At 31.6% G+C, this 230686-nt stretch carries 225 protein-coding genes, 2 other RNA genes, 7 pseudogenes and 3 riboswitches (2 of these 237 cut by a window edge); of the genes and pseudogenes, 202 read left to right on the forward strand and 32 right to left on the reverse strand.

Annotated elements, in window-relative coordinates; all coding sequences use genetic code 11:
- From SBL15_RS04535 to SBL15_RS04565, 7 genes are all read left to right on the forward strand, one after another.
- Positions 1 to 561: the end of a RelA/SpoT family protein gene (locus SBL15_RS04535; protein WP_107613604.1), read on the forward strand. The gene continues 1629 nt to the left of window position 1, outside the view; 561 of the gene's 2190 nt are visible here — the last part of the coding sequence; its start codon lies off the left edge, out of view; it ends in the stop codon at positions 559 to 561.
- Positions 562 to 576: 15 nt separating this feature from the next.
- Complete coding sequence (gene dtd, locus SBL15_RS04540; protein WP_037536721.1) at positions 577 to 1029, forward strand: D-aminoacyl-tRNA deacylase; 453 nt, start codon at positions 577 to 579, stop codon at positions 1027 to 1029.
- Positions 1026 to 1901, forward strand: coding sequence for an N-acetylmuramoyl-L-alanine amidase (locus SBL15_RS04545; RefSeq protein WP_317955293.1), 876 nt, complete (start codon positions 1026 to 1028; stop codon positions 1899 to 1901). Before dtd ends, SBL15_RS04545 begins: the two co-directional genes overlap by 4 nt.
- Positions 1902 to 2262: 361 nt before the next feature.
- Positions 2263 to 3534, forward strand: coding sequence for a histidine--tRNA ligase (hisS, locus tag SBL15_RS04550; RefSeq protein WP_037536717.1), 1272 nt, complete (start codon positions 2263 to 2265; stop codon positions 3532 to 3534).
- Positions 3535 to 3551: 17 nt separating this feature from the next.
- On the forward strand, positions 3552 to 5318 hold the full coding sequence (gene aspS / locus SBL15_RS04555) for an aspartate--tRNA ligase (protein ID WP_107635830.1): 1767 nt from the start codon (positions 3552 to 3554) through the stop codon (positions 5316 to 5318).
- A gap of 234 nt (positions 5319 to 5552) precedes the next feature.
- Positions 5553 to 5743, forward strand: a non-coding RNA gene (ssrS, locus tag SBL15_RS04560) — 6S RNA.
- Positions 5744 to 5833: 90 nt separating this feature from the next.
- Positions 5834 to 6610 carry a ThiF family adenylyltransferase gene (locus tag SBL15_RS04565; protein WP_037536712.1) on the forward strand — a complete coding sequence of 259 codons (777 nt, stop codon included), beginning with the start codon at positions 5834 to 5836 and terminating at the stop codon, positions 6608 to 6610.
- Positions 6611 to 6672: 62 nt separating this feature from the next.
- Here the strand turns inward: SBL15_RS04565 and SBL15_RS04570 are convergent, their stop codons facing one another.
- Positions 6673 to 7941 (reverse strand): replication-associated recombination protein A, encoded by a 1269-nt coding sequence (locus SBL15_RS04570; protein ID WP_317955295.1) that lies wholly within the window; start codon positions 7939 to 7941, stop codon positions 6673 to 6675.
- Between the two features lie 85 nt (positions 7942 to 8026).
- Here SBL15_RS04570 and cymR point away from each other — a divergent pair, with 85 nt between their 5' ends.
- Together cymR and SBL15_RS04580 are read left to right on the forward strand one after the other, a co-directional pair.
- Positions 8027 to 8449 (forward strand): cysteine metabolism transcriptional regulator CymR, encoded by a 423-nt coding sequence (gene cymR / locus SBL15_RS04575; protein ID WP_033080142.1) that lies wholly within the window; start codon positions 8027 to 8029, stop codon positions 8447 to 8449.
- Positions 8450 to 8588: 139 nt separating this feature from the next.
- Positions 8589 to 8723 (forward strand): SAS049 family protein, encoded by a 135-nt coding sequence (locus SBL15_RS04580; protein WP_011275593.1) that lies wholly within the window; start codon positions 8589 to 8591, stop codon positions 8721 to 8723.
- 220 nt (positions 8724 to 8943) lie between these two features.
- Here the strand turns inward: SBL15_RS04580 and SBL15_RS04585 are convergent, their stop codons facing one another.
- Positions 8944 to 9957, reverse strand: coding sequence for an LLM class flavin-dependent oxidoreductase (locus SBL15_RS04585; protein WP_160380496.1), 1014 nt, complete (start codon positions 9955 to 9957; stop codon positions 8944 to 8946).
- A gap of 281 nt (positions 9958 to 10238) precedes the next feature.
- On the opposite strand from SBL15_RS04585, the gene SBL15_RS04590 reads away from it, so the two are divergent.
- From SBL15_RS04590 to holA, 33 genes and pseudogenes are all read left to right on the forward strand, one after another.
- On the forward strand, positions 10239 to 11378 hold the full coding sequence (locus SBL15_RS04590; RefSeq protein ID WP_107614234.1) for a cysteine desulfurase family protein: 1140 nt from the start codon (positions 10239 to 10241) through the stop codon (positions 11376 to 11378).
- A 2-nt stretch (positions 11379 to 11380) separates the two neighbouring features.
- Positions 11381 to 12493 carry a tRNA 2-thiouridine(34) synthase MnmA gene (gene mnmA / locus SBL15_RS04595; RefSeq protein WP_107612313.1) on the forward strand — a complete coding sequence of 371 codons (1113 nt, stop codon included), beginning with the start codon at positions 11381 to 11383 and terminating at the stop codon, positions 12491 to 12493.
- A gap of 200 nt (positions 12494 to 12693) precedes the next feature.
- A complete protein-coding gene (locus SBL15_RS04600) occupies positions 12694 to 13365 on the forward strand; it encodes a tetratricopeptide repeat protein (RefSeq protein ID WP_182477426.1) in 672 nt (223 codons plus the stop codon).
- A 1-nt stretch (position 13366) separates the two neighbouring features.
- A complete protein-coding gene (locus SBL15_RS04605; RefSeq protein ID WP_107614236.1) occupies positions 13367 to 15808 on the forward strand; it encodes an ATP-dependent RecD-like DNA helicase in 2442 nt (813 codons plus the stop codon).
- A gap of 298 nt (positions 15809 to 16106) precedes the next feature.
- Complete coding sequence (alaS, locus tag SBL15_RS04610; protein WP_317955297.1) at positions 16107 to 18737, forward strand: alanine--tRNA ligase; 2631 nt, start codon at positions 16107 to 16109, stop codon at positions 18735 to 18737.
- A 66-nt stretch (positions 18738 to 18803) separates the two neighbouring features.
- The gene (locus SBL15_RS04615) at positions 18804 to 19064 is read left to right on the forward strand and encodes an IreB family regulatory phosphoprotein (protein WP_011275600.1); all 261 of its coding nucleotides are present in this window, start codon (positions 18804 to 18806) and stop codon (positions 19062 to 19064) included.
- A 3-nt stretch (positions 19065 to 19067) separates the two neighbouring features.
- Positions 19068 to 19496: a Holliday junction resolvase RuvX gene (ruvX, locus tag SBL15_RS04620; RefSeq protein ID WP_107612316.1), complete on the forward strand. Its 429-nt coding sequence runs from the start codon at positions 19068 to 19070 to the stop codon at positions 19494 to 19496.
- 14 nt (positions 19497 to 19510) lie between these two features.
- Positions 19511 to 19825, forward strand: coding sequence for a DUF1292 domain-containing protein (locus SBL15_RS04625; RefSeq protein WP_011275602.1), 315 nt, complete (start codon positions 19511 to 19513; stop codon positions 19823 to 19825).
- A 379-nt stretch (positions 19826 to 20204) separates the two neighbouring features.
- On the forward strand, positions 20205 to 20840 hold the full coding sequence (locus tag SBL15_RS04630) for an O-methyltransferase (protein WP_107612317.1): 636 nt from the start codon (positions 20205 to 20207) through the stop codon (positions 20838 to 20840).
- Between the two features lie 2 nt (positions 20841 to 20842).
- Positions 20843 to 21766 (forward strand): peptidase U32 family protein, encoded by a 924-nt coding sequence (locus SBL15_RS04635; protein ID WP_053016692.1) that lies wholly within the window; start codon positions 20843 to 20845, stop codon positions 21764 to 21766.
- 17 nt (positions 21767 to 21783) lie between these two features.
- Entirely contained in the window at positions 21784 to 23052 is a 1269-nt protein-coding gene (locus SBL15_RS04640; RefSeq protein WP_317955299.1) for a U32 family peptidase, read from the forward strand.
- Entirely contained in the window at positions 23052 to 23675 is a 624-nt protein-coding gene (gene udk, locus SBL15_RS04645) for a uridine kinase (RefSeq protein WP_107613863.1), read from the forward strand. The genes SBL15_RS04640 and udk overlap by 1 nt, the downstream gene beginning before the upstream one ends.
- A 75-nt stretch (positions 23676 to 23750) precedes the next feature.
- Positions 23751 to 24227: a transcription elongation factor GreA gene (gene greA, locus SBL15_RS04650; protein ID WP_037536682.1), complete on the forward strand. Its 477-nt coding sequence runs from the start codon at positions 23751 to 23753 to the stop codon at positions 24225 to 24227.
- A gap of 532 nt (positions 24228 to 24759) precedes the next feature.
- Positions 24760 to 25488: a 5-oxoprolinase subunit PxpB gene (gene pxpB, locus SBL15_RS04655; protein WP_317955301.1), complete on the forward strand. Its 729-nt coding sequence runs from the start codon at positions 24760 to 24762 to the stop codon at positions 25486 to 25488.
- Positions 25478 to 26482, forward strand: coding sequence for a biotin-dependent carboxyltransferase family protein (locus SBL15_RS04660; protein ID WP_037536677.1), 1005 nt, complete (start codon positions 25478 to 25480; stop codon positions 26480 to 26482). The genes pxpB and SBL15_RS04660 overlap by 11 nt, the downstream gene beginning before the upstream one ends.
- A 3-nt stretch (positions 26483 to 26485) precedes the next feature.
- Positions 26486 to 26597: pseudogene (locus SBL15_RS12985) on the forward strand (acetyl-CoA carboxylase biotin carboxyl carrier protein subunit); the annotation flags it as partial.
- 107 nt (positions 26598 to 26704) lie between these two features.
- A pseudogene (locus SBL15_RS12990) lies at positions 26705 to 26935 on the forward strand (acetyl-CoA carboxylase biotin carboxyl carrier protein); the annotation flags it as partial.
- Between the two features lie 13 nt (positions 26936 to 26948).
- On the forward strand, positions 26949 to 28310 hold the full coding sequence (locus SBL15_RS04670; RefSeq protein ID WP_317955303.1) for an acetyl-CoA carboxylase biotin carboxylase subunit: 1362 nt from the start codon (positions 26949 to 26951) through the stop codon (positions 28308 to 28310).
- Positions 28310 to 29062 (forward strand): 5-oxoprolinase subunit PxpA, encoded by a 753-nt coding sequence (gene pxpA, locus SBL15_RS04675; RefSeq protein ID WP_107612564.1) that lies wholly within the window; start codon positions 28310 to 28312, stop codon positions 29060 to 29062. The genes SBL15_RS04670 and pxpA overlap by 1 nt, the downstream gene beginning before the upstream one ends.
- Before the next feature lie 12 nt (positions 29063 to 29074).
- Positions 29075 to 30331, forward strand: coding sequence for an NRAMP family divalent metal transporter (locus tag SBL15_RS04680; protein WP_317955305.1), 1257 nt, complete (start codon positions 29075 to 29077; stop codon positions 30329 to 30331).
- A 246-nt stretch (positions 30332 to 30577) separates the two neighbouring features.
- Positions 30578 to 31264: a 5'-methylthioadenosine/adenosylhomocysteine nucleosidase gene (locus tag SBL15_RS04685; protein ID WP_107612561.1), complete on the forward strand. Its 687-nt coding sequence runs from the start codon at positions 30578 to 30580 to the stop codon at positions 31262 to 31264.
- Positions 31265 to 31287: 23 nt separating this feature from the next.
- On the forward strand, positions 31288 to 31815 hold the full coding sequence (locus SBL15_RS04690) for a YqeG family HAD IIIA-type phosphatase (protein ID WP_107612559.1): 528 nt from the start codon (positions 31288 to 31290) through the stop codon (positions 31813 to 31815).
- Positions 31816 to 32916, forward strand: coding sequence for a ribosome biogenesis GTPase YqeH (yqeH, locus tag SBL15_RS04695; protein WP_317955307.1), 1101 nt, complete (start codon positions 31816 to 31818; stop codon positions 32914 to 32916).
- Positions 32917 to 32928: 12 nt separating this feature from the next.
- Positions 32929 to 33735, forward strand: a complete 807-nt coding sequence (gene aroE / locus SBL15_RS04700; RefSeq protein WP_107612557.1) for a shikimate dehydrogenase — start codon at positions 32929 to 32931, stop codon at positions 33733 to 33735.
- Between the two features lies 1 nt (position 33736).
- Positions 33737 to 34027, forward strand: a complete 291-nt coding sequence (yhbY, locus tag SBL15_RS04705) for a ribosome assembly RNA-binding protein YhbY (RefSeq protein WP_037536659.1) — start codon at positions 33737 to 33739, stop codon at positions 34025 to 34027.
- 3 nt (positions 34028 to 34030) lie between these two features.
- Positions 34031 to 34606 (forward strand): nicotinate (nicotinamide) nucleotide adenylyltransferase, encoded by a 576-nt coding sequence (nadD, locus tag SBL15_RS04710; RefSeq protein WP_317955309.1) that lies wholly within the window; start codon positions 34031 to 34033, stop codon positions 34604 to 34606.
- Positions 34596 to 35180: a bis(5'-nucleosyl)-tetraphosphatase (symmetrical) YqeK gene (gene yqeK / locus SBL15_RS04715; protein ID WP_037536655.1), complete on the forward strand. Its 585-nt coding sequence runs from the start codon at positions 34596 to 34598 to the stop codon at positions 35178 to 35180. The genes nadD and yqeK overlap by 11 nt, the downstream gene beginning before the upstream one ends.
- On the forward strand, positions 35181 to 35534 hold the full coding sequence (gene rsfS / locus SBL15_RS04720) for a ribosome silencing factor (RefSeq protein ID WP_033080146.1): 354 nt from the start codon (positions 35181 to 35183) through the stop codon (positions 35532 to 35534).
- A complete protein-coding gene (locus tag SBL15_RS04725) occupies positions 35535 to 36260 on the forward strand; it encodes a class I SAM-dependent DNA methyltransferase (protein WP_107612553.1) in 726 nt (241 codons plus the stop codon).
- 43 nt (positions 36261 to 36303) lie between these two features.
- A complete protein-coding gene (locus SBL15_RS04730) occupies positions 36304 to 37017 on the forward strand; it encodes a helix-hairpin-helix domain-containing protein (RefSeq protein ID WP_259342000.1) in 714 nt (237 codons plus the stop codon).
- Between the two features lie 70 nt (positions 37018 to 37087).
- Positions 37088 to 37546, forward strand: coding sequence for a ComE operon protein 2 (locus SBL15_RS04735; RefSeq protein ID WP_011275624.1), 459 nt, complete (start codon positions 37088 to 37090; stop codon positions 37544 to 37546).
- Positions 37547 to 37550: 4 nt separating this feature from the next.
- Entirely contained in the window at positions 37551 to 39731 is a 2181-nt protein-coding gene (locus tag SBL15_RS04740; protein ID WP_317955313.1) for a DNA internalization-related competence protein ComEC/Rec2, read from the forward strand.
- 75 nt (positions 39732 to 39806) lie between these two features.
- Entirely contained in the window at positions 39807 to 40781 is a 975-nt protein-coding gene (holA, locus tag SBL15_RS04745; protein ID WP_107612090.1) for a DNA polymerase III subunit delta, read from the forward strand.
- Positions 40782 to 40899: 118 nt separating this feature from the next.
- On the opposite strand, the gene rpsT is transcribed toward holA, so the two are convergent.
- Complete coding sequence (rpsT, locus tag SBL15_RS04750; protein WP_011275628.1) at positions 40900 to 41151, reverse strand: 30S ribosomal protein S20; 252 nt, start codon at positions 41149 to 41151, stop codon at positions 40900 to 40902.
- A gap of 336 nt (positions 41152 to 41487) precedes the next feature.
- Here rpsT and lepA point away from each other — a divergent pair, with 336 nt between their 5' ends.
- The 19 genes from lepA (at position 41488) to recO (ending at position 59570) form a co-directional block, all read left to right on the forward strand.
- Positions 41488 to 43311, forward strand: a complete 1824-nt coding sequence (lepA, locus tag SBL15_RS04755; protein WP_107612089.1) for a translation elongation factor 4 — start codon at positions 41488 to 41490, stop codon at positions 43309 to 43311.
- A 132-nt stretch (positions 43312 to 43443) separates the two neighbouring features.
- A complete protein-coding gene (gene hemW, locus SBL15_RS04760) occupies positions 43444 to 44565 on the forward strand; it encodes a radical SAM family heme chaperone HemW (protein ID WP_107613758.1) in 1122 nt (373 codons plus the stop codon).
- A gap of 100 nt (positions 44566 to 44665) precedes the next feature.
- On the forward strand, positions 44666 to 45643 hold the full coding sequence (hrcA, locus tag SBL15_RS04765) for a heat-inducible transcriptional repressor HrcA (RefSeq protein WP_317955317.1): 978 nt from the start codon (positions 44666 to 44668) through the stop codon (positions 45641 to 45643).
- Positions 45644 to 45674: 31 nt separating this feature from the next.
- Positions 45675 to 46301: a nucleotide exchange factor GrpE gene (gene grpE, locus SBL15_RS04770; RefSeq protein ID WP_107612087.1), complete on the forward strand. Its 627-nt coding sequence runs from the start codon at positions 45675 to 45677 to the stop codon at positions 46299 to 46301.
- Between the two features lie 50 nt (positions 46302 to 46351).
- The gene (dnaK, locus tag SBL15_RS04775) at positions 46352 to 48187 is read left to right on the forward strand and encodes a molecular chaperone DnaK (RefSeq protein ID WP_317955319.1); all 1836 of its coding nucleotides are present in this window, start codon (positions 46352 to 46354) and stop codon (positions 48185 to 48187) included.
- 151 nt (positions 48188 to 48338) lie between these two features.
- Entirely contained in the window at positions 48339 to 49472 is a 1134-nt protein-coding gene (gene dnaJ, locus SBL15_RS04780; protein WP_037536631.1) for a molecular chaperone DnaJ, read from the forward strand.
- A 4-nt stretch (positions 49473 to 49476) separates the two neighbouring features.
- Positions 49477 to 50415: a 50S ribosomal protein L11 methyltransferase gene (prmA, locus tag SBL15_RS04785; protein ID WP_107612086.1), complete on the forward strand. Its 939-nt coding sequence runs from the start codon at positions 49477 to 49479 to the stop codon at positions 50413 to 50415.
- 1 nt (position 50416) lies between these two features.
- Positions 50417 to 51169: a 16S rRNA (uracil(1498)-N(3))-methyltransferase gene (locus SBL15_RS04790; RefSeq protein ID WP_182703539.1), complete on the forward strand. Its 753-nt coding sequence runs from the start codon at positions 50417 to 50419 to the stop codon at positions 51167 to 51169.
- Positions 51170 to 51174: 5 nt separating this feature from the next.
- Complete coding sequence (gene mtaB, locus SBL15_RS04795; RefSeq protein ID WP_053018255.1) at positions 51175 to 52521, forward strand: tRNA (N(6)-L-threonylcarbamoyladenosine(37)-C(2))-methylthiotransferase MtaB; 1347 nt, start codon at positions 51175 to 51177, stop codon at positions 52519 to 52521.
- 129 nt (positions 52522 to 52650) lie between these two features.
- Positions 52651 to 52827 (forward strand): 30S ribosomal protein S21, encoded by a 177-nt coding sequence (rpsU, locus tag SBL15_RS04800; RefSeq protein ID WP_000048060.1) that lies wholly within the window; start codon positions 52651 to 52653, stop codon positions 52825 to 52827.
- Positions 52828 to 53023: 196 nt separating this feature from the next.
- On the forward strand, positions 53024 to 53695 hold the full coding sequence (locus tag SBL15_RS04805; RefSeq protein ID WP_390897037.1) for an NfeD family protein: 672 nt from the start codon (positions 53024 to 53026) through the stop codon (positions 53693 to 53695).
- A gap of 12 nt (positions 53696 to 53707) precedes the next feature.
- Complete coding sequence (gene floA, locus SBL15_RS04810) at positions 53708 to 54694, forward strand: flotillin-like protein FloA (protein ID WP_037550667.1); 987 nt, start codon at positions 53708 to 53710, stop codon at positions 54692 to 54694.
- A gap of 18 nt (positions 54695 to 54712) precedes the next feature.
- Positions 54713 to 55402: a hypothetical protein gene (locus SBL15_RS04815; RefSeq protein ID WP_107619707.1), complete on the forward strand. Its 690-nt coding sequence runs from the start codon at positions 54713 to 54715 to the stop codon at positions 55400 to 55402.
- A gap of 310 nt (positions 55403 to 55712) precedes the next feature.
- A complete protein-coding gene (locus SBL15_RS04820; protein WP_037550663.1) occupies positions 55713 to 56660 on the forward strand; it encodes a PhoH family protein in 948 nt (315 codons plus the stop codon).
- Positions 56661 to 57122: an rRNA maturation RNase YbeY gene (ybeY, locus tag SBL15_RS04825; protein ID WP_107612082.1), complete on the forward strand. Its 462-nt coding sequence runs from the start codon at positions 56661 to 56663 to the stop codon at positions 57120 to 57122.
- A 4-nt stretch (positions 57123 to 57126) separates the two neighbouring features.
- Complete coding sequence (locus tag SBL15_RS04830) at positions 57127 to 57462, forward strand: diacylglycerol kinase family protein (protein WP_107612081.1); 336 nt, start codon at positions 57127 to 57129, stop codon at positions 57460 to 57462.
- Positions 57463 to 57481: 19 nt separating this feature from the next.
- Entirely contained in the window at positions 57482 to 57886 is a 405-nt protein-coding gene (cdd, locus tag SBL15_RS04835; RefSeq protein WP_011275644.1) for a cytidine deaminase, read from the forward strand.
- Entirely contained in the window at positions 57887 to 58786 is a 900-nt protein-coding gene (gene era / locus SBL15_RS04840) for a GTPase Era (protein WP_037536609.1), read from the forward strand.
- 31 nt (positions 58787 to 58817) lie between these two features.
- Positions 58818 to 59570 carry a DNA repair protein RecO gene (gene recO, locus SBL15_RS04845; protein ID WP_037536607.1) on the forward strand — a complete coding sequence of 251 codons (753 nt, stop codon included), beginning with the start codon at positions 58818 to 58820 and terminating at the stop codon, positions 59568 to 59570.
- Positions 59571 to 59647: 77 nt separating this feature from the next.
- Here the strand turns inward: recO and SBL15_RS04850 are convergent, their stop codons facing one another.
- Positions 59648 to 61039, reverse strand: coding sequence for a glycine--tRNA ligase (locus tag SBL15_RS04850; protein ID WP_317955324.1), 1392 nt, complete (start codon positions 61037 to 61039; stop codon positions 59648 to 59650).
- Between the two features lie 338 nt (positions 61040 to 61377).
- Between SBL15_RS04850 and SBL15_RS04855 the strand changes: the two genes are divergently transcribed.
- The 29 genes and pseudogenes from SBL15_RS04855 to gcvPB all read left to right on the forward strand — a co-directional run bounded on the left by SBL15_RS04855 (position 61378) and on the right by gcvPB (position 88948).
- Entirely contained in the window at positions 61378 to 62001 is a 624-nt protein-coding gene (locus SBL15_RS04855) for a helix-turn-helix transcriptional regulator (RefSeq protein WP_075140644.1), read from the forward strand.
- 11 nt (positions 62002 to 62012) lie between these two features.
- A complete protein-coding gene (locus SBL15_RS04860; RefSeq protein ID WP_317955326.1) occupies positions 62013 to 62828 on the forward strand; it encodes a pyruvate, water dikinase regulatory protein in 816 nt (271 codons plus the stop codon).
- 59 nt (positions 62829 to 62887) lie between these two features.
- Positions 62888 to 64693 carry a DNA primase gene (gene dnaG, locus SBL15_RS04865; RefSeq protein WP_317955328.1) on the forward strand — a complete coding sequence of 602 codons (1806 nt, stop codon included), beginning with the start codon at positions 62888 to 62890 and terminating at the stop codon, positions 64691 to 64693.
- Between the two features lie 302 nt (positions 64694 to 64995).
- Positions 64996 to 66102, forward strand: a complete 1107-nt coding sequence (rpoD, locus tag SBL15_RS04870) for an RNA polymerase sigma factor RpoD (RefSeq protein WP_317955330.1) — start codon at positions 64996 to 64998, stop codon at positions 66100 to 66102.
- 245 nt (positions 66103 to 66347) lie between these two features.
- Entirely contained in the window at positions 66348 to 67037 is a 690-nt protein-coding gene (locus tag SBL15_RS04875) for a tRNA (adenine(22)-N(1))-methyltransferase (RefSeq protein WP_107612078.1), read from the forward strand.
- Entirely contained in the window at positions 67027 to 68127 is a 1101-nt protein-coding gene (locus tag SBL15_RS04880; protein WP_107619711.1) for a Nif3-like dinuclear metal center hexameric protein, read from the forward strand. Before SBL15_RS04875 ends, SBL15_RS04880 begins: the two co-directional genes overlap by 11 nt.
- A gap of 47 nt (positions 68128 to 68174) precedes the next feature.
- A complete protein-coding gene (locus SBL15_RS04885) occupies positions 68175 to 69521 on the forward strand; it encodes a DEAD/DEAH box helicase (protein WP_317955333.1) in 1347 nt (448 codons plus the stop codon).
- 9 nt (positions 69522 to 69530) lie between these two features.
- On the forward strand, positions 69531 to 70421 hold the full coding sequence (locus SBL15_RS04890) for a deoxyribonuclease IV (protein ID WP_107612075.1): 891 nt from the start codon (positions 69531 to 69533) through the stop codon (positions 70419 to 70421).
- A 247-nt stretch (positions 70422 to 70668) separates the two neighbouring features.
- On the forward strand, positions 70669 to 71445 hold the full coding sequence (locus tag SBL15_RS04895) for a metal ABC transporter ATP-binding protein (protein ID WP_037536591.1): 777 nt from the start codon (positions 70669 to 70671) through the stop codon (positions 71443 to 71445).
- 62 nt (positions 71446 to 71507) lie between these two features.
- Positions 71508 to 72370: pseudogene (locus SBL15_RS04900) on the forward strand (metal ABC transporter permease).
- Positions 72357 to 72779: a Fur family transcriptional regulator gene (locus SBL15_RS04905; protein ID WP_011275658.1), complete on the forward strand. Its 423-nt coding sequence runs from the start codon at positions 72357 to 72359 to the stop codon at positions 72777 to 72779. Before SBL15_RS04900 ends, SBL15_RS04905 begins: the two are co-directional and overlap by 14 nt.
- A 453-nt stretch (positions 72780 to 73232) precedes the next feature.
- Positions 73233 to 73832: a superoxide dismutase gene (locus SBL15_RS04910; protein ID WP_107612073.1), complete on the forward strand. Its 600-nt coding sequence runs from the start codon at positions 73233 to 73235 to the stop codon at positions 73830 to 73832.
- 127 nt (positions 73833 to 73959) lie between these two features.
- The gene (locus tag SBL15_RS04915; RefSeq protein WP_107612072.1) at positions 73960 to 76005 is read left to right on the forward strand and encodes a peptidoglycan D,D-transpeptidase FtsI family protein; all 2046 of its coding nucleotides are present in this window, start codon (positions 73960 to 73962) and stop codon (positions 76003 to 76005) included.
- Positions 76006 to 76122: 117 nt separating this feature from the next.
- The gene (gene rpmG / locus SBL15_RS04920) at positions 76123 to 76272 is read left to right on the forward strand and encodes a 50S ribosomal protein L33 (RefSeq protein ID WP_011275661.1); all 150 of its coding nucleotides are present in this window, start codon (positions 76123 to 76125) and stop codon (positions 76270 to 76272) included.
- A gap of 235 nt (positions 76273 to 76507) precedes the next feature.
- The gene (locus SBL15_RS04925) at positions 76508 to 77044 is read left to right on the forward strand and encodes a 5-formyltetrahydrofolate cyclo-ligase (protein ID WP_317955335.1); all 537 of its coding nucleotides are present in this window, start codon (positions 76508 to 76510) and stop codon (positions 77042 to 77044) included.
- Between the two features lie 15 nt (positions 77045 to 77059).
- The gene (locus tag SBL15_RS04930; RefSeq protein ID WP_317955337.1) at positions 77060 to 78517 is read left to right on the forward strand and encodes a rhomboid family intramembrane serine protease; all 1458 of its coding nucleotides are present in this window, start codon (positions 77060 to 77062) and stop codon (positions 78515 to 78517) included.
- Positions 78501 to 78704 carry a YqgQ family protein gene (locus SBL15_RS04935; RefSeq protein WP_037536577.1) on the forward strand — a complete coding sequence of 68 codons (204 nt, stop codon included), beginning with the start codon at positions 78501 to 78503 and terminating at the stop codon, positions 78702 to 78704. The genes SBL15_RS04930 and SBL15_RS04935 overlap by 17 nt, the downstream gene beginning before the upstream one ends.
- Positions 78701 to 79687: an ROK family glucokinase gene (locus SBL15_RS04940; protein ID WP_107612069.1), complete on the forward strand. Its 987-nt coding sequence runs from the start codon at positions 78701 to 78703 to the stop codon at positions 79685 to 79687. Before SBL15_RS04935 ends, SBL15_RS04940 begins: the two co-directional genes overlap by 4 nt.
- Positions 79687 to 80010, forward strand: coding sequence for an MTH1187 family thiamine-binding protein (locus tag SBL15_RS04945; RefSeq protein ID WP_011275666.1), 324 nt, complete (start codon positions 79687 to 79689; stop codon positions 80008 to 80010). Before SBL15_RS04940 ends, SBL15_RS04945 begins: the two co-directional genes overlap by 1 nt.
- 1 nt (position 80011) lies before the next feature.
- A complete protein-coding gene (locus tag SBL15_RS04950) occupies positions 80012 to 80638 on the forward strand; it encodes an MBL fold metallo-hydrolase (protein ID WP_317955339.1) in 627 nt (208 codons plus the stop codon).
- 52 nt (positions 80639 to 80690) lie between these two features.
- Positions 80691 to 81665: a competence type IV pilus ATPase ComGA gene (gene comGA, locus SBL15_RS04955; protein ID WP_107612067.1), complete on the forward strand. Its 975-nt coding sequence runs from the start codon at positions 80691 to 80693 to the stop codon at positions 81663 to 81665.
- Positions 81637 to 82701 carry a competence type IV pilus assembly protein ComGB gene (comGB, locus tag SBL15_RS04960; RefSeq protein ID WP_233641399.1) on the forward strand — a complete coding sequence of 355 codons (1065 nt, stop codon included), beginning with the start codon at positions 81637 to 81639 and terminating at the stop codon, positions 82699 to 82701. The genes comGA and comGB overlap by 29 nt, the downstream gene beginning before the upstream one ends.
- A 13-nt stretch (positions 82702 to 82714) precedes the next feature.
- On the forward strand, positions 82715 to 83035 hold the full coding sequence (gene comGC / locus SBL15_RS04965; protein WP_107614543.1) for a competence type IV pilus major pilin ComGC: 321 nt from the start codon (positions 82715 to 82717) through the stop codon (positions 83033 to 83035).
- The gene (gene comGD, locus SBL15_RS04970; protein ID WP_233664031.1) at positions 83016 to 83468 is read left to right on the forward strand and encodes a competence type IV pilus minor pilin ComGD; all 453 of its coding nucleotides are present in this window, start codon (positions 83016 to 83018) and stop codon (positions 83466 to 83468) included. Before comGC ends, comGD begins: the two co-directional genes overlap by 20 nt.
- The gene (locus SBL15_RS04975; RefSeq protein WP_011275672.1) at positions 83449 to 83748 is read left to right on the forward strand and encodes a hypothetical protein; all 300 of its coding nucleotides are present in this window, start codon (positions 83449 to 83451) and stop codon (positions 83746 to 83748) included. The genes comGD and SBL15_RS04975 overlap by 20 nt, the downstream gene beginning before the upstream one ends.
- Before the next feature lie 567 nt (positions 83749 to 84315).
- A complete protein-coding gene (locus SBL15_RS04980; RefSeq protein ID WP_107611601.1) occupies positions 84316 to 84834 on the forward strand; it encodes a shikimate kinase in 519 nt (172 codons plus the stop codon).
- Positions 84831 to 84946, forward strand: a riboswitch (glycine riboswitch). Its footprint overlaps the gene before it by 4 nt.
- A 76-nt stretch (positions 84947 to 85022) precedes the next feature.
- Positions 85023 to 86114 (forward strand): glycine cleavage system aminomethyltransferase GcvT, encoded by a 1092-nt coding sequence (gene gcvT / locus SBL15_RS04985; protein ID WP_037536557.1) that lies wholly within the window; start codon positions 85023 to 85025, stop codon positions 86112 to 86114.
- A 16-nt stretch (positions 86115 to 86130) separates the two neighbouring features.
- Positions 86131 to 87483, forward strand: a complete 1353-nt coding sequence (gene gcvPA, locus SBL15_RS04990) for an aminomethyl-transferring glycine dehydrogenase subunit GcvPA (protein WP_107611600.1) — start codon at positions 86131 to 86133, stop codon at positions 87481 to 87483.
- Positions 87470 to 88948 (forward strand): aminomethyl-transferring glycine dehydrogenase subunit GcvPB, encoded by a 1479-nt coding sequence (gene gcvPB, locus SBL15_RS04995; RefSeq protein WP_317955346.1) that lies wholly within the window; start codon positions 87470 to 87472, stop codon positions 88946 to 88948. Before gcvPA ends, gcvPB begins: the two co-directional genes overlap by 14 nt.
- Before the next feature lie 178 nt (positions 88949 to 89126).
- Here gcvPB and SBL15_RS05000 read toward each other — a convergent pair whose 3' ends face one another.
- Positions 89127 to 89513 carry a rhodanese-like domain-containing protein gene (locus SBL15_RS05000; RefSeq protein WP_011275678.1) on the reverse strand — a complete coding sequence of 129 codons (387 nt, stop codon included), beginning with the start codon at positions 89511 to 89513 and terminating at the stop codon, positions 89127 to 89129.
- Positions 89514 to 89664: 151 nt separating this feature from the next.
- Here SBL15_RS05000 and SBL15_RS05005 point away from each other — a divergent pair, with 151 nt between their 5' ends.
- On the forward strand, positions 89665 to 90495 hold the full coding sequence (locus tag SBL15_RS05005) for a biotin/lipoate A/B protein ligase family protein (protein WP_107611598.1): 831 nt from the start codon (positions 89665 to 89667) through the stop codon (positions 90493 to 90495).
- Between the two features lie 43 nt (positions 90496 to 90538).
- On the opposite strand, the gene SBL15_RS05010 is transcribed toward SBL15_RS05005, so the two are convergent.
- Together SBL15_RS05010 and SBL15_RS05015 are read right to left on the reverse strand one after the other, a co-directional pair.
- Entirely contained in the window at positions 90539 to 90754 is a 216-nt protein-coding gene (locus tag SBL15_RS05010) for an SA1362 family protein (protein ID WP_107611597.1), read from the reverse strand.
- A gap of 14 nt (positions 90755 to 90768) precedes the next feature.
- The gene (locus SBL15_RS05015; protein WP_107611596.1) at positions 90769 to 91350 is read right to left on the reverse strand and encodes a hypothetical protein; all 582 of its coding nucleotides are present in this window, start codon (positions 91348 to 91350) and stop codon (positions 90769 to 90771) included.
- A gap of 103 nt (positions 91351 to 91453) precedes the next feature.
- On the opposite strand from SBL15_RS05015, the gene SBL15_RS05020 reads away from it, so the two are divergent.
- The 18 genes and pseudogenes from SBL15_RS05020 to SBL15_RS05105 all read left to right on the forward strand — a co-directional run.
- Positions 91454 to 92512: a M24 family metallopeptidase gene (locus SBL15_RS05020; protein ID WP_107613847.1), complete on the forward strand. Its 1059-nt coding sequence runs from the start codon at positions 91454 to 91456 to the stop codon at positions 92510 to 92512.
- Between the two features lie 27 nt (positions 92513 to 92539).
- A complete protein-coding gene (gene efp / locus SBL15_RS05025; RefSeq protein WP_107613848.1) occupies positions 92540 to 93097 on the forward strand; it encodes an elongation factor P in 558 nt (185 codons plus the stop codon).
- Between the two features lie 216 nt (positions 93098 to 93313).
- Positions 93314 to 93799: an acetyl-CoA carboxylase biotin carboxyl carrier protein gene (gene accB, locus SBL15_RS05030; protein WP_053041578.1), complete on the forward strand. Its 486-nt coding sequence runs from the start codon at positions 93314 to 93316 to the stop codon at positions 93797 to 93799.
- Positions 93799 to 95154: an acetyl-CoA carboxylase biotin carboxylase subunit gene (gene accC, locus SBL15_RS05035; protein WP_037536540.1), complete on the forward strand. Its 1356-nt coding sequence runs from the start codon at positions 93799 to 93801 to the stop codon at positions 95152 to 95154. The genes accB and accC overlap by 1 nt, the downstream gene beginning before the upstream one ends.
- 13 nt (positions 95155 to 95167) lie before the next feature.
- Positions 95168 to 95527, forward strand: coding sequence for an Asp23/Gls24 family envelope stress response protein (locus tag SBL15_RS05040; protein ID WP_107611592.1), 360 nt, complete (start codon positions 95168 to 95170; stop codon positions 95525 to 95527).
- Between the two features lie 31 nt (positions 95528 to 95558).
- Positions 95559 to 95945 (forward strand): transcription antitermination factor NusB, encoded by a 387-nt coding sequence (gene nusB / locus SBL15_RS05045; RefSeq protein WP_011275687.1) that lies wholly within the window; start codon positions 95559 to 95561, stop codon positions 95943 to 95945.
- Positions 95946 to 95963: 18 nt separating this feature from the next.
- Positions 95964 to 97301, forward strand: a complete 1338-nt coding sequence (gene xseA, locus SBL15_RS05050; RefSeq protein WP_037536536.1) for an exodeoxyribonuclease VII large subunit — start codon at positions 95964 to 95966, stop codon at positions 97299 to 97301.
- Positions 97294 to 97524, forward strand: a complete 231-nt coding sequence (locus tag SBL15_RS05055) for an exodeoxyribonuclease VII small subunit (RefSeq protein WP_107611590.1) — start codon at positions 97294 to 97296, stop codon at positions 97522 to 97524. The genes xseA and SBL15_RS05055 overlap by 8 nt, the downstream gene beginning before the upstream one ends.
- A complete protein-coding gene (locus SBL15_RS05060) occupies positions 97502 to 98383 on the forward strand; it encodes a polyprenyl synthetase family protein (protein WP_037536533.1) in 882 nt (293 codons plus the stop codon). Before SBL15_RS05055 ends, SBL15_RS05060 begins: the two co-directional genes overlap by 23 nt.
- A 296-nt stretch (positions 98384 to 98679) precedes the next feature.
- Positions 98680 to 99132, forward strand: a complete 453-nt coding sequence (gene ahrC, locus SBL15_RS05065; RefSeq protein WP_011275691.1) for a transcriptional regulator AhrC/ArgR — start codon at positions 98680 to 98682, stop codon at positions 99130 to 99132.
- 15 nt (positions 99133 to 99147) lie between these two features.
- A complete protein-coding gene (gene recN, locus SBL15_RS05070; RefSeq protein WP_107613795.1) occupies positions 99148 to 100833 on the forward strand; it encodes a DNA repair protein RecN in 1686 nt (561 codons plus the stop codon).
- 176 nt (positions 100834 to 101009) lie between these two features.
- Positions 101010 to 102434 (forward strand): dihydrolipoyl dehydrogenase, encoded by a 1425-nt coding sequence (gene lpdA, locus SBL15_RS05075; protein ID WP_107637635.1) that lies wholly within the window; start codon positions 101010 to 101012, stop codon positions 102432 to 102434.
- A gap of 17 nt (positions 102435 to 102451) precedes the next feature.
- The gene (locus tag SBL15_RS05080; protein WP_107611586.1) at positions 102452 to 103453 is read left to right on the forward strand and encodes a thiamine pyrophosphate-dependent dehydrogenase E1 component subunit alpha; all 1002 of its coding nucleotides are present in this window, start codon (positions 102452 to 102454) and stop codon (positions 103451 to 103453) included.
- Complete coding sequence (locus tag SBL15_RS05085) at positions 103446 to 104429, forward strand: alpha-ketoacid dehydrogenase subunit beta (protein WP_107611585.1); 984 nt, start codon at positions 103446 to 103448, stop codon at positions 104427 to 104429. The genes SBL15_RS05080 and SBL15_RS05085 overlap by 8 nt, the downstream gene beginning before the upstream one ends.
- A 12-nt stretch (positions 104430 to 104441) precedes the next feature.
- Positions 104442 to 105770 carry a dihydrolipoamide acetyltransferase family protein gene (locus SBL15_RS05090; RefSeq protein ID WP_107611584.1) on the forward strand — a complete coding sequence of 443 codons (1329 nt, stop codon included), beginning with the start codon at positions 104442 to 104444 and terminating at the stop codon, positions 105768 to 105770.
- Positions 105771 to 105872: 102 nt separating this feature from the next.
- Positions 105873 to 106310 carry a bacilliredoxin BrxB gene (brxB, locus tag SBL15_RS05095; RefSeq protein ID WP_107611583.1) on the forward strand — a complete coding sequence of 146 codons (438 nt, stop codon included), beginning with the start codon at positions 105873 to 105875 and terminating at the stop codon, positions 106308 to 106310.
- A 12-nt stretch (positions 106311 to 106322) separates the two neighbouring features.
- On the forward strand, positions 106323 to 107300 hold the full coding sequence (locus tag SBL15_RS05100) for an aromatic acid exporter family protein (protein ID WP_107614070.1): 978 nt from the start codon (positions 106323 to 106325) through the stop codon (positions 107298 to 107300).
- A 391-nt stretch (positions 107301 to 107691) separates the two neighbouring features.
- A pseudogene (locus SBL15_RS05105) lies at positions 107692 to 108207 on the forward strand (transposase); the annotation flags it as partial.
- Here the strand turns inward: SBL15_RS05105 and prli42 are convergent.
- Positions 108204 to 108299 carry a stressosome-associated protein Prli42 gene (gene prli42, locus SBL15_RS05110; protein ID WP_011275700.1) on the reverse strand — a complete coding sequence of 32 codons (96 nt, stop codon included), beginning with the start codon at positions 108297 to 108299 and terminating at the stop codon, positions 108204 to 108206. The pseudogene SBL15_RS05105 and the gene prli42 overlap by 4 nt on opposite strands.
- A gap of 158 nt (positions 108300 to 108457) precedes the next feature.
- Between prli42 and SBL15_RS05115 the strand changes: the two genes are divergently transcribed.
- The 5 genes from SBL15_RS05115 to SBL15_RS05135 all read left to right on the forward strand — a co-directional run bounded on the left by SBL15_RS05115 (position 108458) and on the right by SBL15_RS05135 (position 114162).
- Entirely contained in the window at positions 108458 to 109585 is a 1128-nt protein-coding gene (locus tag SBL15_RS05115) for a M20/M25/M40 family metallo-hydrolase (RefSeq protein WP_107611581.1), read from the forward strand.
- Positions 109586 to 109658: 73 nt separating this feature from the next.
- Positions 109659 to 111065, forward strand: a complete 1407-nt coding sequence (gndA, locus tag SBL15_RS05120; RefSeq protein ID WP_107613699.1) for an NADP-dependent phosphogluconate dehydrogenase — start codon at positions 109659 to 109661, stop codon at positions 111063 to 111065.
- Between the two features lie 176 nt (positions 111066 to 111241).
- Complete coding sequence (locus SBL15_RS05125) at positions 111242 to 112237, forward strand: LacI family DNA-binding transcriptional regulator (protein WP_317955443.1); 996 nt, start codon at positions 111242 to 111244, stop codon at positions 112235 to 112237.
- A 12-nt stretch (positions 112238 to 112249) separates the two neighbouring features.
- A complete protein-coding gene (locus SBL15_RS05130) occupies positions 112250 to 113896 on the forward strand; it encodes a glycoside hydrolase family 13 protein (RefSeq protein ID WP_107611578.1) in 1647 nt (548 codons plus the stop codon).
- Positions 113897 to 114066: 170 nt separating this feature from the next.
- On the forward strand, positions 114067 to 114162 hold the full coding sequence (locus SBL15_RS05135; protein ID WP_107609979.1) for a type I toxin-antitoxin system Fst family toxin: 96 nt from the start codon (positions 114067 to 114069) through the stop codon (positions 114160 to 114162).
- A 160-nt stretch (positions 114163 to 114322) separates the two neighbouring features.
- Here the strand turns inward: SBL15_RS05135 and SBL15_RS05140 are convergent, their stop codons facing one another.
- Both SBL15_RS05140 and zwf read right to left on the reverse strand, forming a co-directional pair.
- Positions 114323 to 115186 carry an AraC family transcriptional regulator gene (locus SBL15_RS05140; RefSeq protein ID WP_053017292.1) on the reverse strand — a complete coding sequence of 288 codons (864 nt, stop codon included), beginning with the start codon at positions 115184 to 115186 and terminating at the stop codon, positions 114323 to 114325.
- 283 nt (positions 115187 to 115469) lie between these two features.
- The gene (zwf, locus tag SBL15_RS05145) at positions 115470 to 116954 is read right to left on the reverse strand and encodes a glucose-6-phosphate dehydrogenase (protein ID WP_107611577.1); all 1485 of its coding nucleotides are present in this window, start codon (positions 116952 to 116954) and stop codon (positions 115470 to 115472) included.
- Between the two features lie 234 nt (positions 116955 to 117188).
- On the opposite strand from zwf, the gene rnz reads away from it, so the two are divergent.
- Positions 117189 to 118109: a ribonuclease Z gene (rnz, locus tag SBL15_RS05150; protein ID WP_107611576.1), complete on the forward strand. Its 921-nt coding sequence runs from the start codon at positions 117189 to 117191 to the stop codon at positions 118107 to 118109.
- A 113-nt stretch (positions 118110 to 118222) separates the two neighbouring features.
- Here rnz and proC read toward each other — a convergent pair whose 3' ends face one another.
- Entirely contained in the window at positions 118223 to 119038 is an 816-nt protein-coding gene (proC, locus tag SBL15_RS05155; RefSeq protein WP_037537029.1) for a pyrroline-5-carboxylate reductase, read from the reverse strand.
- A 512-nt stretch (positions 119039 to 119550) separates the two neighbouring features.
- On the opposite strand from proC, the gene SBL15_RS05160 reads away from it, so the two are divergent.
- Together SBL15_RS05160 and SBL15_RS05165 are read left to right on the forward strand one after the other, a co-directional pair.
- On the forward strand, positions 119551 to 120306 hold the full coding sequence (locus SBL15_RS05160; RefSeq protein ID WP_317955354.1) for an SDR family NAD(P)-dependent oxidoreductase: 756 nt from the start codon (positions 119551 to 119553) through the stop codon (positions 120304 to 120306).
- Between the two features lie 14 nt (positions 120307 to 120320).
- Positions 120321 to 120563, forward strand: coding sequence for a hypothetical protein (locus SBL15_RS05165; RefSeq protein WP_037537033.1), 243 nt, complete (start codon positions 120321 to 120323; stop codon positions 120561 to 120563).
- A gap of 103 nt (positions 120564 to 120666) precedes the next feature.
- Here the strand turns inward: SBL15_RS05165 and SBL15_RS05170 are convergent, their stop codons facing one another.
- The gene (locus SBL15_RS05170; RefSeq protein WP_107613695.1) at positions 120667 to 121575 is read right to left on the reverse strand and encodes an aldo/keto reductase; all 909 of its coding nucleotides are present in this window, start codon (positions 121573 to 121575) and stop codon (positions 120667 to 120669) included.
- 81 nt (positions 121576 to 121656) lie between these two features.
- Between SBL15_RS05170 and SBL15_RS05175 the strand changes: the two genes are divergently transcribed.
- The 3 genes from SBL15_RS05175 to xerD all read left to right on the forward strand — a co-directional run bounded on the left by SBL15_RS05175 (position 121657) and on the right by xerD (position 123737).
- Positions 121657 to 122199, forward strand: a complete 543-nt coding sequence (locus SBL15_RS05175; protein ID WP_107611573.1) for an NUDIX hydrolase — start codon at positions 121657 to 121659, stop codon at positions 122197 to 122199.
- 104 nt (positions 122200 to 122303) lie between these two features.
- The gene (locus SBL15_RS05180; RefSeq protein ID WP_011275714.1) at positions 122304 to 122750 is read left to right on the forward strand and encodes a Fur family transcriptional regulator; all 447 of its coding nucleotides are present in this window, start codon (positions 122304 to 122306) and stop codon (positions 122748 to 122750) included.
- Between the two features lie 99 nt (positions 122751 to 122849).
- Positions 122850 to 123737, forward strand: coding sequence for a site-specific tyrosine recombinase XerD (xerD, locus tag SBL15_RS05185; RefSeq protein ID WP_107611572.1), 888 nt, complete (start codon positions 122850 to 122852; stop codon positions 123735 to 123737).
- A gap of 103 nt (positions 123738 to 123840) precedes the next feature.
- Here xerD and SBL15_RS05190 read toward each other — a convergent pair whose 3' ends face one another.
- On the reverse strand, positions 123841 to 124362 hold the full coding sequence (locus SBL15_RS05190) for a DUF309 domain-containing protein (RefSeq protein ID WP_317955356.1): 522 nt from the start codon (positions 124360 to 124362) through the stop codon (positions 123841 to 123843).
- 93 nt (positions 124363 to 124455) lie between these two features.
- Here SBL15_RS05190 and SBL15_RS05195 point away from each other — a divergent pair, with 93 nt between their 5' ends.
- The 6 genes from SBL15_RS05195 (at position 124456) to SBL15_RS05220 (ending at position 130142) form a co-directional block, all read left to right on the forward strand.
- Positions 124456 to 125187 (forward strand): segregation and condensation protein A, encoded by a 732-nt coding sequence (locus tag SBL15_RS05195; RefSeq protein WP_037537038.1) that lies wholly within the window; start codon positions 124456 to 124458, stop codon positions 125185 to 125187.
- Entirely contained in the window at positions 125180 to 125719 is a 540-nt protein-coding gene (scpB, locus tag SBL15_RS05200) for an SMC-Scp complex subunit ScpB (RefSeq protein ID WP_107611570.1), read from the forward strand. The genes SBL15_RS05195 and scpB overlap by 8 nt, the downstream gene beginning before the upstream one ends.
- Positions 125716 to 126453: a pseudouridine synthase gene (locus SBL15_RS05205; RefSeq protein ID WP_011275719.1), complete on the forward strand. Its 738-nt coding sequence runs from the start codon at positions 125716 to 125718 to the stop codon at positions 126451 to 126453. Before scpB ends, SBL15_RS05205 begins: the two co-directional genes overlap by 4 nt.
- Positions 126454 to 126604: 151 nt before the next feature.
- Positions 126605 to 127330, forward strand: a complete 726-nt coding sequence (locus tag SBL15_RS05210; RefSeq protein WP_107613395.1) for a response regulator — start codon at positions 126605 to 126607, stop codon at positions 127328 to 127330.
- Positions 127311 to 129068, forward strand: a complete 1758-nt coding sequence (locus tag SBL15_RS05215; RefSeq protein WP_142813145.1) for an ATP-binding protein — start codon at positions 127311 to 127313, stop codon at positions 129066 to 129068. The genes SBL15_RS05210 and SBL15_RS05215 overlap by 20 nt, the downstream gene beginning before the upstream one ends.
- Positions 129069 to 129399: 331 nt before the next feature.
- A riboswitch (FMN riboswitch) is annotated at positions 129400 to 129526 on the forward strand.
- A gap of 64 nt (positions 129527 to 129590) precedes the next feature.
- Positions 129591 to 130142, forward strand: coding sequence for an ECF transporter S component (locus SBL15_RS05220; protein ID WP_107611566.1), 552 nt, complete (start codon positions 129591 to 129593; stop codon positions 130140 to 130142).
- 71 nt (positions 130143 to 130213) lie between these two features.
- Here the strand turns inward: SBL15_RS05220 and SBL15_RS05225 are convergent, their stop codons facing one another.
- Positions 130214 to 130462 carry a ferredoxin gene (locus tag SBL15_RS05225; RefSeq protein WP_002449743.1) on the reverse strand — a complete coding sequence of 83 codons (249 nt, stop codon included), beginning with the start codon at positions 130460 to 130462 and terminating at the stop codon, positions 130214 to 130216.
- 109 nt (positions 130463 to 130571) lie between these two features.
- Between SBL15_RS05225 and SBL15_RS05230 the strand changes: the two genes are divergently transcribed.
- The 4 genes from SBL15_RS05230 to ypdA all read left to right on the forward strand — a co-directional run bounded on the left by SBL15_RS05230 (position 130572) and on the right by ypdA (position 135821).
- Entirely contained in the window at positions 130572 to 131525 is a 954-nt protein-coding gene (locus SBL15_RS05230) for a helix-turn-helix domain-containing protein (RefSeq protein WP_107611565.1), read from the forward strand.
- A complete protein-coding gene (locus tag SBL15_RS05235; RefSeq protein ID WP_059747689.1) occupies positions 131518 to 132897 on the forward strand; it encodes a RecQ family ATP-dependent DNA helicase in 1380 nt (459 codons plus the stop codon). Before SBL15_RS05230 ends, SBL15_RS05235 begins: the two co-directional genes overlap by 8 nt.
- Before the next feature lie 143 nt (positions 132898 to 133040).
- On the forward strand, positions 133041 to 134672 hold the full coding sequence (gene ebpS / locus SBL15_RS05240; protein ID WP_317955358.1) for an elastin-binding protein EbpS: 1632 nt from the start codon (positions 133041 to 133043) through the stop codon (positions 134670 to 134672).
- Positions 134673 to 134834: 162 nt separating this feature from the next.
- Positions 134835 to 135821, forward strand: a complete 987-nt coding sequence (ypdA, locus tag SBL15_RS05245; protein WP_107611563.1) for a bacillithiol disulfide reductase YpdA — start codon at positions 134835 to 134837, stop codon at positions 135819 to 135821.
- A gap of 177 nt (positions 135822 to 135998) precedes the next feature.
- Here the strand turns inward: ypdA and SBL15_RS05250 are convergent, their stop codons facing one another.
- On the reverse strand, positions 135999 to 136973 hold the full coding sequence (locus tag SBL15_RS05250) for an asparaginase (RefSeq protein WP_107611562.1): 975 nt from the start codon (positions 136971 to 136973) through the stop codon (positions 135999 to 136001).
- A gap of 75 nt (positions 136974 to 137048) precedes the next feature.
- Here SBL15_RS05250 and cmk point away from each other — a divergent pair, with 75 nt between their 5' ends.
- From cmk to SBL15_RS05375, 25 genes are all read left to right on the forward strand, one after another.
- Positions 137049 to 137705: a (d)CMP kinase gene (cmk, locus tag SBL15_RS05255; RefSeq protein ID WP_107611561.1), complete on the forward strand. Its 657-nt coding sequence runs from the start codon at positions 137049 to 137051 to the stop codon at positions 137703 to 137705.
- Between the two features lie 311 nt (positions 137706 to 138016).
- Complete coding sequence (gene rpsA, locus SBL15_RS05260; RefSeq protein WP_107611560.1) at positions 138017 to 139195, forward strand: 30S ribosomal protein S1; 1179 nt, start codon at positions 138017 to 138019, stop codon at positions 139193 to 139195.
- Between the two features lie 224 nt (positions 139196 to 139419).
- A complete protein-coding gene (der, locus tag SBL15_RS05265; protein WP_107635982.1) occupies positions 139420 to 140730 on the forward strand; it encodes a ribosome biogenesis GTPase Der in 1311 nt (436 codons plus the stop codon).
- A gap of 15 nt (positions 140731 to 140745) precedes the next feature.
- Positions 140746 to 141744 (forward strand): NAD(P)H-dependent glycerol-3-phosphate dehydrogenase, encoded by a 999-nt coding sequence (locus tag SBL15_RS05270; RefSeq protein WP_317955362.1) that lies wholly within the window; start codon positions 140746 to 140748, stop codon positions 141742 to 141744.
- A 168-nt stretch (positions 141745 to 141912) separates the two neighbouring features.
- Positions 141913 to 142185, forward strand: coding sequence for an HU family DNA-binding protein (locus SBL15_RS05275; protein ID WP_011275733.1), 273 nt, complete (start codon positions 141913 to 141915; stop codon positions 142183 to 142185).
- A gap of 210 nt (positions 142186 to 142395) precedes the next feature.
- Positions 142396 to 142983 (forward strand): heptaprenyl diphosphate synthase component 1, encoded by a 588-nt coding sequence (locus SBL15_RS05280; protein ID WP_107611558.1) that lies wholly within the window; start codon positions 142396 to 142398, stop codon positions 142981 to 142983.
- On the forward strand, positions 142976 to 143695 hold the full coding sequence (locus SBL15_RS05285) for a demethylmenaquinone methyltransferase (protein WP_011275738.1): 720 nt from the start codon (positions 142976 to 142978) through the stop codon (positions 143693 to 143695). Before SBL15_RS05280 ends, SBL15_RS05285 begins: the two co-directional genes overlap by 8 nt.
- A gap of 12 nt (positions 143696 to 143707) precedes the next feature.
- Positions 143708 to 144664 carry a polyprenyl synthetase family protein gene (locus SBL15_RS05290; RefSeq protein WP_107611556.1) on the forward strand — a complete coding sequence of 319 codons (957 nt, stop codon included), beginning with the start codon at positions 143708 to 143710 and terminating at the stop codon, positions 144662 to 144664.
- 147 nt (positions 144665 to 144811) lie between these two features.
- Positions 144812 to 145261, forward strand: a complete 450-nt coding sequence (gene ndk, locus SBL15_RS05295; RefSeq protein ID WP_037537054.1) for a nucleoside-diphosphate kinase — start codon at positions 144812 to 144814, stop codon at positions 145259 to 145261.
- A 311-nt stretch (positions 145262 to 145572) separates the two neighbouring features.
- Positions 145573 to 146739, forward strand: coding sequence for a chorismate synthase (gene aroC / locus SBL15_RS05300; RefSeq protein ID WP_037537055.1), 1167 nt, complete (start codon positions 145573 to 145575; stop codon positions 146737 to 146739).
- Positions 146740 to 146771: 32 nt separating this feature from the next.
- Positions 146772 to 147836 carry a 3-dehydroquinate synthase gene (gene aroB, locus SBL15_RS05305; RefSeq protein WP_107611555.1) on the forward strand — a complete coding sequence of 355 codons (1065 nt, stop codon included), beginning with the start codon at positions 146772 to 146774 and terminating at the stop codon, positions 147834 to 147836.
- A 12-nt stretch (positions 147837 to 147848) separates the two neighbouring features.
- Complete coding sequence (gene aroA / locus SBL15_RS05310) at positions 147849 to 149147, forward strand: 3-phosphoshikimate 1-carboxyvinyltransferase (RefSeq protein ID WP_107611554.1); 1299 nt, start codon at positions 147849 to 147851, stop codon at positions 149145 to 149147.
- A gap of 6 nt (positions 149148 to 149153) precedes the next feature.
- Positions 149154 to 150398 (forward strand): tetratricopeptide repeat protein, encoded by a 1245-nt coding sequence (locus SBL15_RS05315; RefSeq protein WP_053017254.1) that lies wholly within the window; start codon positions 149154 to 149156, stop codon positions 150396 to 150398.
- 14 nt (positions 150399 to 150412) lie between these two features.
- Positions 150413 to 150949 carry a YpiB family protein gene (locus tag SBL15_RS05320; RefSeq protein WP_053017253.1) on the forward strand — a complete coding sequence of 179 codons (537 nt, stop codon included), beginning with the start codon at positions 150413 to 150415 and terminating at the stop codon, positions 150947 to 150949.
- Between the two features lie 22 nt (positions 150950 to 150971).
- Positions 150972 to 151571: a DUF1405 domain-containing protein gene (locus SBL15_RS05325; RefSeq protein ID WP_107611552.1), complete on the forward strand. Its 600-nt coding sequence runs from the start codon at positions 150972 to 150974 to the stop codon at positions 151569 to 151571.
- 44 nt (positions 151572 to 151615) lie between these two features.
- Positions 151616 to 152314, forward strand: coding sequence for a zinc metallopeptidase (locus SBL15_RS05330; RefSeq protein ID WP_029376682.1), 699 nt, complete (start codon positions 151616 to 151618; stop codon positions 152312 to 152314).
- 290 nt (positions 152315 to 152604) lie between these two features.
- Positions 152605 to 152922: a nucleotide pyrophosphohydrolase gene (locus SBL15_RS05335; protein WP_107611551.1), complete on the forward strand. Its 318-nt coding sequence runs from the start codon at positions 152605 to 152607 to the stop codon at positions 152920 to 152922.
- 27 nt (positions 152923 to 152949) lie between these two features.
- Entirely contained in the window at positions 152950 to 154080 is a 1131-nt protein-coding gene (bshA, locus tag SBL15_RS05340; protein ID WP_037537061.1) for an N-acetyl-alpha-D-glucosaminyl L-malate synthase BshA, read from the forward strand.
- A gap of 1 nt (position 154081) precedes the next feature.
- The gene (locus SBL15_RS05345; RefSeq protein ID WP_317955369.1) at positions 154082 to 155284 is read left to right on the forward strand and encodes a CCA tRNA nucleotidyltransferase; all 1203 of its coding nucleotides are present in this window, start codon (positions 154082 to 154084) and stop codon (positions 155282 to 155284) included.
- Positions 155271 to 156242, forward strand: coding sequence for a biotin--[acetyl-CoA-carboxylase] ligase (locus SBL15_RS05350; protein ID WP_107611548.1), 972 nt, complete (start codon positions 155271 to 155273; stop codon positions 156240 to 156242). The genes SBL15_RS05345 and SBL15_RS05350 overlap by 14 nt, the downstream gene beginning before the upstream one ends.
- Before the next feature lie 32 nt (positions 156243 to 156274).
- Positions 156275 to 158977 (forward strand): helicase C-terminal domain-containing protein, encoded by a 2703-nt coding sequence (locus tag SBL15_RS05355; protein WP_107611547.1) that lies wholly within the window; start codon positions 156275 to 156277, stop codon positions 158975 to 158977.
- Positions 158978 to 159087: 110 nt separating this feature from the next.
- The gene (gene asnS / locus SBL15_RS05360) at positions 159088 to 160380 is read left to right on the forward strand and encodes an asparagine--tRNA ligase (RefSeq protein ID WP_317955371.1); all 1293 of its coding nucleotides are present in this window, start codon (positions 159088 to 159090) and stop codon (positions 160378 to 160380) included.
- 89 nt (positions 160381 to 160469) lie between these two features.
- Complete coding sequence (locus tag SBL15_RS05365) at positions 160470 to 161156, forward strand: DnaD domain-containing protein (RefSeq protein ID WP_317955373.1); 687 nt, start codon at positions 160470 to 160472, stop codon at positions 161154 to 161156.
- Positions 161146 to 161805 (forward strand): endonuclease III, encoded by a 660-nt coding sequence (gene nth, locus SBL15_RS05370; protein ID WP_037537067.1) that lies wholly within the window; start codon positions 161146 to 161148, stop codon positions 161803 to 161805. Before SBL15_RS05365 ends, nth begins: the two co-directional genes overlap by 11 nt.
- Positions 161806 to 161809: 4 nt before the next feature.
- The gene (locus tag SBL15_RS05375; protein WP_107611544.1) at positions 161810 to 162139 is read left to right on the forward strand and encodes a YpoC family protein; all 330 of its coding nucleotides are present in this window, start codon (positions 161810 to 161812) and stop codon (positions 162137 to 162139) included.
- A gap of 159 nt (positions 162140 to 162298) precedes the next feature.
- On the opposite strand, the gene SBL15_RS05380 is transcribed toward SBL15_RS05375, so the two are convergent.
- Positions 162299 to 164569, reverse strand: a complete 2271-nt coding sequence (locus SBL15_RS05380) for a transglycosylase domain-containing protein (protein ID WP_107612149.1) — start codon at positions 164567 to 164569, stop codon at positions 162299 to 162301.
- On the reverse strand, positions 164566 to 165192 hold the full coding sequence (recU, locus tag SBL15_RS05385; protein ID WP_037537070.1) for a Holliday junction resolvase RecU: 627 nt from the start codon (positions 165190 to 165192) through the stop codon (positions 164566 to 164568). Before recU ends, SBL15_RS05380 begins: the two co-directional genes overlap by 4 nt.
- A 313-nt stretch (positions 165193 to 165505) precedes the next feature.
- On the opposite strand from recU, the gene SBL15_RS05390 reads away from it, so the two are divergent.
- The 11 genes and pseudogenes from SBL15_RS05390 (at position 165506) to SBL15_RS05440 (ending at position 181884) form a co-directional block, all read left to right on the forward strand.
- Positions 165506 to 165841, forward strand: coding sequence for a DUF1798 family protein (locus SBL15_RS05390; protein ID WP_202112011.1), 336 nt, complete (start codon positions 165506 to 165508; stop codon positions 165839 to 165841).
- 4 nt (positions 165842 to 165845) lie between these two features.
- Positions 165846 to 166409: a DUF1273 domain-containing protein gene (locus SBL15_RS05395; RefSeq protein ID WP_037537072.1), complete on the forward strand. Its 564-nt coding sequence runs from the start codon at positions 165846 to 165848 to the stop codon at positions 166407 to 166409.
- Positions 166410 to 166419: 10 nt separating this feature from the next.
- The gene (gene gpsB, locus SBL15_RS05400; protein ID WP_011275761.1) at positions 166420 to 166758 is read left to right on the forward strand and encodes a cell division regulator GpsB; all 339 of its coding nucleotides are present in this window, start codon (positions 166420 to 166422) and stop codon (positions 166756 to 166758) included.
- A 132-nt stretch (positions 166759 to 166890) separates the two neighbouring features.
- An RNA gene (rnpB, locus tag SBL15_RS05405) (RNase P RNA component class B) lies at positions 166891 to 167274 on the forward strand.
- 112 nt (positions 167275 to 167386) lie between these two features.
- Positions 167387 to 168520, forward strand: coding sequence for a class I SAM-dependent RNA methyltransferase (locus tag SBL15_RS05410; RefSeq protein ID WP_107612148.1), 1134 nt, complete (start codon positions 167387 to 167389; stop codon positions 168518 to 168520).
- Between the two features lie 165 nt (positions 168521 to 168685).
- Positions 168686 to 169324, forward strand: a complete 639-nt coding sequence (locus SBL15_RS05415) for an SDR family oxidoreductase (protein WP_317955375.1) — start codon at positions 168686 to 168688, stop codon at positions 169322 to 169324.
- Positions 169325 to 169556: 232 nt separating this feature from the next.
- On the forward strand, positions 169557 to 173000 hold the full coding sequence (locus tag SBL15_RS05420) for a dynamin family protein (RefSeq protein ID WP_317955377.1): 3444 nt from the start codon (positions 169557 to 169559) through the stop codon (positions 172998 to 173000).
- 16 nt (positions 173001 to 173016) lie between these two features.
- Positions 173017 to 173895, forward strand: coding sequence for a 5'-3' exonuclease (locus SBL15_RS05425; protein ID WP_037537076.1), 879 nt, complete (start codon positions 173017 to 173019; stop codon positions 173893 to 173895).
- Positions 173896 to 174284: 389 nt separating this feature from the next.
- Positions 174285 to 174401: pseudogene (locus tag SBL15_RS12995) on the forward strand (YSIRK-type signal peptide-containing protein); the annotation flags it as partial.
- A gap of 1993 nt (positions 174402 to 176394) precedes the next feature.
- On the forward strand, positions 176395 to 177873 hold the full coding sequence (locus SBL15_RS05435; RefSeq protein WP_317955381.1) for a hypothetical protein: 1479 nt from the start codon (positions 176395 to 176397) through the stop codon (positions 177871 to 177873).
- A 390-nt stretch (positions 177874 to 178263) separates the two neighbouring features.
- The gene (locus SBL15_RS05440; RefSeq protein ID WP_317955383.1) at positions 178264 to 181884 is read left to right on the forward strand and encodes a YSIRK-type signal peptide-containing protein; all 3621 of its coding nucleotides are present in this window, start codon (positions 178264 to 178266) and stop codon (positions 181882 to 181884) included.
- Positions 181885 to 181963: 79 nt separating this feature from the next.
- Here SBL15_RS05440 and SBL15_RS05445 read toward each other — a convergent pair whose 3' ends face one another.
- The gene (locus SBL15_RS05445) at positions 181964 to 182365 is read right to left on the reverse strand and encodes a ribonuclease HI family protein (RefSeq protein WP_037537078.1); all 402 of its coding nucleotides are present in this window, start codon (positions 182363 to 182365) and stop codon (positions 181964 to 181966) included.
- A gap of 117 nt (positions 182366 to 182482) precedes the next feature.
- Positions 182483 to 183187 carry a queuosine precursor transporter gene (locus SBL15_RS05450; protein WP_107613746.1) on the reverse strand — a complete coding sequence of 235 codons (705 nt, stop codon included), beginning with the start codon at positions 183185 to 183187 and terminating at the stop codon, positions 182483 to 182485.
- A 204-nt stretch (positions 183188 to 183391) separates the two neighbouring features.
- On the opposite strand from SBL15_RS05450, the gene SBL15_RS05455 reads away from it, so the two are divergent.
- The 25 genes and pseudogenes from SBL15_RS05455 (at position 183392) to brnQ3 (ending at position 207231) form a co-directional block, all read left to right on the forward strand.
- A complete protein-coding gene (locus SBL15_RS05455; RefSeq protein ID WP_107612142.1) occupies positions 183392 to 183586 on the forward strand; it encodes a zinc-finger domain-containing protein in 195 nt (64 codons plus the stop codon).
- Positions 183587 to 183598: 12 nt separating this feature from the next.
- Complete coding sequence (locus SBL15_RS05460; protein WP_107612141.1) at positions 183599 to 183850, forward strand: NifU N-terminal domain-containing protein; 252 nt, start codon at positions 183599 to 183601, stop codon at positions 183848 to 183850.
- A gap of 24 nt (positions 183851 to 183874) precedes the next feature.
- Positions 183875 to 184987, forward strand: a complete 1113-nt coding sequence (locus SBL15_RS05465) for a conserved virulence factor C family protein (RefSeq protein ID WP_107612140.1) — start codon at positions 183875 to 183877, stop codon at positions 184985 to 184987.
- 36 nt (positions 184988 to 185023) lie between these two features.
- Complete coding sequence (brxA, locus tag SBL15_RS05470; RefSeq protein WP_011275773.1) at positions 185024 to 185458, forward strand: bacilliredoxin BrxA; 435 nt, start codon at positions 185024 to 185026, stop codon at positions 185456 to 185458.
- A gap of 236 nt (positions 185459 to 185694) precedes the next feature.
- A complete protein-coding gene (locus SBL15_RS05475; protein WP_107612139.1) occupies positions 185695 to 186651 on the forward strand; it encodes a thymidylate synthase in 957 nt (318 codons plus the stop codon).
- A 61-nt stretch (positions 186652 to 186712) separates the two neighbouring features.
- Entirely contained in the window at positions 186713 to 187192 is a 480-nt protein-coding gene (locus SBL15_RS05480; RefSeq protein WP_037537083.1) for a dihydrofolate reductase, read from the forward strand.
- A gap of 26 nt (positions 187193 to 187218) precedes the next feature.
- On the forward strand, positions 187219 to 188064 hold the full coding sequence (gene fakB2 / locus SBL15_RS05485) for a fatty acid kinase binding subunit FakB2 (protein WP_037537084.1): 846 nt from the start codon (positions 187219 to 187221) through the stop codon (positions 188062 to 188064).
- A gap of 113 nt (positions 188065 to 188177) precedes the next feature.
- Positions 188178 to 188705 carry a peptide-methionine (S)-S-oxide reductase MsrA gene (msrA, locus tag SBL15_RS05490; protein WP_011275777.1) on the forward strand — a complete coding sequence of 176 codons (528 nt, stop codon included), beginning with the start codon at positions 188178 to 188180 and terminating at the stop codon, positions 188703 to 188705.
- On the forward strand, positions 188698 to 189126 hold the full coding sequence (msrB, locus tag SBL15_RS05495) for a peptide-methionine (R)-S-oxide reductase MsrB (RefSeq protein ID WP_037537085.1): 429 nt from the start codon (positions 188698 to 188700) through the stop codon (positions 189124 to 189126). Before msrA ends, msrB begins: the two co-directional genes overlap by 8 nt.
- Positions 189127 to 189138: 12 nt before the next feature.
- On the forward strand, positions 189139 to 189639 hold the full coding sequence (locus tag SBL15_RS05500) for a PTS glucose transporter subunit IIA (RefSeq protein WP_107613748.1): 501 nt from the start codon (positions 189139 to 189141) through the stop codon (positions 189637 to 189639).
- Positions 189639 to 189860, forward strand: a complete 222-nt coding sequence (locus tag SBL15_RS05505) for a YozE family protein (RefSeq protein WP_053017655.1) — start codon at positions 189639 to 189641, stop codon at positions 189858 to 189860. The genes SBL15_RS05500 and SBL15_RS05505 overlap by 1 nt, the downstream gene beginning before the upstream one ends.
- 276 nt (positions 189861 to 190136) lie before the next feature.
- Positions 190137 to 191609 carry a S41 family peptidase gene (locus SBL15_RS05510; protein ID WP_107619625.1) on the forward strand — a complete coding sequence of 491 codons (1473 nt, stop codon included), beginning with the start codon at positions 190137 to 190139 and terminating at the stop codon, positions 191607 to 191609.
- A gap of 18 nt (positions 191610 to 191627) precedes the next feature.
- Entirely contained in the window at positions 191628 to 192131 is a 504-nt protein-coding gene (locus tag SBL15_RS05515) for a GNAT family N-acetyltransferase (RefSeq protein WP_107612135.1), read from the forward strand.
- An 18-nt stretch (positions 192132 to 192149) separates the two neighbouring features.
- On the forward strand, positions 192150 to 193217 hold the full coding sequence (locus SBL15_RS05520) for an undecaprenyldiphospho-muramoylpentapeptide beta-N-acetylglucosaminyltransferase (RefSeq protein WP_053018315.1): 1068 nt from the start codon (positions 192150 to 192152) through the stop codon (positions 193215 to 193217).
- A gap of 18 nt (positions 193218 to 193235) precedes the next feature.
- On the forward strand, positions 193236 to 193859 hold the full coding sequence (locus tag SBL15_RS05525) for a phosphatase PAP2 family protein (protein ID WP_107612134.1): 624 nt from the start codon (positions 193236 to 193238) through the stop codon (positions 193857 to 193859).
- Positions 193860 to 194102: 243 nt separating this feature from the next.
- Positions 194103 to 194209, forward strand: a pseudogene (locus tag SBL15_RS05530) (hypothetical protein); the annotation flags it as partial.
- Between the two features lie 191 nt (positions 194210 to 194400).
- A complete protein-coding gene (locus tag SBL15_RS05535; protein ID WP_317955390.1) occupies positions 194401 to 195060 on the forward strand; it encodes a response regulator transcription factor in 660 nt (219 codons plus the stop codon).
- The gene (locus tag SBL15_RS05540) at positions 195057 to 196418 is read left to right on the forward strand and encodes an ATP-binding protein (protein WP_037537092.1); all 1362 of its coding nucleotides are present in this window, start codon (positions 195057 to 195059) and stop codon (positions 196416 to 196418) included. The genes SBL15_RS05535 and SBL15_RS05540 overlap by 4 nt, the downstream gene beginning before the upstream one ends.
- A gap of 281 nt (positions 196419 to 196699) precedes the next feature.
- Positions 196700 to 199508 (forward strand): annotated as a pseudogene (locus SBL15_RS05545) (2-oxoglutarate dehydrogenase E1 component).
- Positions 199509 to 199519: 11 nt separating this feature from the next.
- On the forward strand, positions 199520 to 200794 hold the full coding sequence (gene sucB / locus SBL15_RS05550; protein WP_037537094.1) for a dihydrolipoyllysine-residue succinyltransferase: 1275 nt from the start codon (positions 199520 to 199522) through the stop codon (positions 200792 to 200794).
- 1079 nt (positions 200795 to 201873) lie between these two features.
- On the forward strand, positions 201874 to 202680 hold the full coding sequence (locus tag SBL15_RS05555) for a lactoylglutathione lyase (RefSeq protein ID WP_037537095.1): 807 nt from the start codon (positions 201874 to 201876) through the stop codon (positions 202678 to 202680).
- 36 nt (positions 202681 to 202716) lie between these two features.
- Positions 202717 to 202920: a DUF6501 family protein gene (locus tag SBL15_RS05560; protein ID WP_029376685.1), complete on the forward strand. Its 204-nt coding sequence runs from the start codon at positions 202717 to 202719 to the stop codon at positions 202918 to 202920.
- Between the two features lie 145 nt (positions 202921 to 203065).
- Positions 203066 to 203857, forward strand: coding sequence for an ATP-binding protein (locus tag SBL15_RS05565; RefSeq protein WP_107612671.1), 792 nt, complete (start codon positions 203066 to 203068; stop codon positions 203855 to 203857).
- 12 nt (positions 203858 to 203869) lie between these two features.
- Positions 203870 to 205759 carry a vWA domain-containing protein gene (locus tag SBL15_RS05570; protein WP_107619620.1) on the forward strand — a complete coding sequence of 630 codons (1890 nt, stop codon included), beginning with the start codon at positions 203870 to 203872 and terminating at the stop codon, positions 205757 to 205759.
- Positions 205760 to 205887: 128 nt separating this feature from the next.
- Entirely contained in the window at positions 205888 to 207231 is a 1344-nt protein-coding gene (brnQ3, locus tag SBL15_RS05575; protein ID WP_107612667.1) for a branched-chain amino acid-like transporter carrier protein BrnQ3, read from the forward strand.
- Between the two features lie 72 nt (positions 207232 to 207303).
- On the opposite strand, the gene SBL15_RS05580 is transcribed toward brnQ3, so the two are convergent.
- From SBL15_RS05580 to SBL15_RS05590, 3 genes are read right to left on the reverse strand one after another with little or no spacing between them, the layout of a single operon-like run.
- Positions 207304 to 208473, reverse strand: a complete 1170-nt coding sequence (locus tag SBL15_RS05580) for a toxic anion resistance protein (protein ID WP_107612665.1) — start codon at positions 208471 to 208473, stop codon at positions 207304 to 207306.
- A 26-nt stretch (positions 208474 to 208499) separates the two neighbouring features.
- Positions 208500 to 209126, reverse strand: coding sequence for a 5-bromo-4-chloroindolyl phosphate hydrolysis family protein (locus SBL15_RS05585; protein WP_011275799.1), 627 nt, complete (start codon positions 209124 to 209126; stop codon positions 208500 to 208502).
- A gap of 21 nt (positions 209127 to 209147) precedes the next feature.
- Positions 209148 to 209417, reverse strand: coding sequence for an acylphosphatase (locus SBL15_RS05590; RefSeq protein ID WP_037537100.1), 270 nt, complete (start codon positions 209415 to 209417; stop codon positions 209148 to 209150).
- A gap of 165 nt (positions 209418 to 209582) precedes the next feature.
- On the opposite strand from SBL15_RS05590, the gene msaA reads away from it, so the two are divergent.
- The 5 genes from msaA to SBL15_RS05615 all read left to right on the forward strand — a co-directional run bounded on the left by msaA (position 209583) and on the right by SBL15_RS05615 (position 212847).
- A complete protein-coding gene (gene msaA / locus SBL15_RS05595; protein ID WP_011275801.1) occupies positions 209583 to 209891 on the forward strand; it encodes a regulatory protein MsaA in 309 nt (102 codons plus the stop codon).
- Positions 209892 to 210095: 204 nt separating this feature from the next.
- On the forward strand, positions 210096 to 210296 hold the full coding sequence (cspA, locus tag SBL15_RS05600; RefSeq protein WP_002433901.1) for a cold shock protein CspA: 201 nt from the start codon (positions 210096 to 210098) through the stop codon (positions 210294 to 210296).
- 537 nt (positions 210297 to 210833) lie between these two features.
- The gene (locus SBL15_RS05605) at positions 210834 to 211244 is read left to right on the forward strand and encodes an Msa family membrane protein (RefSeq protein WP_053017673.1); all 411 of its coding nucleotides are present in this window, start codon (positions 210834 to 210836) and stop codon (positions 211242 to 211244) included.
- Positions 211231 to 212088 (forward strand): ABC transporter ATP-binding protein, encoded by an 858-nt coding sequence (locus SBL15_RS05610; protein WP_317955396.1) that lies wholly within the window; start codon positions 211231 to 211233, stop codon positions 212086 to 212088. Before SBL15_RS05605 ends, SBL15_RS05610 begins: the two co-directional genes overlap by 14 nt.
- 9 nt (positions 212089 to 212097) lie before the next feature.
- Complete coding sequence (locus tag SBL15_RS05615; protein ID WP_142813125.1) at positions 212098 to 212847, forward strand: hypothetical protein; 750 nt, start codon at positions 212098 to 212100, stop codon at positions 212845 to 212847.
- Between the two features lie 133 nt (positions 212848 to 212980).
- Here SBL15_RS05615 and lysA read toward each other — a convergent pair whose 3' ends face one another.
- The 9 genes from lysA to SBL15_RS05660 form a co-directional block, all read right to left on the reverse strand.
- Positions 212981 to 214246, reverse strand: a complete 1266-nt coding sequence (gene lysA, locus SBL15_RS05620; protein ID WP_317955398.1) for a diaminopimelate decarboxylase — start codon at positions 214244 to 214246, stop codon at positions 212981 to 212983.
- Position 214247: 1 nt separating this feature from the next.
- Positions 214248 to 215324, reverse strand: a complete 1077-nt coding sequence (locus tag SBL15_RS05625; RefSeq protein ID WP_037537105.1) for an alanine racemase — start codon at positions 215322 to 215324, stop codon at positions 214248 to 214250.
- A 6-nt stretch (positions 215325 to 215330) separates the two neighbouring features.
- Positions 215331 to 216482, reverse strand: a complete 1152-nt coding sequence (locus SBL15_RS05630; protein WP_011275805.1) for an amidohydrolase — start codon at positions 216480 to 216482, stop codon at positions 215331 to 215333.
- A gap of 318 nt (positions 216483 to 216800) precedes the next feature.
- Complete coding sequence (gene dapD / locus SBL15_RS05635; protein WP_011275806.1) at positions 216801 to 217520, reverse strand: 2,3,4,5-tetrahydropyridine-2,6-dicarboxylate N-acetyltransferase; 720 nt, start codon at positions 217518 to 217520, stop codon at positions 216801 to 216803.
- A 39-nt stretch (positions 217521 to 217559) separates the two neighbouring features.
- On the reverse strand, positions 217560 to 218285 hold the full coding sequence (gene dapB / locus SBL15_RS05640) for a 4-hydroxy-tetrahydrodipicolinate reductase (protein ID WP_107612392.1): 726 nt from the start codon (positions 218283 to 218285) through the stop codon (positions 217560 to 217562).
- Positions 218285 to 219169 (reverse strand): 4-hydroxy-tetrahydrodipicolinate synthase, encoded by an 885-nt coding sequence (gene dapA, locus SBL15_RS05645; protein WP_053017687.1) that lies wholly within the window; start codon positions 219167 to 219169, stop codon positions 218285 to 218287. The genes dapB and dapA overlap by 1 nt, the downstream gene beginning before the upstream one ends.
- A gap of 1 nt (position 219170) precedes the next feature.
- The gene (locus tag SBL15_RS05650; protein WP_107612390.1) at positions 219171 to 220160 is read right to left on the reverse strand and encodes an aspartate-semialdehyde dehydrogenase; all 990 of its coding nucleotides are present in this window, start codon (positions 220158 to 220160) and stop codon (positions 219171 to 219173) included.
- A gap of 65 nt (positions 220161 to 220225) precedes the next feature.
- A complete protein-coding gene (locus SBL15_RS05655; RefSeq protein WP_053018329.1) occupies positions 220226 to 221428 on the reverse strand; it encodes an aspartate kinase in 1203 nt (400 codons plus the stop codon).
- A gap of 81 nt (positions 221429 to 221509) precedes the next feature.
- A riboswitch (Lysine riboswitch) is annotated at positions 221510 to 221686 on the reverse strand.
- Between the two features lie 195 nt (positions 221687 to 221881).
- Positions 221882 to 223486 (reverse strand): ABC-F family ATP-binding cassette domain-containing protein, encoded by a 1605-nt coding sequence (locus SBL15_RS05660; RefSeq protein ID WP_107612384.1) that lies wholly within the window; start codon positions 223484 to 223486, stop codon positions 221882 to 221884.
- A 153-nt stretch (positions 223487 to 223639) separates the two neighbouring features.
- Between SBL15_RS05660 and cvfB the strand changes: the two genes are divergently transcribed.
- From cvfB to phoU, 6 genes are all read left to right on the forward strand, one after another.
- Positions 223640 to 224539, forward strand: a complete 900-nt coding sequence (cvfB, locus tag SBL15_RS05665; RefSeq protein ID WP_107612382.1) for an RNA-binding virulence regulatory protein CvfB — start codon at positions 223640 to 223642, stop codon at positions 224537 to 224539.
- A gap of 370 nt (positions 224540 to 224909) precedes the next feature.
- On the forward strand, positions 224910 to 225860 hold the full coding sequence (locus SBL15_RS05670; RefSeq protein WP_317955402.1) for a PstS family phosphate ABC transporter substrate-binding protein: 951 nt from the start codon (positions 224910 to 224912) through the stop codon (positions 225858 to 225860).
- 185 nt (positions 225861 to 226045) lie between these two features.
- Positions 226046 to 226972 (forward strand): phosphate ABC transporter permease subunit PstC, encoded by a 927-nt coding sequence (pstC, locus tag SBL15_RS05675; RefSeq protein ID WP_317955404.1) that lies wholly within the window; start codon positions 226046 to 226048, stop codon positions 226970 to 226972.
- A 1-nt stretch (position 226973) separates the two neighbouring features.
- Positions 226974 to 227894, forward strand: a complete 921-nt coding sequence (gene pstA / locus SBL15_RS05680; RefSeq protein WP_011275816.1) for a phosphate ABC transporter permease PstA — start codon at positions 226974 to 226976, stop codon at positions 227892 to 227894.
- A gap of 110 nt (positions 227895 to 228004) precedes the next feature.
- Positions 228005 to 228880: a phosphate ABC transporter ATP-binding protein PstB gene (pstB, locus tag SBL15_RS05685; protein ID WP_011275817.1), complete on the forward strand. Its 876-nt coding sequence runs from the start codon at positions 228005 to 228007 to the stop codon at positions 228878 to 228880.
- A gap of 12 nt (positions 228881 to 228892) precedes the next feature.
- A complete protein-coding gene (gene phoU, locus SBL15_RS05690; RefSeq protein WP_037551427.1) occupies positions 228893 to 229534 on the forward strand; it encodes a phosphate signaling complex protein PhoU in 642 nt (213 codons plus the stop codon).
- 116 nt (positions 229535 to 229650) lie between these two features.
- Here the strand turns inward: phoU and pepF are convergent, their stop codons facing one another.
- Positions 229651 to 230686, reverse strand: partial view of an oligoendopeptidase F gene (gene pepF, locus SBL15_RS05695; protein WP_107612378.1) — the 3' portion only. 776 nt of this gene lie beyond the right edge of the window; 1036 of the gene's 1812 nt are visible here — the last part of the coding sequence; its start codon lies beyond the right edge, outside the window — the gene reads right to left on this strand; it ends in the stop codon at positions 229651 to 229653.

Raw genomic sequence — 230686 nt, forward strand, 5'->3', positions numbered from 1 at the left:
GCATTACAGGTTGTTAATAAATTGACCGAAAGACAGCGTATACAAGATAAACAAAAAGCGCTAAACGAGGCACAGGAAGTTATTAAATCACTTCCGATTAAAGATGATATCATCACTGATAGTGGTGTCTATGTCGAAGGTATAGAGAATGTATTGATAAAGCTTTCAAAATGTTGTAATCCAATCCCTGGAGATGATATTGTAGGATATATCACTAAAGGACATGGTATAAAAGTGCACCGTACAGATTGTCCAAATGTTAAAAATGAAACAGAACGATTAATAGCAGTTGAGTGGGTTAAATCTAAAGATTCTACTCAACGATACCAAGTAGATTTAGAAGTTAGTGCATATGATCGTAATGGTTTATTAAATGAAGTAATACAAGCCGTTAACTCTACAGTTGGAAGTATTATTAAAATCAATGGACGGTCTGATACTGATAAGAATGCAATTATCACTATTAGTGTTATGGTGCGTAATGTTAATGATGTATTCCGTGTAGTTGAAAAACTAAAACAATTAAGTGATGTATATACAGTGTCAAGAGTTTGGAATTAATGAGGTGCTATTAATATGAAAGTAGTTGTACAAAGAGTAAAAAGAGCAGCAGTTACAAATAACAGCATTCACAATGAAATCGACAAGGGTTTCTGTCTTTTAGTCGGAATAGGTAAAGATACAACGGAAGCAGATATAGATGCAGTTGCTAAAAAGATTATTAACGCTCGTTTGTTTGAAGACGAGAATGGCAAACTTAATTTAAATATCCAACAAGTTGAAGGTCAAATTTTATCTATCTCACAATTTACTTTATATGCTGATGTACGTAAAGGTAATAGACCAGGATTTTCAAATTCAAAAAATCCTCAAGAAGCCAATGAGTTATATGAAAAATTTAACACTGCTTTAAAAGCTTATGACGTTGAAGTGAAAACAGGTGAATTTGGTACTGATATGGAAGTTGAAATTATCAACGATGGTCCAGTTACTATTATTTATGAAAGTCAGGATGGCAAAATAATATGAACAAAATAGATGCATGGTTATCTAAACATGACCTTAAAAATCTGATAACATTGATTGTTGTAGGTGCTTTTATATTATTTTTAATATTATTATTTATGCTAATGAATCATAGTGATCAAGGGAGTAATAGAATTACAGTTTCAGAGAATGCTGAGTTACGAACTGGTCCAAATGCTGCTTATCCTGTGATATACCAAGTCGAAAAAGGTGATACGTTTACTAGATTGAGTAAATCAGGTAAATGGATAGAAGTTGAAAGCAGAGATGGTTCTGAAAAAGGTTGGATAGCTGGATGGCATACAAGCTTAAATATTGAAGCGGATGCAAATAAAAAAGTAAACCCTTTGAAAAATAAGGTCATTGTCTTAGATCCTGGCCATGGAGGCAATGACCAGGGTGCATCCAGTAATACTTCAAAAAAGAGTTTGGAGAAGAACTATACTTTAAAAACAGCTAAAGAACTGAGACGCGCTCTTGAAAAAACAGGGGCAACAGTTAAATTAACACGTTCTGATGATACATATGTTAGCTTAGATGATAGAAAACTTAATGGTGACGCATACATAAGTATACATAATGATTCTCTTGATAGTCCTAATGCTAATGGTGCAACTGTTTATTGGTATAAAAATAATCAAGAAGCTTTAGCTGAAACGTTAAATACGAACATACAAAAGAAAGCCATGTTGTCTAATAGAGGAACTCGACAAGAGAACTTCCAAGTACTCAGACAAACCAATAAGCCAGCCGTGTTATTAGAATTAGGATATATAAGTAATCCAACAGATGAGGTAATGATACGAGATCAAATCCATCGACAAGTTGTAGAAGAAGCTGTAGTGGATGGTTTAAAACAATATTTTGCCTCTTAAAGCTTGCAAACTATGCATAAACTCGTTATTATAATTAGTGAACTTTATATATAATACCGTTATGATTCTTGAAAGTATAAATGAAAGAGGTAGCAATAATTGATATTGTGAAGAGATATAATCCATGGCTGGAAGATTATACTGAGTAATTTATTATACTTTGAACACAAGAACAGGTGCTTTAATAGATTAAGCCGTTTTACGTACGTTACACGTTTTGAGTGGTAATTAAGTTTTACTAATGAATTTAATTACAATTAGGGTGGCAACACGGCAATTCGTCCCTTGTATAGCAGAAATGCTATATAAGGGACTTTTTTTATTAAAGGGAGTTTGTAAAATACAAAGAAGGAGTGATTGTGTGATTAGAATTCCTAGAGGTACACAAGATATCTTACCTGAAGATTCTAGTAAATGGCGTTACATTGAAAATCAACTTGATGAATTAATGAAATTATATAATTATAAAGAAATTCGCACGCCTATATTTGAAAGTACAGATTTATTTGCACGTGGCGTGGGTGACTCTACAGATGTCGTACAAAAAGAAATGTACACTTTTAAAGATAAAGGTGACAGAAGCATAACTCTAAGACCAGAAGGAACAGCAGCTGTTGTACGTTCATACATTGAGAATAAAATGCAAGGTATTCCAAATCAGCCTGTTAAATTATATTATAATGGGCCAATGTTCAGATATGAACGTAAACAAAAAGGGCGTTACCGTCAATTCACTCAATTCGGCGTTGAAGCGATTGGTGCTGAAAATCCGAGCATGGATGCTGAAGTTCTAGCTATGGTGATGCATATCTATGAATCATTTGGCCTTAAACATTTAAAATTAGTTATCAATAGTATTGGTGATGCTGATTCACGTAAAGAATATAATGAGGCACTAATACGTCATTTTGAGCCAGTGATAGATACATTTTGTGATGATTGTAAATCAAGATTACACACAAATCCAATGAGAATACTAGATTGCAAAATTGATAGAGATAAAGAAGCTGTTAAAAATGCGCCAAGAATTACTGATTACTTAAATGACGATTCAAAAGCTTACTTTAATGAAGTGAAGACTCACTTAGATGATTTAGGTATTTCATATGTTGAAGATCCTAACCTTGTACGTGGTCTTGATTATTACACACACACTGCTTTTGAATTAATGATGGATAATCCTAATTATGATGGTGCAATAACTACCTTATGTGGTGGTGGTCGATATAATGGACTGCTTGAATTATTAGATGGACCAAATCAAACGGGTATTGGTTTCGCTTTAAGTATTGAAAGATTGTTATTGGCGCTTGAAGAAGAAGGAATTGATTTGGACGTCGAGGATACGTTTGATCTTTTTATCGTTACTATGGGTGAAGAAGCTGAACGATATAGCGTTAAGCTTTTAAATCAACTCAGAAAATCGGGTATAAAAGCCGACAAAGATTATTTACAACGTAAAGTTAAAGGCCAAATGAAACAAGCTGATCGTTTGAATGCTCAATATACTGTTGTTATCGGTGATCAAGAACTTGAAAATGAAGTGATTGACGTCAAAGACATGTCAACAGGTGAAACAGAAACTATTAACTTAAATAACTTAGTAAATTATTTTCAAGAAAAAAATAATTAATAAAAAGGAGAATATAAATGAGTAAAAGAACAACGTATTGTGGTTTAGTTACAGAAGAACTTTTAAACCAAAAAGTTACTTTAAAAGGTTGGGTTCATAATCGTCGTGACTTAGGTGGTTTAATCTTTGTGGATTTACGTGACAGAGAAGGTATCGTGCAAATCGTCTTTAACCCTGATTTTTCTGAAGAAGCTTTAAGTGTAGCTGAAACAGTAAGATCAGAATATGTAGTTGAAGTTGAGGGAACAGTAACAAAGAGAGATCCAGATACTGTGAATCCTAAAATTAAAACTGGTCAAGTAGAAGTTCAAGTTTCTAATATTACAATTATCAATAAATCAGAAACACCACCATTTTCTATTAATGAAGAAAATCAAAATGTTGATGAAAACATCCGTTTAAAATACCGTTATTTAGATTTAAGACGTCCAGAGTTGGCACAAACATTCAAAATGAGACATCAAACAACACGCTCTATTCGTGAATATTTAGATAACAATGGTTTCTTCGATATTGAAACTCCTGTTTTAACTAAATCTACGCCAGAAGGTGCCAGAGATTATTTAGTACCTTCTCGAGTTCATGAAGGAGAATTTTATGCATTACCACAATCACCTCAATTATTTAAACAATTACTAATGATTAGTGGTTTTGACAAATATTATCAAATTGTTAAATGTTTCCGCGATGAAGACTTACGTGCAGATCGTCAACCTGAATTCACTCAAGTCGATATTGAAATGAGTTTCGTTGATCAAGAAGATGTGATTCAAATGGGTGAAGAAATGTTACGAAAAGTTGTTAAAGATGTTAAAGGCATTGACGTATCAGGTCCTTTCCCTAGAATGACTTATGAAGAAGCGATGAGACGCTATGGTTCAGACAAACCTGATACTCGTTTTGATATGGAACTTAAAGATGTATCACAGTTAGGTCGTGAAATGGACTTTAAAGTATTTAAAGATACTGTAGAAAATAATGGCGAAGTAAAAGCCATTGTAGCTAAAGGTGCAGCCGACAATTATACTCGTAAAGATATGGACGCATTAACAGAATTCGTAAATATTTATGGTGCTAAGGGTCTTGCATGGGTAAAAGTTGTTGATGATGGATTAAGTGGTCCAATCGCTCGTTTCTTTGAAGATTCAAATGTTGCGACTTTAAAAGATCTTACACAAGCTGAATCAGGAGACTTAGTAATGTTTGTCGCTGATAAACCAAATGTAGTAGCTCAAAGTTTAGGTGCTTTACGTATTAAAATTGCCAAAGAATTAGGTTTAATCGATGAAAATAAACTTAATTTCTTATGGGTAACAGATTGGCCGTTATTAGAGTATGATGAAGATGCTAAACGTTATGTAGCTGCACACCATCCATTTACTTCACCTAAACAAGAGGATATTAGTAAATTAGATTCAGAACCTCAAAATGCACAAGCGAATGCTTATGACATCGTTTTAAACGGTTATGAATTAGGTGGGGGATCAATCAGAATTGCAGACGGTGAATTACAAGAAAAAATGTTTGAAGTATTAGGATTCACAAAAGAACAAGCTAGAGAACAATTTGGATTCTTGTTAGATGCATTTAAATATGGTGCACCACCACATGGCGGTATTGCACTAGGCTTAGACCGTTTAGTAATGCTATTAACTAATCGTACAAACTTACGTGATACAATTGCATTCCCTAAAACAGCTTCAGCGACTTGCTTGCTTACAGATGCACCAGGTGAAGTCTCAGACAAACAATTAGAAGAGCTTTCTTTACGTATTCGTCATTAGATTTAACATATAAAATGATATAAATACATTAGTCATCAAAATCACAGTGGATTTTGGTGACTTTTATTTAGCGTTTTTTCGTATTTTTGTAGAACTATATTCAGCTAAAAAAAACTATAATAATATTATGTAAACTCAATATTATTAAAATTCTGCTTCACAAAATATACATTTCTATCTAATTCATAAGGATTTCTTTATTTAAACCTCTGTGGTAATATATAAACATAAGGTAGTCATCTGTATTGTTCGTACGTTTGCTTTTTATTTGGGCCTAACACTTTTTGATCAGGGAGTCCAATAGGTTTTCTTGCAGCGCACACGCCTCAATTGGAGGACTTGCAAAACAAGAAACAGGGCACCCACCTGTATATAGCAGGCCGAATGATCAAGCTTTTTATAACTACGGCAATCACGGACTCTACCGGTACGCAAGGCTTTATGTCTTGCGTATTTTTATTTGTCTTTTTCTGTTAACATATAGTTATCGTATTGTTTTTATAAAGGAGTTTAAAATGAAACATCAATTTTCAAGAAACGAATTAGCATATGGACAAGAGGGATTAGATCTATTAAAAGAAAAAACAGTTGCAGTTCTTGGGGTAGGTGGTGTTGGTTCATTTGCTGCTGAAGCATTAGCTAGAACCAATATTGGTCATATTATTTTAATCGATAAAGATGACGTAGATATTACAAATGTCAATCGTCAAATACATGCACTCACTACAACTATCGGACAAAGTAAGGTCACTTTGATGGAAGAACGTATTAAACTTATTAACCCTGATTGTAAAGTAACACCACTTCACATGTTTTATACTGAGGAGACATATAAGGATTTATTTAATAATTATGATATTGATTACTTTATCGATGCAAGTGATACTATAATATATAAAGTTCATCTGATGAAAGAGTGTTTAGAACGAGGAATTAAGATGATTTCAAGTATGGGGGCAGCTAATAAAACTGATCCTACACGATTTAAAATAGCAGATATTTCTAAAACATATATGGACCCTATGGCTAAAATTATCCGTAATAAGCTAAAGCGTCAAGGTATAAAAAAAGGTGTACCTGTCGTGTTTTCTGATGAAAGCCCTATTGTAATTCGTGAAGATGTAAAAGCAACCGTTGGAGATGAAAACGCCATTAATCGTAAAGGGCAAATGCCTCCATCATCAAATGCATTTGTACCAAGTACAGTAGGATTAATCTGTGCGAGTTACGTAGTAAATGACATTTTAAAAAATATACCTGTACGCCGTATTAAGGATAAAGGAAATATTTAAATAATAGACTATGAATCAAATTTAAAAGTCATTTATAATGGCTAATTGATTCATAGTCTTTTTTAGTTTTTGTTTCTTAAATTATCATAAATAGTTTTAAATTGTTGTTCACTTTTTGATGTTGTTTTAGGCTCATAATAAATTTTATTTTTGAGTTTATCTGGCAAGTATTGTTGAATGACGTGTCCATTTTCATAGTTATGAGGGTACTTATAACCTATGGCACGACCCAAATCTTTAGCTCCAGCATAATGTCCATCTCGTAAATGGTCAGGAATTTGGCCAATATTACCTTTACGTGTGTCACTAAGTGCACTGTCAATCGCAGTGATCGCTGAGTTGGATTTAGGTGATAATGAAAGCTCAATTACAGCTTGGCTAAGAGGAATCCTCGCTTCCGGAAACCCCAGTCGCTCTGCCGATTGAATGGCTGCAAGCGTACGTTGTCCCGCATTAGGTGAAGCTAACCCTACATCTTCATAACTAATGACTAATAAGCGTCTTACAATAGTCGGTAAATCGCCAGCTTCAATTAATCTTGCTAAATAGTGTAATGCAGCGTTTACATCACTACCTCTTATTGACTTTTGAAAAGCACTCATAACATCGTAGTGCATATCTCCATCTTTATCGCTTACGAAAGCACCTTTTTGCAAACAATCTTTAGCATCTTGAAGAGTGATATGTCTAATTTCATTTTCAACTGAAGCACTTAAAACAGCCAATTCAAGAGCATTTAAAGCACTTCTAACATCTCCTTGACTTTGCGTAGCAAAGTACTCTAATGCATCTTCATCTACTTTGGGTTGATAATTAGCTAAGCCACGTTCAGAATCATTTAATGCTCTATTAATTGCGAGTCGCACATCATCATGATCCAATGAATACAGTTCGAATATTTGAGCTCTAGAGCGAATAGCTGGATTGATTGCATGATATGGATTTGAAGTTGTTGCACCAATTAGGACGATTTTACCATTTTCTAAATGTGGTAATAAGAAATCTTGTTTAGCTTTATCTAACCGGTGAATTTCATCTAATAAAAGAATGACTTGACCAGACATTTTGGCTTCTTCGACTACCATTTGCATATCTTTTTTTGAATTTGTAACTGCATTTAATTGTCTAAATTTATAATCAGTGCTACCAGAAATTGCTTTCGCAATACTTGTTTTACCAATGCCTGGTGGCCCATAAAATATCATTGATGATAATCTTTTGGTTTCAACCATTCGTCTAATAATGCCTCTAGGTCCTACTAAATGTTGCTGCGAAATGATTTCGTCAATGTTAGTAGGTCTCATTCTTGAAGCTAAAGGTTCTGTAGTCACTATTTTCACACCTTTCTAATACTATCTTAACTGAAAAAATGCTAGAATGGTATTATATATTATTCGAATTAAGTGAGGTAATGTTATGAAAATATCAACGAAAGGGAGATACGGCTTAACTTTAATGATTTCCCTTGCTAAAAGAGAAGGGCAAGGATGCGTATCTTTAAAGTCAATTGCTGAAGAAAACAGTTTGAGTGATTTATATCTCGAACAATTAGTTGGCCCTTTAAGAAATGCTGGTTTAATTCGAAGTGTTCGTGGTGCCAAAGGTGGTTATCAACTTAGAGTACCAGCTGACGAAATTAAAGCAGGCGATATTATTCGTTTACTAGAAGGTCCTATAACGATAGTCGAAAGTATTGAATCAGAACCACCTGCTCAAAAACAGTTATGGTTAAGAATGAGAGATGCTGTTAGAGAAGTATTAGATAATACTACTTTAAAATATCTAGCAGACTATGTCGAAACTGATGATAAACTTGATGGTTACATGTTTTATATTTAATTTTAAAAATATGTTTATATAAAATTGTGTGTGGTAAATAATAATTACAACAGTAAAGTACATTCTTTATTTTATATCTCAGAATTAACATGATACTTGATCGAAAAAATATTCTTAAATTTGAAAGGAGAATTTCATTATGGGATTCATGGATAAAGCGAAAGATGCAGCAGATAAATTTAAAAATAGCGATAACGAACAAGTTGATAAAGCTAAAGACAAAATCAATGAATATACTGAGAAAAACAACGATGACAAAAAAGATGATAAATAATTAGTTTTCAAGCGATAACATTTAATGTTATCGCTTTTTTATATCAAAAGAAGTATTTACAATTTAAGTAATTCAAAACATTTTTATTAAACTATATGTTGTTTTAGCACTTATAACTAAATGTTCATAAGCACATAAAAGGAGTGAGCTTAAATAATATCCCACTCCAAATTATGCCTTAATTCTCTCACTATCCATCAATATTAAATTTTAATATTGATTATTGATTCAATTTTTCAATAATATTCTGTAAACGAGTGAATGATTCAAATTGCTTTTCTTGATCATAAATATAGCTAATTCCCATGAGTTCATCAATTTCACCATATTCTTTAATAAATGCTTCTAACTTCTCTTTAACTGTTTCCTCTGAACCTATTAGCGAATCATTAAATCTTTGTTTAGCCATCTCAAATTCTCTAGGTGTTAGAAGAGCTTGTAAGTCATTTGTAGGTGGTTGTACTGGTTGCATTCTACCACGAGCAATACCAATAAATACTTGAGCTAAAGTGCTTGCTAAGTATTCAGCTTCTTCATCACTTTCAGCTACAATCGCATTCAAGCATACAATCATATAAGGCTTATCTAATACGTCAGAAGGTTCAAATAGTTCTTTATATATTTGAATTGCCTCTTTCATTTGCTGAGGTGCAAAATGTCCTGCAAAGACATAAGGTAATCCCTTACGTGCAGCTAAATGAGCTGAATCAGTAGATGATCCAAGAATATATAAAGGTACATTTTTACCTACAGCAGGATAAGCTCTTACATAAGCTTGTTTATTTCCAGGTCCAAAATAAGTTTGTAATTGTTCAACTTCTTCAGGAAACTCATAGACGCCATTATGCTGGTCACGTCTCAATGCGCTAGCTGTCATCATATCAGTCCCTGGGGCTCTACCTAAACCTAGATTAACTCTGTTTGGGAAAAGTGTTTCCATTGTTCCAAATTGCTCCGCAACTATTAGAGGAGCATGGTTTGGTAACATAATCCCTCCAGATCCAACTTTAATACGTTTCGTATGTTCAAGTGTATGTTGAATCAATAGAGAAGTTGCTGAACTTACTAAATTTGGTGCGTTATGGTGTTCTGCAATCCAGTATCTTTCATAATTAAGTGAATCTAACTTTTGAGCTAAACTAATCATATCCTCAATTGCTTCTTTATCACTCTGACCTTCTCTTATTGGAACTAAATTTAACGCAGATACCTTTAGATTACCCACAGTTTTCATCTCCTCATATAAAATTAATATGGTTCAGTTTAACAAGATATGTAGTTTAATTTATATTGAAATGCTCATAATCGATAATGTTAGTGAAAAAATATTGATACTTTAATTAATAGTACATTTAAAAATATTTATAAGTAAATGTGGGGTTAATTTTTAAAGTGGTTGAGTGTTAAAATATTAAATAATGGAAAAATTTATGTTTATAAACAACTATATAGAAAAAATTCTATTCAGGTGCTATTATAGGAACATTGATAATATTGTGAGGAGTGTACTTAAAAATGGAAGTATATGCAGATTATGCTGCAACTACACCTGTCAAACCAGAAGTAATTGAAGAGATGATGACAATTTATAAATCACATTTTGGTAATCCATCGTCTATTCATTCTATAGGAAGAGATGCACGTCGTTATCTAGATGAATCAAGAAGAACAGTTGCTAAATTATTGAATGCTAAGCCTAGCGAAGTCATTTTTACAAGTGGCGCAACTGAATCAAATAATACAGCTATTAAAGGATTAGTTTACGCAAATGAACATCTTGGAAATCACATTATTACAACTAAAATTGAGCATCATTCTGTCTTACACGTGTTTGAACAATTGGAAAAAGAAGGCTATGATGTCACTTATTTAGATGTAGATGATACAGGTGCAATAGATTTAGATCAACTTAAAGAAGCATTAACGAATGACACTATTTTAGTTTCAATAATGTTTGTTAATAATGAAGTTGGAACTGTTGAACCTATGTATGATATAGAAGATATTGTTAGCGAGTCAAACGCATTATTGCATGTAGATGCAGTTCAAGCAATCGGACACTTAGATGTTAATTTTGAAGATTTTAAAATGGATACTTTAAGTTTGACAGCACATAAATTCGGCGGTCCAAAAGGTGTAGGTGTCTTATTAGTTAGAGATAAAACCCCAATTGAGTACTCTCAACTAGGAGGAGAACAAGAAACTAAACGACGTGCAGGAACAGAAAATTTAGCACAAATTGTTGGTTTGACAAAAGCACTAGAATTAGCACATAAGAATAGGGATAATAATAATTTACATTTAATGCAATTAAAAGAATTATTCTTAGTTAGCCTACAAGAACGTGCGATTCCTTTTGAGGTAAATGGTTCTATAGTTGATACAACAGGACATATTCTAAATTTATATTTCCCATTCATAGACGTGGAAACCTTGCTAACACTTTTAGATCTAGCTAACATTTATGTATCTTCAGGTTCTGCATGTACAGCTGGTTCAACAACACCTTCTCATGTTTTAGCAGCAATGTATGAAGATGAAGAACGTGCTAAACACTCAGTAAGATTTAGCTTTAATGAATTAACAACTGATCAAGAAATAAAATATATCGTAGCTGAAATTCACAAAATATATCATAAATTTAAGGAGGAATAAATGTGTCTAATAAAGATATACGTGTAGTTGTAGGTATGTCTGGCGGTGTTGACAGTTCAGTCACAGCTCATGTGCTAAAAGAGCAAGGGTATGATGTTATTGGAATATTCATGAAAAACTGGGATGACACTGATGAGAATGGTGTTTGTACTGCAACAGAAGACTATAATGACGTTATCGCAGTATGTAATCAAATTGGTATTCCATATTATGCCGTTAATTTCGAACAAGAATATTGGGATAAAGTCTTTACTTATTTCTTAGATGAATATAAAAAAGGTCGTACACCTAATCCAGATGTAATGTGTAACAAAGAAATTAAGTTTAAAGCTTTTCTAGAGCATGCACTTAAATTGGGCGCAGATTACGTAGCAACAGGACATTACGCAAGAATACGTCGTCATGATGATGGCCATGTAGAAATGTTACGAGGTGTAGATAATAATAAAGATCAAACTTATTTCTTAAATCAACTATCTCAACAACAATTGTCTAAAGTTATGTTTCCAATTGGAGATATTGATAAAAAAGAAGTTCGTAAAATAGCAGAAGAGCAAGATTTAGCAACAGCTAAAAAGAAAGACTCTACAGGCATCTGTTTTATTGGAGAGCGTAATTTCAAAACATTCTTATCACAATATTTACCAGCTCAAGCTGGAGAAATGCGTACGTTGAATGGCGAAAAAATGGGAATGCATAGTGGATTAATGTATTACACTATTGGTCAAAGACATGGACTTGGTATCGGTGGAGATGGTGATCCATGGTTCGTTGTAGGTAAAAATTTAGAAGACAATATTTTATACGTTGAACAGGGTTTCCATCATGATGCACTCTATAGTGATTATTTAATAGCTTCCGATTTTTCTTTTGTAAATCCAGTTGATTTAGACAACAGATTTGAATGTACTGCTAAATTTAGATATCGTCAAAAAGATACTAAGGTGTTTGTTCAACGTGAAAGTCAAAATGCTTTACGCGTTACATTTGATGAACCAGTACGTGCTATCACACCGGGACAAGCCGTTGTATTTTATGATGAGGAAGTTTGTCTAGGTGGAGCAACTATCGATGATGTATTTAAAACAACAGGTCAGTTAAGTTATGTTGTTTAATTAAACAAACAAAAGATGGAGTTGTTAAGAGCCTGGGACATAATTCAATGCCTCAGGCTACAAATATATATTGGCAGTAATTGACTGGAAATATATTTTCGAAAATATTGTTTATGTCTTGCTCCCAAATACTACTACATCTTTATTTTATAAAATACTGCGTTTCTCGTAAGTTAATTTTAGGATTGGGTGGAATCATGATAACGAAACAAGATACGATTTATGAGTGGATTCAAAAGGGTCAACTTGAAGATGCTTTAAAAGCTTTATTTCAAAACATAGAAGAAGAACCGAATACTATTGAAAATTATATCAATGCAGGAATAGTATTAGCTGATATTAATGAAATTGAAAAGGCTGAGCGTTTCTTTCAACGAGCAATTACGATAGATGATAAAAATGGTGCAGTGTATTACAATTTAGCCAATCTGTATTACGATCAAGGTAAATACCGTGATGCTATTAAACTATATCAATTGGCATCTAAATACAATATGGATAAAATAGATACTAATTATATGATTGGTATGTCATTTAACCAATTAGATGCTCCAAAAGAATCTTTACCTTACTTTATGACTGCAGCAGAATTAGATAATAATCAAGATGCGGAAGTTCAATTTCAATATGGTCTGGCACTATGTCATCTAGAAATGTTTAACCAGGCTATAAATCAATTAAAAATTGTTTTAGCTATAGATTCAAAGCATGTCGATGCTTTATATAATCTTGGTTTAGCCACTTACATGGATACTGAAGATCTTGATTTAGCTATGTCTTATTTTGACAAAGCTATATCTATAGATCCAAATCACTTATTAAGTCAACATGCTAAGAAAACGTTTGAAGCTATAAAGAACGAGGAGGAGTAATATGTCTGACCCTACACTATTTGATTATTCAATGATTAAAGGTACTGTAGATGCTATTTTATTTCAAAATACTGATAATTTCTATACAGTCATTAAAGTGGATACAATTGAAACTAATGAATCATTTGGTAATTTACCAACAGTTGTAGGGTTCTTTCCAAATATTATGGAAGGAGATGTATACACTTTTAAAGGACAAGTGGTAGAGCACCCACGTTATGGCAAGCAATTGAAAGCTGACACTTTTGAAAAAGAGGTCCCTCAAACTAAGGATGCTATAATTACATATTTATTAAGTGACTTATTCAAAGGTATAGGTAAAAAAACTGCTCAAAATATTGTAAATACACTTGGTGAAAATGCGATAAATGATATTATGGCAGACGCATCAGTTTTAGAGAAGGTTTCAAATTTACCGAAAAAGAAACAAAAGCAGATTGCTGATCAAATTAACGCCAATCAAGAGTCCGAAAAAATTATGATTCGATTACATGATTTAGGCTTCGGACCTAAATTATCAATGGCGATTTATCAATTTTACCAATCCGAGACTTTAAACGTGCTCGAAAATAACCCTTATCAACTTGTTTATGATATTAAAGGAATTGGTTTTAATAAAGCTGATACATTAGCTAGAAATAATGGCATTAGTTTTAATGATCCAGAACGATTGAAAGCAGGATTATTATATACGTTAGAAGAAGAATGTATAAAACAAGGTCACACCTATTTATCACTAGATTATGCCATTGAAGTGACATTAGACATGCTAATGGATGCTCATTCCAGTGATAGCATCGATTCAAAACAGCTTGAAAATACTCTCGAATTATTAAATGAGGAACAAAAAATTATTGTAAATAATGAGCGAGTCGCCATCCCTAGTCTCTATTATTCCGAACTCAAAAGTGTTCAAAATTTATATCGAATTAAAACATACAAACATAAGCTAAAAGAAATAGAACAATCTGATTTGCAGATACATATAGGGGATATAGAGACTAGTAATAATGTGCATTATGCACCATCTCAAAAAGAGGCCTTACAAACTGCAATTAATTCTAAAATTATGCTTTTAACCGGTGGCCCTGGTACAGGTAAAACAACAGTAATCAAAGGAATCGTTGAACTTTATGCAGAGGTACATGGTCTTTCTCTTAATTACTCAGACTATCAAGAAGATGACTATCCTATTGTCCTGGCAGCACCGACAGGTAGAGCATCTAAAAGATTGCAAGAATCTACAGGGTTAGAAGCAATGACAATTCATCGTCTAATTGGATGGAATCAAGAAACACAACCAGAAGACATTCTAGATAATGAAATTAAAGCAAAGCTCATAATTATTGACGAAATGTCTATGGTAGATACATGGTTGTTTCACCAATTTTTAAGTGCAGTTCCCCTTGATGCACAAATTATTTTAGTCGGAGATGAAGATCAATTACCTTCAGTTGGACCAGGTCAAATCTTTAAAGATCTTATTGATTCGAAGGCAATACCACGAGTTAATCTAACTGAAGTTTATCGTCAACAAGATGGTTCAAGTATCATCGATTTAGCGCATCGTATGAAACACGGTGAGCCAATAGATATTACAAAACGTTATCATGATAGGAGTTTTATAAGTTGTAATGTCGATCAAATTCCTACAGTAGTTGAAAAAGTAGTTTCAAGTGCAGTTAATAAGGGTTATGATATGAGTGATATTCAAGTCTTGGCGCCTATGTATAAAGGTAACGCAGGTATTAAAAGATTAAATCAAGTATTACAAGATATTTTAAACCCCAAGGCACAAGATACACGAGAAATTGAATTTGGTGATATAAAGTTTCGTAAAGGTGACAAGGTTCTTCAGTTAGTTAATCGTCCTAATGATAATATCTTCAATGGTGACATAGGAATAATCGTTGGTATATTTTGGGCTAAAGAAAATGCTTTAAATAAAGATGTTATGGTTGTTGATTTCGAAGGTAACGAGATTACTTTCACTCGTCAAGATTTATTAGAATTAACGCATGCTTATTGTACATCTATTCATAAATCACAAGGGTCTGAATTTCCAATTGTACTTATGCCTATCGTTAAGCAGTATTTTAGAATGTTACAGCGACCAATACTTTATACAGGACTTACACGTGCTAAACAATCATTAGTATTACTTGGAGATTCAACCGCATTTGAGATTGGATTAAATACGCAAGGACAATTACGACATACACAATTGCAAGAGCTAATCTTGTCATATTTTGATATAGATCATAAAGAAAGTGATGTAACAATTTCAAATACTTCTGTGAATAAAGATGAAGAATCGATGGATACAATTTACGACGTTGATACTAAAGATGATCAAATCATTTTAAGTGAATCTACGATATATCAAATCAATCCAATGATTAATATGGGTGATGTTTCTCCTTATGATTTTGCTGAGCGTTGACATTTAGTTTGAAAATACTTAAAATAAGCTTAAGTTCGCATGAAGATGAGTAGGCAATTATAACTTATATAGAGATGTACTGGTTGGTGAAAAGTGCAATGTATATTGTTGAACGCTACTTCATGTCATTTTTATATTTTAATTGAGTGATAAATGTTTTCTATCAAGCGATAATTTTTGCAGCTTAAAGATAGATTGTTTATAACTAGGGTGGTACCGCGAAAACGTTCGTCCCTTTTTTAAGGATGAACGTTTTTTGTGTTTTTAGATAAGATATGTTGATATAGGAGTGTCGGAAATGAAAAATTTAAAGGCTAGTGAAATTCGTCAAAAATATATTGATTTCTTCGTCGAAAAAGGTCATATGGTTGAACCTTCAGCCCCTTTAGTGCCAATTGATGACGATTCATTATTATGGATAAATTCAGGTGTAGCAACTTTAAAGAAATATTTCGATGGTAGAGAAACACCAAGAAAGCCTAGAATAGTCAATTCTCAAAAAGCAATTAGAACAAATGATATTGAAAATGTCGGATTTACTGCACGACATCATACATTTTTCGAAATGCTTGGTAACTTTTCAATTGGTGATTATTTCAAAAAAGAAGCAATCCACTTTGCGTGGGAATTTTTAACTAGTGAAAAATGGATGGGCATGGAACCTGAAAAATTATATGTAACTATTCATCCTGAAGATATTGAAGCTTATTGTATTTGGAATGATGAAATTGGATTAGAAGAAAGTCGAATTATTAGAATAGAAGGTAATTTCTGGGATATCGGTGAGGGTCCATCTGGTCCTAACACTGAAATTTTCTATGATCGTGGTGATGAATATGGCCATGATGATCCATCAGAAGAAATGTATCCAGGTGGGGAAAATGAAAGATATTTAGAAGTTTGGAACTTAGTATTTAGTGAATTTAACCATAATAAAGACAACACTTATACACCATTACCAAATAAAAATATTGATACAGGTATGGGGCTTGAACGAATGGCCTCTGTTTCTCAAAACGTAAGAACAAATTATGAAACAGACTTATTTATGCCAATCATTAATGAAGTAGAAAATGTAGCTGACAAAAAATATTTAGTAAACAACGAACATGATATTGCCTTTAAAGTAATAGCAGACCATATTCGTACAATTGCATTTGCAATTGCTGATGGCGCTTTACCTGCGAATGAGGGAAGAGGTTACGTTTTACGTCGACTTCTACGTAGAGCAGTCAGATTTAGTCAAACTCTCGACATTAATGAACCATTTATGTATAAGTTAGTTGACATCGTTGCTGAGATAATGGACCCATATTATCCAAACGTTAAAGAGAAAGCTGATTTTATTAAGCGTGTTATTAAATCAGAAGAAGAACGTTTCCATGAGACACTTCAAGAAGGTTTAGCAATTTTGAATAATTTATTAGCTAAAGCTAAATCATCTAATAATGAAATTAACGGTTCAGATGCGTTCAAATTATACGACACTTATGGATTCCCAATTGAATTGACAGAAGAATTAGCTAGTCAAGAAAACATCTCTGTGGATATGGCAACGTTTGAAAAAGAAATGGATCAACAACGTACTCGAGCTAGAGAAGCTCGACAAAGTTCACAATCAATGCAAATCCAGAGTGAAGTTCTTAAAAATATTACCACTGAAAGCAAATTTGTCGGATATGAAACTACAGATTATCAGACTACGTTAACTGATTTAATTTATAACGGAGAGAAAGTTGAATCTGCTGAACCAGGAGAAACTGTATATTTCATTTTAAAAGAAACTCCATTTTATGCAGTTAGTGGTGGGCAAGTAGCTGATAAAGGAACAGTAGGTAATGAGAACTTTGAGATTGAAGTAACTGAAGTAACTAAAGCACCTAATGGTCAAAACTTACATCAAGGCGTCATCCAATTTGGTCAAGTTACAGTTAATAGTGATGTAGATGCAAGTGTTAATAGGGATGAAAGAAAAGACATCCAAAAAAATCATAGTGCCACTCATTTACTTCACGCTGCATTAAAAGAAGTATTAGGTGAACATGTAAATCAAGCAGGTTCGTTAGTTGAAAGTGAGCGTTTGCGTTTCGACTTCTCACATTTCGGTCCGATGACTCAAGACGAAATTGATCAAGTTGAAAGACGTGTAAATGAGGAAATTTGGAGAGGTATTTCAGTTAATATACAAGAGATGCCTATTAATGAAGCAAAACAAATGGGTGCTATGGCGTTATTTGGAGAAAAATACGGAGATATTGTGCGCGTTGTTAATATGGCACCGTTCTCTATTGAGCTATGTGGTGGTATACATGTTGATAATACTGCAGAGATTGGGCTTTTTAAGATTATAAGTGAATCAGGTACAGGTGCAGGCGTTAGACGTATTGAAGCATTTACTGGTAAGTCAGCATTCTTACATCTAGAAGATATTCAAAATAAATTTAATTCTATTAAAGATCAAGTTAAAGTTAAATCTGATAATCAAGTATTTGATAAAATTGTCCAGCTACAAGAAGAAGAAAAGAACCTTCATAAACAATTAGAACAACGAAATAAGGAAATCACTTCACTTAAAATGGGCAATATTGAGGATCTAATAGAAGAAATTAATGGCTTTAAAGTACTAGCTACAGAAGTTGAAGTTTCTAATGCTAAAGAAATAAGACAAACTATGGATGATTTCAAATCTAAACAACAAGATGCTATTATAATCTTAGCAAGTGATTTAGGTGAAAAGGTATCACTAATAGCAACTGTACCAAAAGAACAAACAGATAAAATTAAAGCTGGAGATATCATTAAGAATATGGCGCCATTAGTTGGTGGTAAAGGTGGCGGTCGTCCAGATATGGCTCAAGGTGGCGGTACGCAACCAGAGAATATCTCAGAAGCATTACGCTTTATTAAAGATTACATTAAAAAACTATAACTTTGTAATCAACTAGTGTAAAATTGGTGTATGTAAGATAATTCGTTTTAGAGGAGTGTCGCATCTATGGATAATATTGATAAAACAATGAAGTTTGACTATGAAGAAATTCCGAAAGATAATGTTGAAACAGTGTTAAACAACGTACACCGAACTTTAGAAGAGCGTGGTTACAATGCTGTAAATCAAATTGTAGGATATTTACTCTCAGGTGATCCTGCATATATACCTCGTCAAAATGATGCTCGAAATCAAATTCGCCACATTGATCGTGACGTTATCATGGAAGAACTCGTTTCAAATTATTTAAAAGAGAACAAGAAATAGTATATGTTAACGCACAAAATTTTGGGTTTGGATGTAGGTAGTAAAACAGTTGGCGTAGCTATAAGCGATTTAATGGGTTGGACTGCCCAAGGATTGGACACTCTAAGAATTAACGAGGAACTAGAAGATTTTGGTATAGATCAATTAGTGGCCATTATTAAAGAACATAACGTTGGTTCTGTAGTAATTGGTTTACCTAAGAATATGAATAATTCTATTGGCTTTCGTGGAGAAGCTTCGTTAAGATACAAGGAGTTACTCATAGAAAGCTTACCTGATATAGAGATAATTATGTGGGATGAACGATTAAGTACTATGGCAGCAGAGCGTTCATTACTTGAAGCAGATGTATCTAGACAAAAAAGAAAAAAAGTAATTGATAAAATGGCAGCAGTATTTATATTACAAGGCTATTTAGATTCAATCCAATAAAGGAGTAATAAACAATGACTGAACATAATCATAACCACGATGTAGAATTAGATATTAGTAATGAAGAAGAGTTATTAACTTTATTCGATGAAAATGGTAATGAAGTATTATATCGTAAAATGTTGGAATTTTACCATCCAGAATTTAAAAAAGAATATGTTATTTTAGCTGAGGAAGGTGCTCAATCTGACGATGATGACATGATTGAATTGATTCCAATGATTAATGAACCTGATGAATCAGGCGATGGTGGTAAATTAGTACCTATCGAAACTGATGAAGAATGGGACATGATTGAAGAAGTAGTTAACACAAACATGGAAGAATAGTTTTCTAGATATAATTCTTAATACTAAAACAAACTTAAATTAGCTGACTGAACTGTCAATATGTGATTTAATTTATAATTCAGAACAGTAATTTTATATAAGGAGTGGGATAATGAATTCAATTCGAGTTCTATTCTGCTCCTTTTTTGATTGATCAAATCATGTTTTTTTACATATTACATCTTAAATTACAATCAAATATATGATAAAATATTTAAAGTTAAATTCTTATAGGTAGACAATGAGTTTTAATAAATATTTAAATCAGTCATACATTTATAAGTATAAGTTATCCTAGCACGGTTAAGTTTAGCGGATAACTCCATATCGACTGGTTTATTTTTTAATGTCATTTTGTCTTTAAAAAGGAAGTAAATAAATGGAAGCTAACCAGCAGTATTTATTGGATATACATCGTAAAACAGATAATAAAATTGAAACGTTAAGAGAATATGCGGAGCAAAATTCTGTACCAATTGTCGATAGATTATCCCTAGAGATGATTAAACAATTAATTCGGATACATCGTGCGAAAAACATTCTAGAAATTGGCACTGCAATAGGATATAGTTCAATGCAATTTGCATCCGTATCAAATGATATACATATTACGACTATAGAGCGTGATGAGAAAATGATTACACAAGCTAAATCAAATTTTGAAACTTATGGCTACTCATCACAAATAAGACTTATAGAGGGAAATGCTTTAGAGCAATATAATGAAGTCAGTGATAAACAGTATGATATTATTTTTATTGATGCAGCAAAAGCTCAATCAAAGAAATTCTTTGAATATTACACACCACTATTAAGAAATGGTGGACTAGTCATTACAGATAATGTTCTATATCACGGCTTTGTGTCGAATATAGATATCGTACGTTCAAGAAATGTTAAGCAAATGGTTAAAAAAGTTCAAAAATTTAATGATTGGCTAATTAGTCTAGAAAATTACAGTACTAACTTTATAAATATGGATGATGGGTTAGCTATATCAATTAAAGGAGAATAATTATGACGGAATTACTCGTTACTCCTAAATCATTAAGTCATTTAGAAACACTAATAGATATTGGTGCAGATGCATTTGTCATTGGTGAACAAAAATTTGGGTTAAGATTACCAGGAGAGTTTAATCGTGAGGATATTAAACAAGCAGTCAAATTAGCGCATGAGCATGATAGAAAAGTATATGTTGCTGTAAATGGGATTTTCCACAATTATCATTTAAATGCATTGGAAGACTATATTAATTTCTTACATGAAGTTAGAGTAGACCGAATTATATTTGGTGACCCTGCTGTCGTCATGTATGTCAAAAACCAACATAATCCGATACCACTAAATTGGGATGCTGAAACTATAGTAACTAACTATTTCCAATGTAACTATTGGGGAAAAAGAGGTGCCAAACGAGCACTTCTAGCGCGAGAATTAAACTTAGATGAAATAATAAATATAAAAGAGAATGCAAATGTTGAAATTGAAGTTCAAGTACATGGGATGACTTGTATGTTCCAATCTAAACGCATGTTGCTTGGGAACTATTATACTTTCCAAGATAGACAAATGAAGATTAAACGTGAAAATGATGATAAAGAATTGCTCTTATATGACGAAGAACGTGATAATAAATATCCTGTATTTGAAGATTTTAATGGTACACATATAATGTCTCCAAATGATATCTGCTTAATTGAAGAACTCGAGCCACTATTTGAAGCTGGAATTGATTCATTTAAAATAGATGGAATTCTGCAAAGTGAAGAATATATAAACACTGTTACAGCTCAATACAGAGAAGCTATAGATTTATATAATGAAGATCCTGAAGCATATGAAGATGAAAAATTCATGTTAGTAGATCCAATTGAAGCAATTCAACCAGAACATCGTCCATTTGATGAAGGATTTTTATATAAACAAACAGTATATTAAAAAGGAGGCGCTAAAAAATGAAAACATTGACTGAAATTCAAACACAAGAGAAAAGTAAAATTAAAAAGCCCGAATTATTAGCGCCTGCTGGTAATTTAGAAAAATTAAAGATTGCAGTACATTATGGTGCAGATGCAGTATTTTTAGGTGGTCAAGAATATGGTTTGCGTTCTAATGCTGATAATTTTACTATGGCTGAAATTAAAGAAGGCGTTGAATTCGCAAATCAATATAATGCAAAAATTTACGTAACTACTAATATTATCGCTCATGATGAGAATATTAAAGGTCTCGAAAACTATTTAATTGAATTAGAAAAAACGGGTGCTACCGGAATCATTGTTGCAGATCCTTTAATTATTGAAACTTGTAAGCAAGTTGCTCCTAAATTAGAAATACACTTATCGACACAACAGTCATTGTCTAATACTAAAGCGGTTCAATACTGGAAAGAAGAAGGTTTAGATCGAGTGGTATTAGCACGTGAAACTGGTGCGATGGAAATGAAAGAAATGAAAGAAAATGTAGACATTGAAATTGAAGCATTTATACATGGTGCCATGTGTATTGCATATTCAGGTCGCTGTACACTTAGTAATCATATGACAGCTAGAGATTCTAACAGAGGTGGTTGTTGTCAAAGTTGTCGTTGGGATTACGATTTATTAGAAGTAGATAATGATGGTGAACTTGATCTTTATTATCAAGATGGAGACGTCGTACCATTTGCTATGAGTCCTAAGGATTTAAAATTAATTGAATCAATACCTCAAATGATGGAAATCGGTATCGACTCTTTAAAAATAGAAGGGCGCATGAAATCTATTCATTATATTGCTACAGTTGTATCAGTTTATAGAAAAGTTATTGATGCTTATGCTGAAGATCCTGAGAATTTTAAAATTAATCCTGAATGGTTAATAGAATTAGATAAATGTGCTAATAGAGATACTGCACCAGCATTTTTTGAAGGTACACCAGGATATGAAGAGCAAATGTTTGGTGTTCAACAAAATAAAAAATCACCTTACGATTTTTGTGGATTAGTAATAGATTATGATGAAACTACTCAAATTGCTACAATACAACAAAGAAATCACTTTAAACCAGGTCATGAAATTGAATTCTTTGGACCTGAAATACAAAGTTTTAGACAAGTTATTGATGCCATATATGATGAGGAGGGCAATAGTCTAGATGCTGCTCGTCACCCACTTCAAATTGTACAAATCAAAGTAGATCATCCAATTTATCCTAAGAACATGATGAGAAAGGAAATTAGATAATGGCAAACACAACAATTATTGGTATTGCCGGTGGTTCAGGATCTGGTAAAACAACAGTTACAAACGAAATCATGAAGAATTTAGAAGGCCATAGTGTCGCATTACTTGCTCAAGACTATTATTATAAAGATCAATCACATTTAACATTTGCAGAGCGATTAGAAACAAATTATGACCATCCCTTTGCATTTGACAATGATTTGCTAATAGAAAATTTAAAAGATTTACGAAATGGTCAAGCAGTCGAAGTTCCTACATATGATTATTCTAATCATACGCGTAGTGAAGAAACCATTGCATTTGAACCTAAAGATGTTATTATCGTAGAAGGTATATTTGCTTTAGAAAATAAAACACTACGTGATATGATGGATGTTAAAATATACGTTGATACTGATGCAGATTTAAGAATTCTTAGACGGCTAGTTCGTGATACTAAAGAACGTGGTCGATCAATGGAATCAGTAATTAACCAATATTTAAATGTTGTCAAACCAATGCATAATCAATTTATTGAGCCTACTAAGAAATATGCAGATATTATCATTCCAGAAGGTGGAAGTAACAAGGTTGCAATTGATATAATGACTACTAAAATTCAAACATTGGTTAGTAAACAATAAGTAAGTTACAATATGTATCAAAAAACTATATATTTAATAACTAAACCATATTAATTGAAAAAGGAAGATGACATAATGGAAAATCAAAAACAATATCCAATGACTCAAGAGGGTTATGAACAATTAGAAAAAGAATTAGAAGAATTAAAAACAGTTAAACGTCCAGAAGTTGTTGAAAAAATCAAAGTAGCACGTTCATTTGGTGACCTATCTGAGAACTCAGAATATGATGCTGCTAAAGATGAGCAAGGTTTTATCGAACAAGATATTCAACGTATTGAACATATGCTTAGATATGCTCTAATCATTGAGGATACTGGTGATAACAACGTTGTACAAATTGGTAAAACTGTTACTTTCATTGAGTTACCTGGAGATGAAGAAGAAAGCTATCAAATCGTGGGCTCTGCAGAGTCAGATGCATTCAACGGTAAAATTTCAAATGAATCACCAATGGCTAAAGCTTTAATCGGTAAAAGTTTAAAAGATGAAGTTCGTGTGCCTCTACCAAATGGTGGAGAAATTAATGTTAAAATTGTAAATATTAAATAGATAGATTTTTTCTGAATAAAGTTTTACAAACTCTTTAAATATCTTACTATTTACATTAATAAAATGCATATTTATATTGGCTATGAAGAAATCAAGTATCAACGATTTCTTCATAGCTTTTTTAATAACCCAATAATGTTATTGTATTAATTTTAATTAAGTGATATTAAAAAAGTTAACAGCTAGAATATGATAATTTTAAGATAAAATTATATTTTATGTTACAAAAATTCATATATATTTTATCAAATTAATTTGAAAATCTGAACTTTTTCATGACAAAATTAGTTTTATATGCTTAAATAACAATGTAAATACAATTGAATCATTTGCGAATTACACTATAAAGTAAGCGATTACATTTCGTCTCGCTTTTTTTATTATTCATAATTTGAAATACTTATTAAACAACTAAGATATTATAATGTTATAATTTTTTTATACATATCAGTAAAATATGATTATTTAAAATATTGAATCATTTTTTAAGGCGCAAATATACTATTAATAAAATTAAAGGGGAGGCAATGGATTGAAAGTTAAAGTTATAAATGAGCAATCGCTATTGCTTTATTTCAAAGAAGAAATAAGTGAAGTTAATTATCAAGAGGTTGATTTAACTACACAACATATTCTGTCCAAAAATATTCCAGATATTAAAGATGTTATCCCAACATATCGAGCTATTATGATTAATTTTAATAATAATTCAATCGATTACAAACAATTGATTGAAAAATTAGAATTAGATAAGCTCAAAGTTTCAAAAGAGAATACAAACTCTGAAAAGAATGTTATACATATTCCTGTACTATATAACTTAGAAATGGGACCTGATTTAGAAGAGGTAGCTAGTTATAACAACTTATCTATAGAAGAAGTTGTTCAAATCCATACAACTAATGAATACCTTGTATATATGCTAGGTTTTATGCCTGGTTTCCCATTCTTAGGTGGGTTAGATGAACGTATTCATACACCTAGAAGATCTGAACCAAGAGTTAAAATTAATGCTGGTTCAGTTGGAATAGCTAACAATCAAACAGGTCTATATCCTTCTGATTCACCTGGAGGATGGCAAATTATTGGAAGAACACCTTTAAAAGTCTTTGATCAATATTCTGAACCAATGACATTGTATGAAGCTGGTGATTATATTAAATTCTACTCGATAGATGAGAATACGTATAATCAAATTGAAAGTGAAATCAATGACGGAAGTTTTAATAAAGAAAAGTGGGTGACACGTAGTGGGCATTAAAATTTTGAAACCAGGTCTTTTCACTACCGTTCAAGATAAAGGACGTTTTGGATATCAACATTTAGGTTTCTCCGGGTCTGGTGCAATGGATCAATTTAGTTATAACTTAGGACGTAAACTAATCGGAAATAGCGGTCCTAGCCTAGAATTTACTATCATTGGACCAACATTGACTTTTACTCAAGCTAACACCTTTGTAATAACAGGTGGTCAATTTAATGCTAAATTAAATAATATTAATATTTCCAATAATAATGTCTTATTAGCAAATAAAGGCGATGTACTTGAATTTGGTCCAGCAATAAAGGGTGCACGTGGTTATATTTTCTTTGGTCATCCCCTTGATATTGAGATGGTTGCTGGTAGTTACTCTACACATACAAGAAGTAAAATAGGTGGTTTTGACGGTAGAGCTTTGAAAAAAGACGATCATATTAAGGTTGTGCAAAATAGCAACTTTAAGGTTAATCTTGGAAAATCAAGCGACTATGATGCAATAGAACAAGACAATATTATTCATATTATAGAAGGTCCTCAAGTAAATGCTTTCTCACGTGAAAAAAGAAAGACCTTAGTTGAATCGGAATATAAAATATCTGACCAATCAGACCGAATGGGGTATAGACTTATCGGTGACAACATTCCACCAGATAATGGAGCTGATATCATATCAGAACCTGTAGGGTTGGGTAGTATCCAAGTTCCAAATGATGGCAATCCGATAATACTTTTGAATGATAAACAAACAGTTGGTGGTTATACAAAAATTGCTACAGTTAGTCAATTAGACCTTAAAAAACTAGCTCAATTTAAGCCAGGTGATGTGATACAGTTTAAATGGATATCTGTGGATGAAGCGAATGCTATGTTAAAAAACTTTAATCAACAATTTGAAGAGAAATTAGAATCAGTGACAAAGGCTCCAATATTTAATATGCATTCAATGCGAGCAACATCAAAAAAATTAGCAAAATTAATTGAAGAGGAGAAATAATAGATGAATATAAAAAAAATAGAAGAAGTTATTAACTTAGTTAAATCAAATGGTGTTAAACGCTTTAAATTTAAGGATAATAAAAGCGAATTAGAATTAGATTTCACTGAGGGTTATCAATCATCTAATGTGTCTTCAAACCAAAACTTAGTAAGTACAAACACTGTAAATGATGAAAATCCACAACAAGTTCAAACGAATACAAGTGAAGAAACTTCTAAAGAAATCTCTTCTCCAATGGTGGGTACTTTCTTCTTACAATATAGTAAAGAGTTAACTGATCCACAAATTAAAGTTGGAGATAAAATTAAAGTTGGTGACATTATTGGTTATGTAGAAGCGATGAAAGTTATGAATGAAATAACTAGCGATGTAGATGGAGAAGTTGTTGAAATAGTAGCAGATCATGGTACAAACGTTGAATATGATCAAGTACTAGTAAAAGTTAAATAAGGGGGACAGCTAAATGTATCGTTGTTTAGTAGCAAATAGAGGAGAAATTGCGGTCCGTATTATTAGAGCCTGCCGTGAAATGGGAATCGAGACCGTTGCGATATATGCTAAAGGAGATGAGCAAAGTTTACATGTTAGTTTAGCTGATCAATCAGTTTGTATTGGTGAAGCAAATCCTTTAGATAGTTATTTAAATATTGAGCGAATTATTGGAGCAGCAGAAATTACAGGTGCTAATGCAATCCATCCAGGATATGGTTTTTTATCTGAAAGTACAACCTTTGCTGAAAAAGTAGAAGAAAATAATATTCAATTCATTGGGCCAAGTAAGAATACAATGGAACTCATGGGTGATAAAATAACTGCTCGACAAACTGTAGATGATGCAGGTGTTCCTGTAATTCCAGGATCTAAAGGTGCAGTTAATTCAGTTGATGAAATAAAGGAACTAGCTGAAGAAATTGGCTATCCTGTTGTTTTAAAAGCAGCAAGTGGTGGTGGCGGAAAAGGCATCCGTATAGTAAAAGAGCCAGAACAACTTGAAAAATCCCTTAAAGAAGCGAAAAGCGAAGGACAAAAATACTTTAACGATGACAGAGTTTATGTTGAAGCATTTATACCTGTGGCGAAACACGTGGAAGTACAAATTATTGGTGATGGTAAAGGTAATTATGTACATTTAGGCGAAAGAGATTGTTCGGTTCAACGTAAAAACCAAAAATTAATAGAAGAATCTCCTTGTGCCGCTTTAACTGAAGAGAGACGCCAACAGATATGCGCAGATGCAGTTGCAGTCGCAAAAGCATCAAATTATCGAAGTGCAGGTACAATTGAATTTTTAGTAACTAAGGATGCTCACTACTTTATTGAAATGAACGCACGTATTCAAGTAGAACATACTGTTACAGAGATGCGCGCTGATAGAGATTTATTACAAGCCCAATTATACTTAATGCAACATGATAAATTACCATTTTCTCAAGATGATATTGTGTTTAATGGACATGTAATTGAAGCGCGTATCAATGCTGAAAATCCAGAAAAGAAATTTCAACCTACCCCTGGTAAAGTTAAAAAGTTACATTTACCTCAAGGTTTCAACATACGTGTCGATTCTCTGTTGTATCCTGGGTATCAAGTATCACCGTATTATGATTCGCTAGTTGCTAAAATTATAGTAAAAGATAATGATCGTAAAACAGCTATAAGCAAATTAAAAGTAGCACTTGATGAAATGGTTATAGAAGGATTTACAACAACTGCAGACTTTTTATATGCAGTTTTAAGTTACCCACTTTATGCAGATGATGACGCAAGTGAAGTAGATATTAAATTCCTTGAAAAACATCAAATAATCGAAGGAGTGGAGTTATAATGCGCATAGACTTAAATTGTGACTTAGGTGAAGCGTTTGGAAATTACTCATTCGGTGGAGATAATCAAATCATTCCATTAATTACATCAGCTAATATTGCTTGTGGCTTCCATGCTGGCGATGAAAATGTCATGTATGACACAATTAAACTTGCCAAAGATAATGGAGTAGGTATTGGAGCTCATCCTGGATTACCAGATTTAAAAGGATTTGGTCGTCGCAATATGGATATTACACCAAAAGAAATCTATAATTTAGTTGTTTATCAACTTGGTGCGTTAGATGGATTTTGTAAGGTACATCAAACACGAATTAATCATGTTAAACCTCACGGTGCACTTTACAATATGGGTGCTAAAGATAAAAACATTGCACATGCAATTGCTCAAGCTGTATATGATTTTGATTCTTCACTAATCTTAGTAGGGTTATCAAATACATTATTAATAACTGAAGCTGAATCATTAGGATTACGTACTGCATCTGAAGTGTTTGCTGACAGACGATATGAAGACAATGGTCAACTCGTTAGTCGTAAAGAGGCAGATGCTGTAATCACTAATACTCAAGAAGCCTTAGATCAAGTTTTAAAAATGGTAATTGAAAATAAAGTTGTTAGTAAAAACGGAAAAGAAATTGATTTAAAAGCTGATACGATTTGTGTGCATGGAGATGGGGCTCATGCACTAGAATTTGTATCACAAATTAGAGAAAAATTAACGAAAGAAGGCATTGATATTCAATCCTTATAAGGGGGAGCTATTATGGGAGAAAACTTAAACCAAAATCCAAATCAAGAAATTAATCCAAATGAAAAGGAATTTAAATTCACAAAAAATCACAGACGATTACTATACGGTTCTGTATTCTTAATGGCAACTTCAGCCATTGGACCAGCTTTTCTAACTCAAACCGCTGTATTCACTGCAGAATTTTACGCTAGTTTCGCATTCGCAATATTAATTTCCATTATAATTGATATTGGAGCACAAATTAATATTTGGCGTGTGCTTGTAGTAACTGGACTTCGTGGACAAGAAGTATCTAATAAAGTTATGCCAGGTCTTGGTACTTTAATTTCCATACTAATTGCATTTGGAGGACTGGCATTTAATATTGGTAATATTGCCGGTGCTGGCCTAGGGTTAAATGCTATGTTTGGATTAGATATTAAATGGGGTGCTGCAATTACAGCTATCTTCTCAATATTAATCTTTGTAAGTAAAAGTGGACAAAAAATCATGGATGTTGTATCGATGATTTTAGGTGTTGTTATGATACTAGTAGTTGCATATGTTATGGTTGTTTCAAATCCACCATATGGAGATGCTTTAGTTCACACATTTGCTCCTGAAAATCCGGTTAAATTAATTTTACCAATTATTACACTAGTCGGAGGAACAGTGGGTGGATATATTACATTTGCTGGTGCACACAGACTTTTAGATTCTGGAATGAAAGGGAAAGAATTCTTACCATTTGTAAACCGTTCTGCTATTGCTGGTATATTAACAACTGGTATTATGAGAACGTTATTATTCCTTGCAGTATTAGGAGTTGTGGTTACTGGAGTAACATTAAGCGCTGATAACCCACCTGCATCTGTATTTGAACATGCAATAGGACCTATTGGTAAAAATATTTTCGGTGTAGTTATTTTTGCTGCTGCTATGTCATCTGTTATAGGATCAGCATATACAAGTGCTACATTCTTGAAAACATTACATAAATCATTATTGACTAAAAATAATCTTATTGTAATTATCTTTATTGTTGTTTCAACTTTAATTTTCTTATTTATTGGTAAACCTATTAGTTTACTTATTATTGCTGGTGCAATAAATGGTTGGATTTTACCTATTACACTTGGAGCTATTTTAATTGCAAGTCGTAAAAAATCTATAGTCGGAGATTACAAACACCCTACATGGATGCTTATTTTCGGTATAGTAGCAGTGATTGTAACAATTGTAACTGGTATTTTCTCACTACAAGATTTGGCTACGCTTTGGAAAGGCTAAAATTTCATTATTGAGACACTCTCATAAAGCTCTTATATAATTCTTAAAGACCATTTCTATTAAAGTTTAATAGAAATGGTCTTTTTTTTACAAATTTATATTAATTTACTGCATTAATTTCACGACCTCAAAAGCTTTTATATTAGAAGAATTTATTTTTTTAATTAAAGAGTAAATAACATTGTCGTGATGAATAAAAATATATGATAAAATAGCAATTGCTAAGATAAAGACTGAGGTGTTAATATGATTGGAATTATAGGAGCTATGGAAGAAGAAGTAGCTATACTAAAAGACAAATTAACAGATATGAATGAAATTTCTGTTGCACATGTAAAGTTTTATAGAGGGAAATTAAATTCAAAAGAAGTAGTGTTAACTCAGAGTGGTATTGGCAAAGTAAATGCTGCTATTTCAACTACGTTATTAATTGAAAAATTTAATCCAAACCTAATCATCAACACTGGATCTGCTGGTGCATTAGATGAGAGTTTATCTGTTGGAGATATGTTAATTAGTAATGATGTTGTTTATCATGATGTTGATGCAACAGCATTTGGCTATAAACTGGGTCAAATACCTCAAATGCCATTAGAATTTAAGTCAGATCAAGAACTACTTAAATCGGTAGAAACAGTAATTAATAAAAAAAATTATAATGCTAAAATTGGCCAAATTGTTAGTGGTGATAGCTTTATTGGTAGTGTAGAGCAGCGATTAACAATTAAACGACAGTTTCCTGAGGCTATGGCTGTTGAAATGGAGGCAACTGCAATTGCACAAACTTGCTATCAATTTAATGTTCCTTTTATAGTTACACGTGCAGTCTCAGATTTAGCTAATGGTAAAGCAGACATATCTTTTGAAGAGTTTCTTGGCGAAGCCGCAAAATCTTCAAGTTCAATTGTTGAAGCATTAATCAAAGTTTTATAAATAATAATAAAGGTGATAAATAAATGGGACTAATAAAAAAATATTTTATGCCAAACGACTACGTTAAGTCTGTATTTCAAATCGACATTGAAAAGTTAGCTGAGGCTGGTTTTAAAGGTATTATCACAGATTTAGATAATACCTTAGTGGGTTGGGATGTTAAATCTCCAACTATAGAGATACAACAATGGTTTAAAAGAGCATATGAGTTAGGTATCACAATTACAATTGTATCTAACAACAATGAAGATAGAGTGTCTAGTTTTTCTAAAGATCTAGATGTGGATTTTATTTTCAAAGCAAGAAAACCTATGGGCAAAGCATTTAAAAAAGCTATTAAACATATGAATATTAAACCTGAAGAAACGATTGTCATTGGAGACCAAATGTTAACTGATGTATTTGGAGGCAATCGAAATGGTTTATATACAATTATGGTGGTTCCTGTTAAACGTACAGATGGTTTTATTACAAAGTTCAACCGTATTATTGAACGTCGCTTATTAAATTACTTTAAAAATAAAGGCTATATTACATGGGAGGAAAATTGATTGGATGACACATTAAAATGTATTGGTTGTGGTGCGCCACTTCAGTCCGAAGATAAAAGTGCACCTGGGTATGTCCCTGAACATAACCTTTTTAGAGAAGATGTTATTTGCCAACGTTGTTTTAGACTAAAAAATTACAATGAAATTCAAGATGTTGGAATGGATAGTGAAGGTTTTTTAAATTTATTAAATGAACTGTCTGACCGAAATGGCATTATTGTTAATGTAGTTGACATATTTGACTTTGAAGGATCATTTATTAATGCTTTAAAACGAATAGTTGGGAACAAGAAGATTATTTTAGCAGCTAATAAACTAGATCTTCTACCAAAACAGATTAATAAACGACGAGTAAAAGAATGGCTTAAGAAAACTGCTAGAAAATATGGCTTAGATGCTGACGATGTTATACTAATATCTGCTCAAAAAGGTTGGGGAATCGATGATCTTCTAGCATCAATTGACCAAAATCGAAATAAACAAGATGTTTATATAGTCGGCACAACGAACGTAGGTAAATCTACACTTATAAATAAATTAATTGAACAAAGTGTAGGAGAGAAAGATGTAGTTACTACATCAAGATTTCCTGGTACTACATTAGACTTAATTGACATACCTTTAGATGAAAAAACGTTTATGTATGATACTCCTGGTATTATTCAATCTCATCAAATGACTCACTATGTTTCTGAAAAAGAGCTAAAAACAATCGTACCTAAAAATGAAATTAAGCAAAGAGTTTTCCAACTTAATGAAGGACAAACGTTATTCTTTGGTGGGTTATCTAGAATAGATTATGTCTCAGGTGGAAAAAGACCGCTAGTTTGTTATTTTTCAAATGATTTAAATATTCACCGTACCAAAACAGAAAAAGCTAATGATTTATGGCGAAATCAAATTGGAAATGTTTTAACACCACCAAATAATCCAGAACAATTTGATATGAGTGATACTAAAGCTGTTAGACTAGAGACTGGAAAAGAGAAGAAAGACATAATGATTTCCGGTCTAGGGTTTATAACAATTGAATCAGGTGCAAAAGTTATTGTACGTGTACCAAAAAATGTTGATGTAATCTTAAGAAATTCAATAATGTAAGGTGGATTATTTATGAATTATGCAGTGATAGGCGATCCAATTTCTCACTCTTTATCTCCAATAATGCATAATGCAAACTTTAAATCATTAGATATGCAAGATTCTTATGAAGCTTTGCATGTACGTAAAGAAGACTTCCATAATATACGTAATATTATAGAAGATAAGCATATTGTTGGATTTAATGTAACAATTCCTCATAAAGAGAGTATTATTCAGTATCTTGATGAAATTGATGATCAATCAAAAGCAGTAGGAGCTGTTAATACTGTAAAAATTGTTGATAATAAATGGATTGGTTATAACACAGATGGAATTGGCTATGTTTCAGGTCTCAAACAAATATATCCTGATTTAGCTAATGCTTATATTCTTATTCTAGGTGCTGGTGGCGCAAGTAAAGGAATTGCTAATGAACTTAATAAGATTGTTCAACCTAAATTAACAATCGCAAACAGAACGATGAGTAGATTTGAATCATGGGATATGAATATTAATGCTATTTCATTAGACCAAGCTGAAAAATATTTAGATGAATTTGATATTATCATCAACACAACATCAGCAGGACTAGATAATAACGACGACACTGTTATAAAATTAGACAATCTATCATCTAGCACACTAGTCAGTGATATTATTTATATTCCATATAATACTAAGTTATTAAAGGAAGCTGAACTTAAAGGTAACGTGATTCATAATGGTTTAGATATGTTTATAAATCAGGGCGCTGAAAGTTTTAAAATATGGACGGGAAAACAACCAAACTTAAAAGAAATGAAAAATACAGTATTAAGTAAATTACAAGGAGTTTAATATGTTAACAGGAAAACAAAAAAGATATTTAAGAAGTTTAGCTCACAATTTAGATCCTATTTTTCAAATTGGTAAATCAGGTATTAATGAAAATATGATTGCTCAAATCGATGATACACTTGAAAATAGAGAATTAATTAAAATACACGTGTTACAAAATAATTTTGATGATAAAAATGAATTAGCGGTAGCGTTAAGCAATGCAACTAAAAGTGAAATTGTACAGGTGATTGGATCTATGATCGTAATATATAGAGAATCAGTTGATAATAAAGAAATTACATTACCATAAGTTATGAATAAAAAAACAATAGTTCTCTATGGGGGTCAATTCAATCCAATACACACTGCACACATGTTAGTTGCTAATGAAGTTTATCATCAACTTCAACCAGATAAATTTTATTTCCTACCAAGTTTTATGGCACCTTTAAAAACTCACGATGAATATTTAGATGCTAAATATCGTATCAAAATGATAAATTTAGCAATTAATGAATTAGGTTTTGGTGAAATTTGTGACATCGAACTTAACAGGAGAGGCCAAAGCTTTACTTATGATACGATAAAAGATTTCGCAAAAAATGAAAAAAATGCTAAGATTTATTTCATTATCGGAACTGATCAGTATAAGCAACTAGATAAATGGTATGAAATTGATAAATTAAAAAAACTAATCACGTTTGTAGTTGTTAACAGAGATGTTAACTATCAAGAAATAGAAGATTCAATGATGGCAATTCAAATACCGAGAATGGATATTAGCTCTTCATTAATTCGAAATCGTATAAAAAATAAACAACCAATAAATATCTTGGTTCCTCCTAGTATTCACGACTATATAAGAGAGGAAGGATTTTATGAAAATTGATAAAGCTATTGAACTTATTAAAGATAAACTACCTGAAAAACGATTCAAACATTCGTTAAGAGTAGCTGAAACTGCTGTAAAATTAGCAGAAATTTATGATGGTGATAAAGATAAAGCTAACTTAGCTGGTGTATTACATGATTATTGCAAATACGATGATTTAAGTACTATGTATCAAATTGTTAGACAGCATGATTTAGATAGTGAATTATTAAGTTATGGTGGGGAAATCTTACACGGACCTGTCTGCGCCGCTATAATGCGCTCGGAATTTGGAGTCGAAGATGAAGAAGTCTTACTAGCAATTAAGAATCATACAACTGGACGTAAAGAAATGACTAAAACTGAAAAACTTGTATTCATTGCTGATTATATTGAGCCAGGGAGAAAAACCCCAGGAGTTGAAGAAATAAGAGATATGGCATACAATCAAGGTAGCTTAGATAAAACGATTTATGAAATTTCTAAGCGAACGGTACTTTTCTTAATCAGTAAGGATATTACAGTTTATGGCACAACGATTTCATGTTTAAACTATTATAATTATAGTGATCAAAGAATAAAGGATGATTAAATGAATTCAGAAGAATTATTAAATATTGCTGTCGATGCGACAGAAAACAAAAAAGCAGAAGATATTGTTTCTCTAAATATGAAAGGCATCAGTGATATGACCGATTATTTTGTGGTTTGTCACGGTAATAATGAACGTCAAGTTCAATCAATTGCTAGAGCAGTTAAAGAAGCTGCACATGAACAAGCTATTGATGTTAAACGTATGGAAGGGTATCAAAGTGCCAGATGGGTTTTAATTGATTTGGCAGATGTAGTTATTCATGTCTTCCATAAAGACGAACGCAATTATTATAATATTGAGAAGCTATATCAAGATGCACCAATAGAATCATATGGTCAGGTTGCTTATTAAATGTCCCAATATGTTGAAATGAGTCAAGTATATGATCAACTTACACAAGACCAACCTTATGATAAATGGTTTGAGATAGTACAACATTATTCTCAAAATTTCAATCATAAGCCTAATATTCTTGACCTTGGTTGTGGGACAGGCAGTTTAACTGCTCAACTTAGTACTATTGGTTCGGTTACAGGAATGGATTTAAGTACTGATATGCTAGCCATTGCTGCAAACAAATCTAATCAAGTATCATGGTTAGAGGGAGATATGACCGATTTTTCATTTAATAATGAATTTGATGTAATAACAATATTTTGTGATTCACTGAATTATTTACCTGATATAGAAGATGTAAATAAAACATTTATAAATGTTTTCAATCATTTATCAGAAAATGGCGTTTTTATATTTGATGTTCACACTATTTATAAGATGAGTACGTTGTTTCATAATCAATGTTATATTGATGAAAATGAGTCAACCTTTTTAGCATGGGAAGCCATTGAAGGTGATGAACCTTTTAGTGTTTATCACGAAATGAGTTTCTTTATAGAGGACAATAATGGTACTTATCAACGATTTAATGAATCTCACTATCAAAGAACCTTTGAAAAAGAAACTTATATAAACATGTTAAATCAAATAGGTTTTAAAAACATCGAAACATTTATTGACTTTAACCGAAATAATCACGATGATCATGGTGAGCGCTTGTTCTTCGTAGCTTCTAAATAAATAAAGTAAACTCATCTCCTTAAACGTTTATACATATAAGGAGATGAGTTTTTTGTTTAAAGATAAAAAAGAATTATTATATGTTATTAAGCAATGGAAATTTCAATTAAGTATCACTTTATTAGTGATTATATCTATAGCTTTATTTCTAATTTATTCGAAATCAGATGAAGACACAAATGATACTAAACCTATTGTTACATCTCATGTAAACTCTAATCAAAAAGGAAAAAATCATGATGTGTTGAAAAATGATGATAAAAATAATAAGAAGATAGAATCAAATACAATTCAAAATGGAGACGAAATAGTTTTTGTAGATATTAAAGGTGCAGTAGAACACCCAAATGTTTATAAAATGAAAAGTTCAGATCGAATAAAAGATGTGTTAGATAAAGCTAAATTACTTACTAATGCGGATTTAAGTCAGGTCAATTTATCTGAAAAGTTAACAGATCAAAAAATGATATATATTCCCTCTACTAATGAAAATAAAAATCGCATAACCCAAAATGACGATAATAATAAAAGTGGCCATAGTAAATCTTTAAATTCATCATCAACTAATAAGGTGAATATAAATACTGCAAGCGAAGCAGAATTATTAAAAATCCCGGGTGTTGGTCCTACTAAAGTAAGAGAAATTATTGATTACAGACAAAAAAATAATACGTTTAATTCAATAGAAGATTTGAAAAATATTAAAGGTATTGGTGATAAAACTTTTGAAAGAATTAAGGAATATATAACAACTTAATATTGATTATTGGCTTCTAATTAAGGATACTTTATAATATTTATAACAATTACGTATTGGAGTGAAGAAAATGGAAAGATTGAAATGGGATGAATACTTTATGGCACAAAGTCATCTATTAGCTTTGCGCTCAACTTGTCAAAGATTGTCAGTAGGGGCAACAATCGTCAAAGACAATAGAATTATTGCTGGAGGTTATAATGGGTCAGTAGCTGGAGAAGTTCATTGTATTGATGAAGGATGTTTAATTGAAGATGGCCACTGTATTAGAACCATTCACGCCGAAATGAATGCTTTATTACAATGTGCTAAACAAGGTGTATCGACTGATGGAGCTACTATATACGTTACTCATTTCCCATGCCTTAATTGCACAAAATCTATTATTCAGGCTGGTATTAAACAAATATACTATGCTGAAGACTATCACAATCATAAATACGCACTAGAACTTTTAGATCAAGCGGGTATTGATTATAAAAAAATACCATTTTCAGCACAAAATGTAGCTCGATATTTGACTAACTAAATATATGATATTTTATGCATTATCTTTTCTATCAGGTATTTTATGGATACATATAAAATGGGTTTCCTTTCTTATTAATCTATTGTTAATTATTATCTCGCTACAAAAGAGATTAAAGTTACTACATATTTTCATTTTGATTATTTGTTTATTTTCCGGCTTAACTTTAGAACACTTTCACAATGAATATAATTTAAATAAAGATGAATTTCTTAAGTCAAATTCTAATATATCTACCGAAGTTCAATTTGGTTCCAAGATAGAGAAACAAGATAGACAACTAAAAGGTATATTTGAACTTAGGCATCAACCTTTTGTGTATTACCTTTATTCTAATAATCTAAAAGAAAAGGATCTAGAAAATAAATCTTGTGTTATTAAAGGCAAGGTAATTAGTGTTTTAAATCATACTCCTTATGTCTCTATAAGTAATATAGACTTAAATTCATGTCATATTACTAAAAGTAAAAATATAATTGAAAAACAAAGAGACTTTATTATTAAAAAATTAAACAATTCAAGTTTATCTCATCCTGAATATGTTATCGCTTTAGTAACTGGAGATGTAAATGGAATCAATACTGATTTCATTGATAAAGTAAAAGATATCGGTATCTACCATTTATTAGCCGTTAGCGGATCACATATTGCAACAATTTCATTTCTCATTTATCAAACACTTGTAAGATTAAACATTCCTAAAGTAATTATTAACGGTTTAATCATCTTATTTTTATCAATATTTGCATATTATACTGGATTTGCACCAAGTGCACTAAGAGCAATTTTAGCAACAACTACTGTCATACTTATTTCAAATAAAACAAAAATAGCTTCTATTGATATACTAGGTCTCATATTTTTAGTTATGATTATTTTCAAGCCTGATTATCTATATGACATTGGTTTCCAATTTTCATTTATAATCTCATTTTTTATTATTATTTCATTTCCTCTTATAAAAAAATTAACTTTCTTTAAAAATATTTTCGTACTTACATTTATCGCACAACTCTCTTCAACTATAATTTCAATCTATCATTTTAACCAAATTCAATGGATAGGGTTACTATCCAATCTCATTTTTGATCCATTTTATAGTTTTATCATTTTTCCATTAGCCATATTTTTATTCTTTGCTTATCATTTTGTAAGTGATATGACATTGATAAATTTAGTTTTTGACAAAACATATATAGTTCATAACAAACTTTTGGATTTATTTTTAACTTTTAAATATTATCAAATTTTTATAGCACCTAAATCTACAGTAGAATTTTCTATTTTCGTATTATTGATAGTACTCATTTATATCTCTTTCTGTTATAAAAAATTGAAAATTCTGTTTTTATTAATTATCGTGTTTATAGTTTTATGTGTTTTTAACGTTCGACCAAATGTTAGCACGATAACCTTCTTTGATGTTGGTCAAGGGGATAGTCTTATCTTTCAAACAAGGAAACAAGAAACTATCATGGTTGATACCGGTGGTAAAGAGGTTAAAATAGGTAATATTGATAATCATAATATTGCTAAGTATCATATTATACCAACATTAAAGAAAAAAAGAATTACAAAAATTGATCATCTAATTATTACTCATCCGCATGCCGATCACATTGGTGAATTACCATATATCGCCCAACACATTAGAATCAAAAAGTTATATATTAACTTATATAGCTATTCTGAAATAGAATTAATAAAAATAAAACGTTTATGTAAGATTAATAATATTGAATTAGTAGATGCTACAACGATACAATTTATTCAACTAAATAATTCTAAAATTTCATTTTTACATGGAGATATTCCCAACAGTAATGATAAAAATGAACATAGCATCATTTTACTTATTCAATATCAAAGATACAAAATGCTTTTAATGGGAGATGCAACAAAAAATAATGAATCAAAATTAATGAAATTATATCAATTACCAAAAATTGATATACTGAAAGTTGGTCATCATGGAAGTAAGACTAGCAGTTCTGAATCATTTATTAACTTAACAAAGCCAACAATAAGTATCATTTCAAGTGGTAAAAACAATAAATATCACTTACCTAATCAAGAAACGTTACAAACGCTAAGATCTACAAATAGTTCAATCTTAAACACACAAGATGTTGGAGAAATAACGATAGACTTAGACCATGCTTTAGATATAAAATTTAAAAATTAGTTATTTAGCTAGAGCGGCTTTAAACAGACGTGGTATAATTAGAAATGTTTGATATTTGAAAGGGAGTTCACAATTATGGCAAATAACATTACGGCAATATATGGTGAAGTGCCTGAATTAGTTGAAAAGAAAAGTAATGAACTGACAAATTCATTTTTAAATGAAGATAAAGATGATTTTAACTATATTAAATATAATCTTTATGAAACTGATATGTCTACAGTTATTGAAGAAGCTTTAACTATGCCTTTTATATCTGAGAAGAAAGTCATAGTTGTTAAAAATGCATTCATGTTTACTGGTGAAAAAGTTAACAAAGATATTACACCAAATAATGAACAAGTTATTGAATTCTTAGAAAAGTACGATGGTGAAAACTTAGTCATTTTTGAAATATATAGCAATAAATTAGATGAGAGAAAGAAATTAACTAAAACATTAAAGAAAACTAGTAAACTTTCAAAAGTAGAACAAATGTCAGAACAAGAAATTAAATCATGGATACAAAATCAGTTACACGAGAATTACAAAGATATAAAACAAGATGCATTAAATCTGTTTATAGAATTAACTGGTGTTAACTTTAATATCGTTTCTCAAGAATTAGACAAAATTTCTTTATTCCTAGGTGATAGAACCACTATTACTAAAAATGATGTTAGTTTAATAATAAATAGAAGTTTAGAGCAAAATGTTTTTCTTTTAACAGAATTCATTCAAAAGAACCAGAAAGATAAGGCTATACAATTAGTAAAAGATTTAATAATTATGAAAGAAGAACCTATAAAATTACTGGCGCTTATTACAAGTAATTATAGATTATATTATCAATGTAAAATTCTTGCTCAAAAGGGCTATAGTATCCAGCAAATTGCTAAGACCATAAATGTTCACCCTTATAGAGTTAAACTAGCATTAAATCAAGTACGTCATTACGAGTTAGGTCAACTACTAAATATTATTAATAACTGTGCCGAAACAGATTATAAACTAAAATCTTCATATATGGACAAACATTTAATTCTTGAATTATTTATTTTATCACTTTAAATATTAATCAGATTCAAATATTTAAATTAAATCAGTGATAAACACATAATTAATATTATATGGGAATTTGTCTAACAATAAAAAAAGCACGGAACATTGTTCCGCGCTTTTTAACAAATTATTTACTTGAAGACATTAATTGTGATTTAATGCGATCAGCTTTATTTGAATGAATTAAGTTACTTTGTGAAGCTTTATCAACTGATTTGATAGCGAAGTTAACTAATTCAGCTTTGTTATCAGCATTATTGTTGATTGCTGTTTTAGCATTTTTCACAGCAGTACGCATAGCGTTTTTTTGTGAAATATTACGAGCTTCAGCGTTTTCAGTTGTTCTAACACGTTTAATAGCAGATTTAATATTTGGCATTACTGTCACCTCCTAAAAGTGATCTTAAGCATATCAAATTTTATTTTGATTACAACAAGAAATATTTTATCAAAACATACATATTTGTGCAATCATTAATTAAGTATAGTGTAATTAAAATCTGAATTAAATCATAATTACTGTTGGAATGCACTCTTTAACACTTTATAATTAGTATGTAATCCAAATGAAAATGTAATGTAAGTAATGCATTTTTAAGTTTATGCTTAAATTTTTAATAGCACAATTACGTTTGCAATTAAGCATTAAAAACGTTATTATATCAAAGATGTATACATATACGGGCTAATTTTATGAAAGCGAGAATGATAGGCTATGGATATGCAAGAACGCTATAACAGAAGAGAATATATACGAAATTTTTCTATTATTGCTCATATTGATCATGGTAAATCAACATTAGCAGATAGAATTTTAGAAAACACTAAATCTGTAGAAACAAGAGAAATGCAAGATCAATTATTAGATTCAATGGATCTTGAAAGAGAACGAGGCATCACAATTAAATTAAATGCTGTGCGATTAAAATATGAAGCAAATGATGGTCAAACTTATACATTTCATTTAATTGATACACCAGGGCATGTAGACTTTTCATACGAGGTTTCACGATCTTTAGCAGCATGTGAGGGTGCAATATTAGTAGTGGATGCAGCACAAGGTATTGAAGCACAAACATTAGCAAACGTATACTTAGCACTTGATAATGATCTAGAATTATTACCTGTGGTAAACAAAATTGATTTACCTGCAGCTGAACCTGAAAGAGTAAAACAAGAATTAGAAGATGTAATTGGTTTAGATCAAGACGATGTAGTACTGGCAAGTGCAAAGTCAAATATTGGTATTGAAGATATTTTAGAGAAAATTGTAGAAGTTGTGCCACCACCTGAAGGTGACCCTAGTGAACCATTGAAAGCATTAATTTTTGATTCAGAATACGACCCTTATAGAGGTGTTATTTCATCAATACGTGTGATGGAAGGTGTTGTTAAAGCTGGTGACAAAATTAAAATGATGGCTACTGGTAAAGAATTTGAAGTTAGTGAAGTAGGCATTAATACTCCTAAACAACTACCTATCGAAGAACTAACAGTAGGTGATGTAGGGTATATTATTGCAAGCATCAAAAATGTTGATGACTCACGTGTGGGTGATACTATTACTCATGATAATAGACCAGCTGAAGCACCATTAAAAGGTTATAAAAAAATGAACCCAATGGTATATTGTGGTTTGTTCCCAATTGAAAATAAAGACTATAATGATTTAAGAGAAGCGCTTGAAAAATTACAATTAAATGACGCTTCATTAGAATTTGAACCAGAATCTTCTCAGGCTCTTGGTTTTGGTTTTAGAACAGGTTTCTTAGGAATGCTTCACATGGAAATCATTCAAGAAAGAATCGAAAGAGAATTTGGTATTGAATTGATTGCTACCGCGCCATCAGTAATTTATCAATGTATTATGAAAGATGGATCAGAGGTCACAGTAGATAATCCGGCTCAAATGCCAGAAAGAGATAAGATTGACTCAATTTATGAACCATATGTGAAAGCTACAATGATGGTTCCAAATGATTACGTTGGAGCAGTTATGGAGTTATGCCAACGTAAACGTGGACAATTTATTAATATGGATTATTTAGATGATATTAGAGTTAATATCGTATACGAGATACCACTTTCTGAAGTTGTTTTTGATTTCTTTGATCAACTTAAATCCAACACTAAAGGTTACGCTTCATTTGATTATGAATTTATTGAAAATAAAGAAAGTAACTTAGTGAAAATGGACATCCTACTTAATGGAGATAAAGTTGATGCTTTAAGCTTTATTGTCCATAAAAACTTTGCATACGAACGTGGTAAAGCTTTAGTTGAAAAATTAAAAACGCTTATACCACGTCAACAATTTGAAGTACCTGTACAAGCAGCTATTGGTCAAAAAATTGTTGCAAGAACAAACATCAAATCAATGGGTAAAAATGTATTATCTAAATGTTATGGTGGGGATATTAGCCGTAAACGTAAGTTACTTGAAAAACAAAAAGCAGGTAAGGCTAAAATGAAAGCCGTTGGTAGTGTTGAAATTCCTCAAGACGCTTTCCTAGCTGTACTAAAAATGGATGATGAATAGAACATAAAAGAGGTCGAGACGAATATAAATTGGTAGAAATCATAGCAATAATGAATATTATTGATAAAAAAGCTACTAACTTATATTACAAAGTCTCAATCTCTTTTTTAAGTTATAAAAAGGGGTGTAACATTGGAAGTTAAAAGTGCGTACATACACATACCTTTTTGTGTGAGAATTTGTACTTATTGTGATTTCAATAAATATTATATTGATAAACAGCCAGTAGATGAATACATTGATGCCTTAATAAAAGAAATGTCATTTAGTAAAACAAAAAAACTAGAAACAATGTACGTTGGAGGAGGCACGCCAACTGCACTAAGTGAAAAGCAATTAGAACGTTTATTACAAGCGATAAATTCAAAATTCTCGATAAATAGCGAATTTAGTTTTGAAGCAAATCCAGATGAACTTACTTTAAATAAAGTTAAGTTACTTAAACAGTATGGTGTTAATCGAATTTCAATGGGTGTGCAAACGTTTAAACCTGAGTTGTTAGAAATATTAGGACGAACACATAATACTCAAGATATCTTTAATGCAGTAAATAATGCTAGGAAAGCTGGTATTAATTCAATAAGCCTTGATTTAATGTACCATTTACCTGAACAAACGATAGATGATTTTGCAGATAGTTTAAACCAAGCAATTAATATGGATATTGACCATATTTCAAGTTACGGTTTAATACTTGAACCAAAGACACAGTTTTACAATATGTATCGTAAAGGAAAATTGAAATTACCGAATGAAGACTTAGGCGCTGAAATGTATCAATATCTAATGAAAACATTAAATCAAACCGACTTTAAACAATATGAAATTTCCAACTTTGCTAAAACTAATCATGAATCAGATCATAACAAAGTGTATTGGTTTAACGAGGAATATTACGGATTTGGAGCAGGTGCAAGTGGATATGTTGAAGGTGAACGCTATACAAATTTAAATCCAGTTCGCCACTATATTGATGCTATTAATAATGGAAAACGACCTGTTTTAACCTCTAGTTATCCAACCTTGAACGAAAAGATGGAAGAAGAAATGTTTTTAGGCTTGAGAATGAATCAAGGGGTCAATCGTGAACGTTTCGAGTTAAAATTTGGTCATTCATTAGATGACATATTTGGAGAAACAATATTTGATTTTAAATCAAAACAACTTTTGGTTGAAACGGACGGAAACATCTCACTTACTGAAAGAGGAAAGGTTATAGGTAACGAAGTATTTGAAGCTTTCTTATTAAATTAATAAAAATCCAAAAAGTAAGGCTTTAACGTTGACTTACTTTGACCAATTTGATAAATTATAATTAGCACTTAGGACAAAAGAGTGCTAATGAGGTGAAAACATGATTACACAAAGACAATTAAGCATTTTAAATGCAATTGTTGAAGATTATGTTGATTTAGGACAACCTATAGGTTCTAAAGCTTTGATTGATAGACATCATTTAGATGTCAGTCCTGCAACAATAAGGAATGAGATGAAGCAACTTGAAGATTTGAACTTTGTAGAGAAGACGCATTCTTCTTCAGGGCGTTCACCTTCCGAAGAAGGGTTTAGACTTTATGTCGATCAATTGTTAAAACAAACCTCTCGTCAAAATAAAAATAAAATACAACGTTTAAATCAACTATTGATTGAGAATCACTATGATATTTCTTCAGCATTAAGCTACTTTGCAAATGAGTTGTCAATGAAATCTCATTATGCAACATTAGTTGTACGTCCAAAGCATAGTGAAGAAATGATTAATAATGTTCATTTGATTAAAGCAAATGATTCAATCATGATTTTAGTAATTATTTATAATTCTGGTCATGTTGAGCATTTTCACTTGAATTCTTCACTTGAGTTATCATCCGATAGATTAATCGCTATTTCTAATTTTATTAGTAACAATAATTTAGAAATGAGCGCCAAACTATCAAATAAAATAAATTCTTTTGCTAGCTCGAATGAAGAGAAACAATTTATTAATGACATTGTTAAGATGATAAATTCTCATATTAGCAAACAAAGTAATAGCATTTTCTTAGGTGGAAAGGTTAAACTAATTGATGCGTTAAATGAATCAAATGTTTCATCAATTCAACCAATTTTACAATATCTAGAATCTGAGAGAATCACTGAATTGCTCCAGACAATTACAACAAATGATATTAACGTTAAGATAGGAAAAGAAATTGATGAAAGTCTTAGTGATATATCCATTGTAACGAGCCAATATCACTTCGACAATTCATTAAAAGGTCAAATTGCGGTTATTGGACCTACAGCGATGCGTTATCAGAATGTGATTCAATTACTTAACCAAATATGGTGATTTTAATTGTAATTATATTGGAGGGTAAAAAATGACAGAAAAAGATGAATCAGTAAAAAGTAATTCTGAATATACTGAAGAACAAGAAGTTAAGAATGAAGAACCTTCAACAGTTGATAGTGTTGAAGGTAGTACTTCTGATAGTGATAATTCATCTAACGACAGTTCGAATGAAGAAAGTTCTGAAGAAACTGCAGTTGATCCTAAAGATGAAGAAATTCAGCAATTACAATTAAAAGCTAATGAAAATGAAGAAAAATATTTAAGATTATACGCTGAATTCGAAAATTACAAAAGACGAATTCAGAAAGAAAATGAAACAAATAAAACTTATCAATCTCAGCGTGTTCTAACTGACATTTTACCTACGATTGATAATATTGAACGCGCACTTCAAATTGAAGGTGATGATGAATCGTTTAAATCACTTCAAAAAGGTGTTCAAATGGTACACGAAAGTTTACTTAGAGCATTAAAAGATAATGGTCTTGAAGAAATCGAATCTGAAGGTCAAGCTTTTGACCCTAACTTCCACCAAGCTGTTGTTCAAGATGATAATCCAGATTTCAAATCTGGTGATATTACTCAAGAACTACAAAAAGGTTATAAGTTAAAAGATAGAGTATTGAGACCATCTATGGTAAAAGTAAATCAATAAATTGACGAAAAATACCATATATTAAATTTTAAAATTGGAGGAATTTTATTATGAGTAAAGTAATCGGTATTGACTTAGGAACAACAAATTCATGTGTAGCTGTTTTAGAAGGCGATGAACCTAAAGTAATTCAAAACCCAGAAGGTGCTAGAACAACTCCATCAGTTGTGGCATTCAAAAATGGTGAAACACAAGTCGGTGAAGTAGCAAAACGACAAGCTATCACTAACCCAAACACTGTTCAATCAATTAAACGTCATATGGGTACTGACTATAAAGTAGATATTGAAGGTAAATCTTATACACCTCAAGAAATTTCAGCTATGGTATTACAAAACCTTAAAAACACTGCTGAAAGTTATTTAGGTGACAAAGTAGATAAAGCTGTTATCACAGTTCCTGCATATTTCAATGATGCTGAACGTCAAGCAACAAAAGATGCTGGTAAAATTGCAGGTTTAGAAGTTGAACGTATTATCAACGAACCTACTGCAGCTGCATTAGCATACGGTTTAGATAAAACTGATCAAGATCAAAAAGTATTAGTATTCGACTTAGGTGGCGGTACTTTTGACGTATCAATTCTTGAATTAGGTGACGGTGTATTCGAAGTACTATCAACTGCAGGTGACAACAAACTTGGTGGTGATGACTATGACCAAGTAATTATTGACTACTTAGTGTCAGAATTCAAAAAAGAAAATGGCGTAGATTTATCTCAAGATAAAATGGCGTTACAACGTTTAAAAGACGCTGCAGAAAAAGCTAAAAAAGACTTATCTGGCGTTTCACAAACTCAAATTTCATTACCATTTATTTCAGCTGGTGAAAGTGGTCCATTACACTTAGAAATTAGCCTTACTCGTTCTAAATTTGAAGAATTAGCTGATTCATTAATTAGAAGAACTATGGAACCAACTCGTCAAGCATTAAAAGACGCTGGTTTATCAACTTCTGAAATTGATGAAGTTATTCTTGTTGGTGGTTCAACACGTATTCCAGCAGTTCAAGAAGCTGTTAAAAAAGAAATTGGTAAAGATCCTCATAAAGGTGTAAACCCAGACGAAGTTGTAGCAATGGGTGCTGCGATTCAAGGTGGCGTTATCACTGGTGATGTTAAAGATGTTGTATTATTAGACGTAACACCTTTATCATTAGGTATTGAAATTATGGGTGGACGTATGAATACGTTAATTGAACGTAATACTACAATCCCAACTTCAAAATCTCAAGTTTATTCAACTGCAGCTGATAACCAACCAGCAGTAGATATTCACGTATTACAAGGTGAACGTCCAATGGCAGCTGATAACAAAACATTAGGAAGATTCCAATTAACTGACATTCCACCTGCTCCACGTGGTGTACCACAAATCGAAGTAACATTTGATATTGATAAAAATGGTATCGTTAATGTAACTGCTAAAGACTTAGGTACTAATAAAGAACAAAATATTACTATTCAATCAAGCTCTGCTCTTTCTGATGAAGAAATCGATCGCATGGTTAAAGATGCTGAAGAAAACGCAGAAGCAGATAAAAAACGTCGTGAAGAAGTAGATTTAAGAAATGAAGCAGATAGCTTAGTATTCCAAGTAGAAAAAACAATTACTGACCTTGGCGACAATATAAGTGATGACGATAAATCTAATGCGGAAAGTAAAAAAGATGCTTTAAAATCTGCTCTTGAAGGGCAAGATATCGAAGATATTAAAGCTAAAAAAGAAGAACTTGAAAAAGTAATTCAAGATTTATCAGCAAAAGTATATCAACAAGCTCAACAAGCTCAGCAACAAGCCCAAGAAGGTACTCAACAAACTCAAAACGATAGCAATGTTGAAGATGCTGAATTTAAAGAAGTTAATGATGATGAAGATAAAAAATAATTGCTAACCGTTTGTAAAGTATGCTTTAATTAGCAAACTATTATGAATGTAAGCCAAAAAGTCAAAGTCAATTGAACATTGGCTTTGACTTTTTCTTTTATAACTTCGTTCTTTTAAACCTAGTAAATAATTAAGTTAAGGAGAGATGATTGTGGCTAAAAGAGACTATTATGACGTCCTAGGTGTAAGTAAAGATGCATCTAAAGATGAAATCAAAAAAGCATATCGTAAATTATCAAAAAAATATCACCCTGATATCAATAAAGAAGAGGGTGCAGATGAGAAATTTAAAGAGATTTCAGAAGCTTACGAAGTCCTAAGCGACGATAATAAAAGAGCAAATTATGACCAATTTGGTCACGATGGACCTCAAGGTGGTTTTGGTGGTCAAGGATTTAGTGGCCAAGACTTTAGTGGATTTGGCGGAGGTGGATTTGAAGACATCTTCAGTTCATTCTTTGGTGGCTCACGTCAAAGAGATCCTAATGCACCTAGAAAAGGTGATGATCTACAATATACAATGACACTAGAATTTGAAGAAGCTGTATTTGGAACTAAAAAAGAAATCTCAATTCGTAAAGATGTGACATGTCACACTTGTAATGGCGATGGTGCTAAACCAGGTACAAGTAAAAAAACATGTAGTTATTGTAATGGGGCAGGTCATGTGTCAGTTGAGCAAAATACAATTTTAGGTCGTGTAAGAACTCAACAAACATGTCCAAAATGTGATGGAACTGGTCAAGAATTTGAAGAACCATGCCCAACATGTCATGGTAAAGGTACAGAAAATAAAACAGTTAAATTAGAAGTAACTGTACCTGAAGGTGTAGATAATGACCAACAAATTAGACTTGCTGGCGAAGGAACACCAGGAGAAAATGGCGGACCACATGGCGACTTGTATGTCGTATTTAGAGTCAAACCATCTGATAAATTTGAACGTGACGGAGACGATCTTTATTACAATTTAGATGTTAGTTTCCCTCAGGCTTCTCTTGGGGATGAAATAAAAGTTCCAACACTGAATGGTAATGTTATGTTGACAATTCCTTCTGGTACTCAAACTGGTAAACAGTTCCGATTAAAAGATAAAGGTGTCAAAAATGTTCATGGATATGGTCATGGTGATTTATTTATTAATATTAAAGTAGTTACACCTACAAAACTAACAGATAGACAAAAAGAAATAATGAGAGAGTTTGCTGAATTAAATGGTGAATCGATTGAAGAACAACCATCTAATTTTAAAGATAGAGCACGCAAATTCTTTAAAGGAGAATAAGCGAATGAACTGGACAGAACTTTCGATTGTTGTAAACCATGAAGTTGAACCTTTAGTTACTGACATATTAGAAAATTATGGATCAAATGGTGTTGTAATTGAAGATTCTAATGATTTAATTAATCAACCTGCTGATAAATTCGGTGAAATTTATGAACTGAAACAAGAAGATTATCCTGAAAAAGGGGTCCGATTAAAAGCTTATTTCAACGAATTAAAGTTTGATGATTCTCTAAGAAGTAAAATTAAGACAGCTATTACTAACCTTGAAAATATTGATTCAACTGTTTTAAATTTTTCTGAGCAAACTATAGCTGAAGTAGATTGGGAGAATGAGTGGAAAAATTATTTTCATCCCTTTAGAGCCTCAGAAAAATTCACAATTGTGCCAAGTTGGGAACAATACACTAAAGAAGATGATTCTGAAAAGTGTATTGAATTAGACCCAGGTATGGCATTTGGAACTGGAGATCATCCAACTACAAGCATGTGTCTAAAAGCAATTGAGACCTACGTTGATCCTGACAATTCCGTTATCGATGTTGGAACAGGTTCTGGTATATTAAGTATTGCCAGTCATTTACTTGGAGTTAAAAGAATTAAAGCTTTGGATATTGATGAATTGGCTGTTAACGTTGCTAAAGAAAATTTTGCTAAAAATCATTGTGAAGATGCAATTGAAGCTGTACTAGGAAACTTATTAAAGAATGAAACTGAAAAATTTGATATTGTTATTGCAAATATTTTAGCTCATATTATTGAAGATATGATTGAAGATGCTTATAATACTCTAAATAAAGATGGTTATTTTATAACATCAGGTATTATAGAGGAAAAACATAAACAAATATTAAATCAAATGGAAAATGTTGGATTTGATATTAAATCAGTAAATCATGACAATGGTTGGGTATGTATTGTAGGACAGAAAGTGAGTGAATAATTTGCAAAGATACTTTATCGATCAAAACGCTGATGAAAGTCAGCGTTTTTTTATAACAAATAAAGAAGATATACATCATATTACTAATGTGATGAGAAATACTATTGGTAATCAGATTATTATAACTTTTAAAGATAAAATAGTTTTTAAATCGGAAATTATTACTATTGAAAATGAGGCAATTGAAATTAAACTAATAGAGCAAATTGATATCAATTCAGAGTTACCAGTACAAGTTACTATATGTAGTGGATTAATTAAAGCCGATAAATATGAATGGCTAATTCAAAAAGCTACTGAATTAGGTGCTGATAGTTTTATAGCTGTAGAAATGGACAGATCTGTAGTAAAACTTACCCCAAATAAAGTTCAAAAAAAATTAGAACGCTGGCAAAAGATTATTAAAGAGGCTGCTGAACAAAGCTATCGCTTAATTATTCCTAATATAATTTTTAAGTCGAATTTAAATGAGATTTATGATACTATTAATCATTATGACTATATCTTGTTAGCATACGAAGATGAAGCAAAACATGGTGAAGTTAGTCTTTTTAAAGAAACCTTGAAAAAGTTTAAAACTAACGATCGTATTTTATTAATATTTGGTCCTGAAGGCGGCTTTTCAGAAAAAGAAATCACTTTATTAAATGAAACGAGTTTCAATGTTGGTTTAGGACCTCGAATTTTACGGGCAGAAACGGCGCCACTTTACGCTTTAAGTGCTATCAGTTATGAAAATGAATTAATGGGGTGAATATTATGTCAACAGTTGCGTTTCACACATTGGGTTGCAAAGTAAACCATTATGAAACTGAAGCAATTTGGCAATTATTTAAAGACGCTAATTATGACAGAGTTGATTTTGAAACTAATGCAGACGTCTTCGTAATCAACACTTGTACAGTAACAAATACTGGAGATAAAAAAAGTAGACAAATAATTAGAAGAGCAATTCGACAAAATCCAGACGCAGTGGTATGTGTGACAGGGTGTTATGCTCAAACATCTTCTGCAGAAATCATGGAAATTCCTGGCGTAGATGTAGTGGTGGGTACACAGGATAGACATAAACTATTAGACTATATCCAACAGTTCAGAGAAGAACGTCAACCAATCAATGGTGTTGGAAATATCATGAAAAATCGTACATATGAAGAATTAGATGTACCATATTTTACTGATAGAACAAGAGCTTCACTAAAGATCCAAGAAGGGTGTAATAATTTCTGTACATTTTGTATCATACCATGGGCGCGTGGACTAATGCGTTCACGTGATCCAGAAAAAGTGGTTGAACAAGCTACTCAATTAGTTAACGCTGGTTATAAAGAAATTGTTTTAACTGGTATTCATACCGGTGGCTATGGTCAAGATTTAAAAGATTATAATTTGGCACAGTTACTCCGTGATTTAGAAGAAATTGATGGACTTGAACGAATTAGAATTTCTTCTATTGAAGCCAGTCAATTAACTGATGAGGTCATTGATGTTCTAAAACGTTCTAATAAAGTTGTTAGACATTTACATGTTCCATTACAATCAGGTTCAGATACTGTTTTAAAACGAATGAGACGTAAATATACTATGGAACATTTTTCAGAAAGAATCACGAAATTACATGATGCGCTACCAGATTTAGCTGTTACAAGCGATGTTATAGTTGGATTTCCAGGTGAAACGGAAGAGGAATTTCAAGAAACTTATGATTTTATTGTTAAACACAAATTCTCTGAATTACATGTCTTCCCTTATTCAGCTAGAATTGGTACACCTGCTGCTCGTATGGATGATCAAATTGATGAAACTATCAAAAATGAACGTGTGCATAAATTAATCACATTAAGTGATCAATTAGCTAAAGAATATGCCTCTAAATTTGAAGATGAAGTTTTAGAAGTTATTCCTGAAGAAGCTGGTGAGATAGAAGGAACATTGGTGGGTTATGCTGACAACTATATGAAAGTACAATTTGAAGGCAATGACTCTTTAATCGGTCAAATTGTAAAAGTAAAAATCGCTAAAGCTGATTATCCTATTAATACAGGTAAAGTCGTGAGAATTGTAGAACACGCAACGAACAAATCTGAAGAAGGCGTATTATTATAATTTTTAAAATTTATAATAATTTGGAATTGACCATAATAAATTCATATATTATACTAAGTAAAGCATAGTTCTATCTTACTATGTAATGACTTTAAAGTTCCGTTGATATTTGGAGGGAGGGAAATACAGATGTCTAAAACAGTAGTACGTAAAAATGAATCACTTGAAGATGCATTACGTAGATTTAAACGTTCAGTATCTAAAAGTGGTACTATCCAAGAAGTACGTAAACGTGAATTTTACGAAAAACCAAGTGTTAAACGTAAAAAGAAATCAGAAGCTGCACGTAAACGTAAATTCAAATAATTAATAACTCTGTTGACTCCCTCAACAAGAATATTAATTATATATATGCTCTCGATTAGTTTAACTAGTCGAGAGCTTTTTTATGTTAAAGATTCTACTATCACTATTATAACTAAGTGTATTCATGTATAATCGGAATTGAGAGCGAGGTGAAATTGTGAACTATTTCAATGCAATACATACAATTATCAATTCCATTTTAACCACTAATAATTTATTTAATAATCTATCCCAGTTCGTAACGAGTCCATTAATATCACTTATATTAACATGTATCATTTTTTTAGGCTTTTTATATCAATTGTATTCGAAGCGTATTAATTTTGCAGGAATTATTGCAATGCTTGCACTTTTAATTCTCTTTCTCGGTTTTTTAATAAACGGTGATGTTAATCTGATTTCTTTATTGCTATTCTTCGTTGGAGCAATACTCGTTATTATTGAATTATTTGTCATTGGTGCGGTCATAGGCATTATTGGTATATCACTGATTATACTTAGCATAATAATGTTAGGAGATAACATTCTCTTGATGCTATTAAACGTTGTGATTGCGTCAATATTGGCAATTATTGAATGGGTGATATTAGTGAAATGGTTTAAAAGGAAAATTCCATTTTTAGATAAAGTTGTGTTAAAAGATTCTACTAATTCAGAAGCAGGATATAGATCTCACGATGATCGTTCTCATTTAGTTGGTCAAACAGCTCGTACTGTGACAGATTTAAGACCTGCAGGAATTATAACGCTTGATAATGAAAGAATAGATGCCGTATCAGATGGCGCTTTTATTCTAAGAAATAAAGAAGTTAAAATTCTTGAGGTAGAAGGATCTAGAGTTGTTGTTAGAGAAATTGAAAATACTTAGAGGAGTGGTTAAATGTTTGGATTAGGCATTATAGTTATAGCAGTTATCATTGTTATTGCTTTACTAGTGTTATTCTCATTTGTCCCAGTAGGACTTTGGATTTCAGCAATTGCTGCTGGAGTTAAAGTAGGTATCGGAACATTGGTAGGTATGAGATTACGTCGAGTATCTCCACGTAAGGTAATTGGTCCACTAATTAAAGCACATAAAGCAGGTTTGAACCTTACAACAAATCAATTAGAATCACATTATTTAGCGGGTGGTAATGTCGATAGAGTCGTCGATGCGAATATAGCTGCTCAACGTGCAGATATTAACTTACCATTCGAACGTGGTGCAGCTATTGACTTAGCTGGACGTGACGTTCTTGAAGCAGTTCAAATGTCTGTAAACCCTAAAGTAATTGAAACACCGTTTATTACTGGTGTTGCAATGAACGGTATAGAAGTAAAAGCGAAAGCTAGAATTACAGTACGCGCCAACATCTCTCGTTTAGTTGGTGGTGCAGGAGAAGAAACAATCATTGCTCGTGTAGGTGAAGGTATTGTTTCTACTATTGGTTCAAGTGAGCATCATACACAAGTACTTGAGAACCCTGATAATATTTCTAAGACTGTCTTAAGTAAAGGTCTTGATTCAGGTACAGCCTTCGAAATTTTATCTATTGATATCGCTGACGTAGATATTGGCAAAAATATCGGTGCTGACTTACAAACAGAACAAGCACTTGCAGATAAGAATATTGCACAAGCTAAAGCTGAAGAACGCCGTGCTATGGCCGTAGCTTCTGAACAAGAAATGAAAGCGCGTGTTCAAGAAATGCGTGCTAAAGTGGTTGAAGCAGAATCTGAAGTTCCACTTGCGATGGCAGAAGCATTACGTGAAGGTAATTTGGGTGTCAAAGATTACTACAATTTAAAAAACGTAGAGGCTGACACTGGCATGAGAAATGCGATAAACAAACGTACTGAACAAAATGAAGATGAATCACCAAAGTAAAATTTAAGGGGTGATTAGATGAATATTGGTATTATAATTTTTATAATATCCATAATTGTTACAGGTATTAGTGCGATGAGGGATAAAAGTCATGAACAAAGAAAAAATCAAAGACCCCCTCAGCCAAAAAAGTCAACTTCTGACAAAAAAGAAACGCATGAAAAAGGTTTTTTTGAGCAAATTGAAGAAGCATTTAGTGAGTTAGAAAAGGAATTTACAAACGAAGATAAACCATCTAACCAACAAAAGAAAAATAAACAAACTAACACAAAACGTGTTTATCAGGATCAAAAACTTGAAAAAGAAATCGAAAAAGAGAGCGTACCAGAGGAATTAGAGCGTTCTGCAAGACAACGTGGCAGAGTTGAAAGAGAAACACGTCAATCTGCTAATTCACGCGAAAGCAATAGAGACTCGAATAAACTTCAAAAAGAATTAGAAAAACAACTTGTAGACGATTTATATAACGTACGTACAGAAATCGATCGTGAAAAAGAAAAACAACTTTCTAGAATTGAAAATAAAGCAAGAGCTATTATCAATGATAAAAATCTATCTGAACGTACAAAACGCTATAGATTAAAACAATTGTTAAATAGTAAAGCAATAGAACAAGATATGACACATCAAAGTTTTCAGTTTGATAATGATCCTGTTGTAAATGGTATTCTATGGCAAGAAATTCTCAATAAACCTAAACAATTATAATTTGAATAAATGTTATTATTTTATAATTTAAAATTATATGTAACCCGAATTTCATTATTAAATGATTTTCGGGTTGTTTTATTTAATTAAAAGAATGGCTCATATTACAATTTAATAAATCAGCACACAAAGCCAATTAAATTTGTATACTTTAACAGACTTTAGTAAAATTTAAATGAAAGTTAATTTACTAAACTCAATTTAGTTTTACTTTTTTGAAGATTAACAAATCATGTTTAATTTTTGAATCTTAAGTGAAACTGATATAATCAAAAGATTTTACATTGTTTAAGTGAAAAGGAGCGCTTGTATGCCAGGAATAATTCAAATAGACGATATTAACCATTCTCAAGCATTAATTGGTAATAATGATGAACATATTAATGCGATTGAGGAGGCATTTGATGTCGAAATACATGCTCGTGGCCAAGAAATAGCAGTCAAAGGCCAAAAAATAGAGCCTGTAGAAAAGTCAGAATTAGTTCTTAAAAATTTATTAAAAGTAATTGAAATGGGTAACACAATTACATTAAAAGATGTAGAAGCTGCAATAAAAATGGCTAAAAATGATACAATACATCACCTTATTGATTTATATGATGAAGAAATAACAAAAGATGCTTATGGAAAAACTATTAGAGCAAAAACTATGGGTCAAAGACTATATGTTAATGCAATGAAGAATAATGACTTAGTCTTTGGCATTGGGCCTGCAGGTACTGGTAAAACTTTTTTAGCAGTGGTATATGCAGCTAAACAACTAAGAAAGGGCTCAGTAAAACGGATTGTATTAACAAGACCAGCTGTTGAAGCAGGAGAGTCTCTAGGATTTTTACCCGGTGATTTAAAAGAAAAAGTAGACCCTTATTTAAGACCTCTTTATGACGGATTAAACACTGTATTAGGAAGAGAACAAACAGCCCGATTTATAGAGAGAGGTACTATTGAAATTGCGCCTTTAGCCTATATGCGTGGTCGTACTCTTGATGATGCGTTTGTGATTTTGGATGAAGCTCAAAATACAACGCATGCTCAAATGAAGATGTTCTTAACACGACTTGGGTTTGGTTCTAAAATGGTAGTAACAGGAGATCAAACTCAAATCGATTTACCAAAAGGTGTTAAAAGTGGACTTAAAGAAGCAGTCAAAAAATTACATGGTGTCAAAGGAATTAATATTATGCAATTAGATCAAAGTGATGTTGTAAGACACCCGTTAGTAAGTAAAATAATTGATCGCTATGAAGGAGACATTTAAATGTTTACAATTGATTTTAATGATCATACAGACCTGGTAAATGAATCTTGGTATCATCAGATTGAAGATTTACTAAATTTTGCTAAAGAGCAAGAGCAAATTAACGAGGATGCTGAACTTTCAATCACATTCGTAGATAAAAATGAAATTCAAGAAATAAATAAAACTTATCGCGATAAAGATAAAGTAACAGATGTTATTTCATTCGCTCTTGAAGAAGACGAACCAGAAATTGTTGGACTAGATATGCCTAGAGTTCTCGGTGATATTATTATCTGCACTAATGTAGCTGAAGAGCAAGCTGACTCCTATGGCCATTCATTTGAAAGAGAACTTGGATTTTTAGCGCTTCATGGATTTTTACACTTATTAGGTTATGATCATATGAATGAAGAAGATGAGAAAGTAATGTTTGGCCGTCAAGACACTATACTAAACGCGTATGGATTGACTAGAGATTAAACATATCAAACGATTCAAACATACGTATGATGGGTTAAAAACGCTTCTTCTAAAAGATCATAATTATTTACTTCATATCATTATTGCTTTTATAACAATTATTTTAGGTTATATTTATCAATTGAATGCTATAGAGTGGTTATTTATATTACTAGCCATCTTTTTAGTATTAACCTTAGAAGCAGTTAATACTGCAATTGAATGTGTAGTTGATTTGGTTACAATGGATTATCATGAACTTGCTAAACAGGCTAAAGATATTGCCGCATTTAGCGTTATGTTGGTATCAATATTCGCTTTAATAACTGGATTAATTATATTTTTACCTCATATTTTCTAACTATAAAGGGGATGTTTAAATGACTTATCAATCACATTATTTTCAAGAAGCTAGAGAGGCTCAAAGCCGTGCGTATGTACCATACAGCAACTTTAAAGTAGGTGCTTATTTAAAGACCAAAGACGGCCGTACGTTCTATGGTGCTAATGTTGAAAATGCAGCTTACCCTGCTACCATTTGTGCTGAACGTTCTAGTTTAGTGGCCGCAATTTCTGAAGGTTATCGACCTGGAGATTTTGAATCAATAACAGTAACTGTTGATTCTGAAAAACCGTCTTCTCCTTGCGGAACTTGTAGACAGGTACTTAAAGAATTATGCGATGATGATATGCCGGTATATATGACAAACCATAAAGGGGAATTACTTGAGTCAACTGTGGGAGATTTATTACCACATGGCTTTTCAGGAAAGGATTTAGAATAAATGACAGAACATAAGTCAGGATTTGTTTCAATAATAGGAAGACCGAATGTAGGAAAATCTACATTTATGAATAGAGTTATTGGCCATAAAATTGCAATTATGTCCGACAAGGCTCAAACAACTCGAAATAAAATTCAAGGTGTAATGACTAGAAATGATGCGCAAATCATATTTTTAGACACACCAGGTATTCATAAGCCTAAACACAAATTAGGTGATTATATGATGCGTGTTGCAAAAAATACTCTATCTGAAATTGATGCAATCATGTTCATGGTTAACGTTAATGAAGAAATTGGTCGTGGCGATGAATATATCATGGAAATGCTAAAAAATGTTAAGACGCCCGTTTTCTTAGTATTAAATAAAATCGATTTAGTTCATCCTGATGCTTTAATGCCAAGAATAGAACAATATCAAAAATACATGGATTTTACTGAAATCGTACCAATATCAGCTTTAGAAGGACTAAATGTTGACCATTTTATAGATGTGTTGAAAACATATTTACCTGAAGGTCCAAAATACTACCCAGATGATCAAATCTCAGATCACCCTGAACAGTTTGTTGTCAGTGAAATCATTCGTGAGAAAATTTTACATTTAACTAGTGAAGAAATTCCGCATGCAATAGGCGTAAATGTAGATAGAATGATTAAAGAAAATGACGAGCGTGTTAGAGTTGAAGCTACTATTTTTGTTGAGAGAGATTCACAAAAAGGTATTGTTATCGGTAAAGGTGGCAAAAAACTAAAAGAAGTCGGTAAAAGAGCAAGACATGATATTGAAATGTTACTAGGCTCAAAAGTTTATTTGGAACTTTGGGTAAAAGTTCAAAAAGATTGGCGAAATAAAGTTAATTTTATTCGTCAAATGGGATATATTGAAGATCAAGATTAAAAATATTTGATTTTAGGAAGGTCGTGAAACTATGCTCGAAAAACAAAAAGGTATCATCATAAAATCCGTAGATTATGGAGAATCTGATAAAATTATTACAATATTAAACGAGCATGGTGCAAAAATACCATTAATGGTTAGACGAGCTAAAAAATCAAAAACAGGTTTGCAAGCCCATACGCAACTATTTGTGTATGGCTTATTTATTTATAATAAATGGAAAGGTATGGGTACATTAAGTTCAGTTGATGTTATCAATCAATATTATGATTTACGTTTAGATATATATAATAGTAGTTATGCTACGTTATGTGCAGAGACAATTGAACGTTCTATGGATAATGATGACATTTCACCATTCCATTATAAACTTTTACACTTCGTACTCGAAAAGATCTCAAATGGTGATTCAGCTCAATTAATGTCAATTATAGTTCTTTTAAAATGTATGAATCGTTTTGGGTTTACAGCATTTTTTAATCACTCAGCTATTTCAAATAGCTTTGATCAATCAAAATTAGTTGCGTATAGTTTTGTATATGATGGAACTATTCTTGAATCAGAATTATATAAAGACCCACATGCCTTTCGAATATCTAACAAAACGTTATACTTATTAGATGTTTTACAAAAATTACCCATTGATAAAATGAATCAATTTAACATTAGTCAAGAAATATTAGATGAAATGTCTGAATTAATATTATTAATCTATAAAGAATATGCAGGCATGTACTTCAAAGGTCAAAAGCTAATTAACCAACTTAAACGTATAGAATATTAATATACAACAATATTCACACTTAAAACCCCACCACAAAGAAATTTGAGGTGGGGTTAGTACTAATTATTCTTATTTTATTAGAATGCCACTTTTTCAGTTAAAAATGTTTCTAATTCTGAAATAGGCATACGCACTTGTTCCATTGAATCACGGTCACGTACTGTAACTTGATTATCTTCTAATGAGTCAAAATCAAATGTAATACAATAAGGTGTACCAATTTCATCTTGTCTACGGTAACGTTTACCAATTGATTGAGACTCGTCAAAATCAATTGCAAATTTAGAACTTAATTGTTCGAAAATCTTAATAGCTTCTTCAGATAATTTTTTACTTAATGGTAAAACAGCCGCTTTATAAGGTGCTAGAGCAGGGTGGAAATGCATCACTGTACGTGCATCTTTGCTTCCTTCAACACCTTCTTCTTCATATGCATCACATAAGAATGCTAATGTAACACGATCAGCACCAAGAGATGGTTCAATACAGTATGGAACATACTTTTCGTTTGTTTCAGGGTCGTGATATTTAAAGTCTTCACCTGAATGTTCACTATGTTTTTTCAAGTCAAAGTCAGTACGGCTTGCGATACCCCATAATTCACCCCAACCAAATGGGAAGCGATATTCGATATCTGTCGTAGCATTAGAGTAATGAGATAACTCTTCTTCGTCATGGTCACGCAATCTCATGTTTTCTTCATTGATATTTAAATCTTTTAACCATTGACTAGCAAATGTTTTCCAATAATTTTGCCATTCAATTTCTTCACCAGGTTTACAGAAGAATTCCAATTCCATTTGTTCGAATTCTCTAGTTCTGAAGATGAAGTTTCCTGGTGTAATTTCATTACGGAAAGACTTACCAATTTGACCAATACCAAATGGTAATTTTTTACGCATAGAACGTTGCACGTTTTTGTAATTCACAAAAATACCTTGTGCAGTTTCTGGTCTTAAGAAAATTTCATTTGTAGAATCTTCTGTAACACCTTGGAATGTTTTAAACATCAGATTAAATTGACGAATATCTGTCCAATTAGCAGTTCCACTTACCGGGCACACAATACCTTCATCATCAATAATACGTTTCATTTCTTCGAAACTCAAACCATCAGCGATAAAGTTTTCGTCGCCTTTTTCTTTTTGCATGTAATCTTCAATTAATTTATCTGCACGATAACGAATCTTACTATCTTTATTGTCAATCATAGGATCATTAAAGTTACCTAAGTGACCTGAAGCTTCCCAAGTTTTAGGATTCATTAAAATTGCAGCATCAATACCAACATTAAATGGTGATTGAGTTATGAACTTCTGCCACCATGCTTTTTTTACGTTATTTTTTAATTCAACACCTAATGGGCCATAATCCCATGTATTTGATAATCCACCATAAATATCACTACCAGGAAATACAAATCCTCTGTGTTTCGCTAATGATACAATTGTTTCCATATCTTTAACCATATAATCTCTCCTTATTTAATACATAAAAACGCCCCAAGACAATAAATAAATGTATTAATTACATTTATCATTATCTTGGGACGAGTTAATTTATTTTACTATATTGTTTTAATATAGTTGATACCTTAATAACCCGCGGTTCCACCCAAATTAGTGTAGCCACTCTCTTTTATAAAGTTTTAATATTAGCCAAATTAAAATTGTTAAGCTTACACCATCCTTAACTCGCTTACTATTAGTTTAATAGATTGATTATTTAATAGCAAGAAATTATATGTATTTGTAGCTACATAAATAAATAGGTATAATAGACGTGAATAAAAAAGGGGTGAAGACCTATAGAACTTAGTAAAAGACAAGAGCAAATCATTGAAATAGTCAAAAGCGGTGGACCCATCACTGGAGAACACATTGCCGAAAAATTAGATTTAACGCGTGCTACTCTAAGACCTGACCTAGCAATTTTAACTATGTCCGGTTTTTTAGAAGCTAGACCTCGAGTTGGTTATTATTATTCAGGAAAATCAAAAAACAAATTAATGACCGATAAATTACGCCAATATGTTGTTAAAGACTATATGTCTCCACCAGTCATTGTAAAAGAAGATATGACTGTTTATGATGCTATTTGTACCATCTTTTTAGAAGACGCAGGTACTTTATTCATTACAAATGAGCACAATGATTTTATAGGCGTTTGTTCAAGAAAGGATTTGTTACGAGCATCTATGATTGGTGAGGATATTCATACAATGCCTATCAGTGTAAACATGTCTAGAATGCCTAACTTAACTTATTTAGAAGAAGATGAACTTATTATATATGCTGCAGATCAAATGATAGAGAAAGAAATCGACTCAATACCCATTGTAAAAAATAAAGGTAATAATAAATATCAAGTCACTGGTAGAATTTCAAAAACAACAATTGCAAAATTATTTGTATCATTATTTAAAGAATAGGTGGTAGAACGATGGAAAATATAAAGATAATCATCGCTTCTGATTCAATTGGAGAAACTGCTGAATTAGTAACAAGAGCATGTATTTCTCAATTCAATCCAAAGGAATGTAAACATGAATTTTTAAGGTATCCTTATATAGAGACAAAAGAGGATATTGATGAAGTTATTCAAGTAGCAAATGACAGAAATGCAATTATAGTTTATACGTTAGTTAAACCAAAAATGAAAACTTATTTGGAAAGTAAGATAGGTACTAATAAGTTACGTTCTATTGATATTATGGGACCATTGATGGGCTATTTGAAAGATGCTTTTGATGAGAATCCATATAATCAACCTGGTAGAGTCCATCGTTTAGATGACGCTTATTTTAAGAAAATTGATGCGATTGAGTTTGCGGTAAAATATGATGATGGAAAAGACCCTAAAGGATTACCTAAAGCGGATATTGTATTAATTGGTGTTTCAAGAACATCTAAAACTCCTTTATCTCAATATTTAGCCCATAAAAGTTATAAAGTGATGAACGTTCCAATTGTACCTGAAGTAACCCCACCGGACATGTTATTTGACATTGACTCATCAAAATGCATCGCTTTAAGAATTAGTGAAGAAAAATTAAATCGTATTAGAAAACAACGTTTGAAACAGCTCGGATTAGGTGATTCAGCTAGATACGCTAATGAAATACTTATTAAAGAAGAGATTAAATATTTCGAAGATATCGTAGACAGAATTGGATGTGCAGTCATTGATGTATCTGATAAAGCAATTGAAGAAACAGCTAATGATGTAATTAACATAATCGAAAGCCAATCAAAATAGTTTTAATTTATCTTTAAACAAAGTATAATATTATGACTACAATTTATAGGTGATATATATTGCGTATTGAACAATCAGTAATTAATGAAATTAAAGATAAGACCGATATTTTGGATTTAGTAAGTGAATATGTAAAATTAGAAAAGAGAGGACGCAATTACATTGGTTTGTGTCCTTTTCATGATGAGAAGACGCCTTCGTTTACTGTATCTGAAGATAAACAGATTTGTCATTGCTTTGGTTGTAAAAAAGGTGGTAATGTCTTTCAATTTACTCAAGAGATAAAAGATTTATCATTTGTAGAGGCTGTAAAAGAGCTTGGAGAAAGAATTAACATTTCAGTTGATATTGGTAATAGTAGTGACTATACAAGTCAAATAGCATCGGATGATTTAACAATGATTGAGATGCATGAATTAATGAATGAATATTATCAATATGCTTTGCTTAAGACAGTAGAAGGTGAAGAGGCATTAAATTATCTAACAAAACGTGGTTTTACTGAAGAGCTTATTAAATCACGTGGTATTGGTTATGCGCCTAATCATACTCACTTTTGTCATGACTTTTTACAACAAAAAGGGTATGATATAGAACTCGCGTACGAAGCTGGTCTTTTATCACGAAATGAAGAAAATTTCAGCTATTTTGATAGGTTTAGAGATCGCATTATGTTCCCTTTAAATAATGCTCAGGGTCGTATAGTAGGCTATTCAGGTAGAACATATAATAATCAAGAACCTAAATATTTAAACAGCCCGGAAACTCCCATATTTCAAAAGAGAAGATTATTATATAATCTTGATAATGCTAGAAAGGATATACGAAAAAATGATGAAGCCATATTATTAGAAGGATTTATGGATGTAATTAAATCCGATTCATCAGGTCTAAAACCGGTCATTGCAAGTATGGGAACAGCTATATCAGATGAACACATTACTGTTCTAAAAAAATTAACATCTCATATTACTCTAATGTTTGATGGTGATTTCGCTGGTCAAGAAGCAACAATTAAAACTGGGCAACACCTTTTACAACAAGGATTTAATGTTTTTGTTGTTCAATTACCTAAAGATATGGATCCAGATGAGTATATATCAAAATATGGTAATGAAAAATTTCTTGAATATGTAAATAATGAAAAGAAATCATTTATCATTTATAAAGTAAATAAACACAGAGATGAAATTGCTAATAATGACTTAGCTTATGAACGTTATCTTAAAGAAGTTACCCAAGATATTGCATTAATGAATTCTCAAATTTTGCAGAATAAGATAATCAAAGATGTAGCACATATATTTAATGTTGATTCTAATACTCTAAATAGCAATGTGTTGAATCAACAACAATATATTCCTAACGAACCTCATTTTAATGATTATCAATCATATGATAGTGAAATACAAAATAATACAAATAATTTATTTAGTCATTTATCAAAACATGAAAGCGCTGAAAGAGCCTTACTTAAACATTTTATGAATGATAAAGACTTATTCTTAAATTATCATAAGCAACTTGAAAGTGATGACTTTGATAATCAATTTTTCAAACGTATATATAGTCTTTTAGAAGATTTTTACGCTGAAAATGACAGTTATACAATTAGCGATATGATACTTTACACAGATAATGATAATTTGAGAGATGCAATTATCGCTTTGGATAATTATGATTTAAATCAAGAGCCTTATGATAGTGAAATAGAAGATTACATGAATGTCATCAATGAATCAAAGTATGGAGATACACTTGAAGAATTAAATCATAAATTACGTGAAGCGTCACGGATAGGCGACGTAGAATTGCAAAAATATTATTTGGAACAAATCGTTAATAAAAATAAAGCTCGTATGTAACTCATTATGATAAAAACTGCTATGAAATTGCATACTTTAATAAATCATATAAATAGTATTTCTATTTAATAACCATTATTGTATAATGGTTATTATGCGTTTTTAACGGGTAGATATGGAACATAAGTAATATTTAATAAATGTGATGTCGTTTAAATATAATTGTTATTAAACATTCAAATATTGAATATGAAATGTTACCATTATTATGAATTTTTATTAATACTTTTCTTATTATATTGAAATATTATATAATTAAATATCTTGTTTGAAAGCATATATTACTATTGGGAGGCCTTTTCATGTCTGATAACCAAGTTATAATTAATAAACAAACAATAGATCCGACATTAACATTAGAAGATGTTAAGAAACAATTAATCGATAAAGGTAAAAAGGAAGGTCACCTTAGTCATGAGGAAATAGCCGAAAAATTACAAAATTTCGATATGGATTCTGATCAAATGGATGATTTCTTTGACCAATTAAATGATAATGATATTAGTTTAGTAAATGAGAAAGATAGCTCAGATACTGATGAAAAATTAAACCCAAATGATTTAAGTGCCCCTCCAGGTGTTAAAATCAATGACCCTGTAAGAATGTACTTAAAAGAAATTGGTCGAGTTAATCTACTAAGTGCTCAAGAAGAAATTGAATTAGCTAAAAGAATTGAGCAAGGTGATGAGATTGCTAAGTCTAGATTAGCTGAAGCTAATTTACGACTAGTTGTAAGTATCGCAAAAAGATATGTTGGACGTGGCATGTTATTCCTTGATTTAATTCAAGAGGGCAACATGGGATTAATAAAAGCTGTTGAGAAATTTGATTTTAGTAAAGGATTCAAATTCTCCACTTATGCAACTTGGTGGATTCGACAAGCAATTACAAGAGCGATTGCCGACCAAGCACGTACAATTAGAATTCCAGTTCACATGGTTGAAACAATTAATAAGTTAATACGTGTTCAAAGACAATTATTACAGGATTTAGGTCGTGATCCTGCACCTGAAGAAATCGGGGAAGAGATGGATTTACCTCCAGAAAAAGTACGTGAAATTCTTAAAATTGCTCAAGAACCAGTATCATTAGAAACACCAATAGGTGAGGAAGATGATAGTCATTTAGGTGATTTCATTGAAGACCAAGAGGCTCAAAGTCCATCTGACCATGCAGCTTACGAACTTTTAAAAGAACAATTAGAAGATGTTTTAGATACACTTACTGACCGTGAAGAAAATGTTTTACGCTTAAGATTTGGTTTAGACGATGGTCGAACAAGAACACTTGAAGAAGTTGGTAAAGTCTTTGGTGTTACACGTGAAAGAATTCGTCAAATTGAAGCAAAAGCACTAAGAAAACTTAGACATCCAAGTCGAAGTAAGAGATTAAAAGACTTTATGGATTAATTTTAATAATTCGAGTTAAAACTTTATTTGTTTTCAATGCTCATAGAGTACTTATCGTTTAAAATTTTGAAATATTCATTTCAATTAATTTATTAGTTAGTTTGTAGCATTTACTAATTAATGATTCTATTATCTACCATGATAATTCAATTCCATTTTAAACGTTACTACATTGAGCTAAAGAGAATTTTAGGCTGAGACACTTAACTTTGTCCCAGTCTCTTTTTATAGTAAAGGAGATACCTATGATAACTTTAAATCAAAGATTAACTTCTGTTTGCAATTACCTTGTTCCTGGAAAATTGGCTGACATTGGTTCTGACCATGCATATCTTCCAATTTATGCGATTCAAAATAATTTAATCTCTAGTGCTATTGCTGGGGAAGTTATTAAAGGTCCATATGAAGCAGCAAGAAAAAATGTATTAGTAAATCAACTTAATGATGTAATTGATGTTCGATTAGGGGATGGATTGAGTGTTTTAAGCAAAAACGAATCAATACAGAATATAACTATTTGTGGTATGGGCGGTCCACTAATTGCTAAAATATTGAAAGAAGGAAAAGAGCATCTAGTTCAAGGTCCTAGACTAGTTCTGCAAAGTAACATTCAGACTGAAGCGTTAAGATATACTTTAATGTCTATCAACTATCACATTGTTGATGAGATTATTATGGAAGAAAAAGGACATATTTACGAAATAGTTGTAGCTGAATACAATACGACTAGTGATAATTTGAATAATAAAGAATTAAAATTTGGACCTAAGCTATTACAAAAGAAAAATGAAATTTTTTATAAGAAATGGAATCATGAATTAGAAGCACTTAAACATATTCGCAATCAATTGAATTCAGAATCACATCATGAGAGACTTAAAGAAATAGATAATGATATATCATTAATTACTGAGGTGTTAAATAATGAAGATTAAAGAGTTAATGTCTATTATTGATAATCACGTTCCTCTCAAAACAGCAGAAAGTTGGGACAACGTTGGATTACTTATAGGTAGTAATGAATCTGAAATCAATGGTATCTTAACTACACTGGATTGTACCGACGCAATTGTTAACCAAGCAATAGATAATGATTACAACACGATTATCGCTCATCATCCACTCATTTTTAAGGGTGTAAAATCAATTATTGATGATGGTTATGGGCAATTAATTCAAAAAATTATTCGTCATGATATTAACCTCATTGCTTTACACACGAACCTTGATAACCACGTTAATGGTGTAAACCAAATGCTAGCTAATAAATTAAAGTTGAACAATATACAATTTTTAACACAAGAAAATGAAACCTATTTTAAAGTTCAGACTTATATACCTAAGGAAGATATAGAAAACTTTAAAAATAGTCTTGATCTAGTAGGACTTGCAAAAGAAGGTAATTATGAATATTGTTTTTATGAATCTGAGGGCCGCGGTCAGTTCAAACCTGTAGGTGAAGCTAAACCATATTTAGGTCAAATAAACAATATTGAATACGTGAACGAAGTTAAAATTGAATTTATGATTAAAGATAGTCAATATGAATTAGCTGAAAAAGCAATAATTAGCAACCATCCTTATGAAACGCCAGTTTATGATTTTATTAAAATGACTAAAACTGCTAATTATGGACTTGGTAAAATCGGTAATATGGAAGAAGCAATGCCATTAGCTGAATTTGTGAAATTTGTGAAAAAGCAGCTTGATATACCTAGTGTTAGATATACTGGTGATTCTGATAAACTCATTCGAAATGTAGCAATCATTGGTGGCTCTGGAATTGGATTTGAATCGCTTGCATTCAATAAGGGTGCTGATATCTTTATAACAGGGGATGTTAAACACCATGATGCACTAGATGCACAGACTAACGGCATAACCATTTTAGATATTAATCATTATAGTGAATATGTAATGAGAGAGGGACTGAAAGATTTATTGAAGCATTGGTTAAATACTGAAAATGTAAACTTCCCAATTGAAGCTTCTAATATTAATACAGACCCATTCAATTATAGCTAAATAAAATTTAATCAACATCAATTGAATATTTTAAGGAGGCCTAATCGATGGCAACTCATCCATTTGAGTTATTTAATTTAGACTCAAAACTTATAGAAGCAATTAAAGATTTAAAATTTGAAAAACCAACTGAAATTCAGAATAGAATAATTCCTAGAATTAAAAAAGGAGTTAATTTAATAGGTCAATCTCAAACAGGTACAGGGAAATCTCATGCATTTTTATTACCGTTAATGGATAAAATAGACGTTGAAAACAAAGAACCTCAATCTATCGTGGTGGCTCCTACAAGAGAATTAGCACAACAGTTATATCAGGCAGCAAACCATCTAGCTACTTTTAAACAGGGCGTTAAAGTTAGTTTGTTTATTGGTGGTACAGATATAGAGAAAGATAGACAGCGTACAAGTAATCAACCGCAATTAGTAATAGGAACACCAACTAGAATTAATGATTTAGCTCAAAGTGGTCATTTACATGCGCACTTAGCATCTTATCTTATTGTGGATGAAGCTGATTTAATGATTGATTTAGGATTAATTGAAGATGTAGATTTAATTGCATCTCGCCTAGATGAAAATGCACATATAGCTGTCTTCAGTGCTACTATACCTAAATCCTTACAACCATTTTTAAATAAATATCTTAGTAATCCTGAGTATGTAGAAGTTGATTCTAAATCTCAAAATAAAAAAAATATCGAATTCTATCTAATTCCAACTAAAGGTATTGAAAAAGTAGATAAAACACTTCAATTAATTGATATTTTAAATCCGTACTTATGTATTGTATTTTGTAATAGTAGAGATAATGCGGATGAATTAGCTAATTCATTAAATGCAGCCGGTATTAAAGTTGGCATGATACACGGAGGTTTAACACCTAGAGAACGCAAGCAACAAATGAAACGTATACGTAATTTAGAATTTCAATTTGTTATCGCAAGTGATTTAGCTTCTCGAGGTATAGACATTGAAGGCGTTAGTCATGTTATTAATTTTGACGTACCTAAAGATATTGACTTCTTCACACACCGTGTGGGTAGAACAGGTAGAGGTAATTATAAAGGTGTGGCAATAACTCTTTATAGTCCGGATGAAGAACATTTAATCACACTAATTGAGGATAAAGGCTACCATTTTGAAAATGTTGATGTGAAAAATAATGAATTAACACCAATTAAAGCACATAATACTCGACGTAAGCGTGTAAGAAAAGACGATCACTTAACGAACGAAGTGAAACATAAAGTGCGAAGTAAGACTAAAAATAAAGTCAAACCAGGTTATAAAAAGAAATTCAAACAAGAAGTCGAAAGAATGAAGAGACAAGAAAGAAAACAATTTAGTAAAAGACAAAATAGACAACAACGAAAAAATAATAAAAAGGGTTAGGTGAAAGCAATGTTACTTGGGTCACATGTTTCTATGAGTGGTAAAAAGATGTTAGAAGGTTCTGCAGAAGAAGCACACAAATTTGGTGAGTCTACATTTATGATTTATACTGGTGCACCTCAAAATACAAGAAGAAAGAGCATAGAGGATTTAAATATCGATAAAGGACATGAAGCCATGGATAAATATGGTTTATCTAATTTAGTCGTCCATGCTCCATATATTATAAACATCGCTAACACTACAAAACCGGAAGTCTTTCAATTAGGGGTAGATTTCCTTCAAAATGAAATTGAACGAACACAAGCTTTAGGTGCTAAAGATATTGTTCTACATCCTGGTTCACATGTTGGCGCTGGTGCTGATAAAGGTATTCAACAGATTATTAAAGGTTTGAATGAAGTTTTAACTCATGATAATGATGTGCGTATCGCTCTAGAAACTATGGCTGGAAAAGGATCTGAAGTTGGACGAAGTTTTGAGGAAATCGCACAAATTATTGACGGGGTTACTCATAATGATCGATTATCAATCTGTTTCGATACATGTCACACTCATGATGCTGGATATAATATTAAAGAGGATTTCGATGGTGTATTAAATGAATTTGATAAAATTATTGGCTTAGATCGAATAAAAGTGGTTCATGTTAATGATAGTAAAAATGAGCAAGGTGCTCATAAAGATAGACACGAAAATATTGGATTCGGTCACATTGGATTTGACGCATTAAATTATGTAGTACACCATGATGTTTTCAAAGATATTTCTAAAATTTTAGAAACACCTTATGTTGGTGAAGATAAAAAAAATAAGAAACCCCCTTATAAATTTGAAATAGAGATGTTAAAAGCACAACAATTTGATTCAGAATTAAAAGATAAAATTCTTCAACAATAATTACTATTAATTGGAAGCTGAATCAAATATTAATATTTAAGGCTATGATGTAATAAAACAATAGCTATATAACCTTAAAATCGTTAAACCTTAACTCTTCACAGACTTAATAATTTTCTCAGGAGTGATACAATGAATTTTACAATAATTCTGTATCGCTCCATTTTATTATCTATTAAATCAAGTCGTAAACATTACTATTTACAACTTCTAAACTTAATTGTATAGTATTAAACGAGGTGAAATAATGAATCAACCTGTTTTTGAATTAAAAAATATCGATTATCAATTTGATAATAAGCAAGTTTTAGAAAATATTAATATACACATAAATAAAGGAGAATTTTTAGCAATTGTAGGTCCCAATGGAGCAGGTAAGTCTACTTTACTAAAAATCATATTAGGGTTGCTTCCGTTGCAAAAGGGCGAAATATATATAGATGGAAAATCATATAAAAAGCAAAACCAATCTGCTTTAAAGATAAGTTACGTATCACAAAAAGCTACAGCTTTTAATGCTGGATTTCCAGCTAGTGTTAAAGAAGTGGTACTTAGTGGTCTTACTAAAACAAAGAAGTTATTTCAAAAGTTTAATAAAAAAGATGAAGCACTTGTCGATGACGTTTTAACTAGATTAAATATTAATCATCTTATCAACAAGAATATTGCAGAACTTTCCGGCGGACAACAACAGCGTGTACTAATTGCGAGAGCTTTAATCTCCAATCCTTCTGTCTTAGTTTTAGATGAACCTACAAATGGTATTGATGCAAAACATGTAAGCGAATTTTATGAAACGCTTGAAAGATTAAAAGATGAAGGTATAACGATTATATTAGTAACACATGACATTGGCGTTGTAGCTGATACAGCAACAAAAGTAGCATGCTTAAATAAACATTTACATTTCCATGGATCTACCGAGGACTTCAAAAAACTAGACGAAGTTGAAATTTCTAAAATTTATGGTCACCCCATTAAATTTGTAGATCATCAACATAATAGAGAATGTTGTGAAGTTTAAAATTTAATATATTAGGAGTAACAAAATGAATGTATTAATTAAACAAGTAAGTGGTGATATCCATGATTGAAGCGTTATTAAATTTCGACTTCATGAGATATTCATTACTTAGTGGTATTTTAATTGGATTTATTGCACCTTTAATTGGTGCTTTTATAGTTGTAAGAAGATTATCTTTGATTGCAGATGCGCTTAGCCATGTTACACTAGGCGGTATCTCATTTGGCATGTTTGTACTAACTTTGTCACCCGCACTAGCTATTATTAATCCGATGTGGTTTGGTATATTATTCGCTATTGTAGGTGCGCTTTTAATTGAAAAGTTAAGAACATCGTATTCTAACTATCAAGAGATTGCCATACCAATTATTATGAGCGCAGGGATTGCACTAAGTGCCATTTTTATTTCTCTTGCAGATGGATTTAACCAAGAAATAGTAGGTTTACTATTTGGTTCCATAAGTGCGGTCAGTCTTAGTGATTTATTAACGGTTGTAGTTATAGCAATTGTCGTTATTTTATTTATTACTTTATTTTATAAAGAATTATTTATACTTTCATTTGACGAAGAATATAGTAGAGTTATAAATATTCCTAAATGGATTCAATTTTTATTTATAGTTATCGTGGCTATGGTAATTTCTGCTTCAATGAGAGTGGTTGGCATACTTTTAGTCAGCGCATTAATAACATTACCCATTGCTATAGCAATGAGAATAACTAAAGGTTTCAAACAATTAATCATTTTAAGTGTCATAATTGGCGAATTTTCAGTTATAATGGGCCTTGTTTTAGCATTTTATATGAATATTTCACCAGGTGGTGTTATTGTAGTACTATTAGTTTTATTATTAGGACTTACAATGTTATTTCAAAAATCAATTGTAAGACTTAAAAAGGGGCAATAACTTATGAATACAAATGATGCAATTAAAATTTTAAAAGATAATGGTTTGAAATATACTAAGAAACGTGAAGATATGATTAATATTTTTGTTAAAGAAGATAAATACATTAATGCAAAACATATTCAACAACAATTAGACAAAGATTATCCAGGTATCTCTTTCGATACAATTTATCGTAATTTACATTTATTTAAAGACTTAAAAATTATTGAGAGTACTGAATTAGATGGTGAAATGAAATTTAGAATTGCTTGTATGAATCATCACCATCATCACTTTATTTGTGAAAATTGTGGTGATACTAAAGTCATTGATTTTTGCCCAATTGATCAAATAAAGGTGTATCTACCTAATGTAGATATTCACACCCATAAACTAGAAGTTTATGGCGTGTGTGAAGAATGTCAAAAACAAAACTCAAAATAAATTTTTTTAATTATAAATATCAATTGTTTTTGCTCATACACTTAAATAATTTAAAAATGAATTACTGTAAGACTAAAATGCAAATATATTAGCAATCTAAACTGAGAAAGTGTTAATTGTAGCTTTCTCAGTTTTTTTGAGTCAGTCGACTGAAAATCCCATTAAAGAATTAATAGATTTTCAGAATAGAAAATAAATCATATTTCAATTTAATTTAACAATCTTAAAATTAAATGTAATTAAAAAATTTTGATATACATAGGTCAAAAGTAGGAATTATTTAAAAATAACCAATTATAGTCTGTAATTATGTTTAAAAGTTATCATTTTGAGTTATATTATAAAAGTAAGTTGATAATAAGCGTATTAATATTAGTTGCAAGCAAATATTTTGTTGCTTAGTTAATAACTTGTTATTATAAATGTAACGAATTTTTAGGAGGATGATTAATTATGGCTTTTGAATTACCAAATTTACCATATGCAGCAGATGCATTAGAACCACACATTGACAAACAAACTATGGAAATCCATCATGACAAACATCACAACACTTATGTTACCAAATTAAATTCTGCAGTTGAGGGAACAGATCTTGAATCTAAATCAATTGAAGAAATTGTTGCTAACTTAGATAGTGTACCTGAAGATATTCAAACAGCTGTTCGTAATAATGGTGGCGGACACTTAAATCACTCATTATTCTGGGAATTATTAACTCCTAATTCTGTAGAAAAAGGTACTGTTGTTGATAAAATCAAAGAACAATGGGGCTCTTTAGATGAATTCAAAAAAGAATTCGCTGACAAAGCAGCAGCTCGTTTCGGTTCAGGTTGGGCATGGTTAGTTGTTAACAATGGTCAATTAGAAATTGTTACTACACCTAACCAAGATAACCCATTAACTGAAGGTAAAACACCTATCTTAGGTTTAGATGTTTGGGAACACGCTTATTACCTTAAATATCAAAACAAACGTCCAGATTATATTAGTGCTTTCTGGAATGTTGTTAACTGGGAAAAAGTTGACGAATTATACAATGCAACAAAATAATTCTATATTTCCTAATTAACATGTGGCCTCTATTAGAGGCCACTTTTTTTATTAAAATGATGGTAATATGTTTAATTTTCATATATCATTTATGAGTAAACATGTTTAATAATTGAGGTAGGTTATCTTGCTTAAAAGGTTAAAGGAAAAGTCTAATGATGAAAAAATAAAGCACACAATGAATAAACGAATAAGTTTTGTGTTTGGTGCTATTGTAGTTATATTTGGAATTATAGTTTTAAGGTTAGGATATTTACAAATTGCGCAAGGCTCCCATTATAGCCAACTAGTAAAAAACGATGAAAACATAACTGTAAATGAATCTGTTCCTAGGGGAAGAATTCTTGATAGGAATGGAAAAGTATTAGTAGACAATGCTTCTAAACTAACGATTACATACACAAGATCTAGGAAAACAAGTCAAAAAGATATGCTCGATACTGCAAAAAAATTGTCTTCTCTCATTACTGTGAAAACTGACAAAATTACTGAAAGAGATAAACAAGATTTTTGGATTCAGAAACATCAAGATGAAGTAGACAAATTAATGAAAAAAGAAACTTCAATGTTAAATGAAGGTAGTATTACCCAAGATCAATATGATAAACAATTATATAAAAAAGTTGGAGACAAACAAATTAATAGTTTATCAAAAAAAGACTTGCAAGTTTTAGCAATTTATCGTGAAATGTCTGCTGGTTCTACCATGAACCCGCAAACAATTAAGAATGAGGATGTAAGTGAAAAAGAATATGCTGCAGTGTCACAGCAACTTGATAGTCTTCCAGGTGTAAATACAACTATGGATTGGGACCGACGCTATCCTTATGGAGATACATTAAGAAGTATATTTGGTAGTGTATCTACATCAAGTGAAGGTATTCCTAAAGAATTGACCGAACAATATTTAGCTAAAGGTTATTCTCGAAATGATAGAGTTGGAAAATCTTATTTAGAATATCAATATGAAGATATTTTACGTGGTAAGAAAAAAGAAATGAAATATACTACTGATAAATCTGGAAAAGTCATAAACTCTGAAGTAATCAATCCTGGATCTAGAGGCGATGATTTACAGTTAACAATTGATATAGACTTACAGAAAAAAGTAGAATCTTTATTAGAAAATCAAATCAAGACGTTACGCAGTCAAGGTGCTAAAGATATGGATAACGCGCTTATTGTAGTGCAAAATCCTAAAAATGGCGATATTTTAGCTATGGCAGGAAAACAAATCGATAAAAATGGTAAGCTAACAGATTATGATTTAGGAAACTTTACTGGTCAATTTGCAGTTGGTTCTTCAGTAAAAGGTGGAACCCTATTAGCTGGATATCAAAATAATGCGATTAAAGTTGGCGAGGAAATGATAGATGAGCCACTTCATTTTAAAGGTGGATTAACAAAACGCTCATACTTTAATAAAAATGATAAAGTCAGAATTAATGATAAAGAAGCATTAATGCACTCTTCAAACGTATATATGTTTAAAACTGCTCTTAAATTAGCCGGAGATCCTTACTATAGTGGAATGGGCTTACCTACAGATATAAGTGAAGCTGGCCAGAAATTAAGAAAAGGGCTAAATCAAGTCGGATTGGGAGTTAAAACAGGTATTGACTTACCAAATGAAACAATAGGTCAAATTGAACCATTAACAAACAATTCAGGCAATTATCTTGATTTATCAATTGGTCAATATGACACATATAGTCCAATTCAATTGTCACAGTACGTTTCTACAATAGCTAATGATGGTTATAGAATCCAACCGCACATTGGATTAGCAATTCATGATGCTACAAATAGTGATGACATAGGACCTGTTAAACAAAAAATCAAAGGTAATGTATTAAACAAAGTAAACAATTCTGAAGATGAAATTAATGAAGTTCAAAAAGGGTTTGAGATGGCATTCAATAAGCAAGATGGAACAGGTTATTCAAGTTTCCACAAAACTAAAGTACCATCTGCAGGAAAAACAGGTACTGCTGAAGTATTCCAGGACGGTGAATCTAGAGTTAATTCAACATATATAGGTTATGCACCTATCAAAGATCCTAAATTATCATTCTCAATTGTATATACAAATCAACCTGTCCCACCACCATGGTTAAATGGCGGAGACCTAGGAAGAGATGTAATTAATTATTACTTTGACGATAAAAAATAACTATTTTATTTTTAATGAATTGAAATTTTTTAGAGCATCAAAAATAATACTTTTCAATTTTTAAACTAAGTGGTATGATTATAAAGTCGTATTTAGAAAAGGTAAGGAGGATTTAACATGCGCGTAAATGTAACATTAGCTTGTACAGAATGTGGAGATAGAAACTACATTTCTACTAAAAACAAAAGAACTAATCCTGAACGTGTTGAAATGAAAAAATATTGTTCACGTGATAATAAACACACTTTACACCGTGAAACTAAATAATAACTCATCTAAAGAGTTTGTTTCAAAAATAATATTATAAGACTACATTGCTAATTTGCAGTAGCCGACTTGATAGTTAAACGCTAAAGTTGCGTTTTTCGGCTCAAGTCATCCTTAAAGGGGCAAGACTATGAATCCATAATGGATTCTGTCTAGCTCCTTTTTTATTTCATCTAAATGACATCATCTTTTAATAACGTTATAATATATATAGTGTTTAGAGAGTGGGGATGTTATGACTAAAAAAGAGATTAGAAAAGAAATATTATCTCAAATTAAACAATTAGAAAAAGAACACAAACTTCGTGCAGACGCATGGTTGAAGAATCAATTAATCAATAATACTGAATATAAAAACGCGAAAAGAATAGGTATTGTTTTATCTATGCCTCATGAAGTAGATACTTATCCCATCATCGAAACGATGTTATCTGATGATAAGAAAGTCTTTGTTCCTAATACAAACTACAAATTAAAAGAAATGAATTTTAAACAGCTATTATCTTTAAACCGACTTGAAAAAGATGAAAAAGGCTTATTATATGTTAATGATGACACTGAAATTACTGATCAATTAGATTTAATTGTTGTTCCTGGAGTTGCTTTTAGAGATGATGGTTATCGAATAGGTTATGGTGGAGGATATTATGATCGCTTCTTAAGTGATTCAAATGCCAATACTATTAGTTTAATTTATGACCTACAATTAACACAGTTTGATATCGAATCCCATGATCAACCTGTTGAAAAATTAATAATTTTCAATACTTAAATTTTGGAGGAATTAATGGATACAGAAAAATACTTCTGGAAGTCTATCTATTATTTTATAAAATATTACAATTATCACATTGTAAATATTAATAAAAATGATAGTGAAATTTGGCTTATACATAAAAAGAAAAACAAGCTAGTGATATTTAGGAAAGATATCGCTTCTAACCAAGAAATTCAGTTTGATAAAGCTAAAATGTTGGATAATTATCAACAATATGAGGATGACCTCAATTTTAAATTAAAAAGCGTTAAATATTATTATTTCACAGATCAAATATTTGATAATATCAAATCCGCTGACTCTAGTCCCATTAAAATAGAAAGCATGAGTATTTCAAATAACAATGATTTAAATAAATTGATTCATAATAATATATTAACTAAATTAATGTTTAGACAAGATAACAAACTATCAAATTACTATAAGCGACGTGTATTGTCACAGAACCCAATTGATAAACATATGTTGCGTTTTACACCTATGACATATGGGTTAATCATAATCAACGTTTTGATATGGCTAATAATGATTCTTTATCTAAATCATTTTTCCGATGTTAAATTACTAGATTTAGGTGGATTAGTACACTTTAACGTCGTTCATGGCGAATGGTATCGACTTATAACATCCATGTTTCTACACTTTAATTTTGAGCACATTTTAATGAATATGCTGTCATTATTTATTTTCGGTAAGATAGTCGAATCTATAGTCGGCCCGTTAAGAATGTTAGGGATTTATGTAATTTCTGGTTTACTCGGAAATTTTATTTCACTATCATTTAATCTTCATACTGTATCTGTAGGTGCTAGCGGAGCTATTTTCGGGCTAATTGGCTCAATTTTTGCAATGATGTTTGTAAGTAAGACCTATACTAAAAAAACAATTGGTCAAATGTTAATCGCATTATTAGTGCTAATTGTTTTATCATTATTTATGTCTAATATTAATATTATGGCTCATCTAGGAGGATTTATTGGTGGTGTTTTAATCACTTTAATTGGTTATTATTTCACACACAATCGTAATTTATTTTGGATTCTCTTAATTATATTGCTTGTTTTGTTTGTTGCATTACAGGTAAGAATTTTTACTATTAAAGAGGAAAATATTTATGATAAATTAATTGAGGATGCTATATTAGACTATAATTATAAAGAGGCAAGTTCAATTGTAAACCATACAATTGACAAAGGTTATGATGACGATCGAACGTATTATTTAAAGGGGCTTATAACAGCAGCTACAAGTTCTAGAGCAGAGGGCATGGCGGATTGGGAACGCGGTTTAAAAAACCATCCGAATTCTGGTCTTTTAAACTATGAACTTGCAATTGCCAATAGAGCACTTGATGATAATGAAAAAGCACTCAAATATGTAAAAAAAGCTTTAACTATTAATTCTGACGATAATGATTATAAAAATTTAAAAAAAGAGTTGGATCAATCAAATGAATCGAGAAATTAAAAATTTCTATGATGTATTACAGCTTTTAAAGCGTTATGGATTTATTATCTATTTTAAAAATCCAAACGATATGTATGAAATGATGCTACAAGAAATAAAATCATTATATCATTACGAACTATTATCTAAAGATGAATACCTTAAATGTATTTTACTAATTAACCAAAGAAGGAATGAGCATAAATGAAAGATATTATTTTAGCAGCAGATATTGGTGGGACAACTTGTAAACTTGGAATATTCAATGGCGAACTCGAACAACTACACAAATGGTCTATAAAAACAGATACGTCTGACCACACGGGGAAAACATTATTAAAGAATATCTATCATTCATTTAACGAAACACTTTCAACTCACCAATTAGAAATTGATGATGTCATTGGTGTTGGAATTGGTGTACCAGGGCCTGTTGATTTTGAAACTGGCATTGTTAATGGGGCAGTTAATTTGCATTGGCCAGGTAGTGTAAATGTTCGACAAATATTTAGTGAATTTATTAACTGTCCTGTGTATGTTGATAATGATGCTAATGTAGCAGCATTAGGAGAAAAACATAAAGGTGCAGGTCAAGGTGCTGACGATGTAGTTGCTATAACATTAGGTACCGGTTTAGGTGGAGGTATTATCTCTAATGGTGAACTTGTCCATGGTCATAATGGATCAGGTGCAGAAATAGGTCACATCAGAACTGATTTTGATCAACGCTTTAATTGTAATTGTGGTAAATCAGGTTGTATAGAAACTGTTGCTTCTGCTACTGGTGTCGTTAATTTGGTTAATTTTTATTATCCAAAATTAACGTTCAAATCATCAATATTACCGTTAATAAAAGACAATAAAGTTACAGCTAAAGCCGTATTTGATGCCGCTAAAGCAGGTGATCAATTCTGTATCTTTATTACTGAAAAAGTGGCAAACCACATCGCTTATTTATGTAGTATTATTAGCGCAACAAGCAATCCCAAATACATCGTTTTAGGTGGAGGTATGTCAACAGCTGGTTTGATTTTAATCGAAAATATTAAAACTGAGTACCACAACTTAACATTCACTCCCGCTCAAAAAGATACTGAAATTGTTCAAGCTCAACTAGGTAATGATGCAGGAATAACTGGTGCAGCAGGGCTAATTAAAACATATATATTAGAAAAGGGTGGTGTTAAATAATGGCTATTGTTGATGTAGTTATTATTCCAGTTGGAACTGAAGGACCAAGTGTTAGTAAATATATTGCAGAGATACAAATGAAATTAGAAAGTTTTAAACAAGAAGGAAAAATTGATTATCAATTAACTCCAATGAATACTCTAATCGAAGGGGATTTAAAAGACTTATTTGAAGTAGTACAGGCAATCCATGAATTGCCGTTTAATAAAGGTATTGATAGAGTTTGCACAAACCTACGTATAGATGATAGACGCGATAAATCACGTAAAATGAACGATAAACTAAAATCAGTTCAAAAACATATCGATAATCAAGGAGAATAATATGAAAATCTCAAGCTTAACTTTAGGATTGGTAGATACTAATGCATATTTTATTGAAAATGAAGAAAGCGTTATATTAATCGATCCTGCTGGTGAACCAGATAAGATTTTTAAAAAATTAAATCAAATTAACAAACCATTAAAAGCAATTTTATTAACACATGCGCACTTTGATCATATTGGTGCATTAGACGATGTCGTTAATAAATATGAAGTACCTTTATACATGAATAAAGAAGAGTTTAGTTTTCTAAAGGATCCTGATAAAAATGGTTCTGCTAAGTTTAAGCAATATGGTATGCCTTTAATTACTAGTGACGTCACACCAAACCAATTAGATGAAGGTGAGTACAATATAGAAGGATTTAAATTCAATATACTGCATACTCCTGGTCATTCTCCTGGAAGTTTGACGTATGTATTTGAGGATTTTGCTGTAGTCGGTGACACGTTATTTAACAATGGTATAGGTCGTACTGACTTATATCGCGGTGATTATGAAACACTGGTTGATTCTATCAAAGATAAATTATTTGAATTAGAAGGCGATTTACCATTATTCCCTGGCCATGGTCAATATACAACAGTCGATGACGAGCAATTAAATCCATTTTTAGATGGCCAATAAAATAAAGTAATTTCTTCACCTCCTACGTTTATATATGTAGGAGGTGTTTTTTTTGAAACTATTATTCAGAGAGATAGTTAATAAAGCTATTTCAAAAAATGCGAGCGACATACATTTTATCCCTTCAGTTGATGAAGTTCATATTAAATTTAGAATTAATGATTACCTTGAACTTTATGAAATATTCAACTTAGATGTATATCAAAAATTATTAGTATTTATGAAGTTCAAATCAGGCTTGGACGTTTCATCTCAACAATCCGCTCAAAGTGGTCGTTATACTTATCAATCTAAATCTACTTTTTATTTACGGATTTCAACATTACCTTTATCTTTAGGTATAGAAAGTTGTGTAATTAGGATAATTCCTCAATATTTTCAAGCAAAAAAAGAATATAAAGAATTTAATGATTTTAAACACTTAGTAAATAAAAAGCAGGGATTAATTCTATTAACTGGACCCACAGGATCCGGCAAAAGTACTCTAATGTATCAAATGGTTCTACACGCATATAAAGAATTAAATCTTAATGTTATCACTATCGAAAACCCAGTTGAGCAATTACTAAAAGGCATTACCCAAATATCAATAAATAAAAAGGCAGGTATAGACTACATAAGTTCATTTAAAGCTATATTAAGATGTGATCCTGATATTATTTTAATAGGTGAAATAAGAGACGCAGAAGTTGCTAAATGTGTTATTCAAGCTAGTTTGAGTGGACATCTTGTATTATCAACCATGCATTCTACTAATTGTAGAGGTGCATTACTTCGGTTACTTGAGATGGGAATTTCAATTCAAGAATTAACACAATCTATCAATATCATTTCTAATCAAAGATTAATAACGACTACTCAGAATGAGCGTCGCTTAATTTGTGAAACAATAGATAAAATGCAGATACAATATTTCTTCGAGCATGAACAAACAATGCCACATAATTTTAATAATTTAGAACAGCAATTAAATTTATTATCTAAAGAAGGAACAATTTGTGAAGATACTGCAAGTAAATATTTTTAAATTGTCATCTAAGAATTTAACGAGTGCACAAATGATTCACTTACTTGAAACACTGTCAAACTTATTAAAAAGTGGCTTCACACTTTTAGAGAGTTTTGAGTTCATCAACCTATATTTCAAATATAGAGATAAAGAATTAAAAAATAAAATCATAGCATCTATTAAGTCAGGTGAAACATGTTATGAAGTATTAAATTTGATAGGTTATCCAAATTCAATTACAACTCAAATCTATTTTTCACAAAAATATGGTAATTTAGAAGACGCTTTAGAGGAGTCCATTAAATATTTAAAAACAAATTTATCTGCAAAACAGCAAGTAATTAAAGCTGTTCAATATCCACTCTTATTAAGCTGTATTTTTATGTGTATGATAGTAGTTTTAAACTATACTGTCATTCCACAATTTGAACAACTCTACATTTCTATGGATGTAAATTTATCATTTTACCAGAAATTCTTAACCTCAATGATTACTTCTTTTCCCGCTTTTATAATCTTTTTCATTACTATTTTAATTTTAATCTTTGTAATTTTAACCATAGTGTTATTCCGAATAGAAACTTCTAAAAAAATAATTATTTTATCATCAATACCTTTGTTTAATAGCTATTATAAAATTTTTAAAACTTATCAAATATCTAATGATTTAAGTCTATTTTATAAAAATGGCGTAAGTTTACAGGACATTGTTACAACATATATTAAACAAAATGATAATGAATATTTAAGGTTCCTAGGGGAATTTTTAATGGATAAAACTAATAGAGGTGAAACTTTAGCAAATAGTTTAGCTATGATGCCGTGTTTTCAAAAAGACTTAATTAAATTTATAAAGCAGGGAGAAAAAAGTGCCAAATTAGATATAGAACTTAAAATTTACTCAAGTATTTTAATTAATAGATTTAAAGAAAAATCACTTCTTCATACAAAAATCATTCAACCAATTATTTTTCTGTTTCTAGGCTTGTTCATTGTTAGTTTGTATTTAGTAATTATGTTACCAATGTTTCAGTTAATGCAAAATATTAAATGATAAGGAGTTTAATATGAAGAATCACTTTGAAAATTTTAAAAAGTTAAAAGCTTTTACTTTAATAGAAATGTTATTAGTATTACTAATTATCAGCGTATTACTAATATTAATTATTCCAAACATTGCAAAACAAACAGCTCATATCCAGTCCACAGGTTGTGAAGCCCAAGTCAAAATGATAAATAGTCAAATAGAAGCATATACATTAAAACATAATCGAACACCTTCTAATATAAATGATCTTATCAATGATGGCCTTATAAAAGAAGGACAAAAACAATGCAGATCGGGAGAAACAATTACAATATCTAATGGTGAGGCTATTGCGAACTAGTAAAATTAATGCGTTTACTCTTCTTGAAACATTGCTTACCTTATTAATTTTAATAATTATTATTATGATTTCCCCAAGCATTTATACAAAAACTAAATTAGATTTAATCGAAAGTGAATTAAAAGTAAAAAATATTATCACCCAATTAGAGTATATAAAATCAATAGCAATTGCTGAGAACCAATCAATTACAATTGTATTTAGCAAACAAGCCACAGAAATGAATATTATTGAACAAAATGGAAATAAATACAAATTAGGATTATTTGGCACTAAAATTATTTCAGTTGCAAAAGTACACACCATAACATTCAATAATGAAGGTAAAATCAATCGTTTTGGATCAATCATTTTGAAAGCTAAAGAGAATATTTACAGAGTAATTTTTAACATTGATAAAGGAAGGATAAGATTTGTTAAATTATCAAATTAGGGGAAGTTTATTAATTGATAGTTTATTAGGCTTTTTGATTCTAACTTTTATTACTTTAATATTCTTACCTCTATTACAACAATTAAATTTCAATTTACGTAATCAATACGAAATTTTAGATATGAAAAGTGCTATTATCACAAGCCAAAAACATTATAGTATTAAAGAATTAAAGAAGGGGATAACTATAGGAAAATATGAAATTAAAATTTATAAAAATACGATATGCAATAATAATAGTTTATCTAAGAATAAGGTCTGTGTTCAGCTCAGTAACTAAAGGATTTACATTTATAGAAATGCTAATATCCTTATTAATTACTATAATCATTTTAACTATAATACCCCATCTATTTCGTTTGACTGATACATACTTAAGTGCGGCCTATGAATTTGACCAATTAGAATATTCATTTTTTCAATTGGACCTTAATAAAATGACCAATTCTAAAGCAATTTCTTTAAAATTAATTGATGAACATTCAATTTTACTCAAACAACAAAATCAAAATAGTTTCATTAAATATCAAAATCACAAAATTATTTTTGTAAGTAACAATAGAGGGAATATTACACTACTAAATAATGTTTTAAATGCGAAGTTCATTTCTAATCATAAAGGAATTATAGAAGTGTCTCTAAGGATTGGAAGTAGGGAGAATTTCTATGACAAAAACTTTACTTATAACTATAAAGGTTTTATAAGCATATATACTATGCTCATATTTATCATATATTTATCAATCATCTCTTTTTATACAACTCAATATAGTATAAAATTGAAGACAATTCATAACATTAATAGTTATTATGATTTGAAGATATATCAACTATTTGAAAAAGGGTGATGCTATTGAACCAAAAAAATTCACCAATAATTCTTATCGGCTTTATGGGCACAGGTAAAAGTACTATTGGAGAATACTTATCACTAGAAAATCAATTAAGTTTCATAGATTTAGATGTATACATAGAAATAAAGGAAAATAAAACAATTCCGGAAATCTTTGAAGAAGTTGGAGAAATCGGTTTTAGGAAGATAGAATATAACTATTTAACTGAATGCACAAAAAAATACGATGTTATTGCAACTGGTGGTGGTGTTATCGAATATAGTGAATCACTAAATTATTTGAAACAGTATAAATACATTTTTTGGCTAGATTGTGACATTGATGTTATCTTCAAGAGAGTATTAAACGACAATCATAGACCAAATGCAATTGATAAATCCAAAAAACAGTTAAATAACTTGTATTTATCAAGGATTTCAAGATATAATGAAATCGCATTCATGAAAGTGAATAGTGATAAAACAATCAGAGAAATTTATAATGAGATTATAAATTATCTTACTTGCGGTTGATCAGTATTAGAGAGAATAAAAATATATTACTTAAATTTAAGTACAATAATTTTTATCGCCGAAGGTGCAAGTTAACTACTAAACTCTCAGGCAAAAGGATAATACTGCTACGCATTCCTGGATTAAGTGTATAAACAGGGTAGCTATTTGCTACTCTGTTTTTTATAAAAATTATAGGGGGTTTTCTAATGACAAGCGAATTAAAAAAAACACCATTGTATCAAAATTATGTTGACAGTGGTGCAAAAATAGTAGAATTCGGTGGATGGGCAATGCCTGTTCAATTTACAAGTATCAAAGAAGAACATAATGCAGTTAGATATGAAGTAGGTATGTTCGATGTAAGCCATATGGGAGAAATCTCTATAAAAGGCAATGATGCAAGTAAATTTGTCCAATACTTACTTTCAAACGATACTAACAACCTTACTGATACTAAAGCTCAATATACTGCTTTATGTAACGAAGAAGGCGGTATTATTGATGACTTAGTAACATACAAAATTGGCGACAATGATTATCTATTAATTGTTAACGCTGCAAATACAGATAAAGATTTTGCTTGGGTACAAAAACATGCACCTAAATTTGATGTTGAAGTATCAAATGTATCTGATCAATTTGGTCAGTTAGCTGTTCAAGGTCCTAAAGCAAGAGATTTGGTAAGCGGGTTAGTTGATATAGATGTAAGTGAAATGAAACCATTTGATTTCCAACAAAACGTTACTCTATTTGGAAAAAATGTTATCTTATCTCAATCTGGTTATACAGGTGAAGACGGATTTGAAATCTATTGTGAAGCAAAAGACACAGTAGACATTTGGAACGGCTTCATTGAACATAATGTAGTTCCATGCGGTCTCGGTGCACGTGATACATTAAGATTAGAAGCTGGCCTTCCATTACATGGTCAAGATTTAACAGAATCTATCACACCTTATGAAGGCGGAATTGCTTTTGCTGCTAAACCACTGATTGAAGAAGACTTCATCGGTAAATCAGTGTTAAAAGACCAAAAAGAAAATGGTTCAGAACGCAGAACTGTTGGCTTAGAGTTACTAGATAAAGGAATTGCAAGAACTGGTTATCCTGTTTTAGACCTTGATGGTAACGAAATTGGGGAAGTTACTTCAGGAACACAAGCACCATCTTCAGGTAAATCAATCGCTATGGCAATTATTAAGCGAGATGAATTTGAAATGGGCCGTGAATTATTAGTTCAAGTACGTAAAAGACAACTTAAAGCTAAAATTGTTAAGAAAAACCAAATTGAAAAATAATTAAGGGGTGTGTATTGTGAGTCATCGTTATATACCATTAACTGAAAAAGATAAAAAAGAAATGCTAGATAAAATTGGCGCAAGTTCAATTAATGAATTGTTCGGAGATGTGCCAAAAGATATTTTACTAAATAGAGATTTAAATATTGCTAGTGGTGAAGCTGAAACTTCTTTATTAAGAAGACTTAATACAGTTGCAAATAAAAACGTAACTAAAGAAACTCATGCATCTTTCCTAGGTGCTGGCGTTTATGACCATTATGCTCCAGCTGTTGTAGATGCAATGATTTCACGTTCTGAATTCTATACAGCATATACACCATATCAACCAGAAATTTCACAAGGTGAATTACAAGCAATTTTTGAATTCCAAACATTAATTTGTGAATTAACAGATATGGATGTAGCTAACTCATCAATGTATGATGGTATTACTAGTTTTGCTGAAGCTTGTATCTTAGCATTTAATCATACTAAGAAAAATAAAATTGTAGTATCTAAAGGTCTTCATTATCAAGCACTTCAAGTGTTAAAAACTTACGTTAAAGTTAGAGAAGAATTTGAAATTGTTGAAGTTGATTTAGATGGAACAATTACAGACTTAGAAAAATTAGAACAGGCTTTAGACGATGAAACTGCTGCTGTAGCAGTTCAATATCCAAACTTCTATGGTTCAGTGGAAGACTTAGAAAAAATACAATCATTTATTGAAGGCAAAAAAGCATTATTTATCGTTTATGCTAATCCATTAGCATTAGGCCTATTGACACCTCCAGGTTCATTTGGCGCTGATATTGTAGTAGGCGACACGCAACCATTTGGTATACCAACACAATTTGGTGGACCACACTGTGGTTATTTCGCAACTACAAAAAAATTAATGCGTAAAGTGCCTGGTAGATTAGTAGGACAAACACAAGATGATGAAGGTAACCGTGGATTCGTTTTAACTTTACAAGCCCGTGAACAACATATTCGTCGTGATAAAGCCACTTCTAATATCTGTTCAAACCAAGCATTAAACGCACTTGCATCATCAATTGCTATGTCAGCTCTTGGTAAACAAGGTATTTACGACATTGCAGTTCAAAACTTAGAACACGCAAATTATGCTAAAAATCAATTTAAAGACAATGGTTTTGAAGTGCTTGATGGTACTTCATTCAATGAATTTGTTGTCAAATTCGATCAACCAATCAAAAATATAAATAAAAAATTAGCAGAACATGGTTTCATTGGAGGCTTTGATTTAGGTGAAGCCTCAGCAGATTTCGAAAATCATATGTTAATTGCTGTTACTGAATTAAGAACCAAAGATGAAATTGATACATTTGTTAAGAAAGCTGGTGAGCTAAATGGTAGTAAGTAAATCAAGTCCATTAATTTTTGAAAGATCTAGAGAAGGTAGATATGCATACTCATTACCTCAAAGCGATATAAAAACAGATTCAGTTGAAAGTATTCTTGATGATAAATTTATCCGTAAAAATAAAGCAGAGTTTCCTGAAGTTGCAGAATTAGATTTAGTTCGTCATTATACTGAATTATCAAATAAAAACTTTGGTGTAGATTCAGGTTTTTATCCACTTGGATCATGTACTATGAAATATAATCCTAAAATCAATGAAAAAGTTGCTCGCATACCTGGATTTGCAGAGTCACATCCTTTACAAGAAGAAGAGCAAGTTCAAGGTTCTTTAGAAATTGTGTATAGTTTACAAGAAGAACTTAAAGAAATTACTGGTATGGATGAAGTTACATTACAACCAGCTGCAGGTGCTCATGGTGAGTGGACTGCTTTAATGATTTTCAAAGCGTATCATTTAGATAATGGTGAAGGTCATCGTGACGAAGTTATTGTTCCTGACTCAGCTCATGGTACAAACCCTGCATCTGCCTCATTTGCTGGTTTTAAAGCTGTTACAGTTAAATCAAATGAACGTGGTGAAGTTGATATCGAAGACTTAAAACGCGTTGTTAATGAAAATACTGCTGCAATTATGTTAACTAATCCTAACACCTTAGGTATTTTCGAGAAAAACATCATGGAAATCCGTGAAATTGTACATGAAGCAGGCGGATTATTATACTATGACGGTGCAAACTTAAATGCCATTATGGATAAAGTACGACCTGGAGATATGGGATTTGATGCGGTACATTTAAACTTACACAAAACTTTCACTGGTCCTCACGGTGGCGGTGGTCCAGGTTCAGGTCCAGTTGGTGTAAAAAAAGAATTAGCTAGTTATTTACCAAAACCAATGGTAATCAAAGATGGAGATACTTTTAAATACGATAATGATATTAAAAACTCAATTGGACGTGTAAAACCATTCTACGGTAACTTTGGTATTTACTTAAGAGCATACACATATATCAGAACTATGGGTGCTGAAGGTTTAAGAGAGGTTTCTGAAGCAGCAGTTCTTAATGCTAACTATATTAAAGCTAGCTTAAAAGACCACTATGAATTTCCATATGAACAATATTGTAAACATGAATTCGTATTAAGTGGTTCTAAACAAAAAGAACATGGTGTCCGTACATTAGACATGGCAAAACGTTTATTAGACTTTGGTGTTCATCCACCAACAATCTACTTCCCACTTAATGTTGAGGAAGGTATGATGATTGAACCAACTGAAACAGAATCTAAAGAAACGTTAGATTACTTTATCGATGCTATGATTCAAATTGCTGAAGAAGCTAAAAATGATCCAGATAAAGTATTAGAAGCACCACATAGTACAATAATTGATAGATTAGACGAAACTACAGCTGCACGTAAGCCTGTTTTAAAATTTGATAATCTACATGAAGAAAAAGAATAATATTTAAAACTTTGACCCTGTAACCAATTTAATTGATTACAGGGTCTTCCTTATTTTAAATTTACGTGAAATATTTTATGTTTATTCTATATTTAGAAAACGTTTCTAAATGATTGTCACATAAATATTAAAAAAACTCTTAAAGAACATCTTTAAGAGTTAGTAAGCAGACAAGTGATTATTTTTTAGTTTTAATCTTACCTGTCCATTTTTTGTATCCACCTTTTAACATATAAATATCTTTATAGCCATTTTTTTTAAGGATACGTGCTGCACGATACCCTGCAACACCGTTTGCATCACAAAGATAAATAGGTTGATCTTTACGTAAACCTTGATATCTTTGACTAAACATTGATATTGGAATGTTACGAGCGCCGTTAATGTGTCCGTAATCATAGTCTACTTTCTCACGAACATCAATCACTTGAGCTTTTCTTAAACCTTTGTGAAATTCATTCTGCTCAAGTTCAGTGACTGCTCGTTTATTCATAAACCAATTTCCAAGCATATATAAAATTATTATGACTATAATAGCTAAAGCTATAATCAAAGATACATTCATATTGCATCCTCCCTAATTAAACGATATTATAATTATAAGGCTGTTAGCTAAATTTATCAAAATTTTTTATTGGCTATTTTTATCAAAGATTTATATGTAAAATTTAATATTTTTCTATAGATAATTATATGTTGTGATTGGAGATTATTTTATGACAGAGACATGGAATTTTATAAATACAGGAAGCCATGATCCATATTATAATATGGCAATGGATGAAGCACTCTTAAACTTCGTATCAAGAGGGGAAATTGACCCTGTTGTCAGATTTTACACTTGGAATCCTGCAACGTTATCTGTAGGTTATTTTCAAAGATTAAAGAAAGAAATTGACATTGATAAAGTTAATGAAAAAGGATTTGGATTAGTAAGAAGACAAACTGGTGGTAGAGGGGTTCTTCATGATAAAGAATTAACATATAGTGTTATTGTTTCGGAAGAACATCCTAATATGCCTTCTACCGTAACTGAAGCATATCGTGTCATTTCTGAAGGATTACTTGAAGGATTTAAATTATTAGGTTTTGAAGCATATTTTGCGATTCCACGTTCCAAAGAAGAACGAGAAAAATTAAAACAACCTCGAAGTGCTGTTTGTTTTGATGCACCTAGTTGGTATGAATTAGTTGTTGAAGGCAGAAAAATTGCAGGAAGCGCTCAAACTAGACAAAAAGGCGTTATTTTACAACATGGTTCTTTATTACAAGATGTTAACGTTGATGAGCTTTTCGATATGTTCATTTTTAAAAATGATCGTCTAAAAGATAAGATGAAAAATGCGTTTGTTGATAAAGCTGTAGCGATTAATGATATTGCTGATAGACATATATCAATTGAAGAGATGGAAAAAGCATTTGAAGAAGGATTTAAAAAGGGGTTAAACATAGAATTTAAACCACTTACTTTATCAGATGAACAAATAAAAGAAGTAAAAGAATTAGAAGAAAAATATCGTTCTGATGAATGGTTATATAAAAAATAAAAAATCATAGGATGGCTAATAATTGGTCATCCTATGATTATTTTTATTTTCTATTTCTCTTTTTATATTTTCTTGCTGCTCTTCTATATTTACGTTGATCTTCAGTTAAGAAAAAGAAATAGTATATTAAATAAATAATTACCGCAATGATTAAAAAGGTGAAAATCATTTTAGCAAAAGACATCATAAATACATTTAAATTCAAAATCAAGCCAATTGCAGCAATTAAAATTACTAAATAAAACAATATATTTTTCAAATCAAAAACTCCTATTATGAATTGTTAGACATGTTCACTTGAGATAGTTTAGTCTTGCCTTTATTCAACTTATTCGTATTATTATTTTCATATCCGCTCTTAATATCTTTAAATGCCGATTGTAACTCTTTGTTAATTTGTCTAATATTTTTATCTTCATTTTTATTTGCACTAGATAAATCTTTTTTAGTCACTGCACCCTTATATTTACCATAAGCATCATCAATACCATTAGCAATAGTATTTAATTTTTCAAGATTTTGCTTTTTGTCTTCTTTATTATTTTTAGACAAATCCAACTGATTATAATTACTAATAACTTTAGTAATATCTTGATAATATTTAGACGAAGCATCTAAAAATTTGGCTTCTTTATTATTATCAACTGTTTTGGAAACATTTTTTTTATCTTTATTAAGAGCCTCAACTTGTGCTTTTTGATTACTTATATCTTGATTTAGCTGTTGAATATCTAACTTCAAGTTATGGTTTTGATCTCTTAATTTGGTTGTCTTTTCTTCCAATGGTCCTAAATTTTGAGAGCCACAACCAACCAATAAACATGAAGCTCCAATTATAACGATTAATTTTTTCATTAAAATCTCCCTAAACCAAAATCTCTTTATTTCTAAAATAATTATGCTATTATTTTAATGTAAATAGAGCAAATGTACAAACGTTATACTAGGAGTGATTTGTATGAATAAATTAGCAAAAGTTAAAGACATACTAGATGTTCAACAATTAGATGCTTTAGTTATTTTATCAGATTATAATCGTAGATATTTATCAGATTTCACTGGTACAAGTGGTGCATTAATAATTTCAAAAAATAACTATCAATTAATTACTGATTTTCGATATATTGAACAAGCAACTAATCAAGCAACTGAATTTAATATCATCAAACGCAGTGGTGGTTTAATTGAAGCTATTGTAGAAATTATAAATAATGAACAATTCAATCATGTTGGTTTTGAGGGACACTTAGTAAGTTATGATACATACCAAACATTAGATCAATCGAAAGCTAAATTAATCTCTATTGGCAATGAGATTGAAAAAATCAGGGAAATTAAGACACCCGAAGAGATAGAAAAGATCAAATACGCTGCTAAAATAGTTGATGATACATATAACTATGTATTAGATATTGCAAAGGTTGGAATGACTGAAAGAGAATTAAAAAGTAAATTAGAAGCTAAAATGTTAGAATTAGGCGCAGATGGCCCTTCATTTGACACAATTGTAGCATCTGGCTATAGAGGTGCTTTACCTCATGGTGTAGCAAGCGATAAAGTCATAGAGCAAGGCGATATGATTACGCTTGATTTTGGGGCATATTACAGAGGATATTGCTCTGATATAACAAGAACATTTGCTATTGGAGAACCTGATCCTAAGATGAAAGATATTTATAACATTGTTCTCAATTCCCAAATTAAAGCAATAAATGAAATCAAAGCTGGAATGACTGTAGCTGAGGCTGACGCGTTATCAAGAGACTATATTGAATCTCACGGTTATGGAGAAGAATTTGGCCACTCTCTTGGACATGGTATTGGTTTAGACATACATGAGGGACCATTATTATCTAAAAATGCAAACGGTATAATAGAAGTAAATAATTGTGTTACTATTGAACCAGGTATTTATGTTGATGGTCTTGGTGGTGTACGCATAGAAGATGACATTTTAATAACTGAAAATGGTTGTGAAGTCTTTACTAAATGTACAAAAGACCTTATTATTTTATAGAAAGCGCATATTTGAGGAGGAAACTGAATGATTTCGGTTAATGATTTTAAAACAGGTTTAACAATTTCAGTAGATAATGGAATTTGGAAAATTATTGATTTCCAACATGTAAAACCAGGTAAAGGTTCTGCATTTGTACGTTCTAAATTACGTAATTTAAGAACAGGTGCAATTCAAGAAAAGACATTTAGAGCTGGGGAAAAAGTTGAACAAGCGATGATTGAAAATCGTCGTATGCAATATTTATATGCTGATGGAGATAATCATGTATTCATGGATAATGAGACGTTTGATCAAACTGAATTATCAGCTGATTATTTAAAAGATGAATTAAAATATTTAAAAGCTAACATGGAAGTTCAAATCCAATCATATGAAGGTGAAACAATCGGAGTTGAACTACCTAAAACTGTTGAATTAGAAGTTACTGAAACTGAGCCAGGTATCAAAGGTGATACTGCCACTGGAGCAACTAAATCAGCTACAGTTGAAACAGGTTATACTCTAAATGTACCTTTATTCGTTAATGAAGGTGATGTATTAGTTATTAACACTAGCGACGGAAGCTATATCTCAAGAGCTTAGTTGACAGTAGCTAAAGTCTTTCTAATTACTAATTGGAAAGACTTTTTTTAATATCTAAATCATTATTTTATATAAATTACAAAAGTCCATTTATCAATAATAGTAAGCATTAAATAGTAAGATGTAATTCCCTAAAATGACACATGCTTGAATTGGCAAGTTCAGTCAAGTAAAATAGATTGGTAGATGAAAACTAATTCGAGGAGTCAGTAACTTATGAATTTTAAAGAAATAAAAGAATTAATCGAAATTCTTGATCAATCAAGTTTAACTGAAATTAATATTGAAGATAACAAAGGTAGTGTAGTCAACCTAAAAAAACAGAAAGAGACAGAAATAATTACACCGCAATATACACAACAAGCACCATTAGCACCAGCAGCATCAACGATGGCAACACCAAATCAAAGTGCAACAGAATCACCTGTTCCACAAAATAATGATCAAATCGATACCGATGATTCATCATACCAAACAATCAATGCCCCTATGGTAGGTACATTTTATAAATCGCCATCTCCAGAAGAAGATGCATATGTTCAAGTCGGAGATAAAGTTACCAATGAATCTACAGTGTGCATCTTAGAAGCAATGAAATTATTTAACGAAATACAAGCTGAAGTTTCTGGAGAAATAGTTGAAATATTAGTAGAAGACGGACAAATGGTAGAGTATGGCCAACCGTTATTTAAGGTGAAATAATGAAAAAAATCTTAATCGCTAATCGTGGTGAAATTGCGGTTAGAATCATTAGAGCTTGTCATGATTTAGGCATACAAACTGTTGCCATTTATTCTGAGGGAGACAAAGACGCGTTACATACTCAAATTGCTGATGAAGCATATTGCGTTGGTCCAACTCAGTCTAAAGATTCTTATTTGAACATTCCAAATATATTATCAATTGCGACTTCAACCGGTTGTGATGGTATTCACCCAGGATATGGCTTTTTAGCTGAGAATGGTGACTTTGCAGAGTTGTGTGAAGCATGTCAATTGAAATTTATCGGTCCCAGCTATGAGTCTATCCAAAAAATGGGCATCAAAGACGTTGCAAAAGCAGAAATGATTGCAGCTAATGTCCCAGTTGTTCCAGGTAGTGATGGGCTAGTTACAACCATTTCGGATGCAAAACAAATTGCTAAAGAAATTGGATATCCAGTAATTATTAAAGCTACTGCAGGTGGTGGAGGAAAAGGTATACGAGTGGCTAGAACAGAGAAAGAGCTTGAGAATGGCTATCGTATGACTCAACAAGAAGCAGAAACTGCTTTTGGTAATGGCGGTCTTTACCTTGAAAAATTTATTGAGAACTTCCGTCACATTGAAATTCAAATTATTGGAGATCAACATGGAAATGTCATTCATCTCGGAGAGAGAGATTGTACGATTCAAAGACGCATGCAAAAGTTAGTCGAAGAATCTCCATCTCCTATTTTATCTGATGAACAACGTGAAGAGATGGGTAATGCAGCTATAAGAGCCGCAAAAGCAGTTAATTATGAAAATGCAGGTACTATTGAATTTATATATGATTTAAATGATAATCAATTTTATTTTATGGAAATGAATACACGTATTCAAGTTGAACATCCTGTCACTGAAATGGTTACTGGCATTGATTTAGTAAAATTACAACTAAAAGTTGCGATGGGTGAAGCACTGCCATACACTCAAGAAGATATTACTATCAATGGTCATGCAATAGAATATCGTATAAATGCTGAAAACCCATATAAGAATTTCATGCCATCTCCTGGTAAAATCACACAATACCTAGCTCCAGGCGGATATGGTGTGAGAATCGAATCAGCTTGTTATACAAATTATACAATTCCTCCATATTATGATTCTATGGTAGCTAAACTCATTGTTCATGAACCAACGCGTGATGAAGCAATTATGACTGGTATTAGAGCATTAAGTGAGTATTTAATTTTAGGAATCGATACAACAATTCCTTTCCATTTAAAACTTATGAATAATGATATATTTAGAAGTGGATCTTTTAATACTAACTTCTTAGAACAATATAATATTATGGACGACGAGGAGTAGGAGGTTAAACCAAATGGTTAAAGTAGCATATTATTCAAATTCAAACTTAGGTAAAATTGAAATTGCACCTGAAGTTATTTCTGTAGTTGCAAGTATAGCTGTATCAGAGGTAGAAGGGGTAACTGGACATTTTTCAGAATTGAAAAATAGTAACATTGAAAAAATAAGTCGTAAAAACCTCAATAGAAATTTAAAAATTGATGTTAAAGAAGATGGCATTCAAATTGATGTATATTGCTCTATAAAGCACGGTATAAATATTTCAAAATTTGCAAGTAAAACTCAAACATCTATTTTTAACTCAATTAAAACAATGACTGCTATCGAGCCAAAAGAAATTAACGTTCACATCATGCATATTACTGTCGAATAATATATAGATTACATTTAACAAGGAGTTATTTATGAGTCGTAAAGAATCAAGAATGCAAGCATTTCAAACTTTGTTTCAGTTAGAAATGAAAGACACAGAATTAACAATCAATGAAGCCATTAATTTCATAAAAGATGATGAGCCTGAATTAGACTTTGATTTTATACACTGGTTAGTAACAGGTGTTAAAGATCATGAGCCAGTTCTAGATGATACTATTAAGCCACATCTTAAAGATTGGTCACTTCAACGTTTATTAAAAACAGACCGAATAATATTACGAATGGCTACATTTGAATTATTGCATAGTGATACACCACCAAAAGTAATCATTAATGAAGCTGTAGAATTAGCAAAGCAATTTAGCGACGATGAGCATTATAAATTTATAAATGGTGTGTTGAGTAACATAAAATAATTAATTTGAGTGATGACAATGTCTGAATACTTAAGCGTTACAACTTTAACGAAATATATTAAATATAAATTTGATCAAGACCCACATTTGCAATCTATCTTACTAAAGGGTGAGCTATCTAACTTTAAAAAACATCCAAGTGGACATCTTTATTTCAATGTTAAAGATAAAGATAGTGTGATAAGTGCAATGATGTTTAAAGGTAATGCGAATCAGCTTACTTTTGAGCCAAAAGAAGGTGATGAAGTCCTTTTAGAAGCACGTGTTTCAGTATATGAACGACGTGGAAATTATCAAATTTATGTGAATAAAATGGAATTAGATGGTATAGGGAACTTGTATCAAAAGTTAGAACAATTAAAGCAAAAATTAAAAAAAGAAGGCTTTTTTAATAATGAACATAAAAAGCCTATTCCTCGATTCCCTAAAAAAATCGCAATCTTAACTGCTAGTACTGGTGCCGCAATTAGAGATATTCAATCTACAATAAATAGTAGATATCCTTTGGCCGAAAAAATCCAAATAAGTACTTTAGTACAAGGTACACAAGCCAAAGAGGATATTATAAAAAATATTAAATATGCTGATTCACTTGGCGTTGATACTATTATTGTAGGCCGTGGTGGTGGATCTATAGAAGATTTATGGAACTTTAATGAAGAAGATGTTGTTAAAGCGATTTTTGAGTGTCAAACACCCATTATTTCAGCTGTTGGACATGAAACCGATTTTACTCTCAGTGATTTCGTAGCAGATGTCAGAGCAGCAACACCAACACAAGCTGCAGTTATGGCGACTCCAGATCAGTACGAATTGATGCAACAAATTAAGCAATACCAATTTTCATTATCAAGGTATATTAAACAGTATCTTGAAAAACAACATAAACAACTAGATCATTTAGCATCTTATTATAAGTTTAAACAACCCTCATTATTATACGATCAACAGATACAACGCAAAGATGATTTAGAAAGACAACTAACTCAATTATTATTATCCAAAATTGAGAATAAAAAATATCAATTAAAAGTTCTTCATCAGAATTTTAATGTAAAAACATTAAATCAAACTATATTACAAAATAATAAGCAACTAATGAATGTAAAAAATCGTTTATCAAATCTAACAATGAAAAACATTCATAATAATAAATTAGAGCTCAAAAATAAAGTTGAACTATTAAATAATTTAAGTCCTACTAATACTATGTTGAGAGGCTATTCTATAATTAATAAAGATGATAAAGTCATTACTAGTACACAGGATTTAAGTAAAGATGATGAAATTACATTAGCAATGAAAGATGGTAGCGTAGATGCCATTGTTAAAAAGGTTAGGTGTGAACATGAGTAAAGATCAACAAAGTTTTGAAGAAATGATGCAAGAATTAGAAAATATCGTTCAAAAATTAGATAACGAGACTGTATCATTAGAAGAATCATTAGAGTTATATCAACGTGGTATGAAACTTTCAGCAACATGTGATGCAACACTTAAAGATGCTGAAAAGAGAGTAAATCAACTTATTAAAGATGAAGCAGAGGATGAAGAAAATGGCAAAGAAGTCAATGAATGAATTAATTGATCAAATTAATAGCGCTCTTGACGGTGTAATCGAAACTTCACCACTAAATACAAATCTAGAAGAAAGTATGCAATATTCTCTCAATGCGGGTGGTAAAAGAATAAGACCACTTCTTGTATTTTTAACATTAGATGTATTAAATCAAGATTATAAAAAAGGTAAAAAAACTGCATTGGCATTGGAAATGATTCATACGTATTCTTTAATTCATGATGATCTTCCTGCGATGGATAATGATGATTACCGTCGTGGTAAACTTACCAATCACAAAGTCTATGGTGAATGGAAAGCTATTTTAGCTGGTGATGCACTACTAACTAAGGCATTTGAAATCATTGCTGATGATGAATTATTAGAATCTGATGTTAAAGTTAAAATACTTTCTAGATTAGCGCATAACAGTGGCCACTTAGGCATGGTCGGAGGACAAACATTAGACATGCAAAGTGAAGATAAACCTGTTGATTTGGATACGCTTGAACAGATACATAAAGCTAAAACAGGAGCATTACTTCAATTCGCAGTATTAAGTGCAGCTGATATTGCTAAAGTAGATAAGTCTACATCACAAGCTCTTGAAGATTTTAGTAATCATATGGGTTTGATGTTCCAAATTAAAGATGATTTGCTCGACGTATATGGTGATGAATCTAAATTAGGAAAAAAAGTTGGTAGTGACATCGAAAATCACAAAAGTACGTATGTTTCTTTATTAGGTAAAGATGGTGCTGAAAATAAATTAAATTTCCATAGAGATGCTGCCATAGAATCGATAGAACAACTTTCTTCACACTATGATATTAAACCACTATTAGATATCGTTGAGCTTTTCTACACACGTGATCATTAATTATCATTAATATTAACCCTTCAAAGCTACTGTTTAAAAATTGGCGTTGAAGGGTGTTTTAGTACACTATTTTAAATTGTGGCATTACATTTATATCCTAATTTTAGTTTACATATTTATTTATTTGTTTATGCATTTTTTCTATACAAATTAACTAATTGTACATATTAGTATTTAAATAAAACAATTTACGATTATTGAGTTATCAGTTACGTATGCATAATAACAATAGTAGTAGTAAAAAAAATGATGTGTTAAAATCATTGTATAATTATTCGAAACTAGGAGTGTTCATAATGGCAAAAAAATCTGTGAGACACATAAAGATTAGAGAAATTATCTCAAGCGAACAAATAGAAACTCAAGACGAACTAGTAAAACGTCTTAATGAATACGACCTTAATGTTACGCAAGCTACCGTATCACGTGATATTAAAGAATTACAATTAATCAAAGTTCCTGCACCCTCAGGTCAGTATGTATATAGCTTGCCTAATGATCGAAAATACCATCCATTAGAAAAATTGGGTCGTTATCTCATGGACTCATTTGTAAATATAGAAGGAACAGGTAATCTACTCGTCTTAAAAACCTTACCTGGTAACGCTCAATCTATTGGCGCTATACTAGACCAAATAGATTGGGATGAAGTTCTCGGTACTATATGTGGTGATGATACTTGCCTTTTAATTTGTAAAGATGAAGATGCAAGTAATACAATTAAAACAAGAATTTTCAATTTATTATAAGGATGCGATGAATTCATGTTACAAACCTTATCAATAAAACAATTTGCAATTATTGATGAATTAGAAATTCATTTTTCAGATGGATTAACAGTTCTAAGTGGTGAAACGGGTTCAGGTAAATCAATCATCATAGATGCGATTGGCCAGTTAATTGGAATGCGTGCATCATCAGATTATGTTCGACATGGTGAAAAGAAAGCGATTATTGAAGGCATATTTGATATAGATGAAAGTAAAGATGTTATTCATATACTTCATAATCTTGATATAGAAATCGACGAGGACTTCTTATTAGTAAAAAGAGAAATATTTAGCACTGGTAAAAGTATTTGTAGATTGAATAATCAAATTGTTACGCTTCAAGATTTGCGAAAAGTGATGCAAGAACTATTAGATATTCATGGTCAACATGAAACACAGACACTTCTTAAACAGAAGTATCATTTAAAATTATTAGATGATTATGCAGAAGACAAGTATTTATCAACTAAAGAAAAATATCAAAATGTGTTTAATCAATATAAAAGTAAAACAAAGGAATTAGAAGAATTAGAGTCTGCCGACCAAGCGTTACTTCAACGTTTGGATTTAATGAAATTTCAATATGAAGAATTAGAAGAAGCTTCTTTAAAAGAGGGCGAAATTGAGCAATTAGAAGTCGATATACGTAGAATTCAAAATTCCGAAAAACTAAGCATGGCGCTTAATAATGCACATGTCACTTTGACTGATGAGCATGCAATTACAGATAGACTATATGAATTAAGTAATCATCTACAATCTATAGATGATATTTTGCCTGATAAATTTAGTAAATTAAAAGAGGATATTGATCAATTTTATTACACGCTTGAAGATGCTAAGCACGAGTTATATGATGAAATGTCAAACACTGAATTTGATGAGCAAATGCTTAACGAGCTTGAATCACGAATGAATTTATTAAACAATCTAAAAAGAAAATATGGCAAAGACATTAATGAATTAATTACATACAAAGATAAGCTTCAAAATGAAATAGCCAAAATCGAAAATTATGAAGAAAGTACATCACAATTACGTGAGGAAATTAGTCAATTATATGATGAAGTGATGTCAAAAGGCAAAGTGTTATCTAGAGAGCGTCGCACAGTAGCTCGAACATTAAGAGATCATATCGTTTCTGAAATACAAAATTTACAAATGAAAGATGCTAATTTAGAACTCTCATTCCAATTACTAGATAAACCAACAATTGATGGTATAGAATTTGTAGAGTTTTTAATCAGTCCTAATAAAGGGGAACCACTCAAAAGTTTAAATAAAATTGCATCTGGCGGTGAGTTGTCTCGTATTATGCTAGCCCTAAAAAGTATTTTTGTACAATCAAGAGGACAAACTGCAATTTTATTTGATGAGGTAGATTCAGGAGTGTCAGGACAAGCTGCTCAAAAAATGGCTGAAAAAATGAGAGATATAGCTGAATATATTCAAGTAATATGTATTTCGCACTTACCACAAGTTGCATCTATGAGTGATCACCATTTATTAATTAGTAAAGCATCCAATGATGATCGTACAACAACTCAAGTTAAAGAGTTAGAAAATGATGATAAAATTGATGAAATCGCACGAATGATTTCTGGTGCTAGTGTTACTGAATTAACTAGAGAAAATGCAAAAGAAATGATTAGCCAAAATCAAAGAAAAAGTAGTAAGTAATTCATTGAATTTATTAATATTTATTTTTGCTGTAAAATAAATATTAACATTATAAAATGAATATTTTAATTTTATATGAAACCTACTAATTGAGTTACTAAATTCATTTAAAATTTAAAGTCACTTACACATTAACGTTATTAAATCCAATCGCAAAGCAAGTTAGGAGTAAAATTATGAGTGAAAAGCAATATGACCTAGTCATCTTAGGTGGAGGAACCGCTGGTTATGTAGCGGCAATTCGAGCATCACAATTGGGTAAAAAAGTAGCTATAGTAGAGAAATCTTTGTTGGGTGGCACTTGTCTTCACAAAGGTTGTATTCCTACAAAAGCTTTATTAAAATCTGCTGAAATTTTAAGAACAGTTAAAGATTCAGTTCATTTCGGTGTGAATGTTGGTCAATATTCATTTGACTTAAAATCTATGATGAAACGTAAAGACAAAATTGTTAAGCAAATGCATCAAGGTATTGAGGGTTTAATGCAGAAAAATCACATAGATATATTTAATGGCACAGGTAGAATTATGGGGACATCTATTTTCTCACCTCAAAGTGGTACCATTTCAGTTGAATATGATAATGGAGAATCTGAATTATTACCTAATCAGAATGTATTGATAGCTACAGGTTCACTACCAACTCAATTACCATTCTTGCCTTTCAATCACAATACAGTTCTATCTAGTAATGACATATTGCAACTCACTGATTTACCTGCAAGCATAGCAATCATTGGCGGTGGAGTGATAGGTCTTGAATTTGCTTCTTTATTAATTGACTTAGGTGTAAATGTTAGTGTGATAGAAGCAGGTGAACGAATCTTGCCTAATGAGAGTGCTCAAATTGCACATTTTCTAAAAACATCACTTATAGCAAGAGGAGTAACGTTCTATGAAAATTGCGCTTTAAATGAATCTGCAGTTACAGTCAACTCTAATTCTGTATCTATACAAGTAAATAAAGATAAAACTATAGAAGTAGAAAAAGTTTTAGTATCAATTGGTCGCAAGCCTAATACTGATGATATAGGATTAAATAATACTAAAATTAAAACTGATGATAACGGTAATATACTTGTTAATGACTTTTTACAAACCGAAGATAAGCACATTTATGCTGCAGGTGATTGCATAGGTAAGCTTCAATTAGCACATGTATCTTCTAAAGAGGCAATACTTGCTGTTGAAAACATGTTTAATGGCAATGGCCTACCTCTAAATTATGACAAGATGCCGAAATGCATATATACACACCCAGAAGTTGCTTCAATTGGTTACAATAAAGAATCAGCCGAAGCCAAAAACATTAAAACTAAATCATTTAAAGTAAGCTTTAATGCAATTGGTAAAGCAGTAATAGAGGAAACTACTAATGACAGAGGATTTTGTGAAATGATAATTAATGATGAAACTAATGAAATTATCGGTATTAATATGATAGGTCCTCAGGTTACTGAATTAATCAACGAAGCCTCTTTATTGCAATTTATGAATGGTTCAGCAATTGAGTTAGGTCTGACAACACATGCACATCCTTCTATATCAGAAGTACTTATGGAATTGGGATTGAAAGTAGAAAATAGAGCAATACACGTTTAACAGGAGGAACAATAAAGATGATTGATTATAAATCTGTCGGACTTTCAGAAGAAGACCTTAAAGAAATCTATAAATGGATGGATTTAGGTAGAAAAGTAGATGAACGATTATGGTTATTAAACCGCGCAGGTAAAATTCCATTTGTTGTTAGTGGACAAGGACAAGAGGCTACACAAATAGGAATGGCATACGCTATGAAAGAAGGAGATATTTCATCTCCATATTATAGAGATTTAGCATTTGTTACTTTTATGGGGATTTCTCCATATGATACAATGCTAGCTTCATTTGGAAAAAAAGATGATATTAATTCTGGAGGAAAACAAATGCCCTCTCACTATAGTCATCGTGAAAAGGGCATATTATCACAAAGTTCTCCAGTTGCTACACAAATACCACATTCAGTTGGAGCTGCATTAGCTTTAAAAATGGATAAAAAACCAAATATTGCTACGGCAACTGTCGGTGAGGGAAGTTCAAATCAAGGAGATTTTCATGAGGGTTTAAACTTTGCAGGCGTTCATAAATTACCATTTGTTTGTGTCATCATCAATAATAAATATGCGATATCTGTGCCTAATACATTACAATACGCTGCAGAAAAACTCTCTGATAGAGCCTTAGGATATGGCATATATGGTGAGACAGTAGATGGGGATGATCCGATAGCAATGTATAAAGCTATGAAAGATGCTAGAGAACGTGCACTAAATGGTGAGGGTGCCACTCTAATTGAAGCTATAACACATCGTATGACGCCACATTCTTCAGATGATGATGATACATATCGTACGAAAGAAGAAAGAGAAGCATTAAAAACTTATGATTGTAACCTTAAATTTAAAGATTATTTATTAGAAAAAGAGATTATTAATCAAGAATGGTTAGACAATATAGAGCAAGAGCATAAAGAAATTATTAATAAAGCCACTAAAGATGCAGAAAAAGCGCCATATCCATCTGTAGAAGAAACATATCAATTTGTTTATGACCCAGAAGGAGGTATGGGCAATGAGTAAAATGAATTATATTGAAGCAATACAACAAGCGCAAGACCTAGCCATGGAACATGATAATAACGTATTTATATTAGGTGAAGATGTAGGACGTAAAGGTGGCGTTTTTGGTGCAACTAGAGGTCTTCAAGATAAATATGGTGTTGAAAGAGTAATAGATACACCTTTGGCTGAATCAAATATTGTAGGGACTGCTATTGGAGCAGCAATGATTGGTAAACGACCAATTGCAGAAATTCAATTCGCAGATTTTATACTTCCTGCAGTTAATCAGATTATTAGTGAAGCAGCTAAAATGCGCTATCGTTCAAATAATGACTGGCAATGTCCTATCACAATCAGAGCACCCTTTGGTGGTGGGGTACATGGTGGTTTATATCATTCTCAAAGTATCGAGAGCATCTTTGCGTCTACACCTGGGCTAACTATTGTCATACCTTCATCTCCTTATGATGCTAAAGGATTATTATTATCCTCTATTGAGTCAAACGATCCAGTATTGTTCTTTGAACATAAAAAAGCATATCGCTTCTTGAAAGAAGAAGTGCCAGATGGTTATTATACAGTTCCTCTTGGAAAAGCTGATGTAAAACGTGAAGGGAATGACATAACTGTATTTACATATGGTTTGTGTGTAAATTATTGTATGCAAGCTGCTGATATTTTATCAGCAGATGGTATTAGTGTTGAAATAGTTGATTTGAGAACTGTTTATCCTCTAGATAAAGAAACAATTATTGAACGTGCTAAAATGAATGGCAAGATTTTATTAGTAACAGAAGATAATCTAGAGGGCAGTGTCATGTCAGAAGTCTCTGCAATCATAGCTGAAAACTGTTTATTTGAACTTGATGCACCTATTATGAGATTAGCTGGACCGGATGTTCCTTCAATGCCATTTTCTCCTAATCTTGAAAATGAAGTTATGATGAATCCTGATAAAATCTTAGAAAAAATGCGAGAACTTGCACAATTTTAAGGAGGAAAAGTTATGGATATAAAAATGCCAAAACTAGGCGAAAGTGTTCATGAAGGTACTATTGAGCAATGGCTTATTTCAGTGGGTGACTATGTTGATGAATATGAACCCTTATGTGAGGTAATTACTGATAAAGTAACTGCTGAAGTACCTTCAACTGTATCTGGTACTATCACTGAAATTTTAGTTTCAGAAGGTGAAACAGTTCAAATAGATCATGTTATTTGTAAAATTGAAACTTCTGAAACAGATAATTCTACCAACACTAAAAATACCGATATTGAAACCGTTAAGGATTCGACAAATTTAAATATAAATGGTAATGATACTTTAACAGTCGAAACGTCAGCATCGGCTTCAAAAAATATTTCTGATAAAGAAGTAAATCATTCTGTTAAAACAAATGCACATACACAAGCATCATTACTTAATAACGGTCGATATTCACCAGTAGTTTTTAAAATTGCATCTGAAAATGATATTGATTTATCATTAGTTCCTGGCACAGGTTTTGAAGGACGTGTGACTAAAAAAGATATTGAAAATTATATTAATTCAAGTCATCAGGAACCGAAAATAAATAACAATTCACTATCTAGTTTCGAACATACGAAATCCAACGTGGATTCTGCTCAGAGTCAATTTGGTCAATCTATACCAGTCAAAGGTGTTCGTAAAGCAATAGCTCAAAACATGGTGACAAGTGTAACTGAAATCCCTCATGGTTGGATGATGCTTGAAGTTGATGCAACAAACTTAGTTAAAACTAGAAATCATCATAAGAATTCGTTCAAAGAGAACGAAGGTTATAATTTAACTTTCTTTGCATTCTTTGTAAAAGCTGTTGCAGAAGCATTAAAATCAAACCCATTATTAAATAGTAGCTGGGATGGAGAAGAAATTATTCTTCATAAAGATATTAATATTTCAATTGCTGTAGCAGATGAAGATAAACTATATGTTCCTGTTATTAAACACGCTGATGAAAAATCAATCAAAGGTATTGCTAGAGAGATAAATGAACTAGCACTTAAAGCAAGAAATAAACAGCTATCACAAGAAGATATGTCTGGTGGAACATTTACAGTTAATAATACTGGTACATTTGGATCCGTTTCATCAATGGGAATTATAAATCATCCACAAGCAGCGATTTTACAAGTAGAATCTATTGTAAAAAAACCAGTCGTTATTGATGATATGATTGCAATTAGAAGCATGGTTAATTTGTGTATTTCAATTGATCATAGAATACTTGATGGTGTTCAAACAGGGCGCTTCATGTCTCAAGTTAAAGAACGTATTGAACAATTCACAATAGAAAATACAAGTATCTACTAGTTTAAAATGATATATCATATTCCCTGGACAAGCTATTTGAACTCTAACACTTATATTTAGTAGAATAGCATTGAATAAATAAAAGATTGAAAGGTGATTAAAATGGATTTAAATTTTGATTTATATATGAACGGCGTGGTTGAACAAGCTCGTAATGAAATTGAAAATGCGGGATATGAACAATTAACAACTGCAGATGAAGTTGATAAAGTATTACAACAAAATGGTACTTCATTAGTAATGGTTAATTCAGTTTGTGGATGTGCGGGAGGAATTGCACGTCCAGCAGCATCACATGCATTACACTATGATAAACTACCTGATAGACTTGTTACAGTATTTGCTGGACAAGATAAAGAGGCTACGCAACAGGCTAGAGACTATTTTGAGGGTTATGCACCTTCAAGTCCATCATTTGCATTAATTAAAGATGGTAAAATCACAGAAATGATTGAACGTCATCAAATTGAAGGCCGTGATGTAATGGATGTTATTAATCAGTTACAAGGCCTATTTGATAAATATTGCGACGAAAGATAAGAGGATTTACTAATGTTAAAGTTAAATCCTTATAAGATTGGATTTAGAACGCTTAAAACAGCAGTAGGTATCACATTAGGTGTTATTTTAGCTAAATGGATGGGGCTTGATAATTACGCATCAAGTGCTATCCTCATTGTATTATGTATTAAACATACTAAAGTTCACTCAGTACAAGCTATCGTATCAAGATTTGTATCTTGTATACTAATTCTAATGTTTGGTTCATTGGTTTTTAGCTTATTAGGTCAGAATGCGCTTGTTTTGGGATTAATTGTATTATTATTTATTCCGATAACTGTTATGTTGAAAGTTCAAGAGGGTGTTGTAACTAGTTGTGTTATATTATTACATGTTTTCAATGCAACTACGATTAATTTACATTTAATCATAAATGAATTACTCTTATTAACTATTGGACTAGGAATCGCATTCATCATGAATTTAATTATGCCAAGTTTAGACAAAACATTAGTTTCTTTTAAGAAAGATATAGAAAAAGGCTTCAAAGAAATCTTTATGACATATAGCGAAGCTTGCTCAAATTATAATAATGATCTTACTTTATCTTTCGAAAAACTCCAATTAGACATTCGAAAAGCCAAATCAATCGCATTTAGAGATGTTAAAAATCATTTTATTAGAAATGAAAATTCATATTATCACTATTTTGATATGAGACAAGAACAACTTGAATTATTGCGCAGAATTAAACCGTTATTAAATCAAGTTACTGTCGATGACCCATTACTGACTGATGTATCTCATTTAATGTCAGAAATTGGTAATAACGTAAATAGTAATGATTATACTGCTTTACGATTACATTCACTGTATGAAATCCGTTTATCACTAGACGAATTACCACTTCCTAAATCTCATCAATCTTTAAAATCACGTTCAAGTATGATGCAAATATTAAATGAACTAGAAGAGTATTTAAACATTAAATCTCAATTTGGATCACTACGGTTACACAATGAAATATAATTAGTGATTAAATAAAAAAAGCTGGTACATAATTCCTAGCAAAATAGCCAGTAAATGAGTTTTTATTAATTCATTTACTGGCTTCTTTATTTACAATACTTCGTATTCGTGGCTCGCTTGCCCAACGTGCTTTGTTTGTAGAAACTAATTAACTCAGTTTCTCTGTGTTGGGGCCCTTCTTAGGGGACAGCTTCAGCCTGTAGTCTTCAACTTGTCCTGTTCCCTCAAGAGTCTCGCCAAAATACTTTGTATTTATATGTAATTTTCCATTCAATTACTTTAAAAAATAAGGCATTTTAGTATAATTCAATAAACTTCAGTTCTTATCCCAACAAATGGTATTTCAAGACTTGTAAATGATATTGTTGAAACAATCCCTAAGACCGAATTCGATGAATTCATTTGTCCGAACAATAAAAGAATAGGATTCAAAAGATATGCCTATCGCCATGATAAGAATGGTTTTAAACGAGACTTTAAATTATATGAATGTGATGATTATTCAGAATGTCCGCTGAAATAACAATGTATGAACTTCAATTCAAAAGAAAATAAAAAAATAATGAAGAATTATAATTGGGAATATTTTAAAGCCCAAATTAATAAAAAGCTTTCAGAACCAAAAACCAACTACAGTCAAAGAAAAAATGATGTGGTGCCTGTTTTTGGATTTATGTAAGCTATTTTGGGTTTCACTCGAATGTCCGTTCGAGGGATAAATAAAGCCAAAAGAGAACTAGGATTTGTGCTAATGGCACTTAATATAAGAAAAGTAAAAGCTCAACGAGCTGAAAATAATCAAAAACATTATCAAAAAGACAATTTCTATATTATTTCAATAGAAATTGTCTTTATTTACTTATCCTGGAACTTTATGTTCCGGACTCCTTTTTATTGCGAAGATTAATGCATTAGAGGCACTAAACTTGTTAGTAGTAATGCTGCGACAATTGCAATCAACATTACAATTATTATAATTCTTAACACTTTATTATTCACTATTTAACGCTCCTTATTTAAAAACACTTACATAATACACTTTACTTAATATATAAATTAACCATAAATGATTTTTATACAAATGGCAATCAATTTATTTTTGATATTGTAGAAAATTAGTTAAAATAGAAATCAAATGAGAAAGGGGTTTTGTCATAATGATAAACAGTCAACGATTACTTGAAACATTTTTAGAATTAGTCCAAATAAATTCTGAAACAGGACATGAGGAAGTCATTCAACCCATTTTAAAAAAGAAATTTGAAGAACTAGGTTTAAATGTAATTGAAGATCATGCATCAGAAAAGTCATGGTTAGGTGCTAACAATCTTATTTGTACTTTACCAGCCACTAGTGCGAAAGAAGATGTGTCTAAAATTTACTTCACTAGTCACATGGACACTGTTGTACCTGGAATAAATATTAAACCTCAAATTAAAGAGGATGGTTATATTTATTCTGATGGTAGTACCATTCTAGGTGCTGATGATAAGGCGGGATTAGCAGCAATACTTGAAACCATTCAATATCTAAATGAAAATGAAATTCCACATGGCCAAATCCAATTTATTATTACTGTTGGTGAAGAATCTGGTCTTAAAGGTGCTAAAGAACTAGATACATCATACATTGACGCTGAGTTTGGTTATGCAGTTGATGCTAGTCAACCCGTTGGCACAACAGTAGTAGGAGCACCAACTCAAATGGTAATAAACACAACTATTTTAGGAAAAACAGCTCATGCTAGTACACCTTCAGAAGGTATTAGTGCAATAAACATTGCTGCAAAAGCTATTAGTCGCATGAAGCTAGGACAAATTGATGACTATACTACTGCTAATATAGGTAAATTTCATGGTGGCTCTGCTACAAATATCGTTGCTGATGAAGTAGTTTTAGAAGCTGAGGCACGCTCTCATGATAATCAAAGTATTGAACAACAAGTTACTCACATGAAGGAAATATTCGAGACTACCGCACAAGAATTAGGTGGTGAAGCAAAAGTTATCATTGAGAAGAGCTACCCTGGTTTTAAAATAGAAAATGATGACAAAGTAACTCAATTTGCTATCAATAGTGCTAGAGAACTTGGATTAGCAGGGGATACTGTTATTGCTGGAGGCGGATCAGATGGCAGTATTATTAATACATTTGGAATTCCTACAGTCATTTTAGGTGTGGGCTACGAACATATTCACACGACATCTGAACGTATTTCAGTAAATTCACTTAATCAATTGGCAAAACAAATTGTCAAAATTATTGACTTAGTAGCTAAATCGTAATTTAGTTTAGTGAAGTACTTTCAAGTTTTATGATACAATACTATTGAAAAATTGAATGAGAGAGGTAAGTAATATGACTCAACAAATAGGTGTAGTAGGTTTAGCAGTAATGGGTAAAAACCTCGCTTGGAACATTGAATCACGTGGTTATAGTGTTTCTGTATATAACCGTTCAAGCGAAAAAACAGATGAAATGGTTAAAGAATCTAAAGGTAAACAAATCCACCCAACATATTCTTTAGAAGAATTTGTTAATTCATTAGAAAAACCACGTAAAATTTTATTAATGGTTAAAGCAGGTCCTGCAACAGATGCAACAATTGACAGTTTACTTCCATTATTAGATGATGATGACATTTTAATTGATGGTGGTAACACTAATTATCAAGATACTATCCGTCGTAATAAAGCCTTAGCTGAAAGTGGTATTAACTTTATTGGCATGGGTGTATCTGGTGGTGAAGTAGGTGCCCTTACTGGTCCTTCATTAATGCCAGGTGGTCAAGAAGCAGCTTATAATAAAGTGAGTGATATACTAGATGCAATTGCTGCAAAAGCAAAAGATGGTGCATCATGTGTAGAATATATTGGACCAAATGGTGCCGGTCACTATGTTAAGATGGTTCATAATGGTATTGAATATGCAGATATGCAACTTATAGCAGAGAGCTATGCGATGATGAAAGATTTATTAGGTATGTCACATGAAGACATCTCTAAGACATTTAAAGAATGGAATGCTGGTGAATTAGAAAGTTATTTAATTGAAATCACTGGTGATATCTTCACTAAATTAGATGATGGCAATGAGGCACTTGTCGAAAAGATCTTAGACACTGCGGGGCAAAAAGGTACAGGTAAATGGACTTCTATCAATGCCTTAGAATTAGGTATTCCTTTAACAATTATTACTGAATCAGTATTTGCTCGTTTCATTTCATCAATTAAACAAGAACGTGTGAATGCTTCTAAGGAATTAAACGGTCCTAAAGCAGAATTTACTGGTAATAAAGATGAATTCTTAGAAAAAATCCGTAAAGCATTATATATGAGTAAAATTTGTTCATACGCACAAGGATTTGCGCAAATGCGTAAAGCTAGTGAAGAAAATGAATGGAATTTAAAATTAGGCGATCTAGCAATGATATGGCGTGAAGGTTGTATTATTCGTGCTCAATTCTTACAAAAAATTAAAGACGCTTATGATAACAACTCAGAATTACAAAACCTTTTATTAGATCCTTATTTCAAAGGTATTGTCACAGAATATCAAGATGCATTGAGAGATGTAGTAGCAACAGGTGTACGTAACGGCGTACCAACACCTGGATTCTCTGCCAGCGTAAACTACTATGATAGTTATCGCTCTGAAAATTTACCAGCAAACTTAATTCAAGCACAACGTGACTATTTCGGTGCACATACGTATGAACGTAAAGATAAAGAAGGTATCTTCCATACTCAATGGGTTGAAGAGTAATCACATACTAGTTACAGAAGTAAACCAATTCAATGGTTTACTTCTTTTTTAAAAAATTATGCAAACGATTGCACTAAATGATTGACTTACTAATACGAATTCTATACCATGAAAATATAAGATGATTGAAAGCGTTTACTAAAGTTTAAAGATTGAGGTGATATACAACGGTTACAATTAAAGATGTTGCCAAAGAGGCTAATGTAGCTACATCTACAGTATCGAGGGTGATACGAAACAATGCGAAAATTAGTGAGTCAACTTCAAATAAAGTCAAAGCAGCTATGTCCAAATTAGGATACATACCCAATCAAGCAGCAAGAACATTAATAACAAATAAAACTATGACCATTGGATTAATACAGAAAAGTTCCACCCCTGAAATACGTCAAAATCCATTTAATAGTGACGTTCTTAATGGTATTAATCAGGCATGTAATGTAAAAGGCTATTCAACTAGAATGACTGTGTCGGAAAATAGCGGGGACTTATATCATGAAGTAAAAACAATGATTCAATCTAAAAGTGTGGATGGATTTATTCTTTTATATTCATTGAAAGATGATCCTATTGAGCACCTACTTTATGAGTTTAAAGTTCCTTATCTTGTAATTGGGAAATCTTTGAACTACGAAAATATAATACATATTGATAATGATAATATCGGTGCAGCTTATCAATTAACACAATATTTATATCATTTAGGACACCGACATATATTATTTTTACAAGAATCTGGACATTATGCAGTTACAGAAGATAGAACAGTAGGATTTAAACAATACTGCGACAACGTTAAACTTTCAAATGACTGTATCGTAATAGAGTCCATGAATGATTTACGTGATTGTATAAAGCAATATTGTATTGATGCTAATCATAAGCCTTCAGTGATTATAACGTCTGATGCTATGTTAAATATGCAATTATTAAATGTGCTTTATGAATATCAACTACGCATTCCAGAGGATATACAAACTGCCACGTTTAATACATCTTTTCTCACTGAAAATGCAACACCATCTCAAACAACCGTAAACATTAACCCAGATGTATTAGGCTTTACAGCAGGCAATACAATCATTGATGTATTAAGTAATGAAACTATTTCTTTTAGAGAAAAATTGATTTCAACTCAAATAGTTGAAAGGGTATCAACTACAAAAATATAAAGGAGCATAATTATGAATAAAAATTGGTGGAAAGAAGTAGTAGCGTATCAAGTTTATCCAAGAAGTTTTAATGATAGTAATAATGATGGTATTGGTGATTTACCAGGTGTAATCGAAAAATTAGACTATCTTAAAGACTTAGGTATTGATGTTATATGGCTAAGTCCAATGTATAAATCACCTAATGATGATAATGGATATGATATCAGTGATTATCAAGATATTATGGATGAATTTGGTACTATGGAAGATTTTGATCGTCTATTAAAAGGTGTACATGACCGTGGTATGAAACTAATATTAGATTTAGTCGTTAACCATACATCTGATGAGCATCCTTGGTTTATTGAATCAAAATCTAGTAAAGATAACCCAAAAAGAGACTGGTACATATGGGCAGACCCTAAAGATGATGGTTCTGAACCAAATAACTGGGAGAGCATTTTTAATGGTTCAACATGGCAATTTGATGAAACAACTAATCAATATTACTTCCATTTATTTAGTAAAAAACAACCAGATTTAAATTGGGATAATCCTGAAGTACGTGAATCAGTATTTAACATGATGAATTGGTGGTTTGAAAAGGGTATTGATGGATTCCGTGTCGATGCTATTACACATATTAAGAAAACATTTGAAGCTGGTGACTTACCTGTACCAGAAGGAAAAAAATATGCTCCAGCCTTTGATGTAGATATGAATCAACCTGGTATTCAGAATTGGCTACAAGAAATGAAAGATGAGTCACTAAGCCAATATGATATTATGACTGTTGGAGAAGCCAACGGTGTAAATCCAGATAATGCAGAAGAGTGGGTTGGAGAAGATAAAGGTAAATTCAATATGATCTTCCAATTTGAACATTTAGGTTTATGGAGTACTGGTGATTCTCAATTTGACGTTAAATCATATAAAGAAGTGTTAAATCGCTGGCAAAAGAGACTAGAAGGAATTGGTTGGAATGCACTTTTCATAGAAAACCATGATCAACCTCGTCGTGTATCAACTTGGGGTAACGATAAAGATTACTGGTTTGAATCTGCTACAAGCCACGCCGTTGTGTATTTCCTACAGCAAGGTACACCTTTTATCTATCAAGGACAAGAAATTGGTATGACCAATTATCCTTTTGAAAGTATTGAAACGTTTAATGATGTTGCGGTTAGAAATGAATATCAAATTGTAAAAGAACAAGGTGGAGACGTTGATCAATTATTAAATAAGTATAGAATGGAAAATCGTGATAATTCTCGTACACCTATGCAATGGAGCGATTCTACAAATGGTGGCTTCACAGAGGGAAAACCTTGGTTCCCAGTTAATCCAAATTATAAAGATATTAATGTAGCTCATCAATTAGAAGACGAGCATTCTGTACTTAATTTTTACAAAAAATTGATTCAATTAAAAAAATCGCATGAAATTTATACATATGGACAGTTTGATTTAATTGATGAAGAAAATGAAAACGTGTTTGCTTATACTAGACAATTAGAAGGCAAAACTGTAGTGGTTGCAGGTAATTTAACTGATAAACAAAGTTCATTAACATTACCATTTGATATCGATGAGGATGCAATCAAATTACATAACTACAATAGTCAATTAGATGCAACATCACTTAAGCCATTCGAAGCATTTGTAGCAGAAATTTAATTCATAAGCAAGGCTAGGACATACTTTTTGTCCTAGCATCTTTTTTATTGAAAAAATAAAAAATCATTTTACGGCCGTAAATAATACATGACTCATATATTAGGGATGATATAATAAATAAGTCGCCTATCTCTCAGGCGTTTATCTATACGCAGAGAGGGGGTGCTAAAATGGCAGATATTCTTGTGCACATCGTAGCCACAGTAACAAGTGGTTGTATTGTTGCGTTATTTTCGTATTGGCTTCGAAACCGTAACAATAAGTAAATAGGCGACAAGCCACACCAAAAAATCCCCTCACTACTGGCATAGTGAGGGGATTGGTGCATAAAATGCAGATATTCTTGTTACTTAGATTATAACACTTATCGTTATAGATTTGCAAAAAGATATGGTGCTTTGATTAAAAAATGTATTTCTTTGATATTTACAAATCATAATTTTCTTGTTCAATTGGCAACCATAATTGAATTTTAGTGAATGGGTCCTCAAATGAGATATCAAAGGGATATATTTCAACATATAAGCTATCTCTTTCATAAGGTAAAGTAAGTTGTAAACTTGATTCGATATAATACCAAGCTTCATTAACCGCATAGTCTATTTCACCTTGGAGATTAAATTTCGCATAATGTCTTCCAGGTAATATTCTACTTTCTAAATGAGATGGATATCTATCACTTGGAACACCAATAAATAATTCCAATCCATTATCTAATGGACAAGTGATTACAAATAACTCATATGGACTTATATTATTATACCTTTTTAAATCTTTTATTTTACCATCAAGAATTAAATCTTCTAAAAAATCAGGAACTTTATAAGGATTAGATAAATTATTTGCTTCAATATAACGTACATAACCTACTAATGCTATATCTTCCGTGGTATCTAGTCTATATGGATAAGGTGCTCGTTCAGTAGTTGTCAACTTTATATATAAACGTTCTTGTAATTTTAATTCATCTTTTTTTGTAGATGCTTGAATTGGTGAAATCCCATGAAAATCACTGAAATCATTCGCAAAATCATTTGAACTATGATAGTTATACTTTTTTGCGACATCTACTAACCTTGAAGAACTTTGAACCATTTCTTTAGCAGCTGCAGTCATTTTTCTTGCGTGTGCGTAGTGTTCAGGTGATTGTCCAACAATCATTTTAAATGATTGATCAAGATGGTAAGGAGAAAGACCAACGTAATCACTCAAATCTTGCAAATTAAACGGCTCTAATAAACGATCTTCGATAAATACAATTGCCTGTTGTATCTGCTTGATAACGTCCAAAACTCTCACTCCAATAAATTTACAATCATTAACTTTTATTTTACCTTATTTTTAGAAAATATACATCTTAACATGTGCCATATTGAGAATTTTTTAATAAAAAAGGGTGGTAGGACAGAATTTAAAATCAATTCATTGTCCCACCACCAAAAGAATAACTAGAGTTAAAAGAGGCTGACTATGAGCACATGCTCAATTTAGATAGCTACTATTAAAATAATAGTTGAACTCAAAATATTACTTTAGTCCAAAAGGCTTCACTATAGGCTTATCAATTAACTGTTTATTGAATATCATCCCACCAATGATTACCATCTCTACTTAATAGTAAATCACTTTCTAATGGTCCATTTGTACCTGACTCATAGTTAGGGAAGTTAGGTTCATTCATTGTCCATTCATCTTGTATAACATCAACAAACTTCCATGTAGATTTTAATTCTTCCCAATGTGTAAAGTTTGTAGCATCACCTTTTAAACAATCGAATAGTAAATTTTCATAGGCATCCACAGTATTCATCTTATCTTGAGCACTCATTGCATATGATAATTGAACGGGTTCGGTATCAATACCTTGGATGTTCTTTTTCGCGTTTAAATGAAGTGATATACCCTCATTAGGTTGAATATTAATAACTAATAAGTTTGAATCCAACAATTTATCGGTCTGATAGTATAGGTTCATTGGTACTTCTTTGAACTCAACTACAACTTGAATCGATTTAGATTTCATACGTTTTCCCGTTCTAATATAAAAAGGTACGCCAGCCCAACGGAAGTTATCAATTGTTAGTCGGCCTGATACAAAAGTTGGAGTATTTGAATCTTCGGCTACTCGATCTTCATCTCGATAGGCAATGACTTTTTCACCATCAATAAATCCTTCATCATACTGTCCACGTACAAAATTTTGTTTTACTTCTTGAGGATCAAGCTGTCTAAGTGATTTCAATACTTTAACTTTCTCAGCACGTATATCATCACTATTTAAGCTAATTGGCGCTTCCATAGCTAAAAGAGCAACCATTTGTAACATATGATTTTGTACCATATCTTTTAATGCGCCACTAGATTCATAATAACCTCCACGGTCCTCAACACCTAATACTTCTGAGGATGTTACTTGAATGTTTGAAATGTATTTATTATTCCATAATGGTTCAAACATCGCATTTGAAAAGCGCAAGACTTCTATATTTTGAACCATATCTTTACCTAAATAATGATCAATTCTGTATATTTCTTCTTCTTTAAATGAGCGTCTTAATTGATTGTTTAATTGCTCAGCCGATTTTAAATCACTGCCAAATGGTTTTTCAATAACTAATCGTTTAAAACCAGTAGTATCGGTTAAACCAGATGATTTTAAGTAATCCGAAATAATACCAAAGAATTGAGGTGCCATTGCTAAATAAAATAAGCGATTTCCTTTTAACTGATATTGTGAATCTAATTCATTTGAAAAACTCAATAATGAATCATAACTTTGTTCATCACTTACATCATGTTTAAAATAATAGACATGTTCCATAAATGCATCAATTTGATCCGTATCTTTGACATGCTTTTGGATAGAACTTTTAACTTGTTCACGAAAGACTTCGTTCGTGTAATCTCTACGTCCAATTCCAATTATTGCAATATGTTCATCTAAATTATCTTGTTGGAATAAGTGAAATAGTGATGGAAATAATTTTCTATGACTTAAATCTCCGGTAGCACCGAAAATAGTAATTAAACAAGGAATATGTTTAGAATGTTTACTCAAGTTCAAAACCTCAATTCTATTAATACTATGATTGTATTATTATAAATTATATTTGCACCGCTTCAAACTGATTTGCCTAATTTTCTTATTTTGCTAGGGCACTTATATAATGGAATGATGCACAATTTAATATCATTATAACTCAAAATGTATCTCATGCATTTATTTTATGTCTTTTTATAGCAAAAATAACCACATATGATAAAATATAATGAAGGAAAAGGAGGCATATGCATGGAAGTTACATTCTTCGGAACAAGTGCTGGGTTACCTACTAAAGAGAGAAATACTCAAGCTATAGCTTTAAACCTTGAGCCTTTTTCGAATAGTATATGGCTATTTGATGTCGGAGAGGGCACACAACATCAAATATTACATCATTCAATTAAGCTAGGAAAAGTTGACCATATTTTTATAACGCATATGCACGGAGATCATATTTTTGGATTGCCTGGACTACTAACAAGCCGTTCTTTTCAAGGTGGAGAAGACAAACCACTGACAGTTATTGGTCCTAGAGGTTTACAACAATTTATTGAGACTACTCTAAGATTATCTGAATCTCACCTAAACTATCCGATTACTTATATAGAAATTGATAATCATTTCACATATCATCATAAAGGATTCTCAATTAGTGCACATTTGTTAAATCATGGTATCCCTTCTTATGGTTATCGCATTGAATCTCCGACAACACCAGGAACAATTGATGTTGAGGCACTTAAATCAATTGGTTTATATCCTGGACCAAAATATCAAGAAGTAAAATCTTACGATAATTTTGAACATGAAGGACAAGTATATAATTCGGATGATTTCAAAGGGCCAGCTAAACCCGGACCAATTATATCCATCTTTGGTGATACAAAACCATGTCAGTCGGAATTGAGCATCGCTAAAGATTCTGATGTAATGATTCATGAAGCTACATACATTGAAGGCGAAAAAACATTAGCAAATAATTATCACCATAGTCATATTGAAGATGTTTTTGAATTAATAAAACAAGCTAATGTAAAAAGAAGCTTAATCACACATTTAAGTAATCGCTATAATCACGAGAATATTCAACTTATTAAACAACAATTAAAGACAAATGAAGACGTTCCAAATTTTGAATTTGTTAAAGATTTTGATACGTTTAAAATTTAAATACTACTAATACTTTAACTTTTTAAAATAAGTATAATTAAAATTACAAAGTAAGAGACTAGGATATAGAATTCATATAGAAATCATTATCCTAGTCTCTTTTACAGTAAAATTTAATTATCTTCATTTTTAGATAATTCAACGCTACGATGAACTGCCGCATTCAAACAATCCTTAAATATTGCTTCAATATCATGTTGAGCTAGTGCATTTAAACCCGCTTGAGTTGTTCCACCTTTAGAAGTAATATTTTTACGCAACTGTTCCATACTTAAATCTGATCTTTCAATCATCTTACTTGTACCAATAATTAAATTTTTAATTGATTCTTCAACTTGATCCTTCTCAAGACCTAAATCTGTACCTGCTTTAACATATTGTTCAAAGACATGATATAAAAATGCAGGACCGCTTCCTGTAATCGCAGTTACTTGATGTAAGTGGTCTTCATCTACCTCAATTACTGAACCAAAAGCATTTACTAAATCGATAACCTCTTCTTTTGATTTAGGTCCAAAATTTCCTGAAAAGCTGATACCTGTTACAGAATGACCAACTTGTGCATTTGTATTAGGCATAATTCGAGCGATAGGATTTTCAACATGTAATTGTTCCTGAATATAATTGATAGGTAAACCAGCCATAATAGAAATAAAGCGATTGTTTTCATTGATGTATGGTTGAATTCTTTGTGCTACTTTTTCGAAATCATAAGGTTTAGAACCTAAAAAGACATAATCTGCGTCTTGTAATAATTTTTCATCATCGTAGCTGTATTCAACACCTAATTCCTCAGCGAAATTTTTTAACGCTTCTTCATTCGATTTATTCGTTAAGTAAATATCATGTGACTTTAATTTTTTTGAATTAATTATACCTTTGAAGATTGCTTGTGCCATATTTCCTGCACCATAAAATACTAATTTCATTGACAACATCATCCTCACTCTTTAATTTATAAAACCATAGTAACATATAAGTAGCACTTCTTTTTAAAAAGTTAGTGCTACTATACACATGAGCTTTAGCTCAGGTGATCCATGTGCACTTCTTTTTAAAAAGTTAGTGCTACTATACGCATGAGCTTTGGCTCAGGTGATCCCTGTGCACTTCTTTTTATAAAAGTTAGTGCTACTATACACATGAGCTTTAGCTCAGGTGATCAATAAATGTCAAAATAAATAATATTATGAGAACTAAATTGCGAATTCGCAGTAGCTGACTGAGTTGAGAAGTCGCTTAATTTGAGCTTTTCTCAACTCTAGTCATCTTTGCGGGGGTGGAACAATGAATTTAACTAAAATTCTGTTCCACTCCCACTATACACATGAGCTTTAGCTCAGGTGATCCATGTGCACTTCTTTTTATAACAATAGATAACTTTATGTATGAAATGATTTAAGTTATCATAATCTTAATCATAATTAAAGAGGGTATTACTATGTTAGGTAAACATTATATCGTTACTGGAGGCACTAGTGGATTGGGGCTTGAAATCACTAAGCAACTTATCAAAAAAGGGGCTCATGTTACAATTCTTGCTAGGAACAAAGAAAAGTATAAACAAATCAATTTCAAACCATATGAAAAGAGAGTACAAATGCTAACTTGTGATTTGCAAGATAAAAATGCTATTAGCATGTTACCACAATTTATCGATACTCAAATTGACGGTATCATTTATAGTGCTGGCCTTGCGTATTTTAAATCGATAAGTCAACATTCCACTAATGAAATGTTAGAAACTTACGAAGTTAATATCATCGGTTTTAATTTATTACTGCATGCTTTACTCCCATATTTATCCAATTATGCGAGTATTGTAGGGATTTCGAGTCAAGCAGCATTCATCACACAGGCAAATGCGGCTCATTATGGTGCATCTAAAGCGGCTTTTAATGCAGTTCTGAATGCACTTCGTTTAGAACATCCCTCTTACCATGTCATGTCAGTTAATCCCGGACCTGTTCGAACGCCTTTTCACGAAAAAGCAGACCCAAGTCTCGCATATGCACACAAGTATGACGCAATGATGTTAGATCCAACACTATTAGCTAAAGATATTATTGACGGTATTATTAGAGGTAAATGTGAAATCAATCAACCTAATTGGATGCACTCCGCTTTAAAATTTTATCAATTATGTCCTAGATTTCTTGAATCGCTTTTTCCATTTTTATTTAAAAACAAACAGTAAATAGGAGTGATTGTATGTTATGTTGTGTGAATCGAGACGTCAAACAATGTATTGAGAATGTGAATACATTATCACCACAATCAATTTTTACTATTACAGATTTATTAGGACAAGACTATTATGATTCATTAGATTCTGCCGAACAATCATTTATAGATTTCAAATTTCATGAGCTAATATTAAGAGGGGAAATCATGAATGTAGTGATTAAAGAAGAAAGTGAACATGATAAACATAGATATTTAAAGCAATATTAAATAAAATCAATTTAAATTGAAACAAAAAGGTGTTAAGGACAAGTTTTTAATTTATTGTCCTTAACACCTAAGTCATTATTTAAAAATTAATTAAGCATGTTATCTATTTTAAATGTTGAGTATATTCTAAGTTCTTAACTCTTTCTCGAGCTGCTTTCACTTGATCAAGACTTACTTTTTTATTGTAATTATTAACGTTTTCTTCTAATTGTTGTGGCGAACTAGCGCCAACGATAATTGCGCCAAGTGCATCATGAGATTTTAAATATTCAAAAGATAACGCACTAAGATTACTTTCTATTTCTTTAACAGAAGCAATAGTTTCTCCTAAATCATGATGTGTATAATCAAATATGCCCTCACTAAATTTATGATCTAAAGCATCAATACTATTGGAAGTTAACAAACCTTTAAATACGGGTCCGCGTGCTAATACTTTAACGCCTTTCGCATGGATGTCATTCAATAATTGTTCTGGACGATTATCAATTAAATTAAATTGCGACATAATTGTCTCGATTTCACTATGTTTTAAATAATAATCAATAACATTTGGGCGTATTGAAGAAATACCATATGCCTTAATGATACCTTCTTGCTTTAATTCATTAAATGCACTAATCGTTTCGTCCAATGGATCATCTATTGTACCACCATGCAATTGATATAGATCTATATGATCTAGTCCTAATCGTTTTAACGATCCCTTTACACTTTCTTTAATATATTTCTTAGAAGGGTCCCATGTTGTACCTCCATCTTCAGTAGGGCGATTTCCAACTTTTGTTCCAATTACAATATCATCACGATTTTGATATTTTTTTAAAGCATTGCCCACAATTTCTTCATTAGTCCCTCTATCATAAATATCAGCAGTATCAAAATAAGTGATACCACTTTCGATCGCTTTTTCAATGATAGGTTCAGCATTATCATACTCTGTACCTAAACTCATACAACCTAACCCTAATTCTGAAATTTCGATGCCACTCTTTAAAATATTCTTTTGCATGTCCAATCTCCTTTCGATACACTTTAGGTAACGCATTCATCTTACCAATTTATATAATGAATTAAAAGGGACGTGAATTTAATGGAATTTAATGAAAAGACGTTTGATAGAACAGTAATTTATAATGGCAAAATTATAGATTTAGAAATTCATGATGTGGAGTTGCCTGATGGCAATACATCTAGAAGAGAATTGGTCTACCATAACGGTGCAGTGGCAATCTGTGCAATAACGCCTAATGACGAAGTATTACTTGTTAAGCAATTTCGTAAACCAGTTGAAAAAGCTTTGTTAGAAATACCCGCTGGAAAATTAGAACAAGATGAAGTTCGTGAAGAGGCTGCCAAACGAGAATTAGAAGAAGAAACAGGTTATGTGGCAAATAATTTAGAATTTATAACAGACATGTATGGTTGTCCTGGATTCACTAATGAAAAACTCACTATATACTTCAGCAATAATCTAAGCGAAGGGCAACTTAACCTAGATGAAGATGAGTTTGTTGAATTGCATAAAGTACCGATTTCAGATATAAAAGCATTGCTTGATAATCATGAAATAGAAGATGCTAAAACCATAATTGGTTTACAATATATATTATTAAATTATAATCATTCTAATTAAGTGCTGTAAATCTCTTGCATTTAATTGAAAATATTGGTAATTTAGTAATTGAAATATTTTCAATTTAAAATGATTATAATTATTGATAGAGGAGTGTCGCTCCCATGGAAGAACGATTAAATCGAGTTAAACAACAATTACAACAATCTTCATATAAATTAACACCACAAAGAGAAGCCACAGTACGAGTTCTAATTGAAAATGAAAAGGATCACCTAAGCGCGGAAGATGTATATTTAAAAGTGAAAGACAAAGCACCTGAAATTGGACTCGCCACTGTTTATAGAACTTTAGAACTTTTAGCTGAAATAAAAGTAGTTGACAAAATTAATTTTGGTGATGGTGTTGCACGCTTTGATTTAAGAAAAGAGGGCGCTAAACACTTCCATCACCATTTAGTGTGTATGGAATGTGGTAAAGTTGATGAAATTCATGAAGACTTATTACCTCAAGTTGAAGAAAGAGTAGAAACAGAATATAACTTTAAAATTCTTGATCACAGATTAACTTTTCACGGCGTTTGCGCTGAATGCCAAGCTAAAGGAAAATAGATTAACTATTAGGCTAGGACAATTTTAAATCATTGTCTTAGTCTTTCTTAATACTATTACATAAAAATGATTTGAGTTTATTCAAATAGAGGTGTTGTCATGGAAACAATTATCGAGGAATATTTAAAATTTATACAAATTGAAAAAGGGTTAAGTGAAAATACGATTGGCGCTTATCGCAGAGATTTGAAAAAATATCAATTATATATGCAAGAACAAAAAATTGCTCATATTGATTTTATAGATAGACAAACAATACAAGAATGCCTTGGTTCTCTAATAGATCAAGGCGCTTCCGCAAAATCCATTGCAAGATTTATTTCAACAATACGTAGTTTTCATCAATTTGCTTTACGCGAAAAATATGCTGCTAAAGATCCCACCGTTTTAATTGAAACGCCTAAGTACGAGAAAAAACTTCCAGATGTTTTAGATGTTGAAGAAGTAATTCAGTTACTAGAAACACCGGATTTAACTAAAAATAATGGGTATCGCGATCGTACAATTTTAGAGTTATTATATGCAACAGGCATGCGTGTTACTGAATTAATACAAATCGAGATAGATGATGTCAACTTAATTATGGGATTTGTTAAAGTTTACGGTAAAGGGAACAAAGAGAGAATCATTCCATTAGGTGACACTGTCATTGAATATTTAGATACTTATATCAATACTGTTAGACCTCAATTACTTAAAAAAACGGTAACGAATGTACTGTTTTTGAATTTGCATGGTCGACCTTTGACACGTCAAGGTATATGGAAGCTAATTAAACAATATGGTTTAAGAGCGAATATTACTAAAACTTTGACCCCACACACATTAAGACACTCGTTTGCTACACATTTATTAGAAAATGGCGCAGATTTACGAGCAGTTCAGGAGATGTTAGGTCATTCTGATATTTCTACTACTCAGTTATATACACATGTTTCTAAAACTCAAATCAGACAGATGTATAACCAATTTCATCCGAGAGCCTAGACCACAAATAAATACTCTTAAATTGGGAGTGGATTAAGAGTACTTTCATAAAAGTTTCCAAAAAGATATTTTATAATTAATGTAAGTCGAGCTACTCTACATTTTATTTTAAATCCTTTCCACTCCTAATATTTTGTTTTTCAATCATCGCTTGATGTCTTGCAATGATTACATCACTTCTATCTCGTTTTTTATGATGATTAACTATATATTCATCTTGAGTTGAATGTGTTGTAAATTTGTAATCTGGATAAGTATTAATAATCTGTTTTTCAAAAATATTATTTACCGGTATGTATACAGGTTTAAAAGATTTTGAATCTTCAATGGATTTAATTTGATTTAAAATTAATGTTTTATAATCTTGCTCATTAAGTTGCAACAACGTTTTATCATTTGCTTTTTCAAAAGTGCCCAATGACTTTTTCAAAGTTACAAGTGCACCTTTTGTATTACCTCTTCTATAATGGTACATAGCAGTTGAAAATAAAATTAAACTCACTATGCCATCCTTTTTAGAAAAATTTATATTTGATTTCCATGCTTCTTCCAAAATATCATGACATAAGAAATAATGTTGGTGATTGTGAAAATAATAATAAAAATCGATTAGGGCTTTGTCCAATACATCTCATCCTTAATTTAATGTTTGTATTATTCATGCTATAATATTTTAGTAAATTATGCACGATAGAGATTCAATATGAGGACGATTAATATGTATGAAGTAAAATTAGATGCCTTTAATGGCCCATTAGATTTGCTACTCCACTTAATTCAAAAATATGAAATTGATATTTATGATATACCAATGAAATCATTAACAGAGCAATATATGCAATATGTCCACGCTATGAAGCAACTAGAAATTAATGTAGCTAGTGAATATTTAGTTATGGCTTCAGAGCTATTAATGATAAAAAGTAAATTATTACTCCCTCAACATGATGTAGACGATAACCTTGAAGAAGATCCACGTGAAGATTTGGTAGGTCGATTAATTGAATATCAAAATTATAAAGAATACACACAATTGTTAACTGAGAAAAAAGAAGAGCGAGAGCACTATTTTACTAAACACCCAACTGACTTATCCCATCTTGAGAAAAACGTCACATGGGATGAGAGCCAAACCTTAGATTTAACGGATTTAATTGTTGCTTATCAACGTGTTAAAAGCAGATTAGCTCTTAGTAAGCCTAAGACAGTTGAAATAATTAAAGAAAGTTTCACTATTCAACAAGCCACTGAAAAGGTAACGACACAATTAAAGCATCATACATCTTTTAACTTCTTCAGTTTATTTACTTTTAGCGAACCAATAGAACAGGTGGTTACTCACTTTTTAGCTATATTGGAGATGTCTAAATCAGGAGTAATCAACATAGAACAAGTTAGAAGTTTTGATGATATACGTATCATTAGAGGAGTGAATTTTAATATTGGATAAACACGGAATCATAGAAGCATTACTATACACAGCTGGGGATGAAGGGCTTGACGAAAAGCAATTATTAGAAATTCTCGATATTAATCAAGCTAAATTATCTGAATTAATTTCATCATACACCTCTAGTGGTTTGATAATTCAAAAATTTGGTTCAACATATATTTTAACTTCAAAAAAAGAAGCTTCACCTTATATTGAACAATTAATTGAACAAAAATCTAATATGAAGTTATCTCAAGCTGCAATGGAAACATTATCAATTATTGCATATAATCAGCCATTGAGTCGTAGTGACATAGAATTAATTAGAGGAATTAATTCTGATGGAGCAGTTAGAACATTAATTGCACGTGGATTAATTGAAGCTAAAGATGTAGAAAATTCTCGTAGTCATGCTTTACAAACAACGGATTTGTTTTTAAATGTATTTGGAATAGAAAAAATTGAAGATTTACCAACAACTGAAGAAGATGAAGAAGAAATGGAAGATTTCTTTAGTAATTTAGTAAATCAAAAAGGAGATACAAAATGAGTAAAGAATTAGAAAGGCTTCAAAAACGAATTGCTAATAGTGGATACACATCACGCAGAAAAGCTGAAACTTTAATTACCGAAGGCAAAGTTAAAGTTAACGGGCAAACCGTAACTGAATTAGGTACTAAAGTAAAAAGTTCTGATACAGTTGAGGTTGAAGGGATTAAAATTGAACAAGAAGACAAAATGTATATTTTGTTCTATAAACCAACTCAAGTTATAACAAGTGTGTCTGACGATAGAGGACGAACTGTGGTTACTGACTACTTTAAAGATTTAGAGACAAGAATTTATCCTGTTGGTAGATTAGATTATGATACATCAGGATTATTGTTACTTACTAATGATGGCGAATTTACAAACTTAATGACTCACCCAAGATATCATATTCAAAAAAAATATGTGGCTAAATTAAAAGGTTACCTCATGAGAGAAGAAGTTAAAGCTTTAGAAAATGGGATTGAACTTGAAGATGGTTTTACTCAACCAGCTCAAGTCAAAGTAAAAAAGCAAGATAAAGATAAAAATATTACACTTGTAGAAATCACTATTAGTGAAGGACGAAATCGACAAGTTCGTCGTATGTTCGAGCATTTTGGACATCAAGTTGATAAATTAACAAGAATTGAGTTCGGCAACTTGAATCTTAAAGGATTAAATGCAGGTGAGGGCAGAGTACTGACACCTCATGAAGTTAAAGTACTAAGACATATGGCAGAAAATGGAAAATAAATGAAGTAAATTTTACAATAGCAAGAGAAATTAAATGATATTAATTTCTCTTGCTATTTTTTTCACAAAGTTAACTTTAAAGTAAAGCTTTCAATCATGCTGTATGCTATAATAATGAGTGAATTGAGCATGTGTAGGAGGTATAAACATAATGACAAATGAAATATTAATTGTAGACGATGAGGATAGAATCAGAAGATTATTAAAACTATACCTAGAGAGAGAATCGTTTACGATTCATGAAGCAAGTAATGGCAAAGAAGCTTATAATCTTGCTATTGAAAATGACTATGCGTGCATACTTTTAGACTTGATGTTACCAGAAATGGATGGTATTGAAGTAGCATCTAAGTTACGTGAACATAAAGACACGCCTATTATTATGCTTACAGCTAAAGGCGAAGAAACAAATAGGGTAGAAGGATTTGAGTCTGGCGCAGATGATTATATCGTCAAACCATTCTCACCAAGAGAGGTTGTTCTAAGAGTAAAAGCATTATTACGTAGAACGCAATCTTCTAAACCTGAACAAAGTGAACCTCATGCAAGAGATGTTATTGAATTTAATCATTTAATTATTGATAATGATGCGCATCGAGTATTAGCAGATAACCAACAAGTTAATTTAACTCCAAAAGAGTACGAATTACTTATTTATTTAGCTAAGACGCCTAATAAAGTGTTTGATCGTGAACAACTTTTAAAAGAAGTATGGCATTATGAATTTTATGGTGATTTAAGAACAGTAGACACTCATGTTAAACGCCTGCGTGAGAAACTAAATCGTGTATCAGAAGATGCTGCACATATGATTCAAACTGTTTGGGGTGTTGGTTACAAATTCGAGGTAAAGTCTAATGACGAACCGACTAAATAGTGTGGTAATAAAACTGTGGTTAACTATACTTTTCATAGTAACGACAGTTTTAATTTTATTAAGTGCGGCATTAATTACTTTTATACAATACTACTACACACAGCAAACTGAAAATGCTATAAGAGAAGATGCGTCTAGAATCAGCCACTTAGTTGAACAAGCTGATAATAAAACTTTAGCCATAGAACACAGCCAACAATTAATAGATGGATCAGGTGGCGTTATTATAATGGCTAATAAGTCTTCAAGTATTAAAAGTTCAAATAGCAATACTAAAGACAAAATGCTTGAAGAGATACACAAGAATTCGCAATTCCAACGCGTCTTCTCTCAAGGAAAGTCTACCACTCAAAATATAACAATAAGTAACAACGGTAATTCCCATTCCTATATTTTGTTAGGCTATCCTATGAAAGCGCAAGAAAATGCAAATTCAAAATATAGTGCAGTATTCATTTATCAAGATTTAAAGTCTATTGAAGATACTAATAATGCAATTACCATTATCATTTTAATCACCGCCATTATATTTATCGCTGTTTCAACAATATTTGCATTCTTTTTATCAAATAGAATTACTAAACCTTTACGACAACTTAGAACTCAAGCTATTAATATTTCTAAAGGTGATTATTCAAAACAGACAAGTGTTTCAACTAAAGATGAGATAGGCGAATTATCACATACGTTTAATAATATGAGTTCTGAAATACAAGAGAATATAGAGGCACTTTCAACTCAAAAAAATATAAGAGATAGTTTGATTAATTCTATGATTGAAGGTGTATTGGGTTTAAATGATAAGAGGGAAGTTATTCTTTCAAATAAAATGGCTGACGATATTATCAAATCAATAGACAAAACTGTATATAAAGAAATTGAAAAGCAAATTGAAACTACAATTGTTTCAAAAGACACCGAATTCCAAGAATATGAGATTAACAACAAATATTACGTCATAATCATGAGTTATGTAGAGAGAATTCAACAAGATGGCCGTAGTGGAATTGTAGTCATTATAAGAGATATGACTAATGAACATAATTTAGATCAGATGAAGAAAGATTTCATTGCCAATGTTTCACATGAATTACGTACACCTATTTCGTTATTACAAGGTTATACTGAATCAATTGTAGATGGTATTGTCACTGAACCAGAAGAAATTCGAGATTCTTTATCAATTGTATTAGATGAAACGAAACGTTTAAATCGATTAGTAAATGAATTATTAAATGTGGCTCGCATGGATGCAGAGGGTTTAACTGTTAATAAAGAAAAACAACCTATTAAACCTTTACTATCTAAAATGCAAATGAAATATAGACAACAGGCTGAGGATTTAGAATTAAATATGTCATTAGAACCAAACATCGGTGATGAATTGTGGGAATACGATGCCGATCGCATAGACCAAGTTCTAACAAATTTAATTGACAATGCCACACGTTATACTCAACCAGGTGATTCAATATCAATTACAACAACTACGGATGATTCCTATCAAACGTTGTACATTAAAGATACTGGGAGTGGCATATCTCCAGAGCATCTTGAACTCGTATTCGACAGATTTTATAAAGTAGAGGCTTCAAGAACTAGAGGTAAACAGGGAACTGGTTTAGGACTATTTATATGTAAAATGATAATCGAAGAACATGGTGGTACTATTAAAGTTGAAAGTGAAGTAAACAAAGGTACAACATTCATAATTAAGTTACCAAAGCCTAAAAATTAATATGCCTATTAATATATTTATTTTATCTAAGAGCAAGAGCCTGGGACATAAATAATATGATGATGCTATTTTGCAAATTCGCAGTAGCTGACTGAACTGAAAATGCGCTTAAATCAAGCTTTTTTCAGTTCTATTCATCCTTGCGGGCGGGGCCCCAACAAAGAGAATTTCACTAAGAAATTCTACAAGCAAAGCAAGTTGGGAGTGGGACGACGAATTTAAAAAGAATTCTGTCCCACTCCCATTTCTCTTTTTTAAATAAGTCTAAGCACCATTATTGCGCAATGCTTTCACATAAGGTAATATAAAAATTAAATTAATCAATTATATAATTCATCTTCGGGGTAGGGTGCAATTCCCAACCGGCAGTAAATTAAGCCTGCGACCCGCTTCTTTGAAGTGGCTGATTCAGTGGAAATCTGAAGCCGACAGTATAGTCTGGATGAGAGAAGATGGAGGTTTTTTTGTTGTGCAAAATTATCTCCTATTCTATGTAAGATGAATGGAAGGAGAAAATTAAATATGCAACAAAACAAACGTCTTATCACTATTAGCATGTTAAGTGCCATAGCGTTTATTTTAACATTCATTAAATTTCCGCTACCTTTTTTACCACCATACTTAACATTAGACTTTAGTGATGTTCCAACTTTATTAGCAACATTTCTTTTAGGTCCCGTTGCTGGTATTTTAGTAGCACTTATCAAAAATATACTTAATTTTTTATTCAATATGGGAGATCCTGTTGGTCCAGTTGCCAATTTTTTAGCAGGTGTTAGTTTCTTGTTATCCGCTTATTATGTAACTAAGCGTCAGGGCCGTCAAGGAGATACACCACGTTCATTGGTTATGGGGCTAGCTATAGGTACTATAGTGATGACTATCGTACTTAGTATACTGAATTACTTTGTTTTACTTCCACTATATGGAATGATTTTTAATTTAGGTGATGTCTTTAACAATCTAAAAATTATCATTTTATCAGGTGTTATACCTTTCAATATTATAAAAGGTATCGTGATTTCAATTATATTTGCGCTTTTATACAGAAGATTAAAACGCGTATTATCATAAAAAACCTCCTAATGTTGAACTCATTATTCAACATTAGGAGGTTTCATTATTAATTCACTCATAATATGTGACTATTCAAATTTAAGAGCATCACCATCAAATGGTTCTTCTTCAATCTTAATTGAATCAGTCGGACAACCTTCAAGTGCATCTTCCATATCTTCGTATAATTCTTCTGGTACTTCTGCAGTACCTTGATTATCATCAAGGATTACGAAAGCAATACCTTCGTCGTCATAATCGTAAATGTCAGGTGCAGCAGCACCACATGCTCCACAAGCAATACATGTATCCATATCAACGATTGTATATTTTGCCAAATTCTTCGCCTCCTTTGATAAAAATGCTACACTAGTATAACAAATGTTAAATAACACTTCGATTAATTTATCTACTATTCTATTAGTTATATAAAGTGAGGATTCATTAATGCATTCAATTATTACATATGCATCAAATCATTCATTCGATTATAAAACCAACAAAAGTATTTATAATATTTTGAATGGAAAAAAATCACATCAAACATTTTTTGATGCATGTTCCCAACAACTTTTATCATTATATCATAGTTTACCTAAATTAAAATATCCGTCTTTTGAGCGATTTTTAGATACCTATGATAATCAAAATACTGACATTACAATTCATCCAAGATATACATACGATAGTATGATACAAACTTTTAGTTGTATTCAATTACTAATCCAAACTATAACTCATTTTAAAAACAACCACTTAAACTTTATACCAATTACACAACAAATAACTGTTCAAAGTAGAGTAAAACAAATCTATTCAAAAATACTGGAACAAAATTTAGTTGATGATTTTGAAAAAGAAATCGAGCAACTCTTTCATTTTATTGATGAAAAATGTAGTAACAACTGTTTAATCCATTATTACCTACAAGGTTATGAAGAACCTATGTATACGCGACAGCAGGTTTCGTTAATAGAAGATATACCTGTAACTAAGTTATTTGTACTTGAACTCAATAATTTAGTGCAAATGATGTTTGCATTAGAAAACGATAAACAATTTCCTATATTAACTCAAACAATCATACTACCGAATTTGTTAAATAAAACGACAATTACGTATCATCAATTACTCAAAGGACTTTCTATGGATGAGGTTGCAGTGACCCAAAATGTTAAAATTAACACAATCGAAGATCACGTTCTTGAATTATTTATAAAAGGATATTTTTTAGAATATCAAACCTTTGTTAATGGACCACAAACAAGTGAATTTATAGCATTCTATGATCAAAACAGAGGACATAAATTAAAATTTTATAAAGAAGAATTTGATCAATTATCTTATTTTCAAATTAAATTGTTAATAGTCGGTATTGAAAGAGGTGAATTGAGTGCTTGAAGAAAAATTGAAAGAATGGTTCGGATTCTCATCATTTAATCCTGGTCAAAAAGAAATAATCGAAAGTGTAGTTAGTAAGAAAGATACTCTAGGTATTCTTCCTACGGGGAGTGGTAAAAGCTTATGTTACCAAATGCCAACCTATATGAAAGGAAAGCCAACATTAATAATATCTCCCTTAATTTCTCTTATGGATGACCAAGTGATGCAATTGAAAGCTCAAGGTGAGAAATTTGTTACTTCTATTCATTCAGGCATGGATGAAAATGAAAAACAACAAAACATAAATTCATTACACAAAAGTCGCTTTGTTTTTTTAAGTCCGGAATTTATTTTACAAACACAAAACTTTAAATTAATTAGGAATATTGACTTCGGATTAATTGTACTTGATGAGGCTCATTGTCTATCTGAATGGGGTTATGATTTCCGTCCTCATTATGCATTAATAGGGGAGATAACATCTCATTATAAAAATGCATCGATACTGGCTTTAACAGCTACAGCACCACCTCATTTAGAAAATGATTTAAATCTTATCTTATCTAGAAAATTAAATGTAATTAAGACTTCTATGAATCGAGAGAATATATCTTTTACTCACCTCAATTTTGAAAATGATGGTGATAAAATTAAGTGGCTGTTAAACTTTTTAGAGCAATCTGGTCCAACTATTATTTATGTTTCATCTAAAAAGGTCTGTCTAGAATTAGCCAATATGATATACCACCACGGTTATTTAACCGGTATTTATCATGGTGATTTGTCTTATCAAGAACGACATACTGTACAAAATCAATTTATGGAGAACTTTATACCCGTTATCGTGGCTACTAGTGCTTTTGGCATGGGTGTTAATAAAAAAGACATTAGAACAGTCATCCATTTTCATTTATCAACAAGTCCTTCAAATTACTTACAAGAAATTGGTAGAGCCGGGAGAGATAATTTGCAAAGCCAAGCGATTAGTCTATATCAGCCAGACGATAGCTATATATTAGAGACATTATTGTTTAGTGATGTGATAACTACTGAAGACATCGATGCTTTTGATATAGGAGCTTTTTTACCTCCTCAAAAGCAAGAAATACTAACCATATTGAGTCAAAGATATTCATCCAACGTACTCAAAACAATTTTTAACAATTCATTAATTCGAAAAAAATTAGGTTATCAAAGAATGATTGGTTATACATCCCTAGATCAATGTAGACGTCGTTATTTATTAGAATTTTTTGGTGATAATCCAACTCAACCTCAACAATGTTGTGATATAGATTCTAATTTGATGCCTATAAAAGTTACCAATAGAAAAAAAGTTAAAAGAAAATTAAGTTATACTGAAAAGTTAAAATATTTATTTAAAGTATAGTTGCTTTTCTTTACTAAATTTATTTTAAGAGGATATAATTATAATACTTAAAGTTTTTCAAGAAATATTTAAATACTATACATATTTCACGCTTTGTGGGGTATATGGTATGTGATATTTAAATAATTATTTAAGAGAGGATGATGACCGTGTCTAAAAATAATTTTAGAGATGATTTCGAAAAAAATCGTCAGTCTATTAATTCTGATGATCAATTCGAAGATAATACAAACGAGTTTGATGAAAATTCAAATGAGTGCAATGATTTTGATAATCAATCAGACCAACAATTCCCACCTAGAAACGCACAAAGACGTCAAAGAAGACGTAACCAAGCTACTAATAAAAACAGAAAATTTGATAATCAAAATTCTGATTCAAATGCTAATGGTTCACTTGATGATCGACACGATGAAGACTCTTTCAATGAGTTACAACACAATCAGCAAGAAGAGCATCTAGATAACGAGCCAATACATAAGGATGACAAACGTTCTTTTGATAGAGACTTTAATGATGATGCTTCACGTAGAAATAATCGTCATGAAGCATCAAATAGAAAACATGATAAAGACTATGATAATGATAGTTTGAATGATGATGATCGTCATCGTCGTAATCATGAAGAAAGTATCGATGAACGTCAAGATAATCGAAATCTTAAAGATCAACAAAACAAAAAGTCTCGACATGGCAAAGACGCTGCAATAGCTGGAGGTGCCGGAGTCGCTGGAGCTGCTGGTGCTAAAGCTGCAAAAGACAAACATAAAAAAGATACACATCATGACTCAAAATACAACGAACATAAAGATAATCATGATTTAAATAACGATAATAAATATGATCAAAACAGAAAACATGATAAAGACCTTCATGACGACCATCGTGACACCAAAGATAACCATTCTAAAGAAGAACCAAAAAAAGGTAATAAAGGTAAAAAAGCAGCAGTTGGTGCCGGTGCGGCTGGTGCGGCTGGCGCAGCTGGAGTAGCAGCTGCAAAACATAAAAAAGACCATAAAAATAATAATCAAAACCATAAAGATAATCATAGCCATAACAGAGATCATCAAGACGATCATAGAAATCATAAACATGACGATGGTAATGATGGATTCCAAGCTCACAATGGTAAAAAGAAACGTGGTCTAGCTGGTATTTTACTTCCACTTATCGCTTTATTACTTATTCTAGCGGCACTTGCTATCTTTATTGGAATGTATTTAAACAACGATAAAAAAGACAGCAACCAAGCAGATAACAAAACAGAACAAACTGCTAACAAAGATAACAACAAAGATAGTAAAGACAAAGCTAGTAATGATAGCGACAAAGACAAAGCAAGCAGTGACAAAGATAAAGACAAAGCAACTAATGATGACGACTCAAATGACAAAGCTACAACAGACAATGAATCATCTAGTAATTCAAGTGATGATAATAGTAGCACTTCAGATAATAGTACTTCATCAAACTCATCTGATAACAGTTCATCATCAGATAATAATGCTAGTAACTCAAATAGTGACAATAACAATGGTAACTCTCAAGCTACTTCAAACAGTAGCAGTCAAAGTAACAGCAATAATAATCAATCAAATAGTTCTAATTCAGGACAACAAACTCACGTAGTATCAGGTAATGAAAACTTATACCGTATCGCTATTCAATACTACGGAGAAGGTACTGTTGAAAATGTAAATAAACTTAAACAAGCTAATGGCTTATCAAGTAATAACATTTCTAATGGTCAAAAATTAATAATCCCACAATAACTTAGTTATCATTCATAAGAGACTGAAACAAAATTGTTTCAGTCTTTTTTTGTTTCAATGCACATATAATTTTAATTTTATATAAATATTGTGAGTGCTATTCTATTTAGAAATAGCGAAACAACTGCTATAATATATGGGTGATTAAAGGAGGCCAATGACATGCAAAGCATAGAAAGTATTATTATCGGCGGAGGCCCATGCGGTTTAAGTGCTGCTATTGAACAAAAAAGAAAGGGTATTGATACATTAGTCATCGAAAAAGGGAATGTTGTAGATGCTATATATAAATATCCAACACACCAAACATTTTTCTCATCTAGTGATAAATTAAGTATCGGTGATATTCCTTTTATCGTCGAAGAAAGTAAACCTCGACGCAATCAAGCACTAGTATATTATAGAGAAGTTGTTAAACATCATCAGTTAAATGTTCATGCATTTGAAGAAGTACTCACTGTTAAAAAAATTGACAATAAATTCACTATAACAACTACTAAAGATGTTTATGAGTGTAAATTTTTAACTGTTGCAACCGGTTATTATGGTCAACATAATAAGTTAGAGGTTAAAGGGGCAGAACTTCCTAAAGTACAACATTATTTTAAAGAAGCACACCCGTTTTTTAATTTAGATGTTACTGTCATAGGTGGTAAAAATTCTGCTGTTGACGCTGCATTAGAATTAGAAAAAGCTGGTGCAAATGTAACTGTACTTTACAGAGGTAATCGATATTCAGCTGCCATTAAACCATGGATATTGCCAAATTTTGAATCGTTAGTTAATCATGAAAAAATCACTATGGAGTTCAATGCGAACGTTACTGAAATAACAGAGAATAGCGTGATTTATGAAAAGAACGGTAAAGTTACAGAGATACCTAATGATCATGTATTTGCAATGATAGGGTATCACCCTGATTACGACTTCTTAGAATCTATTGGAATTGAAATTAATACAAATGAATATGGAACTGCTCCAGTTCATAACAAAGAAACTTTTGAGACAAATGTTGAGAATTGCTATATTGCTGGCGTAATTGCTGCAGGTAATGATAATAATGCAATCTTTATTGAAAATGGTAAATATCATGGCGGGATTATTACTCAGAGTATTTTAAGTAAAAAGCAAACACCACTTGAAAGTTAAGGACAGAAGTATAAAACAGCAGTATAGTTGATAAGAGCTGAGAACGACGCAACATTAGTGTCTTCTCAGCTCTTATCATCCTTATGAAGATAAATTAATATAATACCAAAAGATTATTAAGTAGTAACTTCTCAAGCAAACCAAATTAAATCACATTATTTTTCTAAAATCTTGTAATTAATTTTGCTTTTCAAAATAATTTTTTAATTCTACAATATTGAGTTGATTACTTAGGCCAATTAGTAACTTAAGTCTTGCTTTAGGACCATTTAATCCATTTGAAAATATTAAACCTTTATTCGCTAATTGAAAGCCTCCACCTTCATAGGCATATACTGGACTTACAATCCCATTAAATGATCTAGAAACTAATACAATAGGTATATTATTATTTAAACAAGATTGGACTCCTTTCAAGCAACTTGGAGGTAAATTTCCTTGGCCTAAAGCTTCAATGACGATACCATCTACGTTTTGTTGGGCATAAAAATTAAATATGTCACTTTCCATGCCCATATAAGCTTTTATCAATGGTACTTTCAACTGATGATTTATTATTTTAAATGACTGTTGTTTATAAGGTTGATTATAGAATTGAACATTATCTTTAGTTAATATTCCTAATGGTCCTTGATTTGGACTTTGGAAGGTATTGATGTTAGAAGTATGCGTCTTCGTTACATTTCTAGCAGTATGTATTTCATCATTGAATACGACCATAACGCCTTTGTCATTTGCATCACTAGAAGAGGCTACACGAATTGATGAAATGAAATTATATAATCCATCGGAACCAATTTCATTGGAAGATCTCATTGCACCAGTTATAACAACAGGACATCTAATGTCTATTAATAAATCTAAAAGGTATGCAGTCTCTTCAAGAGTATCAGTACCATGTGTAACTACAAAACCATCATATTTATCTGTCTCATTAGCTTCAATAATTATATTTCTCAACTTCTCGACATTTTGAATCGTTATATGAGGAGACGGAATGTTAAATGGATGAATTTCATCAACATTAGCGTATTGGCCAATAATATCTCTATGAAGAGATATTGGATTCACATCATTTGTTACTACTTGACTAAATTGGTTTTGGGACATGCTTATTGTGCCACCAGTATGTATAACTAATAATCTTTTCATTTCGTTCCTCCTATTTTTAATTTACATATTTATGATAAAATAATACAAATAAAACAACAAGGAAGGATAAATAATATGGACTTAATAAATATTGCCTTGGATGGTCCTGCAGCTGCAGGTAAAAGTACTATTGCACGACAAGTAGCTAGTAAATTGTCTATGATTTACGTTGATACAGGTGCAATGTACCGTGCGATTACTTATAAATATCTTCAAAATGATAACCCAGAGGATTTTAAAACACTCGTTAATCAAACGACGTTGGAATTAACCTATGACAAAAGTAAAGGACAACGAATTTTATTAGATAATCAAGACGTCACTGATTTTTTAAGAGAAAATGATGTAACTCAAAATGTATCTTATGTTGCTTCTAAAGAACCTGTTAGAACATTTGCAGTTGAAAAGCAGAAAGATCTAGCAGCTAAAAAAGGAATTGTTATGGATGGCCGAGATATTGGCACAGTAGTATTACCAGATGCAGAATTAAAAGTGTTCATGATCGCTTCAGTTGAAGAAAGAGCTGAAAGACGTCAAAAAGAAAATGAACAAAGAGGTATCCCATCAACACTATCGCAATTAAAAAAAGAAATAGAAGAAAGAGATCATTACGATATGAATCGGGACATTTCACCTTTAAAAAAAGCTGATGACGCCGTTACAGTGGATACAACTGGTAAAACGATTGAAGAAGTAACTGAAGAAATAATGACTTTGGTTAACAATATTTAGATAAATAATGACAGCTATTTAGAGTGATTCGTACTTAACTAAGTTTAAAGTGCGAATTATTTTAAATAGCTATTTTTATTCTATATAATTAAAAGTGGTAACTATTAAGCACTTTTTTAATCGTATAACATATATTTAGTTCGTATAAAAATTATAAATTTTCAAAAGTTACAAATCAGTTAAATTTTCATTTTATAATTTTAATAATTGATAATTTTTTTAAGAACTTATGAAACTAAAGGGGAATTTCTTGACAATTCTACTGGTTTATAAGATGTTATATGTATGTAGTGTATAAGGAGGCAAACAAGATGACTGAAGAATTCAATGAATCAATGATTAATGATATTAAAGAAGGTGACAAAGTCACTGGTGAGGTTCAACAAGTTGAAGACAAACAAGTCGTAGTTCATATTAATGGTGGCAAATTCAATGGAATCATTCCAATTAGCCAACTTTCAACTCATCATATTGAGAACCCAAGTGAGGTAGTTAAACAAGGTGATGAAATTGAAGCATATGTTACTAAAATCGAAGTTGATGAAGAAAATGACTCAGGTGCGTATATTCTTTCAAAACGTCAACTTGAAACTGAAAAATCATATGAATATTTACAAGAAAAACTTGATAATGACGAAATAATTGAGGCTAAAGTTACAGAAGTAGTTAAAGGTGGCCTGGTTGTAGATGTAGGTCAACGCGGTTTTGTACCAGCTTCACTAATTTCAACTGATTTCATTGAAGATTTCTCTGTATTCGATGGACAAACTATTCGCATTAAAGTAGAAGAATTAGATCCTGAAAATAATAGAGTCATTTTAAGCCGTAAAGCAGTAGAGCAAGCTGAAAATGATGTGAAAAAAGCTTCTTTATTAGAATCACTTAATACTGGTGATGTTATTAAAGGTAAAGTCGCTCGTCTAACTAACTTTGGTGCTTTTGTTGATATCGGTGGCGTAGATGGCTTAGTCCACGTTTCTGAATTATCTCATGAACATGTTGATTCTACAGAAGATGTAGTTTCTGTAGGTCAAGAGGTAGATGTAAAAGTTAAGTCTGTAGAAAAAGATGCTGAACGTATTTCACTTTCTATCAAAGATACGTTACCTACACCATTTGAAAGCATTAAAGGACAATTTCATGAAGATGATGTTATTGAAGGTAAAGTTGTGCGTTTAGCTAACTTCGGTGCTTTCGTTGAAATTGCTCCAGGTGTTCAAGGTTTAGTGCATATTTCAGAAATTGCTCATGAACATATTGGCACACCAGGTGAAAAACTTGAGCCAGGACAACAAGTTAATGTTAAAATTTTAGGTATAGATGAAGAAAATGAACGTATCTCACTTTCAATTAAAGCTACATTACCTAAAGAAGACGTTGTTGAGAGCGATGATGCTACAACTCAATCATACTTAAGTAATGATTCAAATGAAGACAACCCAACATTAGGTGATGTCTTTGGCGATAAATTTAAAGACTTAAAATTTTAATCTCAAGTTATCATACAAACTCATTCCCAATTAAAGTTTAAGACTTTAATTGGGAATTTTCATTTTCTCACAATTTAATGGATCATAATGGTAATTAAATTATGAAATGTAGCGAGATTTATTGTTTTAAAAACCATATTTTTGCTTAACTTACATACTTTGTTTGAAATAAGTAGGTCATATGATAAAATTATAGAGATTTTAGAAAGAGAGGAAGTTAGCTTATGACGAAACCTATTGTAGCTATTGTAGGTAGGCCTAATGTAGGGAAATCTACAATATTTAATAGAGTAGTAGGTGAACGTGTTTCAATTGTCGAAGACACACCTGGTGTTACACGTGATAGAATTTATTCATCAGGCGAATGGTTAACACATGAATTTAATATTATTGATACTGGTGGAATAGAAATAGGAGATGCTCCATTTCAAACCCAAATAAGAGCACAAGCTGAAATCGCAATTGATGAAGCAGATGTCATTATCTTTATGGTGAATGTTCGAGAAGGTTTAACCCAAAGTGATGAAATGGTTGCACAGATGCTATATAAATCTAAAAAGCCTGTTGTATTGGCCGTTAATAAAGTAGATAACCCTGAAATGAGAAATGACATTTTTGACTTTTACTCATTAGGTTTTGGAGATCCATATCCAATATCAGGATCACACGGCTTAGGTTTAGGGGATTTATTAGATGAGGTAGTTAAACACTTTAATGATGAAACTGAAGATCCATATGATGAAGATACTATAAGACTATCGATAATCGGTCGTCCTAATGTAGGAAAATCTAGTTTAGTAAATGCAATTCTTGGTGAAGAACGCGTTATTGTATCAAACGTTGCAGGAACTACTAGAGATGCTGTTGATACTGAATACAGTTATGATGGACAAGATTATGTTTTAATAGATACAGCAGGTATGCGTAAAAAAGGGAAAGTGTATGAATCAACTGAAAAATATTCAGTACTACGTGCACTTAAAGCAATTGAACGTTCTAATGTAGTCTTGATTGTAATCGATGCTGAGGAAGGTATAATCGAGCAAGATAAACGTGTTGCAGGATATGCTCACGAAGAAGGTAAAGCAGTTGTCATTGTAGTGAATAAATGGGACACAGTTGACAAAGATAGTAACACAATGAAGAAATTTGCTGATGATGTCAGAAATCAGTTCCAATTTTTAGATTATGCTCAAATTGCTTTTGTTTCTGCTAAGGAAGGCACTCGTTTACGCACGTTATTCCCATATATTAATGAAGCAAGCGAAAACCATAAAAAACGTGTTCAAAGTTCTACTTTAAATGAAGTTGTCACTGACGCCATATCTATGAATCCTACGCCAACAGATAAAGGCCGTCGTTTAAATGTATTCTATACTACACAAGTAGCTATCGAGCCTCCAACATTTGTTGTATTCGTTAATGATGTCGAACTAATGCATTTTTCTTACAAACGTTACCTTGAAAATCAAATCCGTCATGCATTTGGTTTTGAAGGAACACCTATTCACATCATTCCAAGAAGAAGAAACTAAGAAGGAGATAAAACTATGACTAAAATTACTGTTTTTGGTATGGGAAGTTTTGGTACTGCATTAGCTAATGTATTAGCTGAAAATGGATATACTGTTTTAATGTGGGGAAAAAATGAAGATAGTGTGAAAGAATTAAATGATCACCATCAAAATAAACGCTATCTAAAAGATGTCGTTTTAAATAGTAGTATTAAAGCAACCAGTGATATTAAAGAAGCCGTGAATTTTACTGATATATATTTAATGGCTCTACCAACTAAAGCAATGCGCGAAGTTACAAGTGAAATTGATAATTTAATTGATACTAAGAAAACTTTTATACATGTTGCAAAAGGAATAGAAAATGATACATTCAAACGTGTTTCAGAAATGATTGAAGATTCAATTTCAGAAGAACACAATGGTGGTATCGGTGTTTTATCAGGTCCTAGTCACGCAGAAGAAGTAGTGATTAAACAACCAACTACAGTCGCCGCATCATCAAAAGATGAAAAAGTTAGCAAACTGATTCAAGATTTATTTATGAATGATTATTTACGTGTATACACTAATAATGATTTAGTCGGTGTTGAACTAGGAGGAGCATTAAAAAATATCATTGCAGTTGCGAGTGGTATTGTAGCCGGCATGGGCTATGGTGATAATGCTAAAGCTGCTTTAATGACACGAGGTTTAGCTGAAATAAGCAGATTAGGTGAAAAATTAGGTGCTGATCCAATGACATTTTTAGGTCTTGGTGGTATTGGAGATCTAATTGTTACTTGTACATCAACGCATTCACGTAATTACACTTTAGGATTTAAATTAGGACAAGGCCAAACGATGGATGAAGCTTTAAATGAAATGAATATGGTAGTAGAAGGAATTTATACTACTAATTCTGTATACCATTTAGCTAAACAACAAAATGTTGATATGCCTATAACTAATGCACTTTACAAGGTTTTATTCGAAGATAATCCGGTTAAAGACAGTGTTAAAGATTTAATGGGAAGAGATAAAAAATCTGAATAAAGTGTAATATTACTCATTATCAAAAATTTTTCGCAGATTTGTACATAAAATACTGATATTTCAGTGTTTTAAGTGCATAAATTATTGCGGTAACATTAATTGTTGTGTTAAAGTCATAGCATAATGATATAAAGATATCATTATCATTCATCTGGAGGTGAACTCGTAATGAATAAAACTGATTTAATTAATGCAGTTGCAGAACAAGCTGATTTAACTAAAAAAGAAGCTGGTTCAGCTGTAGATGCTGTTTTCGAATCAATCCAACAATCACTTTCTAAAGGTGAAAAAGTTCAATTAATTGGTTTCGGAAACTTTGAGGTTCGTGAACGTGCTGCACGTAAAGGACGTAACCCTCAAACAGGTAAAGAAATTGAAATTCCTGCAAGTAAAGTTCCAGCATTTAAAGCTGGTAAAGCATTAAAAGATGCTGTTAAATAATTTACTTAAAAGCCCTATAAAGGGCTTTTTTTTATACATAAATCATTATAGAGAATTAATGCATATAATTTATTACTATATTATGAAAGTTGTTATTCCTTAATAGCTTTTCAATTCAATAAATAAAGTAATTGTAACGTTAAGTCACTATATTTTATTTTTATTCATATAATGTTAAGATGTATAGTGATAATAACGTGAGGTGTGAACATGGAAAGAACTATAAGCAAATTAAATAGACAAATTAATCAAAAGCTTAAGGGAATTCATGACTATGAAGCTATTAACATAAACTCTAGATTGGGTGAATTATTAGATTGTTATGATATTCCTGAGAATGCTAAACTTGCTTGCCTCACTATCGATACTTCAATGAAACACCTTGATGAAATTACTCAAAATCAAAAGTCAAAGAAATCTATTTTGATTGGTGATTTGCTAAGTGCTCATTTTTATACGTTGTTAGCTGAAATAAATGATCCAACTTTTCAATTAGCAATGAGTAAAGCAATCGTTAAATCTAATGAATTAAAATCATCATTACATCATCAAGTAATAGAAACTGAAGATATCTATGATGCAATTATTGAAATAGAAACAATCTTCCCTAATATAACTTTGTCTCATTTCAGTAAAGAACAAGTAACCCCTTTAAATTTGTATCAAAAATTAATTCCTGAGGTTGATGATTACTATCCACCTTACCTTAAAATGTATCAAGCCGCTGATGTACATCAGTTTTTAAAAGATATCAATCAAAGTTATATAGAGAAAAGTAGAGGTAATATTAATGACTGAAAATAATGCAAAAAAAGAACAAGTTCATACAGTCTTTCAAAATATTTCAAGTAAATATGATCGTTTAAATAACATAATTAGTTTCGAACAACACAAAGTATGGCGTAAACATGTAATGAAAGATATGCACGTTAAAGTTGGTAGTAAAGCACTTGATGTTTGTTGTGGTACCGCTGATTGGACAATAGCCTTAAGTAAAGCAGTTGGTGCTCATGGTGAGGTGACAGGTTTAGACTTTAGTGAAAACATGTTAGAAGTTGGTAAAGAAAAAACTAAACACATGAACAATATTCATTTAGTACATGGCGATGCAATGAATTTACCGTTTGAAGATAATTCATTTGATTATGTAACTATTGGTTTCGGTCTACGTAACGTACCTGATTATTTAGTTGCATTAAAAGAAATGAACAGAGTCTTAAAGCCAGGTGGAATGATTGTTTGTCTGGAAACAAGTCAACCAACAATGCCTGTGTTTAAACAAGTTTATAAATTGTACTTTAAATTTGTAATGCCAGTATTTGGTAAATTATTTGCCAAATCAAAAGAAGAATATGAATGGTTACAACAATCTACGTTCGATTTTCCAGATAAGGATAAGTTAAAACAATTGTTTGAACAAGCTGGCTTTAATAAAATTAAAATCCGTAGCTTTACAGGTGGCGTTGCTGCAATGCATCTAGGCTATAAACAAAAAAGTTCGACTAAATAAAAGGTGATTAACGTGGCAAAGTTAAACATGAATAGCGAGATAAAAAATGTAGAAAAACGCCTTCAAAAAGCTATTGAAAGCAATGATCCAATATTACGTGAAGCCTCATCACACTTGCTTTCTTCAGGAGGCAAAAGAGTTAGACCTGCATTTGTTATATTAAGTAGTCAATTCGGTCCACAAAAGAAAACAGAAGACACGTATCGCGTCGCAGTTGCATTAGAGTTAATTCATATGGCAACGCTCGTTCATGATGATGTTATAGATAAGAGTGACAAACGACGTGGACGATTAACCATAGTAAAAAAATGGGATGTTACTACTGCAATACTAACTGGAAACTTTCTACTAGCATTAGGACTGGAACATTTATCTGAAATTCGTGGCAATCGAATTCATCACATAATTTCAAATTCAATTGTAAATGTAGGACTTGGTGAGTTATTCCAATTTCAAGATCAATTTAATAGCGAACAAAGTATTACTAACTATCTGAGACGTATCAATAGAAAAACAGCATTATTAATTCAGCTAGCAACTGAAGTAGGAGCAATTACTTCAGAAGCTAATGATGAAACCATTCGAAAACTTAAAATGATAGGTCATTATATTGGTATGAGTTTCCAAATAGTAGATGATATTTTGGATTTCACTAGCACTGAAAAAAAACTTGGCAAACCAGTTGGTAGTGATTTAATGAATGGACATATAACGTTACCAGTTTTACTTGAAATGAAAAAAGATACGTCATTTAAGAAAAAAATTGCTGCACTAAATCATCAATCTGAATCTCAAGAGTTTAAACCTCTAATTGAACAGATTAGAAATTCTTATAGTATCAAAGAATCAAAAGCAATTAGTGATAAATATTTAGCTAAGGCGCTTAAGTTAATTGATGAACTTGATGAACCCAATGCTCAAAGTCTTTTTATTAAATTAATAAAGAAAATGGGATCACGTAGTGTTTAGAATGAATAAATATTGAAAGCGCTTTAACAACCTGTTACTATTGAATAGTAGCAGGTTGTTTGTTACACAAAATTACTATACATAAATAAACATTTATATTTTAAGTCTTAAATTAATCAGACTTAATTCACAGGGGGATCAATTACGATGGAAAGAACTTTCTTAATGATTAAACCAGATGCAGTACAACGTAATTTAGTGGGAGAAATTATTTCACGTATTGAAAGAAAAGGGTTAAAACTTGTCGGTGCTAAATTAATGACAGTTCCTCAATCTCTAGCTGAAGAACACTATTCTGAACATACTGACAAGCCATTCTATGGTAAATTAATTTCATTTATTACTTCAGCACCTGTTTTTGCGATGGTTGTCGAAGGTGAAGACGCTGTAGATGTATCAAGACATATTATAGGTAAAACAAATCCTTCTGAAGCTACGCCAGGTTCTATAAGAGGAGATTTAGGTTTAACAGTAGGAAGAAACGTAATTCATGGTTCTGATTCAGTTGAATCAGCACAAAGAGAGATTAATTTATGGTTCAAAGAAGAGGAATTAAGTAGCTACGAAGCACCTAGAGATACTTGGTTATACGAATAGTAAATTCAAATATTTAATAAGAGCTTACAATTCAAATTAGCTTTAGTTGATTGAAATAAGTAATTTCTCAAATTTAGCATATATCTTTTTAGTCAACATTTTAAAGGTAGGACAATGAATTCAAAATGAATTCTGTCCTACCTTCTTTTTTTAATTTGAATATATAATCACTAATCTATCGTTTGATAATTATTAAAATATTCTAATAAATTAAAAAATAACTGTAGCACACTAGTTATGTTATAAGGTTGAATGTGATATGATAACACATATCACAATTTAACGTAGTAAAGGGAAAGGAGCGTATTCTCATGAGATATTTAACATCTGGAGAATCACATGGTCCTCAATTAACAGTAATTATTGAAGGTGTGCCTGCTAATTTAGAAATTAAAGCGGAAGATATAAATAAAGAAATGTTTAAACGTCAAGGTGGCTACGGTAGAGGACGTCGTATGCAAATTGAAAAAGATGCAGTAGAGATTGTATCAGGAGTCAGAAATGGATATACACTTGGTAGTCCAATTACGATTGTTGTCACAAATGATGATTTCACACATTGGAGAAATATTATGGGAATTGAGCCTATTTCTGATGAAGAAAGAGATAATATGAAACGTACGATTACAAAACCCCGTCCTGGACACGCAGATTTAATCGGTGGTATGAAATATAATCATAGAGATTTAAGAAATGTTTTAGAACGTTCATCGGCTCGAGAGACAGCAGCACGTGTTGCAGTAGGTGCAGTATCTAAAATTCTTCTAGAACAATTAGACATTCACATGTATAGTCGTGTTGTTGAAATTGGTGGTATTAAAGATGAAGGTTTATATGATACTGAAACATTCAAACAAAATATTGATAAGAATGACGTACGTGTAATTGATGAAACGATCGCTCAAAAAATGAGAGATAAAATTGATGCTGCTAAAAAAGATGGCGATTCCATTGGTGGTGTTGTTCAAGTTATGGTTGAAAATATGCCTGTTGCAGTCGGTAGTTATGTGCAATATGATCGTAAATTAGATGGTCGTATAGCACAAGGTGTTGTAAGTATTAACGCATTTAAAGGAGTAAGCTTCGGTGAAGGATTCAAAGCTGCTGAAAAACCAGGTAGCGAAATTCAAGACGAAATTTTATATGATAATGAAATTGGATTCTATAGAGGCTCCAATCATTTAGGTGGCTTTGAAGGTGGAATGACAAATGGTATGCCGATTATTGTTAATGGTGTTATGAAGCCAATTCCTACTTTATATAAACCACTTAATTCCGTTGATATTAATACTAAAGAAGACTTTAAAGCCACGATTGAACGTTCTGACAGTTGTGCAGTACCTGCAGCAAGTGTTGTTTGTGAACATGTTGTTGCTTTTGAGATTGCTAAAGCCATTACAGAAGAGTTTCAATCCAATCATATCGATCAGCTAAAAGCCCAAATTGATGAACGAAGACGCCTTAATATTGAATTTTAATAAAATATTAGGTAAGGAACGAGGTATTTCATATGCAATTACAAACAACCTATCCAAATAATAATTATCCAATTATAGTTGAACATAATGCTTTCGAGGAGTTATCTGAATATATACAAGACTATGATAAAGTGTTTCTTATCATTGATGAGTACGTCGATTTTAACTTTAAAACTAAGTTTACACCGTTACTTGAATCAACACATATATATAAGATTATAGTTCCAGCTGGTGAGAAGATGAAGACGTTTGAACATTATCAACAAACGCTAGAACACCTTCTTGAATACAATTTAACACGTAATACTTGTTTAGTTGCGATAGGTGGCGGTGCTACTGGAGATTTCACTGGATTTCTTGCTTCATCTTTATTAAGAGGTGTTGATTTCATACAAGTACCTACAACAATACTTGCCCATGACTCTAGCGTGGGAGGTAAAGTAGGGATTAATTCCATTCACGGTAAAAATTTAGTTGGCGCATTTTATAGACCAAAAGCTGTGATATACGATTTAAATTTCTTAGCAACATTGCCTTATGACGAAATACTAAGTGGGTATGCTGAAGTTTACAAGCATGCACTATTAACAGGTCAAGTTGCAGTAGATGACATTGAAAAACACTTCTCCACAAAAGAAAAACTACAATCTTTGAATGATATAGATCAGTTTATCTTCAAAGGAATCAAAGCTAAACTAAACGTCATCATTAAAGATGAAAAAGAGCACAATAAGCGAAAGTATTTAAATTTAGGACATACATTCGGTCATGCCGTTGAGTACAAGACTAAAATACCACATGGACATGCTGTTATGATTGGAATTATTTACCAATTTATAGTTGCTAATACTTTACTCGATACACAATTCGACATCTCATATTATGCTAACTATTTAAAGAAACTTCATTATCCAGTTCAAATTGTTCAGCAATTAAACTTTGATGATATGTATCACTATATGTTAACTGATAAGAAAAATAATGGTGAAGGTATTCAAATGGTATTACTAGAAGAACTTGGAAAATCACGAGTATGTCACGTTGAAAAAACTATACTAATAAAAGCATTTAACGATTTACAACTAGTATTAAAGTAGGTGGATTACAGTATGTCAAATGAGCAAATGATAGATATAAAAGGGCCTTTAATTGGAGAAATTGAAGTGCCCGGAGACAAGTCAATGACCCATCGAGCGATTATGTTAGCGTCTTTAGCAACTGGTCAATCGACTATATATAAGCCTCTTTTGGGCGAAGATTGTTTACGCACAATAGAAATATTTAAATTATTAGGTGTTAACATACAGCTTGCTGAAGAAAAGATTATAGTTGATTCACCTGGTTATAATAAATTTAAAACACCACATCAAACACTATATACTGGAAATTCTGGTACTACAACACGATTATTAGCTGGTTTACTAAGTGGGCTCAATCTAAATTGCGTTTTGTCCGGTGATGCTTCTATAGGTAAGCGACCTATGGATAGAATAATGAAGCCACTCAGATTAATGGGGGCAAATATTACTGGCATCGATGATAATTTTACACCATTAATTATTAAACCCGCTTCAATTAATGGTATTACCTATAAAATGGAGGTAGCCAGTGCACAAGTCAAAAGTGCATTATTGTTTGCAAGTCTATTTACTAATGACAGTTCTAAAATTACTGAGTTAGATGTAAGTCGAAATCATACTGAAACAATGTTTGAACATTTTAATATTCCGATTAGCATTTCTGGTAAAGAAATTACAACTCAACCAAATGCTATCGAACATATAAAAGCTAAAGATTTTTATGTGCCTGGTGATATCTCTTCAGCAGCATTCTTTATAGTGGCAGCACTTATTACTCCTGGTAGTGATATTACAATTCATAATGTTGGCATTAATCCGACTCGTTCAGGTATTATAGATATCGTTAAACAAATGGAAGGAAATATTGAATGTTTAAATATCACAGATACATCAGAACCTACTGCATCAATCCGTGTTAAATACACACCAAACTTAAAACCTGTTCTTATTGAAGGCGATATAGTTCCAAAAGCTATTGACGAGTTACCAATTATTGCACTATTGTGTACACAAGCAAGTGGTACTAGTATTATTAAAGATGCAGAAGAATTAAAAGTGAAAGAAACTAATCGAATTGATACGACTGCAGACATGCTCGGTTTATTGGGGTTTGAATTGCAGCCCACTGATGACGGACTTATTATTCATCCTTCAGAATTTAAAAAAACAGCAACCGTAGATAGTTTAACAGATCACCGAATAGGGATGATGTTAGCTATTGCATCATTATTAAGTGATGAACCGCTGAATATCCGTCAGTTTGATGCAGTAAATGTATCGTTCCCAGGTTTCCTTCCTAAATTAATGCTTTTAGAAAATGAGGGATAAAACAGTATGGAAGATATCTATAAATTAATAGACGATATCAATCTTCAAAAATTAGATAATTTAGATTCTCGTGTAAATGATGCTTTAACTTCTAATAATGACGATGCCTTATTTATTCTTGGTGAAACCCTATATAATTTTGGTTTAACACCTCAAGGTCTAGAGGTATTTAGAACTTTATATCATAAATATCCAGATGAAAGTGAATTACTTATATATTTTATTGAAGGTCTAATGTCAGAGAATCAAACTGATGAAGCATTAGAATATTTAAGTCAAGTTGCAATATCAACAGAAAAATTAATGTTAGAGGCTGATTTATATCAGCAAATTAATATGACAGAAGTTGCCATTGATAAGTTAATTGAAGCTAGGGAATTAGAGCCAAATGATCCAATCATCCATTTCGCATTAGCTGAGATGCTATATTTTGATGGTCAATATTTGCGTGCTACACGTGAATATGAAGTCGTATTAGATACGGGTGAATATGAAGTGAATGGTATTAATTTATTTGCTCGTATGGCAGATTGTGCATTACAAAGCGGTAACTATAGTGATGCGATTAATCTATATGATGAGATTAATGAAGATGAAATGACTTCTGAAGATTTCTTCAAAAAAGCAATCGCGTATGAAAAAAATGATATCACTCATGAAGCCATTAAAATTACTAAGAACCTTCTATCGAAAGATCCGGATTTTATTCAAGGATATTTCTATTTACAATCACTTTATGAAAATGAAAAAAATTATCCTGATGCCATTGAGACCGGCAAAGAGGGGTTACGTTTAAATCAATTTTATAAAGAATTGATGGTTTCAACAGGAAGTTTAGAAATTGAACATGGTGATGCAAATGAAGGTGTTGAATTACTAAAACAAGCACTTGAAGTGGACAATGCTTATCATGAACCTTTATTAATTTTGAGTGATTTGTTCCGAAATGAAGAAGATTATGAAGCAATCATCGCATTGCTATCATATGTGGATGAAGATGATTTGGACCCTGTATTCATGTGGCATTTAGCTCATGCATTTGGCCAAGAAGAACGTGATAAAGAAGCACAACATTTCTTTGAACTAGCTTATCCAACAATGAAAACTCAAAGCGCTTTCTTAAGTGACTATTACTATTATTTAATCGAAATAGGTTATAAAGAAAAAGCGAAAACAATATTACAACAATTATTAGAAATGGACCCTAGTAATGAGACATGGCAAGAAGAAGCCAATCGTCTTGACTATTAATGTAGGTGATTCTTTTGACTCAAACACTTACACAAATGAAACAAAGTTATATTGAATATGCTTTGTTTCATTATCATTTTAAATCAAGAATTAGCGTGTGGATTTTAAATTATATTAAATCTCATACCGAGTTACTTGAACATGTACATTTTGTAAATCAAAGAATATTTAACCATAAAACGTTAGAACTTGCATTAACAAATACAGATGCACCTGCAATTAGATTAGTTAAAAATAATCACTTACTTATCAATACAAATGAGATATTCGAATACGTAACAACTCACCATAACGACTTCGATATTCTTATTCATTTTTCAGACCAACACTCGATAGATTTTAGATTCAATGATTTAATTATTCATCAATTAATGTACTCTCCTCAGTACACGGCTTATCTAAACACAATTTACAATTTATCTCTCGATTCTACAAAAGTGCATTCGCTAGTAGAGCACTTACGACATAATATAGATTTAAGCTTACAACTTAATGATCGAGAACAATTTTACCAATTAACACAGATTTTAGAAGTCTTTGAAAACCGATAAAGTCACAAAGGAATTTAATCACATGCTTACATTAAAACAGATGTGGGAGTTAACCTTATATCGCCACTCTTGCTTAATCTTTTTACTTATTTGCAACATACTCGGTACCTTATATGGATTTATTTGGTATGGTGATAAATTAGTTAAAACACCTTGGTATTTCTTGCCATTTATACCAGATAGCCCAATCGCTTCACTTTTTTTGTGTATTGTTATTATTTGTCTCATTTTTAATAAGCATATCCCATTTGTAGAGGCGCTTGCATTCGTAACCTTACTTAAATATGGACTTTGGGCAGTAATAATGAATATTCTCATGATTAATCTAGACCATAACTTAACCATAATGAATGTTTTTTTGATTATGAGTCATGGTATTATGGCGATTCAAGCTATTTATTTCTATCCTCGTTTGAAAATTAGGATTAGTGCGCTATTAGTGGCAATGATCTGGGTTTTTAACAATGACTATATGGATTATGTTTTAAATAAGTATCCTTACTATGATTTTATTGAACAGCACAAAGAGATGGTAGGCTATATTGCATTCTGGCTAAGTGTTTTTGCACTAAGTTTATATTATAATTTACTAAAAATCTTATCGGTTAAATTATTTGATTAAATACAAGATAGTCAGTAGAATATGATTAAAGGAGAGTGGAATTATTGTCTATAATGTCTTATATAATATATATTGTCATTATTATGCTCATTCCTATGTGGGCACAACACAAAGTAAAATCTAACTATGAAAAATATGCACAAGTAAGATCAACAAGTGGTAAAACTGGTCGCGAGGTAGCAGAAGAAATACTTCATGCAAATGGTATTTATGATGTTGACGTAGTAAAGGGTGAAGGTTTCTTAACAGACCACTATGATCCTAAAAAGAAAGTTGTTTGTTTATCTCCTGCAAACTTCGATAGACCTTCAGTAGCTGGTACAGCTATTGCTGCACACGAAGTTGGACATGCGATTCAACATCAACAAGGGTATGCATTTTTAAGATTTAGAAGTGCACTAGTACCACTAGCTAATTTAGGTAGTTCATTAAGTTACATGATTATCATGTTAGGTATCATCTTAACAGCTATGGGTAGTGCGTTTGGCTCAACAGCCTTATGGATTGGTGCTGGTTTAATGTCACTTGCAGTCTTATTCTCAATCGTAACTTTACCTGTTGAATTTGACGCAAGTTCAAGAGCAATGAAACAAATAACTGCATTAAACATTGTAAATGAAAAAGAATATAAACATGCTAAAAAGGTTCTTTCAGCCGCTGCAATGACTTATGTTGCTGCTACTGCGACAGCTGTTGCAGAACTAGTAAGAATTATACTAATCGCTAGAGCAAGTGATAATTAATAAAGTTAGGATTATAGGTATAAAAAACAATGATATAAAAACTACTTTAAATTTTTAGTAGTTATTTAAAACTTTGAATGTTCAAGTACCAAAGTTTTTAACTTTAGATATCCTTATAAGAGAGTAGAACAATGAATTCAAGATGAATTTTGTTCTGCTCCTTTTTTATTTTCTAAATATAGCAGTATGATTTAAAATATAGTCTGTTCTTTTTATATTCATAAAATGCATGATTTTTTAATATGATATATACTTAATAAGAGTCAATAATAAAGGAGAAAGTGATCATAATGAAATCTATGAAAGAAATGCAAAATGAAGTGGATGCGTACATTGGACAATTCAAAGCTGGTTATTTTTCTCCACTGGCAAATTTAGCACGTTTAACAGAAGAAGTTGGAGAACTTGCTAGAGAGATAAACCACTATCATGGTGAAAAGAAAAAGAAAGAAACTGAAGAAGATAATTCAATTAAAGCTGAATTAGGAGACAATTTATTTGTTTTACTTTGTATAGCTAATTCATTAGATATTGATATGACTGAAAGTTTTAATGAAACAATGGAAAAGTTCAACACTAGAGATAAAAATCGTTTTGAACGCAAATAAATATAAGCAAGAGGAGGATAGATTTTCATGAAAATAGGTATCACATGTTATCCATCTATGGGCGGTTCTGGTATTATTGCTACTGAGTTAGGAATAAAAATGGCAGAAAGAGGCCATGAAGTACATTTTATAACTTCCAATATTCCTTTTAGAATACGTAAACCTTTACCTAATATTACTTTTCATCAAGTTGAAGTAAATCAATATGCCGTCTTTCAATATCCTCCATATGATATTACTTTGAGTACTAAAATATCAGAAGTTATAAAGGAATATGATTTAGATGTATTACACATGCACTATGCAGTACCTCATGCAGTTTGTGGGATTTTAGCACGTCAAATGTCTGGAAAAGATATTAAAATAATGACCACGTTACACGGTACTGATATCACAGTGCTAGGTTACGACCACTCACTCAAAGGCGCTATTAAATTTGGTATTGAACAAAGTGATATTGTTACCAGTGTGAGTCACTCTTTAGCACATCAAACTAAATCAATCATTGAAACCGAGAAAGAAATTGTTCCTATTTATAATTTTGTGCGTGAAAATGAATTTCCAACGCGTCATGATGAAACGCTTAAAGAAGTGTATGGTATTAAACCTGATGAAAAGGTACTTATACATGTATCTAATTTTAGAAAAGTGAAGCGCATAGATACTATATTAGAGACATTTGCTAAAGTTCATAAAAACATACCTAGTAAATTAATCTTGTTAGGAGACGGTCCTGAATTATTAGACATGAGAAAGTTAGCGCGTCACTTAGGTATCGATAGTGATGTACTATTCTTAGGCAAGCAAGACCAAGTTAGTGAATTTTACCAAATGTCTGATTTAGTACTTCTATTAAGTGAAAAAGAAAGCTTTGGATTAACTTTGCTTGAGGCAATGAAAACAGGAGTAGTGCCGATAGGTTCTAATGCTGGTGGTATTAAAGAGGTTATTAAACATGATGAGACTGGTTTCATTGTGGATATAGGAGATAGCACTAGTGCAAGTGAGTATGCGTTACAACTGCTTTCAAATAAAGAATTATATAATAAAATGCAAACTGCTATGTTAAAGGATATTGATGAACGATTTGGTTCAGAATTAATAACTGATCAATATGAACACTACTATAGAAAAATGTTAAATCAAAAAGAGGATTAGTATGGGAACAGAACTATTTAATCAAGCAAAACCCATTTTAGAAAAAATTGAACAACATGGATTCGAAGCATATTTCGTTGGTGGATCGGTGAGAGATTACTTAATGAACAGACCCATTCACGACATTGATATTACTACTAGTGCTACACCAGATGAAATAGAATCAATATTTGACAAGACTATCCCAATAGGGAGAGAGCATGGCACTATAAATGTCGTGTATCAAGGAACAAATTATGAAGTAACAACCTTCAGAGCTGAAGCAGAGTATGTTGATCATCGTAGACCTAGTGAAGTCTATTTCGTGCGTGATTTAAAAGAAGATTTACAACGTCGTGACTTTACAATTAATGCAATTGCTATGGATAAAAATTTTAATATTTATGACTATTTTGACGGTGATGTAGCATTGAATCAACATATTATTAAAACTGTTGGTGATGCTAAAGAACGGTTTAAAGAGGATGCATTACGCATTTTAAGAGGCTTACGCTTTCAATCCCAATTGAATTTTACTATAGATGATGATACTTTTGAGGCGATGAAACATCATATCGCAGATGTAGAACATTTATCTATAGAACGCATTGTCGTGGAATTAAAAAAATTAATTAAAGGTCAAAATGTAAGCCAAAGCTACTCAAACCTAATAGATTTGAATTTCTTTAATTATGTACCTTACTTTAGAAGTCTTGATATGAAGCAAACTAAAGTTAATTCACCAATAAGCTTTGAATTATGGTTAGCAATATTAATGACTGTTGAACAAACAAACACTTCACTTTCTGACTTAAATATAAGCAACAATGAGAAAACTAAAATCAATCAATATCATAAAATAATGCTAGAGATGCCTCATGTTTCATCAAAAGATCAATTAAAATTATTCGTTTATGACTATGGTATGAATACTATTTTAGATATCATTGCTATTAATTCAATACTTGAAGACAATAACATTAAAGTAGCCTCTCCATTAATATTTAATCTTCAATCAATAAAAGAAATTGATCATCATTTACCTATAAGAAGTCGTAGAGAACTAAATATTAATGGTGGAGATATACTTAGAATTACGTCTAAAAAAAGTGGCCCTTGGCTGAAAGAAGTTCTTAGACAAATAGAAATTGATGTGTTAACAAATAAAGTTCCAAATTTAAAAGATGAATTATTGAAGTGGGTGAAAGAGAATGTCAAAATATAGTCAAGATGTTATACGTATGCTATATATGCATCAATCTGAATATATTTCGGGACAATATATTGCTGATCAGCTAAATATCTCTAGAGCAGCTGTTAAAAAAGTCATTGATCAATTAAAAAAAGATGGTTGCAAAATCGAATCTATCAATCATAAAGGCCACCAATTAAATGAACTCCCAGATAGTTGGTATAATGGTATCGTATCTTATATTTTAAAAAATTCACAACTAGCTTCAGAGATAAAAGTATTTGAAAGTGTTGAATCAACTCAGATTATTGCTAAGCAAGAATTGGTGGATAATAATAAGTCTATGATTATATTAAGTGACGAACAAACAAAAGGAAGAGGTCGATTTAATCGTAATTGGGCTTCTTCAAAAGGAAAAGGCTTATGGATGTCTCTAGTATTGCGTCCAAATGTACCTTTTTCAATGATTCCAAAATTTAACTTGTTTGTTGCTTTAGGAATTAGGGATGCAATACAATCTTTCACGAATGATAAAGTAGAAATTAAATGGCCGAACGATATCTATATTGCTGATAAAAAAGTATGTGGTTTTTTAACTGAAATGATAGCAAATTACGATTCAATTGACGCTATTATTTGTGGTATAGGTATTAATTTAAACCACAGTGACAGTGATTTCTCTGATGATATTAAACAGAGAGCAACAAGCATTCGTTTACATAGTAATAATAAAATTAATCGCTACTCATTTTTAGAAAAGCTCATTTCATCAATCGAAAAACGATATTCACAATTTTTAACAAAGCCTTTTACAGAAATTCGAAATGAGTATATTGAAGCCTCAAATATATGGCAACGCCAATTGCGTTTCACTGAAAACGACAAACAATTTACAGGTGAAGCTATCGATATTGATGACGATGGTTTCTTAATAGTTAGAGACGAAAATAATGAAGTTAGACGCCTTATTAGTGCGGATATAGATATATAATGCGAATGACATGAAGATAAGGAGAGTTAGTTATGGGACACACAAGTTATGCAGTTGTAGATCTAGAGACAACTGGCAATCAACTTGATTATGATGAAATTATACAAATTGGTATTACTTTTGTAAGTAACAATAAAATATCTGGGACTTATCATTCTATGATTCGTACTGATTTGGAAATTCCTCCATTCATCCAAGCGTTGACTTCTATTGAAGATACCATGTTAGAGCAAGCCCCTTATTTTCATGAAATTGCACAAGAAATTTACAAACAATTGAAAGATTGTGTGTTCGTTGCTCATAATGTTGATTTTGACTTAAATTTTATAAAAAAGGCCTTTCAAAACTGTAATATAGATTTTGAACCAAAAAAGGTGCTGGATACGTTAGAATTATTTAAAATTGCTTATCCTACAGATAAGAGTTATCAACTTAGTGAATTAGCAGAGGCACACGACATACCCTTAGACAACGCACATAGGGCTGATGAAGACGCTACTACTACTGCATTACTAATGATTAAAGCCATTCAAAAGTTCGAACAACTACCAATAGATACATTAAAACAACTCTATTATTTAAGTAAAAATTTAAAATATGACTTATTTAATGTCTTGTTTGAAATGGTACGTCAACATGAAAATTCACCTTTAGATAATCAATACGGTCAATTCGAACAAATAATTTATAAAAAGCAAATTGATTTAAAAGCGCCTAAAACAACATTTAATGGATCACTTAAAGATTTGTATAGTGAAGTTGTTAGTTCACTTAATCTAACATATCGTCCAAAACAACTATATTTATCTGAAATCATCCTAGAGCAACTCATGCACAATGATAAAGCTATGATTGAAGCACCTTTAGGTAGTGGAAAGTCATTGGCATATCTTTTGGCAGCTTTGATGTATAACATTGAAACTGGACGTCATGTCATGATTTCGACTAATACTAAACTGTTGCAAAATCAACTTTTGCTAAAAGATATTCCGAGTATCAATCAAGCACTAAACTTTAAAATTAATGCCACGCTTATAAAAAATAAATCTGAATACATTTCACTTGGCTTAATTAGTCAGATTTTGAAAGATGAAACTACCAACTATGAAGTTAATATTTTAAAAATGCAATTATTGACCTGGATTATCGAAACAGAAACTGGGGATATTCAAGATTTAAATCTTAAAGGTGGTCAGAAAATGTATTTTGACCAAAAGATTGAAACTTATGTACCAGTTAGACATGATATACATTATTACAATTACATCAAACGAAATGCACATCATATTCAAATCGGAATCACTAATCATGCACATCTCATACACTCAGACCAAGAGAATTCAATTTATCAACTTTTCGATGATTGTATAATTGATGAGGCACATCGTTTACCTGACTATGCATTAAACCAAGTCACTAATGAACTCGATTATTCAGATTTAAAATACCAACTTGGTTTAATAGGAAAAAATGAAAATGAAAAATTATTAAAAGCGATTGATAAACTAGAACAACAACGAATTTTAGAACGTTTAGATATTGCGCCGATTGATGTATTTGGCTTAAAAATGAATATATCAGAAATACATGATTTAAATGAGCGTCTATTTAATCATATATTCGAAATCATTCAAAACTCTGACGTTCATGATGATGATATACATCGATACCATTATGTATTTGAATTTGATTCAACTCAGATACTTAAAGATTTGCATTTGATTGTTGATAAGATAAATAAGACATTAGAAATTTTTAATGGTATGACGCACAAAACGATTAAGACTTTACGCAAACAACTTTTATATATTAATGATACTTATCGAAGTATAGAGCAGAGTTTAAAAGATAAACATACTGCGTACTTATCCATTAAGAATCTAACTCAAAAGTCAACTATTAAATTGATTGTTAAAGATTATGCAGTTCGTGATATTTTAACGACTCGCGTTTTAGATAAATTTAATTCATTAACATTTATTTCTGGAACATTGACGTTTAATCATAAGTTTGATGCCTTTAAAAATTGGTTTAAGGAAGATGTGCATTTTAACACGTATCAAGTTCCATCGACACTATCTAATCGCACGAATACGAACGTGTTTATTCCTAGTGATGTTAGTTCTTATAACTTCAAAAATATCGATGATTACGTAGCATCTATAGTGGATTATATTCAAGAGTATGTAACAATCACTGATTCGAAATGTTTAGTGTTATTTACAAGCTACCGTATGATGCACATGGTACAAGAGTTATTAAATGAATTACCCACTTTTGAAGACTATGTAGTACTTACACAACAACAAAATCAAAACTATAAAATTGTTCAACAATTTAATAATTTTGATAAGACAATTTTGCTTGGCACATCAACGTTTTTCGAAGGTTTTGATTATCAAGCTAAAGGTATTAAATGTGTTATGATAGCTAAACTTCCATTTATGAATAAATACAATACGAAACATTGGCTTATGGATTCTGAATTTGATTCTACCTTTAAGGACTATGTTTTACCCGACGCAGTTACTCGTTTTAGACAAGGTTTAGGTCGTTTAATTCGCAATGAAGATGATCAAGGGTTGATTGTCTCTTTTGATGATCGACTTGTAAGCAGTAACTATAAAAACTTTTTTGCTCAAACTTTAGAAAATTATAAGCAAAAAAAGGGCGACATTAAACAATTCAGCAAACTTGTTAACAAAATCCAACATAATATTGATGCCAATAAATGATTCAAACTGTTATACAATGAGATAGCGTGTTCACATGCTAGAACTTCACAATTTATTTTGTTAAAATAAATAAGTATTGATTACAAAGAATGACAATTAGGAGATTGGTTATGAAAACAACGATTAAACAAGCTAAACAACATCTTAACCAAGAAGTGACTATTGGTGCTTGGTTAACAAATAAACGTTCAAGTGGCAAGATTGCCTTTTTACAATTACGTGATGGTAGTGGCTTTATGCAAGGTGTAGTGGTTAAATCAGAGGTTTCTGAAGAAACATTCCAACTAGCTAAAGAAATTACACAAGAATCATCACTTTATGTGACTGGTGTTATAACAGAAGATAACCGTTCAGATTTAGGTTACGAAGTGCAAGTGAAATCAATTGAAGTTATTCATGAAGCACATGATTATCCAATTACACCTAAAAATCACGGAACTGAATTTTTAATGGATCATAGACATTTATGGTTGCGTTCAAAAAAACAACATGCTGTTATGAAAATCAGAAATGAAATTATTAGAGCAACATACGAATTCTTTAATGAAAATGGATTCACTAAAATTGATCCTCCAATCTTAACAGCAAGTGCTCCAGAAGGAACAAGTGAATTGTTCCATACAAAGTACTTTGATGAAGATGCTTTCCTTTCTCAAAGTGGTCAATTATATATGGAAGCTGCTGCAATGGCTCATGGTCGTGTATTCTCATTTGGACCAACTTTCAGAGCTGAAAAATCTAAAACTCGACGCCATTTGATTGAATTCTGGATGATTGAACCAGAAATGGCATTTACAAATCATGTGGAAAGTTTAGAAGTCCAAGAACAGTATGTATCACATGTCGTTAAATCTGTACTTAATAATTGTCAATTAGAACTTAAAGCACTAGATCGAGATACGAGCAAACTTGAAAAGGTATCAGCACCTTTCCCAAGAATTTCTTATGATGATGCAATTAAGTTCTTAAAAGAAGAAGGTTTCGACGATATTGAGTGGGGCGAGGACTTCGGTGCACCACATGAAACTGCTATTGCAAATCATTATGATTTACCGGTATTTATTACAAATTATCCAACTAAAATTAAACCATTCTATATGCAACCAAATCCAGAGAATGAAGAAACTGTTTTATGTGCAGATTTAATTGCACCAGAAGGTTATGGTGAAATCATTGGTGGTTCTGAACGTATTAATGATTTAGAATTATTAGAACAACGTATAGATGAACATCAATTAGACGCTGAAAGTTATAACTATTATTTAGACTTACGTCGTTATGGTAGTGTGCCACATAGCGGATTTGGATTAGGGTTAGAAAGAACTGTTGCTTGGATTTCTGGTGTGGAACACGTAAGAGAAACTGCTCCATTCCCACGACTATTAAGTCGTTTATATCCATAAGTTCTAATCCCACATACCATACTAATTTACTCGTCCAGTCAGCATGTTGACTGGACGCTTTTTCAACTTTAAAGAGGAGGAATATCAATTTGAATAAAATTCAACTCAAAACACGTCCTGTCGTCGTTAGAAGAGAATTATTTGACCATTATAGTGAATTAGGACTGACAGAAAAAGATTTAATTATTTTAATTAAATTGATTTATGCCTCTGAAACATCAAATAAGCAACCATCCATCGATGAATTGAAATTAGGCTCAGATATGGAACCACGTGAAATAACTAGCATCATTCAACATTTAATTCAAAGGGATTTATTACAACTTCAAGTAAAAAAGGACGAAGAAGGTAAATTTACGGAATATATGAATTTAGATGGTTTCTATGAAAAATTGAGCAATATTTTATCTCAAGATCATTCAAAACAATTAACAAATCAAGCTCAACAAAATTTTAAAGATCTTTTCCAATATATAGAATCCTTGTTTGCTAGACCTATTTCACCATATGAGATTGAAACACTTAATCAATGGATTGACGTAGACAAGCATGACTTTACTTTAATTAGAGCAGCGTTAGATGAAGCATATAGTCATGATAAACTTAGTTTCAAGTACGTAGATCGTATATTGTTAAATTGGAAAAAGAATAATGTCACAATTACTGAAGAATCTAAGAAAATAAGAGAACAATTTAACAAGCCATCTATGACACATACGGTTAATCATATACCAAAATTTGATTGGTTAAATGGGGAGAAGTTAGATGATAAGTAAGAAGAAAGCACTAGAAATGATAGATGTCATAGCTGATATGTTTCCAAATGCAGAATGCGAGCTCAAACATGATAATGCTTTCGAATTAACAATTGCAGTCCTTTTATCAGCTCAATGTACCGATAATTTAGTAAATAAAGTTACACGTACGCTTTTTCAAAAGTATAAAACACCTCAAGACTATTTGAATGTGGATATCGAAGAACTGCAAAATGATATACGTTCGATTGGCTTATATCGTAACAAAGCGAAAAATATACAAAAGCTTTGTCAGTCACTACTCGAACAATTCAATGGTCAAATTCCTAGTACTCATAAAGAATTAGAAAGTTTAGCTGGAGTCGGTCGTAAAACAGCAAATGTAGTTATGAGTGTAGCTTTCGATGAGCCATCATTAGCAGTTGATACGCATGTTGAACGTGTTTCTAAGCGACTAGGAATTAATAGATGGAAAGATAATGTGACACAAGTAGAGGATAGATTATGTAGTATTATTCCAAAGGAAAGATGGAGTAGAAGTCATCATCAACTTATCTTCTTTGGTCGCTACCATTGTTTAGCTAGAAAGCCTAAGTGTGACATATGTCCCTTACTAGATGATTGTAGAGAAGGGCAAAAACGTATGAAAGCACAATTAAAGGAAGCCTGATTAAATGATTAATAAACAAGAATTTGAAGAAATTGAAGAGTTACTTGATGAATACGCTAAACAAAGATCATTAAATTCATCAAACGCAAAGCCAGCAATTGATAAGTACTTTGACTTAATAATTCAATTTTTTAAAGAAATTAATGAAATTGAAACTATTGATTTCAAATTGTTAGATCAATACCCAGTAGTTCCAATGAACTTTGAAGAACGCTATCGATATATGTTAGCTAGAAAATATCACTTTATGGGTTATAGTCAAATGAAGACTTTAAAAAGTGAGTTAATTAAAATGAATGCGTCTTACCAAATTAGAAGAAAACGACAAAGTTAATACTAACATTAATTAGCCAGTAAAATGAGTTATTTAATTCATTTACTGGCTATATTTATATTCAAATATTTAAGTTTGAATCAATGGGTATAAGAAAGGCAATTTCTATTTAATGTAATAGAAATTGCCTTCTTTTAATTATTTAACATTTCAAAAACACTATGAGGACTTTTTAAAATCGAAAATACTATTTAAATTAAAGATGTTTGAAAGTGTACTTCCGACAGTATTAGTACCTTGTGTTGTTGAATTATTGTTAGTAGTTCCTGAATTAGTATTGCCACTATTATTAGTGTTACTACTATTAGAATTACTTGAGTTATTTGAACTATTTGATGAACTTGAGCCACTGCTACCATTTACTTCACGATTAGTCGTGTTGTTATCTGGGTGACCACTTACTGATAAATTATCAGCGCTTGAGCCGTTAACTGAATCTGGTTTCTTGAAGTCACCATCATCACTTGAAGTAATATCAGACATAACATCCTCATATAAATATTGTGGATATTCTTGTTCTGAGTGACCTAAGAATGAGTTAACGCCACCTTCTTTAATTTCACTGAAGCCCATCCAAATAGACATTGTGTATTTAGGTGTGAAACCATTAATCCAAACGTCTTTTGCAGCGTTATCAGGTAGGTTATATTGTTGGTTAATTTCTGTACCGTAAGTACTTGTACCAGTTTTAGCACCCATAGTAACGCCTGATACGCCATGTCCATAGGCTGAACCATAGGCTTTAAATGTACCTGTAAGCATTTCAGCTAACATATAAGAAGTGTAGTCTTTCATAGCTTTATGACTTGTATGGTCAAACTCAATTGTGTCATCATCAGCTGTTACAACTTTTTGGATAGAATGTGCGTTATTGTAAGTACCACCGTTAGCAATTGCTGCGAAAGCAGATGCTAATTGAGTAGGTGAGAACTCAGAAGCACCACCACCAAGTACATCAGAAGGACCAATGTCACTTTGATAATCTAATCCAACTTTTGATGCGAATTTCTTAACTGCATTATCTCCAGCTTGTGAATTAACTAGTTGCCAAGTTTTAAGCGCTGGAATGTTGAAACTTTGTCTTAACGCATCATATGCAGTTACAGTACCATGTCCATTTCCATCATAGTTACGGAATGTACCACCATCAATAGAATAGCTTGATTCATCTTGAATTGCATGATTCGTAGCCCATTGCATGTTTTCAATAGCTGGACCATAAGCTAAGAACGGTTTCAATGATGAACCAGTTAAATGCGCATCAGTTGCAGCGTTATTGTCAACAACGTCTTTGAAGTTACGACCTCCAGAAATTGCGACTAAGCCACCAGTCTTACTATCAAGAATTGTAGAACCAACACGTTGGTCTTCATTTTTATAGTAATTACCGTTGTCTATACGATCTTGTAATGTTTTTTGAACATCTTTGTCCATATTTGTGTAAATCTTAATTCCACTTTGAAGAACATCACTCAAGTTTTTATTCTTGAATTCTTTATTGTTCATCAATTCAGATTTAACAAAGTTTACATATGAATCGTATTCTGAATCAGAGTTATCAGTGCCAATTTGACGTTCCTTAGCTGTACGATCTACTAAATTAGCTTTTAAGTTAATTTTCTTAGCAGCATTATACTCTTTATCAGAAATTCTGTTGTGATAATGCATTAAGTAGAGTACAGTGTTTTTACGATTTTCCGCTTGTTTAGGGTTGTCGTAAATATTATAAAGGTTAGGCACCTGTGGTAAACCTGCTAAATATGCTTCTTCCGCAAGATTTAAATCTTTCAAATCTTTATTGAAGTAATATTTAGCTGCAGCTTTAACGCCATAAACACCATCTGAATAATAAATTTTATTTAAGTACATTTGGAAGATTTCATCTTTACTGTACTCTTGTTCTAGACGGTAGGATAGGTAAGCTTCTTGTGCTTTACGTCCGATAGATTTCTCTTCACTTAAGAATGCTCGTTTAACTACTTGTTGTGTTAAAGTAGATGCACCTTGTGAACCAAATCCACCAGTCAAGTTTTTACCAATGGCACCAAATAAACGTTTATAGTCAATTGCACCGTGGTCATAGAATCGGTTATCTTCAGTTGCTAACACAGCATTTCTCATATTTTTAGGAACATCTTTTAACTCAACATGTTCTCTTCTTGCGCCGTTATCTAATTTTTTTACTAAGTCACCATTTCTGTCGTAAATTTCTGCCGGTTTAGGATCTTGTAATTTAGATTCGGTAAATGCAGGAGCTTTCCATGCATAATACGCAAATAATAAAATGCCTAATAGAACTAAAACGATAAAGGCAATTAATAAAAAGCCAATAATCTTGATAATCGTTCTTTTCACATTCTTATTCTTTTTTGCTTTGGACTTCCCATTTTTACCATTTTTAGGTTGAGAAGATCCTTTATTTTCCGTCATACGCGGTCCTCACTTTCATCTAATATCAACTTATCAACTGCATTGAGGTAATTTAATCTTGGTTGATACTGATAAGGAATATAGTAACTATTTTTTCTTATTTCTTCAACTGTTATTGATTTTTTTATTTCATTTTTATATCTATCCCAATATTTTTGGAATTTGGAAAATGGCAATAAATATACTTCATCAAGTAATTTAAATCTTATAATTAAAAATACAATTCCTTTTTGAAGAAATGCATTTTTCATATGTTCTACTTGATGATCATGAATATTATTCAAAGGAAAAGATGTTTTATTTTTAGTTTCCTTTGCTTCAAAATCAATATAATGGCCATTATAAACGCCATTATAATCTGTAGTTGAAGGTGTACGAAAGTAAGCCTCATTTATAACTGCTTTACTTCGCTTGGGATAATGAACATTAACGATTTGAACAGGTGTTGGCTTTTTATGAATAACCGCTTTACCATGTTTTAAATAATAATCATTAGAAAGTTCAATATCCTTTTCAAGAGTCATACCACGGCCACCATATTCTATATTACTAGAATTCGATTTACCATTTCTTCCGACCATAGTCGTATTTCCCTTAAAAGGTTTACCATTAGGGTAATTCATTTAATTCACCACACAAGTTTGAATTCATATAATAGTGGTTATGTAAAACTTACACTAATTAATACTATTAATAATCATTTACGAATAATGATTATATGTTCAAACTATGATAGATAATAATAGAAATAGACAAATAAGTATTTAATCTTATCTATGAATTTCATTATTAATCTACTTTATTTTAACGTTAATTAACTAGTAAAACAATATTTCAATGTATTTATCCTGTTTATATAGATAGCAATTTGAATGACGGTTAGATTAAATTATGATAAATTAAATTGAATATAAGGGGGGCGTCTTCGTGGATACTATGTTGATAAATGATTTAATCAATGAATTACATACTATAGAAGATCGCTATAATATTGTTAAAAATTCCGAGACGAACTATGATTTTTATGAAGTAGTTTACCCTTATTCGCAACTGATAGACACTAAGCTAGAAAATCTCATTAAATTAAAACCACAGATTATTCAATTAAGTTATATGAATGCTAATAAGTTTGATTTACTAATTAAGTCATATAAAGAATTATCAGTAGATTGTCACTTTTATAGAACAAGCAAAAAGCTTTTTAATGAGAAGTTAAAAGCTGTTAACTACGATTTAAATTATATTTATCAAACTATTGAAGGGTGTTGTTGAGCATTTGAAATCTGTGTATGTAACAGGGTATAAATCTTTTGAACTAAATATTTTCAAAGATGACGCACCTGAAGTGTATTATTTAAAAGCTTTTATCAAACATAAATTATTACAATATATTGATGAGGGGCTTGAGTGGGTACTTATTCAAGGACAACTTGGTATTGAATTATGGACTGCTGAAGTAGTTATTGATTTGCGAGTTGAGTATCCCGATTTAAAATTAGGAATTATAACACCTTTTTATGGGCATACTTCTAAGTGGAATGAACAGAATCAAATGAAGTATAATAAAATTGCTCAAGAAGCTGATTTTATGGAAAGTGTTCATCATACCGAATATGAAGGACCATATCAATTTAAACAAACAGATCAGTTTATGTTAGATCATACAGATATGACTATACTTATATATGATGAAGAGCAAGAAGGAAGCCCAAAATTCTTTAAAAGGATGTTAGTTGATTTTATAAATAAAACAAACTATACTTGTGATATTGTGGCATTTGATGAACTCACTGATTTTATAAATGATATGCAGTGGGAGCAAGATCAAAGTTTCGAATGAGGTGGAAAAAATGGCAGACGTTTCTTTAAAGCTTTCAGCAAAAGATATCTATGAAAAAGATTTCGAAAAAACTATGGCCCGTGGTTATCGTCGTGAGGAAGTAGATGCTTTTTTAGATGATATCATTACAGATTATCAAAAAATGGCTGATATGAATAATGAAGTTGTAAAATTGTCTGAAGAAAATAACAAATTAAAAAAAGAAGTTGAAGAATTAAGACTTAGAGTGGCAACATCGAGACCTTCTGACAATAAATCGTTTTCTTCAAACAACTCAAGTTCATCAAACAATAATGTTGATATTTTGAAACGAATTTCAAACTTAGAAAAAGCTGTTTTTGGAAAGTAATTTAACTTAGCATAATTAATGAATGTTATCAATTGGATATTTATTGCTAATACTAAGTATTCAATTAACAACAGATATACTATAAAAATATCTGTTATAGTATAAAAAATTATGATATAATCGCAAAAGTGATATTTTGGGTAATCGCTATAGAAATATAGAGGAAAGTCCATGCTCACACAGTCTGAGATGATTGTAGTGTTCGTGCTTGATGAAACAATAAATCAAGGCATTAATTTGACGGCAACGAAATAACCTAAGTCTTATGATATGGTTAAATTAGTTTGAAAGTGCCACAGTGACGTAGCTTTCATAGAAATATGAAGGGTGGAACGCGGTAAACCCCTCGAGTGAGCAATCCAAATTTGGTAGGAGCACTTGTTTAGCGGAATTCAACGTATAAACGAGACATCTTTATTCGGAATATAAAGATTTGTAGACAGATGGTTACCACCGACGTACCAGTACAACTAGTGTACGTTATGAGTACAACGGTACAGAACATGGCTTACAGAAATATCATGAACTAGTTTAGCTCTCCCACTGATTGGAGAGCTTTTTATTTTTTACTCATACATAATAAATTTTGTTAACATATAAATATATCTATAAAAAAGGAGAAAACGTAATGTTCCAATTATTAGCAGTTTGTCCAATGGGATTAGAAGCTGTTGTAGCTAAAGAAATCCAAGAACTCGGTTATGAAACACAGGTTGAAAATGGACGTATCTTTTTTGAAGGTGATGCTAAAGCTATTGTGCAATGCAATTTATGGTTACGCACAGCTGATCGTATTAAAATTGTTGTAGGTCGTTTCAACGCTACAACATTTGATGAACTTTTTGAAAAAACAAAATCGCTACCTTGGGAAAACATTATTGATAAAGAAGGGCAATTCCCAGTTCAAGGTAGAAGTGTTAAATCAACACTATATAGTGTACCAGACTGTCAAGCTATTACTAAAAAAGCAATTGTTGAACGTTTAAAGAAAGCTTATGAGGAAAAAGGCTGGTTAAATGAAAGTGGTGCTAAATACCCTGTTGAGGTAGCTATTCTAAAAGATAATGTATTATTGACTATCGATACCTCAGGTTCAGGTTTGAACCGTCGTGGATATCGTATTGCTCAGGGGGAAGCTCCTATTAAAGAAACGTTGGCAGCGAGTCTAGTACGACTTGCCAATTGGAAGGGAGATACGCCTTTTATAGATCCTTTCTGTGGTTCAGGTACTATTGCCATAGAAGCATGTTTAATCGCTCAAAATATTGCACCAGGGTTCAATCGAGATTTTGTTTCTGAAGAATGGAATATTATGCCTCCCAATATTTATGATGATATGCGAGATGAAGCTGATCAACAAGCAAATTACGATAAAGACATTCAAGTATTTGCATCAGATATAGATCCTGAAATGGTTGAAATTGCTAAACATAATGCTGAAGAAGTCGGTTTGGCAGATATAATCCAATTTAGTGTTAAAGATGTGAATACATTATCAATTGACACCGATGAACCAGTAGCTTTAGTTGGAAACCCTCCATATGGTGAACGAATTGGAGATAGGGAAGAAGTCGAAGAAATGTATCGTTATATTGGTAAATTAATGAATCAACATTCACATTTATCAACTTACATCTTGACTAGTAACAAGGAATTTGAATTTTTAGTTAATCGAAAAGCTACTAAAAGAAGAAAATTATTTAACGGCTATATTGAATGTACTTATTACCAATATTGGGGTAAAAAGCCAACTACTATATAATTTTTATTAAATTTGTAAATTTTTCTTAATGTATCTAATAATATTTAATTAATTTAATCAATTCATTAGCACTCTTATTATTACTGATGTAAAGTGATAGTAAGAGTGTTAAATATAGATACAAATACATAATTTTATATACATCTTAGTTAGGAGAGAAATAATATGCAAACAGTATTAATAATAGGCGCAAATGGTAAGGTCTCTATCGAGGCTACTAAAATATTTTTAGAGGATTCTAATTTTAATGTTGATTTATTTTTAAGAAATGCGCATCGAATTCCTGATTACGCATCAAATCGAGTAACAGTTTATGAAGGTGATGCAAAAAACTCAAAAGATTTAGAGCAAGCACTTGATAAAGTTGATGTTGTATTTGCTAGTCTATCTGGATCATTAGATATCGAAGCACAAGCTATTGTAGATGCTATGTCTAAAAAAGATGTTAAACGATTAATCTTTGTAGCTGCCCCTGGTATTTACGATGAATTACCAGCTAAATTTAATGAATTTAATAAATCTCAATTTGGAGAGAAATTGATAAAATATCGTAAAGCTGCAGATATTATTGAAGCATCAACATTAGATTATACTATTATTCGTCCAGTATGGCTTACATTTAAAAATGAGACAGATTACGAAGTTACATCGAAGGATATTCAATTTAGAGGAACAGAAGTTTCAAGACGTAGTATTGCAAGTTTAGCTGTACGTATAGCGAAAAATCCAGAATTATATTCTAAAGAAAATATAGGTGTCAATAAACCAAACACTGATGGAGATAAACCAGCTTGGTTCAATTAACTATTCTTTATATTTGTTTCAAACTATTGTTGTGATAAAATTTAATAAATAGGTAGCGAGTCAGAAATAATAATTAAAGTTTTTACTTTAGTAAATATAATTTTTGTTGAGTAAACTTAAACAGTATATTTAATTTTAAATCTGCCTACCGGATTAAGAATAGCCTGTTACATTAAGTATGTCTCAGGCTATTACTTTTTTATTTGAATGTTTGAAACAAAGGGGACTTAGCATGGCTAATAATGAACAATTAGATATTTTATATAAATTAAAAAAAGAAGTTGAAAAATCAAAAAATTCAACTTTAATACATACTATTAATCAAGTAATAAAAAAGGTATATTTAAACCAATATACCGCTTCTTTTGTTGGTCACTTTTCAGCGGGGAAATCAACATTAATTAATTTATTATTAGAACAAGATATTCTTCCAAGTTCACCAGTACCTACCACAAGTAATACTGCAATTGTATCTGTTGCAGATAAACAAGAAATTATAGCTAATTTAGAAAATCAACAATATACTAAATTAAAAACATATGACGAAGTCAAAAAAATGAATCGTTTAAATGTAGATGTAGAGTCTGTTGAAATTAATTTTCCTTCTTCAAAATTCAAAAATGGTTTTACGCTTCAAGATACACCTGGCGTAGACTCAAACGTAGCTACACATCAGTCTACAACTGAACAATTCATGTATACAAGCAACATTTTGTTCTATACAGTAGATTACAATCATGTACAATCTGCATTAAATTTTCAATTTATTAAAAGAATGAATGATGTAGGTATACCAGTCATTTTTATCATTAATCAAATCGACAAACATAATGATGATGAAATTACTTTTGAAACTTTCAAACAAAGAGTCAATAAATCAATAGAAGATTGGGATATTAAACTTACAGATATTTTCTATGTGACAAAATTCGATCATCCCGAAAATGAACTTTCACGTCTTTCTCAATATTTAGTACAGAAAGATAATTCTAGAGAACCAATTGAGGATTATGTAAATCGTACAGTTAAGTTTATTACAGAGGCTCAATTAGGATATATTCAAAATGAACTACAAGATATTCTAGAACAGCTAAATATAAATGAAGATGAATTTGAACAAGCCTATGCTAAATTTCAACAAAATCAAGCCGTTAGTGAAGAAGCTCGACTCTTAAATAATCCTGATCAATTATTAAGTTTTTTAAAACAAAAGCGAAAAGATATATTAGATAATGCATACATTATGACGCATGACATGCGTGAAGATATTAGACATTATCTTGAAAGTATGAGTGATGATTTTAAAATTGGCGGCCTTTTAAATAAAAAGAAGAAAAAGCAAGAGGAACAAGAAGCACGTTTACAGAATGTTGTTTCTAAACTTCAAGACAAAGTTAATCAACAAATTCGACAACCCTTACGAGAGGACATGTCATTTTTAACGCGTTTTATTAATAACTCTGAAGTTAATCATGATGTATTAAATCAACATTACGAAATAGATTCAAGTTTAATTTCCAATTTATATCAACCTCAAACGAGTATTAGTAATACTTATGTACTTACTTTTAGTGATGATGTGCTTAAAGCAATTACTAATTTTGTAGAAAAACAATCCAATCCGTTATTTAATCAAGCGATTGATCATACACAAGCGCAAGGTTTAACTGAAGAAACTAATGATGATCTACAGATATATGAACATTATATTGAATTACAAAATTTAAAAGAATCTCTAACAACTAAAAATTATCAACATTATTATATTCATATGGATGACTCTTTAGATAAATTAATAGGTAGAACTGAAGCAAACTATATTCTAGAAAGCAATGATCAAGTTTTAGAAAAAGAAGAGCAAGCGTCTGATGAAAATTTAAATGAGCGTAATACTAAAAAGGTTAACATTCAAGAAGCATTAAACATTATTGAACCTGTACCATTATTTGATAGAACAAAAATTGATATTAAAGATACGTTAGAACGATTAGAAAATAAACTTGTCAAAATTGGTGTATTTGGTACATTCAGTGCAGGAAAAAGTAGTTTAATTAATGCCTTATTAGGTGGGCAATACTTAGTCAGTTCACCAAATCCTACAACTGCAGCTACGACAGAATTATCTTACGGTGAGGATAGTCAAATCACACTTAAAACTGAAGAACAACTATTAAATGAACTTAATCAACTCATTGAATACCATAATGTTTCTTTCGAATCACTCGAAGCATTTGTCCAATCTGATGTACAACAATTAAAAAACAAATTAGAAAAGAACCAACTTGCTTTTGTAAGTGCAGTTCACAAACATTTTTCTATGTATAAAGATATGTTGGATGAAGGTGTGAAACATACGATTTCTCAAGAGGAAATAAAAAAATGGAGTGCTGAAGATGAGTTTGCTACTTTTGTTAAAACCGTGCATATCAATTTACCATTAGAATGGTTGAAAGGAAAAATAATCGTTGATTCACTAGGCTTACATTCAAACAATCAACGTCATACAAACGAAACTGAACAAATTTTAACTTCATCCGATTTAATTTTATATGTGAGTTATTTTAATCATTCATTTACAGATAATGATAAAAACTTCATCGAACATATGAAAGAGATGAATCAACTTAATGAAAATCAAGCATTCAAAATGGTTATCAATGCATTAGACCTTGCAGAAAACAGTGATGATTTAGCTGCGGTAAAACATTACGTTAAAGATGCATTAACTCAAGTAAACTTGAAGTCAGATATCTTTGGTGTTTCAAGTAGACAAGCATTGAGCGGGAACGATGAAGGTATTAATCAGCTGCGTCATAGCATTGACCAATTTGTAGAAGTTGATTCAAATATAATTTTAGAGCAACAAATGGTTAAACAGCTTGAACAAATCAATATTTCTTTCGAAGAGATGATTCATGATTATAAAACTAACCAATCTCATATTGAACAACGTCAGCAACAATTGAAGAAATATCAAAATGAACAAAGGTTACCAAATCAATTGCTATTTACTACCGAACAACATACTAATAATGAAGTTGAAGATCAGATTTATCATTTAAATGGTAGATTAAAATTACAATTATTGGATGATGTTAAAAGTATATATAATAGTCAGATGACTCAAAATAGTGATTTTAATAATGAAAAAAAAGTTTCTTCTAAAGCATTTTTAGATCAAATACATCAACGACTATATTTAGAACAAAGTTTATTAGTTGAACGAATCAAGAAATATTATAACCGTCAACTTAGCGAACAAGTCGCACCGACAATCCAAAAATTAAATCAATTACATGTATTTATTAATTCTGATTTTTCAATTATGCCTAATTTTACTGAAAAGGCATTCTTGCGTGTTGATTTAAATGACATGATTAATGCTTTACCTAAACAATTAACGAAACGTCGAATTTTGAATCCAAATACTCAACGAGAGTTACAAGAACAAATCAGTTCACATACGTTAGAGTTATTGCAAAATCAAATTAGTGAATTTAGACAGGCATTGATTCAGTATGTTGCTTCAATGAATAAAGAAGCTGAAGAGAAATTTGCGCAAATTGAGGATGCGATTCAAGATCAAATCGATGAATTATTATCATTTGATTTAGATAATACATTAATCGACCAATTACATATTGCGAATCAAAAATTAAACGCACTATTAAAATAGAAGGAAGGCACAAAATATGGAAAATCGTGTCCTATTAGTAGATGGAATGGCTTTATTATTTAGACATTTTTATGCTACAAGTTTACACAATCAATTTATGTATAATTCAAAAGGTATACCAACTAACGGAATTCAAGGTTTCGTTAGACATATCTTCACAGCAATAAATGAAATCAATCCTAGTCATGTAGCCGTATGTTGGGATATGGGACAATCCACTTTTAGAAATGATATGTATACTGACTATAAACAAAATCGTCCATCACCACCAGAAGAGCTTATTCCACAGTTTGACTACGTCAAAGAAATTTCAGACCAATTTGGCTTTATAAATGTTGGAATGACTAATTATGAAGCTGATGATGTGATAGGAACTTTGGCAAAAACATTTTCTGATAATAACGAGGTCCACATCATCACTGGAGATAAAGACTTATTACAATGCATTAATAATAATGTAGAAGTTTGGTTAATAAAGAAAGGATTTAATATTTATAATCGTTATACTTTAACTCGTTTTAATGAAGAATATCAGTTAAATCCACAACAATTAATTGATATTAAAGCGTTTATGGGTGATTCTGCAGACGGATATCCTGGTGTTAAAGGTATAGGTGAAAAAACAGCTCTTAAATTGATTCAAACTTATGGAAGTGTTGAGAATGTATTATCCAATATTGAACAATTGACTCCTGGACAACGTAAGAAAATTGAAGCAGATAAGTATAATTTAACTTTGTCAAAAAAGTTAGCCGAAATATATACTGATGTGCCACTAAATAGCATGGAAATTTATAGAGATATGGCTTATGCACATTCACTTAACCACATACTTTCAATTTGCAATGAACATGAACTTTATGTTTCTGGAAAATATATATCAACAAAATTATAATTTAGTACAAAGACTCAAGACCTATAATGTGTTTTGAGTCTCTTTTTCGACTAATTTATAACGCTCCTCAACATTTATACTTTTTTTATTTTATTAAAATAAAATCTATTTCACACTCAATTAAATTAATGATACAATTAAATATAAAAACTATTTAATTGTTCATTTCATAATGATAATTGAAATTAATACCCGAGAGGAGTTGTGAAACTTTTGTCGAGTAATTTTTTATGTTCTAATGACTGACAAAAATTAAGACAATAAATACGGTAACTTAATTATCAATCCATTTGATATTGAGCTATGTGTTATCGGAATTACTTTTTTCAAAACTACTCATAACATCAACATCAAGAATATACAACATAGAATAGGAGAGAAGCGCATCAATGAATCATCGAGATAAACTGCAGAAGTTCAGTATTCGAAAGTATGCAGTGGGAACTTTCTCAACATTAATCGCCACGTTAGTATTTTTAGGAACGCATACCGATCAAGCCCATGCGAATGAAAATATCAATACGACAGTTGAAAAAGCACAGCAAAATACTGAACCACAAGCATCCCGAGACAATAATAGTAATCCAAATGATGCAATAACAATTCAAAATGATCAAACTTCTGATCAAGCTGCAGAAATCAATAAGCAGTCAAAAGAAAATGACAACATAACTACAGAAAAAAATACTATAGAAACTCAAACAAGCGAAAAAGAAATTACTAATTCGACATCAACATCTATTAAAGAAAAGATGGAAGAAAAATCGCCAGTCACAAAAGATGAAAAAACAAATGAACTGAAAGAAAAATCTTCATCGATCGTAGGGACGCAATCTTCGAATCAAAGTAAACAACAAGTTGAATACTCTAGCTTAAACCCATCTAAACAAATTGATGATAAGCTAAACACAACTAAAGCATCTAAGTCGGATAATGAACAGAAGATTGAGGGCAAAAACGTTTCTAAACTGACTGTTCTTACTCAAGAAATTCAAAGTAAATTACCAGAAGTTGAAACTTTAGAACCTTCAAATCCTCACATTGAAGAAGCGAAAAAAATAATTGTAGAAAGTAATCATTTCACACAATCTAGTAATGTTTCGCAACAATCACTTTTAGATTTTATTACAAGATTAGAGCAAACACGTAATTCATTAGCAAATGTGATTACTCGTTCTCAATCAGGTAAACGCGATCCAAGAAACGGTCAACAAATGGAAAAAGGTACGAATTTTAGATTTACTACATTGAATGGCCGTTGGAATGCTGGAAAAAACGTCATTGTATATCAAAGTAACTATGCTTCATTACCTGATGGAAGAGCGCTTGGTACTGGTCAACAAAAAAACGGTGTAGAAAGTATAACTTCTAGAAAGACCGTCATGCGTGCTTATTATAAACATGAAGGTAATTCAAAATACTTAGTTTATGATGTATTCTTTAATAATGACGGCGTTAATTTTATATCACCTGGATCACAACAACGTTTAGGTATGGCTTTGCTGTTACCATATAAAGTAATGAAATTGAATTCAGATGGTTCGTTCGCTAGCGATTCAGTTAGAAATCTATCTTATGCAGCTTACGAAAAAAGAAGTGGTAGAAATAGTCTATTAAGTGAATCACCTAGCGATTTTATTATCGATCCAGATAATAGTACGCAAATGATTGATATGCTAAGAAGTAATCAGCGTGATTTTGGTCATACAACATTTTATCTTAGTTTCGGTGTTCGTCCAGGTAGAAGTTTTAATTCTGATGCGAACGAATATTTCCACTCAAATAGAAATAATCCTGATTTGAGAAAAGCAGTCGAAGATCAACGAGGCATTTTCAGTGGATGGAACTATGGTATTGGTATTCAAGTAGATCCTAACCATCCTGAAGGTGCAAATCGTGCGTATCATATGCACCTTGAAGTTAAATTAAGAGATAATGTAACTACTGCCGAGCTAGAAAATGCTTGGTCATATGCCAATACAGCTGCTATGGGTGGTGTAAGTAAATCTGCTTATACAGTTTTATCAGGTCGTATATTACCTGAAGATAGTACACTGCCATCTATCGAGAATCAACCACCAGTGAAACCAACAATTAACTCTGATTTAGTAGGTAAAGCAACAACGACAACAGTTATTGATGTATCTACAGATCCAAATACTAAAGTCGAAATATTTGATAAAAATGGTAACAAAATTGGTACAGGTACAACTGGTTCTAATGGACATGCTTACATTACGCCAACTCGTCCTATACCTGAAGGTAACGTCACTGCTAAAGCTTATAATCACAGTGATGAAACAAAAGTTTCAACATCTGATCCTAAATTTGCAACTGACACAATTCCACCTACTACACCTGTAATTAACACACGATTAGTTTACAAAGCTGGTACATTAACACCAATTGATGTTTCTACTGATCCAAATACACATGTTGCATTAATAGATAAAAAATGGACGTATTTTTGGAGCAGGTACAACGGATGCTAGTGGTCATGTGATTATTACGCCAGATCGAGTTATTCCTGAGGGAAATGTGACTGCGAAAGCTACAGATAATGCTTTACATCCGAATAGTTCTGTTTCGATTCCTGTTCAAGCGACAACGCTGATACCTGTAATGAAACCAGTCATTAATACAGATGTTGCAGGTAAAGCTTTCTCTACACCAGTTATCGACATTACATCTACACCAAATACACGAGTAGAACTATTAGATAAAAATAATAATGTCATCGGTCGTGGAATTACTGGTTCTAATGGGCATGTTAATATCACCCCAGATCATTATCTTTTCGAAGGTAATATCACTGCGAAAGCATATGATCAAACTGATGCAACTAATAATGCAACATCTGATCCAAGACATGTTACTGATACAACACCACCTAGAAAACCAGTAATTAATACTAATTTAGTTAATAAAGTAGGTACAAGAACGCCTATTGATGTTTCTACAGATGTATTGACTAGAGTAGAAATTTTTGACGAAAATGGTAAAAGTTATGGTGTAGTTCTTACTGGAATGGACGGTCACGGTATAATTACGCCAAGAGAGCCACTACCTTTAGGAAAAATCTATGCACGTGCTACAGATGGTGCAGAGACACCTAACTCAATCGATTCAGATCATGTACCTGTTACGGATACAATTCCACCTACAGTTCCAACTGTAGATACAGATTTAACAGGTAAAGCGACGACTTTAACTCCAATTACCGTTACAACTGATCCGAATACGAATGTTCAATTATTAGATAAAAATGGGCAAATCATAGGTACCGGAACAACAGATAGTTCAGGTCGAGTGTCAATTACACCTACAAGACCTATTCCGGAAGGTAATGTTACGGCTAAAGCAATTGATAATGCGGAACATCCGAATAGTTCTACATCTGATCCTGTGAAAGCAACGGATACTACGCCTCCAACTAAACCTAGAGTTTCAACACCACTAGGTGGAAAGGCGACAACTTTAACACCAATTGAAGTTATTACGGATTCGAATACAAGCGTGCAACTTTTAGACAAAGATGGTCGTGTGATTGGTTTGGGTACGACTGGTGCTAATGGACGTGTTACAATCACGCCAACTCGTCCTATTCCTGAAGGTAATGTCACTGCCAAGGCAACTGATAATGCTGAACACCCGAATAGTTCTGTATCTAAGCCAGTAAAAGCTACTAAACCTATTGTAAAATCAGGTAAAAAAGCTAAACACTATAAAACAAAAATATCTAAGAACCACAATTCAAAAGAGTATAGAAACCATAATTCAAATAAACCTAAAAATACAATACGTGGTGAAAAGAAAAATATAACTAATATAGGCGGTATTTCTAAAAATAAAGTAAAAGATTTACCAAATACTGGTATAAAAGAAACATCAAATAATTCTTTACCTTATTTAGTTACACTACTAGGTAGCTTTGTTTTACTAATTGGTAGAAGAAAAGATAACAACAGAAATAAGTAATTCTAATATAACTGCTAATTAGAAAATCCACTGAGATCTTAAATGATTTCAGTGGATTTTTGATTTCAAAAATTCATATTTTAATATTAATTTAACATTAAAGTATCTATTGAAATTATAATCATATCAATATAATTTGACGAAATATTTCAGAGACATCTATTAAAAACTTTACCCCGTTTATCAATAAATTAAAATGAGACGACTATTTTTAAATATCACAACATTTATTATTAAATGAATGATATAATAATATTATATAAATTAAATTTGATTTCTATATCTAGTATGATATTAAATTAATAGTTATGTGAAATGCGTTAAATTAAAATGTCATAAACAATAACTTTTATTAATTTTTACTAAAATAGTAAAGGAGAATATCGCACCATGAATCAACATAATCAATTACAAAAATTTAGCATTCGTAAATATGCAATCGGTACCTTTTCAACATTAGTAGCGACATTCGTATTTTTAGGGGTAAACAACGATGCACAAGCTAGCGAACATTTAAATCCCACTCAACAACTTACGAATAACAATCAAGAAAGTACAATTAACGAAAGTACAAATACGTCAATTCAACATTTAGCCAATAATCACACAGGTCAAGTACAATCAAATCAAGTCAATAACACTAATAATGAAGTTAAATTAAATAAACAAACTAATAATGATTCAAGTGTATCAAATCATCCACAAAACATTCACACTAGAAAAAAAAGAGCTTCTAATTCAGATGAAACTGATTTCACTAGAGTAGTTACAGGAACAGTCGAAGATTCTTCTAATCCTGCAACAAACCCTTCATCACCAACTACAAATGATCAGCAAGCACCGCTTATTAAACCAACTTTTGTTACAAGTGTGGGCTATGCAGCTAATACGAAAAGGCCAATTGAAATATTGACTTCACCTAATACTGAAGTAGCACTATTGGATAAAGATGGTGCAACAATGGGTACTGGTAGAACAAATGAAACGGGTCATGTCACTATTACTCCACAGCAGTGGATTCCCAAAGGTAATGTTTCAGCAAGAGCCACTCGTGGTACGGAAAGTGTTACATCAGATCCTGTGGAAGCGTTGAATACAGACCCTCAACATAGACCATTTGTAATCGAAGTTACAACTGATCCTTTTACAAGAATTGAATTAAGGGATAAATACAATAAACCTTTAGGGGCTTCAAGAACAAATGATAAAGGTCATGCTTACATTGTACCAACTAGACCTATTCCAGAAGGTAATGTAACAGCTGTAGCTACTGACGATAGTGGAAATTCATCTACTTCAGATCCTAAGAAAGCTACCGACACTACACCGCCTGATAAACCAATTATTCATACAAATTTAGTAGATAAAGTAGGTACAGTAACACCAATTGAAATTACTACTGACCCTGCTACTAAAGTTGAATTATTTGATAAAGATAATAATTTATTAGGTAGTGGAATGACTGATCATACTGGACATATTACAATTACTCCAAATAGACCATTGGTTGAAGGACCATTAACGGCAAAAGCAACAGATGATGCTGAAACACCAAATAGCAGTTACTCAGACCCAGTAAATGTAACAGATTTAACACCACCAACATCACCTAATCTAGAAACTGACCTAACTAGTAAAGCTGGTACTCAAACACCGATTACAGTTACAACAGATCCTGACACAGTTGTTGAATTGTTTGATAAAGATGGTATTAGTCTGGGATCAGGAACAACTGATTCTACTGGACACGTAACAATTAAACCTAATCGTCCGATTCCGGAAGGTGATGTAACCGCTAAAGCAACTGATAACGCAGAACATCCAAATAGTTCTACTTCTCAGCCAAAAAAAGCAACGGACACAACGCCACCAATCATTCCAATTTTCAATACAGAGATAGGTGGCAAAGCTGGTACTCAAACGCCAATCACTGTTACGACTGATCCTAACACAACTGTTGAATTGTTTGATAAAGATGGTAATAGTTTAGGTTCTGGTGAAACAAATGGTTCTGGACAAGTGACAATCATACCGAATAAAGCAATTCCTGAAGGCAATATAACTGCTAAGGCGACTGACCATGCAGAACACCCTAATAGTTCTATCTCTGAACCAGTAAAAGCGACTGATACAACACCACCTACAAAACCATCTGTTGTGGGTAACTTGGATGGTAAAGCTGGTAGTACTGATCCTGTAGAAGTAACTACTGATCCAAATACTAAAGTTGAACTTTTAGATAAAGATGGTAATGTGATTGGTTCTGGCATGACTGATAGTACTGGACGTGCGTTTATTACACCAACTAAACCTATTCCTGAAGGTAATGTTTCAGTTAGAGCAACAGATAATGCGGAAGTACCTAATAGTTCAATTTCTGATCCAGTAAAAGCGACTGATACGACGCCACCAAATATACCAACATTTAATACGGATGTTTCTGATAAAGGTGGAACTCTAACACCAATTTCAATTACGACTGACCCCAATACTCATGTTGATATTATTGATAAGGATGGTAATATCATTGGTTCTGGCACTACAGACGGTCAAGGTCACGTAACAATAACGCCAAATGTTCCAATCCCTGAAGGAAATATTTACGCAAAAGCGACTGACAATGCAGCACAACCAAATAGTACGACTTCACAACCTTTTAACGTTATCGATATAACACCGCCAATAAAACCAACAGTTCCTGGCGGATTAACAGGTAAAGCCAATACACAGGATCCTATTGAAGTTGTAACAGATCCAAATACGCATATAGAAATATTTGATAAAGATGGACAACTCATTGGTACAGGTGACACGGACCAAAATGGTCATGCTTTTATTACACCTACAAAACCAATTCCTGAAGGTAATGTAACGATTAAAGCTACAGATCATGCTGAACATCCAAATAGCTCAACATCCGATCCAATCGAAGCTACAGACACAACGCCACCTTCAGTACCTAAGGTGAATACAGGTCTTAACGGAAAAGCAAATACTTATACACCGGTTTCAGTATCAACTGACCCTAACACTAAAGTGGAATTGTTAGACAAAGATTTCCATGTTATTGGCTCTGGCGTTACTGATGAAAAAGGTAATGCGATAATTACACCAACAAAGCCAATTCCTGAAGGCAATGTTTATGTGAAAGCAACTGACAATGCAGCACAACCAAATAGTTCGGTTTCTAAACCTGTTAAAGCAACTGATACAACACCACCACCTAAACCAGTAGTAAAAGGTAGTATGAATGGTAAAGCAGGTACTAAAGATCCAATTGAAATTATCACTGAACCGTACATTAAAGTAGAAATACTTGATAAAGATGGACATGTCATTGGCTCTGGAAAAATTGATAAAAACGGTCATGTAATAATTAAATCAAACAAACCATATCCTGAAGGTACAATTATTATTAAAGCTACAGATCATGCTCAGCCACCGAACAGTTCATTCTCAGATCCAATTAAAGTAACTGATACAACGGCACCAACTGAACCAAAAATTCATACAACACTGATTCATAAAGCAAATACTAAGACGCCAGTGAAAGTTACAACCGATCCTTATACACTTGTTGAATTATTGGACAAACATGGACATGTCATTGGTAAAGCTACGACTGATGGTAACGGAAATGCTACTATAAAACCAACAACACCAATACCAGAAGGTGACGTAACAGTAAGAGCTACTGATAATGCTCAACATCCTAATAGTTCTTTATCTAAACCAGTTAAAGCAACATTAGCTCATAATGATAAAGCACATAAAGATGGTCGTAATACTCATAATCCAAATCAAAAAGATTCAAAACACAATAGTGGAAATACAGATGATCAAGGTGATAATTTGAGAGGCTATAATCAAAATGATAGCAATCAAAATACTGTAGGCTCTTTACCTAACACTGGTTACAACAATAGTGAATCATCAACTGCATTCTTAATGACTTCACTATTGAGTGGGATCGCATTATTATCAAGAAGATTTAAAAAAGAAGAGAAGTAATGGCTTTTTTAAACGACTAAAAAACACCCCTCTATTTAATTTCAAATTAAATAGAGGGGTGTTATGTATTTAACTAATGTTAATTTTTCTTTTTAGTTAGTTTAAACAATGCTTGTTGCGCCATTTGATTTGCTTCTTTATTTTGTTCTCTAGGTACCCATTTTACAAACACCAATTCAAAACTTTTTTCGAGTATTTCCAAATTCTCATAATATGGTTTAAATCGTGCGTTTTTTACAAATCCTTGATTAACACTATCTTCAATTAATTTTGAATCAGTATATAATAAAGCATTAACAACATTAAGTTCACGAGCATGTTCAAGTGCATGAATAAGGGCAGCCCATTCCGCACTGTGATTATCTAGTTCGCCTAAGTCGTGCGTATATACATACTTTTCATCATTCTCTTTGATAACTATTCCGCATGCACTTCGCCCAGGATTACCTCTAGTAGCTGCATCAAAGTAAATTTTTGCCATATGAATTTAACACCTTTTAATTTTAATAATTTCACTATTCTTATCGTATTACAAAATAAGAAAATAGGGAATGGCATAGATTTCATTAAGAAATCATTTCCATTCCCATAATATTCTTTAATATCCCTTATCTAGTTTATGAATTTGACCTTTACGATACATAGACTTAGCTATATAACCGAATGGTACATTAAATATAGTAGAAATAAGTTTTAATAAATAAGTTGTAATGAATATTTCGAATACAACCATGTTTGGTAAAGTTCCTGCAAACGCAATTGTGACAAACAGTGCTGTGTCAATAATTGAACTTAACATGGTACTACCATAAGCACGAATGATAAATGTTTTATCTGAGCTAAATACTTTTTTAATTGCAGAGAAAATAAATACATCAACGTGTTGTCCAATAATATACGCAATAATTGAACCTAATGCAATTCTTGGTACTAAATCAAATATTGTTGATAAAGATTTTTGAGCCATATCCTCAGGTGCAGGTATAAAATGTAGTGACATTTGCATAACAATAATCATAACCAATGTAGAAGAAAATCCTAACCATACAGCTCTTTTCGCAACTTTGCGACCATAAATGTCATTAAGTATATCTGTAGCTAAATAAATAGACGCAAACATGACATTACCCAAAGTAGCAGAAATACCAAAAATATGAACTGTTTTGATTACTTGAATATTAGCAATAATTGTACCAATTGCTACCCAAGCAATTAAGCCTTGTTTGCCAAAACATCGAAACATTACAACCATTAATATAAATGTAACAAGAAATGTTGCTACACCGAAAATTTCATTATACATAAATATCCTCCTAAATTTTGATGATGCGGGTGTTTAGAAACCGCAAAAACAACTTAATTATTTTATAGTAATTACTACATAAATGCAATACGACTTACCATTTTCATCAACACTTATTATTTATTAAATCGATTATTTCAAAATAAATACAAATTAAGTTATACTTATTCCATGCTTATATTAAGACAATACTGTACTTAAGGAGTGACTGTTATACTTACACATTCCGAACAAAAAGCAATTAATAAAATTGATGAGTTAATGAATACTTATTGTGAAAAATGTTTACTAAAAACACATATCAGAAAAACAGAAGGTAAGACACAAGCACACCATTTTTGTATATCTGAGTGTTCAATAGGTAAACAAATCAAACAATTAGGTAATGAACTACAATAGGAGGTAAGGACTATGCAAATTGTTTCAATTGAAGAAACACCAAATCATAACACTATGAAAATTAACCTAAGTGAAAAAAGAGAAGATAATAAATCTAATACATTTACTTCTGCTCAAGAAGGACAACCTGATTTTATAAATAAACTGTTCGATATTGATGGTGTAAAATCAATATTCTATGTTATGGATTTTATTTCTGTCGATAAAGAAGATAATGCAGATTGGAATAGTATTCTTCCTCAAATTCAATCTACTTTTGAATAAATATTTACAAGGGGACATGCACTTATGGAAATATTAAGAGTAGAGCCGACACCAAGCCCTAATACTATGAAAATCGTATTATCTAACAAAAGAGAAGACAATAAATCTAATACATTCACATACGTAGAAGAACAACAACCACAATTTATTAATGATTTATTAACAATTGACGGTGTCAAATCTATATTTTATGTGATGGACTTCTTAGCTATTGACAAAGAGCCTAAATCCGATTGGGAAGTGGTCTTACCTCAAATCACTTCAACTTTAAATAATGAGTCATTTTTAGATTCATCAAAAAAGCCCGATGAACACTATGGAGAGATTAAAGCTGAAGCACTTATGTTTAAAGGTATTCCATATCAAATTAAACTCACTACGACTTCAGATGAAAGTCGTAAACAGTTGCCGGACTATTTTGTTGAGAGTATGTTAAAAGCTCAAAAAGATGGAGACAATGTTGTGTTTTTACGTAAATGGCAAGATTTAGGAGTTAGATACGGTGATTTAGAAGAAGTTATGAATGAAGTGTACGAAGAAATCATTGCTTTATATCCATCTGAAAAGTTAGCATCTCTAGTTCAAACTGCATTAGAAACTGATATTGTTATTCCACAGCAACAATATCATCATGTAACTTTAAATGAATATAAAGAGGCAACTGATTGGAAAGATAAATTAAGAATGTTAAAAGAATTTCCAACACCTACACTTCAAGATATTGACCTATTAGATGAAGCTTTACAAGAAGATAAAGCACCCTTAAGACGACAAGCCATAGTATTAATAGGCATGATTGAAGATAAAGAAATTCTTCCATACTTATATAAAGGCTTGCATGATAAGAGTCCAGCTGTTAGACGCACTGCTGGAGATTGCTTAAGTGATTTAGGTTATAAAGAGGCTCTGCCTGAAATGGAAAAAGCCTTAAATGATTCACAGAAAATTGTACGTTGGAGAGCTGCTATGTTTCTATTTGATGAAGGCGGACCAGAACAATTATCTAGTCTAAAGTCACACGCTAATGATCCTGCTTATGAGGTCAAACTTCAAATTGAGATGGCAATTTCTAGAATCGAAAATGGTGATGAGGCTTTAGGTTCTGTATGGAAACAAATAGCTAATCGAAATAAATAATTATGTTAAAGTAAAACTAAATTAGGAGTGAAAATTATGAATCCTTATGAACAATATATGCAAGAATTAGCACAACAAATGAGAGCTGAACTCACTGAAAATGGTTTTGAAAGTTTAGAAACAAGTGAAGATGTATCAAATTATATGAAAAATGTTAACGAAGAAGATACAACATTTGTAGTAATTAATTCTACATGTGGTTGTGCTGCTGGCTTAGCCAGACCTGCAGCTGTTGCCGTAGCAGAGCAAAATGACAAAAAACCAACAAATAAAATCACTGTATTTGCTGGACAAGATAAAGAAGCAACTCAAACGATGCGAGAGTACATCCAACAAGTTCCATCAAGTCCATCATACGCTTTATTTAAAGGAACAGAATTAAAACATTTTATCCCTAGAGAACATATCGAAGGTCGTGACATTCAAGATATCTGTATGGATATTAAAGATGCATTTGACGAAAACTGCTAAGCAGTATAATTTTAAATAATTTGAGTCATCCATATTAAAGTATTCACTCAGAGTTAATACTATCATCCTAAATTGATGGTATAAACTTGAATTGAGTAAATGAGGATCCACTTTTCAATCCCAAATATAAAATTAAAAACTAATTTTATATTTGGGATTTTTTTATTTTAATTTTATAAATACGCATTATCTAGTATAATATTCAGTAATATAAATAATTCTAGGAGATGAGCAAAATGTTAAATTCCTTTGATTCAGCCTATCATGCTCTATGCGAAGAAATATTAGAAATTGGTAATCAACGGGATGATCGTACTCATACCGGTACTATTTCTAAATTTGGTCATCAGTTACGATTTGATTTATCTAAGGGTTTCCCATTACTTACAACAAAAAAAGTATCTTTCAAACTTATCGCTACAGAATTATTATGGTTTATTAAAGGCGATACAAATATACAATACTTACTAAAATATAATAATAATATTTGGAATGAATGGGCCTTCGAGAAATATGTTCAATCTAATGATTATCATGGTCCTGATATGACCAATTTTGGTCATAGAGCACTACAAGACGATGAATTTAATGAACTGTATAAAGAAGAAATGTCTAAATTCAAACAACACATTTTAAATGATGACTCATTTGCAAAAAAATACGGAGATTTAGGTAATGTATATGGTAAACAATGGAGAGATTGGGTAGATAAAGAAGGTAACCACTTTGATCAACTTAAAACAGTTATTGAACAAATTAAAAGTAGTCCAAATTCTCGCCGACATATTGTCTCAGCATGGAATCCAACAGAAATAGATAGCATGGCTTTGCCACCATGTCATACTATGTTCCAATTTTATGTTCAAGATGGCAAATTAAGTTGTCAATTGTATCAACGAAGTGCAGATATTTTCTTAGGTGTACCATTTAATATTGCTAGCTATGCATTATTAACTCATTTAATAGCAAAAGAGTGTAATCTTGAAGTTGGAGAATTTGTGCACACTTTTGGTGACGCACATATTTACTCTAATCATATTGAAGCAATAAAAACACAATTGTCTAGAAACAGTTTTGATCCGCCAACTTTAAAAATTAATTCAAATGCATCCATTTTCGATATCAATTACGAAGATTTAGAATTAATTGGATATAACTCACACCCAGCAATTAAGGCACCTATTGCTGTATAATAGGCTGAAATTTTGCGATTATTAATATAAACAATTTTTTCATACGGAGGGGAAGGGAAATATGACTTTATCAATTTTAGTAGCACATGATGAACAACGCGTTATTGGATATAATAATGATTTACCATGGCATTTACCTAATGATTTGAAACACGTAAAAAAATTATCAACTGGAAACACACTAGTGATGGGGCGAAGAACATTTGAGTCAATTGGTAAGCCGCTTCCTAATAGAAGAAATGTAGTGTTAACGAGTGACACAACGTTTAACGTTGATGGTGTAGATGTGATTCATTCTATAGATGATATTTACAAATTAGAAGGTCATATTTTCATCTTTGGTGGTCAGTCATTATTTGAAGAAATGATTGATAAAGTAGATGATATGTACATTACTGTTGTTGATGGTAAACACCAGGGCGATACATTTTTCCCACCTTATACTTTTGAAGAATGGGAAGTAGAGTCATCGGTAGACGGAGAGTTAGATGAGAAAAATACAATTCCACATACGTTTTTACATTTAGTACGTAAACATTAAATTAAATTGATAAACCGGAGGCACTTATGACTAAACAAATTATCGTGACTGATTCTACATCAGATTTATCACATGAATATCTAAAACAACATAATATACACGTAGTACCTTTAAGCTTAACGATTGACGGAAAATCGTTTGTTGATCAAATAGATATTACATCTGAGGCTTATATTCAACGAATTGAGGAAGATGCCGACGTAAAAACAAGCCAACCACCAATCGGGAAATTTATTGAACTATACGAAGAACTTGGTAAAGAGGATGTTGAAATCTTTAGTATCCATATGTCATCAGGTCTAAGTGGTACATACCAAACTGCTTTGCAAGCCAGTGATATGGTTGACACTAAAGTAACCGTAATTGATTCCAAATCTATTTCATTTGGACTCGGCTATCAAATCCAACGACTTGTTGAATTAATTAATACGAATCTTTCGTCTAATCAAATCGTAGACAAACTCAAAGAATTACAAAAGAACATTAAACTCTTTGTTGTAATCGGACAATTAAATCAATTAATTAAAGGTGGACGCATAAGTAAGACAAAAGGTTTTATTGGTAATATAATGAAAATAAAACCCGTCGGCACTTTAGAAGATGGATATTTAGAAATCGTACATAATGCACGTACACAAAATTCTAGTATACAATATCTAAAAAAAGAAATTTCAGAATTTATCGATAAACATAAAATTAAATCGATTGGTGTTGCTCACGCAAACGTTCTTGACTTTGTTGACAAGCTCAAGTTGCAATTTGATGAGGCATTCGGCCAACAGAAATATGATGTTAATGTAACGACACCAGTTATTTCAACTCATACTGGTCAAGGAGCAATCGGCTTGGTTGTTGTTCGTGAATCAAATTAATCTCATTGCTTACTTCCTATTGTTCTTTTAATAAAATTCATCATTGTGAGTAGATTACTTTAAATAATAGTATTTATATCGTAAATTTAAATAATGACAGAGGAGGTAATAATATGGCATATGCAACTTTAGCTGGAGGATGTTTCTGGTGTATGGTTAAGCCTTTTACATCATATCCCGGTATTGAAGAGGTAGTATCTGGATATAGTGGAGGTCATGTTGAAAATCCAACGTATGAACAAGTTTGTACTAATCAAACTGGACATAGGGAAGCTGTTCAAATTCAGTTCAACTCAGACATTACGTCCTTTGAAAATATCTTAGATGTATATTTTAAAACTTTTGACCCTACAGACGGCGGTGGTCAATTCTTCGATAGAGGAGAAAGCTATGAACCGGCTATCTTTTATCATGATGAAGAGCAAAAGAAAGCAGCTGAACTCAAAATACAACAATTAAATGAAGAAGGTATTTTTAAAAAACCTGTTATAACGCCGATTCTTCCATACAAAAACTTTTATCCTGCGGAAGACTATCATCAAGATTATTACAAGAAAAACCCTGCTCATTATGAGCAATATCAACGTGGATCAGGAAGAAAATCATTTATCGAAACACATTGGGGGTCTCAAAATGATTAAAAAAGATAAAAATGAATTAAATGAAATGGAATATTTAGTTACTCAAGAAAATGGTACTGAACCTCCATTTCAAAATGAATATTGGAATCATTTTGATAAGGGTATTTATGTAGATAAAATTTCAGGCAAGCCATTGTTTACTTCTGAGGAAAAGTTTGAATCTAATTGTGGTTGGCCAAGTTTCTCTAAATCAATTGATGATAATGAAATCATTGAACTCGTAGATAAAACATTTGGTATGATTAGAACAGAGGTTAGATCGGAAGATGCAAACAGTCATTTAGGTCATGTATTCAACGATGGTCCGAAAGAAAGCGGTGGACTACGTTATTGTATTAATTCTGCAGCGATTCAATTTATCCCTTATGATAAGTTAGAAGAACTTGGATATGGAGATTTAATTCCGCATTTTGAAAAATAGGAGTGACTAATTATGTTTAAAAAATTATTTGGTAAAGGTAAAGAAGTTAATAGAGAAATTGAAATCTATGCACCATTAACTGGCGAATATATTAATATTGAGGATATTCCAGATCCAGTATTTGCACAAAAAATGATGGGCGAAGGCTTTGGTATTAACCCAACTGAAGGAGAAGTTGTTTCTCCAATTGAAGGTAAAGTTGACAATGTATTTCCAACTAAACACGCAATAGGACTTAAAGCAGATAATGGTTTAGAAATATTAGTTCATATAGGTTTAGACACTGTTCAACTAGATGGTCAAGGTTTCGAAATCTTAGTAAGTAGTGGCGACACTGTTCAAGTTGGTGATCCATTACTTAAATTTGATCTAGAATATATTAGAAATAATGCGAAAGATGTTATTTCACCAATTATTATTACAAATTCAGATCAAACTGAATCAATCCACGTCAATGATGTTAAAGCAGTCATCAAAGGTGAAACTAAAGTTGTTGATGTGACAATGAGCTAATGAAAGAACATTCATTCTATCAATTTGCTCTAACGGTTAGAGGCCGTAAAGATAGCAAGGGAGACTTAGCTGAAGAAATATTTAATGATCTGTCTTTTCCAAAACATGAAAAAGATTTCAATCAATTGTCTGACTATATTGAAATGCAAAGCGACATATCAGTATCCATGTCAGTGTTTGATGATTTATATGAAGAGTATACAGAATGGTTAAAATTCTAACTTACTCAGTAATGTGGTAAGCACATGTATCATATTAAAATTGCATTAAAAATTTCATAACAGCTGGCTAAATGAGAAGTATATCAAGCCTTTCTCAATTCTAGTCATCTTTTAGGGGGTGGAACGAATTCATTATGGATTCTGTCCCACTCCTTTTGTGCTTTTTATTCAACTTATTTCTTAAAAGTTGCGTTTGTGTCTAAATAACGACATACTTATATTATCTTTTTAGATGAAATTATAAATACATAAGATGTTATATGAGGAAGTGGTTTTATGAGTCATCATTCTGAGGAAAAACAAAGTAGTATAGACTCCAAACATAAAAATGAAACATCTTCTAATAAAAGAATTAATTTTAAAACTTGGCAATTTATAGTACTTTTATTAGGAATTATCATTATTACAGCTGGTATTACAGTTGCTGCTACAATTGGTATCAGTCACAAAATAAGCGGATTAACTAAAGATGAACGTCAAGAAATTAAAAAAATTGAATATGCTTATAAGACACTTAATAATGATTACTATAAAAAACAAAATGCTAGTAAATTATCTGAGGCTGCTATAGATGGCATGGTTAAAGAACTTAAAGATCCTTATTCTGAATACATGACTAAAGATGAAACGAAAAGCTTTAATGAAGATGTTTCAGGCGACTTTGTAGGTATTGGTGCAGAAATGCAAAAAAAAGATAAACAAATAATGATTACAAGTCCAATGAAAGATTCTCCTGCTGAAAAAGCCGGTATCCAACCAAAAGATGTTGTTACTAAAGTGGATGGAAAATCCGTAGTAGGCAAACCTTTAGATCAAGTAGTAAAATTAGTACGTGGTAAAGAGGGAACAACGGTCAAACTAACAATAAAACGTGGTTCTCAAGAAAAAGAAATTAAAATTAAACGTGGTAAAATCCATGTAAAAAGCGTGGAATATAAGAAGAAAGACAACATTGGAGTATTTACTATAAACAAATTCCAAGATAATACTGCAGGCGAACTTAAATCTGCTATTATTAAAGCTCATAAAGACGGTGTTCGTAATATAGTATTAGATTTAAGAAATAATCCTGGTGGTCTACTTGATGAAGCCATAAAAATGGCTAATATCTTTATAGATAAAGATCAGACTGTTGTAAAACTTGAAAAAGGCGATGACACAGAATCAATCAAAACGTCAAATGACGCTTCTAAAGAAGCTAAAGACATGAAAGTTAGTATCTTAGTAAATGAAGGTTCTGCCAGTGCATCAGAAGTATTTACTGGTGCAATGAGAGACCACAAAAAAGCTAAAGTTTACGGTTCAAAAACTTTTGGTAAGGGAATAGTACAGACAACTCGTGAATTTAAAGATGGCTCATTATTGAAATATACACAAATGAAATGGTTAACACCTGATGGTCATTATATTCATGGGAAAGGTATACAACCTGATACAATAATAGCTTCACCTAAATATCAATCTATCAGTGTCATTCCAACTGATAAATCTTATTCTGTTGGTGACAATACAAAATACGTGAAATCTATCAAAATCGGTTTAGATGCATTAGGCTACGACGTTAACAATGATTCTAAACAATTTGATACACAGTTGGAATCAGCTATTAAAAAATTCCAATCAGAACATGAATTATCAGTAAATGGTAAATTCGATAAAAAAACTAATGAGAAATTTACACAGTTATTAGTTGAAAAAGCTAATAAAGAAGATAAAGTTTTAGATGAATTAATTAATAAACTAAAATAAAGAGGTGTGTCATAAACAATGATAAGACTAGGTAATATGCAAGATATTTCACAAATAGAAACTTTAGTTGAAGAAGCCAAAAAATTAATGAAAGAATTTAATAATAATCAATGGGATGATAAATATCCAGTTACAGAACACTTTGAAGAAGACATCAATACCGAAACACTATATGTGTTGGAAGAAAATAACACAATTTATGGCTTTATCGTGGTCGACCAACAACAATCAGAATGGTATGATGAGTTAGAATGGCCAATCGATCGTGAAGGCGCCTATGTCATTCATAGACTTGCTGGATCACAACAGTATAAAGGAGCAGCTACAGAGTTATTTGATTTCTCAGTTAAGTTAGCTGAAGAACATAATATCCATGTTCTATTAACTGATACTTTTGCTCTAAATAAGCCAGCACAAGAATTATTTGAAAAATTTGGTTTCATAAAAGTCGGTGAAGCAGAAATTGACTATCATCCATTTGATAGAGGCGCACCATTCTACGCATATTATAAAAACATTTAAGAATAGAGGTTAATTACTATGTCTAAAATAGCATTTACCGGTGGCGGTACTGTTGGACATGTATCGGTCAATTTAAGTTTAATTCCAACAGCTACTGATAAAGGGCACGACGCATTTTATATTGGTTCTAAAACAGGTATAGAACGTGAAATGATTGAATCACAATTACCTAACATTAAATATTATCCAATATCTAGCGGTAAATTACGTCGATATCTATCAGTTGATAATGCGAAAGACGTATTTAAAGTTTTAAAAGGTGTTATTGATGCACGCAAAGTATTAAAAAGAGAGAAACCAGACCTATTATTTTCTAAGGGAGGATTTGTTTCAGTTCCCGTAGTAATAGCTGCACGCTCACTAAACATTCCAACAATTATACATGAATCGGATTTAACACCAGGCTTAGCTAATAAAATTTCACTGAAATTTGCTAAAAAGATCTATACAACATTTGAAGATACATTAAAATATTTACCAAAAGATAAAGCAGACTTCGTTGGCGCTACCATTCGACAAGACTTAAAAGAAGGTAATCAATCACGTGGATACCAGTTAACAGGTTTCGACGCCTCAAAAAAAGTATTACTCGTCATGGGTGGTAGCTTAGGTAGTAAAAAGCTTAATCAAGCTATACGTGAAAATTTAGAAGCATTACTTCAAGACTATCAAATTATTCATTTAACAGGTCATGGACTAGTTGATTCTAGTATTGATGCTAAAGGCTATGTTCAGTATGAATTTGTTAAAGAAGAGTTAACAGATTTATTAGCTATTACAGATACTGTAGTTAGCCGTGCAGGATCTAACGCTATTTATGAATTTTTAACATTGCGTATTCCTATGTTATTAATACCTTTAGGACTTGACCAATCACGTGGTGATCAAATTGATAATGCTGAGAATTTTGAATCTAAAGGGTATGGTAGAACAATCCCTGAAGATCAACTTACACAGGTTAAATTATTAGAACAACTTAAAGAAATTGAAAATGATCGAGAGTCAATCATTAAACAAATGGAGACTTACACAGAAAGTTTTACAAAAGAAGATCTATTTAATAAAATTTTAAAGGACGCTCTATAAACTCAGGAGGTGCAAACAATGAATCGTACGAAACGTATTACTTTGCTAATCGTTTTTACCTTAATATTTGGTATCATTGCATCTTTCCATGAGTCTAGACTGGGTAAATGGATTGATACTGAAGTATATGAATTTATTTATTCATCTGAAAGTTTCATCACTACTTCTATCCTTTTGGGTGCCACTAAGCTAGGAGAAGTATGGGCAATGGTCTGTCTATCTTTGATGTTTGTCGCATATCTAATGTTAAAACGCTTTAAAATCGAAGCACTATTCTTTGTAATTGTTATGTCTCTTTCAAGTATATTAAATCCATTACTGAAGAATATTTTTGACCGAGAGCGCCCAACATTATTACGATTAATTGATATATCTGGATTTAGCTTTCCTAGTGGCCATGCTATGGGATCAACATCATTCTTTGGTAGTGCGATGTTTATAGCAAATAGAAAAGCATCAGGTAATAATAAAGGAATTATAATAGGGTTATGCGCATTATTTATTCTTCTGATTTCTATTTCAAGAGTATATTTAGGTGTGCATTATCCTACAGATGTCATTGCTGGTATAATTGGCGGTGCTTTCTGTATTGTTCTATCAACATTAATACTTAAAAATCATTTATATCCAACAGCTACGTAAAATATATCGAGATACATTCTTAAAACGCGAGATTGTATCTCGATTTTTTTAAGGATTAAATATTAGCTATTTGAATTGGTAGACACTCAAAAGATTTAATCAAATCAGTATTACTAAATAAACTAAATAAAAAAGCAGTGAAACTCGGCATTAGATTCACTGCTTTTTATTAAAACGTTTAAAGTAAGTTTGAAACTTTAACGTTAGTCTTTTACGGGCATATAAAAGGGGAATAACTTGAAAATAACCAATCCTTTAAGAACGAAATATATGTGGGGGGAATTGTCTTATTCGGTATTGATAATCATTTTCAAATACTATTATACATCATTGATAATCATTGTCAATTATAATTGCGAAAAATTCTCAATTAAATTTGATTATATCATTACAATTTAAATCCATTCTCTAATTTCAGTCTTTACTGTGATAAAATATAGCTTATATTATAAGAATATGCATTCGAAAACGCATCATTGATTTAACTCATTCTAGCTATTTAAAATATGATTAATGCATAATAAAAGAGGTGAAAATAATAATGACTAATATACTTATTGTGGAAGATGAACAAAATTTAGCCCGCTTCTTAGAACTAGAACTAACTCATGATAATTATAGTGTAGATATAGAATATGAAGGACAAGCAGGGCTCGAAAAAGCATTAAGTAATAATTACGATTTAATTATATTAGATTTAATGTTACCAAAAATAAATGGCTTAGAAATATGTCGCCGTGTCAGACAAGAACAATCAACGCCTATCATTATTATTACGGCTAAAAGCGATACATATGACAAAGTGACCGGTTTAGATTACGGTGCTGACGATTATATTGTAAAACCCTTTGAAATTGAAGAATTATTTGCACGCATTCGTGCAGTACTCCGTCGTCAACCTCAAAAGGATATCATTGATATCAATGGCATTAAAATAGACGTCGATGCTTTTAATGTCACAATTAATGGAGAACAGTTAGATTTCACTAAAACCGAATATGACTTACTTTATTTATTAGCAACCAACAGAAACCGTGTACTACAAAGAGAACAGATCTTAGATCATGTTTGGGGCTATGACAGTGAAGTTGAGACGAATGTCGTAGATGTTTATATTCGATATTTACGCAACAAACTTAAACCTTATGGTAAAGATAAAACGATTGAAACCGTTCGTGGTGTTGGGTACGTGATCAGATGATTAAAAAGGGTACTTTAAAATATAAGTGGATGATGATTACAACGTTAATCATGTTTAGCACAATTATTCTTTTCTGTCTTGTTATAATCTTCTTTTTAAAAGATACCTTAAGAGACGGTGAGATTGATGAGGCTGAACACAGTTCAAGTGATATCGTTAATTTGGTAGAATCACGATCTATGAATAATATTACTACTTTAGATTTGACTGCTATGTTGGAGAATTTTGAAAAAGCCATTATTTACGATCGAAATGGTAAACAATTAATGCAATCCTCAAATGAAAATATGATTAATTTTAAACCTGATATTGATTTTGTTGATCCTGAAACGATTCAAATTTCAAAACATAACGGAATCCCTTACTTAATTATTACAGAACCAATACATAGTGAACGTTTTGAAGGCTATAGTGTTTTAATTCACTCCCTTGAAGGATATAACAATGTCGTTCGTTCATTATATTTTGTAGCCATTGCATTTGGTTTGTTAGCAACTTTCATTATGGCGGGTATTAGTTATATTTTTTCAACGCAATTAACTAAGCCACTCGTAACCATGTCGAACAAGATGATTCAAATACGACGAGATGGATTTCAAAATAAACTTGAACTCAAGACGAACTATGAGGAAACAGATAATTTAATCGATACCTTTAATGATATGATGTACCAAATTGAGGAATCATTTAACCAACAACGTCAATTTGTTGAAGATGCTTCTCACGAGTTACGCACGCCGCTACAAATCATTCAAGGTCATTTAAATTTAATTCAACGTTGGGGTAAAAAAGACCCAGCTGTTCTTGAAGAGTCTCTTAATATTTCATTAGAGGAAATGAATCGAATAACGAAGTTGGTTGAAGAATTATTATTATTGACTAAAGACAAAGTTAATATTCAGGCATTAGAATTTGAAGAAGTAAATATTAATGAAGAAATTCGTTCACGTATTAAATCTTTAAAACAATTACATCCAGATTATCAATTTAAAACGCATCTATCAAAGAAACCATTAACATTACAGATTAATCGTCATCAGTTTGAACAGTTATTACTTATTTTTATTGATAATGCAATGAAGTATGACAAAGATAATAAGCAAATCGAAATAGCTACTCAATTAAGAAACAAACAAATTAGTATTGAAATTACAGACCATGGTCTTGGTATTCCTAAAGAAGATCAAGAGTTTATTTTTGATCGTTTTTATAGAGTTGATAAATCCCGCGCAAGAAGTCAAGGTGGTAATGGCTTAGGGCTTTCTATTGCTGAGAAGATAGTACAACAATATGGTGGTTACATAACTGTTGACAGCGAAGTAAACCAATATACAACGTTTAAAATTATATTTAAATAAATATTTAAATCGAAGCTGGGACAATTAAGTTGTTCCGGTTTTTTAATACATAACTTTCTTTCAAATAACATCTACAATTAAAACACTCATTCAAACTATCTCTATTTCACATTTTCAGTAAAATTTTCCATCAATTTTCACACAAAATCATATAAATTCAAATTACCAGATTTAGTATTTTTGTTTTTTCCATAATATTCAGTCAATGGACTTTATCAAAGCCACAAATAGTGCTATTATTGACCTGTAAGCGGTTTAACTATTTTGTGGAGGGTAATACTATGGCAAAGGATAACAAGGATGTTACAGAAGCTCCTGTAAACTTCGGTGCTAACCTAGGTTTAATGTTAGATTTATACGATGACTATCTACAAGACCCTAGTTCAGTGCCTGATGATTTACAAGTTCTTTTCAGCACTATTAAAAATGGCGAAGCTCATGTCGCAGCTAAGTCAACCACTGAAGGGAGTGGTTCATCAGCAGGCGATGGTACAATTAAGCGTATTATGCGCTTAATCGACAATATAAGACAATACGGTCACCTTAAAGCTGATATTTACCCTGTTAATGCTCCTAAAAGAACTAATCTTCCTAAGTTAGAAATTGAAGAGTTTAACTTAGATAAAGAAACATTAGAAAATGTCTCAGCAGAAATTGTATCTGATCATTTCAAAGATATATATGATAATGCTTACGAGGCAATTGAAAGAATGGAGAAGCGTTATAAAGGGCCGATTGCCTTTGAATATAATCATATTAATAATAATAAAGAACGTACGTGGTTAAAACGACGTATTGAAACACCATATAGAGCTAATATCAATAATGATGAAAGAAAAAAATTATTTGATACTTTAGCGCATGTAGAAGGCTTTGAAAAGTATTTACACAAAAACTTTGTTGGTGCTAAACGATTCTCTATTGAGGGTGTTGATACATTAGTTCCAATGTTACAACATACATTAAAACGTGCTGCTGAAGTTGAAATTAACAATATTCAAATTGGTATGGCACACAGAGGTCGTTTAAATGTTTTAACTCATGTGCTAGAAAAACCATATGAAATGATGATTTCTGAGTTTATGCACACAGATCCTATGAAATTCTTACCAGAAGATGGCAGTCTTGAACTAACTGCTGGATGGACAGGAGATGTGAAGTATCACTTAGGTGGTGTGAAGACAACTTCTTCATATGGTATTGAACAACGAATTTCATTAGCTAATAACCCAAGTCACTTGGAAATTGTTGCGCCAGTGGTAATTGGTAAAACACGTGCATCACAAGATGACACAAAACACGCTGGTAAACCAACTACAGATTTCCATAAAGGTATGCCAATTATAATTCATGGGGATGCTGCATACCCAGGACAAGGTATTAATTTTGAAACAATGAATTTAAGTAACCTAGATGGTTATTCAACTGGTGGTGCCTTACACATCATCACTAATAATAGAATTGGATTCACTACGGAACCAGTTGATGGACGTTCAACAACATATTCAACTGATATTGCGAAAGGTTATGACGTACCAATTTTACATGTAAATGCAGATGATGTTGAAGCAACAATTGAAGCTATTGATATTGCAATGGAATTCCGAAAAGAATTTCATAAAGATTTTGTAATTGATTTAGTCGGCTATCGTCGTTACGGGCATAATGAAATGGACGAACCTTCGATTACAAATCCACTTCCATATCATAATATTCGCAAACATGATTCAGTTGAAATTATTTATGGTAATAAGTTAGTTGAAGACGGCGTTATTTCTAAGGAACAAATGGAAGACGTAATGGATAAAGTTCAAAAAGAAATGCGTGCCGCTCAAGACAAGATTGATAAATCAGATAAAATGGATAATCCAGATATGGAAAGACCTGAGTCATTGCAAGAACCTTTACAAAGTGATGATAAGGATTTCTCAGTAGATCATCTTAAAGAAATTAATGATGCTATGCTCTCATATCCTGAAGATTTCCATGTACTTAAAAAGCTAAATAAAGTTCTAGAAAAACGTAGAGAGCCTTTCGAAAGTGAAAATGGTTTAGTAGACTGGGCTCAAGCTGAGCAACTTGCTTTTGCAACGATTGTTCAAGATGGTATATCTGTTCGATTAACCGGACAAGATAGTGAGCGTGGTACGTTCAGTCATAGACATGCTGTATTACACGATGAAGAAAATGGTGATACATTTACACCATTACATCATGTGCCTAATCAAAAAGCCACATTTGAAGTTCACAATAGTCCATTATCTGAAGCAGCTGTCGTTGGCTTTGAATATGGCTATAATGTTGAAAATAAAAATAGCATGAATATTTGGGAAGCTCAATACGGAGACTTTTCTAATATGGCTCAAATGATGTTCGATAATTTCATGTCATCAGCACGTGCTAAGTGGGGAGAAAGAAGTGGTTTAACGCTATTCTTACCTCACGCATTTGAGGGTCAAGGACCTGAACACTCTTCAGCACGTTTAGAAAGATTTTTACAACTAGCAGCTGAAAATAATAGTACAGTTGTTAATTTATCTAGTTCAAGTAACTATTTCCATTTATTAAGAGCACAAGCTAAGAGTTTAGGTACTGAAGCTATGAGACCATTAATTGTAATGTCTCCAAAAAGCTTATTAAGAAATAAAACAGTTGCTAAACCAATAGATCAATTCACTTCAGGTGGTTTCAAACCTATTATTGTCGAGGATGGAAATAAAGAGAAAGTGACTAAACTTGTATTCGCATCAGGTAAAATGTTCATAGATTTAAAAGAACATATAGCTAAAAATCCAGATGATTCAATTTTATTAGTTGCAGTTGAACTTTTATATCCATTCCCTGAAGGGGAAATTAAAGAAGTATTAAATGAATTACCTAATCTTGAAACAGTATCTTGGGTTCAAGAAGAACCTAAAAATCAAGGCGCTTGGTTATTCGTTTATCCTTATTTAAAATCACTTGTAGGTAACCAATTTAATTTAAGCTATCATGGTAGAATTCAACGTGCAGCGCCAGCTGAAGGTGATGGAGAAATTCATAAACTTGTTCAAAATCAAATTATTGAAAGTAGCATTGAAAAATAACTAGGGGGAAATATTATGCCAGAGGTAAAAGTTCCAGAATTAGCAGAATCTATAACAGAGGGTACCATTGCAGAATGGTTAAAAAATGTGGGAGATAGCGTAGAAAAAGGCGAAGCTATCCTAGAATTAGAGACAGATAAAGTTAACGTTGAAGTTGTTTCTGAAGAAGAAGGAGTACTTCAAGAACAATTGGCTTCTGAAGGCGACACTGTGGAAGTCGGCCAAGTTATCGCAACTGTTGGCGAAGGTAGTGGTAATGCTTCTTCAAGCAAAGAGGAATCTTCAGACCAATCTCAATCTGCGAACAACGATGAAGCGAATAAAGAATCAGCTCAACCAAAAGAATCTCAATCAAATAATGAAGAAAAAACACAATCTAATCCTAACAATCAACGTGTTAATGCAACGCCATCAGCTCGTCGCCATGCACGTGAAAACGGTGTAGATTTAAGCACTGTTTCTGGAAAAGGAAACGATGTTGTACGTAAAGATGATGTTGAAAATAGCCAAAAAGCAGCTCAATCTCAAACTTCTCAAGAAACAAGCAAAAAAGAAGAACCTAAAAAATCTTCAGGTGCACCTAATAAACCTGTAATTAGAGAGAAAATGTCTCGCAGAAAGAAAACAGCTGCTAAAAAATTATTAGAAGTTTCTAATAATACAGCAATGTTAACTACATTCAATGAAGTAGATATGACAAACGTTATGGAATTACGTAAACGTAAAAAAGAACAATTTATTAAAGATCATGATGGTACTAAACTAGGTTTCATGTCATTCTTTACAAAAGCTGCAGTTGCTGCATTGAAAAAATATCCTGAAGTAAATGCTGAAATCGACGGCGATGATATGATTACTAAACAATATTATGATATTGGTGTAGCTGTTTCTACTGATGACGGTTTATTAGTTCCTTTCGTACGAGATTGTGATAAAAAGAACTTTGCAGAACTTGAAAGAGCTATTGCTGACTTAGCAGTTAAAGCAAGAGATAAAAAACTTGGTTTAGATGATATGGTTAATGGATCATTTACAATTACTAATGGTGGTGTATTTGGTTCAATGATGAGTACACCAATTATTAATGGTAACCAAGCAGCTATCCTAGGTATGCACTCAATCATTACTCGTCCAATTGCAATTGATAAAGATACAATTGAGAATAGACCAATGATGTATATTGCTTTAAGTTATGACCATAGAATTATTGATGGTAAAGAAGCAGTAGGATTCTTAAAAACAATTAAAGAATTAATCGAAAGCCCTGAAGATTTACTTTTAGAAAGCTAATCTCAAAGGAATATAACCTCAAACTAATATTGATACAACGGCGTCACATCGTCGTTGTATTTTTTATCTTAAATTTTCAAAAATTAAAAATCATAAATTGAAGTTCAATCAATAAAATAGGCTAATCTTTGTAAGTAGGTGAATTTAACATGACAAAAAAAGGCAAATCAATGCTAGATCGTTGGGAAGACGACAAGAAATGTTTGAAGAACAAGCACCTAAAGAGAGTAAAGAAATAATTAAGAAACGTGAAGATGACTTTATTAAAAGGCTTAGAGAAATACAAAAGAAAAGCTAAAGAAATAAGTGATATACATAAAAAAATTAAAGATGTTATTCAATTAATATTATACAAGTAATGTACAATGCCCTTAAAATAAATCGAGGTGTTATAAATGGATTTAACTTTTTAAGAACAAATAAAATTAAGAGACGATGTACGTAAAATGCCATAGGCTAGTACATTAGCAGAAAGATGAAAAAGAGAACATTAAATGTTTGAGTTACTAGGACTTTATAAATCTGATACTGAGGATATTGATTTATCTAAAATCGCCATAGAAGTCTCTGATGAAGAGTTAGAAGATATATTACTTGGCCGAAAATAAATAACACTTATTTATAAAAAGTTCTTAGGACAATTGTGATTGTAATTTTTTAGAGAATTGCAAATAAAATATTTAAGTATTTAGCGTTTATATTATTGACTAATTATGAAATAGATAATTCTCTTAATAATTATTACATCTCTTAAATAATCCAACTATTATATTATAAGTATAGTCATTACTAATTGACTAAAAGCGAACAATTTTTAATTACATAAAATGAAATCATCAGTTAAACATCTTTTTTAAATTACCCCCCTATCTTATAAAATAAGGATAGGGGAGGGCTTGTTTATATTTAATATAAAATTCTATTTACATTCAATATACGAATTTGAAAAGGTTTTGATTTTCCTTTGTATGTATTTTTGAACTCATCAAATTAACGGCCCATTATGTAGTTCATGATATAAATCATATTTAAAATGCGTTATAATAATTAAGAAAAGACAAATATTAGGGGTGTCATGCATGAGTGGACTTAGAAGTGTCACATTAGGGACAAGTGATCTTTCTAAAACAAATAAACTATTTAAAGATATCTTAGGACTAAATGTAGCATCTAAAAATCAAGCTTTACGTTTTGGTGATGCGGATTTAAGTCCAGGTACACGAATACATTTTGTTGAAGTGCCAAATTCAGAATATGAAAATCAACATATCGCTAGTGTTGGTTTGCGAACGCCGACAGATTCAGGATTGGATGAGTATCAAACGATTTTAAAAGATAATCAAATTCAAGCAAGTGAAATTACTGAGTTAAACGGTAATAAGCATTTTAATTTCGAAGATAGCAACCATCAAATTTTTGATATTTATTCGAATGAACATAATACGGGCGTAGGACTAGGCACACCTACTTTTGATAGTACAGTAAATCCGCTACACCAAATTCAGGGACTTGGTCCTATCATTATTAAAGTTAATGAATTGCCAGTTACAGCATCTATCCTAAAGAATGTATTTAACTTAACTCATTATGCTGAGTACGAATCAACAGAGTTTCCTGAACAAGTGATACAAGTATTTCAAATTGGCGAAGGTGGTTTAGGTGGTGAACTTCATTTATATCAGCCTAATGAACCTATTGAATTAAAAGAAGAAGGTATCGTTGAGCAAATTGAATTTAGTGCAAATTCAGTTGAAGCATTCAACAATGCACAAAAGGAACTAGATGACATTGGCATTCCTTATCAGACGTTAAATCAAGGCGATGCTAAATCTCTACGTATTACTGAGAATAGTGGCATCTCATTTATTTATACATTAGAAAAGTAAAGACAATAATTATATGGAGGCATGAAATTTATGGCAATGTTACATGAAACATGGAAAACACGTACACCTATTAAAAAAGTTGAAGTGATTAATACAGATGCTAAGAAGTTCACAGTTTCTGATATGTTAACTGTTGGAAAGCAATATGATGTTATTAATGAAACTGAGGAATACTATCAAATTATTGATAATTCTGGTTTAGTCGGTGGTTATTATAAAACGTACTTTAAAGAAGTTTAGTATCAATAATTAAGCATGATCATGATTTAAACAAGACTTGGGGGTTATTTTGAAAAAGTAATCGTTGAAATATACTCAACATTACTTTTACAATGCAACTTCTTAGTCTATTTTTCATTTTAAAGAAGGAGAGTAAATTACAAAAATGATTAAGAATCAATATATTAATTCAGATGAATCCGTATTTAATGATGCTAAAGCATTATTTAATTTAAATAAAAATATATTACTTAAAGGGCCAACAGGTTCTGGTAAAACCAAATTAGCGGAAACACTTAGTGCAGTTGTTAATACACCAATGCATCAAGTTAACTGTTCAGTAGATTTAGACACTGAAAGTCTACTTGGTTTTAAGACAATTAAAACAAACGAACAAGGTCAACAAGAAATTGTTTTTATAGATGGTCCTGTAATTAAAGCAATGCGTGAAGGACATATCCTTTATATTGATGAAATAAATATGGCCAAACCTGAAACCTTACCAATATTAAATGGTGTTCTAGATTATCGTCGCCAACTTACAAACCCATTTACTGGAGAAGTGATAAAAGCGGCGCCAGGATTCAACGTTATTGCTGCAATTAATGAAGGCTATGTAGGTACACTTCCTATGAACGAAGCTTTGAAAAACCGTTTTGTTGTTATTCAAGTAGATTATATAGACGGTGATATATTAAAAGACGTTATTAAGCAACAAAGTCAACTTCAAGATGATGCTATTATTGAACAAATTATCAAATTCAATGAAGATTTACGTACAATGTCCAAACAAGGACAAATTTCTGAAGAAGCAGCTAGTATCAGAGCATTAATAGATTTAAGTGACTTAATTACTGTAATGCCAATAGAGCGTGCTATTCAACGCACAATTATCGATAAATTAGAAGATGAGCGTGAACAACAAGCAATCAAAAATGCGATTGAATTAAACTTTTAGAGAGGGATTACTATGAGCGATCGTTTTATCAAATTTAATGATGAGCAATTAGATGCTAAGCAAGTTATGATGCTACAAGACTTAGCGCGCTTACTTCTTAAAAATGAGCAAACACAAGTTAAAATTCAAAAATTCCCTTACTATGATCCAATTAATAACACATTGATCACAAGTTGGTTCTGGTCGCACCGTCCCGAGCATATAGAGAAAGCCGGTCTTAAAACTGACGTGATGCTCGCAGCTTATGGGTATCAAATGATGGATGAATCTATTGTGAATGAAGTATTACATGATGATGAGTTTGAACACCCTAAGTTTTATCAGCAAATCTTTAGATTACTAGAAGATATGCGCGTGTTTAATCATATTCGTAATGAACGCCCAAGTACGTCTAAATTAATAGATTTACGTTTACAAACGAGATTGTCTTATACAGAATCTCAAATTAAATTCTATAAAACTAAAACTGTGTATACTGATTTACTATTTTTATATTTAGAAAAAGCATTTCTTAGTCAGAATTTCTTTGATATTCCAATGATGCATTCACAATTAGACGATATTTTGAATTCTATGTTTCAATATTTGCCTAACTTTTTCCAAAATGAAACATCAGAAGATAATATGTACTTAGCTCAACGTATCATGTTTCAAATTGATGATATGTTAACCAAAGATATGTTAAATGAATATTATCATCTCCCTCGTCGTGTATACGAGGCAATCCATGAAATGACGTTTGATGAGTTAAAACGTACAGATGCGAGTAATGTAGATGGAAAAGACAATACCTCTGAGGATACGGACTCTGAGACTGCTGAAGCTGAAACGAATGCCCAAGATAGTAAATCAGAAGGCGGTGCTTACCTTGAAATGGAACTTCATGAGGGCGAAAATAGTGAGGTAATAAGTGATAATGATACTGCTCGTGAAGGTGATTCTACAGACGATATGACAGACATGATGACCAAAAAAGGTCGTGGTTCTGATAATACATTAAATAATGATGAAGGTGGCTCTATAGGAGAGAATGCGTCATTCGCACTTAAAGGGATTAACGAAAATGTAGAAATTAAATGGAATGTTCCCGAAATCGAACCGGATTACTTATTAGAGTATCAAAATGTTAAAAACGATGTTCAATTTGAAACTAAGGATTTAATTCAAATTATCAAGAAAACCATTGATCGCGAGCATGTTGATGAGCGACATAACCTTACTAAAGGTCGTTTGCAAAGAGATTTAACAAATTGGTTTATCGATGATCAATATAAATTATTTTATAAAAAACAAGATTTAAGTAAAACGTTTGATGCCACTTTTACTTTATTAATTGATGCATCTGCAAGTATGTTCGATAAGATGGAAGAGACAATCAAAGGGGTTGTTCTTTTCCACGAAACATTGAAAGCATTAAATGTTAAACATGAAATACTTGCGTTCAATGAAGATGCATTTGATTCTGATGATCGTAAACAGCCTAACATCATTGATGAAATTGTTCATTATGATTATTCAACCATGGAAAAAACTGGCCCTCGAATCATGTCTTTACACCCACAAGATGATAACCGTGATGGCGTAGCTATACGTATTGCTAGCGAACGTTTGCTAAGAAGAAGTCATAATCAACGTTTCTTGATAGTATTTTCCGATGGTGAACCTTCAGCCTACAATTATGCACAAGATGGTATATTAGACACTTATGAAGGTGTAGAAATGGCCCGCAAATACGGTATTGAAGTATTTAATGTGTTTTTGAGTCAAGATGTTATAACAGAAGATATTGAACAAACCATTCATAACATTTATGGTCAATACGCATTATTTGTAGAAGGTGTAGAAAATTTGCCGAGTCATTTATCGCCATTACTAAAAAAATTACTTCTAAAATCATTTTAAAGAATATAAGATTTCTATTTTAAATATTTATCAACTTTTCAAATTTTCTGAAATTACATAGACTTGTAAATCCTTTTTATGCTAGAATGTTTAATATTGCAAACATACACATAAAAAGGAGCAATTCTATGAATAAGAATACTTGGATAGTAGGATTTACATTATTCGCTATGTTTTTTGGCGCAGGTAATCTTATTTTCCCACCAAATTTAGGCCAAGATAGTGGTCATTTCTTTTGGCCAGCAGTTATCGCATTTTGTTTAACAGGAATTGGCTTACCTTTGTTAGGCGTTATCGTTGGCGCATTAGATAAACAAGGGTATGTAGGTTCATTAAATAAAATATCACCTAAATTTTCTGTAATATTTTTAATTATTATATATTTAACAATAGGGCCTCTGTTTGCAATTCCGCGTACAGCTTCGACTTCATTTGAGATGACTGTGACACCAATTGCTCATACAAATAGTAATTTGGTGCTATTTATATTCACCCTTATCTATTTCCTAGTCGTTCTTTACCTATGTATAAATCCAGGTAAAATTGTAGATCGTATAGGATCTCTATTAACACCATTATTATTAATAACAATTTTAGCAATGATTATTAAAGGATTTGTTGATTATAGTGGTAATGCTCCATCTCATGGAAACAAGGTTGATTACAATTCAGCTATTGGAAGTTTCTCAAAAGGCTTTACAGAAGGGTACTTAACTATGGATGCAATCGCAGCAATTGCTTTTTCAATGATTGTAGTTAACGCGATAAAAGCTACAGGGGTTAAACATGCAAATCAAATATTTAAACAAACAGTTATGTCAGGCTTAATTGCAGCCATAGCGCTTGTATTTATATATGTTTCATTAGGATTTATAGGCAATCATATGAACGTTGACAGCGCGACACTCAAAAATCTGACAGCTAAAGATCAAAATGTTGGTGCTTATTTATTAACAACAATGGCGGCGAATGGTTTTGGTGTCTTCGGTAAATATCTATTGGGTATTATCGTTGCACTCGCTTGTTTAACAACTGCTTGTGGCTTAATTGTATCTGTAAGTCAATATTTTAATAGAATATTCCCTAAAGTTTCATACAAAGCTTATACAATATTCTTTACTTTGATTAGTTTCATACTGGCAAATTTAGGTTTAAATGCTGTAATTTCTATGTCTGTTCCAGTTTTAAGCGTCATTTATCCTATAGCAATAACTGTTGTATTACTAATTTTACTTGCACGATTCATTCCAACTAAACCAATTGCACAGCAAATACCAATTGCAGTTATTAGTATTGTTTCAATATTAAGTGTTATAAGTACCAATGGTTGGGTAAAGATGTCATTTATTGATGCTTTACCGTTAAAGCAATATTCTTTAGAGTGGTTCCCAATAGCAGTAGTCGCAACTATTATTGGATATGTCATTGCTAAATTCGTAAACCAAGACCATATTGTTTATCAAAAAGAATAGCTATCAAAACGAATTAATTATATTAAAAAAGCACATCATACTCATTTTGAGTTGTGATGTGCTTTATTTATTCTATTCCTTCTTCATCGAAAGTAAGTGTTGTTTTAATTCATCTTCTAAGCCAACAAGTTCTTTCTCAGCTTCTTTACGTTTTTGACGACCATTTTGTTGGATTTGAAGTGTTTGTTCAATTGTTTCAATAATATCACTTTGCGTTGTTTTAAGTGTTTCAATGTCTACAATGCCACGCTCATTTTCCGTAGCAGTTTCAATAGCATTTTGTTTTAACATAGCCGCATTCTGAGTAAGTAAATCATTGGTTGTATCTGTTACGGCACGTTGGGCAGACACTGCATTACGCTGTCTCATTAACGTAAGGGCAATTGCCATTTGATTTTTCCAAAGTGGAATACTTGTAAGAATGGAACTTTGAATTTTCTCAGCCAATGCTTGATTAACGTTTTGAATCATGCGAATTTGTGGTGCAGTTTGTATTGCAATTTGACGAGATAATTGTAAATCATAAATACGCTTATCTAAGCGATCAACAAATTGTTCCATATCCGCTACGGCTTGTATATCCATTTGATTACCAGTTTGATTGGCATGTTCTTGTAGTTTCGGAATGTCGTTCGTTTGTATTTCATGTTTTCTTCTTTTAGCGGCGGCGATATATAAATTAACATCATCAAAGTAATCTTTATTTTGTTGATATAATCCGTCTAATAATTTGATATCTTTTGATAGATTATTTTTATGTCTATCAAGCTGAATTGTAATTCTATCAATTTGGGAACTTACTGATTGCATCCTAGAAAACACTTCATTAATTGAAGCTTTTGTACGTTTAAAAAAGCGCTTAAGTTTGGATTGTTTCTCTGGATTTAACTCATCAGGATTTACAGCTTTTAACTTAGTCATTAATTGATTAAGTGAATCTCCAACAGGTCCAATATCTTTCGTCTGCACTTCATCCAACATTTTATGTGAGAATTGAGACATATTTTCTTGCAAATGTGAGCCATATGATAATAGACCATCATTGTCTAAAGGTTTAATTTGTTGACTAATACTTTCAATTTTTTGCATTTCTTTATCACTGAATTGTTGCTGAAAATCATCTAAAACTGTATTTTGATTCGCTAGACTGACATTACTATTATTATCTAGGTTATTTAGTTGCTGTTGTTCTATATAATCATCTAATGGATGTGAGTTGTTAAATTGATCATTTCGAGGCATTTAAAAAATCGCTCCATTTCTTTATTCTAATTATCTTTATGACGTTTTTGTTCTAATTTATTAAGTTCCATTTCAACATCCAGACGCTCATAATCATCTTCATTGATTCTCTTCAGATCAGCAATCAACGTACGTTTAACTTCATCTAAAGTTATACGAGTTTGTTCTAATTTTTGCTTTTCTTCAATCGTTTTTTTCGGCATTTTTGCCAATCGAGTATATGACTCTATTAAATTTAGCGCATTATCTATATGCGAATAAAAGAAACTCTCTACTTTAAAAAACATTGCTGGCCTTTGTTTAACAGCAAAATGAATTGATTTTGAAATTCTATATATATCGTTGATTTGTCTGAAATCTTGAATAGATCTTACATTGACAAATGATTTTAATATTGTTCTAATCTTGTCTTGCGCTTGCTTTAAGTGGTTGCTTACGTAATGATAGTCTCTTCGAGAAAGACCAATTTCGGTTAAATACTTCCTAGACGTGAGTCGTTGAGTAGGGAAGTAGGACACAAAAAACATCCCAATACCAACCAAAGCATCAATAATAAATGAAAGATCAAAGCCAAATACGCTGACCATCCAAGATATCATAGCTACTGGAATTCCTACAATTACGCCTAAAAGTCGAGAAATATTATATCTCAAATTACATCTTCCTTTTTATATTTAAATCGATTTAAAATCAGAAAAATCTTCACTCACATTAGTATCTTCAAGCTCATAGTGTGTAACATGTGAAGCAGGTGATGCACCTTCAGTCACAGCATTAATAAACTGTTCGAGGTCATCGTCATTACCTATTGCATATATTTCAACATAATCATCTACATTCTGGACAGTGCCTAGAATATGATACTTGTTCGCTAATCTTTGTGTATAATATCGAAAGCCTACACCTTGAACCGTCCCAAACACTTGTAAATGCTTTTGCTTCATAGTATCACTCCTTATATTTATTATACGAAGTTTTATACTAAAAAACTAATATTTACTATGGAATAAATAGGCTATCAGACAAAAGTATGAGACATTATATTTTTAATTCAGATATAAAATAGTTAAAATGATTATTATAGGCTAATTGAGAGGGGAAATATATATATGTGGACAGTTGCCAAAATTAGAGCTGACTATGAGGGATGGTGGTTATTTAGTGACTGGACAGATAAAATTATAGAGCAATATCAATTTACTTCATATGATGAAATGCTAAACTATTACAAAAATATAATTTCAAAAAGTAAAGATTATTACGATAATTATGTTGTTGGAAAATACAATATTCATGCGTTTTATAACAATTGCGATTTAAACTTTTGTGAAGATTGTGAAGAAGATTTACAAATATTTTATAGTTTTATTGTATTAAATAATAAAGAAGTATATTATAATCTACCAAAAATTAATTAAAAGATAATTTTCTATAATTGTATTGCAATTTGGTAAGAACTAACATATAATTATTATTAAGCAATGGTTTTATTCCATATTGCAAAGAATATCTGTAAGAGTTATTTATAGCGTTTTGTTATTAATACATAATTGTCACATGTATTTTTTGTAATATGCGAATAATGCATATTGAAAGAATTTAGTCTTGGAGGTTTCAGAATTATGAAACAAGGTACAGTTAAATGGTTTAACGCTGAAAAAGGTTTTGGTTTTATCGAAGTTGAAGGTGAAAACGACGTATTCGTACACTTTTCAGCAATTAACCAAGATGGTTACAAATCATTAGAAGAAGGTCAATCAGTTGAATTTGAAGTAGTTGAAGGCGACCGCGGTCCTCAAGCTGCAAACGTTGTAAAACTATAATAAATAGATTGTTAAATATTGACTTTAGTAACACCTTACCAAGATGTAGGGTGTTTTTTATTTTTAAGTTAAAATTGCTTAAGAAAAAGTTCTACGAAAAATGAGATCAATGAAACTATCAATTTGTTTCGTTGATCTCATTTTTTTATAAAAAAGAGTTTGCCTTTTATTGAATAGCGCAAAATACAATATATTTTTATTGTATAAATATATTATTATTATACTGATAAGTAGGAGAAAGGAGAGATGATTATGTTAAAACTTTTAGATATATTCCAATTCTCAATTGGTAGATTTTATATCGGCTATCGTGGCCGTCATATTAAATGGTAATATCAATCTTAAAAAATCGAAGAATAATTTGTATATTTGCAATTATTTGTATAATACTCAGTAGTTCAATGATGCTAAATTTATTAATTAGATTCCCATCTAGTATTTTATTATATTTATCAAGATATGCTTTTGGTCTTAGAGCATCTATAAGTGTTCATTGGATTTATAATATTTTAGTTTCATAAGTAATAGGGTGATTGTATGAAATTAGCACTTATTTCGATTTTAGTAAATTGTATTTTTTATATTTATTTAGCTTATTTGGGCTTAGATATAAATTTATTTTTATCAACTGTTTTAACTATTATTATTCCTTGCTTAATTTCTTCAATAGCAATAATCTTTGTTAAACCATCAATATTACATGTGTTAATCACTGTTGCATTTAATGTTTTTTATTATATAATTTACAGTTTATATATTATGAATTTAGATGGTTATTTAGAATATGTTTCTAAATATAATATTGATAATAATGATATAAATATACAAGTGTCACCAAATATGTTAGAAATCTCTCAAGTAATTTTTTTAATATTGGCTTATTTAATACCACAACTATTCATAATATTTATTAAATTTAAAAAAGGGGAGAAAAATGTTAGAATTTAAAAATATTTCAAAAAATTATCGTAAAAAAGCAATTTTAGAAAATATAAATTTCAAAATATGTAAAGGTGAAAAAGTCGGTTTGCTTGGTACTAATGGGGCAGGTAAAACTACTTTAATGAAGCTAATTGCTAAATCTCAGTTGCCTACCCAAGGTCATATTTTTTATAATGGCATTGATATAAATAGTAAAGATAACGTTTTAAATGATTTTGCATTTATGATTAATCAAATCTATTTCCCTGAAATTAGCGCTAGAAAAAATTTAGAATATTACTTAGAAATTAATAATAAAAAAGAATATTCTAAAGATATAAGTAAAATTTTAAATCTAGTTGCTCTAGAAGATAACTCGAAGAAAGTAAAATACTTTTCATATGGTATGAAACAGCGATTATGTTTGGCGTTATGTTTAATAATCAAACCAAAAGTTGCTATTTTAGATGAGCCATTTTTAGGTTTAGATCCTATTGGAGTACAAAAATTAATAACAATAATCGAACAATTTTCTAAAGAGAATGACACAATTTTTTTAATATCTAGTCATCAATTAAAAGAATTAGAAGGATTGTGTACAAGGTTTTTATTATTAAATAACCGAAAGATTACAGAAATAGATGCTAAAGAACAAAACAATATTATAAAATCGAAATTTAAAAAAATAATTAACAATAGTGACAATTTACTTTCTAAGTTCTCATTTATTGAAAAAATAGACTTAAATATTGTCACTATAAAAAATGAGAACGATAACTTGTCTAAATTACTTGTAGAGTTAGGGGATAATTCTTTATTAGAAGTTATACATAACTCACATGATTTAGAATCATATTTTTATCAAGAGTAGGTATTTCTAATGTTTAAATTTATATTCATGTATGTTTTTAAGATACGTGCCACATGGTTACTTTTAATTTTAGGTCTCTATCCTTTATTAATATTTTTAGCACAATTTTTAAATAGTAATTTCTTATCACTCTCAGCTAGTCAAGCTGGTAGTGTAAGCTTTTTGGAAACCTTTATAGCGATATATGATACCCAGCAAAAGTCAATGCTATCATTAATAATAGTTGCTTATTTAGCATCAATATTATTCTATAATGAAATTAGTACTAGTCGTCTTCTTTTTTTCAAAGATCAGAATAGAAATAAAATTTTTAATAATAAGTTTTTATCAATCATTATTGTTTATATTACTTTTCTAATTATATTGTGTGTATCCTCAATAATTGTTTATTTATATTTTGTGAATAATCATGATTATTCATCACATTCTTTATTATTTAAAGATACTAAATATAATCATTATTTAATGACAAATTTGATAGGATTATTTTTTACAGATGCTATTCTAATATTTTTATCACTTATTGCATCTATACGTTTCAATACTGGAGTAACTATTATTACTCTAATTACAGGATTTATTCTCATAAAAGTTACAGACAGTATTGATAAAATTAAGCTTTTCCCTTCAAACTTTATCAAATTAGATAGTAATATTAGCTTTTCACAAAATTTATTAATAATGAGTGTTATTACTTTAGTATACATAGTAGTTATATACCTTGTATCAAAACTTATTTTTAAAAAATTACAATATTAGTAAATATATATAATAGTATTAATTATTAAGATATTAAAAACCTACGTAGCAAAATTTATAAAGTCTACGTAGGTTTTAAAATTTAAATTTTTCATTTAACATTCTTTGGAATTATTTTTAAAATTGGTAATTGTTATTTAGTATCGTTAATAATTAATTGACGTAATGATTGGCGTTTAATAACTTCACGTGCTTTACCATCTTTTAAGAAAAATACAGGTGGTTTCTGCATTTGGTTGTAATTAGAAGCCATTGAGTAATGATATGCTCCTGTAGAAAGAATCGCTAGGTAATCACCACGTTGAACAGAAGAAGGGAGTTTCGCATCACGAATAATGATGTCACCTGATTCACATAATTTACCAGCAATTGTTACTGTTTCATCAGCTTCTTCATGACGGTTTACTAATAATGCTTGATATTTGGCACCATATAATGCAGTTCTAATGTGATCGCTCATGCCACCATCAATTGAAACATATTTGTTTACTTCAGGAATTTCTTTAATTGTACCTACTTCGTATAAAGTAATTCCAGCTTCTCCAACAATAGAACGGCCTGGTTCAATACCAATTTCCGGTACTTCATAATTTAGACGTTCAGTTTCAGCTTTGATTGCATCTGTAATTTCTGCAATACCTTCCTCAATAGGGAAGCTTACGTCTCCTTCAACGTATTTGATACCGAAACCTCCACCTAGATTAAGTAATTCAACTTTGATATCATTTTCAGAAAGCCAGTTAAGCACAATCTTAGCAGTTTCAATCATCGCTTCAGTTCCTTCGATTTGAGAACCAATATGGAAGTGAATACCCTTTAAATGTAAACGTTTAGAGTCGCGCACTTTATTAACCGCTTCAATCGCTAAGCCATGGCGAATTGATAAACCGAATTTACTATCTTCTTGGCCAGTTTGAATAAACTCATGCGTATGTGCTTCAACACGAGGATTAACGCGTAATACTACATTTACAGTGTCGCTCGCATATCTGTCGATTAATTCAATTTCCTCAAGTGAATCGATAACAAAATAACCAACGCCACTTTCTAAAGCGTATTGTATTTCACGTTTGGTTTTGTTATTCCCATGGAAGTGGATCTTACTTGGGTCAAACTTTGCTTCTAATGCAGTATATAATTCACCTTCAGAAACTACATCTAATTGTAAGTTTTCTTCTTGTACTAATTTGACCATTTGGATACATGTAAATGCTTTCGAAGCATATGAAATATTATATTTTAAACCACTTTTTTGAAAAGCTGAGTGGTATCTACGCATTTGATTGCGAATTTCATCTTCGTCATAAACAATAGTAGGGGTACCAAAGCTTTGTGCAAGTGTCTTTAAACTTGTATCCGCCATTGTTAACTCACCATAATCATTATATTTTACTGCCATTTTATCTATACTCCTTTATGAGAGAATCATGATTCATCGCACTAAGTTGTTCTGAATTAGCGCCTACACCTTTGAATGTATATTCATCAATGCGTATATCGTTATTATATAATATCACTTCATCTTGTGCATCGACTTCCTCATCAACTTCAACAAACATGTGACTCATCATTAATGCACGAATAGGGTAGCGTTTGCCTTTAATTAATGCTTCATGTTTAGCTCTCGATTTAAGAATACCATCTCCATAGCCTACATCTACAACTGCTAATCGCGTATGGTCCCTAGTAGCTTCAAAGGCAAAACTATACCCACAATTATCTCCAGCATTCACTTCACGCACTTGTATCACATTACCTTTTACAGTAAGAGATTGTTTAATACTATATTCATTTAAAGCACTATATGGTCGAGACCCATACAATGCAATGCCTACACGCGCATGAGTATGGTAGGGTAAAAGTTTCTGACCTTCACGATAGTAACTTGCACTATTTTGTGCATGGATTAAATCAAATTTATATCCTTCATTTAACAATGAATTTACTACATTTAACCATGCTTCACGTTCTATACTATACTCAGGGACATCAAATTCATCTGCGTAACCAAAGTGCGTCCACAATCCACTAATAATCATTTTGTCTTCATTTGAGTTAATATGATGATCATTGAGTACTTCTCTAATTTCTTCTAATGTTTTAAATCCTGAACGATGAAGTAAATTTTCAAATTCTAAGTGCACTTTGATACCACTCAAATCATTCTTATATTTGTAATAGTAGGCTAATGACGGTAAAGTCATTTGTATTTGATATTGTCTTACTTTTTCAAAATCATAAACAGCGTTCATTAAGAATATAGTGGCATCAGGTGCTATTTCTCGTACTTTAATGGCTTCTTTTAAAGAGGTAGTGCTGAATGTATTAATTCCAGCTTTTAAAAAAGAAGTAACAGCAAACTCCAAACCATAATGATAAGCGTTGTTCTTCACCACAGCCATAATTGAATTATCATTTTTAACTTTAATAGCATTTTGTAAAAACGCTTCTTTATCGACGGACCATATTGCTGTCAATGTGAATTACTCCTCTCCATAATGCATTAATAATTGTTCATAATAATTTGCCACATAGATTAATACTTTTTCATCAAAATTAAGATGAGATGTATGAAGTCCAGTCACAAAACCTTTGTCTTCATTTCGAGTGCCTACAAATGCAAAGTAAGCTGGGGCTAACTGTTGACCATAGAAGCTAAAGTCTTCTCCAAATAAGAATGGAAGAGGCTTATCTATAACTTCTAGATTTGCAGCATTAATCGCTTGTTCTACACTCGCACGTAGTTTAGGGCTATTCATCGTAGGTGGGTAGCCTTCTTCAAATTTCACTTCACAATCCACATTAAATAATAAGCTTACACTTTCAGCAATTTTATGCATTTGTGTTTTTACTACATTTAAATCATTTGGATCATAAGTTCGAATCGTTCCTTCTAAATATCCATGGCTTGCTACAGTGTTAATAGCTTCTCCAGCTTCAAAATGACCCATATGAACAATATTTCGTTTTAAGCCATTAAGATGATACTGTTGTATTTGTCCTACTTGATTTAGAACGTGTAGAAGGGCTTCTCCACATGAATGACCTTGCTCTTTATCTGCAACATGACTTGATAATCCTTTTAAGAAGAAGCGATATTCAGTTGCACTTGCTGTAATTTCTTCATCACGGATAACAACTTGTCCTTCATCGGCAAATGGATTAACATGGATGCCAAAAACAGCTTCTATTGGATAGTTATTAAACGCACCTGCTTTAATTAGACGATTCGCTCCGCCACCAGTTTCTTCGGCAGGTTGGAAGATGAATACAACGTTGTGTGGAAGCGTTCCTTTATCGAACATTTCTTTGCATCGTTTAACAAATAACATTAATGCCGTTGTATGTCCGTCGTGACCACATGCATGCATTACATTATCCGTTTGACTTCGATAATCGACATCATTTTCTTCAAAAATTGGTAACGCATCGATATCCGCACGAAATGCAATGGTATGATCACTATTACCGTTTAAGTATGCTATTGCACCAGTTTCAAGAGGGCGCTCATATGACACGCCTAATTCTTCTAAAAACTGTGTGATGTATTTTGTCGTCTCGAATTCATGTAAACTTAATTCTGGATGTTGATGTAAATGTCTTCTATGTTTAGTTACAAACTCTAATTCACTCATCATATCATTCCTTTATTAACTTAATTAGTCTTATTAATATTGTAACTTATTTCATCTTTTTATGTATGTCGTGATATTAATTTAAAATAGTCTTAATTTTGAAATAGGGGCGCATGGATTTTTTTGCCCAATGCTTTGCCTGTTGGTAAAAATTCTAAATAAATATGCTTTACAATGCCAAATCCACTCTTCATAAGAATAACTAAAACTGAGAAGGGCTCAGTTAAGCGCCTTCTCAGTTCAGTAAGCTATTGTGATTATGCAATACAGCTATAAAATAGTATTTTTGTCATAGCCACTCATCAAATACTCATATCATTAGTCATTTAATTTTCTTAATGCTGAAACAATTTCACGTTTAGAGTCTTCTACTTCCGAAGTTTGTTTAATCACTTTAGCAGGGGTACCAGCTACGACTGCACCAGCTGGAACATCTTGAGTAACAATAGCACCTGCAGCGACAATTGCGCCTTCGCCAACATGAACACCTTCTAAAATGACTGCATTAGCACCAATTAATACATTATCATCTATGACTACTGGTGAAGCACTAGGAGGCTCAATTACGCCAGCTAGAACGGCGCCAGCTCCTACATGCACATTCTTACCAGTTGTCGCACGACCGCCTAATGTAGCATTCATATCAATCATGGTTCCTTCACCAACTACAGCACCAATGTTGATTGTTGCGCCCATCATAACGACAGCACCGTCCTCAATAATTGCTTGTTCACGTATAAATGCACCTGGTTCAATACGCGCATTCGTATTTGTTAAATCTTTAAGTGGAATTGCTGAATTACGACGATCCATTTCAATTTCTAACTCAGTAATTGTAGATTGGTTTGATTCATAGAATGGTTTCCAATCATCTGCTTCACAAAAGATTACTTTAGAATTGTCGGAACCAAATACTTTAAAAGAATCAGGGAAGGTAACACCATCAAAATTACCGTTAACATATACTTTTAATGGTGTAGATTTTTTGGCGTCACTTATATATTGAATAATTTCCTCAGCTGATAAATGTTGTACCATAATTTAAGTCTCTCCTTAATATTTGCTAGATTTTATATCTTATAGGTTGTCAAACGTGTAATAACCGTTAGATTGGTTTATTAATTTTTCAGCAGCAGTGATTGCTCCATTTGCAAAAATATCTTTAGACTGTGCTTTATGTGAGATTGTAATAGTTTCATCTGTTCCTGCAAATAATACATCATGTTCACCTACAATAGTCCCACCACGAATTGAGTGAATGCCAACTTCATCTTTAGTGCGTTGTTCTGTATGTTCATGTCGATCATAAACTGGTGTGATATTTTGGCGTAAGTCTTTAATAACATCATATAATTTTACTAATGTACCACTAGGAGCATCTACTTTTTTATTATGATGTGCTTCAGTCAACTCGATATCATAATCTTGCAGAAGTGGTACAGCTGCTTCTAATATTTTAGTTAGAGCATGTACACCATAACTCATATTTGCACTAAAGAATACTGGTATGTTATGGCTTAATTCATTTAACTTTTCAACTAATTTTTCTTTTTCACCTGTAGTAGCTATAACTAAAGGTAATTGAAATTCTTCTTCAAGAAGTGGTAATAATAGATTAGGATTTGAAAAATCAATCGCTACATCCGCTTCATTTTGTGCATCAGCAATGTGATCATAGTGTGTATATGGTGTTGTCTCATTTTTTTGAGGCTCAATAACACCTATAATTTCATGACCTTTTTCCTCTGCTAAACGAGCCACTCTTTGATTCATTGCGCCGTAACCAATAAGTAAAATTTTCATTAAAGTTCACCTGCTTTAAACTGTTCAAATGCATTGATTAAGACTTTGGCATCTGCATCTTCTAACGGAAGAAGTGGTAAACGCAATTCATAGTTACCAAAACCTAAATGACTTGTTAACGCTTTAATTGGAATAGGATTAACATCTACAGAAAGCGCATCTAATAAATTACTAATTGGTTCGAAATCGTTTGAAATATCTTGTCCACTTTGTTTAGCATCATATAAAGCTTGGAATTCTTTAGGAATTGCATTTGCAATAACTGAGATAACACCATTGCCACCTCTTTGATAAAATTCGACAACATTATCATCGTTACCACTATATAAAGCGAATTCTTCTTGATTGATACGACTTTTAACGTCTTCATAATATTCAAAGTCATTTGTGGCATCTTTGATTGCAACAATATATTGGTTGTGACTTAATGTTTCAACTGTCTCTGGTTCAATTGTCATATTTGTACGAGAAGGTACATTATATAGTACAACTGGCAATTCAACTTCATTCGCAATCGTTTCGAAGTGTTTAACTAAGCCACGTTGATTTGTTTTATTGTAGTAGGGGGTAATCAACATAATTGCATCTGCACCAAGTGCTTTAGCGCGTTGAGATGCTTGAATTGATTTGGCAGTATTATTCGTACCTGTACCTGCAATAATTGTCACACGATGATTAACTTGCTTTATAACTGACTCCAATACTTGTTCTTTTTCTTCTTCAGTTAAAGTAGGGCTCTCAGCTGTAGTTCCATTAACAATAATAGCTTTTACACCATTGTCTAATAGGAAATCTACGTGTCTTTCTAATGCATTATAATCAACTTCATTATTTGTGAATGGGGTAGCAAGTGCTACTCCCACACCTTCGAATAAATGTGGCATATTATCTAGCTCCTTTTAAATTGATTACTTGCTCTAATACTTGTACTGCATTCAATGCTGCACCTTTTAATAAATTATCAGATGTGCACCAAACGTGGAATGTATTATCTAATGAGTCATCTCTACGGATACGACCTACAAATACTTCATCTCTACCAGTAGAGTTAAGCGCCTGAGGATATTCGTTTTTTTCAGGGTTATCAACTAATACTACACGTTCGTCTTTATCAAATAAATCTTTAATTTCTTGTACAGTTGCTTCCTTATCTAAAGTAACGTCAATTTCGACACTATGACTATCTTGTACTGGAACACGTGCACATGTTGCAGTTACTTTTAATTCAGGTTCATGTAAAATCTTGCGTGTTTCATCAATCATTTTTTGTTCTTCTTTTGTATATCCATCCTCTAAGAATACATCAATATGTGGTAATACATTATTATAAATAGGGTGAGGATACGCTTCTGGTTTTTTACCATTTGCGCCTTCAGCTAAATCTCTTTTACCTTTAATACCTGAACCTGAAACAGCTTGATATGTTGTATATGCAACACGTTTTAAACCAAATTGATCTTGTAAAACTTTTAAAGGTACTACTGATTGAATTGTAGAACAGTTAGGGTTGGCAATAATGCCACGCTTAAATTCAGGTTGATTTACTTCAGGTACAATTAAGTCAATATCTTCAGTCATGCGCCATTGACTAGAGTTATCGATGACAATTGCACCTGCTTTTTCAAAGATTGGGGCGAATTGTGCACTTGTGCCACCACCGGCACTCATTAGAACGTAGTCAAATTTTTCACTTGCTGCTTCTTCTGTTAATTCTTGTACAACATACGTTTGACCTTGAAATTGAACTTCTTTACCTGCTGATCTAGCTGATGAGAATAATACTAACTCATCGAACTTGATGTTTTTGCGATCAATTGTTTCTAACATTTTTGTTCCAACTAAACCTGTTGCTCCGACTACTGCTAATCTTGTCATAAAAGTCACTCCAATATCATTTGTTTGAATTTTAAAAAAATTATTTACAAATAGCATGTTGATGTTTAAATATCAAATGCATTGTATAATACTTCAACCGCTTTTTCTCCATTATCAGCATCAATCACATAAGAAATACTAATTTCAGATGTTGTAGTTTGATAGAATGGGATATTTGCATTAATTAAAGTAATGAAAGCCTTTGATGCAACGCCCGACATATCTCTCATACCCGAACCAATAAGCGAAATTTTAACGTATTCTTCATTAATTTTATAATCCAATGCGTTAAATGAAGAAGAAAGGTTACTCAAAATAGTTGAAATTTGTTGTACATCACTATCTTTAATAGAGAATGATAGCTGCAATCCTTCAACATTAACTATTTGGGATATCATATCCACATTTACTGAACCTTCTTCTAATGCTGTGAACAATTGCGTTAAAAGACGATTATCTGGTAGGGGATAACTAATGGTAACGTGCATCATATGTTTATCTAATGCTACACCTGTTACTGCTTTTTTCTCTAATAAATCTGTTCTTGACATAATCCATGTTCCTTTCTCATTTGATAAAGTTCTACCGAGATACAATGGGATATCATAGTTCTTAGCAAGTTCTACGCTTCGAGTTTCAAGAACACCTGCACCTAATGCACTCATTTCCATCATTTCTTCATAAGAAACATAATCTAAACGTTTTGCCTTACTTAATATTCGAGGGTCAGTGGCATAAACGCCATCAACATCAGTATATATTTCACATGGAATTTGATTACTTGCAGCAATTGCAACTGCTGTTGTATCTGATCCTCCACGTCCTAACGTTGTAAGTTCAAATGCATCATTAATACCTTGGAAACCAGCAACGACTAACACATCTTTGTCGGTGAATGCTTTATCAAATGTTTCTGGATTGATTTCAGCAATTCTGCTCTTTAAATGATGGCCAATCGTTTTAATACCTGCTTGATAACCAGTCATTGCTCTAGCATTAACACCGATATCATTTAACACCATGGACAAATATGATACCGTCTGTTGTTCACCGGTCGTTAAAAGTAGGGCAAGTTCCTCATCTTTAGGTGTAGCAGTAAGATTTGATACATTATCCATTAATTGATCTGTTGTTTTACCCATAGCACTAACAACTACAATTAATTGTTCACCGTCATCCACACGGTTCTTAAGCATTTCTGCAATATTTTTTATCTTTGTAAAATCAGCGACGGATGAACCACCGAACTTCAAAACACTTCGTTTCAAAACTTTACCTCCTAAAATATAGGGAGGCACACGCTATAAAAAAGAACAAGTTCGGAAGTGCGAACTTGTTCGTGATTTATATACAAGTGATGCACTCCATTATTAAATAATAATGACAAACTTTCAGCTCTTAACCACAAAGTCCAACAAATCATAGCTGCGATTATGATTCATTTCGGCATCGCACCCTTTCTATATTAGCTGTTGCAGACAGTTTATCTAATATATACTGATGATTGATGCGCCTCATCAATTTCTTATTCAATTGCTATGTTTTATATTATACATATGGCAATTGTGTCTGTAAACCGATAATTGTGATTTTTTGAAATAGACTGAAAAATTAGAAAGTATTTTTACTATATGTAAGTAAAGATTTATCAAATGAGTAAAATGATAGTAAAATACGCACTTCCCAATTTAGTAATAGGGAAGTGCGTATGTGTTTATATATTATTTTTGTAATACGCCAATTTCTTGTAAATATTCTTCATAAGGAACTTCTTTTGATAAACCACCTGATTGATTTAGATCAATCACACGATTTGCAATAGTATTGATAAATTCAAAGTCATAAGATGTAAAGATGATTGATCCTTTGAAAGAAGCTAATCCATCATTTACTGCTGTAATACTTTCTAAGTCAAGATGGTTAGTAGGTTCTTCTAATAGTAAAACATTGGCGCTTGATAGCATCATTTTACTTAACATACAGCGAACTTTTTCACCACCAGAAAGTACACTAGCTTTCTTTTTAACTTCTTCACCACTAAATAACATTCGTCCTAAGAAGCCACGTAAGAAAGTTTCTGTTTGTTCATCTTCAGGTGCATATTGACGTAACCAGTCTACTAAATTCATGTCTACGCCTTCAAAGAACTCTGAGTTATCTTTAGGGAAGTAACTTAATGAAGTCGTTACACCCCATTTAAATGTACCTTCATCAGGTTCCATTTCACCAGCTAAAATTTTCAATAATGTAGTTTTTGCAATTTCACTATCTCCAATCAAAATTGCTTTATCATTAGGATTCATCGTGAACGAAATGTTATCAAGTACTTTTTCACCATCAATTGTTTTAGAAAGTCCTTGAACAGTCAGTAAATCATTACCGATTTCACGCTCTGGTGTGAATTTAACATATGGATAGCGTCTTGAAGATGGTTGAATATCATCTAATTCAATTTTTTCTAATTGTTTCTTACGACTTGTTGCCTGTTTAGATTTAGAGGCATTAGCTGAGAAACGTGCAATAAAGTCTTGTAACTCTTTAATTTTTTCTTCTTTTTTCTTATTTTGTTCTTGAGCCATTTTTTGAGCTAATTGACTAGATTGATACCAGAAATCATAGTTACCTACATATAATTTAATCTTACCGAAATCTAAATCAGCAATATGTGTACATACATTGTTTAAAAAGTGACGGTCATGAGATACCACGATAACAGTATTATCGAAGTTAATTAAGAAATCCTCTAACCAACTAATGGCAGGAATATCTAGACCATTGGTAGGCTCATCGAGTAAAAGGACATCAGGCTCACCAAATAAACTTTGAGCTAATAAGACTTTCACTTTTTGATTATTTTCCAATTCTGACATTTGCTTATCATGTAAATCAGCAGATATGCCTAAACCTGAAAGTAAAGAAGCAGCGTCAGCCTCTGCGTTCCAACCGTTCATTTCGGCGAATTCACCTTCTAGTTCAGCGGCACGTATACCATCCTCATCACTGAAATCAGGTTTCATATAAATTTCATCTTTTTCTTTCATGACTTCATATAAGCGTTCGTGTCCTTTGATAACAACATCTAATACACGTTCTTCTTCATAGGCGAAGTGATCTTGTTTCAAAACAGCTAAACGTTCATCTTTACCCATTGAAACATGTCCTGTTTGAGAATCAATTTCTCCTGATAAAATTTTTAAAAACGTTGATTTACCAGCACCATTAGCACCGATAAGCCCATAACAATTTCCTTCAGTAAACTTAATATTTACATCTTCAAATAGTTTACGATCGCCAAAACGTAAACTTACATCAGTTACTTGTAGCATGCATTTACTCCTTTATTTATTGTTTATCTAACGGAAAAATTATATCATATTCTTTTTATAGTTTCGACCTAATGCAAATCTATACACGTGAATGATAGTTTTTAGTATGCATGTTATAATAATGAAGAATACAAACCCTCGAAGGAGAATATTATGGCATTAGATAAAGATATTGTTGGTTCAATTGAATTTTTAGAAGTCATTGGCTTAGAAGGTTCTACATACCTTTTAAAAGGTCCTAATGGTGAACAAGTAAAATTAAATCAATCAGAAATCAATGATGAAGATGAATTAGAAACAGGTGAAGAATATAGTTTCTTCATATATCCAAATCGCTCAGGCGAATTATTTGCTACTCAAAACATGCCTGACATTACAAAAGATAAATATGATTTTGCAAAAGTGTTAAAAACAGACCGAGATGGTGCACGTGTAGATGTAGGTTTACCAAGAGAAGTGCTAATCCCATGGGAAGATTTACCAAAAGTAAAATCACTATGGCCACAATCTGGAGATTATGTGTTAGTAACATTACGTATAGATAGAGAAAATCAAATGTTTGCTCGTCTTGCTAGTGAAACAATAGTAGAGAAAATGTTTACACCTGTATATGATGATGAAAAACAGAATGAACTGATTAAAGCTAGACCATATCGACTATTAAGAATTGGTAGTTTCTTATTATCGAAGGAAGGCTATAAAATCTTTGTGCATGAATCAGAGCGCAAAGAAGAACCACGATTAGGCGAAGAAGTAGATGTACGTATTATTGGTCATAATGACAAAGGGGAACTCAATGGTTCATTTTTACCTTTAGCTCATGAACGTCTTGATGATGATGGTCAAGTAATCTTTGATTTATTAGTAGAATATGAAGGTGAATTACCTTTTTGGGATAAATCAAGCCCAGAAGCAATTAAAGAGGTGTTCAATATGAGTAAAGGCTCTTTTAAACGCGCAATAGGTCATTTATACAAACATAAAATTATTAATATTGAAACAGGTAAAATCTCTTTAACCAAAAAGGGTTGGAGTCGAGTAGAAGATAAATAATCATAAATATAAGCATTTTCCTTCTATTAAAATAGTTGTTTTAATAGTACAAAATAATAACGTTAAAAATTAAATAAACTTAAGTCAAAAAATTAATTTAAAGTCATATTACTTATTCAAAGTACAATACATCACTAACAATATGTTTTACGCTTTCAGTCGCCTTTACGGGAGTGATACAGTTTTTCATTATAAATTCTGTATCACTCCCGTCTTTTTTATAGATAATTTTTATAAAAAATATTGATTTTCCTGCAATCTTAACAAAACCTTTACATTTAAACTATTTTATATTAACAAAAGGTATGTATTATAAACATTGTAAGAAATACATATAACATTTTGGGTTATCTATTAGGAGGATATTTTAATGAAAAAATGGCAATTAGTTGGTACAACTGTTTTAGGCGCTTCGGTATTATTAGGCGCATGTGGCGGTGGAGATAGCAGTGGAAGTGGTTCTGGAGATGGCAAAGACCTTAAAGGTGAAGCCAAAGGTGAAGGTTCATCAACAGTAGCTCCTATCGTTGAGAAATTAAACGAAAAATGGGCTAAAGATCATCCAAACGCTACTATTTCATCTGGTCAAGCAGGTACTGGTGCTGGTTTTGAAAAATTCATCGCTGGCGAAACTGATTTCTCACAAGCTTCTAGACCTATTAAAGATGAAGAAAAACAAAAATCAGAAGACAAAGACATTAAATATAAAGAATTCAAAATTGCACAAGATGGTGTAACTGTTGCAGTTAATAAAGACAACGACTTTGTTAAAGAATTATCTAAAGATCAATTGAAAAAAATCTACAACGGCGAAGCTAAAACTTGGAAAGATGTAAATTCTAGCTGGCCTGACAAAAAAATCAAAGCTTTCTCTCCAAACTCAAGTCACGGTACTTATGATTTCTTTGAAGAAGAAGTAATGGATAAAGAAGATATCAAAGCTGAGAAAAACGGAGACACTAACGTAATTGTTCAATCAGTTGAGAAAAACAAAGAGGGTATCGGTTACTTCGGTTATAACTTCTACGAACAAAACAAAGATAAATTAAAAGAAGTTAAAATCAAAGACGACAAAGGTAAAACAACTGAACCAACTAAGAAAACAATCAAAGACGGTTCATATGCTTTAAGTAGACCATTATTCTTATATGTAAAAGAAAAATCATTAAAAGATAATGATGTTATGAGAAAATTCATCAAATTCACATTAGAAGACCAAGGTAAATCTGCTGAAGATGCTGGTTATGTAGCTTCTCCAGAAAAAACTTACAAAGATGAACTTAAAGATTTAAAAAAATACGATAAAAAATCAGATAAATAATAATCATTATTAATATCAAAGGGCTGGGAATTATTCAAGGGGTATTACAAGGTAGCAACACTGCTACCTTGTTCTCGAATATATGGGTGATTGTTAAAATGTTTTAGGTTAATTTGAACTCATTGTTTACCTGATAATTTCTAGCGCTTTTTTAAATTTATTGGGAGAAAAAGAGAGGGTTATATATGGCATCGGAAACTAATGTTAGAGACTTGATAGCTAAAAATAACGCTAAAAAGGGCGGTTTCAGTGATAAAATCGTACCTATTATTTTAGGGATTATAGCTGCAATCTCAATTTTAACTACAATCGGTATTCTTTTCACTTTGATAACTGAGACAATAACATTCTTCACACGCGTATCTATTGTTGAATTTTTATTCACTAAAGACTGGAACCCAACTGGTTCTGATCCTAAATATGGTATTTGGGCATTAGTTATTGGTACGTTGAAAATTACAGTTATCGCAACTATCGTCGCAGTTCCAATTGGATTAGGTGCTGCAATTTACTTAAGTGAATACGCAAGTGACAAAGCAAGACGTATTATTAAACCAATTCTTGAAATTTTAGCAGGTATTCCAACAATTGTATTTGGTTTCTTTGCTTTAACTTTTGTAACACCTGTACTAAGAACTATTATTCCAGCACTTGATAGTTTCAACTCAGTCAGTCCAGGAATTGTAGTAGGTATCATGATTGTTCCAGTAATTACAAGTATGAGTGAAGATGCAATGGCATCTGTTCCTAACAAAATTCGTGAGGGTGCTTATGGTTTAGGTTCAACAAAATTTGAAGATGCTACTAAAGTAGTATTACCAGCCGCAGCTTCAGGTGTTGTAGCTTCAATTGTATTAGGTATTTCAAGAGCGATCGGTGAAACTATGATTGTTTCATTAGCTGCAGGTAGTTCACCAACAGCTTCATTAAACTTAACGAATTCAATTCAAACTATGACTGGTTATATTGTTGAAGTTGCAACTGGAGATGCTACATTCGGTTCTGATATGTACTATAGTATTTATGCAGTAGGTTTCACATTATTTATCTTCACATTAATTATGAACTTAATTTCTTATTGGATTTCGAAACGCTTCAGAGAGGAGTATTAATATGACAGCTACTACAAATCCTAAAGCTAAAACACTAATTGACCAAAACAAAGTAGAAAAAAATATCTCAAGTCGTGGTAAAACAAATAAATTAAATAAATGGTTATTCTTTACATGTATTGTAATAGCTTTATTAGTACTTGCAGCATTATTGATACAAACATTTGTTAAAGGTGTTGGCTATCTTACACCAGATTTCTTTACAAATTTCTCTTCTTCTACACCTTCACAAGCAGGTATTAAAGGTGCGTTAGCAGGGACAATTTGGTTAATGATAAGTATTATTCCAATCTCTATCGTTCTTGGTGTAGGTACAGCGATTTATTTAGAAGAATACGCTAAAGACAATTTCTTTACTAGTTTCGTTAAAATTAGTATTTCTAACTTAGCTGGTGTACCTTCTATCGTATTCGGTTTACTTGGATTAACATTATTCGTTCGTGGTGGCGGTATTCAAGCATTAGCATTAGGAAATAGCGTTATTGCTGCCGCTTTAACAATGTCATTGTTAATTCTACCGATCATTATCGTATCAAGTCAGGAGGCAATCAGAGCAGTTCCTAATTCTGTTCGCGAAGCTTCTTATGGCTTAGGTGCAAATAAATGGCAAACTATTCGTCGTGTAGTATTACCGGCTGCTTTACCTGGTATTTTGACTGGATTCATCTTATCACTATCACGTGCATTAGGAGAAACAGCACCATTAATCTTAATTGGTATACCAACTATTCTATTAGCAACACCAACAAGCATTATGTCTATGTTCACAGCATTACCAACTCAAATTTACACTTGGGCTAAAATGCCTCAAGCTGAATTCCAAAATGTTGCATCAGCAGCAATTATTATATTACTTGTAATCTTATTACTAATGAACGCAGTAGCCATTTTCTTACGTAACAAGTTCTCTAGAAAATATTAATCAAATCAAATACAACATAATTTAGGGAGTGAAGGTTGAATCGATAATATCATGTTTTTAGTAGAGCATAACTATCGTTTCAATCTTACAGATATAAAGGAGTTTTAATTATGGCAAATACAAATGTTAAAGAAAAAGAGTTAGCAAAACATACTGATCAATCTCAAGAATCAATTTCAACAGTAGTTTCATCAAATGAAGTTAAGCACAATAAAGAATCAGATAGTAATAAAAAAGTAGTTTATTCAACACAAAACTTAGATTTATGGTACGGAGATACACATGCGCTACAAAACATTAATTTAGATATTTTAGAAAATAATGTAACTGCTATTATTGGACCATCTGGTTGTGGTAAATCAACTTATATTAAAACATTAAATCGTATGGTAGAATTAGTACCTTCAGTAAAAACTGCTGGTAAAATTCTATACCGTGACCAAAATATTTTCGATGAAAACTATTCTAAAGAAAAATTAAGAACAAATGTAGGTATGGTATTCCAACAACCAAACCCATTCCCAAAATCAATTTACGATAATATCACATATGGTCCTAAAACACACGGTATTAAAGATAAAAAATTATTAGATGAAATCGTAGAAAAATCATTACGTGGCGCTGCAATTTGGGATGAATTAAAAGATAGATTACACACAAACGCTTACGGTTTATCTGGTGGCCAACAACAACGTGTTTGTATTGCTAGATGTTTAGCTATTGAACCAGATGTTATTTTAATGGACGAGCCTACATCAGCATTGGACCCAATCTCTACATTAAGAGTTGAAGAACTCGTTCAGGAATTAAAAGAAAATTACTCTATTATTATGGTTACACACAACATGCAACAAGCTGCACGTGTATCTGATAAAACTGCATTCTTCCTTAATGGTTATGTTAACGAATACGACGACACTGATAAAATCTTCTCTAATCCTTCTGATAAACAAACAGAAGACTACATCTCAGGACGTTTTGGTTAATATTCTATAATGATGACCATTATTAGACATAAATACGAAGGTCAATTAGGTGAATTAATTAAGGATATTCGTCACCTTGGTCTTCGTGTTTATTTTAATCTCGAACATGCATTAGTGTCGTTAAGTGAAGAGGATAAAAATTTTGCAAGACAAGTCATTGAGAATGATAAAATAATCAATAACTTAGATTATGATATTAATGAAAAAGTTATTATGTTAATTACAAAGCAACAACCAATTGCTACAGATTTAAGAATGATGATGGCAGCTCTAAAAATTTCTACAGACTTTGAACGCATGGGAGATAACGCAGCACATATAGCGCACATTCGTCTTCGAGTAAAGATTACAGATCACTATGTATTGACACGATTAAAAACGATGGGGAAATTAGCAATGTTAATGTTGCAAGATCTTAATACAGCTACGAAACAAGAGGATATAACGTTAATCAAAGAAATTATTGAGCGTGATAAAGATATTGATGATCTTTATGCAAATATAGTTAACACAACATATTTAATAGATAATGACCCTTTTGTAGCTGGTCAAGCACATTTAGCTGCACGAAATCTTGAAAGAGTCGGAGACCATGTTAGAAATATTGCAGAAAGCGTTTATTATTTCTATACTGGTGAACATTATGAAAAATAATATAGTATTAAATCCTAAATAACCCAAAACCAAACAATTAAACCCTGATAAGACTGATTAAATCAGTTATTATCAGGGTTTTACTATTAATCAAAATATATATATACATAGTTTAATTAGTCTTGTTGCTCAATTTCATCTGTTAATTGTTCCGCTTCATTAACTAAATCAGAGATATATTTAATAGTAGCTTTAAGTGGTGCATCTGTAGTGATATCAACACCTGCAACTTTTGCTAATTCAATAGGAGATTGACTTCCACCTGCTTTTAAAGTTTCAAGCCATGCATCTACAGCTGGTTGTCCTTCTTGTTTAATTTTTTGTGAAACAACCGTACCAATTGTTAAACCAGCAGAGTAGGTGTAAGAATATAATCCCATATAGTAATGTGGTTGACGCATCCATGTTAATTCAGTTCCATCTGTTAATTCAACAGCATCACCAAAGAATTGTTCATAAACGTCTCTCATAATGTTATTAAGCACGGGAGCTGTAAGTGACTCACCATTATCAACTTTGCGATATACTTCACGTTGGTAAGCAGCTTCTAGCAAGTGAGTTACCATATTATGATAATATGTGCGTGATAAAATAGATCCAATTACCCAACGTTTAAATTTAGGATCTTCACTGTTACTGAATAGATAATTTGCCATTAACATTTCATTCATGGTAGATGGTGCTTCTACAAAGTACATTGAAGCTTCAGAATCTAATAAATTTTGATGTTGTTGTGCCAATGTAAAATGACCTGCATGTCCCAATTCGTGTGCTAGTACAAACGTTTCAGTCATCTTTCCAGTCCATGAAATAAATACATATGAATGTGTATAATAAGGGCTAGCACAGTAAGCACCTGTGTCTTTTCCTTTATTTTGTGCAAAATCTATCCAACGATCACTGTATGCTTGCTCAACCATTTGTATATAATCTTCACCCAGTACATTTAAAGCACCATGAATATATTGTTTAGAATCTTCGATTGATATTTCAGGTTCATAGCTTGGATCAACAGAAACCTTTAAATCCTCAAAGCGCATTTTATCTAAACCGTTTATACGTTGTAATAATTTAGCATATTTTTGCATTACAGGCGCTAAATCACTCATAATTACGTCGATTTGTCTGTCATACATTTCTCGTGTAACTTCT

Origin of the sequence: Staphylococcus sp. NWU MKU2 (genome assembly GCF_033283605.1) — a bacterium.
In the GTDB taxonomy this organism is placed as follows: Bacteria; Bacillota; Bacilli; order Staphylococcales; family Staphylococcaceae; genus Staphylococcus; species Staphylococcus haemolyticus.

Coding starts and splice junctions, on each gene's coding strand:
- dtd (WP_037536721.1), top strand. CDS start 577: ATGAAAGTAGTTGTACAAAGAGTAAAAAGAGCAGCAGTTACAAATAAC.
- SBL15_RS04545 (WP_317955293.1), top strand. CDS start 1,026: ATGAACAAAATAGATGCATGGTTATCTAAACATGACCTTAAAAATCTG.
- aspS (WP_107635830.1), top strand. CDS start 3,552: ATGAGTAAAAGAACAACGTATTGTGGTTTAGTTACAGAAGAACTTTTA.
- SBL15_RS04565 (WP_037536712.1), top strand. CDS start 5,834: ATGAAACATCAATTTTCAAGAAACGAATTAGCATATGGACAAGAGGGA.
- cymR (WP_033080142.1), top strand. CDS start 8,027: ATGAAAATATCAACGAAAGGGAGATACGGCTTAACTTTAATGATTTCC.
- SBL15_RS04580 (WP_011275593.1), top strand. CDS start 8,589: ATGGGATTCATGGATAAAGCGAAAGATGCAGCAGATAAATTTAAAAAT.
- SBL15_RS04585 (WP_160380496.1), bottom strand. CDS start 9,957: ATGAAAACTGTGGGTAATCTAAAGGTATCTGCGTTAAATTTAGTTCCA.
- SBL15_RS04590 (WP_107614234.1), top strand. CDS start 10,239: ATGGAAGTATATGCAGATTATGCTGCAACTACACCTGTCAAACCAGAA.
- SBL15_RS04605 (WP_107614236.1), top strand. CDS start 13,367: ATGTCTGACCCTACACTATTTGATTATTCAATGATTAAAGGTACTGTA.
- alaS (WP_317955297.1), top strand. CDS start 16,107: ATGAAAAATTTAAAGGCTAGTGAAATTCGTCAAAAATATATTGATTTC.
- SBL15_RS04615 (WP_011275600.1), top strand. CDS start 18,804: ATGGATAATATTGATAAAACAATGAAGTTTGACTATGAAGAAATTCCG.
- ruvX (WP_107612316.1), top strand. CDS start 19,068: ATGTTAACGCACAAAATTTTGGGTTTGGATGTAGGTAGTAAAACAGTT.
- SBL15_RS04625 (WP_011275602.1), top strand. CDS start 19,511: ATGACTGAACATAATCATAACCACGATGTAGAATTAGATATTAGTAAT.
- SBL15_RS04630 (WP_107612317.1), top strand. CDS start 20,205: ATGGAAGCTAACCAGCAGTATTTATTGGATATACATCGTAAAACAGAT.
- SBL15_RS04635 (WP_053016692.1), top strand. CDS start 20,843: ATGACGGAATTACTCGTTACTCCTAAATCATTAAGTCATTTAGAAACA.
- SBL15_RS04640 (WP_317955299.1), top strand. CDS start 21,784: ATGAAAACATTGACTGAAATTCAAACACAAGAGAAAAGTAAAATTAAA.
- udk (WP_107613863.1), top strand. CDS start 23,052: ATGGCAAACACAACAATTATTGGTATTGCCGGTGGTTCAGGATCTGGT.
- greA (WP_037536682.1), top strand. CDS start 23,751: ATGGAAAATCAAAAACAATATCCAATGACTCAAGAGGGTTATGAACAA.
- SBL15_RS04670 (WP_317955303.1), top strand. CDS start 26,949: ATGTATCGTTGTTTAGTAGCAAATAGAGGAGAAATTGCGGTCCGTATT.
- pxpA (WP_107612564.1), top strand. CDS start 28,310: ATGCGCATAGACTTAAATTGTGACTTAGGTGAAGCGTTTGGAAATTAC.
- SBL15_RS04680 (WP_317955305.1), top strand. CDS start 29,075: ATGGGAGAAAACTTAAACCAAAATCCAAATCAAGAAATTAATCCAAAT.
- SBL15_RS04685 (WP_107612561.1), top strand. CDS start 30,578: ATGATTGGAATTATAGGAGCTATGGAAGAAGAAGTAGCTATACTAAAA.
- SBL15_RS04690 (WP_107612559.1), top strand. CDS start 31,288: ATGGGACTAATAAAAAAATATTTTATGCCAAACGACTACGTTAAGTCT.
- aroE (WP_107612557.1), top strand. CDS start 32,929: ATGAATTATGCAGTGATAGGCGATCCAATTTCTCACTCTTTATCTCCA.
- yhbY (WP_037536659.1), top strand. CDS start 33,737: ATGTTAACAGGAAAACAAAAAAGATATTTAAGAAGTTTAGCTCACAAT.
- nadD (WP_317955309.1), top strand. CDS start 34,031: ATGAATAAAAAAACAATAGTTCTCTATGGGGGTCAATTCAATCCAATA.
- yqeK (WP_037536655.1), top strand. CDS start 34,596: ATGAAAATTGATAAAGCTATTGAACTTATTAAAGATAAACTACCTGAA.
- rsfS (WP_033080146.1), top strand. CDS start 35,181: ATGAATTCAGAAGAATTATTAAATATTGCTGTCGATGCGACAGAAAAC.
- SBL15_RS04725 (WP_107612553.1), top strand. CDS start 35,535: ATGTCCCAATATGTTGAAATGAGTCAAGTATATGATCAACTTACACAA.
- SBL15_RS04730 (WP_259342000.1), top strand. CDS start 36,304: ATGAGTTTTTTGTTTAAAGATAAAAAAGAATTATTATATGTTATTAAG.
- SBL15_RS04735 (WP_011275624.1), top strand. CDS start 37,088: ATGGAAAGATTGAAATGGGATGAATACTTTATGGCACAAAGTCATCTA.
- SBL15_RS04740 (WP_317955313.1), top strand. CDS start 37,551: ATGATATTTTATGCATTATCTTTTCTATCAGGTATTTTATGGATACAT.
- holA (WP_107612090.1), top strand. CDS start 39,807: ATGGCAAATAACATTACGGCAATATATGGTGAAGTGCCTGAATTAGTT.
- rpsT (WP_011275628.1), bottom strand. CDS start 41,151: ATGCCAAATATTAAATCTGCTATTAAACGTGTTAGAACAACTGAAAAC.
- lepA (WP_107612089.1), top strand. CDS start 41,488: ATGGATATGCAAGAACGCTATAACAGAAGAGAATATATACGAAATTTT.
- hrcA (WP_317955317.1), top strand. CDS start 44,666: ATGATTACACAAAGACAATTAAGCATTTTAAATGCAATTGTTGAAGAT.
- grpE (WP_107612087.1), top strand. CDS start 45,675: ATGACAGAAAAAGATGAATCAGTAAAAAGTAATTCTGAATATACTGAA.
- dnaK (WP_317955319.1), top strand. CDS start 46,352: ATGAGTAAAGTAATCGGTATTGACTTAGGAACAACAAATTCATGTGTA.
- prmA (WP_107612086.1), top strand. CDS start 49,477: ATGAACTGGACAGAACTTTCGATTGTTGTAAACCATGAAGTTGAACCT.
- mtaB (WP_053018255.1), top strand. CDS start 51,175: ATGTCAACAGTTGCGTTTCACACATTGGGTTGCAAAGTAAACCATTAT.
- rpsU (WP_000048060.1), top strand. CDS start 52,651: ATGTCTAAAACAGTAGTACGTAAAAATGAATCACTTGAAGATGCATTA.
- floA (WP_037550667.1), top strand. CDS start 53,708: ATGTTTGGATTAGGCATTATAGTTATAGCAGTTATCATTGTTATTGCT.
- SBL15_RS04815 (WP_107619707.1), top strand. CDS start 54,713: ATGAATATTGGTATTATAATTTTTATAATATCCATAATTGTTACAGGT.
- SBL15_RS04820 (WP_037550663.1), top strand. CDS start 55,713: ATGCCAGGAATAATTCAAATAGACGATATTAACCATTCTCAAGCATTA.
- ybeY (WP_107612082.1), top strand. CDS start 56,661: ATGTTTACAATTGATTTTAATGATCATACAGACCTGGTAAATGAATCT.
- cdd (WP_011275644.1), top strand. CDS start 57,482: ATGACTTATCAATCACATTATTTTCAAGAAGCTAGAGAGGCTCAAAGC.
- era (WP_037536609.1), top strand. CDS start 57,887: ATGACAGAACATAAGTCAGGATTTGTTTCAATAATAGGAAGACCGAAT.
- recO (WP_037536607.1), top strand. CDS start 58,818: ATGCTCGAAAAACAAAAAGGTATCATCATAAAATCCGTAGATTATGGA.
- SBL15_RS04850 (WP_317955324.1), bottom strand. CDS start 61,039: ATGGTTAAAGATATGGAAACAATTGTATCATTAGCGAAACACAGAGGA.
- SBL15_RS04860 (WP_317955326.1), top strand. CDS start 62,013: ATGGAAAATATAAAGATAATCATCGCTTCTGATTCAATTGGAGAAACT.
- rpoD (WP_317955330.1), top strand. CDS start 64,996: ATGTCTGATAACCAAGTTATAATTAATAAACAAACAATAGATCCGACA.
- SBL15_RS04875 (WP_107612078.1), top strand. CDS start 66,348: ATGATAACTTTAAATCAAAGATTAACTTCTGTTTGCAATTACCTTGTT.
- SBL15_RS04880 (WP_107619711.1), top strand. CDS start 67,027: ATGAAGATTAAAGAGTTAATGTCTATTATTGATAATCACGTTCCTCTC.
- SBL15_RS04885 (WP_317955333.1), top strand. CDS start 68,175: ATGGCAACTCATCCATTTGAGTTATTTAATTTAGACTCAAAACTTATA.
- SBL15_RS04890 (WP_107612075.1), top strand. CDS start 69,531: ATGTTACTTGGGTCACATGTTTCTATGAGTGGTAAAAAGATGTTAGAA.
- SBL15_RS04895 (WP_037536591.1), top strand. CDS start 70,669: ATGAATCAACCTGTTTTTGAATTAAAAAATATCGATTATCAATTTGAT.
- SBL15_RS04905 (WP_011275658.1), top strand. CDS start 72,357: ATGAATACAAATGATGCAATTAAAATTTTAAAAGATAATGGTTTGAAA.
- SBL15_RS04910 (WP_107612073.1), top strand. CDS start 73,233: ATGGCTTTTGAATTACCAAATTTACCATATGCAGCAGATGCATTAGAA.
- rpmG (WP_011275661.1), top strand. CDS start 76,123: ATGCGCGTAAATGTAACATTAGCTTGTACAGAATGTGGAGATAGAAAC.
- SBL15_RS04925 (WP_317955335.1), top strand. CDS start 76,508: ATGACTAAAAAAGAGATTAGAAAAGAAATATTATCTCAAATTAAACAA.
- SBL15_RS04930 (WP_317955337.1), top strand. CDS start 77,060: ATGGATACAGAAAAATACTTCTGGAAGTCTATCTATTATTTTATAAAA.
- SBL15_RS04935 (WP_037536577.1), top strand. CDS start 78,501: ATGAATCGAGAAATTAAAAATTTCTATGATGTATTACAGCTTTTAAAG.
- SBL15_RS04940 (WP_107612069.1), top strand. CDS start 78,701: ATGAAAGATATTATTTTAGCAGCAGATATTGGTGGGACAACTTGTAAA.
- SBL15_RS04945 (WP_011275666.1), top strand. CDS start 79,687: ATGGCTATTGTTGATGTAGTTATTATTCCAGTTGGAACTGAAGGACCA.
- SBL15_RS04950 (WP_317955339.1), top strand. CDS start 80,012: ATGAAAATCTCAAGCTTAACTTTAGGATTGGTAGATACTAATGCATAT.
- comGC (WP_107614543.1), top strand. CDS start 82,715: ATGAAGAATCACTTTGAAAATTTTAAAAAGTTAAAAGCTTTTACTTTA.
- SBL15_RS04980 (WP_107611601.1), top strand. CDS start 84,316: ATGCTATTGAACCAAAAAAATTCACCAATAATTCTTATCGGCTTTATG.
- gcvT (WP_037536557.1), top strand. CDS start 85,023: ATGACAAGCGAATTAAAAAAAACACCATTGTATCAAAATTATGTTGAC.
- gcvPB (WP_317955346.1), top strand. CDS start 87,470: ATGGTAGTAAGTAAATCAAGTCCATTAATTTTTGAAAGATCTAGAGAA.
- SBL15_RS05000 (WP_011275678.1), bottom strand. CDS start 89,513: ATGAATGTATCTTTGATTATAGCTTTAGCTATTATAGTCATAATAATT.
- SBL15_RS05005 (WP_107611598.1), top strand. CDS start 89,665: ATGACAGAGACATGGAATTTTATAAATACAGGAAGCCATGATCCATAT.
- SBL15_RS05015 (WP_107611596.1), bottom strand. CDS start 91,350: ATGAAAAAATTAATCGTTATAATTGGAGCTTCATGTTTATTGGTTGGT.
- SBL15_RS05020 (WP_107613847.1), top strand. CDS start 91,454: ATGAATAAATTAGCAAAAGTTAAAGACATACTAGATGTTCAACAATTA.
- efp (WP_107613848.1), top strand. CDS start 92,540: ATGATTTCGGTTAATGATTTTAAAACAGGTTTAACAATTTCAGTAGAT.
- accB (WP_053041578.1), top strand. CDS start 93,314: ATGAATTTTAAAGAAATAAAAGAATTAATCGAAATTCTTGATCAATCA.
- accC (WP_037536540.1), top strand. CDS start 93,799: ATGAAAAAAATCTTAATCGCTAATCGTGGTGAAATTGCGGTTAGAATC.
- SBL15_RS05040 (WP_107611592.1), top strand. CDS start 95,168: ATGGTTAAAGTAGCATATTATTCAAATTCAAACTTAGGTAAAATTGAA.
- nusB (WP_011275687.1), top strand. CDS start 95,559: ATGAGTCGTAAAGAATCAAGAATGCAAGCATTTCAAACTTTGTTTCAG.
- xseA (WP_037536536.1), top strand. CDS start 95,964: ATGTCTGAATACTTAAGCGTTACAACTTTAACGAAATATATTAAATAT.
- SBL15_RS05055 (WP_107611590.1), top strand. CDS start 97,294: ATGAGTAAAGATCAACAAAGTTTTGAAGAAATGATGCAAGAATTAGAA.
- SBL15_RS05060 (WP_037536533.1), top strand. CDS start 97,502: ATGGCAAAGAAGTCAATGAATGAATTAATTGATCAAATTAATAGCGCT.
- ahrC (WP_011275691.1), top strand. CDS start 98,680: ATGGCAAAAAAATCTGTGAGACACATAAAGATTAGAGAAATTATCTCA.
- recN (WP_107613795.1), top strand. CDS start 99,148: ATGTTACAAACCTTATCAATAAAACAATTTGCAATTATTGATGAATTA.
- lpdA (WP_107637635.1), top strand. CDS start 101,010: ATGAGTGAAAAGCAATATGACCTAGTCATCTTAGGTGGAGGAACCGCT.
- SBL15_RS05080 (WP_107611586.1), top strand. CDS start 102,452: ATGATTGATTATAAATCTGTCGGACTTTCAGAAGAAGACCTTAAAGAA.
- SBL15_RS05085 (WP_107611585.1), top strand. CDS start 103,446: ATGAGTAAAATGAATTATATTGAAGCAATACAACAAGCGCAAGACCTA.
- SBL15_RS05090 (WP_107611584.1), top strand. CDS start 104,442: ATGGATATAAAAATGCCAAAACTAGGCGAAAGTGTTCATGAAGGTACT.
- brxB (WP_107611583.1), top strand. CDS start 105,873: ATGGATTTAAATTTTGATTTATATATGAACGGCGTGGTTGAACAAGCT.
- SBL15_RS05100 (WP_107614070.1), top strand. CDS start 106,323: ATGTTAAAGTTAAATCCTTATAAGATTGGATTTAGAACGCTTAAAACA.
- SBL15_RS05115 (WP_107611581.1), top strand. CDS start 108,458: ATGATAAACAGTCAACGATTACTTGAAACATTTTTAGAATTAGTCCAA.
- gndA (WP_107613699.1), top strand. CDS start 109,659: ATGACTCAACAAATAGGTGTAGTAGGTTTAGCAGTAATGGGTAAAAAC.
- SBL15_RS05130 (WP_107611578.1), top strand. CDS start 112,250: ATGAATAAAAATTGGTGGAAAGAAGTAGTAGCGTATCAAGTTTATCCA.
- SBL15_RS05135 (WP_107609979.1), top strand. CDS start 114,067: ATGGCAGATATTCTTGTGCACATCGTAGCCACAGTAACAAGTGGTTGT.
- rnz (WP_107611576.1), top strand. CDS start 117,189: ATGGAAGTTACATTCTTCGGAACAAGTGCTGGGTTACCTACTAAAGAG.
- proC (WP_037537029.1), bottom strand. CDS start 119,038: ATGAAATTAGTATTTTATGGTGCAGGAAATATGGCACAAGCAATCTTC.
- SBL15_RS05160 (WP_317955354.1), top strand. CDS start 119,551: ATGTTAGGTAAACATTATATCGTTACTGGAGGCACTAGTGGATTGGGG.
- SBL15_RS05165 (WP_037537033.1), top strand. CDS start 120,321: ATGTTATGTTGTGTGAATCGAGACGTCAAACAATGTATTGAGAATGTG.
- SBL15_RS05170 (WP_107613695.1), bottom strand. CDS start 121,575: ATGCAAAAGAATATTTTAAAGAGTGGCATCGAAATTTCAGAATTAGGG.
- SBL15_RS05175 (WP_107611573.1), top strand. CDS start 121,657: ATGGAATTTAATGAAAAGACGTTTGATAGAACAGTAATTTATAATGGC.
- SBL15_RS05180 (WP_011275714.1), top strand. CDS start 122,304: ATGGAAGAACGATTAAATCGAGTTAAACAACAATTACAACAATCTTCA.
- xerD (WP_107611572.1), top strand. CDS start 122,850: ATGGAAACAATTATCGAGGAATATTTAAAATTTATACAAATTGAAAAA.
- SBL15_RS05195 (WP_037537038.1), top strand. CDS start 124,456: ATGTATGAAGTAAAATTAGATGCCTTTAATGGCCCATTAGATTTGCTA.
- SBL15_RS05205 (WP_011275719.1), top strand. CDS start 125,716: ATGAGTAAAGAATTAGAAAGGCTTCAAAAACGAATTGCTAATAGTGGA.
- SBL15_RS05210 (WP_107613395.1), top strand. CDS start 126,605: ATGACAAATGAAATATTAATTGTAGACGATGAGGATAGAATCAGAAGA.
- SBL15_RS05215 (WP_142813145.1), top strand. CDS start 127,311: ATGACGAACCGACTAAATAGTGTGGTAATAAAACTGTGGTTAACTATA.
- SBL15_RS05220 (WP_107611566.1), top strand. CDS start 129,591: ATGCAACAAAACAAACGTCTTATCACTATTAGCATGTTAAGTGCCATA.
- SBL15_RS05230 (WP_107611565.1), top strand. CDS start 130,572: ATGCATTCAATTATTACATATGCATCAAATCATTCATTCGATTATAAA.
- ebpS (WP_317955358.1), top strand. CDS start 133,041: ATGACCGTGTCTAAAAATAATTTTAGAGATGATTTCGAAAAAAATCGT.
- ypdA (WP_107611563.1), top strand. CDS start 134,835: ATGCAAAGCATAGAAAGTATTATTATCGGCGGAGGCCCATGCGGTTTA.
- SBL15_RS05250 (WP_107611562.1), bottom strand. CDS start 136,973: ATGAAAAGATTATTAGTTATACATACTGGTGGCACAATAAGCATGTCC.
- cmk (WP_107611561.1), top strand. CDS start 137,049: ATGGACTTAATAAATATTGCCTTGGATGGTCCTGCAGCTGCAGGTAAA.
- rpsA (WP_107611560.1), top strand. CDS start 138,017: ATGACTGAAGAATTCAATGAATCAATGATTAATGATATTAAAGAAGGT.
- der (WP_107635982.1), top strand. CDS start 139,420: ATGACGAAACCTATTGTAGCTATTGTAGGTAGGCCTAATGTAGGGAAA.
- SBL15_RS05270 (WP_317955362.1), top strand. CDS start 140,746: ATGACTAAAATTACTGTTTTTGGTATGGGAAGTTTTGGTACTGCATTA.
- SBL15_RS05275 (WP_011275733.1), top strand. CDS start 141,913: ATGAATAAAACTGATTTAATTAATGCAGTTGCAGAACAAGCTGATTTA.
- SBL15_RS05280 (WP_107611558.1), top strand. CDS start 142,396: ATGGAAAGAACTATAAGCAAATTAAATAGACAAATTAATCAAAAGCTT.
- SBL15_RS05285 (WP_011275738.1), top strand. CDS start 142,976: ATGACTGAAAATAATGCAAAAAAAGAACAAGTTCATACAGTCTTTCAA.
- ndk (WP_037537054.1), top strand. CDS start 144,812: ATGGAAAGAACTTTCTTAATGATTAAACCAGATGCAGTACAACGTAAT.
- aroC (WP_037537055.1), top strand. CDS start 145,573: ATGAGATATTTAACATCTGGAGAATCACATGGTCCTCAATTAACAGTA.
- aroB (WP_107611555.1), top strand. CDS start 146,772: ATGCAATTACAAACAACCTATCCAAATAATAATTATCCAATTATAGTT.
- aroA (WP_107611554.1), top strand. CDS start 147,849: ATGTCAAATGAGCAAATGATAGATATAAAAGGGCCTTTAATTGGAGAA.
- SBL15_RS05315 (WP_053017254.1), top strand. CDS start 149,154: ATGGAAGATATCTATAAATTAATAGACGATATCAATCTTCAAAAATTA.
- SBL15_RS05325 (WP_107611552.1), top strand. CDS start 150,972: ATGCTTACATTAAAACAGATGTGGGAGTTAACCTTATATCGCCACTCT.
- SBL15_RS05335 (WP_107611551.1), top strand. CDS start 152,605: ATGAAATCTATGAAAGAAATGCAAAATGAAGTGGATGCGTACATTGGA.
- bshA (WP_037537061.1), top strand. CDS start 152,950: ATGAAAATAGGTATCACATGTTATCCATCTATGGGCGGTTCTGGTATT.
- SBL15_RS05345 (WP_317955369.1), top strand. CDS start 154,082: ATGGGAACAGAACTATTTAATCAAGCAAAACCCATTTTAGAAAAAATT.
- SBL15_RS05350 (WP_107611548.1), top strand. CDS start 155,271: ATGTCAAAATATAGTCAAGATGTTATACGTATGCTATATATGCATCAA.
- SBL15_RS05355 (WP_107611547.1), top strand. CDS start 156,275: ATGGGACACACAAGTTATGCAGTTGTAGATCTAGAGACAACTGGCAAT.
- asnS (WP_317955371.1), top strand. CDS start 159,088: ATGAAAACAACGATTAAACAAGCTAAACAACATCTTAACCAAGAAGTG.
- nth (WP_037537067.1), top strand. CDS start 161,146: ATGATAAGTAAGAAGAAAGCACTAGAAATGATAGATGTCATAGCTGAT.
- SBL15_RS05375 (WP_107611544.1), top strand. CDS start 161,810: ATGATTAATAAACAAGAATTTGAAGAAATTGAAGAGTTACTTGATGAA.
- SBL15_RS05380 (WP_107612149.1), bottom strand. CDS start 164,569: ATGACGGAAAATAAAGGATCTTCTCAACCTAAAAATGGTAAAAATGGG.
- recU (WP_037537070.1), bottom strand. CDS start 165,192: ATGAATTACCCTAATGGTAAACCTTTTAAGGGAAATACGACTATGGTC.
- SBL15_RS05390 (WP_202112011.1), top strand. CDS start 165,506: ATGTTGATAAATGATTTAATCAATGAATTACATACTATAGAAGATCGC.
- gpsB (WP_011275761.1), top strand. CDS start 166,420: ATGGCAGACGTTTCTTTAAAGCTTTCAGCAAAAGATATCTATGAAAAA.
- SBL15_RS05410 (WP_107612148.1), top strand. CDS start 167,387: ATGTTCCAATTATTAGCAGTTTGTCCAATGGGATTAGAAGCTGTTGTA.
- SBL15_RS05415 (WP_317955375.1), top strand. CDS start 168,686: ATGCAAACAGTATTAATAATAGGCGCAAATGGTAAGGTCTCTATCGAG.
- SBL15_RS05420 (WP_317955377.1), top strand. CDS start 169,557: ATGGCTAATAATGAACAATTAGATATTTTATATAAATTAAAAAAAGAA.
- SBL15_RS05425 (WP_037537076.1), top strand. CDS start 173,017: ATGGAAAATCGTGTCCTATTAGTAGATGGAATGGCTTTATTATTTAGA.
- SBL15_RS05440 (WP_317955383.1), top strand. CDS start 178,264: ATGAATCAACATAATCAATTACAAAAATTTAGCATTCGTAAATATGCA.
- SBL15_RS05445 (WP_037537078.1), bottom strand. CDS start 182,365: ATGGCAAAAATTTACTTTGATGCAGCTACTAGAGGTAATCCTGGGCGA.
- SBL15_RS05450 (WP_107613746.1), bottom strand. CDS start 183,187: ATGTATAATGAAATTTTCGGTGTAGCAACATTTCTTGTTACATTTATA.
- SBL15_RS05460 (WP_107612141.1), top strand. CDS start 183,599: ATGCAAATTGTTTCAATTGAAGAAACACCAAATCATAACACTATGAAA.
- SBL15_RS05465 (WP_107612140.1), top strand. CDS start 183,875: ATGGAAATATTAAGAGTAGAGCCGACACCAAGCCCTAATACTATGAAA.
- brxA (WP_011275773.1), top strand. CDS start 185,024: ATGAATCCTTATGAACAATATATGCAAGAATTAGCACAACAAATGAGA.
- SBL15_RS05475 (WP_107612139.1), top strand. CDS start 185,695: ATGTTAAATTCCTTTGATTCAGCCTATCATGCTCTATGCGAAGAAATA.
- SBL15_RS05480 (WP_037537083.1), top strand. CDS start 186,713: ATGACTTTATCAATTTTAGTAGCACATGATGAACAACGCGTTATTGGA.
- fakB2 (WP_037537084.1), top strand. CDS start 187,219: ATGACTAAACAAATTATCGTGACTGATTCTACATCAGATTTATCACAT.
- msrA (WP_011275777.1), top strand. CDS start 188,178: ATGGCATATGCAACTTTAGCTGGAGGATGTTTCTGGTGTATGGTTAAG.
- msrB (WP_037537085.1), top strand. CDS start 188,698: ATGATTAAAAAAGATAAAAATGAATTAAATGAAATGGAATATTTAGTT.
- SBL15_RS05500 (WP_107613748.1), top strand. CDS start 189,139: ATGTTTAAAAAATTATTTGGTAAAGGTAAAGAAGTTAATAGAGAAATT.
- SBL15_RS05505 (WP_053017655.1), top strand. CDS start 189,639: ATGAAAGAACATTCATTCTATCAATTTGCTCTAACGGTTAGAGGCCGT.
- SBL15_RS05510 (WP_107619625.1), top strand. CDS start 190,137: ATGAGTCATCATTCTGAGGAAAAACAAAGTAGTATAGACTCCAAACAT.
- SBL15_RS05515 (WP_107612135.1), top strand. CDS start 191,628: ATGATAAGACTAGGTAATATGCAAGATATTTCACAAATAGAAACTTTA.
- SBL15_RS05520 (WP_053018315.1), top strand. CDS start 192,150: ATGTCTAAAATAGCATTTACCGGTGGCGGTACTGTTGGACATGTATCG.
- SBL15_RS05525 (WP_107612134.1), top strand. CDS start 193,236: ATGAATCGTACGAAACGTATTACTTTGCTAATCGTTTTTACCTTAATA.
- SBL15_RS05535 (WP_317955390.1), top strand. CDS start 194,401: ATGACTAATATACTTATTGTGGAAGATGAACAAAATTTAGCCCGCTTC.
- SBL15_RS05540 (WP_037537092.1), top strand. CDS start 195,057: ATGATTAAAAAGGGTACTTTAAAATATAAGTGGATGATGATTACAACG.
- sucB (WP_037537094.1), top strand. CDS start 199,520: ATGCCAGAGGTAAAAGTTCCAGAATTAGCAGAATCTATAACAGAGGGT.
- SBL15_RS05555 (WP_037537095.1), top strand. CDS start 201,874: ATGAGTGGACTTAGAAGTGTCACATTAGGGACAAGTGATCTTTCTAAA.
- SBL15_RS05560 (WP_029376685.1), top strand. CDS start 202,717: ATGTTACATGAAACATGGAAAACACGTACACCTATTAAAAAAGTTGAA.
- SBL15_RS05565 (WP_107612671.1), top strand. CDS start 203,066: ATGATTAAGAATCAATATATTAATTCAGATGAATCCGTATTTAATGAT.
- SBL15_RS05570 (WP_107619620.1), top strand. CDS start 203,870: ATGAGCGATCGTTTTATCAAATTTAATGATGAGCAATTAGATGCTAAG.
- brnQ3 (WP_107612667.1), top strand. CDS start 205,888: ATGAATAAGAATACTTGGATAGTAGGATTTACATTATTCGCTATGTTT.
- SBL15_RS05580 (WP_107612665.1), bottom strand. CDS start 208,473: ATGCCTCGAAATGATCAATTTAACAACTCACATCCATTAGATGATTAT.
- SBL15_RS05590 (WP_037537100.1), bottom strand. CDS start 209,417: ATGAAGCAAAAGCATTTACAAGTGTTTGGGACGGTTCAAGGTGTAGGC.
- msaA (WP_011275801.1), top strand. CDS start 209,583: ATGTGGACAGTTGCCAAAATTAGAGCTGACTATGAGGGATGGTGGTTA.
- cspA (WP_002433901.1), top strand. CDS start 210,096: ATGAAACAAGGTACAGTTAAATGGTTTAACGCTGAAAAAGGTTTTGGT.
- SBL15_RS05605 (WP_053017673.1), top strand. CDS start 210,834: ATGAAATTAGCACTTATTTCGATTTTAGTAAATTGTATTTTTTATATT.
- SBL15_RS05610 (WP_317955396.1), top strand. CDS start 211,231: ATGTTAGAATTTAAAAATATTTCAAAAAATTATCGTAAAAAAGCAATT.
- SBL15_RS05615 (WP_142813125.1), top strand. CDS start 212,098: ATGTTTAAATTTATATTCATGTATGTTTTTAAGATACGTGCCACATGG.
- lysA (WP_317955398.1), bottom strand. CDS start 214,246: ATGGCAGTAAAATATAATGATTATGGTGAGTTAACAATGGCGGATACA.
- SBL15_RS05630 (WP_011275805.1), bottom strand. CDS start 216,482: ATGAGTGAATTAGAGTTTGTAACTAAACATAGAAGACATTTACATCAA.
- dapD (WP_011275806.1), bottom strand. CDS start 217,520: ATGGTACAACATTTATCAGCTGAGGAAATTATTCAATATATAAGTGAC.
- dapB (WP_107612392.1), bottom strand. CDS start 218,285: ATGAAAATTTTACTTATTGGTTACGGCGCAATGAATCAAAGAGTGGCT.
- dapA (WP_053017687.1), bottom strand. CDS start 219,169: ATGCCACATTTATTCGAAGGTGTGGGAGTAGCACTTGCTACCCCATTC.
- SBL15_RS05650 (WP_107612390.1), bottom strand. CDS start 220,160: ATGACAAGATTAGCAGTAGTCGGAGCAACAGGTTTAGTTGGAACAAAA.
- SBL15_RS05660 (WP_107612384.1), bottom strand. CDS start 223,486: ATGCTACAAGTAACTGATGTAAGTTTACGTTTTGGCGATCGTAAACTA.
- cvfB (WP_107612382.1), top strand. CDS start 223,640: ATGGCATTAGATAAAGATATTGTTGGTTCAATTGAATTTTTAGAAGTC.
- SBL15_RS05670 (WP_317955402.1), top strand. CDS start 224,910: ATGAAAAAATGGCAATTAGTTGGTACAACTGTTTTAGGCGCTTCGGTA.
- pstC (WP_317955404.1), top strand. CDS start 226,046: ATGGCATCGGAAACTAATGTTAGAGACTTGATAGCTAAAAATAACGCT.
- pstA (WP_011275816.1), top strand. CDS start 226,974: ATGACAGCTACTACAAATCCTAAAGCTAAAACACTAATTGACCAAAAC.
- pstB (WP_011275817.1), top strand. CDS start 228,005: ATGGCAAATACAAATGTTAAAGAAAAAGAGTTAGCAAAACATACTGAT.
- phoU (WP_037551427.1), top strand. CDS start 228,893: ATGACCATTATTAGACATAAATACGAAGGTCAATTAGGTGAATTAATT.